We start from the raw sequence: 204,747 nt of genomic DNA on the forward strand, positions 1-204,747 counted from the left end.
CCCCCCCCCCCCCCCCCCCCCCCGGTGGTTTGGGGGGGGGGGGGGGGGTGGCGCCCCCCCCCCACCCCCCCCCCCCGCCACAAGTCAACGGGTGTCGTGGTCGTCGATGATCTCGGCGTCGACGATGTCCACGATGTCGACGTCTTCGTCGAACGCTGGTGACGACGGTCTTGCCGGCGGACGTGCGGGCCAGGTAGTTCAGCGTGAGGACGCCGGGCTCGCTGCCGCCCTTGAACCAGACCTTCGGGTACCCCGCCGGGCTCAGGTCGATGTTGCCGTCGTTGATGGACAGCGCCTCGCCGATGCCGGACTGGCCGGGCTTCGACGAGCGGGCGTTCAGGCCGCTGAACGCCGCGCACAGGTCGGTCGGGGCGCCGAACCACTCGATCGTGTCGATGTCGCGCGGCTGCTGCCAGACCGTGACCTGGTCGAGCGGGACGGCGTCGAGCCCCGGCAGCGCGGCGGCGCGGCGGTTCGCGGGCAGCGCCAGGTAGCGGTCGGCGCGGGCCGGGTAGCCGGCGCCCTTGAGGACGAACATCTGCCGGGTGGTGAGGAACGGGCGGTCGCCGCGCTGGTGCCGGTTGCCGAGCCGGGTCAGCTCCGCCTCCACGGCGCCGCGTCCGAGGCGGTGCAGGAGGTGGTCGGCGGCGGTGTTGTCGCTGATCGAGATCATGTAGTCGGCGTACTCGCCGAGCGTCAGCTCCGTCCCGGCGGGCTTGTCCTGCAGGATTCCGGACGGGAGGCTCTTCCAGGCGTCGTTGATCGGCATCGGCGTCGTCCACGACACGGTGCCGCGGGCGACGGCGTCCGATAGCGCGCCGAGCACGTAGAGCTTGAACGCCGAGCCGAGCGGGCGCGGCGCGGCGGGGCTCAGGCCGTGGACGACGCGGCAGCGCCCGCCGGGGCCGATCTCGGACGCGGCGAACGAGACGCGCGGCGCGAGCCGGCGCAGTTCGGCGTCGACCTGCTTCCAGGAGCCGGGCTGCCTGGTGAGGTACAGGCCGTTGATCAGGCCGGACGCGTCGGTCGAGACGGTGGCGAGCAGCGAGGCCCGGCGCGCGCCGGTGAACCAGCCGACCGCCTGCGTCTTCGACGACGTGGCCGGCTCCTGCGCGGTGAGCGGCCCGTTCTGGGCGAGCGCCTTGGACAGCCCGGCGGCGCCGCCCATCGCGGCGAGCGAGGCCGCCGCGACGTGGGCCTTGGCGTCCGCGTCGGTGATCGGCAGGTGCCGGGACGCGGAGACGACCCAGTTCAGCTGGTCGCCGGCGGTCGGGACGGACGCGCGGGCGGCGGTGTGCTCGGCAGTGCGCTCGGCGGAAGCGGGGGCGGAGGCGCCGCAGGCGGCGGCGCCGGTGACGAGTGCGGCGGCCAGGGCGAGCAGGCGCGCGGAGGTCTTCATTGGCCCCTTCCGGGGGGAGTGATGTAGAGGCCCGCGACGGTGGCGTCGGCGGAGTAGGTGACCCGCCCGGTCATCTCGCCGGCCTCGAAGTGCAGCGGGACGTCGACGACCGTGTGGTCGCCGGCCTGGTGGACGACGGGGGCGCCCATCCGCTCGTACGCGCCGACGGTGCCGATGACGTGCGCCCACACCGACGCGAGCCGGTCGGTGGAGATGGCGTCGCGCATGGCGGCGTCGAAGTCGCGGCGCGCGGCGTCCCAGTCGCCCGCCGCGAGGTCGGCGAGCAGCCCGGCGGCGAGGCCGGCGGCGCCCGGCAGGACACCGGCGGACATGGGGGTCCCCGTTCGCGGATCGATCGGACGCCCGAAGCGCTGGAACGCGGCCTGCCGGGTGGTGCCGAGCACGTCGCCGATCTCCTGCCAGGTGCGCCCGGCGCCGCGGGCCGCCTCGACGGCCCGGCGGAGCAGGTCGTCGGCCAGGCGGGTGGTCTCCGCCGCGGCGGCGACCGCGTCCATCGGCGCCGAGCCGGTCCCGGTGGACGCCTGCTCGGCGAGGCGGGAGGCCGCTTCGGCCAGCGCCGCGCCGGGCGTGCCGGTCACCTCGGGCATGTGGCCCACGCTGTCACCGTCGCCGAGAAACGTCAAGGTTTCCTTTACGTGCTGCGCCGTGGTGGCACGTTTTGGGGCGCGCGCCCTGCGTGCCGCGCTCCGGCAGGTCGCGTTGCAGAAGCGGCGCGTACGCCCTGGCCCTTCGCGCTCAGGAAGAGGCCTGCCGCAGAACTCGCATGTGCCGCCCATCACACCGTCCACCTTTTCGTGCCATCTGATCTAGCACGAAAATAGCACGATTCGAGATCGACGATCTCGGTGCTTCAGCGGATGCCGCGCGGGGTACCGATGTGATCAAGGAGGGCGGAGTGAACGTCGGGGTCCGCGGCGGCGATGAGGCCGCCGGGGCCGGTGTGCGGCGGCTGGCCGTGGATGCCGGTCACCACGCAGCCGGCGGCCTGGCACAGCGCGATGCCGGCGGCGAAGTGCACGCTGTCGCGCAGGTGCCCGTCGGTGACGTACGCGGCGCGGCGTCCGGCCGCGACCCACGCCACGGCCAGGGTCGTGGACACCACGCGCGGACGGAACCGGGCGGCGAACCGCGCGTCGGCGAGAAGGTCGACCGCGCGGAAGGCCGGGGCGTTCGGGAACGGCGGATCGAGGTTGACGTCCACGAGGCCGGAGGCGGCCGAGAGGGGACGAGCGGCGCGTCGGTGCCGCCGGTGCGGACGTGGGCGCCGGTGCCGTCCGTCCAGAAGACCTCGCCGCTGAAGGGGTCGGCGGACGCCGCCGCGATCGTCTCAGAGCCCGCGTGGAGGGCGACGCTCACCGCCACCAGCATGCTGCGGACGGCGTAGTTCAGCGTCCCGCAGAGCGGGTCGACCAGCCACATGCGGTCGCCGGAGCCGGTGCGGCCGGTCTCCTCGCCGGTCACCGCGTCGTCCGGGCGGGCGACGCGGAGCACGTCCAAGATCGCCTTCTCCGCCGCGAGGTCGGCGGACGTGGCGAAGTCGCCTGCCGAAGCGGGTGAGGGACGTGCCGTACATGTCCCGGACGACGGCGGCGCCCGCCAGCGCCGCCCGCACCGCGACCTGCGCGTCTTTCTCCACGGAGTGCTCTACGGCGGCGCAGCCTATCCGCGCGGGGCGGATCGGGGCACTCGACCTGACATGGTCAAGAACAGGGTTTCTGCAAACACTTGACTCGTTCAAGAAAACGAGGCAGCCTGTCGGACGTGGCCACGACCGTGGAATACCGGCAGATGCTGCGCGGGGCCGCTCTCCGCGTGACCCGACCCCGGGTCGCGGTGCTGAGCGCGGTGCACGCGCATCCGCACGCCGACACCGAATCGATCATCAGCGCCGTGCGCGGGGACGTGCCGAACGTCTCGCACCAGGCGGTCTACGACTCGCTGCGCGCGCTGACGGAGGCGGGCCTGGTCCGGCGCATCCAGCCGGCCGGCTCCGTCGCGCGCTACGAGGCGCGGGTCGGCGACAACCACCACCACATCGTGTGCCGGTCCTGCGGGACCATCGCCGACGCCGACTGCGCCACCGGCGAGGCGCCCTGCATGACCGCCTCCGACGACGCCGGCTTCTCGATCGACGAGGCCGAGGTCACCTACTGGGGCCTGTGCCCCGACTGCACCACCGCACACCGTTCCTCATCCGCCAACCTCGCGTAGTCCTGGAGGGAACCCATGTCCGAGAACACCGAAGCCGCCGCGGGCCAGTGCCCCGTCGCGCACCAGCGCGCCCCGCACCCGACCCAGGGCGGCGGCAACCGCGGCTGGTGGCCCGACCGGCTCAACCTGAAGCTCCTCGCCAAGAACCCGCCGATGACGAACCCGCTGGGGGAGGACTTCAACTACGCGGAGGCGTTCAACAGCCTCGACCTCGACGCCGTGAAGCAGGACATCGCGACCGTCCTCACGGACTCGCAGGACTGGTGGCCCGCCGACTTCGGCAACTACGGCCCGCTGATCATCCGGATGGCGTGGCACAGCGCGGGCACCTACCGCGTCAGCGACGGCCGCGGCGGCGCCGGCGCGGGCCAGCAGCGCTTCGCGCCGCTGAACAGCTGGCCGGACAACGCGAGCCTCGACAAGGCCCGCCGCGTGCTCTGGCCGGTGAAGAAGAAGTACGGCCGCAAGATCTCGTGGGCCGACCTGATGATCCTCGCGGGCAACGTCGCGCTGGAGACGATGGGCCTGAAGACCTTCGGCTTCGCCGGCGGCCGCGAGGACGCCTGGGAGGCCGACGAGGACGTCTTCTGGGGTCCCGAGACCGCGTGGCTGGACGACGAGCGCTACAGCGGTGACCGGGAGCTGGAGAAGCCCCTGGCCGCGGTGCAGATGGGCCTCATCTACGTCAACCCGGAGGGCCCGAACGGCAACCCGGACCCGCTCGCCGCGGCGCGCGACATCCGCGAGACGTTCAAGCGGATGGCGATGAACGACGAGGAGACCGTCGCGCTGATCGCCGGCGGCCACACCTTCGGCAAGACGCACGGCGCGGCCCCGGCCGACGCTATCGGCCCCGAGCCGGAGGGCGCCCCGCTGGAGGACCAGGGCCTCGGCTGGAAGAGCACGCACGGCACCGGCAAGGGCCGCGACTCCCACACCAGCGGCCTCGAGGTCACCTGGACCCCCACCCCGACCAAGTGGGACAACAGCTTCTTCGAGATCCTCTTCGGGTACGAGTGGGAGCTGGACAAGAGCCCGTCCGGGGCGAACCAGTGGCGGCCGAAGAACGGCGCCGGCGCGAACACGGTGCCCGACCCCGAGGACGGCACCCTCAACCGCGCGCCCGGCATGCTGACCACGGACCTGTCGCTGCGCTTCGACCCGATCTACGAGCCGATCTCGCGCCGGTTCAAGGACAACCCCCAGGAGTTCGCGGACGCGTTCGCGCGCGCCTGGTTCAAGCTGACCCACCGCGACATGGGCCCGATCCAGCGCTACCTCGGCCCGGAGGTCCCGTCCGAGACGCTGGTCTGGCAGGACCCGGTCCCGGCCGTCGATCACGAGCTCGTCGACGCGCAGGACGTCGCCGCCCTCAAGGCGCGGCTGCTGGACTCCGGCCTGTCGGTGTCCCAGCTCGCCGCCACCGCGTGGGCGTCGGCCGCGTCGTTCCGCGGCACCGACAAGCGCGGCGGCGCCAACGGCGCGCGCATCCGGCTCGAGCCGCAGCGCAGCTGGGAGGTCAACAACCCGGCCGAGCTCGCGACCGTGCTGCGCACGCTGGAGCAGGTCCAGCAGGCGTTCAACGCCGAGCAGACCGGCGGCAAGAAGATCTCGCTGGCCGACCTGATCATCCTCGGCGGCTGCGCCGCCGTGGAGAAGGCGGCCAAGGACGCCGGCCACGACATCGTGGTGCCGTTCACGCCGGGACGCACCGACGCCTCGCAGGAGCAGACCGACGTCGAGTCGTTCGAGGTGATGGAGCCGACGCACGACGGGTTCCGCAACTACCTGGCGAAGGGCAACATCCTGCCGGGCGAGTTCCTGCTCATCGACCGGGCGAACCTGCTCACGCTGAGCGCCCCGGAGATGACGGTGCTGGTCGGCGGCCTGCGGGTGCTCGGCGTCAACCACGGGCAGTCGGACCTCGGCGTCCTCACCGACCGGCCCGGGCAGCTCACGAACGACTTCTTCGTGAACCTGCTCGACATGGGCACGGTGTGGAAGCAGACGAACGAGGAGTCGGAGATCTACGAGGGCCGGGACGCCTCGGGCGAGGTGAAGTGGACCGGCAGCCGCGTCGACCTGGTGTTCGGCGCGAACTCCGAGCTGCGCGCGGTCGCCGAGGTCTACGCCTCCGACGACGCGAAGGAGAAGTTCGTCCAGGACTTCGTCGCGGCGTGGGACAAGGTCATGAACCTCGACCGGTACGACCTGCGGTGACGCCCGCCGGAGGCGGCGCCTTCAGGTGACATGACGGCGGCCGGGCCCGGTCCTCGCGGACCGGGCCCGGCCGTTGCCGTGCGAGCGGAGAAGTAGAGGTCTCAGCCCGCCTTGCGGCGGCACTGCGGGCACAGGCCCCAGAACGTGACGTCGGCCTCGTCGATGAGGTATCCGGCGTCGTCGACCGGGTCGAGGCAGGGCGGGTGGCCGACGGCGCAGTCGACGTCCTTGACCGCACCGCAGCTGCGGCACACCAGGTGGTGGTGGTTGTCGCCGACGCGGCCCTCGAAGCGGGCGGGGCTGCCGGCCGGCTCGATGCGGCGGACCAGGCCGGCCTTGGTGAGCGCGTGGACGGCCTCGTACACGGCCTGCAGGGAGATGTGGCCGACGCGGTCGCGGACCCCGGCGGCGATCCCCTCGACGTCGAGGTGGTCGCCCTCCCGGACGGTCTCCAGAAGCGCGACGCGGGCGGCGGTCACCCGCAGGCCGGCACCGCGCAGTTCCTCGGCGGTGGTCGGGGTCTGCGATGCGCACATGGACCCCAGATTACCTTAACAAATCGCGAACGATTCAAAACAGTAAACGCTACAACTCTGTACCCGTCCGCCGCGAGAGGCGCGCCGGGGGTGCGGGCACGGGTCTGCGCGGAAACCGCGTGTGTCCGCCTGGTCACACTGTAGGTTCGATCATGCGTGGCCTTGCGTCCCCCCCGGCGAGAGGAGTCACGGTGCGTCTGGGAGCGCGGATCGACGGCCGCTACCGGCTGGTCAAGGGACCCATGCGCGGCGGATCGGGCGAGGTCTGGCTGGCCGCCGACGAGCGCCTCGGCCGCCGGGTCGCGCTCAAGCGGGCGCTGCTCGACGGCGACGAGGCCGCGTTCACCCGGCTGAGGCGCGAGGCCCGCGCCCTCGCCAAGTTCAGCCACCCGCACGTCGTCACGCTCTACGACGCCGTCCGTACCGGGACGCGCGGGCGCGCCGCGGCCTGGCTCGTCATGGAGTACGTGCCCGGCGGGAGCCTCGCCGCCTGGCCGCCGCTGCCCGCCGCCGCGGCGGCCCGCGTCGGCGCGCAGATCGCCGACGCCCTCGCCGCCCTGCACGCCGCGGGCATCGTGCACTGCGACGTCAAGCCGGGCAACATCGTCGTCACCGAGGACGGCACCGCCAAGCTCGCCGACTTCGGCGCCGCCTACCGGACCGGCGGCCGCGAGACGATCACGCCGAGCGGCGCCGTCGCCCACACCCCGGCGTTCGCCGCTCCGGAGCTCGTCGCGGGACGGCCCGAACCCGCGTCCGACGTGTACTCCCTCGGCGCCACCGTCCTCGCGCTGACGACCGGCGAGCCGCCCGCCCGCGACGGCGGCGGCCCGGTCGCCGGCCCCGCCGGGGAGCCGCTGGCCGGGATCGTGGCGGCGATGGTCCGCGACGACCCGGCGGAGCGTCCCGCGCCCGCCGAGGTGCGCGCGCTGCTCGACGAGGCGGCGGGCCAGGCGGAACCGCAGCTCCCGATGCACCTCGTCCCGACCGTGGACGGCCCGGACGGCCCGGACGGCTGCCCCGCCGGGGACGCGGACGCCGGATGGGAGCCGTCCGGCGGCCCCGGGGCCGCGTGGCGGAAGGGCACCGCGTTCGCGCGGCGCCGTCCAAGGCTCCTCATGGCGGGGGCGGCCGTCGCGGCGGTCGCCGTCGCGCTCGCGCTGACCCCGCTCTTCTCCGGTGGCGGGAGCGCCGACCAGCCCGAGGCGGACCGGACCGGGACGGCGGCGGGCGCGTCCCTCATCGGCGACCCGCGCACCGCCGACCCCTGCGCGCTGGCCTCCGCCGCCGCGCTCGGCCGGTTCGGCGACACCGACCTCGACGGCCACTACGGCAACTTCGACCGGTGCGACGTCCTCGTGTCGTCGCGCAAGGACGGCCTCGTCGACGTGATGCTGGAGTTCGACGACCGTGCGGACCCGGAGCCGGGGAGCCGGACGAGGACCGTCGGCCGCATCGGCGTCGAGGAGGAGCCGCCCGGCGGCGACGAATGCGTCCGCACGCTCCGGCTGCCCGGCAAGGACGCCGGCACCGCCATCGACGTCGTCGCGCAGCAGGAGGACGGAGGGCCCGCGCAGCTGTGCGCCATCGCCGACGTCGCCGCCGCCGGCGCGACGGCCGTGCTGAACCGCGGCGCCCTTCCGCGCCGCTCACCGCCGCTGGACGCCGCGTCCCTGGCGCGGCAGGACGCCTGCACGCTGCTCGACGCCCGCGCGCTCGACGTCGTGCCGGGGATCGACGCCACCGATCCGCGCGTCGACTTCGCCCGGTGGGGCTGCTCCTGGCACAGCACCACCCGCGACATCCAGGTCAAGCTGCGGTTCGACCAGGGGCAGCCCCTCACCGCCGACGACGGCCGGCCCACCGTGCTCGGCGGGTTCCACACCTACGTCGACCCGGGCGGCGACGGCGACGGGTCGTGCCTCGCCCGGCTCGTCTACCGCACCCACACCGCCCGGTACGGCGGCAAGGCGGTCGAGGTCGTCAACGTCGTCGTGCAGGGAAAGGCCCCTTCGAAGCAGCGGTGCTCGCTCGCGACCACGCTCGCCTCGTCCGCCGCCCGCTCGCTGCCCGCCCCCCGCTGATCAGGAGACCAGGCCGTCCGGGCCGTCGAGCAGCGCCAGGTCCGCGGTCACGATCGTCGCGCTGACCAGCAGCTCGCTGATCAGGTTGTGGTTGAGCGTGTTGCCGAGCGGCGGCGGGACCTCCTCCTCCAGCAGCCCGTCGACGCGGGCGCTGAGCCGCCGGCGCACCTCGGTGACGATGCGCGCGGCCCGCTTGGCGTTCCACCGCTCGCCCGGCCGCAGCGCGCCCAGCTCGTCGGCGACCTGCGCCCAGGTGAGCGGCTGCGGCCACGGTTCCTGCCGCAGGTAGCGCTGGCCTAGGCAGACCAGCACCAGCCGTTCCAGGTCGCTCAGGTCCCAGCCGTCCGGGTCGTGGGTGTCGACGTCGTGCCGCTCCGCGGCGCCCCGCCCGGACGCCCCCGCCGCCACCCGCACCTCCAGCAGGTGCTCCTGCTCCGGCGTGACGATGAACAGCGGCGTGTACGCGGCGGGCAGCTCGGCCCGGTGCCCGCCGAGCACCAGCCGCGACCCGGGGAACCGGATCGCGAGCCTCCCGGTGTTGTACAGCACCCACCGCGAGTGCTCGCGGGTGATGTAGCCGTGCCGCCGGCTGACGTGCGGGTCGTTCGCGCCGACGCAGACGTGGACGTCCGGCTCGCAGCGGCCGAACACCACGTCGAAGCCCGCGTCCGGGGCGACGCGCATGCCCCCGCCGGCGCCCATGACGAACAGCGTCCCGGTCTGGGCCGGGGGATGCCCTGACGTGAGGCTCCCGATCCCCTTCGGGAGGACGTCGACCTTGCCGAGGGAACTGCGCGTCCGCACCGCCATGCCATCCATCCTCTCTCGTCCGGCCGCCAACGTAACGGCGAACTTCCGGGAGGGGTCCCGCAACCGGCCGGGCCGGGTCGGGCAGGGCTCCGGACGTCCAAAACAGGTATTTCCTACTGTTTTAGTTGATTTTTCACACGACGCGTGCTTACACTCCCCGCGTCCGCCGGGACGCTCCCGGCGCTTGGGAGACCACCGTGACGACCACGTGCGACCAGCCCGCGCAGCAGGCCTCACCGCGCGACCACGCGGGCTGGCTCGCGCTCGCCCGGGCCACCGCGTCCGGCCCCGGCGTGGACGACCCGGACGGCCGCCACACCGGGCGCCCGCAGCCGCGCGGCGTCGAGGCCCTCCGGCGGGCCGGGCTGCTCGCGCTGCCGATCCCCGCCCGCCACGGCGGCGGTGGCGCCACCTGGTGCACCGCCTACCAGGTCGTCCGCGAGGTCGCCGCCTTCAACGGCGACATCGGGCTGCTCCTCGGGCAGCACTACCTGCTGTCCTGGACGCCCGCGCTCTTCGGCACGAAGACCGGCCGCGAGCGGCTCTGGGCGGACGCGGCCGCCGGCGGCATGCTCTGGGGCGGCGCCCCCGACCCGCGCGACACCTCCCTGACGCTGACTCCGCGCCCGCACGGCGGCTTCACCCTCGACGGCACGACGGCGATCACCGCCGGCGCCGTCCTCGCCGACCGGCTCGCGGTCGGCGCGACCCGCGCCGGCACGGGCGAGCCGCTGATGGTCCTGGTCGATCCGGCCGGTCCCGGCGACGCGCGCGCCGAGGACGGGACCGCCGGCGCGCAGAACGGAACGGTCCTTTTCGCCGGGGCCGCCGTGCGCGAGGACGACGTCATCGGACGGCCCGGCCCGGCCGCGACAGCGCTGCTGGCCTCCGCCGTCCAGCTGATGTTCGCGCAGCTCTACGTCGGCATCGCGGAAGGAGCCCTCGACGCCGCCCGCGCGCACGCGGTCGGCCGGCCCCGGCCGTGGCCGCTCGGGCAGGCCCGGCGGACCAGCGGCGACGCCTACCTCTGCGGGGCCTACGGCGGCCTGCTCGCGCAGGTCCGCGCGGCCCGCGCGCTCGCGGACCGGGCGGTCGACGACCTCGCCCCGGCCCTGCACGGCGCCGCCGGCGCAGCGGGTCGGGCCGGGGCGCCGTCCCGCGAGCCGGCGGTGCTGGCCGCCACCGCGAAGATCGCCGCCGCGCAGGCCTCGCTGGCGGTCGCGTCCCGCGTGTTCGAGCTCGCCGGCGCGGGCTCGCCCCGTGCGCGCCCGGGCCTGGCCCGGTTCTGGCGCTACGCCCGGACGCTGCACGACCCGGTCGCCTACCGGCAGGCCGAGGTCGGCCGCGAGTTCCTGACCGGAGAGTTCCCTCCCGAAAGGAAGGCCCCACCGTGACCCTGACGTCCCTCTGCCCGCCACCCGGACCCGTCGCGGGGCGGGCGCCGCGATGACGGCGCTCGACCTCAACCTCCGCCGCGTCTACGGCGCCTACCCGACCGGCGTCGCGGTCGTCGCGGGGCTGGTGGGCGGGCGGCCCGCCGGCCTCGCCGCCAGCTCGTTCGTCCCGGTGTCCCTCGATCCGCCCCTGGTGTCGGTGTGCGTCGCGCACACGTCCACGACCTGGCCGCTGCTGCGCGAGCTGCCCCGCATCGGGATCAGCGTGCTCGGCGCGCACCAGGAGCACGTCGGGCGGCGGCTCGGCGCCCGCACCGGCGACCGGTTCGCCGGCGTCGCTTGGCGGTCCACGCCGGACGGCGGCGTGCTCGTCGAGGGCGCGTCCGCCTGGTACGTGTGCACGGTCGAGCAGCGGTTCCGCTCCGGCGACCACGACATCGTCGTGTTCCGCGTGCACGACCTGGACGCCGCGCCGGACGTGCCGCCGCTGGTGTTCCACGCCAGCGCCTTCCGCCGGCTCGGCTGACCATTTTCCTACTTTGTTGGTCGATATTGACGGATACATGATCGCCTGCTTACGTTGGCCGCGATCAGCAGGACCGTGAGGGGAGAGATCCACGTGAGAGCGACGCCCGGCCCGTGGAGGACCGCCGCCGTGCTGGCGGCCGGACTGACGGCGCTGGCCGCGTGCGGCTCGGGCGGCGGCGGGTCCGGCGCCGGCGCCGGGACGCCCCGCACCGGCGGCACCCTGACCTTCGCCGTCGGCTCGGACGCCGGCTGCACCGACCCGCAGCAGGTCGGCAGCAACGACACCATCTACTCCGTCCGCCAGTTCGTCGACTCGCTCACCGACCAGGACCCGGCGACCGGCAGGATCGTGCCCTGGCTCGCGCAGAGCTGGACGATCAGCCGCGACGCCCGCGCCTTCACCTTCCACCTGCGGCCCGGCGTCACCTTCAGCGACGGCTCCGCGCTCACCGCCGAGGTCGTCAAGGCCAACTTCGACGCCGTCCCGAAGCTCGGTCCGCTCGGCCTGCTCGCCGAGGGCTACCTCAGCGGCTACCAGGGCACCGACATCGCTGACCCCCTCACCTTCACGGTCCGGTTCAAGCAGCCGAACGCGCAGTTCCTCCAGGCCACCGCCACGCACTCGCTCGGCATCGAGGCGGCGGCCAGCGTCCGCAAGACGCCGCAGCAGCGGTGCGCCGGGGGCGTCATCGGGTCCGGGCCGTTCACGCTGCAGAAGTACGTGCCGAACCAGTCGATCACGCTCGCCGCCCGCAAGGGCTACGCGTGGGGCTCCTCGCTGTGGAAGAAGCCGGGCGCCGCCTACCTCGACCGCATCGTGTTCAAGATCCTCCCCGAGTCGGGCGTGCGGACCGGCGGGCTCCAGTCCGGCCAGGTCGACGCCATCGGCAGCGTCGGCCGGGCCGACGAGTCGGCGCTCAAGGCGTCCGGCGTGCAGTTGCTGGCACGTGCCAATCCCGGTGTCGTGTTCGGCCTCACCCCGAACAACACCCGGTCCCCGCTGGACGACGAGAAGGTCCGGCAGGCCCTCGCGCTCGGCATCGACCGGCAGCAGATCGCCCAGACCGTCTTCCCGGCCGGGACGCAGCCCGCGACCAGCGTCCTCGCGCACACCACGCCCGGCTACGTCAACGTCGGGGCCGCGCTCGGGCACGACCCCGCGCGGGCCAAGTCGCTGCTCCAGTCCGACGGCTGGACGCCCGGGAGCGACGGCGTCCTGCAGAAGGGCGGCAAGAAGCTCAGCATCACCGCCACCTGGGGTCCCGTCGCGGCCACCAACCAGCCGACGCTCGAACTGCTCCAGCAGCAGCTCAGGACGATCGGCGTGCAGCTCGCGCTCAAGGAGCAGCCCGTCGCCCAGTTCGCGCGGCTCCAGACGTCCGGGAACTTCGACCTGCTGTTCGGCAACCTCACCCGCGCCGACCCCGACATCCTCCGCAGCTCGTACTCGTCCAAGCTCTCCAACCCCTACAGGCTGCCGGCCACCGGTCTGGACGACATCCTCGACGGCCAGGCCGCCGAACCCGACCAGGCCAAGCGCCTCGACCTCGTGGCGCAGGCGCAGCGGCAGCTCGCCCAGCACGCCTACACGATCCCGGTCGTCGAGCTGCAGACCGAGCTGGGCGTCGCGAAGAAGGTCCACGGCCTGCTGTTCGACGCGTCGAGCCGCATCCAGCTCCACGACACCTGGGTCGGCTAGAGATGGGACGCTACGTGGCCTTGCGCCTCGCGCAGGCGGCCGGAGTGCTGTGGGCGGCCTACACGGTGTCGTTCCTGGTCCTCGACCTGCTGCCCGGCGACCCCGTCTCGGCGATGGCCGGGGCGGCCGCCGACCAGGCCGGCGTCGACCCCGCGCAGATCGCCCGGCTGAGGAGCGAGTACGGCTTCGACGATCCGGTCCCCGTGCAGTACGTCCACTACCTCGGCCGGGCGCTGCGCGGCGACTTCGGCGACTCGGTGGCCAGCGGCCGTCCGGTGACGTCCGTCATCGGCGACGCCCTGCCGTCCACCCTCCAGCTCGTCGCCGCGGGCCTCGCGCTCGCGGTGCTGTGCGGCGGCGGGCTCGCGCTCGCGGCGACCTACACCGCGCGGCGGTGGCTGCGGCAGCTGCTGCTCTCGCTGCCGCCGCTCGGGGTGTCCGTCCCGACGTTCTGGGCCGGGCTGATGCTCGTCGAGGTGTTCTCGTTCCGGGCGCGGCTGCTCCCGGCGTTCGGGAACGGCGGGCCACGCGGGCTGATCCTGCCCGCCGTCACGCTCGCGATCCCCACCGGCGCCGTCGTCGCGCAGGTGCTGGCCAAGAGCCTGCTCACCACCCTCGACGAGCCGTACGTCCAGACCGCGCGGGCGAAGGGCGCCGGACGGCCCCGGATCCACCTGCGGCACGCGCTGCGCAACGCGTCACTGCCCGCGCTGACGGTCGTCGGCGTCCTCGTCGGGCAGCTCATCGCCAACTCCGTCGTGATCGAGACGGTGTTCTCCCGCAACGGCCTCGGCCGGGTCACCGCCAGTGCGGTCTCCGCCCAGGACATCCCGCTCGTGCAGGGCGTCGTGGTGCTCGGGTCGCTGGTCTTCGTCCTGGTCAACCTGATCGTCGACCTCGTCTACCCGCTGCTCGACCCGCGGATCGCCGCCGCGGGCGGGCGGCGCTGGAGGCCCGCATGAGCAGCACCCTCGACGCCCTCGGCGTCCTGGACGCCGCGCCGGAGCCCGGCGCGCCCGAGCAGGCGGTGCGGCGCCGCGCCGGCGCCGCCCGGACTGTCCGGTTCTTCCTGCGCCGGCCGGGGCTCGTCCTGTCCGTCCTGCTGATCGCGGCGGTGGTGCTCGCGTCGTTCTGGCCCGGCCTGTTCACCTCGCATGACCCGCTGAAGGGGGTGCCGGCGCAGGCGTTCCGGGCGCCCGGCGCCGCGCACTGGTTCGGCACCGACGAGCTGGGCCGCGACGTGTACGCGCGGGTCGTGCACGGCGCGGCGCTGTCGCTGAAGGCCACGCTGATCGCCGTCGCGGTGTCGTTCGCCGCCGGCGGGCTGCTCGGCCTGCTCGCCGGGTTCGCGGGCCGCTGGATCGACGACGTGCTGATGCGGTTCGTCGACGTGCTGCTATCCATCCCCGCGCTGTTCCTGTCGCTCGCCCTGGTCACCGCGCTCGGCTACGGGACGGTGAAGGTCGCCGTCGCCGTCGGCGTCGCCAGCGTCGCGACGTTCGCGCGGGTGATGCGGTCGGAGGTGCTGCGGGTCCGGCAGGCCGTGTTCGTGGAGGCGGCCCGGTCCTGCGGGACGCGCTGGTACGCCATCCTCGGACGGCACGTCCTGCCGAACGCGATCGGGCCGGTGCTGGTCCTCGCGACGCTCGACTTCGGCACCGCCGTGCTCGCGGTCTCGTCGCTGAGCTTCCTCGGCTACGGCGCGCCGCCGCCCGCCCCGGAGTGGGGGACGCTGATCTCCGACGGCCGCAACTACCTCGCGAACGCCTGGTGGATGACCGCGCTGCCCGGCCTGACGATCGCCGCGACCGTGCTCGCCACCAACCGGATCGCGCGGGCCCTCGACGGCGAGTGGGGGCGGCGATGACCGGCGCGCAGGAGACCCCGCTGCTGGACGTGGCGGGCCTGACCGTCTCGTACCTGACCAGGAACGAGCGGGTGCACGCGGTGCGCGGCGCCGACCTGGACGTCCGCGCCGGAGAGATCGTCGCGCTGGTGGGGGAGTCGGGCTCGGGCAAGAGCACCACCGCGCACGCCGTGCTGCGGCTGCTCGCCCCGAACGCCTCCATCGACGCCGGGACCGTCCGGTTCGGGGGCCGCGACCTCGCGGCGCTGTCCGAGCGGGAGCTGCGCACCGTGCGCGGCGCCCGGATCGGGCTCGTCCCGCAGGACCCGGGCGTCGCGCTGAACCCGGTGAAGCGGATCGGCGAGCAGGTCGCGGAGGTGCTGCGGCTGCACGGGCTCGCCACCCGCCGGACGGCGCCGGCGGCGGCGGTCGAGGCGCTGGAGCGCGCCGGGATGCCCGAGCCCGGGGTGCGGGCGCGGCAGTACCCGCACGAGCTGTCCGGCGGGATGCGGCAGCGCGCGCTGATCGCCGTCGCCATCGCCGCCGGGCCGCAGCTGATCGTCGCCGACGAGCCGACCAGCGCCCTCGACGTCACCGTGCAGCGCCGCATCCTCGACCACCTCCAGCACCTCACCGAGGAGCTCGGCACCGCCGTGCTGCTCGTCACCCACGACCTCGGCGTCGCCGCCGACCGGGCCGCGCGGATCGCCGTGATGTCGCAGGGACGCGTCGTCGAGTCGGGCCCGGCGCGGCGGATCATCGAGGACCCGCAGGACGCCTACACGCGGCGGCTGCTGGACAGCGCGCCGAGCCTCACCGCCGTCCGCGCGCGCCCCCGGCCCGCCGCACCAGCGGAGCCCGGTGAGCCCGGGGACGTCCTGGTCACCGCGGAGCACCTCGTCAAGGACTTTCCGCTGCCGCGCGGCCGGACCGTCCGCGCCGTCGACGACGTCGGCCTCACCCTGCACCGGGGCCGGACTCTCGCGCTGGTCGGCGAGTCGGGCTCGGGCAAGTCGACGACCGCGCGGATGATCCTGCGGCTCGTCCCGCCGACGTCCGGCCGGATCGTGTTCGACGGCGAGGACGTCACCGCCGCGACCGGCGCGGCGCTGCGGCGGCTGCGGCGGCGGGCCCAGCTCGTCTACCAGAACCCGTACGCCTCGCTCGACCCGCGGTTCTCGATCGGCGAGGTGATCACCGAGCCGCTGCGGGCGTTCCGGGTCGGCGACCGGGCGTCCCGCACCGCCCGCGCCCGCGAGCTGCTCGACCGGGTCGCGCTCCCGGCCGCGACCCTGGAACGCCGGCCCGCCGAGCTGTCGGGCGGGCAGCGGCAGCGCGTCGCGGTCGCCCGCGCGCTGGCCCTCGAACCCGACCTCGTGGTGTGCGACGAGCCCGTCTCGGCGCTGGACGTGTCCGTCCAGGCGCAGGTGCTGGACCTGCTCGCCGAGCTGCAGGACGGCACGGGCCTCGCCTACCTGTTCATCTCGCACGACCTCGCGGTCGTCCGGCAGATCGCGCACCGGGTCGCGGTCATGCGGGCCGGACGGATCGTCGAGACCGGCCCGACCGGCGCCATCTTCGCCGACCCGGCCCACGACTACACCCGCGAGCTGCTCGCCGCCATCCCCGGCGGGGACGCGCGCATCGGCGCCCCAGGCGCACGGCTGTTGGAGGAGCGCACATGACCGTACAGACCACGACGACCACCGGCGCGGCGGACGCGTTCGCCGAGGAGTGGCGGACCTGGCACGCCGCGCAGGAGGCGCGGCTCGCCGACCCGCACGGCTTCCTCGCGATCACCGGCCTGCACTTCCTCGACGGCGAGCCGCGCCGCCTCCCCGGCGCGCCGGGCGCCTGGAGCACCGGGCCCGAGGGCGTGACCGTCGTCCTCGGCGACGGCGAGGAGCTGACCGTGGACGGCGCGACCGTGCGCGGCGAGCACCGGTTCGGCGTGCTGCCCGAGCGCGGCGGCACCACCGCGATCTGGGGGGACGCGGCGATCGAGGTGGCCAAGCGCGGCGGGAACGACATCGTCCGGCCCCGCCACCCGGACCATCCGCTGCGCACCGCGTTCCGCGGCACGCCCGCCTTCCCGCCCGACCCGCGCTGGTCGGTGACCGGCCGGTACGTCCCGTTCGGCGAGCCGCGCCCGACCACCGTCGGCGCCGCCGTCGAGGGGCTCCAGCACGTCTACGACGCGCCCGGCCGGATCGAGTTCGAGCTGGACGGCCGGTCCCTCGCGCTCACCGCGTTCAACGGCAAGGAGCCCGGCGAGCTGCTCGTCCTGTTCACCGACGCGACGTCCGGCGTCACCACCTACGCGGCGAACCGGGCGCTGCCCGTCGCGCCGCCCGCCGCCGACGGGACGGTGACGCTCGACTTCAACCGGGCGCACAACCTGCCGTGCGCGTACACCGAGTTCGCGACGTGCCCGCTGCCGCCCGCCGAGAACCGGCTGCCGGTCGCCGTGGAGGCGGGCGAGAAGATCCCCTACGAGCGCGGCGCGGGGCAGGGGGAGCGGCCGTGAGCGTCGCCGTCCTGGTGGGGAACCCGCGTCCGAAGTCGCGGACGCTGCAGATCGCCCTCCAGGCCGCCGAGGCGGTCGCGGGCCGCGTCGGGCACGCCGGCGCCGCCGACGTCGTCGACCTGTCCGCGCTCGCGCCCGTCCTGCTCGACGCGGCGCCCGCGCCCGAGGTGCGGGACGCGCTCGACCGGGTCGCGCACGCGGACGTCCTGGTCGTCGCGAGCCCGACCTACAAGGCCACCTACACCGGCCTGCTGAAGGTGTTCCTCGACCGGCTGCCCGGCGGCGCGCTGGCGTCGACCATCGCGCTTCCGCTGCTGGTGATGGGCGACCCGAAGCACTCGCTGGCCGTCGAGGTGCACCTGCGGCCGCTGCTGGTCGAGCTGGGCGCGACCGTCCCGACCCCCGGCCTGGCGTTCCTGGAGGCGCAGGTGCCGGACGCCGCCGGGGTGATCGGCGCGTGGGCGGACGCCGTCGCCCCGCGGGTGTCCGCCGCCCTCGCGACCACGACCGCGTTCGCGAACACAGGAGGAGCCCGCTGATGCCCGCCAAGCAGATCCACCTCGCGGCCCACTTCCCCGGCGTCAACAACACCACCGTCTGGACCGACCCCCGGTCGGCCAGCCAGATCGACTTCGGGTCGTTCGTCCACCTCGCCGAGACCGCCGAACGCGGCAAGTTCGACTTCTTCTTCCTCGCCGAGGGACTGCGGCTGCGGGAGATGAAGGGCCGCATCCACGACCTCGACGTGGCGGGACGGCCCGAGTCGCTGACCGTGCTGTCCGCGCTGTCGGCCGTCACCACCCGCCTCGGCCTCGCCGCGACCGTCAACTCCACCTTCAACGAGCCGTACGAGGTGGCGCGCCGCCTCGCCACCCTCGACCACCTCAGCGGGGGCCGCGCCGCCTGGAACGTCGTGACCAGCTGGGACGCGTTCACCGGCGAGAACTTCCGGCGCGGCGGCTACCTCGCGGAGGCCGACCGCTACACTCGCGCCGCCGAGTTCCTGCACACCGCCCGCGAGCTGTGGGACTCCTGGACGGGCGGCGACCTCGTCGCCGACCCGGACGAGGCGGAGTTCATCCGGCCCGGCGCGGGCGCGTTCGCGCACCGCGGCGCGCAGTTCGACATCGCCGGCCGGTTCAACGTGCCGCGCCCGCCGCAGGGCCACCCCGTCATCATCCAGGCGGGCGACTCGTACGAGGGCCGCGAGTTCGCCGCCGCCGACGCCGACGTCATCTTCAGCCGGCACGGCACCCTGGAGGACGGCCGCGCCTTCTACAAGGACGTCAAGAGCCGCCTCGCCCGCTACGGGCGGCGGCCCGGCGACCTGAAGATCATGCCGGCGGTCACCTACGTGCTCGGCGACACCGAGGAGGACGCCGCCGAGCGCGCCACCGAGATCCGCCGCGCGCAGGTCTCCCCGCAGAACGCCATCGCGTTCCTGGAGGGCTACTGGGGGCGGGACCTGTCCGCCTACGACCCCGACGGCCCGCTCCCCGACATCGAACCCGACCTCGACGAGGGCGTCTCGAAGGGCCGCGCGCAGTTCCGCGGCGACCGCGGCGAGACCGTCCGCCGCTGGCGGGAACTCGCCGCCGAGCGCGGCCTCAGCATCCGCGAGCTGGTCATCGAGGCCACCGCGCGGCAGACGTTCGTCGGGACGGCCCGCAGCGTCGCCGACCGGATCGACGAGTTCGTGCAGACCGACGCCGCCGACGGGTTCGTGTTCGTCCCGCACCTGACCCCGGGCGGGCTCGACGACCTGGTCGAGCACGTCGTGCCGCTGCTGCAGGAGAAGGGCGTGTTCCGCGCCGACTACACCGGGCCCACGCTGCGCGACCACCTCGGTCTGCGGGTCCCGCGCGTCCACTCGACCCGATCGGAAAGGGAGGCCTCATGACCGGCACGCACACGATGACCGGCCTGCACCTGGCCGTCGCGCTCGCCGACGCCGGCTGGCACCCGGCCGCCTGGCGCGACCCGGCCGCCCGTCCCGGCGCCCTGTTCACCGCCCGCTACTGGGCGGGCCTCGCCGCCGAGGCCGAGCGCGGGCTGCTCGACCTCCTCACCATCGAGGACTCGCTCGGCCTCCAGTCGTCCGACCCGGTCGCGCCCGACGACCGCACCGACCAGGTCCGGGGCCGGCTCGACGCGGTGCTGGTGGCCGCGCGGCTCGCGCCCGCGACGTCGCGGATCGGGCTCGTCCCGACGACGATCACCACGCACACCGAGCCGTTCCACGTGTCCATCGGCATCGCGTCCCTGGACTACGCGAGCCGGGGGCGCGCGGGCTGGCGGCCGCAGGTCGCGGGCGCGCGGCTGTCCGACGCCGCCCACTTCGGCCGCCGCACCTTCCCCGAGTTCGACCTGCCCTGGTTCGCGACGCCGGACGGGAAGGCGTTCAGCGCCGAGCTGTTCGGCGAGGCCGCCGACTTCGTCGAGGTCGTGCGGCGGCTCTGGGACAGCTGGGAGGACGACGCCGAGATCCGCGACGCCGCCACCGGCCGCTTCCTGGACCGTGACAAGCTGCACTACATCGACTTCGAGGGCGCCCACTTCAGCGTCCGCGGCCCATCGATCACCCCGCGCCCGCCGCAGGGCCAGCCGCTCGTCACCGCCCTCGCGCACGACGTCGGCCCCTACGAGTTCGCCGCGCGCGGCGCCGACGTCGTCTACATCACCCCGCACTCGCGGCCCGACGCCGTCACCATCGTCGCGCAGGTCCGCGAGGCGGAACGGACGACCGGACGGGTCGGCGAACCCCTGAGGATCTTCGCCGACCTGGTCGTGTTCCTCGACGACGTGCCCGGCGCGGCGCTCGCCCGCAAGGCCCGCCTGGACGAGCTGGACGGCGCCGCGCTCGCCTCCGACGCCGAGATCTTCGCCGGCACCCCCGGCGAGCTGGCCGACCTGCTGCTCGACTGGCGCGACGCGGGCCTCGACGGGTTCCGGCTGCGGCCCGGCGTCCTGCCGTCCGACCTGGAGGGGATCGCGCGGGGGCTCGTCCCGGTGCTGCAGGGGCGCGGCGCGTTCCGCACCGCGTACGAGACGACGACGCTGCGCGGGCACCTCGGGCTGTCCCGCCCCGCCAACCGGTACGCGACCGCATGAAGTTCCTCGCGATCACCCTCATCGTGCACGCGCCCGACCCCCGCACCGGCGCGCTGAAGCCCGTCACCGAACGGCTCCGGGACGTCGTCGAGCACGCCGTCCTCGCCGAACGGCTCGGCTTCGACGGCTTCGGCGTCGGCGAGCGGCACGAGCGGCCGTTCCTGTCGTCCTCGCCGCCCGTCGTGCTCAGCCACATCGCCGCCCGGACCTCGACGATCCGGCTGTTCACGGCCGTCACCACGCTCAGCCTCCTCGACCCCGTCCGCGCCTACGAGGACTACGCCACCCTCGACCACCTGTCCGGCGGGCGCCTCGAACTGATCATCGGCAAGGGCAACGGCACCGCGCAGGCCGCGCTGTTCGACGTCACCGCCGACGACCAGTGGGACCGCAACCGCGAAGGCTACGAGCTGTTCCGCCGGCTGTGGCGCGAGGACACCGTCACCTGGTGGGGCAAGCACCGCCCGCCGCTGGACAAGGCCGAGGTGCTGCCCCGGCCGCTGCAGCGGCCCGTCCGCGTCTGGCACGGCAGCGCCACCAGCAAGGAATCGGTCGAGCTGGCCGCCCGCTACGGCGACCCGCTGTTCTCCGCCAACGTCACCAACCCCGTCGAGCCGTACGCCGAACTGGTCGCCCACTACCGGGAGCGGTGGGAGCACCACGGCCACGACCCGGCGGACGCCCTCGTCGGAGCCGGGACCGCCGGCCTGTACGTAGCGCCCCGGTCGCAGGACGCCATCGAGGTGTACCGGCCGGTGTTCGAGGCGCGGCAGGCGCTGTTCCGCCGCAACGGCGTCACGCCCGTGTTCGACTCGATCGAGGACGCCGTCGCGCGCAGCTCCGCGCTCATCGGCAGCCCCCAGCAGGTCATCGACAAGGTCCACCGCTACCACGACCGGCTCGGGCACGAGGTCATGCACGTCCAGGCCGACCCCGACGGGCTCCCCGAGCACCTGCACCGCGCGTCGCTGGAACTGTTCCAGAGCGACGTCGCGCCGGTGCTGCGCAAGGAGATCCCGAGCCGCCCGTTCCCGTCCGCCGCTACCCCATCCGCCTCGACCCCCGCTGGGAGGCGCCCGTGATCCCGCTGTCCGTCCTCGACCTCGCGCCCGTCCCCGCCGGCCGGACGGTGCGCGACGCGCTCCGCAACACCCTCGACCTCGCGCGCCGCACCGAGGCCGCCGGCTACCAGCGGTACTGGCTCGCCGAGCACCACCTCGCGTCCGGCGTCGCCAGCGCCGCGCCGCAGATCCTCATCGAGGCGGTCGCGGCGGCCACGTCCCGGATCCGCGTCGGCTCCGGCGCCGTGCAGACCGGCCACTGGACGCCGCTGTCCATCGTCGAGCAGTTCGGCACGATCGACGCGCTGCACCCCGGCCGGATCGACCTCGGGCTCGGCCGCTCCGGGCAGCGCCGCGCCGAGGCCGCCCGCAAGGCGCCCCCGCCCGCGCCCGCCCGCGCGGCCGAGGTCGTGGACGGCCTGCTCATTCCCGCGCCGTTCGACTACACGCGGCTCGCCGCGAAGGCCGCGTTCGGGCTGCACGGCGCGCTGCTCCAGCAGCCGGGTGCCGAGACGCCCGACTTCGCCGCCGTCGTCGACGACATCGCCGCGCTCCTCGCCGGCACCTACGCCAGGGACGGCCAGGAGGCGCACGCCACCCCCGGCGAAGGCGCCGACCTCGCCCTGTGGATCCTCGGCAGCAGCGGAGGGCAGAGCGCCCGCGTCGCGGGGGCGCGCGGGCTGCCGTTCGCGGCGAACTACCACGTCAGCCCGTCCAACGTGCTGGAGGCCGTCGAGGCGTACCGGGCCGCGTTCCGGCCGTCGGACGTCCTCGACGAGCCCTACGTCCTCGTCTCCGCGGACGTCGTCGTCGCGCCGACCGACGAGCAGGCCCGCGAGCTGGCCTCGCCGTACGCGCTGTGGGTGCACAGCATCCGGTCCGGGCTCGCCGCGATCCCGTTCCCCACCCCGGCGCAGGCCGCCGCGCACGACTGGCGCCCGGAGGACCGCGACCTGGTCGCCGACCGCGTCGACACCCAGTTCACCGGCGCGCCCGGCACCGTCGTGGACGGCCTCGCGACCCTCCAGCGCGTCACCGGCGCCGACGAACTGCTCATCACGACGATCACCCACGACCACGCCGACCGCGTCCGCTCCTACGAGCTGCTCGCCGCCGCCTGGCACCGCGCGACGAGCCGGGTCACCGTCCCGCAGCGGGCGCGGCGCTGACCGCCGCTACTCCCGCCGCCCCGGGACTTCGGCATCGCGCGCGGCGTCGGCGAGCGGTCCGGGCACACCAAGTCCGGGTTCGTCGTCGGGTCGCCCGGCTGGATCTCGCCCGAGCAGGTGCGGACCGGCGAGGTCTCGCCCGCGAGCGACGTGTTCGCCTGGGGCTGCCTGGTCGCGCTCGCCGGGACGGGGCACCATCCGTTCAGCGCCTTCGGCACCCGGCCGACCGGCGACCTGGTCGTCATGGCGTACCGGGCGCAGCGGCACATGTACGACCTCGGGACCCTCGCCGAACCGGTGCGGACCCTCGTCGCCAAGGCGCTGTCCCCCGAACCGGGCATGGCCGCCGCAGGCTGAACATCCGTCTCTTCGTCAACCCGTACCGCGATTGGTGACGACCCTTGATCCTCAGGTCTGCCAGTGGCCCACCAGCTCGGCATAGAGGGGACTGAGCGCGAGCAGGGTCGCGTGCGTGCCGAGGACCGGGGACGAGCCGTCCAGCAGTAGGACGCGCTGCGCCCGCTGCGCGGAGCTGATGCGGTGGGCGATGACGATAAGGGTGCCGCCGCGCGCCGCGAGCGCGCCCTCCGCGCGGGCCTCGGCGGCCGGGTGCAGATGGCAGGTCGCCTCGTCGAGGATCGTCACGGGCGCGGCGGCCAGGTACGCGCGGACGAGCGTGACGAGCTGCCGCTCGCCCTGCGACAGCGTGCCGCCGCCGGGCGGGACGGCCGCGTCGTAGCCGCCGAGCCGGTCCACGGTCGCGGCCAGCCCGATCGCGTCCACGGCCTCGTCGAGGTCGGCGGACGAGGCGTCCGGGCGCAGGTAGGCGAGGTTCTCCCGCAGCGTCCCGGCGAAGATGTAGCTCTCCTGCGGGACGAGCGCGACGGCCGCCCGGAGTTGCGCCTCGTCCAGGTCTTGCAGCGGCACCTTGCCGAGCGTGACGCGTCCCCGCTGCGGCCGGACGAGGCCGGACAGCACGTCGGCGAGCGTCGACTTGCCCGTTCCGCTCGGCCCGACCACGGCCAGGTGCGTGCCCTCCGGGATGTGCAGGGACAGGTCGTCGAGGACCGGCGCGGCCTCGGCGGAGTACGCGAACGTCACGTGCTCGGCCTCGATGTCGTAGGACGTGGCGGTCGTGCCCTTCCCGAGCGCCGCGGTTCTGTGTGCGCGGGCCGGTTCCGCGCAGACCTCGGCGAGCCTGCCGAGGACGACCGCCAGGCTGAGCAGCAGCGTCCCGCCGGCGTCGACCAGCAGCACCATCGCCGGCTGCAGCCCGGTGACGAGGTAGCTCACCCCGCCCGCCACCTGCCCGGTGGTGAGCCGGTGGTCCTCGACGAGCCGGGGCGACAGCGCGAGCAGCGCGAGCAGCGGCAGGTGCACCCCCAGCGCCAGCACCGGCAGCCGGACGAGCCGGGACCGGGCGAAGGACCGCAGCGCCGCGGCCTGCGCGTCGATCGCCTCGCCCGCGGCCTGCGCGGCGCGCGGCTCGGCCGCGCAGGCCACGACGTCCCGGACCCCCTGCACGATCTCGGTCGCCGTCTCCCCGATGCGTTCGGCGTGCCGGACGACCGCGCGGTACCGGCGGACCTGCACGCCGAGCAGCGCACCGAACACCGCCAGCGCGAGCGCCACGGACAGGGCGGCGGCGAGGGCGGGCAGCGGTGCGAGCAGCGTCAGCCCGAGCAGCGCGGCGAGCCCGGCCGACAGGAGCTGCCGGACGTTGCGCAGCGCCGTCCCGAGCAGCGCCCGGACGGCCTCCGCCTGCTCGGTGACCTGCGAGATTCCGGCCCCGGCGGCGCCCGACGCCGGGTCGGCCGTCCGGTCGATCGTGCGGCGCAGCGCGCCGGCGACGACGGCGCCGACGAGGGAGTCGCGCAGCGGCTCGACGGTGGCGGCGAGCCACGGGTAGATCCGCCGGGTGCCGAGCGCGCCGAGCGCCTGGAGCGCGGCGAGCGCGGCCAGCCAGCCGAGCCCGGTGAGCGGGCGGCGGGCGAGGAAGCCGTCGTCGATGGCGCGGGCGAGCAGCAGGCCGGACGCGAATGACGGCAGGCTCTCGACCGCCGACCACAGGGCCAGCCGCCGCATCGCGGGCCACCGCGCGCGCAGGTGGCGGTGCAGCAGCCGGGCGGCGGGCGCGCGGCGGGCCCCGGCGCGATCTACGGCGGTCACGTGGCGGGCCCCGGCGCGGCGGCGTACGGCACCGGCGCGCCGGGCGGCTCGCCGGGTTCGGCGGCGAACACGGCGCGGTACCGGGCGTCGGCCCACAGCTCGGCGTGCGGCGCGAGCGCGCGCACCCGGCCCGCGTCGAGCCAGGCGACGAGGTCCGCGCGGGCCGCGGTCGCCGGACGGCGCGCCACCACCAGGCTGGTGCGTCCCGCGAGGACCTCCCGCAGCGCCCGCGTCACCCGCATCTCCGTCGCGGTGTCGAGGCTGCTGGTGGCGTCGTCGAGGACGAGCAGCCGCGCGTCCGCCAGCGCCGCGCGGGCCAGCCCGAGCCGCTGCAGCTCGCCGCCCGACATCGGCGCCTCGGCGAGCGGGGTGTCGTACCCGGCCGGCAGCGCCCGGACGAACCCGTCGGCCGCCGCGGCCCGCGCGGCGCGCCGCACCTCGGCGCGCCCGGCGCCGGGACGCGCGTAGGCGATCATGTCGTGCACGGTCGCGCCGAGCGGCGCGGGACGCTCGAAGGCGTAGGCGACGGCGCGCCGCAGCTCCGGGAGCGCGACGTCCGCGGCGTCGACGCCGTCGAGTTCGACCCGGCCCTCGTCCACGGCGACGAGCCGGGCGACCGCCGCCACCAGCACGCTCTTGCCCGACCCGGACGTCCCGACGACCGCGACGGCGGTCCGCGGCGGCACCGCGAGGTCGAGGCGGTCGAGCACCGTCCGGCCGCCGGAGCGGACCGTGACCCCGCGCAGCCGCAGCGCGCCGGGGCCGTCCGGCAGCGGGACGGGCCGCGCCGGCGGCCGGACGGACGGCTCGGCGTCGAGCACCTCCGCGACGCGCCCGGCGCCGACCTCGCAGTTCAGCAGCGCGACGAAGGTGTCGAAGAGCGCCGCCGCGCCGACCGCCATGGACGTGTACGACGCGGCGGCGACCAGCTCGCCGGCGGTGACGTCGCCGGTCGCGAGGCGGACCCCGGCGACGCCGACCACCGCGATCTGCAGCAGCGGCGCCAGCAGCGCGAGCCGCCAGCCGACCTGGCCCTGCGCGTCCCAGGTCAGCCGCCCGGCGGCGGCGAGGCTCGGCAGCGGCCGCAGGATCCGCCGGATCTCCCGGGCGGCGGTGCCGGACGCCCGGATGGTGCGGGCGCCCTGCCGGGCGTCGAGCAGCCGCGTGCCGATCTCCGCCTGGTGGCGCTGGTAGTCGGCGAACGGCTCGCCGGCCTTGGCGACGAACATCCGCAGCGCCAGCACGGCCGGCGGGACGCCGAGCGCGAAGACCAGCGCGAGCGTCCAGTCGATGAGGGCGAGGGCGATGACGGCGCCGGCCGTGGTCACCAGCGCCGCCGCTCCGGACAGCAGCAGCGCCGGGAACGCGGCCGGGCCGCCGGCGCTCTCGGTGAGCCGCGACAGCACGTCCCCGGCGGGGAAGCGGCGCCGTCCGGGCACGCCGAGTTCCAGGACCCGCCCGATCAGGCGGTGCCGCAGCCACGCGGTGATGCGGCTGCCGCAGTAGGTGCCCAGCAGCTCCTCCGCCGCGTCCGCGAGGGCGGCCGCGAGCAGGACGAGGGCGAGGCCGGCGATGGCGGCGGCGAGGCCCCGGCCGCCGCGGACCGCGTCGATCGCCCGGCCGAGCATGACCGGGGTCGCCAGCATCGCCGCGACCCGGACGGCCGTGACGGCCGCCAGCAGGACGAGGAGCGCGCGGAAGCGCCGCGCCGCCGCGCGCAGCAGCCGCCTGCCGTCCCGGCGCAGCGCGGCGGGCGGTCCCGCGAGCGGCGGGGACCCGCCGGCGGGCTCTGGCTCGGGCTCTGGCACGCGCGTCGGCCCTCCTTCGTGTTCGGCGGGTTCGTGTTCGGCGGGCATCGGGTTACAGTGGCAAGTGGGTCCGGTCACGGACCGGCCTTCCGGCCGGCCCGTGACCGGTGTCTGCGGACCGGGATCACCTCACGCACCCCGGGCCGCGGTGGGTGCCGTGCATCACGCGCAGGTGATGCCGATGCACACGGAGTTGAGCACGGTCAGCAGGCCGACGCACGCGCACGTGCCGCCGAGCTGGACGCCCTCGATCTCGATGGGGTCGGTCTCGGGCAGCTCCTGCAGCTCCGCCACGAGGTCGCCCTCGAAGATGTTCTCCATTCCATTCACCTCCCTTCACCTGTCGATACCGGGATCCGGCCCGCCGCGAGGCAGAACCGGACCACCGCCGTCCGGAGGACCGGGGACCATGCCTGGACGATGGCGGTGTGCCCGTCGTCGGCCTCGAGGTAGTCGAGGCCGGCCCCTTCGGTCCTGCCGAGTTCGAGGAGGCGCCGCCGCAGCGCCCGGGAGTGCGCGACGGGGATGACCTCGTCGCGGGTCCCGTGCGCCAGCAGCAGCGGCGCCGTGAGCGCGGCGCACGCCCGCAGGACGTCGCGTCCCGCGCGCGCTTCCGCGTCGCCGCCCGCGCCGCCGTCCGGCCGGGTGAGGCGTGCGACCCGGTCCCGGACGGGGGCGGACGCGTCGCGGTACAGGCCGCCGGCGGAGGTGAACGGCGCGAGCGCCACGCAGCCGGACCACAGGTCCGGGCTGTGGCAGGCGGCCAGCAGCGCGAGGTACGCGCCGTAGCTGCCGCCGAGCACCACCGGTCCCGCCAGCCCGGCGTCCCGCCGGGGCAGGGCGATGCCGCGCGCCAGATGGACGACGTCGTCCAGGTCGGGCCCGCCCCAGTCGCCGATCACCGCGCGCAGGTGCCGCGCGCCGTAGCCGGTGCTGCCGCGCTGGTTCGGCGCCACCACCGCGATGCCGGCGGCGGCGAGGTGCTGGAAGAGCGGCTCGAACTCCAGCCGCCACGCCGACAGCGGGCCGCCGTGCAGCGCCAGCACCAGATGCCGCCGCTCGCGCCAGCGCGGGCCGCCGTAGACGATCGCCTCGATCGGCCCCGCCGGGCCCGCCAGCTCGACCAGCTCCGCGGTCCGCCAGTCCGCCGCGACGTCCGGCGCCCGCCGCACCGGCGCCCAGCCCGCGCCCGGCGGACGGTGCCCCCTCACCAGCCCCCTCACCACTGCCGTCGCCAGCGTCGGCGGCACGTGCGGCGCCGAGAAGCGCAGGTGGATGCGGTCGCCCGTCCATGAGGCGGGCGGCCCGACCGTCCCGGGCGGGACGGCGACCGGCTCGATCCGGTCGTCCGCGCGGGTGTGCACCAGGAGCCGGGACACGGCGCCCGCCACCTCGGCCACCAGCAGGTGCGCGCCGGTGTCGTCGAAGGTCAGCGGGACCATGCCGGTGCCGGGCCGGTTGAGCGCGGCCGGGAAGCGGACGCGCCCGCCACCGGGCGACCACAGCCCGATCCGCAGCGCGCCGGTCCACTCGGCGCCGGGGCGGCCGGTCGTCACCGCGAGGGTCCGCGTGCGGCGATCGCAGGCCACGATCCGGTCGGCCGTCGCGTCGGCCACCGACCAGACCCGCCGCCAGGAGCGTTCGCGCAGGTCGACGGCTATCCCGTCGGCGCGGTGGTCCGCGGTCGCCTGGTCGAGGGCCAGCGTGCGCCCGCCGTCCAGCCACACGCCGCCCGACAGCGCGCCGGGGACCGCCATGACCGGTTCGAGGGTCCCGCCGGCGAGCGACAGCTCCCAGATCCGCGACTGGTGCTCGTCCTCGACGGTGACGAGGACGACGGTCTGCGGGGCGCCCGGGCTCGCCAGCGCGTACCCGGCGAGCATCGACGGCACCCACCACGACCGGCCGACGGTCGTGCCGCCGTGCCCGGCCTGCGCCGCGACCACGGTCCCGTGGCCGGCGGGCGCGCCGTGGGCGTCGGCCTCGGCGCGGACGACGAGGAGGCGGCCGTCGTCCAGCGGCAGCGGGCGGCTGTGCCGATCGACGGGCTCGCGGCGGCCGGAACCGGACGCGATGGTCCCGCCGCCGAACACCCGCCGGGACGGCACGGCGCGGGCGAGGTTCCACCGCTCCAGCGTCACGCGGTCGCCGACGGCGCTCAGGCACGCCGCCCACCGGCCGCCCGCGGAGAAAGCGAGAGCGAACCGGCTCGGGATCGGGGGGAGCGCGGGCACGACCACCTCCGCCGTGCCGCCCCTTCGCCTGTGCGCGGTGCTGTGCGCGGTGCTGTGCGCGGTGCTGTTCGCGGTCGCGTTCACGACGCCGACCCCCGGACGGCCGCCCCGGCTCTGTGCGTTTCAGAAACCAGCGCATCTTCGGCCGAGCCCGGCGCGGCCGCGCCGTCGGCCATCCAGAGCCGCTCCCCGCCGTACCGCAGCCGGACCAAGAACGCGAGCACCCCGCTCAGCCCCTCGCCCCAGCTCATCGAGACGTCCCCGCGCTCGTCGGGCAGGACGATCCGCCCGTCGCGGTGCGCGCGGCTCGCGATGATCACCCGGGCGAGCCGCCAGGCGGCGGCCCGGTACCGCGCGTCGCCGGTGGCGTCGGCCATGTCGAGCAGGAAGTCGCCGTTGCCCGCCAGCCCGTGGCACTGCCCGAGCACCGCACGCCATGACTGGTCGGTCACCGCGCGGGCTGACAGGCCGGCCGCCTCCGCGAACCGCGCCTCGCCGGTGGCCGCGCCCAGCCGGACGAGGAACGTCCCGATGCCGGACGCGCCGTGGCACCAGTACGGCGCGGTGGGCGGGTCGCCGGTCCCGGTGCCCCACATCAGCGACCATGGCGTGCGGACCGCCGCGTCCAGCAGGCCGTCCCCGACCCGGACGGCCAGGTCCCGGTGCTCGGCGCGGCCGGTCGCCTCCGCGCAGGCGAGCAGGAAGCAGCCGACGCCCGCGATGCCGTGCGCGAACCCGTAGTACGACTTGCCCGCGAGCTTGGACTCCACGTGGGCGGGCGTCCGCCAGACGAGCCCGTCCGGGCCCTCCTCGACCGACGCGGCCAGCGCGTCCGCGGCGGCCAGGGCGCGTTCGGCGAACAGCGGCAGGCCGGTCCGGGCCCACAGGTGCAGGGCGGTCATGCCGATCCCGGCGGTGCCGTGGGTCACGTCGGGCCCGGGGGCGGTGCCGGGGAGCGCCTCCGCGACCGCGACCGCCTCGTCGGCGAGGCCGCCGTCGCCGAGCGCCAGGCCCGCGTCGAGCAGCGCCCACGCGACGCCGGCCGTCCCGAAGTACAGGCCGGACGGCCGCCGGGTGCCGTCGCGCAGGCGGTCCAGCATCCAGCGCGCCGCCGTTGCGGACGCGTCGGGGAGGCGCGGGTCGTCGGAGTGCCGCAAGTACCGGACCAGCGCGCCCGTGCATCCGGCGGCGCCGTGCTGGACGCAGCACGGGTCGGGCGCGCCGTGCGCGCAGGACATCGGCCACAGCGCCTGCGCCGACTCCGGGTCCATGGCGGCGAGCAGCTGCCCGGTGAGGCCCCTGACGACCTGGTCGCACGCCTCGAGCAGCCACTCGGGCGCGTCCTCGCCGTGCTCGCCGGGGTCCTCGTCGTGGTCCGTCGCGGCGCGGCGGGCCTGGGGCGGGACGGGCGACGGCGCGCACGAGGCGAGGACGGAGCGGGCCCGCGCCGGCGTGCAGCGGCGTCCTGGGTCGTCCGCCATCAGCTCGACGAGCACCGTCCGCAGGGACTCGGGGAGGTCCAGGTCCTGGGTGCGGGCCGCCAGCCATTCGGTGAGCCGCCGCGTCAGCGGCCGGGGCCGCGGGCGCTCCTCCATGAAGAAGGGCGGGCCGCCGGTGAGGACGTAGCAGAGGGTCGCGCCGAGGCTGTAGTAGTCGGCCGTCGGGTGCGGCGGCGCGCCGTCGAACTGCTCCGGCGCGCTGAAGGCGGGGGTGCCCGCCCGCAGCGGGACGTCCTCGCCGCCGCCGGCCGCCGCCGCCAGCTCGAGGTCGATCAGGACCGGCGCGCCGTCCGGGCGCACGATGACGTTGTTGGGGTTGAAGTCGCGCAGGACGAGCCCGGCGGCGTGCGCCTCGATCATCAGGTCGGCCAGCCGGCGCGCCATCTCCAGCGCCGGGGCGAGGTGCGGGCCCCAGCCGGCGTCGCGGATGCGATCGGCCGTCCATTCCCGCAGCGGCGTTCCCGGAATCATCTCCTGCGCGAGGAACAGGTGCCCGCTCTGGGTGAACAATCCGGCCGATCGGGGCGCGATTCCGCGGTCCTGAATGCGTTCGAGCGCACGGGCCTCGGCGCGCAGCCGGTCCCGGGTGTCGCGGCCTTCCATATCCGCGGCGACATGCGGGCGTGCTTCCTTGAGGACCACCGCGTCCCCGGTGCGGGTGTCCACGGCGCGGTACACGCCGCCCTTGTTGGTGTGGCGGATCGCGTTCCGGACCGCGAAGCGCCCGCCGATCACGATCTGCTTTCGGGAACCGCCTTCCGCGCGGGTGACGGGTCTGCCATTGTCGGGAAAGGGACAGGTGACCCACGGGGGAGGGGTGTAGCGGCCGGCACGCCGATCCTCGACCGGATTCCCGTCCGGGTCGATGATCATCCAGGCGTAGAACCCGTCATTGGTGAGCCGCCGGTCCTCGGTGAATGCGCCATAGCGGTAATGCACGAGGCTGTCCGGCGCATAGGGCCGGTCGGAAAGGACGCGGGGGCCCGGCAGGCCCGCCGTCGCCGCGTGCAGCGCGGCGGCGAGCCGGACGGCCTCGTCATCACTTTCGGGATAGATTGTAATGAACTTGCCCGAATGTCCGCGCGGCGCGTTGCGCGCGTTGAGGGCCGCGACGTAGTCGGTCGTGGCGGCGAACTTGAACGCCGAGCCGGCCCGCAGCAGCACCTCCAGGCAGCGCTCCAGAACCTGCGGGGCCGCCGCCGGGGTGGCCGTGACGTGCAGTTTCCAGCCCTGCTGCCGGTGCGGTGCCCCGCTCGGGACGGCGGTGCACCACATGCCGGACCGGCCGGTCAGCCACCGCCGCGGGGCGGGCGCTCGGCCGACCGCCGCCGCGAGGAGATCGGTGAGAGCCGTGTCCTCGGCCGCGGCCGCCGGGGCAGCCGAGAAGACACTGAAATTGAAATCCGCCATGAGGATCTCCGCTCTCAATGCGCGTTTCGAGTGCCGCCCTACGCGCGCAAAGATCAATTGCCGCCGTGATCGAGTTCGCCTCATCCGGTGTCGGCCGGAACCTCTCGGCGAACGGGAACACGGTAACCACGGATTCGCCGAGAAATCCAGACAAGGCTGTTCCAAAGTAAACCTACTCGCTTGATAGGAAACCTTTCCGGTCGCCATGAACGCCGTGGTCGGTGTGACCGTTGTGACGGCAGAGGCGGCCGGGTGTCCGCAAGAGGACCTGTTCGGGGGTTGACCGGGGGCCTCCGTAAACTTTGATCTCGACACAGAAGTTACGCCCGAGTTGTTGTCCGCTTTCGGCCGCACGGATGGTGAAAGGGGCTTGCACGGTGGGCCTTATAACGCACCACTGCGGGCCCTTTAGTGCACCTCGGCCATGCCGGAGCGCCGATCACCTCGCGCCGGCCGGGCGCTTCCAGGTGGGCCGAATGAAGTTCTGTTGTCCTAATTTATCCGTATTGTCGGTCTGGCACTAAGATGCGGGCCGCAGGCCCCTCCCTATTCCGCTCGCTCGGTTTCACCTTTGGGAGCGTTCACGGGCTTGCGAAAAAGAGGACGGACCGCCCCGGGAAAGCGGATCCGCTGCGCCGCAGGCGGCCGTCGCCCCCACCGCGAAGTGGGCCTAGCACTTACCCCCATTGGCGTCCTGGCCCTACGGCCCGGCGGGTGCCCCCGGCCAGAGCATGAAGGCACCAGCCGCCGGGAAGCGCCCGGCTCCGGTCGCACGAAGGAGTGACGGACACATGAGCGGGTCCAGGACTCGAACCACGGCGCTGTGCGCCGCGCTCGCCCTCGCCGGGACGTCGGCCCCCGCCGTCCCGGCCCACGCAGGAGCAGCCCACGCCGTATCGGCGCAGCGGATCCGGTCGTCCGGGGCCACGGAACTCTCCTCCGGCCGGGCGATCCGGTCGTCCGCCGACACCCGCGACACCGGCGCCGAGATCTCCAGGCCGGACTACTCCACGAAGGGCTGGCTGCCGCTGTCCCGGCCCGAGACGCTGATGGCGGGCCTGCTGGAGAACGGCCGCTACCCGGCCATCTTCGACAACGACAACATGAAGAAGGTCCCGGCCAAGCAGTTCGACGTGAACTGGTGGTACCGCGAGCAGCTCACCGTCCACCCCCCAAGGGCGGACGCACGTTCCTGTTCGCCGGCGGCGAGCAGGTGCTGCCGATCCGCTGGAGCGACAACGACGTCACGCTCTTCCCGGGCGAGCAGCAGACCATCACGGCCCGCTACTCCGCCACGTCCGCGACGCCCGACGTCCGCGTCAACGGCTTCAACGTCCCCGAGCAGACCCGCCGCGCCGGCTGAACCCGGCGCGAAGGCCGGACGGGCCCGCCGCCCGTCCGGCCTCGCGGCTTTGCGCTGACCGGCCCCGGCCCCGCAGACTGGACCGATGCCCGCAGCCGACACCCGGACCCGCCTGATCGAGGTCGCCGAACGGCTGTTCGCCGAGCGCGGCGTCAACGCCGTCTCCCTGCGCGAGATCGCCGCCGCGGCCGGGCAGCGCAACACCTCCGCCGTCGCCTGCCACTTCGGCACGAAGGAGAAGCTGGTCACCGCCATCTACCGGCACCGGCTGGCGCCCACCAACGAGCTCCAACTGCGCCGGCTCGCCGAGCTCGACCCGCCCGCCGCGGCACCGCGACCGCCTGCCCGCGGTCGCGCGGCACCGCGTCCGGGATCAGCGCCGTGCCGGTCTGCGGCAGGCGCATCGCGCCGAACCCGATCCGGTTGACCGCCAGGTCGCCGAGCCGCCAGGTGCCCGACACCGCCGCATCGATCATGTTCGAGACCATGCCGGCATGATCATGCAAGTCCGGAGCGACCGCCACCGGCCGCCGCGCGCTCAGGGGTGCGGGCGGGCGTTTCGGGGCGTGAGCGCGCGGAGGCAGAAGGACGTGATGCGCTCGATGTCGTGGTCGGTGGGCTGGGTTTCGCTCCACACGTAGCTTCCCAGTTTGCCGAAGGCCGTATAGGCGGCCAGCGAGGCGTCGAAGGCGGGGTCGGCGCTGCCGAGCTCGCGCAGCGGTTCGCGCAGCAGTTCGGCGAGGCGGTCGCTGGGAACCGGCGGTGCGGAGCCGATGACCTCGCTCACCGCGCCCGCGTTCCACAGCACGGCCCGCGCGGTCGCGGCGCTCTCCGCGTGAGCCTGGGAGAGCACGCACCGGACCCAGCGCTGCACCTTCGCCTCCGGCGCCGGCTCCTTGCCCATCTGGTGGGCGACATAGGTGTACAGGCGCTCGGTTCCGTCCTCGAGGAGGGCCGCGACCAGGGCGTCCTTCGAGGGGAAGTGCCGGTAGAACGCGTCGTTCGACAGCCCGGCCGCGCCCACGATGTCGGCCACGCGCGGACGCGACGCCGTGCCGCGCTCCTTCATGACGGCCAGTGCCGCGTCCAGCAGGCGCCGCACCTCGTCGGCGTAGCCGGCGCCTCGCTTGGCGAGGGAGCGCTGCGCGATCCGGGTCGCGACGTCGCCCGCCCGCCCGCCGGCGGTCATGGACGGTCGCCCCGCTGCGCCGGGGACGCCCAGCACTGCTCCAGGCCGGCGCGCGCGGCCGTGCTGACCAGCTCGATGCGGAACCCCGTCGCGCTGCGCTGGAAGGTGAAGAACGGGCGTCCGTCGGGGCCGTTCCTGCTCGCCTCGAGCACGTAGCCGTCGCGCGCCAGGTCCGCGGTGTCCGCCGCCACGTCCTCGGACCAGAAGCCGACGTGATGGATGCCGCCCGGGGTCGGTTCCCAGAGCGTCCCGGGGATCGACCGGACGAGTTCGAGCCGCGGCACGGACGTCGAGAAGGCGCAGCGCAGGTCGAGCACGGCCTGCCCGGACGGCAGCTCCACGGTGCTCGGCCCGCCGACCTCCGGGCCCCATTCACAGCCGAACACCGAGGTCAGCCTGTCCATCGTCGCCTCGAAGCCGGCGGTGACGATGCCGAGGTGGAACTGGTCGCCGAGCTGCACTGTCGTCCACCGTCCAAGATCAGAATAGCGTTCTCTGTTGCAAGAATGATATTCTCACTCCGGAGGGGAGGGCGCAATGGGACGGAGCCCGAGACGTGCGCCCGCCGGCCGCACCGACAGCGAGGTGGAGTACCAGTGATCGACTTCGAACGGCTCGCCGCCTGGATGGACGAGGCCGGCCTGCCCGGCAAGGGCGCCCCGGTCGAGCACCGGCTGCTGTCCGGGGGCACGCAGAACGAGATCCACGAGATCGTCCGGGGCGACGAGCGCTGCGTCATCCGGATCCCGCCGCCGGAGGCGCCCCCGGACCGCGACAAGGGCATCCTGCGCGAATGGCGCATCGTCGAGGCGCTGGACGGCACCGACGTGCCGCACACCAAGGCGATCGCGGTGTGCGAGGACGCCGCGGTGCTCGGCCGCCCCTTCTACCTCATGGGGTTCGTCGACGGCTGGTCCCCCATGGGCCGCACGAGCTGGCCCGCCCCCTTCGACACCGACCTGGAGGCCCGCGCCGGCCTCGGCTACCAGCTCGCCGAGGGCATCGCCCTGCTGTCCCGGGTCGACTGGAAGGCCAGGGGCCTGCACGACCTCGGCCGCCCCGACGGCTTTCACGAGCGGCAGGTCGACCGCTGGACGCGCTTCCTCGACCGGATCAAGGGCCGCGAGCTCCCGGGCTTCGACGTCGCCGCGGCGTGGCTGCGGGCCCACCGCCCCCTGGACTACGTCCCCGGCATCATGCACGGCGACTACCAGTTCGCCAACGTGATGTTCCGGGACGGCGCGCCCGCCCGCCTGGCGGCCATCGTCGACTGGGAGATGGGCACCGTCGGCGACCCCAAGCTCGACCTCGGCTGGATGATCCAGAGCTGGCCGGAGGACACCGCCGCGCCCGAGGCGTCCGAGGCCAGCTACGTCGACCTGCGCGGCATGCCGTCGCGCGACCGGCTCCTCGCCCACTACGCCGAGGTCTCCGGCCGCCAGGTCGACGACATCGACTACTACCTCGTCCTCGCCAAATGGAAGCTCGGCGTGGTGCTGGAACAGGGCTACCAGCGCGCGGGCGACGACGAGAAACTGCTCGCGTTCGGCCCCATCGTGCTCGACCTGATGAAGGACGCCGCCGACCTGGCCGAGTCGAGCGGCTACGCCTCCTGAACGGCGGCCCCGCCCGGACCGGCCGTCGCTGGCTTATGGGCAGCAGGGAAATCGCCGCGCCATAGAAAAGGGGGAAGGACCGGCGAGTGAACGCCGGCCCTTCCCGGGCGGGCCGGAGCCCGCGAGCGCATCGCTTCGGATCAGTGACCCGAGACCACCGAGCTGCTGGCGCAGGTGAAGGACGAGTTGGGGTTCTCGGAGCTGAGCCCCAGCGCGCCGACGAGGCCGCCCTGCGAGTGGGTGATGTTGCTCTGGCAGTTCGGGACGACCGCGGTCGTGCCGCCGTCGTGGCCGCCGCCGTGGTTGATGTTGAGGTTGTCGTTGTCGTTGTCGCCACCGACGAGAAGGGTGGACAGCACGGCCCGCTCCGGCAGGATCTCGCCGGCCAGCTTGTCCAGCTCGGTGTAGCTGAAGGAGTTCATGTGATTCCTCTTCTTTGTGGTCACGCCCCGGGCCCAGGGTGGACGCCGGATGTCCCCTCCCTCACTTCGCATCGAGTGAGGTGGCTATACGTATAGCAGACGTGACTCACAGTGGCCAAGGAAGGAAGTGCGGCGGCGATTCCGGTGGAATGTCCGGAGGCATCTGCCGTTCCGTGCCGGGTGAATCGGGCAACTCCGCCAATGGAGCCGTTAGTAGGTCGGTTCGCAAAAGGCGATCTTCTTTTCCTTGGCCGGCGGACTGGAAATGACGAAGCATTCGGTTTCGTTCCGCGCGCTCTCCGGACCATAGCGGTCGCCGGCCGCTATGCTCGGCCCAGCAGTGGGATCCGAACCACTTGTCTGTCCCTTGTGGGTGCCCGGTGAACGTGCCGGGCACCCACACCTTGAGCATTCGGAAGAGTCGGCGCTTGGTCGCCCGAATTCACCTGGAACCGGCCCGGAGATCGCCGACGAGGTCGGAGAGAACCTGTTCCTCTTCCACACGGACGCCGCGTTCGGTCATGGCCGCGGCCAGCGCCGGGTCCCAGGGGGTGGGGGACGGGCGTCCCGTGAGGGCGGTGCCGGACGCCGCTTCCCGGTAGGCGGCGGCGTCGTAACGCCAGGGGCGCCAAGGGCGCGAGCCGACCCGGTCGCGGACGGCGGCGGCGATGGCGACGCCTCCCCAGTCGAAATCGCCGTGGTAGGCGAACTCGGCGCCGCCCCCGGCGAGGAGTTCCAGCAGGCGCCACACCGCCGCCGACGGGCGCCCGTTGCAGCAGACCAGCGGCGGGCAGGCCGGGCCGAGGGCATCGGCCGCGGCGGTGAGCACCACGGGGTTCTCGCAGACGCGGACCAGACCGGCGGGGATCGGGGCCGGGTGGCGGCGGAGCTGGCGCAGGGTGAGCGACACCGGCTCGCCGCGCATCGCCGCCAGCATCCGCCCGGTCGCGGTGCCGCCGTCGCCGGGCAGGCCCAGGCACAGCACGGTGGAGGACAGCTCATCCAGGTGCACCCCGACGGCGGCCCACGCCTCGCGGCGGGACTCGGCGCCGCCGTCCGTGCGGAACGGCAGGCCCGCGATGGCGCGTGCGCAGGAGACGGCCAGCGTGGCGAGGGGCCGTCCGTCATCCAGGGCGTGCGCGTCGCCGCAGGTCTCGGCGGCGAAGCGGCCGATCGGGACGCCGGAGGCGGGCAGTCCCCGCGCCACCCGGGCGAGGTCCCGCAGCAGGCCGGCGGCCTCCTCGGGCCCGGCGGCCAGCCGGCGGACGAGCCCGGAGGAGTCCAGCCGCCCGCGCCATCCGGCCAGTTCGGAGCGGGCCGCGACGACCTCGTCCAGCGGGCCGAAGGCCGCCTCCCAGGCGGCGGCCGTCTCGGCCCGCTCGCGGGCCAGGTCACGGACGGGACCGTCCAGGACCTCGACCGCGGCGGCCAGCCCGCCGGGAGAGGCGCCGCTGTCGCGGAGCACGCGGTCGATCTCGGTCAGGGACACCGACAGCGACGTGCCCGTGCCGGCGCGGCGCCCCAGCAGCAGTTCGACCGCGCGCCGCTGGCCGGGCGCGGCCCCGGCCAGCGTGACGGTCCCGGTGAGCGGGCGGCCCCGTTCCAGCCGCTGCCGGACGCGCCGGACCAGCCAGGCCGTGTCCGGGCCACCGAGCAGCCGCCGCAGCCGGTCGGCGTCGGTCATCCGAACAGCCCGCCCTGCCCGGCCACCGGCTCGGGCTCGCGGACGTCGGCGCGGGTGCGCTGCCGGCCGTCCCAGCGCCACGGCGTCACCAGGACGGCGTCGATGCCGTCGCGCCGCGACAGCTGGCAGATCGACAGGCCGGGCACCTGCGGGTAGCAGCCCCACTCGCGTTCGCTGGTCATCACCACGTCCATGTCGAAGGTGGCGAGCAGGCCGAGGCATTTGGCACGCGAGTCGTCGTCGACGCCGGCGAACGCCTCGTCCAGCGCGACGAGCCGCGGGGCGTGCGGGTTGCCGGCCGACTTGTAGTGCGCGGACGCCGCGGCGAACAGCGGCACGGACGCGGCGAGCACCCGCTCGCCGCCGGACGCCGGGCCGGTCGCGGGACGCCACTGGCCGTCCTGGAGCCGCTGGATCGTGAACGCGTGCCAGGACCGGTAGTCCAGCGCCCGGGTGAGCTGCTCGGTCCAGCCGGCCGCCGGGTCGTCGGCGTGCTCGCGGGCGATCTGCTCCTGCAGGAACCGGCCCACGGCGGCCCGGTCGTCCGCCGACCAGGCGTCGATGGTCTGCCGCAGGCGGTCGCGGACGCGGTCCAGCCCCTCGGGCGCCTGCTTCGCGGGCTTCCAGACGAGCCGCAGCCGCATCCCGGTGGACGTCGGGCGCGAGGTGAGCTCGGCGTTCATCTCCCGCACCTCGTCCTCGGCGGCGGCGATGAGCTCCTGCAGGGTGCCGGCGACCTCGTTGAGCAGGTGATTCTCCAGGATCTCCCGCTCGCGGGCCGACAGCAGCCGCGCCCGGTTCTCCGTCTCGGCCGCCAGCGCCTCCGCCAGGCCGGGCACGTCCCGGCGGCGGCCCTGGAACAGCACGTCCACGACAATGACCCCGTCGCTGAGGGTCAGGCCGACCGAGTGGCCATGCCGGGACATCGCGTCCGACAGCAGCTTGTGCTCCTCGGCGACCTTCTTCTGCACCCGGTCCCAGGGGCCGTCGCCGTCGTCGACCGCGTCCAGCTCGGTGTTGACGGCGCGGGCCAGCAGCACCGCCGGGTTGGCCGCCCACTCCTGCGCCGGGTCGGGAACGTCCAGGCCGGGCACGGCGACGGGCAGCAGCCCGGTGGCGGCGAATGCGCGGAACTCCGCCACCGCCTTGTCTCGGACCTCCACCGCCTCGGTGATCTGCTCGCGGAGCGCCTCGCGCGCCCCTTCGGCCTTGCCGCGCTCCGCCAGCGCGGACCGCTCCCGCTCGCGGGCCGCCCGCTCAGCGGCGTCCCGGTCGGCGAGCGCCCGCCTGACCTCCTCCAGCCGCAGGAACAGCTCGTCGACGGCGGCGCCGGCCGTCTCGACCAGCGCCCGGTGCCGCTCCGCCGCGGCGTCGGCCTGCCCGCGCGCCTCCGCGGCCCGTTCCGCCGCCTCGCCCAGCCGGTCCTCGGCGAGCGCGAGCTCGCCGGCGGCCTCCCCGGCCGCCTCCCGCGCCGACAGCAGCGCCCGCGCGGCGGGCCACAGCTCGGCGAGCGCCAGCCGGTAGCCGGTGACCGCCTCGCGCACCCGCGCCAGTTCCGGTCCGCCGTCCGGCAGGCCGACGTCCGCGGCGAACTCCGCGGCCCGTTCCGCCGCAGCCGAAACCTCGTCGCGGCGCCGCGCCTCGGCGTCCTGCGCACGCGTGTGGTCACCGTCCAGCTCCCGCCGCCTGCGGTGCTCCCCGGCGAGCCGGACGTGGGCCTCGCGCAGCGCGGTGTCATCGGGCAGGGACCGGTGCTCGGCGGCCAGCGTCTCCCGCCGCGCGGCCAGGTCGCCGAGCTCCGCCTCCAGCGCCGAGATCCGCGACCGGGTCTCGGCGAGGCCGGTGCGCAGCTCGGCGATCCGGGCGCGGCGCGCGGCCTCGCGGGCGCCCTCCCCGATGAACCCGGCCGCGTCCTTGCGCCAGGAGCCGCCGAGGGCGCCGTTGGCCCACCGCCCGTCGACCGCCACCCATGTGCGCGCACCCGGGCCGAGCCCCAGCGCGGAGAGGACGGCGCGCACCGCGTCATCGCCCAGCGCGGCGGCCTGCGGGTCGGCGCGGTCGATCGCGGGACGCAGCACCAGCGCGCACGAGGGCCCCTGGACGGGCTCGCCGGCCAGCACGAACGTGTCGCCCTCGCCGAGCAGGGTGCCCTCCGGCGTCACCCACGCGTCCAGGATCCCGGACGCCTCCAGCGCGGCCTCCAGGCCGGCGCGGTGGTCGGCGGGCACGGACCCGGCGAAGTCGACGACCTTCCACAGCGGCGCGCCGGGCCGCCCCTCGCGCGAGCCGGACCGGGTGTGGGGGACGGGCGGGACGTCGTGGCCGCCCGACTCCAGCCGCCCGATCTCCGCCAGCTGCGCCGCCTCGCCCTCGCGCTCGGCCCGCAGCCGGGCCCGCGCGTCGGCGACCCGGCCGCCGAGCGCGGCCGTGGCCTCCCGGGCGGCGTCGTCGACGGCGGCCGCCGCCGGGTTGCGGCCGTCGGCGGTCTCCGCCCATTCCGACAGCCCCGCCAGCACCGCGTCCGGGTCGTCCACCCCGATCTCGGTGAGCCCGGCCAGGTAGGTGACGTACCGGTCCAGCAGGCCGGCCGCGCCGGACCGGGCCCGCTCCTCGGCGCCGGCGATCCGCTCGTCGGCGGCCTGCAGTTCGGCGCGCAGCCGCTCCGCCTCCGCCGTGGCGGTCTCCAGGCGGGTGCGGGCGGTGGCCACCTCCGCGGCCAGCCGGTCGAGTTCGGCGATGGCCCGGGACCGGTCGTCGGCGAGCGCAGCGGTGGCGCGGCGCGCCCCGCCCTGATCGGTCTCCCAGCCGCGCAGGGCATCGGCGTGCGCGCTCCCGCACCCGGCGGTCGCCGCGAGCTCCGCCGCACGGTCCCGCACGGTCGCGAAGGAGGACTCCGCCTCCGCCGCGCGCGACCGCACCGTCGCGGCCCGGTCTCGCTTGCGCGCCACCTCGCCGGACAGGTCGCCGCGGTCGCGTTCGAGCCGCGCCGCGTACGCCTCCCGGCGCCGCGCGTCCTCGCCCATCTCCTCGATGCGCTTCGCGTCGCGCATCTCCGGGCTGGCCTCGAGGGCCTGCCGGCGCGCGTCCAGCCGGGTCTTCTCCGCCGCGTGCTCCGCCAGCAGCCGCCCGGCCTCGTCCAGTTCCGCCTCCGCCGCCGCGAACCGCGCGTCCGCCTCGGCGAGGTCCCGGTTGAGGTGCTCGTACCGGCTGTGCGCCAGACGCGGCCCCGCCGCCTTGCGTTTCGCGGCGATCCGCGCGTACCGGGTGTAGTGCCCGAGGAAACCGGTGGCGGCCTGGTGCGCCTCCTCCAGCGCCCGCAGCGCGTCCCGCTCCTCGTCCAGGCCGCGGAACGCCTCCGCGACCGTCGTGACCAGCGCCGGGCTCAGCGGCGGCAGCGCCTCGGTCAGCGCCCGCGACAGCAGCCGCTCGTCCGGCTTCTTCGACAGCTGCGGCTGGCGGAGCTGGATCAGCAGGTTCACCAGCGCCTGGTAGCGGTGCTCGCCGAGGCCGAACAGCGCCTCGTCGACCGCGCGCCGGTAGTCCGACGCCCGGTCGTAGACGAGTCCGTGCCCCTCCACGGCCTCGCGCAGCTTCTCCCGCGTCAGCGACACGCCCGTCTCCGACACCAGCGACAGGTCGACGCCGACGCGGCGGGTCGTCACGAAGAACCAGTGCCGGACGATCCCGCGGTCCTTCACCGCCTTCAGCCCGCAGCCGAGCGTCCGGTACTCCTCGGTGCCGTCCGCGTGCCGGCGGCCGAACTCCAGCCAGGTGTAGCCGAGCCGCTCCGGATGCGGGTGCTTCCCGCCGAGCAGCAGGTTCCACTCCATCCGCTTCTGCCGGTCGCCGTCGGGCTCGACCCGGTGCGGGGCGAGCTCCCCGTCCAGCAGGAACGGCAGCGTCAGCGCCAGCACCTTCGACTTGCCGGTGCCGTTGTTGCCGCGCAGCAGCAGCCGCCCGTCATGGAACGCGAACTCCTCGACGTCGTAGTAGAACATGTCGACGAGTCCCGCCCGCAGCGGCTTCCAGCGCTCGGACGTCGCGGTCGGCGCGCCGCTCATCGCGCAGCCCCCTTCGTTTCCCGGATGGTCGGTTCCTCCACGGAGTAGCGGGCGATCGCCGGACGGGCCCGCACCCGGTCCGCCGCGACCTCCACCAGGCGCAGCGCCGCCAGCTTCCCGAGGGCGATGTCCAGCAGCTCCTCCGCCGCCCCCGGCTCCGTCACGCCCTTGCGCCAGTACGACCTGTGCCGCACCGCCGCGTCCCGGACGAACGCGACCAGCTCGTCCCGTCCGGCACCGTCCCGCCCCGACAGGTACTCGGCCACCAGCAGCGTCACATGGCCGTCGGTGCGCTGCTCGGGCATCCGCACGTCGGTCAGCTCGTCGTCGGGGTCCACCATCGCGACGCCCTCGGCCCGCACCTCGGCGACGAGCCCCGCCGCCTCCTCGATCCTGCGGGTGATCGCGGCGCGCTGGGACACCAGGTAGGCGCGCTCGGCGTCGTCCAGGTCGTCGTAGTACACCACCGGATCCTCCAGCAGCCTGCGGGTCAGGCCGCGCCGCAGCGCCCGGTTGCGCAGCTCGTCGGTGTCGGGGACGGCCTCGTCGGTCAGCTCGGCCAGCCGCTCCTCGAACCCCGCCGCGGCGACCGTGGACGGCCCCCGGACCCCCGTCAGCAGCGCCGCCAGGACGGTGCGGCGCACGTCGTACAGCACGTCCCCGGTCGCCGACAGGTAGGACTCCTCGTCCCCCGACACCCGGCGCAGCACGCCCCAGCCGAGCAGCAGCCGCACGACCGCCACCAGGTCCGCGCGCTCCGCCCGGCCGTCCAGCGTGAACGGGAACGCCAGGTCCGGCTCCGCCGCCGCGTTCAGCACCTCCTCCGCGAGCCGGCCCAGCGTCGTCTGCGCGTCCGCCCGCTCCAGCACCGCCAGCGCCAGGCACAGCACGACGTAGCGGCGCCGCCCGAACGGCTCCCCGGCCTTGCCGCGCGCCGGATGCGTGCCGTCCTCCAGCGTCGGCGCCGTCTTGAACAGCCGCGCCGTCTCGGCGTCCACCTGCAGCCGCCAGCCCGTCTCCCGGCTCAGCCATTCACGCAGCTCGGCCTGGTACCGGCGGACGAGCACGAGCTCCTCCGGGTCGGATTCGACGGTCAGCAGCGGGCGCCGCAGCAGCGCACGCAGCGCCGCCCGCCGCCGCGGCGCGTCCTGCTCGTCGCTCATGCGGGTCCTTCATGGAGGTCGGTGATCTCGATGAGGTGCTCGGGCCCGCTGAGCACGCCGTCCTCGGTCATGACGCGCACCTCCCCGCCGCCGGGGACCAGCGACAGCCGCACCTCCATCGACCCGTCCCCGGTGACGGTCTTCACCTCGGTATCGCCGGGCAGCCGCGCCGCCAGTGCGTCCCCCAGCAGCGACAGGAACAGCCGGAACGCCCGCGCGTCCAGCACGCCCAGCTCCGACAGCAGGACGGGGCCGCCGGTGCGCAGCCGGGCCCGCGCCGCCGCCGTCTCCGCCGCCTCCCGGTCGGCGCGCTCGCGCAGCAGCCGGCGCATCTCCGTCCGGTCCTGGACCCGGTTGGGCTTGCCGCGCCGCTCGTAGGAGCCGGTCCGGCGCAGTTGCGGCGAGATCCGCACCGGCGGGGCGTCCGCCCAGGGCACGCCCTGCGGTTCCTCCTCGTCCCACTCCGCCACGGTCGCGGCGGTGACGGTGAGGTGCCGCGCGGACGACAGCCCGAACGCCGCCCGCCACAGCCGGTGCATCGCCGCCTCGTCCGGCGCCTCGGCGAACCAGCGGGCCAGAGTCCGGAAGTCCGCCGACCGGTCGGACCGGCCCGAGCGGCGCTCGTTCAGCAGCCCCACCGTGTCGAGGAGCTGCTTGATCGCCGTCACCGCCGACTGGCGCAGCAGCCGCGCCTGCGACGGGCGGTCCGTCCCGCCGGAGACGAACCAGTCCCGCAGGCCCCGCCACCGGTTGCGCCACGACTCCAGCGCCGCGGCCTCCGCGCGCCCGAACGCCTCGGCCGCGTCGGCGCCCTCCGGGACCGCGTCGGACGCCTCGCGCCGCGCCGCGAGCCCGAGCAGCCGCTCGTGCCCGCGCGCCTCGGCCTCGTCCAGCAGCCCGGCGATGTGCGCGCCGGAGTTGGCGAGGTCGGCGATGAACCGGTTGATGTAGTCGATGAGCCTCTCCTTGTAGGCGATGAACCCCTCCACGTCGCCGTCGGAGAAGTCGATCGCCCGCCGCAGCGACGACATGAACGCCTGCGCGTTGTCGGCCAGCGAGGAGAACCGGTCCGCGAGCGCGAGCAGCAGCAGGTGGACCTTGGCCGGATCGGGATCGTCCTCCACCGCCAGCGCGGACAGGGCCGCGAGCTGGTCGGCGATGTCGGCGAGCGCCACCGACTGCAGCACGCCGCGCTGCCCGATCGCCTCCTCGTAGAACGCGATCGCCTGCTCGGCGGCGTGGCCGGCCGCGGTGAGCTGGTACAGGAACCGCTTGCGGTGGAAGTCCTCGACGGTGGTCACCCGGCCGGTGTCGGCGTCGGCCCGCAGGTTGCCCCACTCGACGAGCTTGTCCAGCGCCTGCGCGAGCTGCTCGTCGCCGTCGCGCCGCAGCTCGGCCGCCACGTCCTCGGGACGCAGATGGACGATGAACCGCTCCTTCGCCCGCGCGAACGAGCGCAGCACGTCCCTGTACAGGGCCGCGTTCGGCGCGCTGAGGTGCGCGAACGGCTGCGCCCCTTCTCCTCCCGTGCCCAGATCCGCCATCGCCCTATTGTCGCCCCCGGTCGGGGTGGAAGGTGCCGACTCCGCCCGCTCAGGGAGTGCCGCGCGCGCTGTTCATTACGTCGACCGGCCGGACGATACGCCGCACGCCGCCGCGGGCGCACTCCGCGACCTTCACGCCTCCCAGGAGAAGCCGCCATGGGCAGAACAGCACGGCCTGGCACCCGCATCGACATGACGGGCGAGACCGTCGTGGTCACCGGGGCCAGTTCCGGCTTCGGGGCCGCCCCGGCCCGCCGGCTGGCCGCGCAGGGAGCCGACGTGATCCCGGTGGGACGCTCACCGGTCCGCACCGCGCGGGTCGCCGCCGGGACCGGCGCCGAACCGCTCGTCGCCGACTACGCCGATCTGGCCCAGGTGCGGCGCCTCGCCCGCGACCTGCTGGAGCGCCGCGACCGCATCGACGTTCGCGGTGGTCACCACGCGCACCGGTGCCTTTCGGGCGCTCTCCTCCAGCCGCGGCAGCAACAGCGTGATCCCCATATCCAGGCGTTCTCGGTCCATCCCGACCCGGGCGTCCGCGGTCCGCGAGGGCCCGAGTCGACCTATCCGCGGTTCGCGAGCGAGTCCCGGCTCGCCCCGCTGTTCGACCGGTTCCCGCTGCGCCGCTTCCGCATCACCGCCGAAGACGGCGCCGAACCCCTCATCTGGCTCGCATCGGCCGGCGAGATCCCGGCTCCGAACGGCACCTATTTCCACGGTTTCACACCAGGAAAGGTCAACCCGCAGGCAAAGGACCCGGAACTGGCCGAACGGCTCTGGACGTCTCCGCCCGCCTGGTCGACGGCACGGCCGTCAAGGAGCCGTGACGACCCGCCCGTGAAGGACGTCCCGCCCTTCGCTCGCTAGGCTGTGCTGCCGATGGCCAGGAATCCGAGACTCCGCGACCATGTCGCCAAGGGACTCCTCGACACGGCCGCCAGGGTGCTGGCCGAGCGCGGCGAGCAGGCCGGCATGACCGACATCGCGGAGGCCGCCGGCGTCGCCCGGGCGACGCTCTACCGCTACTTCCCCAACCGAGACGCGCTGCTGGAAGCGCTGACGGAGACGGCACTGGCGGAACTGGCCGAGCGCATCGCCGACGCTCACCTGGACACCGTCCCGATCCCCGAGGCGATCGCCCGCCTGACCCGCGCGATGGTCGGCGCCACGAGCAAGTACCGCGGCCTGGTGATCTTCCGCAAGCCCCCCGATGTGGCGAAGGAGGCCGACCGGCACTTCACCGGACCGCTCGGCGACCTGTTCGCCCGCGGCGCCGCCGAAGGAGCCTTCCGCCAGGACCTGCCGCCCACCGTGCTGGTCGAGCTCTACATCGCCCTTCTGGAAGGGGCGATCTCCCGCGTCCTTCAGGGCCGCCTCGGCACCGAGGAGGCCAGCACCGCCATCACGAAGGTCTTTCTCCAGGGAGCCCTGAACGGTCGGAACGGCAGCGGGCCCCCCGGCCTCTGACGTTCCGCCCGCAGATCTCCGCGCACCTCGCGGGGGAGTTCGTCAGTCGCGCGCTGTGGGAGGCGAGTACGAGCCCGGGAGGTCGCCTGGGTCGCCTGTGATGTACCGCTGTAGGGTCGGCCTCAGCGCCGGTAGTGGCCGGCGAAGGCCTGCAGCGTCTGGGCGGTGTCGTGGTTGCGGTGGCGTTCCGGGACCCGCTGGTGCACGCGGCGGGCCAGGTAGGCCAGCGTGGCGGTGCGGTGCTCGATCGGCAGCTCCTTGAGCGCCGCGGCCGCGGTCTCCAGGCCTTCGAGGACCTGCCCGGCGCTGACGAGGAGCATGCTCGTCTTGAGCTCCACCTCGGCGCGTTCGCGGATCGCCTCCGGTTCCAGGTCGCTGAGCTCCGTCCGGAGGTCCTTCGTGAGGTCGGTGCGGGACCTGCCGTCGTCGTCCAGCATGACCAGCACGGCGGTGCGGGTGGCGTGCAGCCGCCTCTCCGGCCAGCCCCAGAGGGCGTCCCTTTCGTTCCGGACCTTCTCAGGGAGCTGAGCGAACAGGTGCTCCAGCTCGGCCAGCTCGGTGAGCGCGAGCCGGCCCAGCGCGGGGTTGTTCGAGGTGGCCAGGGCCAGGACGCGGGCCGCGCGCACCTCGGCCGAGCCCGCGCAGGGGCTGTGGTCGCCCGACCCCCGCGCCTGCTCGGTGACCCGCAGCGCCAGCGAGGGCATGCCGGTCGCCTGAGCGGCCAGGGCCCAGCGCCCGCAGATCCACGTCTGCAGTCGCTGGTCGTCGCCGGCTCGGGCGGTCTGGCGGGCGGTGCGCCACCAGCGGGACGCGGCGGCGAGCTGACCGACCTCGGTGAGCGCGACCGCCATCAGCCCGCACAGCCAGGCGCTCACCCGCAGCAGGGACCGGTGGACGCCGGCGTCGCCCTGGGCGTCCCCTTGAGTGTCCGCGGAGCCGGAGTGGGTGTCGAGGTACTCGCGCAGGTCGACGATGTCGACGCCGATGTCGCTGATGAAGGCGGAAGGGGGCGCGATGCGCACCGCGCAGGCATGCTCGTAGGCGGTCAGCTCCCAGTCCGCGGCGAGAAAGGAGGTGTCGGCCGCGCGCACCGAGCGGTCGAGGCCGATGCGCAGCAGCTCGACAGAGTCGGCGGGAATCGGGTCGGCCGGCGCGGTTCCCAACGCGCCCAGTGCCGCCGGTACGGACGCCGGCGCGCGCACCGGGGAGGGGTCGGCGGGCCGGAGCGGGCCCGAGGCGTCCGCCGCCTCGGCGCGGTGGTCGGCGGAGGCCCGCCTCTCCGCCACGGCGGGGTCGAGGAGGAGCTGGTCGAGTTCGCCCGGGGAGATGCCCAGGGCGGCGGCCAGCGCGGAACGGTGGCGGTCGGCGACGGAGGCGGTGCCGGCCTCCCAGCGGCTGACCGTGGCCACGTGCACGCCCAGTTGCGCGGCGAGAGAGTTCTGGTTGCTGTAACCAGCGCTTTTGCGCAGTCGAGCTAACCAGTGCCGAGGCGTCATCGGCTTCCTCTCCAGGCTCGACCGGACCGGGAGACATTGTGGCGTCCTGGCGATCAATATTCCACCGTTTGCAATGGTTTGCACCGGTCCATTACCAATGCGTTCGCCGCCGCTGGCCGTGCCGCCACCCGGGAAACGCGGTTGACCAGGCAGGAAGCCGCTTCCGGGACGACGGCGCGGGTCGCGCGACCGTGCTCGAAACGCCTAGCAAATGCCGTGATTGCCGTCGAAACGCCTTATCAACGCAAATTAAACGCCTGTTGCTTTCCGGTCGCCGGTTCCGATGAGATCTTCGCCATGAAAGTTCGGAGCCGTTCCACGGCTGTCTTCCCCCTTGACCTGCGGCGCCGGTTATCGCTGAACCGGGCGGGCTCCCCGCGTCCGCCGAGGGCCTTCTTCTCTCCCGGCTCGCGGCGGTCCCACCTGGTCACGGGCGTTGCGTGCGTCGCGATCGCCGGCACGGCCGCAGGTTGCGGCAGTTCCACCGAACACAACGCGAATGGCCTGGAGAAGTCACATATCACCGTCGGCATCCTGCCGATCCCCGATGCCGCGCCGCTGGCCATCGCGCAGAAGAGAGGGTTCTTCAAGCAGGAGGGCCTGACGGTCAAGACCGAGGTGCTGCAGTCCAGCTCGTTCGCGGTGCCCAAGCTGCGCTCGGGCGCCATGGACATCTCGTTGGACAACTACACGGCCTCGTTTATGGCCGACGACCAGGGTGTCGCGCACTGGCACCTGATCGCCGACTCCTACCAGGCCGCCAAGAACGCCTTCGTGGTCATGGTCGGTCCCAAGTCCTCCATCCGCACCGCGGAGGACCTGAAGGGGAAGACGATCGCGATCCCCTCGAAGTTTTCGGTGGGGCAGCTGATGATCACAGCGTCGCTGCACACCCGGGGCATCGACCAGAAGGACCTTAAATGGGTTGAGATGCCCTTCCCGCAGATGCCGACCGCGCTGGCCAAGCATCAGGTGGACGCCGTCTGGACGCCGGACCCGTTCATCACCGCGATGCAGAAGGGCATGGGCGCGCGCAACGTGCTGGACACCGCCGAGCCCGGCAGCACCACCGAGTCCTTCCCGATGGCCGGCTGGGGCGTCCTGGACGACTACGCCAAGAAGCACCCCAAGACCGTCGCGGCCTTCCAGCGGGCCATGGGCAAGGCCCAGAAGCTGGCGGCCACCGACCGGTCCGTGGTCACCGACATCCTGCCCAGCTACGTCAAGGGCATCGACGCCGGCACGGCGAAGCTGATCACGCTGGGCGCCTACCCCACCTCGCTCAACCCGGTCCGGCTGCAGCGGGTGGCCGACCTGATGCTGCAGTACGGCTTCGTGAAGAAGAAGGTCGACGTCAAGCCCATGATCGTCCCGGAGGCGGCGGCGAAGTGATCTCGTTGGGCCGGGCGGGTCGCCGGTGGGTCACGGGAGCGGCGGGGTTCGCGGTGCTCTGCGCGGCCGCGGAGGCCGCCGGCCGGGCCGGCTGGGTGGACCGCTCGGTCCTGCCGTTGACCTCGACGGTTCTCGTCCGCGCCGTGCGCCTGGCCGGTGACGCCGCGTTCCTGCGGTCGGTGCTGGCCACCGCGCAGATGTGGGGTGCCGGGGTGCTCGCCGCGGCGGTGCTGGCGGTGCCGGCGGGCCTGATCCTGGGCACCTCGCCGCGGCTGGACGCGGTGATCCGCCCGATCGTCGAGTTCCTCCGCCCGATTCCGGCGGTCGCCCTGATCCCGCTGACCCTGCTGGTCGTCGGCGACGACACCCGCATGACGGTGACGGTGATCGCCTACGCCTGCTGCTGGCCGATCCTGATCCACACCATGTACGGCCTGCACGACGTCGATCCCGTCGCCACCGACACGCTGCGCGCCTACGGCTTCGGCCGCCTCGCGGTGCTGTGGCGGGTCGCGCTGCCGAGCGCGGCCCCGTTCATCGCCACCGGGGTCCGGGTCGCCGCCGGCATCGGCCTGATCGTGGCGGTCAGCGCGGAGCTGCTGGCGGGCGGCGGCAGCGGCCTCGGCACGTGGCTGATCGCGCTCAACAGCGGCGTCGACCAGACCGATGTGGTGCTGGCGACCATCATCTGGATGGGGGTCCTCAGCGTGGTGGTCGACACCGTGCTGATGTGGGGCAAGCGGCGGCTGTTCCGCTGGCACGACCGGGCCGTCGCGCCATGACGGGACGCACGGACGCATCAGCGGCCCCCCGCGACGCGGTCGCCCCTGCGGGGGGACCCGCCGGGCACGACCCGGGGAAAGAGGGTGGAGCGGTCCAGCCGAAGCGCCGCTCGAAGGTACCCGCCGGGGTCGCGCGGGCGGTGCCGATCGCCGTCGCCGTCGCCGCGTGGGAGCTGGCCGCGCGGTCGGCCGCCGACCCCTACTTCCCGCCGCCGACGCGGATCGCCGCCAAGCTGCGGGAACTGTGGTTCTCCGGGCCGCCCGACCGGTTCTGGCTCACCCAGCAGGCCATCGACAACGTTCCCCCCGGCCTGGCCAGGATGCTCGGCGCCTGGCTGCTGGCCGCCGTCGGCGGCATCGCGGCCGGGCTGCTGCTGGGCCGGATCCGGATCCTGGCGGACGCGCTGGAGCCGGCGATCCATTTCGCCCGCGCGGTCCCGCCGCCGGCGGTCCTGCCGGTGTGGCTCGCGCTGCTGCACATCGGCACCCCGATGCAGGTCGCGACGATCGTGTTCGGGGTGATCTGGCCGGTCCTGCTCGCCGCCATCGACGGCGCCCGCGCGGTGGAGCCCGTGCAGGAGGACATCGCCCGGGTGTTCCGGCTGAGCGGCCCGCACCGGCTGCTCTACCTCATCCTGCCCGCCGCGGCGCCGAAGATCTTCGCCGGGCTGCGGCTGAGCCTGTCGCTGTCGCTGATCCTCATGGTCGTCTCCGAGACGATGGGCGGCGCCACCAACGGGATCGGCTTCAGCCTGCTGCTGGAGTCCCAGCGCACCTACGACATCCCCGCCATGTGGGTAGGGATCGTGGTCCTGGGCGTACTCGGGTTCACCCTCAACACCGCTTTGCTGGCCGTCGAACGCCGCGTCCTGGCCCGGCACGGCACCCAGCGGAGCATCTGACCCCGCCACGCCCACGCCCACCGTCCCGCCTGCCAGTACGACTTCGAACAGGAGCCTTTGCGATGACCCCGTCGTCCCTGAACACTCCGCTCGTGCGCACCCCGTCCCAGCCGGTGCTGATGGTCGAAGGCGACGATCCCCGGGCGGAGATATGGAAGGCGATCCAGGCCGTCTACCGTTTCCCGTCGCTGTACGCGATGGCCCGGTTCGACCTGGCCGGGCTGCTGAAGGACGGCCCCCGGACGGCCGCCGACCTCGCCGCGGCCTGCGGCGTCCGGCCCGATCAGCTCACCCGCGTGCTGCGCGCCCTGGTCGCGATGGGCTTCCTGGACGCCGCCGGCCAGGACGGAGCGGGCGCCTACGCGCTGAACGAGCGGGGAGCGGTCCTGCTGTCGGACGAGCCCGGGTCCATGCGGTGGGCGATCCTGTCGACGGGCGAGCCGGGGTCGTGGAACGCGATGAGCGGCATCGTCGATGCCGTCCGCGACGGCGTGTCCCCGTTCGTCGTCCAGCACGGCTCGATGTACGGGTACCTGGAGGGCAACCCCGAGGCCGCGAGCGACTTCGACGCCTTCATGGCGAGCAGGAGCAGCGACGCCGCCAACGCGCTGGTCGGCGCCTACGACTTCGCCGGCGTCCGCACGGTCACCGACGTCGGGGGCGGTACCGGGATCGTGCTGTCCACCGTGATGGCCGCGCACCCGCAGATCCACGGGACCCTGCTCGACCTCGAGCACGTCGTCGAGCGCGCCGAGCCGACCTTCCGCGACCGGGGGCTCGCCGACCGGTGCACGTTCGCCCCCGGTGACTACTTCGCGCAGGTGCCCGCCGGCGCCGACGTCTACGTGCTCTCCAACATCGTCCACAACCTCGACCGCGCGGACGCCGTCCGGCTCCTGCGCAACGTGCGCGCGGCCATGCGGGAGGACAGCCGCGTGCTGGCGCTGGACATCCTGCTCCCCGACGACGGCCGCGCGCACTTCGGGTTCGACCTGAACATCCGGATGATGGCGCTCTTCCCGGGCGGGGAGGAGCGCGACCGCGGCGAGTACGAGGCGGTCCTGCGGGAGGCCGGGCTGCACGTCACCGACGTGATCGCGCTGCCCGGCACGCCGCTGAGCGCGGTCGAGGCCGTGCCCGGCCCGGCCTAGGCCGCGCCCGGAGCGGGTGCACGGGCGGCGAGCCCGCCTGGCCGGAGGTCAAGGGCTACTGACCGAGACCGCGGCGCAGCAGGCGGGTGGGAACGACGGTCTCCGCCGGCCACGAGGTGTCCCCGCCGATCCGCTCGAAGAGCCGGACGGCGGCGGCACGGCCGAGTTCCTGCACGTCGTAGCCGATGATGGTGAGCGGCCGGGGCATCAGCGAGGACAGCTCGAAGTCGTCGAAGCCCGTCAGCGCCGCGCCGTCGCCCCGCCGGCACAGCTCCCGGATCGCGCCGACGGTGATCCGGTTGTTGCCGGCGAAGAACGCGGTGGGCGGGTCGCCGCCGTCGAGCATGGCGGCGACGGCGCGGGCGGCCTCCTCGGGGTCCGCGACGCCGACCCTGACCAGGGAGTCGTCGTAGGGGACGCCCGCGCCCGCGAGCGCCTCGCGCACCCCGGCCAGCCGCTCGCGGGCCGTGTAGATGGCGGGGGAGTCGACGATGACGCCGATGCGGCGGTGCCCGGCCTCCAGCAGGTCGACGATGCCGGCCCGGGCACCTGCGGCGTTGTCGATGACAACGATGTCGGCCAGGATGCCGGACGGCGGGCGGTCGAGGAACACCATCCGCATGCCCATCTCCACCTCGGCGCGGGTGTAGGCGTGGTCGGACCCGGCCGGCACGATGATCAGCCCGTCGACCCGGCGCTGGCACAGCTCGGCGAACTGGCGCCGCTCCAGCTCGGGGTCCTCGCCGGAGCTGACCGTGATCAGATGCGTGTCGTGGGTGCGCGCGACCCCGGCGACCGCCGCCGCGACCGTCGCGTAGAACGGGTTGGCCAGGTCCTCGATGATCAGCCCGATCGTGGAGGTCGAGCGGCCGGAGCGCAGCGAGCTCGCCATCGGGTTGCGGCGGAACCCGAGCTCGCCGATCGCCGCGAGCACGCCGTCCGCCAGCTCCGGCCGCACCCCCGGCTCGTTGTTGATCACGCGCGACACCGTCTTGACGCTGACGCCCGCTCTGGCCGCCACGTCCGCGATCGTCGGCCTGCGCCGCTTCTCCCGACCGTCCACACCGCAACGCTATCCCCTCTTGACAACGTTGTCTTCCATTGAGCAACGTAAGGCCCGTGATCGATCAGCCCGTCCTCCTGCCCCCGAACCAGCCCCGGCACTTCTACCGGGGCGGCGCGAACATCGGCCGCTTCCGCGGAAGCCCGCCGCCCGACGAGTACCGGCCCGAGGACTGGGTCGCGTCGGCGACCAGCCGCTTCGGCGGCGACGCCGGCCTCACCGTCCTGCCCGGCGGGCGGACGCTCCGCGCGGCCATCGCCGCCGACCCGGACGGCTGGCTCGGCCCCGCGCATGTGCGGACGTGGGGCGAGTCGCCGGGACTGCTGGTGAAACTCCTCGACACCGGCCAGCGGCTGCCGGTGCACGTCCACCCGAGCCGCGCGTTCGCCCGCGACCACCTCGGCAGCGTCTTCGGCAAGACCGAGGCATGGCTGGTCATGGACGTCCCGGACGGCGACGAGGGCAAGGTCCACATCGGCTTCCGGGAGGATGTCGGGCGCGACCGCCTGCGCGAATGGGTCCGCGACCAGGACGGCGCCGCGATGCTGGCGGGCATGAACCCGGTGACGGTCCGCCCCGGCGACGCCGTGCTCGTCCCCGCCGGGACGCCGCACGCGGTCGGCGCCGGCGTGTTCCTCATCGAGGTCCAGGAACCGACCGACTTCAGTGTCATGCTCGAATGGGCGGGTTTCTCCGACGGCGCCGACGCCGACCTGCGGCTCGGCTGGGACACCGTCCTCGACTGCGTGGACGGCCGGGCCAGTTCCGCCGAGGACATCGCGCGGCTCATCCGGCGGCCGGGCGAGGCCGGCGAGACCAGGCCGGGCGTGCGGCGGGTGTGGGCGGAGGGCGCCGACCCGTTCTTCCGCGCCGAACTCGCCGGCGACGGCGCCGAACTCGACGCGGCGTTCGCGGTGCTGATCGTCCTGCGCGGCGCCGGCGAACTGCGCGGAGCCGGGAAGGCGATGCCGCTGCGCGCGGGCCAGACCGCCGTCGTGCCCTACGGCGCGGGACGGGCCACCCTGCACGGCGACATCGACGTCCTGCGATGCCTCCCCCCGGCACCATGACCCGCATCGTGGTGCTCGGCGAGGCCCTGGTCGACCTGGTCGGCGAGCCGGGCGGGCGGCGCTTCCGCGCCGACCCCGGCGGCAGCCCCGCCAACGTCGCCGTCGGGCTCGCCCGGCTCGGCGCGGACGCGACGCTCCTGACCCGCCTCGGCGACGACGCCTTCGGCCGCCTCGTCACCGACCACGTGACCGCCTCCGGCGCCGCGCTCGACGCGCGGCCCGCCGCGTTCACCTCGCTCGCGATCGTGCCGGTCGACGCCGCGGGCGTCCCGTCCTACGACTTCGCGCTGTCCTGGGACCCCGCACCGGTGCGGCTCCCACCGGACACGGCCGTCCTGCACACCGGATCGCTCGCGGCCGCGATCGTCCCGGACGCCGTCGAGGCCGCGATGAGGGAGGCGCCCGTGGTCACCTACGACCCGAACGTCCGCCCGGCCTTCGCCCGGGACCGGACGGCCGAACGGGAACGGGTCGAGCGGCAAGTGGAGCTCAGCGACGTGGTGAAGGCCAGCGACGAGGACCTCGCCTGGCTCTACCCCGGAACCGACCCCGCGGAGGTCGCCCGCCGCTGGCACGACCTGGGCCCCGCCCTCGTCGTCGTCACCCGCGGACCCCGCGGCTGCATCGCGATCAACGAAGCCGGCCTCATCGAACGGCCCGCGCCGCCGGTCGAGGTCGTCGACACCGTCGGCGCCGGAGACGCGTTCATGTCGGGCCTGCTGTCCGGCCTGCTGGCCGGCGGCCTCCTCGATCCCGCGAAACGCACGGCTCTGCTGCGCGCCGGCGAGACCCTCCTCTCCGCCCCCCTCGCCAAGGCCCTCGCCGCCGCGGCGTACACCTGCGCCCGCCCCGGCGCCGACCCCCCGACCACCGAAGCCCTCGCCTCGTCCACCGCGGCGCGGTCATGAGGCCGCTATTTGCTGCCCTTCCAGACCAGTGCGCGCGCCGAGAGCGCCGTCACCAGGCGATCGAGCGTGAAGCCGATCACCAGCAGCGCGAGGAGGACGGCGAAGGCCCCGGTGGTGTCGAACTGGCCGGCCCGCCGGGCGAGCAGGAAGCCCAGGCCCTGGTTGGACGCCAGGATCTCCGCGGTGACGACGCCGACGAACGCCTGCGGGATCGAGACCTTGGTCCCCGCGATGATCCAGACGAAGGCGGAGGGGAGTTCGACGCGGGTGGCCACCGTCCAGCGGTTCCCGCCCATGATCCGCACGCTGTCCACAAGGGACCGCTCCACCTCGCGGATGCCGTAGTAGGTGTTGTAGAAGAGCAGGAAGAACACCAGCAGCGCGGCGATGGCGACCGAGAGCGGCGCGCCGATGCCGACCCAGATGATCAGGACGGGCACGAGCGCGATCCGGGGCAGCGCCCACCCGGCGCTCACGAACGGCTCGACGACGGCGGCCCAGAACTTCGACACGCCGACGAGGTAGCCGAGGAGCACCGCCACGGACGCTCCGATGACGAAGCCGAGCGCGGCCGAGCGGATCGAGACGAGCGCGTTCGTGATCAGCGTTCCGTCGCCGATCCACTCGCCGAACCGGGTGAAGACGTCACTCGGTTTCGAGACGAGGGTGGGGTCGAGGACGGGCCCGGAGGCCAGCTCCCAGAGGACGAGGAACGCCGCCAGGATCACGAGCTGGGTGCACCAGACCTTCACCGGCAGCCGGCGTCGCTCTTTGCGCGCGCCGGTTCCGGCCTGGGCGGCCTGGGCGACTTCGGTCGAGGCGGTGGTCATCGGCGCTCGCCTCCCGCGGCGCTCAGCGCCTCCCGCAGGCGGCGCTGGATGTCGAAGAACTCGGTGGACGAGCGGAGCGCGACCAGGTCGCGCCCGCGCCCGAACGGCATCTCGACGATCTCGCGAACCGTCGCGGAGGGAGTCCCTCCGACGATGGCGACCCGGTCCGACAGCAGGGCGGCCTCGCTGATGTCGTGGGTGACGAACAGCACCGTCTGGTCGAGGCGCTCGGTGGTCGCGCGGACCTCCTCGTGCAGTGCCTCGCGCAGGTCGGCGTCGATGGCCGCGAAGGGCTCGTCCATCAGCACCATCGTCGGTTCCGTGATCGTGCTGCGCGCCAGGAGGGCGCGCCGCTTCATGCCGCCCGAGAGCTGGGCGGGGAACTTCCCGGCGGCGTGGCCGAGGTCGACCAGCGCGAGCGCCTGCTCGATCTTGCCGGGGATCTCGGCCTTCGCGACGCCGCGGATCCGCAGCGGCAGCGCGAGGTTGCCGCGGATGGTGCGCCAGGGCAGCAACGTGTCGTCCTGGGTCATGTATCCGACGCGGGTGTTGACCCCGCGTACCGGTTCGCCTTGGAAGAGCAGCGTCCCGTCGGAGGGCGACTCCAGGCCCGCGACCATCTTCAGCAGGGTGGACTTGCCGCAGCCGCTGGCGCCGAGCAGGGTCAGCACCTCTCCCGGCCGGATCTCCAGGTCGACGTCGCTCAGGACGACGGGTCCGTCGCCGTATCGGAAGCTGATGCCGCGGAACTCCGCGACCGGTTCCGACGAGGCGCGCGCGTCACCGGCCACGCCGGCTCCGGCCGATGAACTGCGTCGGCTCATCGGATCTCTTCTCCTTCCGGTCGTCAGGTTCACGAGCGGGCCGCCGGCAGGACCAGGCCGTCATAGGTGACCTTGTCGTAGTGCGCGTCGCCCACCAGCGCCTGGACCTTCATGTGCGAGTCGTACAGCGTGCGCGGCACCTTGAGGTCCGTCAGCCACGCCCGCTTTGCGATGGCCCACTGCTGGTCGAAGCTCGCCTGGTCGACGCTCTCGAACGCGTAGTTCTTGACCGCGGTCTTCGCCGTCTTCTCGTCCTGCCGGATGAGGTTCCCGGCGTCGATGAGGGCGTCCCGCACCTTCTTGACGGCGTCCGGGTTGCTCTTCACGACCCGTTCCGTCGTGATGACGACGCCCTGCATGAAGGACGGGATCTGCGGCACGTCCCCGGCCGGGAAGCTGATGAACAGCTTGGCCGTCCCGTCGGCATAGGACGGCTCCATCACGCCGACCGGCCAGAAGACGGCGTCGTACAGGCCCCGCTTGATCCCGGCCGTCATCGCGCCCGGGTCCGACGGCACGACCTTGACGGCGGTCTGCGACACCCCGAAGGCCTTCAGCATTCCCAGCAGGATCGTGTGCGAGAGCGAGCCCGGCGGAGAGGTCGCGATGGTGAGGCCCTTCAGCGCCTTGACCCGGTCGGCGATCGGCGAGTCGGGCCGGACGCCGCGCTCGGCGAGGGAGTCGGCGACCTTCTTCGACACCGACATGGTGAGCAGGTTGGTCGCCGTGGCGCCCACGATCACCACCGGTGATCCCTGGGCGCGCGCGTCGACCGCGTTGGTGCCGCCGAGGAAGGCGAACTGGGTGTCTCCGGAGAGCAGCGCGGCCAGCGAGTTGGAGCTCGAACCGTTCATCGCGACGGGCTTCACGGTGATGCCGTGGGCGGAGAAGGTGTTGCGCGACAGGGCCGCGAGCACCGGTGCCGCGGTCATCGAGTTCGAGGACATGGCGATCTTGTAGCCGTCCTTGCCGGCCGCGCCGGAGCGGTTCGCGCAGGCCGTCAGGCTCCCGCACAAGAGCAAGCCCACGGCCATGGCCGTGAGGACCGATCGACGCACGCGTCCTGCATGCGAGAGCCAAGCCATCCGACACCTCCTATTGAGGTCTCAGTAAGTGAAAGTTACTATCAATGAGTGGGGTGATTATGGCCACACGTGAAGGAGTGCTGTCAAGAGGTGGCAGGTCGGAAGCAGGGCGGACGAAGCGTCGGCGAGTGGCGGTGGCCGACCGCACCCACGAGGTGGCGCCGTGCGCTTCACGGCCCTGCGGGGGCCGGTGCACCCGGCCGCAGATTTCACCTAATGAAATTTACTATCGCTCACTGACCGTACTGTGACGAGTGTCCGTGAGCTGTCGACCGAAGGAGTCGAGACGTGGCCGACCACGGCGAACCGCGTATCCCGCCGGTGCAGAACGCCGAAGGCGAGCTGGCGGAGACGCTGGCGAAGACGCTTGCGGACCCGAACGGGCGTCCGTTGAACATCTTCCTGACCATGGCGCGGCATCCTCGGCTGCTGAAGCGGTGGAACGTGCTGGCCGGTGCGTTCCGCGCGCACGGACTGCTCGCGCCGCGGGAACGTGAGCTGGTCGTGCTCCGGACCGCGTGGCGCACCCGCGCCCGGTACGAGTGGGGACAGCACGTCCTGATCGCGCGCGAGGCCGGGGTGGCCGAGGACGAGATCGCCGCCGCCGCGGTCGAGAGCCTGGACCGCTGGCCGGAGCGGGAGCGGGCGCTGCTGCGGTTCACCGACGAGCTGCTGCGCGACACCGATGTCTCGGACGAGGTCTGGGAGCCGGTCGCGCGCATGCTGGACCAGGCGGAACTCATCGAACTGGTCATGCTCGTCGGGCTCTACCGCATGGCGGCCGGGTTCCTGAACACGCTGCGGGTGGTCCCCGAGCCGTATCTGCCCGACTGGCCGAGCGAGACGGCGGAGCGGAGGTAGGGCATGCGCGTCATCGACTACTTCGACAAGGGAGCGGCGCTCGATCCGGCCGCGCCGCTGATCGTTTCCGACGAGCGCACCGTCGGCTACTCGGAGGCGGTGGACCACTCGTGGCGGATGGCCGCCGCCCTGCACGGCAGCGGACTGGGACCGGGCGACCGCGTCGGTGTCCTGGCGCCGAACGTGCCCGAGGCGTTCCTGGCGATGCTGGGCATCTGGCGCGCGGGATGCTCCTGGGTTCCGCTGAACACGCTCAACGCCTTGAGTTCCACGCTGCAGTACATGAACCAGGTGGGCTGCCGGGCCGTCTTCGTGCATTCGCGATTCGCCGCGCAGGTCGAGGAGATCCGGGCCGCCGTACCCGGCCTTGAGCTCATCGTGTGCCTCGACGATCCGTTTCCCGGCGGGGTGCCGATGGACTCCTTCCTGGCCGCCGGCGCGGGCTCGGACGTGCCGGATCGGAGCGACCCGTTCGGCCGGCCGGACGCGGAGGCATGCGCGTGGCCGACCGGCGGGACCACCGGACGCTCCAAGGCCGTGCGGTGGACGAACCACGTATGGGCGAGCCTCATCGAGACGGCGACCCGGCATTGGCCGGCGGCCGAACACCCGGTCAACCTGCTGGTCGCGCCCATCACCCACGCCGCCGGAGTGATGGGGCTGGTCTTCGCCTCGGTCGGCGCCACCATCGTCATGCGGACCCGCTTCGACGCCGACGACGTCCTGGACAAGATCGAGAGCGAGCGCGTCACGCACGTGTTCCTGCCGCCCACCGCGTACTACGGGTTGCTGGACCGGCAGCGGGAACGGCCGCGGGACTGCTCGAGCCTGCGCATGCTGCTGCTCAGCGCCGCCCCGGTCTCGCCGGAGCGGGTGGCCGAAGGCGTGACGCGGTTCGGGCCGTGCATCGCTCAGTCATGGGGGCAGGCGGAGGCCCCGTTCATGCTGACCTACCTCGCCCCGGAGGCGGTCGCCGCGGCCGCCGCCGGGCGGGATCCGCATCGGCTGCGCAGTTGCGGCCAGGCGACGTTCTCCTCCCAGGTGGCGGTCATGGACGACGACGGCCGGCTGCTCGGCCCGGGGGAACGGGGCGAACTGGTCGCGCGCGGCCGGCTCGTCACTCCCGGGTACCTGGACGACGACGAGGCCACCGCGGAGGTCCGCGGGCACGGCTGGCACCACACCGGCGACATCGGGTACCTCGACGAGGACGGCTACGCCTACATCGTGGACCGCAAGAAGGACATGGTGATCACCGGCGGATTCAACGTCTACCCGGCCGAAGTGGAGGCGGCCCTCCTCGCCATGCCGGAAGTGCGTCAGTGCGCCGTCATCGGGGTGCCCGACGGCAAATGGGGCGAGGCCGTCCGCGCGATCGTCGTGCCGGCCGTCGAGGGCTGGGCCGATGCGGCGAAGGTCATCGAGACGGCCCGCGCGGCGCTCGGCCCGGTCAAGGCGCCCAAGACCGTGGTGTTCGCGGACGATCTCCCGCAGACGCCGGTCGGGAAGATCGACAAGAGGGCGCTGCGCGACCGGGAGCTGGGACGGCCGGCCGGGCAGGGCGGGCCGAATTCGTGATCTTGGCATCGCCGGAACGCGTTCCGGGGCGGCTCAGCCCCGGCCGAGGCGTCTCGCCGGGCCGAAGACGGCCAACAGGAGCACCGGCACCGCCCCGAACGCGTAACCGGCCGTGATGACGGCCCGTCCCGCCCGGTCGGTGACGCGTCCGGACGGGTAGGCGCGGAACGCGATGCGCGTCCCCCGGTTCTGCACCGCCCCGGGCCGCGCCGTCAGCGCCAGCCGAGATCGGGTGCCACGTGCGGTCGGTGCCATCGGATCCGACGGTATTGCGACTGGTCCCTGCGGTGCGAACGCGGCCTCACGGTGCGCTATCTGCGGAAATAGTTCTGGAGAGCTGAGAAGCAGTCGGACTGCCGAGGGCGGCCGTCCATGAATCGGCTGCGGCACTCGGGACCGACCCAGGCCGGCGGTTTACGGTTGGTTCGCTTGCGGGCCCGCGGCCGCGCGTGGGTTCCGTGCCTGAGCTTCCCAGTCTCCCGTTGCAGATGCGCGGCGTTGCGGCGGGCCGGCGTTGGCGTCCGCGCTGTGGACGGGCCGGGGGACGCGTGGAGCCTCCGGTCCTGCCGGGCCTGTTGGCTCACATTCTGACGGTGCGGCAGCGAAGCCGAGGGGCGTGCAGGATCCGTTGACGAGTTCGACTGGCGTCGCCCGATCGCCGCGGCTCCGATCTTGCTGCCGGTGGATGACGGCGTCTTGTGCGGGTGACCGGCGAGGATCAAGCCGAGGCTCGCCACCGAGCAGGCCAGCACTCCTGTGACCACGGAAAGCAGCCGTATACGGCGCCGTTGGCGCTGGGAACGTCGATCACGAAGGTCGACGTGCCAGGCTTCGTGCGGTTCGAGAGGTGGGTGTCCCTGTGAGGCTGAGGGCGACATGCCTTGTGCTTACCGGGAGCGGCGGATGCGTCGCCGTGTGATTCGCCGTCCGTGGTCGTGGCTTGACTCTGATTTCTTCCACTCTTGACGCGCGCGGCTCACCATCGGCGTCCCTGTGGCGTGCGGGTGGTGGAAGACGCGGTCGGGCTGTGACCTGCAGGCCACCGGGCCCACGGAAGGCCATGCGCACACAAACGGCGCTGACCTGCGTGAACGCGCACCCCGAAGATGCACACGCAGAGAGAGAACGCATCCCGCTTCGGCGGTGACGCCCGCACGGTATCTCGCATCCGACCGTGCGTCAGACGCTGGAGCCGGCGTCGCCGAAGCCGCGCAAGAAGATGGAGCCGCGGGCGTCACTGCTGCAACCCACCGCGCCGGTGATCGGACATTCTGTTTAAATAGACAACCATGTCTGGACGTTCGGCTCTCCCCCGCCCCCAGCCGCAGCCTCAGCTGTGAACTGGACGGCGATCCTGCTCGTGCCCGTGGTCGCAGGAGGACTGACCGCGATCTTCGCGCTGCGCCCCGCAGAAGCCATCCCCGGCCGGCCCCGCCTCCGCCGGGCCCTACAGCCCAGGGCAGCCTGCCTCGCCTCAGTACCTACAGCCGCCGACGCCGTTCACCAATCCACCGGCCAACCCGGCAGTCCCGCCCGCCGCACCGGGCCCTGGCGCCCCACCGCAGCCACCCACCGGAACCTGACACTCGGGCCTCGAGCCGACGCCCGCTACCGCCCGTCACCACCGCGGCCGCCTCGTCGGCCCTGCACCGGCGGCCATCCCGCAGGCCCGCACCGCCGGGTTCCGCTACAGCCAGCACGTCATCGCCGTCCGCCTCCCGGTCGAAGGAGACAGCCTCCTCGTCCAACCCGGCTTCGGCGACCTCGGCCAACTCCGCGACATGCGCTCACGCGCCCTGCCCTCGACGGCACGCGTCCATGCCGATGTCTGCCTGCTCACTCGCCCCGGCACCCGCCAGGGAGGCCTCCGCGACTTCGAGGACGTCCGCGCCGCGACCGGCGTCCGCGCACCTCGCCTGCTGGACGCCGGGACGAACGGGGAAGCGTGGTGGGCCATCCTGGAACGCCTCCCCGGTGCCCACGCGGACCGTCCGACACCCGCACGGCAGCGCGAACTGGGCCTTCAGCTCAGGCTCTGGCATTCCCGGCCCCCTGGTGACGGACTACGGCTGGACGACCCCGGCGCGCTGGGCGTCCTGAAAGCCCGTTCGGAACCAGCCGCTCGGTAAAGCTCGCCACAACCGATCCAACGACCAATTACTGAACAAGACACGGTCTAATTAGTGATCGGTACCTGCGCCGTGGCGATGTCCTGGTCATTGGCCTTCGCCAGCGTCTGCGGGCCGGGCGGAGGGCCGGTGCAGAGCCGGGGAGGGACACCAGGGCGTGCGGTACCGGAACACAGGAAAAGAGCGTTGCGCCGGGTATCCACCCATATCGGCATTGCCGCGGTGCTGGTGGCCGCCACGCGGATGATGTCACCGAAATACGGTGGGGACATCTGTGTGGGAGGAGGCATACTCGTAGCGGTCACCCGGATATTCTTGGCGCGGGATCCCCGGATGATCGTCAGGGTGATATCCGAGTACCCAGTGCGCTCGTCGTCTCCGTATTGGCGGTCGTAGTAGGCGATGACCAGTGAGCCGTGTGGGCTAATCGACAGGCCCTGGAAGAACTGGTCGGTCATCTTCTGTCGGCTGGTGGCCGCCGTGGGCATCTGCCGCACGTCGGTCCTGCCGCCGTCGAAGCTGCTGCCGCCGTCGGTGGACGTGGCGATGACGATGTCGTTGTTGCAGCCGCCGTTCTTCACGCCAGCGTAGAGTGGTCCGTAAGTCGTCCTGTTCTGGCCCGGCGGGTCGAAACCCATCGGCGTGCAGCCGGTGTGCTCGTTGGAGTTCCGGTTGATATATGAGCCGTAGCTGACGACGAGGTGGTGCGGGTCGGACGGGTCCACTTCCCCCTGCGGGTAGTTGGCGGCCCGGAAAATAGAATTTTTTGTTTCGCCTTTCTCTGGTACGCATCCGTTGTCCGGGTTTTGTCCTTGGTAGGTGGTGCAGTCGGGAAAATCGTAGAAGTCGCCGACCTTCACAGGTGGCGAGAAGGTCTCTCCGCCGTCGGTGGAGCGCGATGCCAGAACCTGGAAACGATTGTCTTTGGTGCTGACCGGCGTGTTGTAGTTGTTGTAGAAGACGTAGAGTGCTCCGTCCGGACCGATGACGGGTTGTGATCCCTGGTTTTCATTGCACCGGCCCGCCGGGGTGGGGGCGCCGTGCTGGAAGGTGCACATTACGGAATCGAGGCTCACGACGACGGGCTTGCTGAACGTCTCGCCGTAGTCGGTCGAATGCGAGGCAAGTATGTAGGCAGTGCCGTCCTGTCCGATCCGAGTCCAGGTGACGTAGATGCGGTCGCGGAAGCGGCTGCGCGGATCGGCGTCGACCGCGATCAGTTGCCGGTCCGCCTCGTCGAGCCCCTCGCCCTGCAGATCGGGCTGCTCGACGACCGGCCTGCCGGCGAAGTTCCAGGTCGCACCCCCGGTGCCGGTCGAACGGTAAACGTACAACCCGGTCGATAGGTCAGGGGAGGGCGTGCTGCCGGGGCCGCGATTGAACATCCCGCACGCGTAGTAGGCGTTCCCGCGGCTGTCCCAGGCGACGCCGGGATCGCCTCCCGCTTGGAAGAAGTATCTGGCCTTGCCGCCATAGGCCATACCGCGTACGAACTGGGTCGGGAGCGTCGAGTCCCGCCAATGTCGGCCGCCGTCGGCCGAATAGCTGACCCCGCATGACGCGTCGCCCCTGCGGTAGTCGTGGTAAGAGGCGATCACTCTGTTCGGATTGGTCGGATCGACGCTGATCCACGGCTCGTTCTGGGCTTGGCCCCGGCCGTGCGTGTCGGCGTCGGTGTCATTCAGCTGATCTTGGTTGACCTTGATATTCGTGCCGATCCGCGCCTCGCTCGACGGAGGCGAGGATACTGTTTCCAGGGCTTTCAGTGTCCTCGGCCGAGGAGCTGAATCCGTCGGTCGCGGTCGCAAGGCGTCCGCGAGGGGCGGGGAGATGATTCGCCGTTGGATCGGTTTGAGTTGGTCATAGGTGAAGGGCCGGGCGGCGGCACGGGGAGCACCGCCCCCCGCCAAGGAAGCGATGACGCCGAGGACGGCGACGGCGGCCGCGAGCAGCCGTAACGTTCGAACAGAACGCATGGTGACCCCCACTCGTGATCACGGCGGTGACCGGCACAGAATAAGTGATCGCCGCAGCGATCCGAGTGGGTGAGATAGGTCACGCTCGCGCTCAGGTTCGGTAGAGAGCCGCGTCGACCAGGGAGGTTTCACAAAGCGTATTGCCTGCCAAGCTGATGGGGGTCTTGACGGGTTTGACACATCGAGTTATAAAACTGGTCGTCCGTTTTGTCGACCTGGTCTGGAAGGGAGGAATGCCATGCAGGCCATCGCGACGCCGAAGACTGTTTCGGTCGTGACCAAGAAGGGATCGGTCGAGGTCCGCCGCACGACCCCGTCGATCCACGCCACCATGCAGCACCCCGGCTGATCGCCAATCCAGCCGGATTCTCGCGGGCCCTGCCTTTCCGGGCAGGGCCCGCTCTCCCGCGGTGAGGAGGCATAATGCCGGCACCATCGGCATCCGACTGTGCATACGAGCTGTCCCCGATATTCCGAGTGGAGAAGCCCGCCTGCTCGGACGACGTCTTCAAGGTCTACAGCGGCTCTGGGTCCGATCGGCAGACGCTGGAGTTCTCCAGTGCCGAGCTTCTGAACTGGCTGCTGTCCCTGACCGTCCCCGCAGGGCGCGAGCACCTCGAACGATCGCTGGCGCGGCGGTTGGAGCTGGACGACCCGGAAGAGGCGTCCACTCTGGTCGGCTATCTCATCGAGCACGATGTCCTCGTCCGTGAGGACGACGCGGTCCGCTACCGCGTCAAGGGCGACACCTGGGAGCGGTGGGGATGGCGCGACGCCTACGACTTCCACGCCGCCACCACCGGTCTGCGGTTCGAGAAGCTGTGGGGCAGCGAGAAGGGCCGCGAGCTGTTCGAGAGTTACATGGCGGATCCCTCGTTCGGCCCGCAGCCGACCATTTTCAAAGAGGCGGAGGCGATCGGGCCGCCGGTCGACCTCGGAGCGGAGGGCAGGGGGCCGGCCGAAGGAGGGACGCTGGCGGAAGCGCTGCTGGGAGACGTTCCGGCGGGCGGCCTCAGCGCTCCTGGAACACTCCGGGCCGATGATCTCGGCGCGCTGCTCGAACACGCCTTCAGCACGCAGCGCACCATGGACGTGGCCGTGCTTGGCCCGCACCAGCAGAAGGCCTATCCGTCGGGCGGCGCGCGCCATCCGCTGGAACTGTATGTGGCCGCCCGCCGGGTGGCGGGTCTGGACCCGAGGATCTACCACTACGATCCGCTGCTGAAAGAGCTGGCGCCCATTGGCGATTCCGCCGCCGTCGCGGAAGTCGAAGGGGCGACGCTGGGCGATCCGGAAATGGACGAAGCCGACGCGGTGCTTTTCCTCACCGTCCGCTGGATCCGGCACAACTGGAAGTACCGCTATGCCCGGTCCTACCGGATGGTCCTCATGGAGGCCGGGCATGCGGCCCAAGTGCTGCGGCTGACGGCTTCGGCGCTGAACCTTCAGGTCGTCGCGTCGCCGGCCGTGGACGAGTCCCGAGTGGGCCGGGTCTTGGGCCTGCGCGACGAATGGGAGGAGTCCGCAGTGGCCGCCCTCGGTGTAGGGAGGAGGAACCGTGCTCGGTGAGTCGCAGCAGGACCTGTTGGAGGTACCGGACGACCCGCCGCTCTGGCCGGTCCGATCGGTGATCGGACGCCGCGCGCTGGTCGATCCCGGCCGGCTCGAAGTCGCCTGGGGCGAAGGCCCCCGCCGGCAGAGCTTCCGCACCGCCTCACCGGCGCTGGCAACGCTCCTGGTCGGCCTCCGCGGCCCCATCACACGGGCGCAGCTGGCGCAGCGGATCACGGAGGCGGCGGAGCTGCCGTCCGAACGGGCACAGGAGATCGCCGACCGCCTCGTGGCGGACGGGCTGCTGGTTTCCGAACCGTCCGAGCCCACCGCGTCCGAGCGCACCTGGTCCGGAATCGGCTGGAGGGACGCGGCCGTCCTGCACGCCGCGACGAGACTGTCCGGCGGATCGGCGGACGAGGCGCGCGCGGCCCCGCAAGCGGAGCCGCTTCCGCTTCCGCGCGACACCGTCTCCGCCCGCGCCATCCCCCTGCCGCCCGCGTCCGCCCGGCTGGAGCACGTCCCCGCCCTCGACGCGGTGAGGCGGCGCCGCACGCATCGCAACTTCAACGGGACGACCCTGTCGGTACAGGACCTCGCCGACATCCTGCACTGGACGTTCAGGCCCGTAGTACCCGCTGGCCGCAGGAACCTCCACACCACCGGGTTCTCCCCCGCAAGGCGGGACGAGCACGCGGCCGCCTCGCCTGTGACGGCGTTCCTGCTGCTCGACCCCAAGAACGGGCCGGCCGAACTGCTGGACGTCGACTGGCGGTTTCGCTACAGCCCCGCGCATCACGCGCTGGAGCCGACCGGAAGCGGACGGCCGAAAATGGAGTCCATCAGCGACCTGCTCTGGGACCAGGACTTCAGCGTTGGAGCCCCCGCCTTCGTCATCTTCGCCGTCAACTGGGCTGAGTACATGACCCGCGTCCCCGCCTCGCACGCCTACCGACTGACGCAGTTCGACCTCGGTGCCTTCATGCAGACCGCGTTGACGGTGGCCGCCGCGCTGGACGTCAGGACCTTCCTGACCCCGGCACTGGACGACGAGCGGTTCGCCCGGATCCTGGGTACCGAGGACAGCGAGCAGGCTCCCTCCTACATGCTGGCGCTCGGAACCCGTCCCCGCTGAGGCTCTGCCCCCGTTCCATCCGCCTCGCCCCCAGGAGCCGCATGACCAGCCAAGCGTCGACCGGACCCCGCAGCGCCGCACGCGCCAGGACCCTGCGCGCGCGTGCCGTCACGCTCGTCCTCGGCGACGGCGTGGCGCCGTCGCTGTGGCCCATCCTGCTGATCACGCTGGTCAGCACCGCCACCTTCACCGGCGTGTGGAGCTACGCCGGAGTTTGGGCGCAGACGTCCGTGCACGCGTCTTCGACCGCGGTCGGCCTGATGTTCCTCGGCTACGCCGTCGGCTGCGGGGTCACCGGGTATGTCGGGGGCCGCATGTCGGACCGGCTCGGGCGGCGCCGCGTGATGGCCGGAGGGTGGGCGCTGGCCTGCCTGCTGATCGTGCTGCTACCGCTGGTGCCGGGCGGCCCGGCGACCAAGCTGGGATGCGCCGTCCTCGCGATGGCGGCGGGTTCCCCGGCGACGGCGGCGAGCAACACCGCCGTCGCCGACCTGGTCGATGAGGGCGAGCAGGAACGTGCCTACGCCGCTACCCGCGTCATGTTCAACATCGGCTCTGTTCTGGGGCCGCCGCTGGCGGGCCTGGTGCTCCTGAAGCACAATTGGACGCTGCTTTTCGTCTGTGCGGGTGCCTTGGGGTTCGTGACCGTGGCGGCCGTCCTGCGCTGGATGCCGGCGAGAACCGGACCTCGGGAGAACGGGCAGGACTGGGAGGCGAAGCCGTCCGCCACTGGCACCATCTGGCGAGATCGCCCGTTCGTGCTGCTTCTGGCGTCGACGTTCCTCGGCTACTTCATTTACGTAACCTATTCGTCCGTGCTTCCTGTGGTGGCCGTGTCCAGCTACCGTCTCGCGCCGTCGGCCTGGGGATTCATCTATGCGATCAACCCGATCATCGTCGTGCTGTTTCAGATGAGAACCACGCGACTCACCCGGAATCTTTCCGCCTCGACGAAACTCATCCTGGCCAGCCTGCTGATGGGCGTCTCCTTCCTGATCCTCGTCGCACTGCCCAACGCGGCGGGTATCGTCCTGCTGGCCTGCGCGTTCGTCATCGGTGAAATGCTGTGGGCCCCGGTCTCCCAGAGCCTCGCCGTGCGCATGGCGCCAGACGGAATGCGCGGCAGTTACATGGGCGCCTTCAGGGGGGCAGGCCAGATCGCCATGGGGCTGGCGCCTTTCGTCATGCTGCGGGTCCACGGATTCGGGAACACGCCGACCTGGCTGACGGTCAGCCTCGTCTCAGTGCTCGGCGCCGGAGTCGGCTGGGCGGCCGCCCGCGGCGTCCGGCGGGGATCACGGGAGGAGGATTCGGCTTGACCTCCCCGTCTCGGCTGACGATCCGCTGTGCGCGACGCGGCGATTCCGCGGCGCTGGCTCGTCTGCACATCGCGTCCTGGCGCGCCGCCTACCGGGGCCTGCTGCCACAACGGTATCTCGACGAATTGTCCCACACCGCATGGGAACGAACCTGGTCGAACCGGCTCGCGAGCTCAGAGATCCATGTGATCGTAGCGGAAGAAGCGGACATTATCGGATTCGTCAGTTTCGGTGCCAGCCGTGATCGCGATGCCGCCCCGAGAACCGGGGAGATCTACTCTATCTATTTGCAGCCTGGCCAATGGCGGAAGGGGATCGGGACGCAGTTGCACGCAGAGGCCGTAGAGTTACTTACCGGCAGTGAATTCGTGGAAGCGACCCTGTGGGTACTGTCAACAAACATATCTGCGCGTGAGTTCTACCACCGCCGGGGATGGTCCCATGACGGATGCACCAAGACCAACTCCCGTGGCGGCACGGAAATAATCCAGGTCCGTTATCGCAAGCGCCTCGCCGACGCACACGAAAAGAAACCCCTGGCGTCGGGTAGCACATGACGCTTCGGCGCTCACGCCAGCCGTCCGCTCCGTCCCGGCTGCCGCACCGGTTCGCGGAGCCCGGGCCGCAGGCCGCCGTCTGCCGATCGTCCGCATGGTCCTGGACGGCCCGCGGGTTCGATCTCGCCGGCCACGTGGGCAGCCCGGTCGGTGTCCGGACCCGAGTCCGCAGCAGTATGGCGGCCATCGCCGCCACCGAGGGCCGCTATCTCGGAGGGCGTCCGCCCTATGGTTACAAGCTTGTGGACGGTGGGCCGCACCTGCATCCGGGAAAGGCGGCTGACGGCAAGCGCCTGTTCAAGCTGGACATCGACGCCGACGCGGCACCGGTGGTCCAGCGGATCTTCTGCGGGTTCCTCGGTCTGGACGGCTCACCTGAGAAGGGGCTGTTCGCCATCGCTGAGGGGCTGACCCGGGACGGCGTCCCCTGTCCGTCCGCCCACGACCGGGCACGCAACCGGAACCGTGAGGGGCTGGCGTGGGCCAAGAGCGCCGTGAAGACCATCCTGACCAATCCGCGCTACACCGGCCACGCGTGTCCGAGGGGCGAGCACGACCAATTGCACGTGGCGCCCGCCGTCCCGATCGGCGACGTCCACCGCATCGCGGTGGGGGACCGGCCAGCCGTACCGCACCCGTCGTGACAGTCCGGGCCCGCATGCGAAAGAACCTGCATGCGGCCCCGACGCTATCAGTCCCTGCCGTCTCTGACGGTGTACACACGAGGGCTGCAACCGGCCGGCGCGGCGTGAGTTCATGAACCTGACCCGTGTACGCCGGAGGTCAACGGACGGTGGTGCCGGGTGGGGCCTCTAGGAGGGGCAGCTCGCGGCGGGTGGGGAGGCCCTCCCAGTCGCCGGGGGACGCCACGGCGAAGGCGCCGGTCGTGACGGCGCGGTTCAGGCGGGCGGGCAGGTCCAGGCCGTCGAGGACGCCGGACAGGTAGCCGGCGGTGAAGGCGTCCCCGGCACCGACCGTGTCGGCGACGGGGACGTCCAGTGCCGGTGCGCGGGCTTCGGTCTTGGGGGTGTGGGCGGTGGCGCCGTCCGCGCCGCGCTTGATGACGACGTCGGTCACGCCCGCGTCCAGCAGCGCCTTCACGCGGTCGCGTTCGGTCGCGGCGGGGGCGATCAGGTCCAGCTCGTCGTCCGAGGCGATCACGATCGACAGCCACGGGAGCAGGGGGCGCAGGACGTCCGAGGCCTCGGCGCGGCTCCAGAGGGACGCGCGGTGGTTGACGTCCAGGCAGACGCGCGTCCCGGCTTTGGAGGCGGCGGTGACCGCGGAGAGCACGGCGGCGGCGGGGCGCGGGCCGAGCGCCGGGGTGATGCCGGTGACGTGCAGGATCCGCGGCCGGGGGTCCAGCGAAGGCAGGACGTCGTCCGGCGCGAGGAAGGACGCGGCGGACCCGGCGCGGTGGTAGATCACCCGGGTCAGGTCGGCCACCCTCCGCTCGAACAGGATCAGCCCGGTCGGCCCGCGCTCGTCGGTGCGGGCGCGGGTGACGTCGACGCCCTCCGCCCGGAGCGTGCGCAGGACCAGCTCGCCGGTCTCGTCGTCGCCGACCAGGCCCGTCCAGCGGACGCGGTGGCCGAGCCGGGCCAGGCCGATCGCGACGTTGGACTCGGCGCCCGCGATGGACAGCCGCATCGTCCCGCCGAGCCTGACCGGGTCGAGCGCCCGCAGCGCGGCCATGGTCTCGCCGAACGTGGCGATGTCGATCACAGGGCGTCCTTGAAGCGGCGGAACCGGGCCCGGAGCTCCCCGATGTCCCCTCCGCCAGGTGCGTCGCCGACCAGCGGGGAGCCGACGCCGACGGCGACGGCGCCCGCCGCCAGGTAGCCGGCGGCGGCCGCGGCGTCGACCCCGCCCACCGGCACGAACGGGACGCCAGGGAACGGATCGCGGAGCGCCCGCAGGTACGGGACGCCGCCGAGCGAGGCGGGGAACAGCTTGATCGCGGTCGCGCCCGCGTTCATGGCCGCCACGACCTCGGTCGGGGTCAACGCCCCGGCGAGGACGGGCGGCCCCCCGGCGGCGACGGCCTCGGTGAGCGCGGGCGTCACGAGGTAGGAGGCGCCCGCGTCGGCGGCCCGCGCCGCGTCGCCGGCGGTGAGGACGGTGCCCGCGCCCAGCCCGGCGTCCGCGCCGAGGGCTTCCCGCGCCCGGCGGATCACCCCGCACGCGTCCGGCGTCACGAGCGACACCTCGATCAGGTGGACGCCCTCCTCCGCCAGCGCGATCACCGTGCGGAGCGCGGCATCGGCGTCGGTTCCCCGCACGATGGCCAGCAGCCGCCGGGACGCGAGCTCGTCCAGGAGGCTCGCCTCATCCATCGGTCGCCCCTTCCGTGAACGACAGCAGGATCTTGCTGGAGCGCTCGGCATCGGCCGCCTCCCGGAAGGCCGTCAGCGCGTCGTCCAGCGGGAAGACGGACGTGACGATCGGCGCGAACCGCTCCGCGTTCCGGCTCATGATCGACAGCGCCTCCGGCAGTTCGTGGTGGAAGCGGCTCGACCCCGTCATCGTCAGTTCCCGCGTGACGGCCAGGTGGAACGGGGCCGTGACGCCGCCGGACGGCAGGTGCCCCACGTTGACGACGGTCCCGCCCCGCCGCAGCGTCCCGATGGCGGACGCGAACCCCTGCGGCGACCCTGACGACTCGATCGCGATGTCGGCGGCCGGGATCGGCGCGCCGCCGTCCGCGCGGACGACGTGCGTCGCCCCCGCCTTGAGCGCCAGGTCGAGCGGACGGTCGAAGACGTCGGTCGCCGTGACCGTCCTCGCCCCCGAACTGCTCGCCATCGCGACGGCCAGCAGGCCGATGGGTCCGGCGCCCGTCACGAGGACGTCGGCGCCCTCCACCGGCACGCCGAGCCGCTCCAACCGCCTGAGCCCGTGCAGCGCCACCGACGCGGGCTCGGCGAGCGCGGCCGTCCGCATGTCGAGCCCGTCCGGGATCGGGACGAGCCGGTCCGCGGGGACGGCCAGCCGTTCGGCGAACCCGCCGTCGGTGTGCGGCATCCGGGCCGCGCTGCCCAGGTAGCGCAGGTCCTCGCAGAGGTTCTGGTCGCCGCGCAGGCAGTACCCGCACCGCCCGCACACCTGCGACGGATGCACCGCCACCCGGCTGCCGCGCGCCGGGCCCGACCCGTCGGCGGCGGGCTCGGCGACGACGCCGACGATCTCGTGCCCGAGCACCATCGGCGCCCGCAGCACGGACTCGCCGATCTGGCCGTCCTTCCAGTAGTGCACGTCGGATCCGCAGACCCCGCCGTAGACGACGGCGACGACCGCCTCGCCCGGCCGCGGCCCGGCCGCGGACCGCGTCTCGACCGTCAGCGTCCCGGGACCGGAGACGATGAGCGCCCTGGAGTCCACTCAGATCACCGCCGTCATTCCGCCGTCCACGTAGATCACCTGGCCGTTGACGAAGTCCGCCGCGGGCGAGGCGAGCCAGATCGCCGGGCCGACGACGTCCTCGACGCGACCCCAGCGCCCGCCCGGCGTGCGCTTGGTGATCCAGCCGCTGAACTCGGGGTCGGCGACCAGAGACGCGTTCAGGTCGGTGTCGATGTAGCCGGGCGCGAGCCCGTTGACCTGGATGCCGGACGGTGCCCACTCGGCGCACATGGCGCGGGTGAGCCCGGCCAGCCCGGTCTTCGCCGCCGCGTACGGGGCGGTGGTCGCGCGGACGAGCCGGCTCTGCACCGAGCAGATGTTGATGATCTTCCCGCTGCCGCGCGGGAGCATGTGCCGGGCGAGGGCGCGGCCGACGGTGAACCCGCCGGTCAGGTGGACGTCGAGCACGCGCTTCCAGTCGTCGACCGGCATCCCGGTGAGAGGGCCGCGGATCTGGACCCCGGCGTTGTTCACCAGGATGTCCGGGCAGCCGTGCGCGGCGACGATCTCCTCGCACGCACGCTCCGCCGCGTCCGGGTCGGTGACGTCGAAGACGCTGAACCGGACGTCCCCGGCCGACCGGCCGGGGTCGTGGGCGACGATCTCCTCGCTCAGGGCGGCGGCGCTCCTCTCGAGCCGGGACGCGTCGCGGCCGTTCAGCACGACGCGCGCCCCCGCGAGCGCGTAGCCGCGCGCGATGGCGAGGCCGATGCCGCGGCCGGATCCGGTCACCAGTGCGAGCCGGCCGGCCAGGGTGAATGTGGGCAGGGGCGTGGTGGCGGGGGGAACGGGCACGTCAGCGCTCCAATGCCGGGTCTTCGTCGAGCACTTCCACGCGGGTCGCGCGGACCAGCGAAAGGGCCGCGGCCTCCGCGGCCTCCGGGTCGGTGGCCGCGATGGCCTGGATGACGCTCTCGTGCCGGTCGAGCGAGGCCGCGGTGTCGCTGGTGAACAGCTGCCGCCGGTCGGAGTACCGGGCGTGCAGCGTGGCGATGAGGGTCTGGACGAGCTGGCTGAAGACGGCGTTGGCGGCGCCCTCCAGCATCGTGTGGTGGAAGCGGGTGTCGGCCGCCACGAACGCGACGCGGTTGCGCTGCTCGTAGGCGTCGCGCATCCCTGCCAGGTGCTCGTGGAGGTCGCCGGTCAGGTCCGCGCCGCCGTGCCGGGCGGCGATCTTCGCGGCGGCGGGCTCCACCGCCTCGCGCAGCGCCATCAGCTCCTTCAGCTGGACGTCGGCGTCGGGGCCGTCCGCCCGCCAGGCGATGACCTGCGGGTTGAGCAGCGCCCACCGCGCCTGCGGCTGGACGGTCGTGCCGACCTTGTGCCGGGCGCGGACCATGCCGAGCACTTCGAGAGTGCGCAGCGCCTCGCGGACGACCGGCCGGGACACCTCGTACTCGGCGCCGATCTGCTCGGGGGAGATGACTTCGCCCACGGGGAGGTCGCCGTGCGCGATCCGCGTCCCGAGCGCGTCCACCAGCTGCGCGTGCAGGCCGTTCGGCCGTGCTCCTGTCGATCCGAGGGACGTCACCGTCGGCTCCTGGGGGCTGGTCGGGGGAACAGGGGGCGAACAGGGACGACGCTACTTCCCGGTTTGGACAAAGCCTTGACCTTCTCTCACTCAAGTATGATTATTCATACTATAGCGCAACGGGTGGGAGAGATGGTGCGGATCAGTGCGGTGGAGGCGTTCCTCGTGGCGCCCCGGTGGATGTTCGTCAAGGTGTCGACCGACGCCGGGATCGACGGGTGGGGCGAGGGAACCCTCGAAGGCCACGCCGGCGTCGTCCGGGCGGCCGTCGACGCCCTGGCGCCGGCGCTGCTCGGCACCGACCCGCTGCGCATCGAGGACCACTGGCAGCGGCTCACGAAGGGCGGCTTCTACCGGGGCGGGCCCGTGCTCTCCTCCGCCGTGTCCGGGATCGACCAGGCGCTGTGGGACATCGCGGGCAAGGCACACGGCGCGCCCGTCCACCAGCTGCTCGGCGGCCCCGTGCGCGACCGCGTGCGGGTGTACGGGTGGATCGGCGGGGACCGTCCCGCCGACGTCGCCGCCGCGGCGCGGGCCCAGCGCGAGGCCGGGCTCACGGCGATCAAGATGAACGCGAGCGCCCAGCTCGGCCCGCTGCCGTCCGCCGCCGAGACCGCGGAGATCGTCGAGCGGGCGCGGCTCGTCCGGGACGCGCTCGGCGACGGCCTCGACTTCGCGGTCGACTTCCACGGCCGGGTGTCGGCCGCCGCGGCGAAGCGGCTCATCCCGGAGCTGGAGCCGTACCGCCCGCTCTTCGTCGAGGAGCCGGTGACACCCGAGAACGGCCACGCCAACCTGCGGAGGCTCGTCGAGTCGTCGGCCACGCCGATCGCGACCGGCGAGCGCCTCTACTCGCGCTGGGACTTCCTGCCCGTGCTCGAGGCGGGCGTCCGGGTGGTGCAGCCGGACGTGTCCCACGCCGGCGGCATCTCCGAGGTGCGGCGCATCGCCTCGCTCGCCGAGACGTTCGGCGCCGTCCTCGCCCCGCACTGCCCCCTCGGCCCGCTCGCCCTCGCCGCGTGCCTCCAGGTCGACCTCGCCGCCCCGAACTTCCTCATCCAAGAGCAGTCGCTCGGCATCCACTACCACGACGGCGGCGGCGCCGAGCTCTTCGACTACATCGAGAACCCCGAGCACTTCCGCTTCGACGAGGGCGCGATCACCGCCCCGCCGCTGCCCGGCCTCGGCGTCGCCGTCGACGAGGCGGCGGTGCGGCGCGCGGCCTCGCGGGGCCACGCCTGGCGGACACCCCTCTGGAAGCACGCCGACGGCTCCTTCGCCGAGTGGTGAGGCGACGTCCCCACCCCGACCGACTTCACCTCATCTCGTGCGCCGTGCGCACACGACACCCCCAAGGAGAACCATGTTGAAGAGCCGCCTGATGCGCGCCGGCGCGACGGCCTCGGCCCTCGCCGTGCTCGGCCTGTCCGCGTGCAGCTCGGCCGGAGGCGACGACAGCGTCAAGTCCGCCGGCGACGCCGCCGCCAAGCTCCAGGGCTCGGTCGCGTTCAACGACCCGCAGCTCAAGGAGCTGGAGGGCAAGATCACGGACGCGCTGAAGGGCAAGGACCTGAAGGACGTCCGCGTTGCGATGGTGATCAACAGCCCGTCCGCGTACTGGACCGAGGGCCAGAAGGGCATGGAGAACGCCGCCAAGAACCTCGGCGTCAAGGCGGAGTTCCAGGCCCCGGCGGGCGGCGACCTGAACCAGCAGCTGTCCATCCTCGACACCCTGCGCTCCGACAAGATCGACGGGTACACGCTGTCCGCGGTCGACCCGTCCGCCGTGAAGGGCCCGGTCAACGCCGCCCAGAAGGCGGGCATCAGCGTCGTCGCGATCGACTCCCCGCTCGCCGGGACCACCGACCCCACGGTCTACCTCGGCACCCCCAACACCGACGCCGGCCAGCAGGCCGGCACGGCGATGAAGACCCTGCTCGGCGGCAAGGGCGAGGTCGCGATCCTCACCGGCTCGCTGACGGCCGCCAACGCCGTGCAGCGCATCGCCGGGTTCAAGAAGGCCGTCGAGGGCAGCGGCATCAAGATCGTCGACACGCTCAACGACGACGCCGACCCGTCCAAGGCCCTGTCCAACGCGCAGACGGCGCTCCAGGCCAACCCGAACCTGAAGGGCATCTACACGGTCTGGTCGTACGACGGGCCGGCCGCGGGGCAGGCGGTGAAGGGCGCCGGCAAGTCCGGCGCGGTGAAGATCGTCGCGGACGACGCGGAGCCGAAGACGGTCGAGTTCGTCAAGAGCGGCGTCGTCCAGGCGATGATCCTCCAGCGGCCGTACCAGCAGGGCTACATGGGCGTGTACCTGCTCACCGCCATGAAGGTCCTCGGCAAGGACGCGACGATGAAGCTCGTCCAGCCCTACCTGGTCGACAAGGACGGCGCCTCCACGCTCAACTCCGGCATCGGCCTGGTCACCAAGGCGAACCTGTCCCAGTACCTCGACGACCTCGCCAAGCTGGGCGTGACGGCCAAGTGACCGGAACCTCCCCCGCCGCCTCGGTCGAGGTGGCGGGCGTCCGGAAGACCTACGGCCCCGTCGAGGTGCTGCGGGTCGACGACCTGCGGCTGCGCGGCGGTGAGGTGGTCGCCCTGGTCGGCGAGAACGGCGCCGGCAAGTCGACGCTGATCAGCATCATCACCGGCATCACCGCCGCCACGTCCGGCGAGGTCAGGATCGGCGGCACGGCGCTGAAGAACGGCGACCCCGCGCACGCGCAGGAGCTCGGCGTCGCCACCGTGTCGCAGGAGTTCCCGCTCGTCGGGCAGCTGTCGGCGGCGGAGAACCTGATGCTCGGCCGGCGCGCCGGGGGCGGCCGGGTCGTCTACGACCGCCGCGCCACCGAGCGCGCCGCCACCGCGCTGCTGGAGCGGCTCGACTTCAGCGTCCCGGTCGACCGGCCGCTGTCGCGGCTGTCGGTCGCGCAGCAGCAGCTCATCGAGATCGCCAAGGCGCTCGGGCGGGACCCGTCCGTCCTCGTCCTGGACGAGCCGACGTCCGCGCTCGGCCCGGTCGAGTCGCAGCGGGTGCTGGACTCGGCACGCGAGCTGGCCGCGCGGGGCCGCGTCGTGGTGTTCATCGGCCACCGGCTCGACGAGGTCCAGCAGGTCGCCGACCGCGTCCTCGTGCTGCGCAACGGCCGCCTCGTCGCCGACCTGGCGCCGGAGGAGGCGACGCAGGAGGCGATGATCCGCGCCATGGTCGGCGCCGAGCTGACCGACCTCGTCGGGGAACTCCCGCAGCTCGCCGCCGGTGCCGAGCCGGTGCTGCGGGTGGACGGCCTGACCGCCGCCGGGATCGGCCCGATCGACCTGCGCGTCGGGCGCGGCGAGATCCTCGGCGTCGCCGGGCTGATGGGCTCCGGCCGGAGCCGCCTCGTCCACGCGCTGATGGGCGCGATCCCGCTCGGCGGCGGGTCGATGCGGCTGGACGGCGAGCCCTACGCGCCCCGCCACCCGGCGGACGCGGTCGCCGCGGGCGTGGGCCTCATCCCCGAGGACCGCAAGCACCAGTCGCTGCTGCTGGACGCCCCCGTCCGGTGGAACATCTCGCTCGCCGCCCTCCCGCGGCTCGCCCGCTTCCGGCTCGGCCTGTCGCCGCGCTCGGAACGGAAGTTCACCGAGGAGATACGGCAGTCGGTCAAGGTGCGGTGCGCGTCGCAGGAGCAGCCCATCCGCACGCTGTCCGGCGGGAACCAGCAGCGCGCCATCTTCGGCCGCTGGCTCGCCAACCGCCCGAAGCTCCTGCTCCTCGACGAGCCCACCCGCGGCGTGGACGTCGGCGCGAAGGCCGAGATCTACCGGCTCATCGAGCGGTCCGCGCAGGAGGGCGCGGCCGTCGTCGTCGCCTCGTCCGAGCTGGAGGAACTGATGGAACTGACCCACCGCACGGTGGTGCTGGCCCGCGGCCGGCTCGTCACCACGGTCAGCCGGGCCGACTACAGCAAGCAGACGCTCATGGCCGCGGCCAACGACCTTCCGGAGAGCTGAGCAGTGGCACGTACGACAACCGGTCCGGTCAAGCGGCAGGACGCGGATGAGCCGCCCGCCGGGGAGCGGGCACCGTCCGCCCTGACCGAGTTCCTCCGCAACCAGGAGATCGGCGTCGTCGCGGCGGTCGCCGTCCTCGTGGTGGCGTTCTCGCTGGCCAACGGCAACTTCGCGAGCGTCTCCAACATGCAGACGATGGGCGTGGACCTCGCCCAGTACGGGCTGCTCGCGCTCGGCGTCAGCTTCGTCATGCTGACCGGCGGCATCGACCTGTCCATCGGGTCGGTGGTAGCGTTCTCCGCCGTCTGGGGGGCGTGGCTGAACGTCCACGTCGGCCTACCGGGGGCGCTCGCCATCGCCGTCGTGCTCGGGACGGGCGCGCTCATCGGCCTCGCCCACGGGTTCGCCGTGACCGTCATCCGCGTGCCGCCGTTCGTGACCACGCTGGTCACGCTCGTGGCGGCCCGCGGCGCGGCGCTGGCGATCACCAAGGGGTTCCCGATCGACGGCGTCGGCACGTCGTTCTCCAACCTCGCGCAGCTGCGGCTCGCGAGCATCCCGGTGCCCGCGCTGCTCTTCGCCGGCGCCTGCGTCATCGCCTGGTTCTTCCTCGAACGGACCTACATCGGCCGCCAGGTCTACGCCGTCGGCGGCAACGCGGAGGCCGCGCGCCTCGCCGGCATCCGCACCGAGCGCCGCGTCGTGCTCGCCTACATCGTCAGCGGCGTGTGCGCGGCGGCGGTCGGCGTCCTCGTCACCGGGCGGCTCGGCGTCGGCCAGCCCAGCATCGGCAACGGCTGGGAGCTGAACGCCATCGCCGCCGCCGTCATCGGCGGCATCAGCCTGACCGGCGGCAGCGGCCGGGTCCTCGGCGTCGCGTTCGGCGCGATCCTGCTCGTCTGCATCAACAGCGGGCTGGTCATCATGCACGTCTCGCCCTACTACCAGCAGATCGTCCTCGGCGCGGTGCTCGCCGTCGCCATCGTCACCGACCGGCTGCGCGCACGGTCGAGCGAAAGGAGACAGCGTTGAAGCGCCTGATCGCCTGGCTGGCCGGATTCCTCCTGCTGGCCGGGGTGGCGGTGGTCCCGGGGACGGCGTCCGCCGCGCCCCTCGCCGACCCCGGACAGACCTACCAGATCGTCGAGGTCACGAGCGGGAACGTCCTCGGCGCGATGCGGACGGGCGACGACCCGCCCATGACCGTCGACGCCTACGACAACAACCCCAACCAGCTCTGGCGGGTCGCCGACATCGGCGGCGGTTACTCCGAAATCGTCAACGAGGGGACGGGCAAGGCGCTGTCCACGGTGAACGGGCAGTCCGGCAACGGCGCCGTCGTGCACCTGTGGGACTACCTGAGCACCTTCCCCGACCAGCACTGGCGGCTGAACGACCAGGGCGACGGCACCGTGACCGTCAACAACCAGGGCACCGGCGAGCGGCTGCTGTCCACCGCCGACGGCAAGACGGAGGCGGGCACCGCGACCCAGCTCTGGGACCGGGCGGACGGCCGCGCCGGGCAGGTCTGGAAGCTCGTCCCGACCGCGCTCACCCGCGACATCACGGTGCACACCGACGACGTGGTCAACAAGGTGCCGAAGGCGACCGTCGCGACCGGCATGGAGGACGTCAACCACGAGATCTACGGCGGCATCTACAGCCAGATGATCTTCGGTGAGGCGTTCCAGGAGCCGGCGTCCGACCCGGGCGTCAGCGGGATGTGGCGCTCGTTCGAGAGCGGCTCGGCGGCCGGCGCGTACTCGTTCGCGTCGCCGTTCAAAGGGACGCAGAGCCAGCGCCTGACGTTCTCCTCCGGCACCGGCAGCATCGGGATCGAGAACCGCGGGCTGAACCGGCAGGGGCTCGGCCTCGTCGGCGGCCGGCCGTACGAAGGCAAGATCACGCTGCGCGCGGAGACCTCGCAGAAGGTGCGGGTGAGCTTCCAGAGCGCCGACGGCAGCAAGATCTACGCCCGGACGGACGTCACCACGTCCGGCACCGGCTGGAAGACCTACGCGTTCACGCTGACGCCGTCCGAGAGCGACACGCACGGCAGGTTCGCGATCCAGCTGACCGCGCCCGGCACGGTCGACGCGGGCTATGTCTTCGTCGAACCCGGAACCTGGGGCCGCTATAAGGGCCTGCACGTGCGCAAGGACGTCGCGGACATGATGGTCGCGCAGGGCCTCCAGGCCATCCGGTTCGGCGGCTGCGCCAACAGCGGCTGCGGCGACGTGTCCGACTACAAGTGGAAGAAGATGGTCGGCGACCCCGTCGACCGTCCGGTCACCAAGGGCATCTGGTACCCGTACGAGTCCAACGGCTGGGGCATCTTCGACTTCCTCCAGCTGGGCGAGGCGATGGGGATCGAGGCGGTGCCGTCGCTCAACATCGACGAGAAGCCGTCCGACATCGCCGACCTCATGGACTACCTGTACGGGCCCGCGACCACCGAGTGGGGGGCCAAGCGCGTCGCGGACGGCCACCCGCAGCCGTACACGGTCAAGCGCATCGAACTCGGCAACGAGAACGCCGTCAACGACGACTACTGGACGAAGTTCAAGGCGATCGCCGACGTGGTCTGGGCGCGCGACCCGTCCATCCGGCTGGTCGTCGGCGACTTCAGCTACAGCGACGTCATCACCGACCCGTTCCACTTCACCGGCGGCGGCAAGGTGAACACCCTCGCCGCGCACCAGAAGATCCTCAACCTGGCCAAGCAGTACAACGCCGAGGTGGACTTCGACATCCACCTGTGGACGGGCCAGACCTCCGGCGTCCTCGGCCAGATCAAGGCGCTGGACAGCTACGCCTACCAGCTCGGGCAGATCGCCCCCGGCGCGAAGTACAAGGTCGTCGTGTTCGAGCTGAACGCCGACAGTCACGACCTGGCGCGCGGCCTGGCCAACGCCTACGCGATCAACGCGCTGCAGCGGCGGCCGGCCGTCGACGTGGTCTCGTCGGCGAACGCGCTGCAGGTCGAGGGGCAGAACGACAACGGCTGGAACCAGGGCCTGGTGTTCATGAACCAGAGCCAGGTGTGGGGGCAGCCGCCGTACTACGTCCACCAGATGAAGGCGGGCGCGTACCGTCCGAACGCCGTGCGGACCGACGTGACCGGCGCGGACGAGGCGAGCTTCGACGTCACGTCCATGGTGAGCGACGACCGCAAGAGCCTGTCAGTGGACGTGGTGAACGCGTCCTCGCAGGCCCTTCAGTACACGGTCACGGTCGACGGGTTCACCCCGACGAGCGACACCGTCAGCGTCGTCACGCTCAGCGGGCGGACGAACGGCTCGAACACCGCCACCAACCCGCTCAACATCGCACCGCGCACCTCGTCGGCGACCCTCGACACGGGACGGCGCACGCTGACGTACACGTTCGAGCCGAACTCGTACACGTCGCTGCGGTTCGCCGGGGCGCAAGGGCCGGTCACCGAGCCGAGCGCCTCGGCCACCACGATGACGATCGACCATCCGAGCACGACGTACGGCGCCCCCGCCAAGGCCACGGTCAACGTGACGGCCGAGGGCGACGACGCCGCGGGCGCCGTCCGGTTCAGCGTGGACGGGCGTGACCTCGGCACCCGCACCCTGGCCCAGGGCACGGTCACGGCGGCACTGCCCGCGGACCTCGGCGTAGGAACCCACGTCGTGAAGGCCGACTACCTGGGGGTGGACGGCAAGATCGCCCCCTCGTCGACGTCCGGCACGCAGACCGTGACGCAGGCGGACGCGACCGCCAAGGCCACCCTGCAAGGCAAGGGCAAGGCGGCCGAGCTGCTCGTGCAGGTCTCCATCAAGGGGGCGTCCGACGCCGTGAAGGCGGCCGGCACGGTCGAGGTCTACGTGCGGGACAAGCGGGTCGGCACCGCCGTCCTGCACAATGGCGCAGCCGTCGTCGACCTGCCGAAACTGAAGAAGAGGGACCCGGTCAGGGCCGTCTACCTCGGTGACGCCAACGTCGGTAAGGCCGTGTCCAACACCGTCACCTACCAGGGATAGCACCTTGCCCGACTACACCGCTGTGCCCTGCGCACGGCAGCGAGCCCACCACGCGGAGGGCCCCGTCTGGGACCACACCCGTGACGAGCTCGTGTGGGTCGACATCTACGAGGGCCTGATCCACCGCGCGGCATGGGAGGACGGGGAACTGCACGTCACCCATACCCACGCGGCGGGTCAGGCCGTCGGGGCGGTCGTCCCGTGCGCGGACCCAGGCGATGGCTGGATCGTCGCGACCGAGTTCGGCTTCTCCAGGCTGCATCCGGACGGGACGTTCACCGCGGTCGCCGAGCCCGAGCGCGGGCACCGCCCTCCCACGCGGATGAACGACGGGAAATGCGACCCGCTGGGACGGTTCTGGGCGGGCAGCATGGCGAACGACCGCACGCCCGGCGCGGGAACGCTCCACTGCCTGTCCGCCGACGTGAGCAGGCCCGCGATCCACGGCGTGACCATCTCCAACGGCCTCGCCTGGACCGCCCCCGACGCGTTCCTCTACATCGACACCCCGGCGCAGTGCGTCGAGCGGGTCCGCGTCGGCGCGGACGGGCGGGTCGCCTCCCGCGGCGTCGCCTTCGAGATCGCCCCCGAGCTGGGAGCCCCCGACGGCATGACGATCGACGAGGCCGGCGGCCTGTGGATCGCCATGTGGGGGACGGGCACGGTCCTGCGGTTCACCCAGGACGGCGAGGTCACCGCCCGCGTCACCGTGCCCGCCCGGCAGGTCAGCAGTTGCTGCTTCGGCGGCCCCGACCTGCGGACCCTCTTCATCACCACGTCGCAGGAGAACTACACGGCCCGGCAGAGCGCCGCCGAGCCGAACGCAGGCCTGCTCTTCGCGGCCGACGTCTGCGTCCGTGGCCGTCCCGCCGATCTCTACGTCCCGGGAGGGAGCACATGACCGTACGAGTCGCACTGGTCGGCTGCGGGGCGATGGGGGAGATCGTGGCCCGCGACGTCTATCCCGGGCTGGGGTCCGCGACGCTCGCCGCCGTCGTCGACCCCGACCCGGGCCGCGCGGCGCAGGCCGCCGCCCACACCGGAGCGCGGGCATACCCGGCCCTGGCCGAGGCGCTCGCCGCGGAGCGGATCGACGCCGTCGACATCCGCGTGCCCCACCATCTGCACGCCGGGGTGGCGCTGGAGGCCATCGGCCACGGGCTCCACGTCCTGGTCGAGAAGCCGATCGCCACCACCGTCGCCGACGCGCGCGCGATCGTCGACGCGGCGGACGCGGCGGGCGTCGTCCTGGCCGTCGCCGAGAACTACCCGCACCTGGAGGCCGTCCGCGAGGCCCGCAGGGTCCTCGCCGAGGGAGGGATCGGGCGCCCGCTCGCCATCCAGAGCACCCGCGCCTACCGGATCGACGGCGTGTGGGTCCGCGACGGCTGGCGCGAGAGCGACGGGCCGGCCGGCGGGATCCTGCTCGACCAGGGCACCCACCAGGTGAGCCTCATCCGGCAGCTCGGCGGTCCCGTCGCCTCGGTCTCCGCGGCCGTGTCCGCCGGCCGCGCGCTCGACACCGTCACGCTGACGCTCCGGCTGGAGAGCGGCGTCGTCGCGCAGTCGGTCCTCACCTGGCACAGCCCCGGGCCGTGGGACCAGGCCGAGGCGACCATCATCGCGTCCGGTGGCCGGCTCGACGTGGTCGTCGACTACGAGAAGCACGCCGGCGGATGCGTCATCTGGACGCCCGAAGGCCCCGGCCGCCGGGGCGCCGAGAACTACTACGACAGCCACACCCTGATCGCCGCCGACTGGATCGGCGCGATCACCGGCGGCGCTCAGCCGCGCGTGCCGGGACGCGAGGGCCTGGAAGACCTCGCCGTCATCGAAGCCGCGGCCGCCTCCCTCGACGCCGAGGGCGCCTTCACCCCCGTAAGGAGAACCCCATGACGCAGGTCAACAGACGCGGCTTCCTCGCCGGCGGCGCCGCCACCGGGGCCGTCCTGCTGGGCGGCCTGGCGGCCCCGCAGGCGCAGGCCGCCGTCCCGGCACGGACCGCCGGACGTGGGAAGACGGTGTTCCGCGACGACTTCGGACCGATCGCCGGATGGGAGCGCAAGGGCGTCGTGATGGAGAAGGACCTGGAGTGGGAGAGCACCCTGCTTCAGGACCCGTGTCTGGTGTACGGGCAGGGCGGCGGGCCGCTGTTCAAGCTCTGGTACGGCTCGCTGCACGCCGTCGGATACGCGACCAGCGAGGACGGCGTCCACTGGACCAAGGCCGCGAAGCCCGTGCTGGAGCCCACCCTCGAGTCCGAACGCGGCGCACTCAACCAGCCGAGCGTCGTCTACAAGGACGGCCGCTGGCACATGTCGTACTTCGGGGTGTCGGGTGACGGCAACGGCCAGATTCACTACGCGACGGCGACGAACCCCGGCGGCCCGTGGGAGAAGCGCGGCGTCATCTTGACCACGACCATGCCGTGGGAGGACCGCTGGATCTACAACTCCTCCCTCCTCTACGACGCCAAGGCCCGCCTCTGGAAGATGTGGTACACCGCCGGGAAGATCGCGTCGGCGGGCGGCGAGCCCGAGTACATCTGCTACGCGACGGCGAAGCAGCCGGGCGGCCCCTGGACGAAATACGCGGGCAATCCGATCCTGCGTCCGATGAACGACGGCGGCTGGGCGTCGCTCGGCGTGGGCGGCCCGAACGTCCGCAAGCTGAGCAACGGGCAGTACGAGACACGGATCGTCGGCTGGCAGGCGGACTACCCGTCCCGCGGCGGGAAGCTCCTCTCCCGCGACGGGATCCACTGGGACCTCGCCCGCGCCGACATGGAACTCGACCTCGGGGTGGCGGGCGGCCCCGAGGACGGGATGATCTACCGCCAGTTCGTCGTGGAGCACCAGGGCAAGGAGCACGTCTACTACAACGCCAAGAACAACCGGCCCGGCTGGAACGAGACCATCAACCTCGCGGTCTGGAACGAACGGCTGGAGATCGTCGACCCGGCCAAGTGGTCGATGACGCAGGCGTGGTACGTCCCCAACGGCGCGTCCTTCGAGGTGAAGGACGGCGCCGCGGTCTCTCTGGGCAACGGCGCGCAGGACCACCCGCAGACCCTCCAGGGCAACGTGCCGATCGACGCGCTGGACTACGAGGTGTCCGCATCCATCACCCCGCTGAGCGAGAACCTCGGTGACCGCGACACCGTCATCCTCGCCCGCGCCACCGACCGCGACACCTACTACTACGCCGGGATCGCGTCCTGGAACCAGAAGTACGCCATCGGCGTCATGGTCGACGGCGCCAACACCAAGCTCGCCGGCGCGGGCGCCGCCTCTGACATCAAGCCGGGCGAGACCCACCGCCTGCGTTTCGTCCTCGAAGGCTCGAACCTGACCCTCTACGACAACGACCGCAAGGTCCTAGAGGTCATCGACCCGACACTGATCCCCACGACAAGCTACGTAGGCCTCCAGACAACAACCCACACCGGCAATTCCAAATTCGCCGCCGTAGCGGTGACCACCCGTTGAATTGCGGCGTGTCGGGGTCATTCGCGGCCTTGCCCCTTCAATACCGGCTGCTCGCGGGAGGTGCCGTGGACGCGGCGGCCCCGGGCGCTGCTCACGGCCCTCACCCAGCAACTCGCGCACGCAGGATCCAGCTCGGTCGCCCCACACGACCTCGCCGCGTACCTGAGAGCGAACAGACTGGCGGTCGTCAGCGAAGGATCTACCTGCAGGCTGATCAGCGCCATCAAAGAAGAGCCCGACCCGAAATCCTTCTCCCAAGCCGGGTCGCGGTGGGGGATTAGCCAGCCGTACCGCCCCCCGTCGTGACAGTCCGGCCCCGTGCGCGGGGCGCCGGCGGTCAGCCGGGAACGCGGAGGGCGAGGACGGCGACGTCGTCGTCGCCGTCGGGCTCCATACGGTCGAGGAGCTGGTCGCACATGCCGGGGAGGGGAAGCCGGGCGAGGCGGGAGCTGTGGCGGCGTAGCCCGGTGAGGCTGTCGCCGAGGTCGGTGCCGCGGGTCTCGATGAGGCCGTCGGTGTAGAGCAGGAGCGTGGACCGCGGCGGCAGTTCGCAGGTGCCGTTGGGGCGGCGGCCGGTGAGGTCGGGGTTGCCGAGCAGCATTCCGCGCTCGTCGAGGAAGGTCGTGCCGCCGTCCTGGGTGATCAGCAGCGGCGGCGGGTGGCCGGCGTTGCACCAGTGCAGACGCCAGTGGCCGCCGGGGGTCTTCTGCACGCGGGCGAATACGGCGGTGGCGAGTTCGGCGTCGCTGACGGCGTCCATCACCGCGTCCAGGCGCTCCAGGACCGCGCTCGGGGACGCGTCCGGGGCCCAGGCCAGGGCCCGCAGCATGTTGCGGACCTGCGCCATGCGGGACGCAGCGTGCAGGTCGTGGCCCACGATGTCGCCGATGACCAGCCCGGTGGCGCCGTCGGCCAGGGGGAAGGCGTCGTACCAGTCGCCGCCGACCCAGCCGATGCGTGCGGCGGGCACGTACCGAGCCTGGAGCTGTAGATCGTCCGGTTGGGGAAGGGGAGCGAGCAGGCTGCGCTGCATGGCCTCGGCCGTGTCGCGCTGCGCGGCGAACACCCGGGCGTTGGCCAGCAGGAGGCCGGTGCGGCGCGCGATGTCCTCGACCACGAGCCGGTCGTCCGGGCCGTGGCTGTGCCCGAGACGGGAGTAGCCGAGCGTCAGCGCGCCGTAGGTCTCGCCGCGGGCCGCCAGCGGGGTGATGATCGCGCTGCGGGCGTCCATGATCTGGAACAGCTCGTCCTGCGCCGCGGTCAGCGGCTCGTCGGCATACGGGCGGGCGGCGTCACCTCCGACGACCAGGGTCGCGCCGCCGTGCAGCACCCGCGCGAGCGGTCCGCGCGGAGTTCGCGGGAGCGGCGGCAGCGGCCCTTCCAGGGCGGCGATGTCCGCGGGGGACAGTTCGCGGTGGGTCGCGGCCGCCCGTTCGATCCGCCCGTCGGGGATGAGCAGGTCGACCTCCGCCCAGTCACCGAGCGCGGGCACGATCAGCCGGACCAGCCGACGCAGCACCTCGCCCTCGTCCAGCGTGGACGACAGCACCGTGGTGATCTCGGCGACCAGTTCCAGCCGGGAGTTGGCGCGCCGCACCTGTGCCATCCGGTCGTGGCGTTCCCGCTCGATCCGGTGCCGCTCGGCCGCGTCCTGCAGCACGATGACCGCTCCGGCGACCGTCCCGGTTCCGGGCTCTTCCGCGGCCACGGCCCGGTCATCGACGTAGATCGGCGCGGACGACCAGGAGAGCGTCACCGGCCGCCCGTCGCGATGGATGAACGGGTCGCCGTCGGCGTGGTCGGGAACACCGGTCCGCAGCGCCCGCAGTATGCGGCGGTCCTGCCCCGGAGGGAGATCGCCTTCGGCGGCGGGATGCAGGAACCGGCCCAACGGGGTTCCCAGCGCCTCCTGTCGGGTGTACCCCAGCAGTTGCCGGGCCCGGGGGTTCCAGGCCGTGATCCGGCCGGCGGCGTTGACGGCCACGACGCCCGGGTTCATCGCCTCGACGAGGCGCGCATGGTCCGCGCCGGTCCGATCGTCCGGCTGCACGCTCATCTGTATCCCCCCGGTCGGATATCAGGAACCTGCCCCCGCGGCGATTCCGAACACCTGCGTCCCGGAGGTAGGGAACGCTCCGCCGCCCGATCGCTGCCCGACGGCATCGGCCCAGCACCGGTGGGGCGGCCAGCGCACGGCCGGGACCGCGCCACGCTCAGGCGAATTTACGGGGCGTTGCCCTTGAGCAGGCGCCGGAGCTCGTAACGTTGAAGTGAAGGCGGGCTGTCGCAAGCCGCGTCCGCACGTCGACGCTCCGCCGACTTCGTTCGCCCGCGATCCGCACCGTGATCGGAGCGACAACATGAACACGTCGTACACGTTTGAAGGCCATACCGGCACTCATCCGCAGGTGGTGCTGTCGGTGGTGCGCCGGTCCACGTACACGGTCGCAGCCCTGCAAGGCGATCTCGACATGCTGACCGCCCCAGCGCTGCACGACAGGCTGCTGGAGTTGCAGTACCCGGGGCAGCGGATCCTGGTGCTGGACCTGTCACATCTGTGGTTCTGCGATGCGGCCGGGATATCCGTCCTGATCAGCGCCTGGCACCGTGCTCTGGCTCTGGGCGTCTCGATGCGCCTCGCCGCCCCTCGCTCCCACGTCGCGAAGACCCTGGACGCCGCCGCCCTGGAGCACGGGCTCGCGACCTACCCGACCGTGGCCCGAGCGCTCAAGCAGCCGATTCCTCCGGCCCTCGAACCGGCCGCGGTCTGATCCGTCCATCGGGCGTCCGATGCCGTCGCCGTTTCCGAGTAGCCGAATCCCGGCCGCGCGGTGCCCCGCAGATCGTGCCGCCCGCCGCTCCTTCACGCCGGGCCGCCCGTCATGTGCGGGTAGTCGGGAAATCGGTGCATAGGCGTCTTTGGTGGATCCCTGGGGGCCTACATAGGGGGACGTTTATGAAGACCCAACGAGGTGCGGCGGAGCAGCGTAGGCAATACTTCAATCATCCTCTTGAATTGTCAAAGATTCTCATCGCAGAAAGATTGATCGAGGGCCTTTCGCCAGAGCAACGTGTGGAATCAGTGCAGCACCTGGTGCAAGCGGTGGTTGCTGGCGGTAAAACTCCAGGAACTGACTTGGTCGATGGAAAAGATCCAGACTAATACTCCAGCCGCACTTGGAGATCTCGATTAGACCTAGATCTCCAAGTGTGGCTGGAGTATTAGCCTCTCGCGGCACCGGAGGGCCATATGGTCCGGACGGGCTTGTTGAAATCTCGGGCGGCTTGGACTACGTCGGCGGTGCCGCCGTAGCCGCGTGCGGGTTGGCCGTCCCAGACGGCCCAGAGTTCGTCAGCGAGGGTCAGCATGTGTTGGCTGGCGGCCATGTGGGCTTCGCTGGTGGATTCGGTGAAGGGCATGCGGTGGACCTGGGTGGCTTGGGCGAGGAGCTTGCGGTACTCGGCGTGGTGCTCTCCGGGTAGGCCGGCGAGGTAGTGCTCTGCTGGGACGATGACCTCGATCTGGCCGCCTTGGGCGAGGACGGCTCGGGCGAACAGGGTGTCGGCGCCGTCGGCGAGGCAGGTCAGGCCGGTGATGTCGTCGGTGATGGGGGAGAGGGCCTCGCCGAGCGCTTCGGCTATCAGGGCTTCGGTCGCGGGTGGTAGGGAGCGGTGGCCGGAGATGGCGATGCGCAACGGGTTCTCCTAGAGCAGGGTTGATCTGAGGCGGTCGTCGAAGCGGGCGACGGTAGGCGTGGTGGCGGGGGCGGTGCTGTAGCGGAACTGGCGGGCTTGCCTGATGATGCGTTCGGACCCGTAGGCGATGCCGATGTTGAGGGCGTCGAGCGCGAGGGTGAACGCCTCGTCGGTCTCGCCGCGTTGGCAGGCTGCGGTCGCTACTTCCAGGGTGGTCAGTGCGGCTTGCTTGGGTGCCGGTTGGGCGGTCGGGAGCGATTCGCCGAAGGCGCGGGCCGCTTCGGAGGGTTGGCCGAGGCGGACGGCGATTGAGGCCCGGATGCGTGCGAGCTTGGCGAGGTCGAAGGGGTAGACCCAGGGCCAGGGCGGTGGGCCGTCGGTGCGGGAGATGGCGTGTTCGGCGGTTTTGATTGCTTGTGTGGCGGCGTGCTCGTCGGGGTGGGGGTTGGAGGCGTGCGCGAGCGCTTCGAGGGAGGCGAGCCAGGCGGTTGGGGTGCTTCCCGCCGTGGGCGGCAGCGTCTTGCGGGCTTTGTCGATCATGGCGAGGCCGAGTAGCGGGTCGCCGGCGGCGTCGATCTCGAAAGCGGCGAGGCTTCCGGTCATGTAGACGGCGAGCACGTCGTTCTTGGCGAGCTTTGCCGCGGTGATGGCTTGGCGGTAGTAGGTGCGGGCGCTGCCGAGGTCGAGCATGTCCATCGACAGCCAGGCCGCGAAGCCGGCGGCTTCGCTGACGGCGGCTGCGACGGCGGGGACGTGCGGGCCTGCAATGCGGTGTGCTCGGACGGCCAGCTCCAGGTGCGAGCGGACGCCGTCGATGAGGTCGCGGGAGCAGAATCGCCTCGCCCCATCGCGGGATCTTGGCCGCGATGGCCTGTCCGCGGTCGGAGTAGACGGCGTAAGGATGGCGGAGGTAGTCCTCCAGGTACCAGCGCAGGTCCTCGAGTGCCTCGCCGTCCAGTGGCCACACCATCTCGGCGTCCGCAACGACCGTTTCAGGTTGGTCGCCGCCCTGCCACCACACCGATAGCGACACCCGCCCCTGATCATCAATGTCGATCAGAAGTCGATCATTCCCCTGTTCGGTCACCAGCACCCCCTTGGACCCTTCTCCCAGGAGTGCCCACGAACCCGGCTCTGTGATCAGGGTGCGGTCCTTGGATGTACCAGGCTAGAGGGCGCTTAGTGGACGTCGGCAAGAAGGGCTCGCATGACCCGCCGGGCTGGCCGGAAGAGGTCATTCGGGGCTTGCTGAAATGCTCGTTCAGGACGATCTGCGCAAGGTGCGTTTCCATAGTCGGGTTCTGGCGAATATGGATGTCTATCCTGCGAGGTGACATTGGAGCCGGCCCAACGTGAAGAATCTTGCGTTGGCTGTGAACGTCCCCCAGGGGCGGCTGGTCTTCTGGGAGCGATAACGGGGTGCGATGTGCGAGATGGTCGTCGCAGGAGTCAGCTCCTGGTGTCCGTGGACGCCGACGGCCGGGTAACGGTCCAGGTCCGCTTGGCGGGGGAGGCGTTCGCCACCCAGGTGGCCGCGGCCCGGGAGATGCCGTGGCCGCTGGACGATACGGCTCTTGAGGATTTGCGCTGGTATCTGGAGGAGTACCTGACCGCGCCGTTCGCGGTTTACGAGGACCGTGGCGCGGCCATCCGGGACCGCCTGGACGTCTGGGGCGGCGACCTGTTCACCGCGCTATTCGGACAGGCCGGCCCGGCCCGCGAGGCGTACGTGGCGGCCAGAAGCCGCAGAGATGTGGAGATCGTCCTGCAGTCGGCGTCGGCGCGGTTTCTCGGTCTGCCGTGGGAGTTGATGCGCGACCCGGCCCGTCCGACTCCGCTGGCACTGGAAGGCCTCCCGATGATCCGGACCCTGCCGTCCGCGGACCTGACCGAGTCGTTCGAACCCGTCGGTGCGGCAGGGGCGCGGCTGCGGGTGCTGATGGTGGTGTCGCGGCCCGAGGGCACCGCCGACGTCGGCTACCAGATGGTCGCCCGGCCTCTCCTGGAACGCTTGGAGTCCGTCCGCGGCACGGTCGAACTGACGGTCCTGCGGCCACCCACCCTCACCCAGTTCGAGACGGTCCTGCAGGACGCCGTGGAACGCGGGGAACCGTTCCACATCGTGCATTTCGACGGCCACGGCGTCTTCGCCCGCGAACCCGTCCTGCCGGCCGGACGCGGCTCCGCAATGTACGAGACCGCCGGCGAACGGGGAATGCTGGCGTTCGAGAAACCCGAAGGCGGCGCCGACCTCGTCCCCGCAGAGCGCGTCGCCGCCGTCCTGGCCGCCGGCCAGGTTCCCGTCGTCGTATTGAACGCCTGCCAGTCGGCGCAACTCGGCAGCGAGGTCGAAGCCGCCGTCGCGACCCGGCTTCTACGCGAGGGCACCGCTTCGGTGGTCGCCATGGCCTACAGCGTCTACGCCGTCGCCGCCGCTGAGTTCATGGCTGTCTTCTATGAGCGGCTGTTCGCCGGAGACAGCGTCAGCGAAGCCGCCACCAAAGCACGCCAACACCTACACACCTCCAACCTGCGCCCGAGCCCCAAAGGGCCGTTGCCGCTAGAGGACTGGATGGTCCCGGTCCACTACATGCGCCGCGACATCTCTTTCCCGGGCCTCACCACCCCACGGCCACAACCAACATCTCAGGAAGCGATGCTGGCCGAGGTCCGAGCCAAGATGCAGGACGATGGCGTGGGGAACGGTCACGGACTGGCACCAGCCGGGAAGTTCGTGGGCCGGGACGGCCTGCTGTTCACCCTCGATACGGCGGCGCGTCTGCAACCTGTCATCGTGTTGCATGGTCCGGGTGGGGTGGGGAAGACGGAGCTGGCCAAGGCTTTCGGACGGTGGTGGCGGGACACCGGCGGCGTCGACCGGCCTGATCTGGTGTTCTGGGATTCGTTCGAGCCGGGTGTCTCCTCGTTCGGCCTGGACGGTCTGGTGACCAGTCTCGGTCTGCGGGTGTTCGGCAACGACTTCGCCGCCCTGGACCGGTTGGAGCGGCGTAGGACGGTCGAGGGGTTGTTGAGCGAGGTTCGGGTGTTGTGGTTGTGGGACAACTTCGAGACCGTCCGTTCCATGCCCGACCCCACCGGCGCCACCCCGCCCTTGGACCAGGACGAGGCAGACGAGCTGAGGGGTTTCCTGCACCGGATCGCCGCCAGGGGCCGTTCGGCGATCGTGATCACCAGCCGCAGCCCCGAGGACTGGCTCGGCCCCCAGACCCGCCGCATCGAAGTAGGGGGCCTGAACCGCGACGAAGCCATCCTCTACGCCAATCAGCTTCTGGCGCCCTACCCCGGCACGCGGCCGAAGCGGGAACGGCGCGCGTTCGAGGACCTCATGCACTGGCTGGACGGGCATCCCCTCAGCATGCGTCTAATCCTCCCTCTCCTCGATACCACCACCCCGGAGCGGCTGCTCGACGCGCTCCAAGGGACCGAGCCGCTGCCAACAGGTGATGACGAAGACCGGACTACCAACCTGGCCGCCAGCATCGCCTACTCCTTCACCCACCTGCCCGAGCACGACCAGCAGGCCCTTACGGTACTCGCTCTCTTCCACACCATCACCGACAGTGATGTTCTTGCCTTGCTGTCCCAATCACCGAAGTGCCCGCAGCGATTGCGTGATCTCTCGTCCGCCGAGTGGCAGGGGATCCTGGAGCGGGCGGCCGGAGTCGGGCTGCTGTCCGAACTCGGTGCGGGAATGTTCCGTCTGCACCCGGCGCTGCCTTTGTATCTGACCGCGCACTGGCAGCGCCTCAGCCTGGGCGGGTTCAGTACCGAGTACGCTGCGGCGATGTGGGCGCTGCTGGACGCATCCGCCGCTTTTGCTCAATGGTTGGGCGAACAGTGGAACAGCGAAAGCGCCCAGACGGCGGTGACTGTGATGGAACTGCATCGCCGCAACCTGTCGGCCATGCTGGGCCACGCCCTCACCCACGGGCACTGGTCCCACGCCGACACCATCGCTCGGCCTCTCAACGAATACTGGAACCTGCGGGGGCTGTACGAGGAGGCGCGGGCTTGGGTCGACCGTACGCAACACGTCCTCGAAGACCCGCCCGGCACCCCACCCCCACTCGACGCCCCCGCCGGCCACCTCTGGGCCTTCCTCACCCATGCCCAGGCCAACCGGCAGGTACGCGCTGGACAACTCACCCAAGCCGAGCATTCCTACCGCGCCCTTCTGAACTCCTATCAGGAGCTACCCGGTAGTGAGGACATACACGTCAACATCGCAGTTCTCTATCATCAGCTCGGTATGACCGCCTATCTCAGGGGGGAGTTGGACCAGGCCGAACACTGGTACCGAAAATCCCTCACGATTGAAGAAAGGCTCAACAACCGGTCCGGCATGGCCGGCACGTACCATGAGCTCGGCATCACCGCCCGGAAGCGAGGGGACTTGGACCAAGCTGACCGGTGGGGCCGCAAGGCCCTTAGGATCCATGAGGAGCTCGGCGACCGGCCCAGAATGGCCATCGTCTACCACAACCTTGGAAACACTGCGCAACGGAGTGGCGAACTGGACCGGGCCGACGACTGGTATCGCAAGGCCTTGAATATCCGCGACGAGCTCGGTGACCGGCCCGGCATGGCTGGTACCTACCATCAGCTTGGCGTCACCGCTTATCTCAGGGGAGATTTGGATCAGGCCGACCACTGGTACCGGAAAGCCCTCACCATCAAAGAAGGACTCCGCAACCGGCCCAGCATGGCCAGCACGTACCACCAGATTGGTATCACCGCCCAGCACCGAGGAGACTTGGACCAAGCCGCCGACTGGTGCCGCAAGGCCCTAGCCATCTTCGCAGAGCTACACGACCGACCTGGCATGGCGAACAGCTACGGACAACTTGGACGGCTTGCTGAAATCCGTGGGGACAATCGCCAGGCGCTCGAGTGGACGATCCGCTGCATCGCCCTTTTCGAGCACTACCCCCACCCCGCCACCGGACCAGCACCCGACCGCCTCAAACACCTCACCCACCAACTAGGCGTGCACACCCTAAAGACGCTCTGGCGCGCCATCACCGGAGACACCCTTCCCTCGTCCATTCAAACCCACGTCGCCCAGACCGGGCCGGACGAGACCGGCTCCGGTGAAAGCAGGACTAAATGAACGACGCCATCCGGCAAGCAGCCCATGCCGCAGCGGCACGGCTGGTGCCCGAGTACGGCCAGCGCCTTCCTGCAGACGTCGAAGCCGCCCTTCACAGCGCCTACAGCGCCCCCCGCCGCGACCAGTACCTCGATCCCATCTCCCTCGGGGGCCTCATCGTCAGCGTCGCCACACTCGCCTGGACCATCTACCAAGATCACAAGAAGAAGCACAACGATCCGCCGGCTGCCTCGGTCATCATCCGGACCATCCGCATTGAAATCGACGACAACGGTGTTCCCGGCGAACTTGGCACGGAACAACGCGACCGGATCATCCAGACAGTGGTCGAGGAAACCACACACGCCATCAACGACGAGACCGCTCGGCCCGGGGACCGGTAACCATGATGGCGGCCAAATCCGAGATGGCGGGGTCCACACATCGGAGGAGAGCGAGTCCTGATGGCCGTGGCCAAGCCGTGAACCGGGGACCTCTTGGGCCGAAGGCGACGGCTCCCCTGCAGGGTCGGTTAGGAAGGGTGCCTCCAGGCCTCAGCCTTCCTAACGCACCTCGCCACCGCTTGCGGCGGGACGTCGTCTCCTCGCCCGAGAAAGACATGGTGGGCCAGATGGTGGTCTGCCCCACTATGTCATGATGTGTCCGAGGGGTGATCGCGACCAATTTACGGTGCCCATTCGCGCCCAAATTGGAGATATTTGCCGTATCTCGGTGGGAGGTTAACCACCCATCTTGCGCGACAAGCCTGAACTCGCATGCGAGCATCTCGCATGCGAGTCTAACGTATCAGGTGCAGTGCGCATGAGTTTCTCATGGTTTCCAAAGAAACGGGATGGGGGCTTTGCTGACGACGACATCGTGATGCGCCACAAAGGTCGATTCGCCTGGCGGCCTCCCTGCCGTTCACGGCGATGGTGTGACGGTCACGACGGCACCGTGGTGAGTCCGGCGCGGTCGAGGCGGGCGATGAAACTGGGTTTGCGGTGGTGCTTTCGGTGCAGGAGCGTGAAGCGCTCGGCGAACTCCGGGAGCAGTCCGGTGCGGTCGGCGATGGTCCGCAGGTCTTCGAGGAGTTCGACGGCCACGTCATAGTCGAACGGCTTCCGGTTATCGATCAGTTCGTCGATGCGCGCCCAGGTCACCTCCGGGTCGCGGGCGATGGCGTCCAGCCTCTTATCGCGGGCCGCCGCGCGTTCCTGCTCCCGGCGGGCCTCCTGCGCCGCCCGCGCCGCCTCGGCTTCGCGTTCGCGCTCGTGGCGGATTTCGGCTGCGGTGTCCAGGAGCTCTGCCACGGTGCGCCGGGGGCGACCGTCTTGCCCGATGTCGGGCTCGCCGCGGAACCGGCGTAGCAGTTCCATCCGGACCTGGGCGCCCTGCCCCTGCACGACCCGGAGCAGGAGAGCGTTCCGGTCGCCTGCAGGCAAGCCCTCGATCCACCTGGCCAGCTCAGCGGGGTCGTCCTCGGGCTCGGTCAGGGACGGGCTGGTCCGGGCCGCGACTTCGAGCAGGTCATTGTCGAGGCGGAGGAAGTCGGCGAGCGCGCGCTGCGGGGCGGTGAGGGCGCGCAGCCCCGCGGGTACCGGTGGTTCGAGGTCGTCCTCCTCGTCTGCGTCGAAGGCGTCCTCGTCACGTTCCCAGGTTCCGTAGCCCGCCAGCCAGGCGAGGTAGAGGGGGCGCAGGTCTCCGGCGGCGAGTTCGGTGCGGACGCCCACGATCGCTGACAGGGAGTCTTCGGCGCCTTCAACCCAGTCGCCGCCTTCGTCCTGGCTGGTCAGGTCGAGAATGAGGTGCTCGCCGGATGTTTCGGCGGTCACGTGGGGGTCGATGCAGTACTGCTCGGCGACCTTGAGGGGGAGAAGTGTGCGGGGTAGGCGGAGGATCACCTGATGGGTGCCCCAGTTGGTGACGTACAGGTGCGCGTCGTAGTAACGCCGCATCATTTTCCGGGGATTACCCCGGAAATCGCCCCAGTGGTATTCGTTGGTGAAACTGGTGGCGGTGATGCGTGCCCGGGTGGACAGGGCGCGGACTTCGGCCTGCTGCCGTTCGTCCAGCGGCTGGTCCACGGCAAGGAATTCGTAGTACTGGTATGTGCTCATCTTCGCTCGTGCTCAGGGTGCCCAACGCCGGTAGGCGTGGATCCATTCGGCACCTACCGGAGGGGGCGTGGGAAGCGGCAGATCAAGGATGCCGATGGCCTGGCGGTGCTTCCCGCGAGTGCAGATCGCGACGATCCCGCCGCCATCGGACAGGTCGAGCTGGGTGACGGTCACCTCAACACCAAGGATGCTGGTCAGGAAGGGCACTGCCAGGTGCTCTTCCAGCATGCAGTGGAACCCGATGAGCTGCTCGTGCTCGTCGTAGGCGTCGACGGTGGCCTGCTCCACCAATGCGTCCAGTTCGGCGTCGCTCAATCCGGCCATGCCGGTCAGCGTAGTGAGGCGGGCCGGACGGGGAGTGCGTTTCGGCTCATCGTCGATGGACCGGCCGGTCGTCTGCCCGAGGCCGGTCGCCGGGGTGGCGGATGCCGGTGGCTTCGCCGGTCGGCTTGAATGGGCCGCATGGCGGATGCGCAGGTCATTGAGGTGCGGCGGTTGATCGACGGGCTGCGGTGGGATCGCCGGCGGCATCCGTACCGGGGACGCCGGGAGTACGCCGCGCGCGCGGATGAGGTCGTGGCGGAGATCGGAGACCTGCTCAGATGCGGGCAGGCGGCGCAGGCGGTGCCGTTGGCGCGCCGTGCGGTGGAGCGGGTCACTGCGGCGTTGATGTATCTGGACGACTCGCCGGGGATCGTGGGCGACCGGCTGCGCGAGCTAATGGCGCTGTACGCCGCGGCGTGCACGGCGGCGCCGCCGGACCCCGTCCGGCTGGCGGCGTGGCTGGCGAGAACGCAGCTGGACGGGCCGGGCTGGCCGGAGATCCGGCTGGCGGAGTTCCGGGACGCGCTGGGGGAGCGGGGCCTCGCCGAACTCGCCCGGCTGGTGGAGGAGCGCCGCGCCACCGATGATCCGGACTCGTGGGCGGTGACGTGGGGCGTGCGGGATCTGCGGGAACAGTTGGCCGCCGTGTCGGGCGACGTGGACGCGCATGTCGCGGTGCTTGCAGAGGACTTGCGCGGAACCTACCGCTACACCGAGATCGTGAAGGTGCTACGGGCGGCCCGCCGCGACGATGAAGCCGAACGGTGGGCGCGCAAGGGCCTGGCACGGGATCCGGCGGGTCATCAAGCCGACCGGTTGCGGGACCAGCTGGTCGATCTGCTGCTGGACGGTGACCGGGGCGAGGAGGCGGTGGCGCTGCGCCGCGCGGCGCTGGAGCGCCGGACGATGCACATCGACTATGCGGCGCTGCGCAAGACCGCCGAACGCGCCGGCAGGTGGCCGGGCCTGCGCGACTCGGCGTTGAACGTGATCCGGGGCCGGGCCGAGGTCGACCACCGGTATGCCACCGAACTCCTCGACGTGCTGATCGATGAGAACCTGCTCGACCAGGCGTGGCGGCTTGCGGTCGCGCACCCCAACGACCTGCACGAGTCGCAGTGGTACCGGCTCATCGAGCTCCGTGAGGCCGACCATCCCGCCGACGTCCTCGTGCCCTACCGGGACCTCATCGAACTCCGGCTGGAGAGTACCGGTGACAAGTACCGCTACAACAAGGCGGTAAAGACGATCGTCCGGCTCGGCGAGGCCTACCGGCGATCCGGCGACAAGGCCGGCTTCGCCACGTATCTGATCGATCTGCGCGCCCGGCACAAGCGTAAGACATCGTTCATCGCCAAACTCGACAGGGCAGGCCTTCGCCCCTGAGCGGCAGGTCGCAGGGTTTACCGGTCGCACGTGTTCGGTCGTCTAGGGCGGGTGGCATCGTTCATCATCGGCTCATGCGCTACCGACGAGCAGTGGAGAAGCTGCGGGAACTGGCCGACGCATGCGACGCGCTCAAGGGCCGGTCGCTGGAGAGGGCGTTGCTGCTGGAGGCGTATGTGTTCGGCGACGTCCTGGAAGGGGCCGAGGCGGTGGACGCGGTCGAGGTGGCGCTCGTCCTGGATCTGCCGCCAGAAGAGCTGCCGTGGGAATCGTATCCCCGCAGCGCGGAGTGGCTGGCCGATCAGCTGCGGCTGGACAAGGGCGGGTTCGCCTACTGGTGGCGGCCCCGCCGGGAACCGGTGGGGAACCATCACATCCGCGGCCCGGTACGGTTCTGGTCCCACGACGGCCCCGATGAGGAGGTATTCCAGGCACTCGCCGAACGGCGTTTCGATGTGCTCGCCCGCTCCGTTCCGCCGGTGATGGAACAACGCAGGCAACTGGCGTCCGACCTGGCCGGGACGCTCGCTCGCCTGCGCGCGGTCCACGACGCCTATTGGAATCGCGAGTGGCGGCGGGAGCACCGAGGGTTCGGCCGCTACCCGGAGAATCATCTGTGGGAAGCGGTCCACGGCTACCTCGACGTCCTGGACGCCTCCGAGAAGGCGGATCCCGAACGCGTGGACGAGCCGGAGTAGGCATGACCCTCATCGGCCCGGCCGCGGCGTCACCATCGTCGGCGGGTTCGCCGTCACCGGGCGCGGGCCGCTGATCCAGAACAAAGATGCCGATCTGGCGTCATACCTGCCGTCTGGTCTCGTCGGAGGAGGAAACCGGCGAGAGGGGACGGGCCTGATCGTGAAGGACTCCCAAGTCAAAGCATGGGCCGCAGACCGAAGCCCCCGCAGGCGCCGCGCCAGGCACGTCGAAACCCCTGCCGGCCTGCGGTTCGCCTTCTACGGAAGGACGTCCACCGAGCGGTTCCAGGACCGGTCCACCTCGCGGAGCTGGCAGCGAGAGGTGGCCGAGGACCTGGTTCGCGGCCACGGGACGATCGTGCGGGAGTTCTTCGACGTCGGGGTGTCGCGGCGGGTGCCGTGGCCGGAACGTCCGAAGGCGGCGGAACTGCTGGCGGCGATCAGCGTGCCGCAACGCCCGTTCGACGCCATAGTGGTCGGCGAATACGAACGCGCGTTCCAGGCTGATCAACTGGATGAGCTTCTGCCGTGGCTGCGGCAACATGGGGTGCAGGTGTGGCTGCCAGAGGCCGCTGGCCCCATCGAGGCCGGCAACCCGATGCACCGCGCGTTGATGACGGTCCTGGGTGCCCAGTCCAAGCGCGAGGTGGTGCGTGCACGGCATCGGGTACTGGCGGCGATGCGCGTGCAGGCCGCCAGACAAGGCCGGTACATGGGTGGGCGCCCACCGTACGGATACCGGCTGGTGGACGCAGGTCCCCATCCGAACCAGGCGCACGCCCGCTGGGGACGACGGCTGCACCGTTTGGCGCCGGACCAGGTGACCGCTCCGGTCGTCAAGTCCATCTTCGCGGCGAGACGGGCAGGCAAGAGCTTCGCGGCGATCGCGCGGAGCCTCAACGAAAAGGGCGTGCCGTGCCCGTCCCGCACGGATCGGGAACGGAACCGGCACAGGTCCGCTGAAGGCTGGACGGTGCGTACCATTGCCTCAATTCTGGATAATCCGCGCTACACCGGCCGGCAGGTCTGGAACCGGCAGCGCACCGACCATGATCCGGACTCGCCGAGTAGCCGGGCCTGGAACGACTCGTCCGCCTGGATCATCTCCGACAGCCCGGTGCACGCCCCGTTGGTCAGCGAAGCGGACTTCGTGGCCGTACAGTCCATACGCGCGAAGCGGTCGACTGCGGACGGCGGCCACCGCCGCTACCGGTTATCCGGACTGGTCGTGTGCGGGCTGTGCGGACGGCGCATGGACTCGCACTGGGTCAACCAGCGCCCCGGCTACCGCTGCCGCCACGGCCGCACCAGCGCCAACCCTCCGACACCAGGCCAGCCCAAAATCGTCTATGTCCGCGAAGACCGCCTCCTCGACGTCCTCGCCGACCACCTGCAGTTGCCAGACCACGACGAAGCCGAACAGCACCTGAAGACCCGAACCGTCGTCATCACCTACGGCCCGGGAAAGACCGACATCCGACTACGCGAGCAGAACAGGCCCGGCCCGCAGGCCAGGCCCATGCCAGATATGGGGTAATTGTGTGTCCGAGGACGGATCAAGCCCGTCCTCCCAAACCACCTACCCCCTACGCGCCGCCCTGCCGTTTCCCAGCGGTGCCGTAACGCCGTAGGACGTACCAGTTCACATCTTCACGTTGAAGTCTACCTTGGTCCCTTCGGAGATGGCCGTTGCGATTGTCGTGAGCTGCGGGTCCTTCAGATCACCATCAGCGATCCGCTTCCACTCCCGCTTCAGGACGGGCTTGATCTCGTCGACCGGGCGCCCCCGCAGCTGCCGGGTCAGTCGCTCGACGAGCCGCTCGAACTCACGGGACATCTCCTTGAGCTTGCTCTCCACTAGGCGGTTCAACGCTCGTTCATCGAACTCGAACTTTGCTCCCACGTGCTCCCCCTCAACCTCTGTGGACTGAGCCACCCTCGAGACTAGAGACAGGCACTGACAGTCTTCGCCGTCGTAGGCGCAGCACGTCTGGCTGGTCTTCGTAGACCGAAACGTCTCGGCAGGGGCCGGCTCTTGCTCCCGCCTGAGCGAGGCGGGTGGAGAAGGCCTCGGGCCAGGAGCCCCCGTGATGAAGGCCCCCAGACCCGAAGGTCGGTCTGAGGGCCCCCAACCGTGATGCATACCGCTGCGCAGGCACGCTGCACTGGCATGACGGATCTAACGCTAGAGCATGCAACGGGCGTTATCGCCTGTCTGAGACGTCTGACACGCCAGGTTGTTCGATGAGGAGGGCGGTCGGTTGGGCAAGCAGGGGCTTGATCGCATCGATACCATTGGTGCGCCCGGTGACGCGCCAGCGGACCGACGGTGGCTCGGGGGGTGTTCCGCCGTGATGTGGGAAAAGGGGGGAAAGTGACTGTGTTGGAGGCGGTGCCGCAAGCCCGGCCGAACCGTTCGCAGCGCGCTGTGCTGTCAGCGACTGCGGCCGAGGGCGTGTCGGAAGGTGCCCTGGCCGTACTGGCGGCCGTGCCAGGTTGGTGGCGGAACCGCTGTGTCGTTGCAGGCATCCCCCTCGACGAGGTTTGGAGCCTGGAAGAAGCCTTGACGGCTCCCGCTCCGTTCCCGTCAGAGGCATACGATCAGATCAGTCCCCGGGACGATCTTAATGACGTTTCTTCCGAAGAGTTGGCAGATGCGTATGTGACTGCTCTGGACGGCAAGGTTCGCACCTCAGATGGTCGTCATTACACTCCGGCCCCCCTTGCGCAAGCGCTCTATGAACAAGCTGTCGCTGTTTTGAAGCGACCGCCAGATGGTCTGGTCTGGGATCCTGCTTGTGGCGCGGGGATGCTGCTCTTGCCTCCCCTACGTGACTGGCTAAGGCGCCATGCTGATCGCGCTCCGGATGAGGTAATCGAGAAAATCCAATCCGCTGTCGGCGGTCGAGACCTAGACGTAGCCGCAGTATGGCTGGGAAATGTGCTGCTAGCGGCTGAGTTGTTGCCGATGTGGGCGAAGATTGACGCAACCTCCAGGACGGCACTCCCGGCTCTCCTGAGCGTCGGTGATGGTCTGCAAGCCCCGCCAGCATCTCCGCAACTTGCAGTGCTAAATCCGCCATACGGACGAGTAAGGCTAGACGAGCGCGATCGAGAGCGTTGGTCTCATGTCCTTTTTGGCCACGCCAACCGATACGGCCTTTTTATGGGAGCGATGGCGGAGTATCTAGCGCCTGACGGGGTCATGTCGGCGCTTGTGCCCGCCGGTTGGCTAGGTGGCTCCTATTTTCAGCGCCTGCGCAGCTTTCTCGCTTCCTCCGTGCCGCTAAAGCGGCTCACTTATGTTGGTGGCAGGTCGGGGGTCTTTTCGACTGGAGTCCTGCAAGAGACTGTGCTGGCGACATTTAAGTCAGGTGCCTCGCATGGCGCCGTGGTATGTGGCCGTGTAACACTTAACGGTAAAACCGTCAGCACTCCGATCGGACGTGGACGCCTTCGTCGTCCGGTCGATGGGCCCTGGCTTCTGCCCAGGACCGAAGAAGATGTCGGCCTCATCAGCGCTGTGCAAGGCATGAAGCACCGCCTATCCGACTACGGCTGGTCGGTCTCCACAGGGCCGCTTGTATGGAACCGACACAAGTCTCAGCTGTCGGACCATCCCGCGGGCAACGCGGTTAAGATCATCTGGGCCGCGGACTTGGACGGCGGAGTGCTCCATCAGGATCCCTCGCGAGACGGTCTTCGCTACCTGACCCTGCGGGATCGCGATGAACGTGTCCTGGTGCTTGACCGGCCCGCAGTGCTGGTGCAGAGGACAACTGCTCCCGAGCAGCCTCGCCGGCTACTAGCGACTGCCTTGGACAGTCGGTCCCTCTCCCTGTGGGGTGGCCGTGTATCGGTTGAGAACCATGTCAATGTTCTCACCGAAGATCCGCAGCTTGCGCTGGCTCCAGCGAAGCTCTCGCCCCGACTTCTTACTGCCCTGCTGTCTTCGGAAGCAGCCGACCGGCTGTACCGCTGCCTAACCGGCTCCGTAGCAGTCTCAGCCTACGAGCTGTCAGCCCTGCCGTTGCCTCCACCTGAGAAGATCCGTCTGCTTGATGAAGTTGCCGACGAACTACTTCAAAAAGAGATCGCCTGCGTATATGGTCTGGTTCCGTGAGCGAGACGAACGCTAACCGACCGGAGCTGCCCCCGCTCCTTGGTTCCCGAGATGCGTACCAGGAGCGCTTGAATAAGATCCTCCCGAAATCAATCACGGGAGTGACCAGCACTGCGAACCCGGCAGCCGCCGCCATCGCCTTTGTCGCGATGTACGTCGGGTCCATCGAAAACGAAAATCCGATCCGTCCATCTACGGTGACCTGGATGAGCGACGCGATCGCCGCCCATCGCGAGGAACACATTCGCTACGCCTACTATGAGGCTGCTGTAAGCAAGGACGGCGAAAAAGCTGTTCGTCAAATGTGTGACATCTGGGAGATCGATCGTGGCACGCCTTGGTACGCTGGAAACAGTCGTGAACAGGTGCGCGATGAATCTTTGAAAGAGCTTCGAAACAACGGTGCTGTACTGACGGCGACGCAGATACCCACTACCTCTCAGAGGCCTCGCTATACGCTGGAGCCTGGCTTCGCCAGTTTGTTGCTCCCAGGGTTGCCCGAAGAAGAGCTCGACGAGCAGATTCGCGTCTGGCAGAGCACGCACCTGACGCCGACCGGGCGCCGCCGAGCTGCAATTCAGAATGATCCGTCAAGGAGTGCGGATAGCGTTACCGTGCACCTTCCTGATGGCGGCAGTCGCACGTTGCACGCTGGCCCCAGCAGTGTCATCCTGAAGGCTCTTCTGGAACACTTCGCCACCAAGCTCGACCAGCCAAGTCTCCTTTTCGTGTCCCAGCCCGGCGAGAAGGTGAACCTGCTGGACGGCCAGGGGTTGGCTTCTATGGGGTTGGAAGTAGATCAAACGCGTCTGCTCCCCGACTGCCTACTCGCGGACCTCGCCACGGACCGTGATACCTTCTGGTTCATTGAAGTCGTCGCTTCTGATGGACCTATCACCGAAGAGCGTAAGCACGATTTGCTCCAGTGGGCTACATCGCAGGGTCTTCAGGAGGACCGGTGCAGGTTTCTGACGGCATTTCGTTCTAGGACTGCATCTGAAGCAAAAAGGGCCTTGCCGCAGCTTGCTCGCGGATCTTACGCCTGGTTTTCCGATGAGCCGGATGCGCTCTTGGCCTGGGATGATCTAAACCTGACTTAGGTCAACTTCAGCGAAGTAATCCGCGCGCTAGTCGTCATTGTCGCGAGGCGTGAACTGTCAGGGTCAATCTCTCGTGGCGCCGTCGGGCCAGATGATGCGGACGGGTTTGTTGAGGTCTCGGGCGGCTTGGACTACGTCGGCGGTGCCGCCGTAGCCGCGGGCAGGTTGGCCGTCCCAGACGGCCCAGAGCTCGTCGGCGAGTGTCAGCATGTGCTGGCTGGCGGCCATGTGGGCTTCGCTGGTGGACTCGATGAAGGGCATGCGGTGCACCTGCGCGGCTTGGGTGAGGAGCTTGCGGTATTCGGCGTGGTGCTCTTCGGGTAGGCCGGCGAGGTAGTGCTCTGCGGGGACGATGACCTCGATCTGGCTGCCGTGGGCGAGGACGGCTCGGGAGAACAGGGTGTCGGCGCCGTCGGCAAGGCAGGTCAGGCCAGTGATGCCGCCGGTGATGGGGGAGAGGGCCTCGTCGAGCGCTTCGGCGACCAGGGTTTCGGTGGCGGGTGGTAGGGATCGGTGGCCGGAGATGGCGATGCGCAACGGGTTCTCCTAGAGCAGGGTTGTTCTGAGGCGGTCGTCGAAGCGGGTGACGGTGGGCGTGGTCGTGGGGGCGTTGCTGTAGCGGAACTGGCGGGCTTGTCTGATGATGCGTTCGGAGCCGTAGGTGATGCCGGTGTTGAGGGCGTCGAGCGCGAGGGTGAACGCCTCGTCGGTTTCGCCGCGTTGGCAGGCTGCGGTCGCTACTTCCAGGGTGGTCAGTGCGGCCTGCTTGGGTGCCGGTTGGGCGGTCGGGAGCGATTCGCCGAACGCGCGGGCTGCTTCGGAGGGTTGGCCGAGGCGGACGGCGATGGAGGCTCGGATGCGTGCGAGCTTGGTCAGGTCGAAGGGGTAGACCCAGGGCCAGGGCGGTGGGCCGTCGGTGCGGGCGATGGCGTGCTCCGCGGTTCTGATTGCTTGGGTTGCAGCGTGCTCGTCGGGGTGCGGGGTGGAGGCGTGCGCGAGCGCTTCGAGGGAGGCGAGCCAGGCGGTTGGGGTGCTTCCTGCCGTGGGCGGCAGCGTCCTGCGGGCTTTGTCGATCATGGCGAGGCCGAGTAGCGGGTCGCCGGCGGCGTCGATCTCGAAGGCGGCGAGGCTTCCGGTCATGTAGACGGCGAGTACGTCGTTCTTGGCGAGCTTGGCGGCGGTGATGGCTTGGCGGTAGTAGGTGCGGGCGCTGCCGAGGTCGAGCATGTCCATCGACAGCCAGGCCGCGAATCCGGCGGCTTCGCTGACTGCGGCTGCGACGGCGGGGGCGTGTGGTCCTGCGGTGCGGTGTGCTCGGACGGCGAGCTCCAGGTGCGAGCGGACGCCGTCGATGAGGTCGCGGGAGCAGAACGAGGCGTCGAGGCGCCGCTGTGAGCCGGTGATGGCCGTCAGATCGGCGGCCGTGTTCTCGCCGGTGGCGAGCGAGGTACGGGGTGAAGGCAAGAGGGCCAGGGTGGCGAGCTTGCCGAATTGCCTGCGATTCGTGGGATCTTCCTCGTCTGTCTGGTGATCGCCGAATCGGAGTAGTTCTGCGGGGATGCCGAGTCGGCGGATGATGATGCGGACCTGTGCGAGCGTGAGCGAGGTTTCCCCGCGCAGCACCTTCGATGCCCAGCTCTGTGTGTAGCCGACCGCTTCTGCGAGGTCAGTCTGGCTCCAGCCCCTGGCCTTTCGGATCTCGTCCATCAGGGCCGGCACATCGCAGGTGGCGAGGGCCTGACTCACGGTCGGAGTCGACCAGAAACCGAGGGGCTCGTCCATGGAATCTAGGTTACGCATTGCCTCTAAGCGGCGGAGAGTCCTGTTTGGAATGGTCGGGCCCTGGTTTCTAGTCGGGGGAGTGGTAGCGCCTTTCCCAGATGTCAGCCCAGCATGACGATCAGGTAGCCGACCGAACGCGCTGCGTTGTCGACCTCGACTCACTGACCGCCGTCCTGAGGAGCTGTTTCCCATGAAAGAAGAAGAACGGGTCGTAAGGGTGGCGGGGACGCATTCCGGACTTTCGGTACCCACTTATGGCGGCGGTCCGCCCCTTCTGTTGGCTGCGTCGATGCAGCGCGCTGCCGAAGGGCTGCGCGAACGATTCCCCTGGGTGCAGTGCTGGTGGGGACCGTATACGCGGCGTTGGTGGGCGTACGTGCCGGGCGTCGGGCTCGGGAGGCTGGTCGAGGCAGGCGGCCCGGAGCAACTGGCTGAGGAGATCCTGCGGGCGATGGGCCGGCCATGGCGCTGAAGCCCGGTGGCTGCGTGCCGTTCGAGGTCTGTGCGGCGCTGGTCGAGGAAGCGATCCGCGAAGCGCTGACGGGACGGTTCTTCAAGGGCACGGTCGAGGAGGCGTTGGCCGTGGCCCGCGCCAGGTCGAACGGCTTCGCGCCGACCTGGCCGAGGCCGAGAACGAAACACCGAGTCCTCACTCCTGCCCGAGCGCCGGTGCCGACCGCCTTCCTGGTGATCAGCGGAAGGGCGGGTGATGTCTGGACGGCCTGGCTGGGCGGGTGCGGCGGCGTATCGAAGGCGCCGGGCTCGGAGATGTTCGACACCTCGAACGGGCGGGAGGCCCCAGAGTGAGACGGTCCTTGATTCTCGACACGCATGCCAGCTCCTGCTACTTCCGGACGTCGGTGGGAGAGGGGGAGCGTAAGGCGCTGGTGCAGATCACCGAGCGGTGCAACCTGCACTGCGCGCACTGCTTCGTGTCCTCGACGGCCGTGGGCGGTGACATCTCGCTGGCCGACTTCACCGGCAAGGTACTGCCCCGGCTGCGGGCCGCGCGGGTCGAGCGCATCACGCTGACCGGTGGAGAGCCGTTCGTCCATCCCGAGTTGCTGCCGATCTGCCGCGCCGTCATCGATGCGGGGCTGCCGGTGGGCGTCTGCACCAACGCCACCCGCGTCACTGATGAGCAGATCGCGGAACTGGTCGCGCTCGGCGATGTGCACATCAACGTCAGCCTCGACGGGTTCCGGCCCACCTCGCACGGCAAGTTCCGCGGCAACGTCGCCTCGTTCGAGGTGACGGTGGAGACCACACGGAGGCTTGCGGCCGCCGGCCTGCTGCAAGGGCTGCTGTCGACGCCGAACGTGCTGACCGACCCGGAAGAATTCGCGGACCTGTGCGCGTTCGCGGTGGATCGGCGCCGAGTACGTCCTGATGAACCCGCTGTCGTCGTTCGGGCGCGGCGTCAAGTCGCAGGGGCGGATGGCCGCCCCCGAGGAGACGATGCGTGCCATCGATGCGGCGACCAGGCGGTTCGACGGGCGGGGTGTGGAGCTGGTCCACATCCGCTTCCCCAACCAGGACAAGCCCCTGGCGGGCTGCGACGCCGGGAAGCTGATCTACGTCTTCGCCGACGGTGCCACGGCGGTGTGTCCCTACCTGGTGTTCGCCGCCCGGACTCCGCAGTCCAAGTACGCCGACACCGAGTTCCTCGTCGGGAACATCTTGGCGGGCGACGTCACCGAGGCGCTGGACGGTTATGACTTGGCGGGGCGCCTCGCGATGGGCGGCAATTCCACCTGCCGGTCGTGCTCGTTGAACGGTACGTGCGGGAAGGGCTGTCCGGCTGCGGTGGTCTCGCGCGGGGAGCGGATCGGCGCGGTGGACGTCGAGCAGTGCCCGCAGGTCGACGGCAAGCCGCTGCTGCAGATCGGGCGGCGTGCGAGGTGACCGGGATCTTCGTGGCGATCGAGGGACCCAACGGGGTCGGGAAGTCGACGAGCGCGCGCCTGCTGGCCACCCGCCTCGCCGTGCAAGGACACTCGGTCCACCTGACCACCGAGCCGAGCCGCACCCACCTGGGAGCCCTGGTCCGGCAGAGCGAGGCGGAACTATCGGGCCGGGCACTCGCGCTCGCTGTCGCAGCCGACCGGGCTGCCCACGTGGCCGGCGAGATCGAACCCGCTCTGGCCGCCGGGAAGGTCGTCATCAGCGACCGCTACCTGCCCTCCTCACTGGTCCTACAACGGCTCGACGGCCTACCTCTGGCAGAGATCTGGCGCTACAACGCCTTTGCGCCGCGCCCGTTCCTGACCCTCTACCTGGAAGAGGATCCCGCGGTCATCGCGACCCGCTTGAAGGAGCGCCAGGTTCTCAGCAGGCTTGAGCGGGCCGGCTCGCCGAGGCGTGAGCTGGAGCTGTACCGCAAGGCGTACGCGTTCCTGGGACGGCGACGCTGGCGGCAGGCGCGCATCGACTGCCGTGGCCTGGCACCCGATGACGTCGTGAAGGCCATGCTCGGCCGCATCGAACTGTTGAACCTCTGGGAAAGGAACCCTCTGTCGTGCTCTCCGTCCTGACCGTCAATCTTGGCGCGGCCGCCCGTCCGCGTGCCGAAGCCATGCTGGAGTGGCTGGCCGCGCGTCCCGAGCAGGTGCTGCTGCTCACCGAGACCAGCGCGGGACCCGGCACGGCCTACCTGCTGGAGCGCTTCCGCGAGGCCGGGCACACCGTCATCAAGACTCCGGATGACGGCGAACGGGGTGCGGCCATCGTCAGCTGCGTCAAGGTCCTGGAGGAGTCGTCAGCGAAGCTCAGCGGTGTGACGGTGCCCGGACGGGTCGCCGCCTGCCTGCTCGACTGCGAGCCGCGTGTCTTCGCCGTCGCCGTCTACGTGCCCAGCCGCGACCGCAGCGAGAGCAAGACCACCCGCAAGCAGCAGTTCATCACCTCCTTCCAGACGGCCCTGGCCTGCCTGCCGCAGGAGTTGGCGACGAACACTCTCGTCGGGGGTGACTACAACGTCATCAGCCGCGACCACGAGCCCCGCCACCGCGGCTTCCTGCCGTTCGAGTACGGCCTACTGGAGACCCTGGAGGCGAGGGGTTACGTCGACACCTATGCAAGCCTGCACCCCGGCGAACAGGCGCACTCGTGGATCGGCCGGACCGGCGACGGCTACCGCTACGACTACTTCCACGCCGGACCGGCCCTCGCCAACCGGGTCACCGACTGCCGCTACCTCCACGAGACCCGCGACAGCAAGCTCACCGACCACGCGGCGCTCACGCTGACCCTGGACGTCGTCCCCAACCTGTTGCCCACCACCGACCCGGCCACCAGCGGCGCGCTGTTCTGACCAGTTCAGGTGCTGTGTTGCTGGGCGAGGCGGACGAGCGAGTCATAGGTGTCGGTCACCCGCTCCAGCTTGACGCCCAGGCCGGTCGCCCATGCGTCCAGTTGCGCCTGGACGGCCAGGCCCGGCTCGTCGGCGGCTGTCACCGTCTCGATCTCCAGGAACGGTCCCACATCCTCGACCTCGTCCAGACACAACGACCACCGCCCCGCCCGGCCGGTCCGGCGCGCCTTGACGATTTGAACCGTCGGACGGAACCCCATCTGCAGCAACGCCTCGTGCATCTGCTCGGCGTCGTTCACGACCGTCTCGGCCTCCAGGCAGGCCATCTCGTTGTCCTGCGGGGTCTTCACGGTGAACAGGTGCGTGCCCTGCACGGTCCGCAGGCGGCCGAACGGGACACCGGTCTTGGGCTTGCCGTAGTCCCACCACACCGGGGCGTACGCCTGATCCTCCTGGAGAACCGGCGCGGACAACGAGACTCCGTGATCAGCCAAGGCGCGTAGCAGTGCGTCCTGCTCGATCACGCGGTACTTGACCTCGATCTCCTGAGCTTCCATGGTCCCCCGATCGTGACGAGTGTGTTCGACGGAGCTTAATGGTGTCGGAGTGCTCGCGGCGCGCTTTTTTGGCGAGGCGGGTCGAGAAGGCGAGGAATTTCGCGGCACCGATTGTGTGCAGTTCGTGAAGGAAGAATCGGGACTTGACCTCGTCGGCCGAGTCGAGCGTCAATTTCTGTCCGGCCGTCCGTGTCACACAGGCCGGTCATCGGCGACGGACGGCGAACAAAGGAGGAACAACCAACATGGAAAATGCGAAACTGGTCGGTTCGACGGCCAACGAATGGCTGTGGGCAACGGAGAAGATGCGGTGGCGCCGGGTGTACCCGGGCCGTGTCGACCAGGTGCGGGCGGCACGCGCGTTCGCTGAGACCCTGTTCGAGGGCATGCCTTGCGTGGACGTCGTCGCGCTGGCCGTCGGCGAGCTCGCCGCGAACGCGGTGAGGCACACTCGCTCGGGTGAGGGAGGCGACGGATGGTTCGGTCTCGAGGTCGTCTGCGACAACCCGGTCTACATCGCCGTCACCGACATGGGAGGCCACGGCATCCCGACCGTTCTGCCTGAGGGGTACGGCGGCTCCTACAGCGAGAGCGGCCGGGGCCTGCGAATCCTGTACGAACTGGCGCTGATGTTCGGCATGCACGGCAGTAGCACGCTCGGGCACACGGTCTGGGTCGACCTCGACCTCAACCGCAAGCTGGAGGTCGACGCGCAGGCGCCGGTCCAGCTGGTGTCATAAGAGGGTCCAGCCTGTTCCTACCAGGCTGGACCCCGCGACAAGGATAGCCAGCCCGCGTGAGGCGGCTCCGTCTCTGCCCGGTATCGGGCAGAGACGGAGCCGCTGTCCTATCCGGCGGAGAGCCGCCGAGTGGAGAGGTTTGCTGAGCCCTTCTCCTGGACCTCCATCTGCCCCTTCTCCTGGACCTTCATGTTATGAAGAGAAGCCCCGAGCTTGCGTGTAGTCGCAGGTGGGGCGGCTTCTGTGCAGGGTGAAGCGCACCCGACTCGTCCCTACAGACGACCAGTAGTAGTAGTTGCGCGCGTGTGGTGGTGGGTGGCTGTCGTTCAAGACCTACCTCCAGGCCCGTCTACCTTGCATGCCAGAGTCTCCACGTGCCGGCCAGGCGAAGGCTGTGCCCCCGGCGCCGCGCGAGGGGCACGGCGCGCGGGCGCACGGCGAGGCCGCCGCCGCTGATGCCGCGCGGGTCGAGTCCGGCCCTGAACAGATTCGGCCGAGCGCCTGCCCGTTGAGGTGCCTGTGTCGCCGAAGACGACTCCTATTTGAGTGTCCGGATGGCGCCGCTAAAGGGCGCTAGTCAAGTCGTACGTTGCGTCTGGTCGGTAAATGTTTCGGTGGGTGGGAATGTTAGGGAAGCCTCTCCAGCCGTTTTGGTGACGTAGTTTATGTGCCCGTCGACTTGAGGATGGTGCCGTATCGAGTGACGGTGGTGTTGGCAACGGAAAAACGCACCGCCGGAACCCGGCCGCGAAAATGCCGCCGGGTGTCACCGAAAAGGAGTCATGAAATGGCAGCGGACATCACCACCGCCAACACCATCGCGACCGACGCCCAGGTTGCCGCTACGGCCCCCGCCACCGCCCCGGCCGACCCGACTACCCCCGCCGTCCCGGCGGGCGTCAGCGGGGACGGTGCGGCCGTGTTCGGCGCGGTGGCCGCAACGCCCGATGCGACCATCCCCGCCCTGGCCACCGCGACCGGTCTCACGCGGGCGGTGGTGAAGAACGCCCTCACCGAGTTGGTGGCGGCCGGGCACGTCACGCGGACGCCCGGCGCGAAGGGCGCCAACACCGACACCTGGGCGCCGGTTCCCGCCGCTCCGTCGGACGGCACGTCGGACGGCACCGACGGTGAGGCCCCGGCAGGTGTGTCGGCCGACGCGATCGCGGCGGCGGTGAAGATCATGCAGGACGAGGCCGACCGGCGGGCGGCCGCTGAGGCCGACCTGCAGAAGGCGATCGCCGACGAGGAGGCCCGGCGGGCGCAGGCGGTGGCCGAACTGGCACGGCGTCAGACGGCCGAGGCGACCCGGCGGGCGCTGTCGGACCTGATCGCGGCGGCCACGACCGCCTATGCGGCGGTGGCCGCTGAGGACGACGCCGCCATGACCGCCGGGCTGGACCGGGTGTACGCGGCGACCGCTGAGGTTCGCCGCGCCACCAAGGCCACCGTCCGCAGCACGGGGACGACCGCCGGTAGCGGCAACGGCAACCGGAATGGTGGGCACCGGGCCGCGCCGCGCCCCCTGCGCCCCGAGGTGATCGCCCACCTGGCCGCCCACCCGGACACCGACTTCACGCCCGGTGAGATCGGGCGAGTCCTGGAGCGGTCGTCCGGCGCGGTCGCCAACGCCCTGGCCACCATGGCCGAGCGGGGCGAGGCGGTCATGACGTCGGAGAAGCCGGTCCGCTACCGGGCGGCCGCCCCGGTGACCGATGACGGAGGCCAGTCCGGTGCCGTGACCGCCTGATACGGCCGCCGGGCCGTTGGGTCCGGCGACCGGGTAGGCGACGGTGGCGTTCCCCCGGTGTCAGGGGCGAACGCCACCGTCTTCTCGTGCCTACGGGCGTCCCGGCCACACCGCACTCGTGGCCACCGACCCGGCGCGCGCGCCGCTGTGGCGGCCGTAGCCGTGCCGGACGGTAGCGAGACGGCTCAGGGGACCGGGCGGCCGTGGCGCGGCGCGTAGGGGTGGCGGTGGCCGCCCCCACGTGCGGGCCCACGTGCGGGCCCACGTGCGGGCCCCTATGGGCGGGGCGGTGGCGGTCACATGGTGAACTCCCATGCGTTGGCGAGGGCCGTGAGCCGTTGGCGGGGGCCGGTGATTCCGGCGGGTAGCCAGACGGCCCCGGCGGGGCCTTCGCGTGAGGTGGTGGGTGTTTGGACGGCGGTGGCGACCGGGACCCTGGGGACGCCGAGGAGCTTGCGGAGATTCGCCTCGCGAGCGGCGCTGGGCAGCCAGAACAGGACGGGTGTGGTTGATCCGGTCTCACGGGCGAGCGCGGTGTAGCCGTTGAGTTTGGCGGCGACGCGGGCGAGGCGTTCGGTGCCGGTGTCGTGTTCGAGGAAGAAGGCGACCTCGGCCGACGAGCCCTGGCTCTGGTCTTGGTTTCGGGGCTCGCTCCATTGGCCGAAGGCGTCCGGGCGGGCATGGTCGCCCCATTTGGAGACGCATCGGCGTTCCGGCCACCACTGGACCAGGCGGGCGCCGTCGTCGCGGTTGCGGGCGTAGGCGCGCAGGCGGACGAAGAAGTCGTTCACGCCGACTTGGTGGCCGAGTCGGGGTGAGACTGCGATGCCCATGGCGGTCTCGTGCCGGTAGCCGAGTTCGCGGAGGCCGACGCCCTGTTCCACGGCCAGGACGTGGGCGCCTGCGGGGCCGAGCACCCAGTGTTTAGCGGCCGTCCCGTTCGGCGTCCACGGCCGGAACGACGACAGCGCGTGCAACTCGTGGAGTTGGCGAAGGCGCTGGTGGGTGCGTACGGACGTGCGGAAGAACAGGGCGGTGATCTGGTCGCTGGTCAGGACGCGATGTTCCCAGACCAGGGTGAGCAGCGCGCGGTCTCGCGCGGTGAGGCGGTGCGCGAGGTCGGCGATCAGGGCGGCGGTCACGCGGGGCGGGCGGGCTTGGCGTTCGCGTAGCCGGTGGGCGGGCCTTGTCGGCTTGGTCACTTCTCGCCCTCCCCATCGCCTTCGATGCCGGGCGCGTCCAGGTCCGCGTCGTCGGCAGCGCCGGAGGTGGCGAACGACGGGTTGGTCAGTGCCCTCGGTCGGGCCGTGGGCGTCGGGCCGTGGTCTGTGGGCGTGTACGCCTCCCGTGAGGCTTGCCTGATCGCTTCGGCGCGGCCCGGAATGGGCTCGGGCAACGGGCGGGTGCGGAGTGTGAAGGCCCGCATGGGTGTGTCGTTGTGGATGATACGGGCGGCGGCCTGGTAACGGCCCAGGTGGCACAGGTCGTGCTCGCCGATCGAGCGGCCGGTGTGTTCGATCAGCGCGTGGGCGTCTTCGGGCGAGATCGCGAAGTACATCTTGTTGCGCGCGTCGGCGGACACGGCGTCGCGCAGGTCTCGGGGAAGCTGCGACAGGTGCTGGTGCGCGATGATCAGCGAGAACCGGTACCCGCGGGCCTCGGCGAGGATGTCAGCGGCAGAGCCCGGAATGTTGAGGAAATTGTGCGCTTCGTCGATGTAGGCCACGGCGTCGCGGCGGGCGTCTTGAGGTTGATGGGCGCGGGGCGTGATGGCCTGCCAGGTGTGGGCCAGCAGGAGCGATCCCAGCAGCCGCGCGGCGTCCTCGCCGAGGATCCCCTTTCCGGCGCGGGCGAGAATGAGACCCCCGCTGTCGAGGATCTTGCCCAGGTCGACGGTGGAGGCCGAACCCGACAGCGCGTCGCGGACGAAGGGGCGCATGAGCACGGCGCGCAGCTTGTTCATGATCGGGCCGGTCATGGCGCTGCGCCCGCCGGGTGACAGTTGGTTGTAGTCGCTCCAGAACCCTTGGAGCATGACGTCGTTGCCGAGTCGCGCGATCGTGCGGGCCCGGTAGGCGGCATCGGTCAGCAGAGTCGGGACGTCGGCCAGGCTGGCGTGCGGCCCGTACACCTTGGCCAGGGTCAGGCAAGCCGAGCGGAGCGCGTCGTCCATGCGCGGACCCCAGTTGGCGGCGAAGCAGCGCCGGAACGTGGTCACGATCGCCTCGACCGCGAACACCGGGTCGGGCCCCGCGAGGACGTTGATGCACGGAGGCCGCCCGGACTGGGCGGGATCGAACACCACCGTCTTGCCGACGGCTCGCTCCGGCAGCCGGTCTAGTACGTCGGTGATGAGGTCGCCTTTGGGGTCGATGACCAGCGCACCGCGTCCGGCTTGGGCGTCGGCGAGGATCTGCCCGGCCAGGAAGGTCGACTTGCCGGTGCCGGTCTGGCCGAGAACGTGCATGTGCTGGCGGGCGCCGGCGATGGTGAGGCCGACCGGGCGAGGCGTCCCGGCGTCAGAGTCCCCGAGGATACGTACCGCCTGGCCAGGTATGCGGGCGGTGGGCACGGTCGGTGAGGGCAGCGATGAACGGGCTCCCGCACGGGTGATCCCGGGCGCGTCCAAGTCGTAGGGGAGGTGGGCCAGGGCGGCCAACTCGTCCACGTTCAGCAGGTAACCCCGCCCGAAGTGGCGGGTCGCCATCCGCTGGCCGGGCGCGAACATGCGTCGGGTACGCAGATGCTGGTCCCCGGAGGTGAACAGGGCGAACGAGGTGTAGATCGCATGTGCGCCTTTGTCGAGCATGCCGCGCACCTTGCGCTGAGCGTGCAGTTCGGCGACGCGTTCCGCGGTCGTGCCGGTCCTGTCGGCCCGGACCCCGTGACGTGTGGTGCCCCTGGCGTACCTGATCTCGACCTCGAACCGGGGCTTGCTCGCCTTGGCCAGGATCGCCCTCACCTGCTGGGCGCGCTCGGGATACAGCTGAGCGATCTCGCTGGACGTGGGCCGGCCGTGGGCAGAACCGGTGCCTGGGGTGATGAGGTCGAAGAAGGCCCCCTGCGCGCTCTTGGAACGGCCGCCTCTCAACCGGGAGGCGGTGCGGATCGCGCGGCGGGCGCGGCGTCCGGTGCAGGGGCGGGCCAGGATCTGCACGGCCGCGTAGTCACCCTTCTGCAGTCCCGCCATTGCGCCGAGCAGCGGCCGTAGCGGGTCGGCCTTGTGATCGGTGGCGAGCGGAAGGTCCTCGTTGTTACCTAGAGTCAGCTGCCCTCCGACGGCCAGGGCGTCGAGCGGGATCGGCGGTGCGGCGGCGCGGGTGGTGATGGTGGCGCCCGGCCAGGCGGCTTGGACGGACTTCTCGATCACGCCCGGCGCGATGGTGCCCGGTACCCACACCTGGAAGCGGATGCCGTGCTCGTCGGCCACGTACTCGAACGCCAGATGCGGTTGCCCGAAGGTCCAGCGCTTCCACTTGGGGCCGAGTTGCCCGGCCTGGTGCTTCCACCACGCCGCGGAGCTGTCGGCCTCCACGTTCGGCGGGATCGCGATCTCGACCACCCGTGTCGTGCGCGAGTGGTACCGGTTGCGCCACCGGGTGACCGCCACGCGGGTGCCGGTGACGGTCGCGCAGACGGCCAGGACGCCGCCGATGATCTCCGGCCCGTGGCGGGCGAGCAGGCCCAGCAGCAGCGTGGGCAGCTCCGGCAGCAGGTGGGCGTGGTCTTCCAGCCACCGCACGAGCGGGCTGGTGGGCTGGTGAGGTTCGGGCACGTCGGACACGTTCAGGTGGATCTCCTCCAGGAATGCGGACGATGTGGACGGTGCCGCCAGGTGATCGTGGATTCTCACACCCATAAAGCACCGGCGTAGAGGCCAAAATTGTCCTCGAGGTCGAGAGAGATTACCGAGACCTGACCGAAGAAATTGTCCAAGCTCAAGGTGGCTCGGTTTGATGTATCGTGCGTTGGCTTTTATTCTCCTTGGCCTTGAAGTAGATGCGCCTTTGTTGTTCTCGCTGACGTGCACTCGCTAGCGTGCCTCCCTGGCTCGGCGGCCGTGCCGATCGTCGACCCTGTCTCTTCGCCCCTATATCTAGAAAGCGACCAGCTAGGGCCGCAGATTGGACCTTGCCCGGAGGTGAGGTTCTACTTCGATTTTCGTGAGGAGCCTTCTTGTCGGCCGCCGAAGTTCGTCGTAGGTGAGACGCAGACTCGGAAATCTGTAGCGATGTCGCAGGAAGTCCGCGAACCTTGATCAACTCTTGGCAGGAGGGACGGCCAATAACGGCGGTCTCGGCGGTGCTTTATAGGTGAGAGGGGGAAGGGCGCCTGCCGATCCAGGCGGCCCGGCGCATGACCACGAACCAGCCCGATTCCACGACCAGCCACCCGCGCACGTCTCCACGTACAGACGGCCGCCCGCCGGCCACACGCAGAAGATCGCCTCGCCACTCGCCCCGGCGCGGCCATCGCCGTTCGCCGTTCCCGGACTTGACCTCGGCCGACGAGTCGAGCGGTGATGACCACCGGTCCGCCACCGGGGCGGACCGCCCGCCATCCGGCACACAGCCGGACAACGGGGGAGCAGCAGGCACCGGGCCTGGGCGGTTGCGACTGGTCGCACCGGCCGAACCGCTACGCCTGACGCCCTACGCGGCCCGCGCGCTTCTGAGCCTCATGCTCGAAGTCCGTGCCCGCCGCGCCGCCGACCACAGCGACGAGGAGACCGGTCAATGACCCAACAGCGACCCAGGACAACGGCACCCCTGCGGTTCGCCTTCTACGGGCGCGTGTCCACCGAAGACAAGCAGGACCCCACCGCGTCCAAGGCATGGCAGCTCCGGCGAGCGCAGACGCTGATCGAGAGCAACGGTGGCTGCATCGTTGTCGAGTACTTCGACGTCGACCGGTCCCGCTCGATCCCATGGGTACGGCGGCCGGAGGCCAGTCGGCTGCTGGAGGCGCTCAAGGACCCGAGCCGGGGCTTTGACGCGGTCGTCGTCGGGGAGCCGCACCGCGCCTTCTACGGAGGGCAGTACGGTCTGACCTTCCCGCTGTTCGACCACTACGGCGTCCCGCTGTGGGTCCCCGAGGTCGGCGGGGCCATCGACCCCGTCAACGAGGCCCACGACATGATCATGTCGATGTTCGGGGGCCTGTCCAAGGGTGAGCGCAACCGGGTACGGACCCGCGTCCGCAGCAGTATGGCGGCCATCGCCGCCACCGAAGGCCGCTATCTCGGCGGCCGTCCTCCGTACGGCTACAAGCTGGTGGACGGCGGCCCCCATCCGCACCCGGGGAAGGCGGCCGACGGCAAGCGCCTGTACAAGCTTGATATCGACCCCGACGCGGCATCGGTCGTCCGCCGTATCTACTGCGAGTACCTCGGTCTCGACGGCTCACCCGAGAAGGGACTGTTCGCCATCGCCGAGGGGTTGACACGAGACGGCATCCCCTGCCCCTCGGCCCACGACCGGGCACGCAACCGGCACCGGGAGGGACTGGCCTGGGCCAAGAGCGCCGTGAAGACCATCCTCACCAACCCCCGTTACACCGGCCACCAGGTCTGGAACCGTCAACGCAAGGACGAGGTCCTTATCGACGTCAACGACGTCTCACTCGGCCACATCACCAAACTCCGCTGGAACGACCGCGACCAGTGGGTCTACTCCGCCAAGGTCGTCCACCCCGTCATCATCGACAAGGACATCTTCGACCGCATCGAGGGCAAGCTCGCCGTCCGCCGCTGCCAGACCGGCGGCACCAAGGCCCGGACGCAGAGCAAACACGCCTACTCGCTGCGTGGCGTCATCTACTGCGGGCTCTGCAAGCGCAAGATGCAGGCCCACACCTACAAGGAGTACGTCTACTTCCGGTGCCGCTACCCCGAGGAGTACGCGCTGGCCAACAGGGTCAAGCACCCGCGCAACATCTTCGTCCGGGAACAGCAGGTCACGGCGCTCGTCGACCCCTGGCTCGCCAAGGCCCTGGCGCCGCATCGCATCAAGCAGACGATCGCCGACATCCAAGGCGCCCAGGAGCCGCCGACCAACACCGCCGCGATTCGTGCCAAGGCACAGATCGCCGACTGCGAGATCAAACTCGCGCGCCACCGCGCCGCGCTCGAGGCCGGGGCCAACCCGGCGACGATCGCCCAGTGGATGGCCGAGACCGAAGCCCAACTCGTCGCGGCCCGGGCCGAACTCCGCACGGCCGGTGTCCAGCGCCGCCGGATCTTGAGCGCCCAGGAAATCGAGGCACTCATCGCCGGACTGGGTGATCTTGTCCACGTCCTCAAGGACGCGAGTCCGCAGGCCCGTCAGGCGGTCTACCAGACGCTCGGCGTCCGGCTCGTCTACCACCCGGGCAAACAAGAAATCCGGGTCGAGGCTGACCTCGACCCGGATCGTGTCGTGACATCCATGACCCCGCATTTGGGGAAACGGTACGTGTCCGAGGGGCGACACGCCCCGACAGCACATGGCCCGCCCATTCACCGCTCGTCGTGCCCCACCACATTCCGGTTGGTGTGTAGCCAGCAACCAACCTGTCGGATATGGAACAGGCCCGCACGTAGGTTTGAAACCTGCGCGCGGGCTCAACATTATCGTTAGGTGCAGGAGGGTAGAAGGAAAGCAAGGTAAAGCTTCTTTTCCGCCTTGCGCCTGCTCGGAACCCGGTACCGGATCCGGAGCACGTCGCCGTTCCGGAGGCTGGGCGCTGGGAAGTGACCTGCCCGTCCAGCCGGATCGGCAGGTTGACATGGCCGTGACCTCGTTACGCTGTGCGGCTGCTGTGGTTGAGCGCCTGCATGAGGCCGACGACTTGCTGAGGGCCGCGCTGGGCCGAGGAGCTGGACCCGTCGGTCACCGCCGGGTCGGGCGACGTTGTCCAGAATCCGAGGCCGCCCGATACCGGGGCTTGAAACCTGAAAAAGACGCGGCCGCGCTCATGGGCCTGGCCGTCAAGCGCAACGTCCGCAGCCTGACCATGTACTTGTCGCGTGCGTTGGTGCGGGCCGTCGATGGCGCCTGGGTGCCGTGATGGCCGGGGCTCGCTACTGGGTACAGATTGGGTGCCTTGGCCTGTTGATTTTGGGCCTCTAGGTCCTCCTCCGTTCTACATGTAAAAGGCGTATCGCGCTTCTGGCGCCAAATCGTCGGGGAGGTCACGCAGGATGGCGCCGACCTCGTTGGCGAAGCGGACGGTGACTGGGAGCCGTTCGGCGAAACGTGCCGAGTTCCAGTTCATCTTGGTCAGGAGGAGCACCTCGCGGAGGAGGTCGTCGGCGGCGGAGTCCCCGATGTGGTCGGTGATCTGCACAGGGGTCGGGACGTGCCCGTGTGGATAGCGCCCGAGTGATGGAATGTACCCGGTGGTGTAGAGGTACCGGCGGTTGCCCAGTCTCAGGCAGGTGCCTCGGGGAGGTGGATAGTCGCCGTGGCGCATCAGGCGTACGCCGGTCGAGGGGGCCAGCGCCACCAGGTCGTATTCATAGTGGTTAAGTGCATCTTGGAATCCGGATAGTTCGTCGGGAAAGAAGCGCGACTGCTTGTGGACAACGAGCCTGCGGGGTGGGCGTTTCATGGTCTGGGTGTAGCGGTCGACGACGTCGGTGATGAGCCTTGCGGCCTCGTCGGCGGGAAGGTGAGGCCACTTGCCCTTCCACTCAAACGGGTTACCTCGCAGGACGAACGCTTCGCCATTCTCGGCGAAGGCTTGGGCGACGCTGGTCCGCATTGCGGATCTTTCACCATGCGGTCGGTAGAACGTTACGCCGAGGTGGCAGGTTCCTTCAGGAATTCCCACAGGTGCCCATGGGAATCCGCCGGACTTGAAGTAGATTGCAGTAAACAGGTTCCAAGCCAGATCGGCCGGGTGCTCGAGGTCGGAGGTGTGGGCATCGAGGTCGGACTCGATGGTCTCCTGCTGGAGCAACTGGGTTCGCAGTCCGCGCTGCATCGCGCGGGCTTTGATGCCGGCGCGCAAGTTCCACACCGTTTCGACGCCCCGGTTCATCTGATGCACGGCCCAGTACCGCTTCGTGATTGCTGCGGGAAGGGTGATGATCACGAGTGTGGGTGGAGAATCCAGACTCGCCAATTGCATGAGCCGGTTGTCGATCACTTCAAGTAGGTGCCTCAGTCCCTCCAGCCGCCTCAGCCGACTACCGGTCAGGTCGCGGATCTCGCCGGCCGTGATCTTCGCCTCCGGTCCGTTGGTCCGCAGTTGTGAGGCGAACGGGCCGGCGAGTTGGAAACCGCAGAAGGGGTGATGGTCGTCGTTGCCGTCGACGCCTTCGGCCGCGCGGGATAGCCACGCACGGGCTTTGGCGATGCTGTCGCCAGTGCCGATGAAACCGACGGTCACCGACGAAGGGTGGTTGAAGTGGTCACGTGACCAGGGACCTGAGGCTGGAATACCGACCTTGGGGTCGATGTGGGTAAGGCCGTTAGCAAAGGCCAACTCTGGCTCATCGAGCCACTGGACGGCCAGTTGTAGCGGCTTGAGCGGAAGAGTCATCGGTCATCCTCGCTGTGTTCGGCGCCCCAGTCCCACTGGTTTTCATCGTCGAACTCCCAGGAACTGGCCAACGCGTCGAGGACATCGTCCTCGTCACCGCTGTCGAGCATCGAGATTGGGTCGAAGCGTTTGTCGTCGATCTGCGGCCACCTGGCGTCAATGCTTGGGAAATCTCCGTCAATGGTGATGTTTTGTCGGCCCACCTCCAGGACTAGGCGTGCCTTGCCGTCGAGTAGGAAGTAGCGGAAGAAATGGACGGCGTCGAAGTAGCCCTCGTTGTACATGCGGGACTTGCGCTTGGTCACCTTGCGTCCGACCCGGCGCGGATCAAGCGGAGTGCGTCCGTCCTTGGTGAGGTGGAATTCTGGACGGATGGTCATGCCCCAGGTGTTGGGCGCGAACTCCTCAAAGCGGAGCTGCGCGGCCAAGTGCCACCAGATATTGCGCGGCTGCTCAGTGCGCTCGCCTTCTTGCCGGACGACTTTCTTCGCCCACTGGTTCCGGCCTGTCTTGGTCTTGGCTTCTACCCGGCGGGTGATTTTCTCGTGGTCGGCAATGAAGTGATAGCGGTCGTGGTCGCGGTCGTAGCGCACACCACGGCGCAGCAGGGCTCCACGTAGTGCCGCGTTCAGCAACCATACGTAGATGTTCCGGTCCTCGGACTTCAGCAAAGCCCCTGCGTTGATCTGCTCAGCCGAGGCCGGGTCGACCACCTCCTTGAACGGGCCCTTGTTATCGGTGAGGTCATGAAATGCCCAAACCTCGCTTTTGGTCAGCACAAAGGGTAGTACCTGGTTGCGCATCGACCGTGGCAGGTGCTCACCGACCTCGGCGGCCGTGCGGAATTTTGAGGTCGCCTTCCAAACGATGTCCGGCAGCGTGGAGAGCGGCAGCAGCGACAGGTCGATCGTGTCGATAGCCAACGGCGGTGGAGTCGACCGTAGATCCTTGGGGGCCAGCCGTGCCTCATGATCGGCCTTGTACTTTGCGAGGACTTCCACAGAGTAAATCCGGGGGTTGCGGTCAACGATCAAGTGGCACTTCCCGCAGAACAAGGTCAGGTTCTCGACTGCGTCCACGTTGTCCACCAAGGGGACCGCACGGGACCGTGGGCCCTGCCGACCGACGCCCACGATGTGGGCGCGCTGTGCGAGCGTCACCGGTTGCTCTCCTTGGGCGACCTGGTCGGTGACTGTGTTCTTGCAGCCGGGGAAGGCGCATTGATTGCCGGACAGGGCGAACAGGCGATTGGTAACCGGGTCCGGGATGTTCTTGCGGTTCGGCGAAGCCACGAGTCCAATGCTAGGCGCCAGGTCCGACAGTTCGGGTCATCGAACGCTCGGGGCAGCCACGCAGGCGACGCCTACAGGCCACCGGGGCTACCGGGCGTGCGTCCTCCTTGCGGGGGGTGTCGTAGGATTTCCCTCGATGCCGCCAAACCTGCAACCTTAACAGTCGAGTCTGAAAAACGGGGAAATCTGGCAACCTGTACCGCGGGGAGCCTCAGGCGCTTTAGGCTAAGCAACGGCGGCCAGTTCATCTGACGCCCGGAGTTGGCTCCGGGCGGAGGGTCGACCAGACCGTCTCGATGAGCTTCAGAAGCGGCTCGCCTTTCGCACCCGAGACCTCCGAGATCGCGTGCGCGAGCCGGAGCGCCACCGCAGCGTCCGGTTTTCCGAACAGGTCGAGCTGGTTGAGGACCGCTGAGTATCCACCGGGCAGGGGGGTGAGATGCTGTGCGATCACGCACTCGGCGAGTTCCTGTACGTGCTCTGGGCTGGGAAGGGGTTCCGTTATTTCTCGACGGTGCTCGATCTGGCGCCTGAAACGATCAAGTATGGAGGTGTTGAAGCTCAGCCCTAAAAGCTGTGCCGTAATGGTCGAGAAGCGCGGCCTGGTGTGCTGCCGGTGAGCTGGCGCCCTCCGGGCCGGTCAGCCGGCCTTCGCCAGGTTGTGCATGAGGGCGATGCCGTGGGTGGCGTGGTGGACGCCGTCGCGTTTGCGGCGGCAGTTGCGCAGGATGTTCCACCATTTCATGCGCGCGAAGACGTGCTCGACGCGGGTGCGCACCCGTTTGTGGACGGTGTTGAGTGCGTGCTGCCAGGCGGGCAGCTCGCTGCCGTCGCGGTGACGCCGGTAGGGCATGATGACCTGCCGGTTTCCCTGGTAACCGCCGTCGGCCATCACGTGCGCACCTCGGCAGGCCTGGTCCGCGTCCGAGTCGCGGAAGGCGGTGCAGTCGTTGTGGTTGCCCGGCACCGGACGTTCGACCGCGACCGCCAGCCGGGTGTTGGCGTCGATGACGACCTGCATGTTCACCGAGTACCGGTAGTTCTTGGACGAGGCGGTGACCGTCCGGTCGTGGACGGGCACCAGCGTGCCGTCCACGATCAACACCGTGTCCGGACTGTGCCGGCGGGTGACCGGGGCCAGGGCGAGCAGCGGCGCCAGATGGTCCACGACTCGGTGCGCGGCGGACTTGGACACCCCGAACAGCAGTGCGACCTGCCGCAGCGTGAGGTTGGTGCGGTAATACACCGCGATCAGCAGCACCCGGTCGGCCAGCGGCAGGCTCCACCGCCGCCCGGTCCCGGTCTGCTCACCGCCCCGACCTGCAACGATCCGCACCAGACGCCGGAACTGCCGCACCGACAGGCCGGTGAACACCGGCACCCACTCGTCCCGATCGGCCCTGATCAACCGCTCCACGTTAAGATCAACGATCTTGATCGCTTGGCGTTACGGGACAGCTTCTAGGAAGCGCTCCAGTCTCACGGGGTGTCCCGGTTACAGGTGGCAGACGGCGCAGCCAACCTGGTCGTCGTCTTCGTCGTGTGCGTCGGCGAGGATTTCGAGGAGCGGGCGGTTTGGTTTGATGCGGTTGGCGGCGCGTTGTAGCGCGGCCTGGTGCTTGGCTTCAATTTCTTCGCGGCGGGCGAGTAGTTCGTCGAGGGATTCGCCCTGGGACCAAGTGTACTTGCGGTCCTTCATGGCGGTCGCCTGGTAGTTCACCTTCTCCTCGTATGCGACAGCCTTCTCGAACAAGTCAGGGTGGCGTTCCTTGAGTCCGAGCCATTCGTGTTTGCGCTGGAAGAAGCAGAAGTAGCAGCCTGAGCGGGTGCGCCACTCGTAGTAGGCCGGCAGGCCGATGCCGGCCTCGTCCAAGATCCGATCGACGCCCTCGCGGTCGATGCCGTCTTCGCGGAAGGGGAAGACGGCCTTGATGTTGGGTTTGGTGCTGACGTAGCCGAGGCGGTTTTCGTCGGCGCGGATAGCGACGTAGGAGATGACGTCGTCGTCTCCTACCCACGCCTCCAGCGGCTTGATCTTGAGGTTCTTGGTGCACCAGCGCATCTGCGGGCTGGGGAGGGTGCCCTGGTACACCTCAAGCCAGTGATCGAAGTCACGGCTGGAGTTGAGACGCTCGATCGGCTTGCCAAGGGCTGCTTCGAGCCGGTTGAGGTACTCGTAGGTCTCGGGGAGCTCGGCGCCGGTGTCGCAGAAGAAGTACTCCATCTGCGGGACGCGGTCGCGCATGTAGATGGCCAGGGCTGATGAGTCCTTGCCTCCGGAGATGCCCAGCACGTGTCGTGTTGGGGCGGTGGTGTTGTCGGTGGTCACCGTTCCTTCTTTCCGAGGAGGGCGTGGTCGGGGCCCGATCTGGTGAGCCGCTCGGCAAGGGCGGCGAGCAAGATCCGTGATCCGCCGTGTCCGAGGTCCTTCTCAGCTTGCTCTATGACTCTGACAATCAGCTCGTCGGCGATCTTCCGGGATTCCTGGGGGACGTGCACGAGCAGGCGTTCTTCGGTGCCTTCGGGGCTGGTGAGGGTCAGCAGGTGAGTGTCGATCTGCCGTGGCGGGGAGTCTGAGGTCTCCTGCTCTGGCGGGCGGCCGGCGTTAGGAGCGTCGGCGGGCACGTCCGATGATCTCTGTGGCTGTGGGGGCTGTTGTTCCTGCTGCGCGGCGTACAGGTGACTGACGCGGTCGAAGCGGCGCGCCATCTCTTGGACGCGTCGTGGGAAGCTATCGACGTCTGCGTCGGTCCAGTCTCCGAGCGCTTTGTTGGTCAGCCGGATGATGATCGGGTCCAGCCAGTCTTCATCGGGCAGGGAGGTGTTCAGGACCCGCTTGACGAATCCCTCGAGTTCCACCTCCAGCGGCGCGTGGGCGAACCCGCGCAGGACCTCGCTGAGGCCCTCCCGCAGCTGCGGGAGTTCGCCGGAGATCCCGAAGGCCTGTCCGATCGTGGCGGTGATATCCGCCCGCAGCGCCCTGGTGGCGCCGGAGATCTCGTTGAGCGCGCCGGTCAGCTTCGCAACGTACGTCTGGGCTGTGGCCTTGTCTTGCGGTTCGGCCGGGGGGATGGGGTTCAGCCCGAGCGCTTGGGGGAGGCTGGTGAAGATCAGCTGCCCCGGGTCGTTGTCGGTGAGCAGCACCTGGCGGACCTGCTGAGCCTGCGGCGATAGCCGCTTGGTCTTGCGCGCGTATGGTGTCAGGACCATGATCTGTTCCAGTACGGCCCGGGTTACTGCCAGCAGCTTGGGGTTGCGGGCGGTGCGGGAACGCGGAACATCCACGGCCAGCGATGCGGCGAGCCCTTCCACCACCAGGCGGCCCTGCCCGGTGCCGACCGGCACGTGCTTGACCGCGAAGCGGTCGGGGCCGCTGTCAGCGATCAGCCGTTCGATGATCTCCGGAGTGAGGCGGGGGCAGTAGTTGCCTTCTTCGAACAGGGCGATGTCGGCGCCGCGGACGATGAGCGCGGTGGCCATGAGGATCGGCATGACGCCGGCCTTGACGCCATATGGGGGCGCCATGAGCCGGGAGTAGATGTCGACGATTGGGGTGTTTTGCGTCGCGCCGGTCAGCAGTTCCTCCAGCGCTTCCCATGCCGGGACGGTGTGCGGGTGTCGCTGGGGGTCGGGTCGGGATACGCCGTGGGTGGTGATGCTGTCAGCCTGGAGCCCGCCGCTGGTGTGATTGTCTGCGCGGTGGAGCCCCAGGTATTCCACCACCCCGTGGTACATCGCGCGTTCCTGGGTGTACCGGGCCGTGTCGTAGCCCAGCATGGGCAGCCCGGTCTTGGTGACCAGGTCGCTTAGCAGGACGCGGCGGGCGCGGGCGCCGTTGCTGGTGAGTTCGTGGCGGCCGGCCATCTCGTTGCGGATGTGCGGGGTGTGGAAGAACACCCGGTCGCAGGCCGCTGACGCCAGCGCGGCGAAGCTGCGTGCCTCTAGCGGCTCGCCGGCCTCGGTCTGGGTGTCTTCACCGCGCGGCCACAGGTACCAACTGGAGGCGGCGCTGCGCGGGTTGAACGCCTCATCGAGCCGGGCGCCGATGCTGTGGGAGATTTCGGCGATCCGTTCGGTGATCTCCCGGTCGGCGACCGGATCGATGTCGTCCTCGTGTCGCAGATCCTCTAGGGCCCGCAGGGTGATGCCCGCTTCCAGGATCTGCGCGGGGTCGCGAGTGATGCCGATCAGCACCGGTAGTGGTGAGTTGACCAGTGGCCGGTGGTCGGGGTCGCCGAGGTGGAAGACCACCATGCCATCGGCGGCGTCGCTGACCACGTCGGGGCCGTCGAGCTTGTCGGTCTGGAGGCTGATGGCGGTGCGGAAGTACCGCAGCATCCCGGTGTGCTGGGTGTGTGCTCCGGCGACCACCTCGGTGGGTAGCACGGCCCCGAGGTGGTCGCGGAGGTAGCTGACCACGTCGTTGGCGGTGACGCGGACGGCGATCTCCTTGACGCGGGCATCGATGTCGACGTCGGTGCCTTGCCAGACCCGGTACTCGTCGCTATAGGCGCGGTGGGTGAGGAATCCGGCGTCCGCAAGGTGCTGAAGGCGAGCCTTCAGGTCGGCGAACCGTTCGGGATCGGTGGTTTCGGCTGGGTCGTGCAGCGCGAACTGGATCATCGCGGGGGTGGCGCGGAGTACTCCATCGACGTCGATGAGGTTGAGGATGCCGATGGTTTTGAGGATATCTCGATCCTTGTGCGGCAGCCCGTGTGCCTCATTGATCCGGTTATCGACCTCGAGCCAGCGGCTGGCGTTGGTGGAGGCCAGGATGGTGGTGCGGCCGGAGGCGAAGAAGTAGTCATACAGTTGCGGCAACTGCACGGTGGAGGCCTGCTTGGGCGAGGCTGTTGAGTGCTCCTGTAGGGCGCGGCGGATGGTGTGAGGCTCGTCGTTGGTGAGAAAACCGATGAGGCTGCGGTCATGCTGCCCGATCTGGAAGGCCAGCAGCGGCGCTGCCACACTGGTCAGCGGATGCAGCGGATACAGGTGCTCGAACATCTCCGATGAGATGTGCACCACCGAGTTCAGGCCGTGGTTGGTCCAGGCATCGGCGGCAGCCCGCGCGTGAGCGTTGATGAGCTGCCGCCCGGCCTCGTCCACACCGCCGTGGTCGAGCCGCCGCTGCAGCAGGTGGACCGCGTCGCCGAGGTTAGGGGTGAAGGTGATGTCCTCGAACCGGCCCTGGACCTTGGCCCACTCCTTGGTCTGGATGCTGCTGGAGCGGGCCGCGTAGTCGCTGAACGCCAGATGCTGGAGGGTGAAGATGAACAGAGGCAGCCCGGAGTGCCCGGCCCCCTTCTCCGCCAGCATCTGGAGCAGGAACACATCGCTGTCGGCACCTGCCGAATCGCCGGAGGCTGCCAGGTACTCCAGGGACTTGCCGAACTCGTCGATGACCAGCAGCACCGGGCCGGCGGCGCACAACGCGGTGACCGCGTCCAGCAGGTGTTCGGTGCTGGGCACCTCCGACTCCGCGCACGCCTTCAAGGCCTTCGCGGCGCCAGGCAGGCGCCTGTTCTTCGGCTTGCGTTCCACGGCGGTCTTCAGAGCCCGGTGTACGGTGACGGCCAGCGGTTCTCGCCGCGCCGTGGTGACCGCACCGAGGAACCCCTCGGGGGCCAACGCGTCTCGCGCCTCAGCCAGGCGCGCCGCCAGGCTCGGGCTAGACGCCTGCACCGCCTCCAGCGCTTTGCTCCGGCGTTCAGCGTCGGTGCCCAGGAACGCATCCAGCAGATTCGCCAGCGTCGACTTGCCCGACCCGTAGGGGCCGGTGAACGACCAGGCGCGCGTCCGTTTCGGATCCGCGACCGCGTTGGTGACCCGATCCAGCACATCCAGTGCCCGGGCCCCCACGTAGGGGTCGTTGAGGTCGGGTTCGCGGACATCGCGTTCCAGGTTGGTGGAGCGTAGCTCCGACCCGATCAAGTGGATGCCCGCAGGCACCTGTGCCGAGAGTTCCGCATGGTCGCCGACCGTGCTCACGCCTTCTCCTCGATCAGTTCCATCGTCTCGGTCTGCTCAGCCTGCTGGTTCCGCTTGGGATGAGTACGAATCCCGAGCAGCCCAGGGAAGCGCTGCTCCCACTGCTCTGGGGTGGGGAAGCCGTCTTGGGCACGGATGTTGCCGTAGTGCTGGTCCAGGATGTTCCAGGCGAGCGCTTGTGGATGGCCGGCAAATTCCAGTGTCCGCTGTCCGAGTGAATCGGTGATCTGCAATGACTCATGCTCGGCGACCAGGTCTTCGATGACGGCGATGAGCTCCGGTTCCCGCATGCGGAACGCCCGGCCGGGTGCCCCGGGCTCGTTGGCCAACCGCGCCACCGAGATGGACTGGCCGCTGGCGAACTCCACGGCGTACTCCAGGCATGCATACAGCAGCACCGCGGGGGGCAGGTTGCCGCGCGGCCGGTTGGTGAACCGCCAGATACGGTCCTTGCCTCTGCCCTGTCCCTCCAGCAGCCCCAGTTCACGGAACGGGCTCATCAGCTGATCTTCGAAACTGCCGGGAGAGTTGGTGTGTACCTCCAGGTCCATCGCGTACATTTTGGTCAGGCAGTCCACATCCCGCTTGATCGATTCGGCGGCGGGCACGGAAGCCGTCGGGTAGCTCTCGTTCACGTGCCGGGTGATCAACGTGATCATCTCGGCGGCCGTGACTTTGGAGAACGGCGCCAGGTGGAACATCACATACCAGCTCGGCACCAGGCATTTGGCGCCGTCGGGGCCGGGCTCACGGGACAACAGCCACCAGTGCAACAGCCACAGGCTCCCGCTGTCCTCCAGATAGGGGTCAGCACCGCGCTCGCCCAGCAGCCATTCCGCCCGCCAGGTCGGGGAGGCGATGTAGGCCCGGTTCGACGGATCGGGGTGTGGGTGTTCGCGGGTGAGTTTGAACGCCTGCGTCCAGAATCGGATGGAGTGGACCATGTTCTTTCCGACGCCCAGCGTCACCGGGGCGGTGTCGCGGTGGAACAGATCACTGCCGGAGTCCCCGTCCTTCATGATCTCGCTGTGAGCCTTATGGAGCCAGCCGAACCGGGGAGCGAACGTCTCGTGCCGGGCGAACTTCGGCTCGGCCGCATCTGCGAGCCGACTGTCGGACATGGAATGGGGCCCTTTCGGTAGCTCAGGGGTTCGGTAGTTCAGGTGGACGCCGCGCGCAGGACGGTCGGCTAGGGCTCTGCTCCAGCAGCCAGGGCTGCGCGCACGTGCTCCACGGCACGGACCGTGGCGTCCACGGCGTGGCCGATGTCGTGTTTTGTGGTGGCAAAGCCAAACGAGTAGCGGACGGTGGCGTCGGCGTCGTCGCGGCTCAAACCCATGGCCAGCAGCACGTGACTCGGGGTCGGTGCTCCGGATGCGCAGGCGCTACCCTGCGAAGCGGCCACCTCCGGCATCGCGGCCAGTACCGCATCTGCCGGGGTGCCGGGGAAGGTGACGCTGGTGACGCCGGGCAACCGCTGCGCCCTCGCCCCGTTGATGCGGCAGCCGGGTACCCGCAGCTTCAACTCCGATTCCAAGAGCATGCGCAGCGCCCCAACCCGCTGCACCTCCTCGGCGAGATGGTGCTGTGCTGCCTGCGCGGCGGCACCGGTTCCCGCGATGCCGGGCACGTTCAACGTCCCGGCCCGCCAGCCGCGTTCCTGCCCTCCACCGGTCAGCAGCGGCCTGTAGGGCAGAGAGGCCCCCCGCCGGATGAACAACGCACCGACTCCCTGCGGGCCGCCGAACTTGTGTGCCGACAGTGACAGCAGGTCCACCTCAAGCTCGGCTAGGTCCAGTGGGACACGACCTACCTGCTGCGTCGCGTCGGTGTGCACCAGCGCCCCGGCCTCGTGCGCCAGCTTGATGATCGGCTTCAGATCGGTGAGCACCCCGGTCTCATTGTTGGCCGACATCACCGAGACGACCGACAGCTGCCGCCGCGCGCATACAAACCTCAGGGGATCCAGGTCGACGATGCCGTCGGCGTCCACGGGTAGTTCGACCAGCAGGTCCGGCCGGTCCGCCGTCAGGCTGCGAGCCGTCTCCAGCACTGCAGGGTGTTCCACAGCAGAGATCACCAGCACAGTGTCCGGGGTGTGGCAGGCGCGCAACGCCAGGTTGTTGGCTTCGGTGGCTCCGGAGGTAAAGATAAGCTCCCCCGGTGCACAGTTGAGCAGTGACGCGACTTGCCGTCGCCCCCGGTCCACACGTGCGGCTGCGTCCTGGCCCGCGTGGTGAAGGCTGGAGGCGTTACCTGCATGCTGGAACGCCTCCATGATCGCTTCGTGCGCCTCGCTGCGAAGCGGTGCCGTGGCGTTGTAGTCGAGGTAGACCGGCTCGCAACGCTGAGGTTCAGTCATCGTGACCCACTCCCTCGCCCCGTATCATGCTCTGCCTCGGCTGACTCCTGGCGCATCGTATCGCGCTCGGCTTCGAGGTCACCAGGAGTGCATCCGATCGTAGTGGCAGGCGGCCGACAACGGAGGCAGGGTTCGGCGACTGCCGCGCTTGGCGCGTCACCTGACACCAAGCGGAACTCCCGCTTGGCCGGACGGTTAAGGTCTTTCGAAGTTGTCGGAAGTTGGGCACGCACCTGCTCGTGCAGATGAATGGCAAGGAATGCCCCGTGATGTCGGTATGAGGGTCTAGGGTTGGCTGCACCACCCGCAGGTGAACGCGGGTGAACAGGGCCGTTGCAGCGAGAGCGGCATCATGGAAAGGCGGATTGTTGCACGTTGCGCTGAGGGAACTGTGCTCGCGGCCAAGCGTGCGCACAGGGAAGTCATGATCGATTCCCCTGGGATCGCCTTTCGTGCCGTCCTTGACGCTGCTCCGCTGCCCTATGTACGGCGTCTGCTCGGCGAGCATGTGTGTGAACTCCTGGAGTTGCTGCAGGGGAGCAATGCCGATCCTGCCTCTCTCCGGGCGGTCGCCGCCTCGGCTGTCTCACCCGAGCGGCTGGTGGCCGACCGCGATGAGCGCGTGGAACTGCTTGAGCTCCTGCCCGCGGACAAGCGTGAAGAACTGGCCGGGCGCCTTGGAGGCGCCGGGGCAGCCGAGCCCGCAGCGTTTCTGGCCGGCCTCGACTGGTCGCCTGAACACCGCCGTGTACTTCTGGGGTTCCTCGGTCTGGTCGTTGACCGCGTGCCCGAGCCTCCCGCCTCTTCGCTTGGCCGAGTTGGCCCGGCCTATGGCCTGTTTCCCTATCAGCGGACGGCTGCGCGCACGGTCCGCCGTCTGCTGTACTCGGGGGAACGGCGAACGGTCCTGCACCTGCCGACCGGAGGCGGCAAGACCCGTACCGCGATGAACGTGGTCTGCGACCACTTGCGGCAGCACGAACCCTCCGTCACGGTATGGCTTGCCAGGGGGCAGGAGCTTTTGGAGCAGGCAGCGCTGGAATTCGAACGCGCATGGGCGGCACTCGGCGACCGGGAAGTCACGGTCGTTCGGATGTGGGGCGATCATCCGACCAGCCTTGAGCCCATTTCCGACGGCATTGTGGTCCTCGGCCTCGACAAGGCTGGGGCAGCAGTCAAGGCCGACCCGGGCTTCTTGGACCGTCTGGCCCTTCGCACCACCCTGACGATCTTCGATGAGACCCACCAAGCCATCGCCCCCACCTACCGCCGGGTCGTGCAGGCGCTGAGCTTGCGCAGCGACTCCAGCCTGCTGGGGCTCACGGCAACACCTGGGCGCACCTGGGCCGACATCGCCGCCGATGAGCAACTCGCTGATCTGTTCGCCCGGCAGAAGGTGATGCTGGAGATCGACGGCTACGACAACCCCGTGACCGCCCTGATCGACCAGGGGTATCTCGCTCGCCCCACCTTCCGCACGGTGGCGGGAGAGTCCGGCATGAAACTCAGCGCCCAAGACCAGCGTGGCCTGGCGGCATCCTTCGACCTCCCAGAGGCGCTCGTTGCCCGACTTGCCGACAACGTTCAATGGAATCTGCAGGTCGTGCGCACGATACTCGATCTGAGTACCCGCCATAACCGCATCTTGGTGTTCGCCGCCTCGGTGGAACACAGCCGGATGATCACTGCGATCCTGTCCGTGCTCGGGGTCGATGCCGCACAAGTCACCGCCGAATCGCCAGCCCGCCACCGCGACAGGGTGATCAGCAGATTCAAGGGCCCCGGCACGCAGACGATGGTCCTGTCCAACTTCGGGGTTCTCACGACGGGCTTCGACGCACCGGCCGCGAGCGCGGCCGTCATCGCCCGCCCGACACGCTCCCTGGTGCTCTACAGCCAGATGGTCGGCCGTGTCATCCGCGGGCCAAGGGCCGGCGGCACCCCGACGTGCGAGGTGGTCACCGTCATCGACCCGTCGCTGCCCGGCTTCGGCGACGTGGCAGAAGCGTTCACTAACTGGGAAGACGTATGGGAGGCCCGGTGACATCCAAGTACTCGATCGTTACCTCTGACCTGACGGTTAAGGCACTGCAAGACAGCGGCTACAAGTCCACCGCGCATGCGATCGCCGAACTCATCGACAACGGCCTCGAGGCCAACGCCGACCTCGTCGAACTGTTCGTCGTCGAAGGAACGCAGCCCACCGCCGGGCGCGCCCGGCGCCGCGTGGAGACCATCGCCGTCCTTGACAACGGCGACGGGATGAGCGGGGAGACTCTCCGGCAGGCCCTGCGGTTTGGCGCCGGGACCCGCCGCCAGCGCAAAGGCATCGGTCGCTTCGGCGTCGGGCTGCCCAACTCCAGCATCTCCCAGGCTGACCGCGTGGATGTGTGGTCCTGGACCAACGGCCCGGAAAACGCGCTGCGCACCTACCTTGATCTCAAGGAGCTGCTCGACGGACTCGAAGAGGTGCCCGAGCCCGAGCCCGAACCGGTCCCGCAGGAATGGCAGCAGCTCGCCGAAGGGCTCGGCCCTTCGGGAACCCTGGTGCAGTGGACCAGGCTCGAACGCGTGCAGTGGCGCGGCGCGCGTACCACACTCAACAACACCGAGAAGCTGATCGGCCGGATCTACCGGCGGCTGCTGACCGAGGGCAAGCGGATTCGGCTGGTTCCCGTCGAGGGGTGGGCCGAACTCCCGGGCGGCCGCGACGCCCTCCCTAACGACCCCCTCTACCTCACCACGCCCAGCTCGACACCAGCGCCCTTCGGCACCAAGCCAATGTTCCGGCCCTACGGGGGAGGCAACACCGGCCAGATCGGTGTCGAACGGTTCATGGTCACGGGCGTTGATGGCGCCGACTACCCCGTCCTAGTGAGGGCCTCGGTGGCTGTGGACGCCGCCCGACTGCCCGACATCGCCGGCGAGGAGTGGCCCACAGAGATCAGCCCGACCGCCAACCCGGGCGACACCCCCTGGGGCAAGCACGCCGCCAAGAACCTGGGCATCTCTCTAATCCGAGCCGATCGCGAACTCGACCTTGACACCAGCTGGACCAACTCCTACGACCCCGTCGAACGCTGGTGGGGCATCGAGATCGACTTTCCCCCGCAGCTCGATGAGGTCTTCGGCGTCACAAACAACAAGCAGGCCGCCACGATCTTCTCCAGCCTATCCAGCTTCAACTGGCGTGATGAAGCCGCTGGCCTGACCTTCGAAGAATTCCGCGAACAGCTCCGGGAGGAAGGCGACCGAAGTCTCCCGCTGATCGAAATCGTCTACTACATTCGTGAAAAGCTTCTGGGAAACCTGCGGAGCCACCTGACAGATCAGACCCGGGGAACCCGGGCCAACCGCAAACGGCACGAAGAAGTCGAGGCAAAGGCAGAGCACGCGCTACAGCGCCGCAAGGAAGAAACCCAGCCGAGCTTCACCGACCAACTCGCGGAACATGCCACCGAGGAAGAAAGCCAGCAGCAGCAGTTCGACAGCCTGGTCAAGCTCCACAAATACAGCCCGGCCGACGCCGAGCGCATCATCGCCGAAACCAGGGCGAACAACAGACACATCCAGCTGCTGACCAGCCGGAACCCAGATTCACCCGCCTTCTTCAACGTCGAGTTCATCCCCGGCGTGCTGCAGGTCTCGCTCAACATGGACCACCCGGCCTACAACGACCTCGTCGCCGTCCTCGACCAGGACATCGAGGGCGCCAGCAAAGAGGAACTTGCCGACCGTCTGATCAACGCCGCCGATGCCTTCAAACTGGTCCTGCTGTCGTGGGCACGCTACGAGGACGAACAACCCGAAAGGCCCCGCGCGCGTGCCAGGCAGATGCGGCAGGACTGGGGCCGCATCGCCCGCGAGTTCCTGCACCCCGACGACGAGGACGACGAGTGACGCACGACCACATCTGGCAGCAGCTCCAAGGGCTGCTCCAGAGCGCGAGCCGCCGCGTCATCCTCATCGCGCCCTTCATCAAACAGGATGTATTCCAGGCGGCACTAGACACCATCCCCAGCCACGTCACCGACATCGACTGCGTCACCCGATGGTCGGTCGCCGAGATCGCCGCGGGAGTCTCCGACCCCGAAATCGCCGAGATCGCCGCCGACGACGATCGGACACACGTCCGGCTGTGTCACAACCTGCACGCGAAGCTGTACATCGCCGACGAACGCTGCCTTGTCGGCTCGGCCAACTTGACCGCGACAGCGACCGGACGCGTCACCGACGCCAACCTGGAACTGCTCCTCGAAACGGAGGCGAGCCACCCAGAAGTGCGCCGGGTATTGAACGCCATCGATAGTGACACTGTGTCAGCCACCCCTGAACTGGCCAAACTCCTGCGCGAGCAAGCCGAGCTCCTGAAAGCAGACCAGGAGGCGCCGCGCATCGTGATCCCCGGGCAAGGACCTCGCACAACGCGGTGGCTCCCCGAAACGCGACGCCCACAGCGCCTGTACCGGGTGTACTGCGGACGTCACCACACCATCGGACGAGACGTCCTCGCCGGAGTGTTGCGCGACCTCGCGCAACTCGACCTCCCACCCGGCCTCTCCGAGACGGAATTCGCCACGGCAGTTCGCGCGCGCCTGCGCGAACTGCCAGAAGTCCACAAACTCACCGACGCCGGCGCCCTCAGCCTCGCCGAAGCCACCGAAGAACTGACGGCAGACGGAACGTTCACACACGAGCAGGCCCAGCGCGCCGTGGAAAACCTCGGTGAATGGCTCCAACACTTCGACGAGGTCCATTTCGTGCCAACTGGGCCTTGGGAAATTCGACAAGGGAAGATAATCAAATGACCTCTGTCTGTCTATATACAGAGAACGATTCTCGGGGCTTGAGGTGGCGCGTGTGATTGTCCTTCCGGATGTCGAGGCCTCTGGATCACGCAGATAAAACCATGACTTGACGTGCGGAGCGGAGTCCTCCTAATTTCGCGCAATGTGCAGCGCGGACGGGAATGATGCAGCCAACAGGTCGCCAGTCAATTCGATGCAGGAGCCATCGCCGGGCATCCGGGCGGTCTCCTATGGGGGAGGGGTGCAGTCCACTGCGCTCCTAGTTCTTGCCGCGCACAAGAGGATCGACTTCCCGATCTTCTTGTTCGCCAACGTAGGCGACGACAGCGAACATCCTGACACGCTCGCCTACGTTAACGATATTGCGAGGCCGTATGCGCGGCAGAACGGCATCGAGTTGATCGAGGTCAAGCGTTGCCGCCGAGACGGCACATCCGAGACACTCTGGGAACGCCTCAACCAGAGGAACTCGCGTTCGATCCCGATTCCCGTCCGAATGGGGAACGGTGCTCCCGGGCGCAGATCCTGCACGTCAGACTTCAAGATCAAGGTGATCGGCAGGTGGCTCAAGCGGCATGGCGCAACAGCCGCATCCCCCGCTGCCGTCGGCATCGGAATCTCGCTCGATGAGATCCACCGAGCAAACAAACGTCGAAGTGAACCGCACGAGGTCATCGAATACCCCCTATTGCAACTCGGCCTCCGACGCGATGACTGCGCCCAGATCATCACCGACGCAGGCCTGCCTGTTCCGCGGAAGAGTGCATGCTTCTTCTGTCCACTGAAAACCGTAGGCGCATGGCGGGAGCAGCGGTACCGCGAACCTGATCTCTTTTGGAAATCGGTTCATCTCGAGGAAGTCCTGAATGAGCGACGAGCCATGCTCGGAAGGGACCCTGCCTATCTCACCCGCTATGGCGTCCCCCTCGACCAAGCCATAAAACCCGAGAACCCTGCCGCCTCGGACGAGATGCAAGACCCGGGTTGTGATTCCGGCTGGTGCATGACCTGACGTGCATGGAGACCGAATAACGGCATGAGGACCGCAACAAATTGCGGCTTGTCCTTCTACGCCCTCCAGTGCTCCAGGACAGGGGAGGCCCCGCGTCATCGCCTTGAGGCCCGAGGATGCTCGAAATGCTTGTTGTCAGCGGCGCTCACGCGCCCCTCTGCTTCAAGCTCAAGTGAGACACAAGGGGATGAAGTTCCCATACTGATATGAGCAGGGCGAGAACGGGTACCGAGCAGAGTGACGGTGACCAGCCACGACCTCCCGGCCTCCGACGGGCCACGAGCAGGCCGACCCAAGCGCCGCCACTTCAGCGCCGCCTACAAGCTGCGGGCGGTGGAGGAGTGCGACGCCGCCGAGAAGGGCGAAAAGGGCGCGTTGCTGCGCCGAGAAGGGCTGTATGACTCCAGCATTCAGCTGTGGCGTCGCCAGCGCGAGGCCGGGGAGTTGACCGAGTCGGGTCCGGCGACCGCGCCGCGTAAGAGCAAGTCGCCCGAGCAGGCCAAATTGGAGCGGTTGCGGAAGGAGAACGAGCGTCTGACCCGTCGATCGGAGCGGGCGGAGAAGAAACTGGCGCAGACCGAGGCCGCCTTGGACATGATGGGAAAAGGTTTCGCGCTCTTGGAGATGATGTCCGAGAGCGCGGACACCGAGAACTCGTTAGCACCTGCCGGCGGGAAACCTTCGACCTGCTGACTGGGCACCTTCCCATCACTATCTCCTGCACGTTGTCGGGTGCGCCGCTTTCCAGTTTCTACCGGCGCCGCAAGCCTGTGTCCAGCATCGTGGAGCGGGCGCCCCGGCCGACACGGCCCAACGCACTGTCTGAGACCGATCGGGAGGAATTGGTGGCCGTGCTCAACAGCGGCCGGTTCGTCGACAAGGCGCCCCGGCAGGTGTGGGCGACCTTGCTGGACGAGGGCGTCTACCTGGCGCCGGTATCGACGATGTACCGGGAGCTGCGGGCGCCTGACCAGGTCCGTGAGCGACGCGCCCACGCCGGCCACGAGGCCCGCAAAAGGCCCTACCTGGTCGCCCACGGCCGGAGTGACCGGGGGAACACCGACCGCGGAACGATCATGGAACCCGAGGCGGATCGGGGCCAAGCCACCACATCGATGAGGCACTCGAATTGGCCAGAAGGTCGTGAAGTGGAGCAAACGGACGGTCGGTGCGGTCGTCGGCTTGGCGGTAGGTGACGCGCGCTGAGAGCGCCGTTTGAGCTCGGCCCGCCAGGCGCGTCCTCCCGCCCGCTTCCAGGAGCTTGGCGCGGGCGGCGGGTTGTCCGGCGGCGAACGCTGATCGGTGGTGTCAACGACGCCGCATTCTTCAGCCGCCGTCGACAGGTGGAGGGCGTGGCGGTTTGACGGTGACCGCCCCGCTCGCTGCGAGTGGCTACCGGCTCAGATCCGGCGGCAATGCGGTCGATGCTTCGGATTTGCGAGATCATCTGCTGATGTAGTTGTGCAGGGCGGTGTTGCATGCGGCTTGGCGGGTGCTGTCATGTGGGAATCGGCGGCGACACTCGGTGCCAACCCACTTTGGCGTCCGGTGCTTGGGCTCGGGCCGAGACGAATGAGCGCGTCGGCGGCTGTGATGGACGGCATGGCTGGATGTGCTGTGTGTTCTTCTTGCTCTGGGCTGGTCCGACGTCCAGTGGTGCCGGGAAGCCGTTTCAGTTCGTGGCGGCCGACCCGCTGGGACGACGGTGGGCTGGTGAGGGCTGCTCGTGCGGGAGGACCGGTGCTGCTGGGAAGCCTTTCGATTCGGTGTGCTCGAAGGGCCGGGCGTCGCTGGTTGTGGTGCGGGTGTTTGAGGTGCCTGCGCCTGGGCGGCGGCGCTGGTGGGCCGCGCGTTTACGGTCGACGATCTGCCGAGTTCGAACGCTGTCACGGCGCCCGTGGCGATGATCGCGCCGGCGATGGCCGCAGCCGTCCGCTTTCGATTGCGAGTGCGGGACCGGCGGTGGCTGTTGCGGGGCTTGATGCGCCAGGGTTCGTCGGGCTCGGGCGGGATGCGTCCGCGGGATGCTGGCGGCAGATCGTTCAGCATCCTGCATGGGTACCGAAGCCCCCCGGTCGGCTGCGACAGGACGGGCTCGGCTGTGTGTTTTGTTGACTCGATCGGTACCCGTTCCTTGGGGAGTGACAGGTGAGAGACCCTGCCTCGGGCTGCAGATACCGGTCGGCGCGGCGCCGCTTGAGTCCTCGACGACCCTTGGAGGCGATGCTCTCGTCCTTCCTCAGCCCATCGCGTGGCGGCCGAGGTGTCCACGGGGTAGGGAGCACAGGTGGCCTGAGGCAGAGCTGCGGCTGCAAAACTCGGCGGAGAAGATGCGCGTGCGTTCCCTGTCCCAGGCGACCCAGAGGGTGAGCTCGCCGCTCTCGCCGCTCTCGCCGCTTTCCGCGCTGAAGGCGACGTGTTCGCCCGCGTGGTCGCGTTCGTGGCTGCACTGCAAGGTCGGCTCAGGACCGAGGTTGAGCCGGGTTCGACTGCGGCGCCAGGGCAGGCGGACCAACTCGGCGAGATCGGCGTCAGCGAGCTCGATCGACTCCTGGCATACGGATGTTTCGGCGTTCGAGGGATTAAGCGGGAACTCATCTGCGGCGATATCTGCGACAACCTTCATGGCCACTGATGATTCCGCTCCGGACAGCTCCACAGCTTGTCTAGCGAGTCGGCGGCGCGTCTGATCCATAACGTACAAAAAGTGACCAGAGCGGGCAGACGTCCAGGCGCGGCGGCAGAATGCGCGGCTGGCCCTCGAGGACGAGCGGGCCGCTGAGCGGGCCGCGGGCCAACGGACTGCAATGACCGCCCGGTGATGGAACATCCTCCTGAGCCCTGGCCCGAGCGCGCCGGTCAGTGGACCGGGCGTCTGCCGGAGCGGATCCGGAAGCTTCACACCGGTTCCGGCGCGACGTACGGATCGTCGCGAGTGCACGCCGAACTGCGTAGCCGAGGACATCCAAGAACCGGCAAGCGGGGTCGAGCGGTGACGTGCGAGCTTCGGATCGTTGATGCAGGGAGGGCATCGGAGCCTCCGGCGATGCGGGCCGGCTTCCTGCTGAGCTGGCCACACCTCGCTGATACTGGCGACGAGCTCACTCGCAGATCCGAGCGGAGGACGAAGCGCCACCTCTGACGCCGCGCTCGTTTGCCGTTACGGCTGTTCGCCGTGTTCGAGGTAGCGGGTGGTGGCGTCGTGGTGGGCGGCGTGGGCATGGACGAGGCGGCGGGCCAGGCGGGGGATCGTCAGGTCGTGGATCTGGATGATGTCGTGGAAGTGGTAGCCGACGAGTTCGACAGGGTCGAGGCGGATGGCGTTGAGATGGTCGGTGGTGAGGGTGCCGCCGTCGAATAGGAAGAGGATTTTGTCGCCTTCGGTGTCGTTGGGGGCCCAGTCGGCGACCAGGAGTCGGCCGATCGGTGGGCTGATGCCGAGTTCTTCGGCGACTTCGCGCGCTGCGGCTTGCCGGGGGGTTTCGCCGTCCTCGACGTAGCCGCCGGGGATGTCGCGGTAGTCCTTGTAGGAGGGGTCGACCAGCATGATGCGGTCGCGGTCGTCGAAGAACAGGACACCTGCCGCCGCGCGGGCGCGGGTGAAGCTCGCTGCCGGGTCATCGGTCACAGCAGTGAGGGTAGGAGATCGGGCTAGGCCGTGTTTCGAAGTAGGTGGAGCCATTCGTCGATGGTGATGATCTGCAGGATGGCCTGGTAGCGGACGCAGAGCTTGTCGTAGCGGGTGGCCATGGCCCGATGGCGTTTGAGGCGGTTGATGCCGCATTCGACGGCGTGGCGGGCGCGGTAGTCGATCGGGTCGAATGCCGGTGGACGGCCGCCGTGGCTGCCCCGCCGCCGGCGGTGGCCGGCCTGGTCGGCCGGCACTGGGATCGTGGCCGCGATACCGCGTCGGCGCAGGTGAGCACGGATCGCCCTCGACGAGTAGGCCTTATCGGCCCGAACCCGATCGGGCCGGGTCCGGGGGCGCCCCCGTCCGAGCCTGGCGATGCGGATGCCGGCCATCACCGCCTCGAACTGCGGGGCGTCACCACGCTGCCCGGCCGTCACCACCAGCGACAACGCTCGTTGCCCCTGCTCGCACGCCAGATGCACCTTGGTCGACAGCCCACCGCGCGAGCGTCCCAACCCGTGATCGTCCGGCTCGATGCTCGTCCCGCCGGGTGGCTCGCGCTGCAGATCGACTCGTCGGCGGGCACCGGCGGCGTGCTGATGCGCCCGCACGATGGTGGAGTCGACGTTCACCTCCCAGCCGATCAGCCCCAACGCATCGGCCCGGGCCTGCAGGGCGGCCACGATCCGTGCCCAGCAGCCGCTGCGCTGCCAGCGGCGGAACAATCCGTACACCGCCTGCCACGAGCCATAGCAGGCAGGCACATCCCGCCAGGGTGCGCCAGTGCGCACCCGCCAGCGGATCCCGTCGATCAACTGCCGTTTCGTCCACTTCGACGGCCGACCCGGCCCCTTGGGCACCGGCAGCAGCGGCTCCAGGACCGCCCACTGCCCATCGGTCAGGTCAAACCGCCTCGTCACCACTACGCTGGCCACGAGGTCTCCGGGAATCAGGGTCTTCTTGGTCGATGACCCCTGTACCGGAGACCTCACTGCTTTCGTGGCCGGACACGCCGCTCATCCCACTTTGAGACACGGCCTAGATGATGTTCATGCGGCGGGCGAGATCGGCCAGGGAACGGCTGCGCCGGCCGGTGGCTGTGTCGTGGAGCTGGTGGACGAGTTGGCGGCTCATGACGTGGGCGTGGACCTGTTCGGCAGCGCGGCGTTCGGCGGTGAGGAGTTCGCCAATGGCTTCGTCGATCTTGTTCCGGGCGCGGTAGGCGTTGACGACTTCGAGGCTGTGCCGGACGGCGCGTTCGGCGGGCAGGTGGGCGGTGTCGATTCCGGGGATGAGGTCGAGTGCGGTGGGGACGTCTCCGAGTGCCATGGCGGTGGTGACGCGGTGGATGCGCACGTTGGTGGGGCCGAAGGCGGTCCACAGGTGGTTGGCGTCGGCACCGAGCTCTTCGGCGATCTGTTCGGCACGAGCGAGGTAGTCGTTGGCGACGGTGCGGTTGCCGGCTCGGGCGGCGGCGACGGCGCCGGGGAGAAGCAGGGTGCCGTGGATTGATAGGCGCGTGGGTGAGCGGTGCGCGTTCTGGCGTTCGAGGTATCCGGAGGCGTGCTGGGCCATGGCGGCGGCTTCGTCGAGGCGGCCTTGGGATTGCAGGGCGTGGATGACCGAGCGGAACAGGGATCCGATGACGGTGGGATCGGCGGTGCGTTCAGCCATGGTGAGCCCGCGTTGGGCGGCGATCCAGGCGAGGTCGGTTTCGCCGAGTTTGGTGAGGATCATCGCTGCGGATTGGTTGGCCAGCGCGGCGAGCCGGTCCGCTTCGGGCTGATGCTGAGCCTGCGCCTCTCGGGTGGCGAGGTGGGTTTGGGTGAGCAGCGCCGGTAACCGGGCCAGCATCTGTGCGTAGCGCGATTGCTGGTAGGCGGTCATTGCCTCGGCGACGTCTCGGCGGAGGAAGTCGAGGCGAGGCGCTTCCGGCTCCGCGTCGAGGGCGGCCAGCAGCGGCGATAGCTGCCGGTAGTCGGTGAGCGCGGAGCGGATCGGACCGACGTCGAGGGCGGACGGCTCTGCGCGGGTCGGTGTGCTGGGCTGCGGCCCGATGAGGTCGAAGACAGAGATGCGCAGTGCGTCGGCGAGGGCTCGGATGACCGAGAGCCGGTCCAGTGGGGCGCGGTCGTTCTCGATCTTGCTGAGCCAGTCCTCGGTTCGTCCGACCAGGCCGGCCAGGACCTCTTGGGGCATGCCGCGGCGGACGCGGTGCCAGGCCACGCGTTGCCCGGGTGACAGGTCTTGCCAGTGATCGCTCATCACGGATCTCCGCCGAGTGACCCCGGATTTTCTTTCCGGGTGGTGGCCCTCCTGCGGTTCTAACTTCTTGGCGATCGCGCCGCAACGGGTTCGGCGCACAGAGCGAGTTCGGAGGTGGTCACCGTGATGATGACCATGCTGCGGCCCGCCATCGCATCGGTTGGTGATGCTGCCCGTCTGGTGCACACAGCCGGGACGTACGTCGGTGACGTCGTACGTGAACGAGCGCAAAGGTCGTCCGGCCCGCCCCTTGCGGCTCGGCGGGCTGAGGGCTCGGCGTTGGAATGTGCACAGGGCGAGAAGCCGTTGGTGTCGGTGGTCGTCTCGGTACGGGGGAACGCGAACGCGCTGCAAGGCCTGTTGGCCGCGCTGGCGCAACAGAGCTTCGTCGGAAGCAGGCCTGCTGGCCTCGAAGTCGTGATCGTGGACAACAGCCGGCGGGGCCAGTGCGAGGGCGGCGCGGTAGCGGCCCGCTCGTGGCCGTTCCCGGTGCGGGTGTTCCACGAACCGCGTCCGGGCTTGAGCCGGGGACGGAACCGTGGCATCCAGGCCGCGCGGGGCCGTTACGTGGTGCTGACCGACGCCGACATCCGCCCGCGCCCGGGCTGGCTGCAGGCGCTCGTGGCGGCGGTCGGTCAGCATGACGCAGCCGTCGTGGGCGGTCGGGCGGTGACGTCCTATCCCGATGGGACGGCGCTCACGATGGGCTGGGTTGCGGCCCGTCCGCTCGCCGAATGCCACGGCCCGCTGGACTGGCCCGAGAAACTCAGCGACTACGGCTGGCCATATTGGATCGTCGGCGCGAACATCCTCGTCGACCGGCGCGCTTTCGCCCGGCTCGGGCTCCTGCGGACTGACCTGGGGCGTCGCGGTCGGCTGCCACTCGATTGCGAGGACCTGGAGTTCGCCGATCGGGTGAGGCAGGCGGGCCTTCGCGTGGTGATCGAGCCGAAGGCGGTCGTGGACCACGCTGTTGGCCGCGCGCAGACGCGTCCGCGGTGGTTCATCCTTCAGGGCGCCTGCCACGGGCTCTCTGTTGCTCGCATGCGCACGACCGTGCGCGTCCCAGCGCCTGCTATCCGTGCGGGGTTCTCTGACATCGTCGACGTCCTGGCGCTGCTTGCGGCTGCCTGGGCCTTCCTGGACGACGTGCAGCTTGTAGTGGCGCTTCGCGACGCCGTCCGGATCTGCACCTATCACCTCGAACGCGTCCGGCTGGTCCTCACCGGCCGGACGCTGCTCCCACTCAGCTCCACCAATCCGGAGGGATGCACATGAACGTGATCACCGGTACCGGCCTGCCACCCGCTGACCATGCGCTCGAAGTGGTCGAACGCAAAGGCGCCGGTCACCCCGACACGCTGGCCGACGGCGTGGCCGAGGCCGTCTCACGCGCCTACAGCCGCTACTGCCTGGATGAGTTCGGCGCGATCCTGCACCACAACGCCGACAAGACCGCCCTGCTCGGCGGTGCTGCGGACGTCCGGTTCGGACATGGCGAACTGACCGCCCCGATCACCGCACTGGTCAACGGCCGCTTCACCGCCGCTCTCGGTGACGAACCAATTCCTGTTGAGGCGATCATCGAGGCGGCGGTCCAGGATTACCTGGCGGACGCGCTCCCGCGTTTGGACGTCACCCGTGACCTGGTGTTGCGGCCTCGAGTGACCCAGGCGTCCAGCCCGGGCGCGGTGCTGGGCGAGACCGACGCTCAGCAGGCAGGGCGGCGGTTCTGGTTCGCGCCCAGGAGTCTGGACGACCTCGCTGAGCGGGCGCGGCTGTTCGCTAACGACACCTCTGCCGGCGTCGGCTACGCCCCGTCCGGGATCGCCGAGCAGGTCGCGATCGCCGTCGAGGCGGAGTTGACCGACTCTCAGCAGGCCGGTCCCCAGCCGTGGCTGGGGACCGACATCAAGATCATGGTGGTCCGGCACGGCAACCAGGTTCATGTCACCGCGTGTGTGCCGCAGATCGCCGAGCACACCCCCGACCTGTCCACCTACGTCGGACGGCGCGCGCGGCTACGCGAGCTGATCGCCGAGATCGCGCAGGAGACCGCTCCCCACTGCGTGATCGAGGCCGCCGTCAACACCCGCGACAACGACGAGCGGCAGGAGCTGTATCTGACGGCGATCGGCTCGTCGCTGGAGTCGGGCGACGAGGGCGTAGTCGGTCGCGGCAACCGGACCAACGGGGTGATCTCGATGCTGCGGCCCTGGTCCGCCGAGGGGGTGTCGGGCAAGAACCCCGTTTATCACGTCGGCAAGCTCTACAACCTCGCCGCTCAACAGGCTGCCGAACGCCTGCACGCCGAAACCGGCCGAACGGTCGCGGTGGCCCTGGTGTCGCAGTCCGGCCGCGATCTCGACGACCCGTGGCAAACCGTCGTGCAGACCTCCGGCGAGGAGCCGCTGAGCGAACCGCTCGTCCGCAAGGTGATCGCCGAGGTTCTGGCCGGCCTGGACTCGCTGCGTGCCCGGCTGCTGGCCGGCGACCTCGCGACGGCCTGAGCGGAGGCCGACCACCATGCTCACCCACAACGCGGAACCACTTACGTTCGCGGCGTGCCTGAACCCGGCTACCGTGAGCGGCCTGTCGTTCGAGCAGGTCGCTCGGCTGGCCGCCGCCAACGGAATCGGATTGATCGAGGCATCGATCCAGCAGATCGTGGCGTACGGGCCAACCCGGGCCGCCGACCTGCTCGACGAGCTCGGTATCCAGGTCGCAGCCGCGTGCGGACTTCTGCCGGACGGTCCCGTGCTGCCGCATCCGCTGCTTGTCGACCCACCGACCTTCCTGCATGCGGTGGACGGTCTGGAGACCCGGCTGGAAGCGTTTGGCGCGATTGGCTGCCGGGTTGCCACGATCGTGCTCAATCCGCGGACTGACCTGGACGGTTCTTTCGCCCATGACCTCGCCGCCGAGCGGCTCGGGATGCTCGGCGGCGCCTGCGCGGAGCACGGGCTGACGCTCGCCGTCGAACCGGTCGGCGTCCAGGCTGGCCTCCCGCCATGCCTGGACGGGCAAAGTCCGTTCATCACCGGCCTGCAGGAACTCGTGCAGTTCCTCCACGCCGTGGGTGACGTCACTGCAGCGGCGGCCCTGGGGGTGTGCGTGGATTCGTTCCACTGGGCGGCGGCCGGTGCCGATCCCGCGCAGCTGACCGGCCTCGCGCCGTCGAGAATCGCACATGTCCAGGTCGCCGACACGCCCGCGACCGTGACGCCCGAATGCTGGACCGACGAGATGCGGCTGTTCCCCGGCGACGGCACCCTGCCCTGGCCGGAATTTCTCCGCGCACTGACCGACGCCGGATACACCGGGCCGTTGTCCGTCGAGCTGTTCAACCCTGCCCTGCGCCGCCTGCCGGACCACCTGATCGCTCAGCGTGCCCTGAGCGCGGTCACTGACGTTCAGGGCACGCCATGAAGCCCGCGCCGGACGGGCACCAGGACGCGGCCGTGACGCGGCGGCCGTGGCGGGTCGCGGTGGTGGGATGCGGCGGCGCCGCGTACGGCATTCACCTGCCCGTCCTATCCGCCCATCCGGCCGTGGAAATCGCGGCCGTCTACGACCGGGAGATCGGACGCGCCGAACAGGCTGTCTCCCGATTCGGAGGCCGAGTAGCTGCGAACACCGCCCAGTTGCTCGAGGGCGCCGATCTGCTCGCCGTACTCACCGGCGTCCACGAGCCATGGATCGAGGCGGCTCTCGCCGCCGGCGTCCATGTGTTCACCGAGAAGCCGGTCAGCTTGGACCTCGGCCGCACGCGTCGGCTTCGCCGCCAGGCCGACGCCGCCGGGCTGCTGCTGGAAGTGGGCGTCGTCCGGGCATTCGACAGTGCTGTTGCGGAGCTTGGGCGTGAGCTACCCGAGCACGAGCTTCGAGGCGGCTGGATGGTCAAGGCCGACGGGCACGACGCGGCCGCACGCCAGCCCTTTCTCCCACCGGGTGCGGCGCCCTACACCTTCGGAACCGACCGGGAGCCGCCGCCTCCCGCTGTCCTCGGTCCAGTCGGTGGACGCGCCTTGAAGATCTTGTTGTGGCAGGGATACCACCTCCTCACCACGATGGCGCTGACCGTGCCGAACGCCCGGCCTGTCTCCTGCATCCTCAGCCAGGATCGCGCCACCGTTCACGGCATCGTTCGCGCCCCGGACGGGGCAACGATTGCGTGCACGATCGGCTCGGCTCCTCCCAACGTGCACCTCGATCGGGTGACGCTCACCGGCTCGGACACGACCCTCACCGCCGAGTTCCCGACCCCGTACGGGCCAGCGGGTATGGGCGCCGTAGTCGCCCACGGTGCGCGGCAACGGCCGCTCCTCCCTGTCCGAGGCGACGACCTGCCCGCACAACGAATGTGGACGGCCATCGCCGACCGTCTCACCGCCAGTAGCCGACGACGAGCAATTCCTGCAGGCACGGGTCATATCGCCGAGGCCGTCGAACAGCTCGCCTACGGCCTGGCGCGCCTCACCACCGTGAACGACCCCGCATCGAGCACCAGAGAATCCGTCCCCCTGAACTCGGAGCAACCATGAACGACACCAAACCATGGCGCGTGGGGATCGTCGGAGCTGGTCGCATCGTCCGCACCGGGCATCTACCGGCATACGCCCAGGGCCGTGTCCCGGTCGCGGCGATCTGCAGCCAGTCCCGGACCACGGCCACCCATCTGGCCCAGCAGTTCAGAACCGAGTTTCCCGACCTCCGCGTGCACGGCAGCGCGCAGGAGCTGGCCGCCGACCCGGACGTCGAACTGCTCGACATCGCCACCCGGCCCGACGGCCGCCTGGACCTGATCCGCGAGCTACTGCCCTACGGCAAACCGCTCCTGGTCCAGAAACCGGTCGCCTACACCCTGGACGAAGCGAACACGATCGCCCGCGAGGCCGCCGACGCAGGCGTCCAAATCGCGGTCAACCACAATCTGCGCTGGGCGCCGGCCCAACGTCGGCTCCTCGACTGGGTCCGCGCCGGCGAACTCGGAAACCTGGCTCACCTGGCGCACGTCCACCACTTCACCGAGGACGTCGACACCTGGTTCACGCGCCACCCCGGCTACCTGTTTCTCGACCACGGACTGCACTACCTCGATCTCGCACGCCAGATCGCCGGCACCGAGCCGGTCGCCGTCTCCGCCCAGGCCGGCCGCCTTCCCGGCCAGACCGCCCAGTGCCCGCTCTCCTACAGCATCATGCTGGCCTTCGACGGCCCACTCGTCGCCTCTCTCACCCTGCACAACCACACACGCACTTCGCACGCCTGGTCGAGTTCCTGGTATGTCAACGGAGACAAGGCCGACGCCGCCGCCACCTACGCCACCGCGACCCTGCACACCACCACCGGCTCCATCACCCACGCCCCCAGCGGCGAGTGGGTACCCGACGGCATCCTCGGCGCCTACACCGCGTTCACCGCGGCGTTGGACCACGTGACGGCGCCCGAGCACGACCTGGCGGACCATCTGCGGACGCTCGCCCTAGCGTCCGCAGCGCTCGCATCGGCGAACGACCAAGGTGCCTGGAAGGACGTCCCTCCGACGTATGCGAGGAGCGGGCGATGACAGGGCCAACGATCCTCGCGATCGAGGGGCCGCCCGGTGCAGGCAAGACGACACTGCTCGGCGCCCTCGTCCCCGCCTTGCTGGACCGAAGCCTGTTCTTCCCGGAGCCCAACATCAAGACTCGTCCCGTGGGCACCGCCAGCCCACATGTCACCAGCGCGTCCGAAACGCTCTGGTACCTGCGGCAGGAGAAGCGCCGCGCCCTGGCCCTGGACCGAACCGGCAGCACGGCGCAGCACACCGATGCGCTCACGGACGCCCACGTGGTCGTGTGCGACCGCAATCATCTGGGAGTCCTCGCCTACACCTGGGCCGCGCGGAGAAGCGACAGCTTCCCTTACGCCAAAGCCGTCGCCTACTACCAGCGACACATCGCCCCGCTCTGCACCGAAGCCGACCTGCGAACGGTGATCCTCCAGGTGAGCGTCGGCACAAGCCTCGAACGCCGCGGCGGCAGCCCAAGCCACCCGCGCTGGCGGCAATGGTACGACCGCGGCCTGCTGCAGCGACTGGCCGAGTTCTACACCGACAAAGCTCCCGCGCTGTGCCCGCAGCCGCCGCTCATCATCCAGACCGATTCACTCACCCCGGCGACCGTTCTCTCCCTCGTCGCCGATGAACTCAGCATTCGCGGAGCCGCTCCACCTGTCGCCCCGCCCGTCGCCCGAACTCGGCCGGCTGTGGACGACCGATTCACCGAGAAGTACGCCGCCCTCGGCGGTACCGCCACGCTCGGCGAGCCCATCACAACCGCCTTCGCCTACCGCGGCGGCCTGATGCAAATGTTCCAGCTTGCCAGCCTCTTCCGCTCCGACGGCCACACCCGCCTGTGGGACCCCTACCAGGTCCTCGAATCCCACACCGCCGACCTCCTGGAACACCGACTCATGGGAGCGTCCTCATGACCAGCAGCCACCCATGCGTGCTCGGCATCAATTTCGGCCACGACGGCGGCGCCGCACTCCTCACCCCCGACCGCATGGTGGCCATCGGCGAGGAACGGCTGAACCGCCACCGCTACAGCCCCGGATGGCTCAACGCCCTCATGTACTGCCTACGCGCCACCAACCTCGCCCTGGCCGACGTCGACCTCATCGTCGCCAGCTCCTACGGCCGTACCCCCGCCAAGCCGGCCGACACCGGATTCGACCTCCTCGGCGTCCCCATGGAACGAATCACCACCGTCGACCACCACCTGTCACATGCCTACACCGCCTTCTGCCTCAGCCCCTACCAGCGGGCCACGATCCTGGTCACCGACGGCGGTGGCAACAACACCGACACCGAGACCTTCTACATCGCCGATTCCGACGGCATCACCCGGCTCGGCGGCAACGACACCGGACGCCCCAGAGCAGGCGGAATCGGCCCCACCTACGAGGCCTTCACCGAATACCTGGGCTGGTCACCCCAAGAAGCCGGGAAGACCATGGCTCTGGCCTCCTACGGAGATCCGCACGCATACACGGTTCCGCTGTTCGACCTCGATGGCACGCAGGTCCACGGGCGGCTCACCTCCACCCACGCCACCGGCGTCGCCGACCTCGCCGCGCGCACGAACTCCGACTTCGGCCCGCCGGACAGCAAGGGACATGACCAGCACGGCATCAACGCCGCCGCCTACCTCCAACACCACACCGAACAGATCCTCACCGAACTGGCTGAGAAGCTCATCGCCACCACGGGCATCGGCAACCTCTGCCTCGCCGGCGGCGTCGCCCTGAACTGCGTCGCCAACGACCGCCTCCGCCGCCTACCTTCCGTCACCAGCCTCTTCATCCCGCCGCCGGCGTCCGACCGCGGTCAAGCCCTCGGCTGCGCCCTGTACGGACTGCACCGCCTCACCGGCGAACTCCCACGCCGCGCCCTGACCGACGACTCCTTCGGCCGCACCTACGACGACTACGACATCGAGTTGGCTCTCAAACGCGACCCACGCTCGGGCCTCGTCGAGCGAACCGTGGCGCCCTTCACCTGGCGGCGCGACAACGACATCGCCGCCACCGCGGCCCAGCTACTCGCCGACGGCAAACTCATCGGCTGGTTCCAAGGCGGCAGCGAACTCGGCCCCCGCGCACTCGGCCACCGATCCATCCTCGCCGACCCCCGCAGCCCCGCAGGCCGCGACGCGCTCAACCATCGCATCAAGCACCGCGAGCCTTTCCGCCCGTTCGCCCCGGCGATCCTCGAAACCGGCAGCTCCGACTGGTTCGACCTCGACGACACCCGATCACCGTTCATGCTGCTCGCCCCGACCGTCCAACCGGAGCGCGCCAAGATCATTCCAGGAGTCATACACATCGACGGCACCGCACGTGTCCAAACCGTCGATCCGAACGCCAATCAGCGCTTCGCCTCCCTGATCGACAACTTCGGGACGATCACCGGAGTGCCCGTCGTGCTGAACACCTCCTTCAACGACAGCGAACCCATCGTCGAAACCCCGGCCGACGCCCTGGCCACCTTCCAAGACACCGACCTGGACGCCCTGTGCATCGGCGACTACCTCGTGGAAAAGCTGCGCTGACCAGCCGTAAGGCGGAGTCGACCGCCGAGCTTCTGCCACCATGGAGCCCATGACCGATGCCCGGACACGCGACGCCGCTCGCGTGATCGTCCTCGACGAGGACGACCGCGTACTCCTCCTCCGCTACGACGAGGGCCATATCTTCTGGGCCGTCCCCGGAGGGGCTCTGGAGCCCGGTGAGACCCACGCCGCCGCGGCCGTCCGGGAGATCCACGAGGAACTCGGCCTTGAGCATGCCCCGATCGGACCCCAACTCGCCATCCGCACATCGACTCACCCGATCTTCGGCGAGCAGGTCAAGCAGGTCGAGAAGTACTTCATCGCCCGCGTCCGATCAGAGCAAGTTCGTCCAGACGAGGCCACCCAGACCGACGACATCCGCGCCTGGCGATGGTGGGACCTGGACGAACTCGCCCACACAGACCAGACCGTCTACCCGATCGGCCTTGCCGATCTCATCGCTCGCTATCTGACGGAGGGGACACCGGCCGATCCGGTCTCGCTCCCGGCCTAAACGAGCGGCTGGCCCCGCTCGTCCTGATGCTGGACTGGAGAACCCGGCGGTGGTGGTTGCGCACCGTTGGCCAGGACCTCATCGAAGCAGCCGATCGGGCCAGGCTTCGATGACCCGCCGGTTCCTGAACAAACGCTGCGCTGGCAGCTACGCCAGTGGTGGCATGACCGGCTCGGATACTGCGGGCCGCGGCGGACGCCGTGACCAACGCACCCCCAGTCGCCCTTCAAGGATTGAAGTTGTTCGACGTTATCGCAGGTTAGAGGCGGCCGATAGGGATCGGCGAGCATTGTGGGGGTTGCCGGTTATGGCCGAGGCTCAATACCTTTTTCTTCACTTGTCACCTCTAGTGATGGTGGGAGTGGAGCTCGATGCAAATCGAGGCCGATTTTCAAGTGTTCGAGGACACCGAAAGAAGTTTCCGGAACGCGCTGCAGGCACTGAACGGCGTGCTGGCGAAGCTGGAACGGGACCTGAACGTCCACCTTGCCGAGTGGGATGGTCCGGCCCGGCGGGCCTACCAGGAGGCCGCCGACTCCTGGCATGCCTCCGCCCGCGACCTCGCCACCGAACTCGACCGGCTGCATCGCCACGTCGGCCTCGCGCACCGCAACTTCCGTACCGCTCATGAGGCCACACTGCGTATGTGGACGCCGCTGTGACCGACGTCCTGATCACCCCCGCCGTCGTGCAGCAGGCCGCCACCACGTTCGCGACCGAGCAGTGGAACATCGGCGGCGCCTGGGACGCCCTGGCCGCGACGCTGAGCGGCTGCGACGGAATGGCCGGGCACGCACCGGACAAGGCGGCGGTGGCGTTCGCCCCGCACTACACCAGCGCGGTCCAGGGTGCCTGGAGGGCGTTCCGAGCCACGATGCGCAGCGTCGGTGGCATCTCCCTGTGCTTGGGCGCGACCGCGGGCCACTACCTCAGGGCCGATCACCACTCGATTATCAGCACACCGCCGACCATGGGATCGGGTGTGCTGCTCAACCCGCGGGCGCAGCCGTCGCTGCCACCGTGGCAGCTCAGCCGGCAGGTCGGCAAACAGGTCACCACCGACAAGACCATGGCGATGCCGCCGTCGGTGCTGGGGTCGGCGGGGTCCTCGCTCCCGCAGCAGCTCGCCGAGCTGTGGCCCACCGGCGACCCCAGCAAGCTCCGCACCGCCGCCGCGGCCTGGAACGCCGCTCACGACCGGCTGACGGCCTCCACCGGGAAACTCGGCACCGCCATCTACTCGGTCACCGAAGGCAACAACACCCGCGACGCCCGCGCCATCGACGACGTGTGGAGCAAGCTGTACGCCTCATGCAACGACGCCACAGTGCTCCAAGCGCTCCCGGACCTGTGCACGAACATCGCCAACGCCTGCACCAAGTACGCCGACGCCGTCGAGCACGCCCACAACAAGGCCAAATGGGAACTGGTCGGCGCCGGGGTCGTCGGCGTCGTCGTCATTGGGGCCGGCTTGTTCTTCACCCCCGAGACCGGCGGCGCGTCCGACGCCGGCGCGGCGGCCGCCGACACCGCGCTGGCGATGAGCATCCTCGGCCCGATCGCCACCGCACTGCTCGGCACCGTCACCTTGATCGCCGCCGGAGCCCTGGCAGAGCACGTCATCCAGGCCGCCGAGAACAGCGCCGACAAGGCGCCCAACGTCCAACCCAACGACGCCGACACCCAGGGCCTGGAAAGCTCACTCGAAGGAGCCGTCAAAGGCGACCACGACGACATCGGCGCAGCACGCGTCCCCGACCTCAATGGGAAGTCCCTGGACGAAGCCGAGCAGGAACTCGCAGACCAGGGCTTCACCCTGAAGAATGTGACCACGGGAGGATATCGTCATTACAGTAATCCGGACGGGAGTGAGGTCGCGATCAGGCCCGACGGCGAAGTGATCCGGCTGGGCCCGAAGATCGATCCCGGTCCTAACCAGAAGAACTACAAGCCGCGTTACGGACCGGACGGTCTGCGGACGCAGCAGCATTCCACCGGAGAACGGGTGATATTCCCATGACCGTGTTCGACGCCTTCCGCAAGGTGGCCCTGGCCTGCGAGGGCTACGGCATCGAACGCCTCTCGGTGTCACAGACCGAGGAGTCCTGCACGGTTGATCTGCTCCTGCGCTGGGGGCCGGGCAAACCCGATGTCGTGCTCTCCTTCACTGACGTCTACTACCTGGAAGTGGGCAGGCCGCCAGGTTCCGGCGCCATCCCGCTGATGGAACTCGCAGCGACCGTCCTGGAGCCCGGCGACGACCCTTGGCCGGCCGGGCTCAGTATCGACTTGGTTCGGTCATCGTCGTTGCCCCCGCTGCTGTGGTTCCGTGCCGGAGGCATCATCCAAATGAACATCGTCTCCGCCATCGCCACCGCCTACCAAGAGATCGGCTGACTCTGGAGGACCAAGGCCCCCGCGGAACCTCACTCCGATGCTTTGGACGGCCGCCGTCCGGACAGGGGCCTTGGCTGACGGAGGTCGGCCAGGAGCCGGGAGGTTTCCTCGCAGGGTTCCGCGTCGATCTCGTCGAGGCGGAGTTCAAGGAGTCGGTAGGTGCGCTGGACGGCGTCTGAGCGGCCGAGTCGTGCCTGTAGGCGCATGATCTCCTGGTAGAGGGGCTCGGTGTAGAGATCGAGGGTGATGGCCCGTTCGAGGGTGGCGAGCGCCGACTCGGGTTTGTCTTCTTTGACGAGCTGAACGAAGTGGCCCAGGGCGTCGACGACGGTGCGACGGAGATGTTCGCGGTAGGTCTCGGCCCATGCGAACTCGAAGTCGTCGGCGAACCCTCCGGTGTAGAGGTCGCTTACCAGGGCGAGCGCGTTGATTCGGTTGTCGGCGTCCTCGTCGGCTACGGCTCGCTTGGCGTCCGCGAGTGTGGCGGTCAGTTGCCAGAGGTCGACGTCGACGAGGTCGTGATCGATGCGGTACCGGCCAGCGGTGTGGATGAGGAACCTGGGTTCGGTGAGGCCGGTCGCGGTACGGAGGACTCCGCGGATGCTGGAGGTGGCGCTGTTGAACCGGTTGACCCCGGATTGGGGCGTGGCGTCTGGCCAAAGTGCACCGATGGCTTGATCGCGGGTGACGCCCTTGGGGTGCAGAGCGAGGTAGCCGAGCAGGTGTCTGGCTCCTTTCCGTAGGCCGGTGGCGATGGGGCCATCCGCGGTGTGCAGGAGAACCGGCCCGAGCACTTGAAGCCGGGCGGGAGCTCGATGCCCTTCGGCGACGCGCCGGGGCGGCGGGACGAGGCTTGTGACGCTGGGCGGGACGGGTTCAGACGGCGTGTCGGCGGCCTGCGGGGACGCGGACACATCAGGTTCGCTGCCGTTGGCGGTCTGGATGGTCTGCAGCATGCCGGCGGCGTCGTCTGCGGTCAGATGGAACAGGCGCGCTTGCACGAACTGGTCGGAGTCGGGGCCGTGGGCGGCGGTGACGGTGCCGTCCGCGGCCAGGTCCAGACTCGTGCCGGCCTGCCAGGCGCCGAGGATCAGCGCGCCGATGCAGTAGCGGCGGCCGAGCGCCGCAAGGGCGTGTACGGCGGCGTCGCCGTGTTCAGGGACCTTCGCCACCAGGAGCATCGTCGGCAGAGGCTCGCCCGGGTCCTCCACGCGCAGCGCGGGTACGTCGGGCAGTTCGTCCGCCTGGAGCATCCGGCCGCGGCGCAGGAGTTCAGCCTCCAGGCGTTCGATGGCACTGCTCAAAGACGGCGTGATGATCAGGCCCTCGAGTGCCGTGGACAGGCCGGCGATGTCGGCGCCGGGGAAGAGTACCTGCGCGTCGGCCTGCGGAATGATGATCTCGGCGTGGTAGCGGCGGGCCTTGGGCACGAGTTCGGTGGCGATGGCGCGGACTGCGGCGTGGGCGCCGTCTCCAGAGAGTCCGAGGCTGAGGCCGGGCAGGGGAACGGAGACAGGACGGTCGCCGCAGGTGCCTATGACGAGGGAGTTGGGCCCTTCGGCCAGCAGCTCTTCGTAGGCGAGTTCGCCGTCGGACGGTAGAGGGGCGTCGTGATCGGCGTAGGTCGCCATGTGGGCCTGGCGTGCCTTGAGGACCGGAGCGGGAATCGGGAGCTCGGCTGGGCTTCCGTACGAGGTCGGGTCGGTATTGATCGGGCGTCGGCGCCGTCGGTGCAGGCGGGTGGCGGCTACGGCGGCGCTGAGCGCGGCGGCGAGACCGAGCCCGATCCGGGAGCCGGACGGCAGGGTGACCGCCAGCGGCGAGCGGTGGTCGTCCTGGTGGCTGGGTGTGGAAGGGCTCGGGCTGACTGGGTGGTCGGCGGGTGGCGCCACGACCGGGGTCGGCACCCGCGACGGTGTCGTCTTCGCTGACGGTGATCGAGGCGGCGCTGGCGCCGGGGCGTCACTCGTCTCCTGCTGTTGGGACGGCCCGGAGAGCGCGGCTTTGTCCGTTGAGGTGGTCCGCGATGGTGAAGACGTGCTGCCTGGTTCACCGAGCCGCGGGAGCCGGACACGCTGGCCTGGGTAGAGGTCATCGGGATCGGTCAGGGCGGGGACGCCGTCAGGCTGGTCGACACGCTGGCTGCTTTCGAAGATCTTGGGGTAGAGGACGCCTGACCCGTAGGTGCGCTGGGCGAGGTCCCACAGGGTGTCGCCGTGCTCGATGGTGTGGGTCCGCCAAGGACGTTCGGACCCTTGAGCGGGCGGGGTCTGGGCGGCCAGCAGCGGGGTCCAGTCGGATGTCGTCGGCTCTGGTGCTGGTGTCTCGTGTCCATGCGTCGAGCGGCCCGGGGCGTTGGGCTCTGGGTCGGTGGCGGCGTGGACGCCGGTCGCGGCGTGCGTCTGCGCCGCGGCGGACGCCGAATTGGCGATGGACGCGACGGTGGAGAAGGTCAGCGTCGCCATGGTGGCCAGATCCCGGATCAGCTGCTGAAGCGGACGGATCGGCCCCCGCAGGATGGCAGTGGAACAGTCGGCCAGGTACCTGATCGCCTCGATGATGCTGGTGAGGACGAACAGCAACCATGCACCCCAGCCGATCAGCGTGAGGACGGCGATGAAGAACTGGCCGTCGTCGTCCGGCCGCATCAAGGTGATGCGGACCTCCTCCCAGGACGGCATCCTGTCCGGGATGGGAGATCCCATCATCTTGTACATCCCGATCGGGAATCCGACCAGCAGGCATGCGAACAGCGTCAGAGCGCCGAGGCCGCGTGCGAAGTCGGCGAGTCGGCTGGTGCCGGTGTAGGTCATGGCTGGTGGGGTCCTTCCACTCCGGTGGTCAGGTTGGCGGTCGCGTCGGCGTCGGCGTGCAGGGCGGAGATACCGATCAGGGAGAGGAAGCGCGCAGGCCGGGTGATGGTGACGTGGACGCGGATGGTGTGGGCGCCGGTGGTGGTCGCGGTGCCGCTGTATCCGCCGGCGCGCAGGTAGGAGCGGGCGGCGCGTAGTGCGGACCGTCGGTCCACGACGAATCGGCCTCGCATGTAGGCGTGGTCGAGGTCGACGTGTCCGGTGCCTGCGCGGGCGGCTTCCTGGGCGGCGGTTTCGGCGTCTTGCCGGGCTTCGAGGACCTGCTCGAAGTCGACGACGGCGCCGAAGAACACCAGGACGACCAGGGTGATGATGACGGTGAAGACGCTGACGCTCCCGCGCTCGGACTGCTGCGCGAGTCCGCGAGCACGCGAGAGTGCCGAGGTGATGGCGCTCACCGAGTGGCCCGGTAGGGGTCGATGGGCGATCGGTGGGTCTTGGTGACGGTTCGTGAGCCCGGCATCCAGGTCAGTGCAAGGTCGCTCAGCTGGATCACGCAGGTCACACGCGCCGACACCGTAGCCGCTTGCCCGACTGGGCGGTGAAAGCCGGACAGGTCGAGCCGGACGGACGGTGCGCAGTGCAGGCCCCGGTCGTGCAGGGTGTGCGTTGCGCTGGCGGTCGCGTCGGCGCGAGCTTGCCCGGCGGTGCGAGCGATGGACGCCTGGCGTGCAGCGTCGGCGGCGGCTTGCGCGACCACCGCGCTACCGTGCACGACGCGCATCGTCACGAGCAGTCCGGCCAGGAAGATGATGAACACCGGCGCGAGGATCGCGGTCTCCACGACAGCGTTTCCCGCGTCCCCTGCCATGGCGACGTCCTGCCTGAGCGCGCTCCAACGTTTCGAGGTCATGCCGGTCCAGGAGTCGTGAACCGTTCACGGGCACCGCGAGCCGTCCTGGACACGGCGAAGTTGACGCCTGGCAGCAGCGATGGTGCGGTGCCGGTCACCCGTACGGAAATGGTGTTCGCGCCCGACACGGTGATGGTCGGCGTTTGCAGGACGGGCTCGCTGCGGGCGAAGGACGCCGCAGCGGCGCGTCCTTGCACGAAGGTGCCCTGGCGGGCGCGGGCGACGCGCAGGCCCTCTTCGGCGGCCGACTGCGCGACATCGCGGGCGACCGACACCATCACCGCTTGTGCGAGCGTGAGGAACAGCAGGCCGACTGCCGGGAATGTAATGGCTGCCGCAATGGTGGCCGATCCTTGATCGCGGCGGTGTCGGCTCGCCTTGCGGCCGTTCACGGGCCTGTGGATCCAGGGATCTTGCCGAGCCAGCCGTGCACCTTGCTGGACACGGCCATGTAGACCACGAAGGCCAGCCTGGCGAAGCCCGCGACGATGATGATCGTCTCGACGACGCCCGAGCCGCGGTCGCCGCGGTCGCGCAGTTCGGCGGCGGCTCTTCGGGCTCGGTCTTGGACGGCGAGTGCGGCGCGGATCGCCGCAGCGTTGAGCGTGTTCATGGTCCCCCGATGCGTTGGTGCGTGAGGCCGGGCGTTAGCCGGATGCCAGGAGTTTGGAGAAGAAAGGGAAGCCGACAAGGATCACGAAGCCGAGCATGAGCAGGCTGGTCGGCACCCACATCGCGGTGGTGCGGGAGTTGGCCTCGGCGCGTGCTGAGGCGGACGCCTCGTGCCGCATCGAGGCGACCTTGGCGACCAGGACGTCGTGCATCTTGGCGCCCTCGCTCCCGGCGATCTCAGCGGTGTGAGCGAGGTCGATCAGGTCGCGGACGCCGATCTCCTCACCGAGCCGGGACAGGGCGCGCCAAGGCTGCTCCTGTCCGTGCCGGGCTCGGGTGAGCGCCTGGTGGACGCGCTGGAACGGCCATCCGCTGTTGATCTTCGCCGGGTCCTCCAACGCGGCGTTCAAGGCGGCGCCGGCCTGGCGTTCCAGGACGACGAGCTGAAGGTAGGAGGAGAACGCGTAGCGGAAGTCGCGGCGGCGCTGGCGAGCCTGCGAGCGCATGTTCCAGTCCGGAACGAACCACAGGACGACGGCGAGGGCGAGCGCGCTGACGGCCGGGAACTTCCACGTCGGCGATCCTCCGGCCAGCGCGACCAAACCGCCTAAGAGCAATGGAACGACGAGGCCGGTGACGAACAGGACCAGCTTGTCGAGCATGAACCGCTCAACGGGACGTCCGAGCAGCGCCAGATCAGTGCGCGGGACGGCGAGCGCCCCGGCCGGATGGGCGAGGCGTCCGGCCAGCCACCGGCCGAGGCGCTCGCCGATGCTCAGGTCGTCGGTCGGCGGTGAGGGGAGCAGCGTGGGCTGGATCCGGGCCAAAGCCGCGTCCAAGCGCGGAGGTGGAGGCCATAGTTCGCGGACGAGCATGATGGCGCCGACGGCGCCCAGACCTCCGGTGACAGCAGCTCCGATCACAGGTCGGCTCCCTGCGCGGCAGATTCCGGGTGCTTGGCGTGCATGAACCTTGCCCCGGTCGACAGCACGGAGAGCCGCCGCATCCACCACAGGCCGGCCGCATAGATGGCCGCGACCACGGCGAGCACCGTCTGCCCGAGCGCGGTGCCGTAAGGCGCCGCGAACGTCTGGGACGAGGCGAACAGCACGCTCAGGGCCATGACCGAGCCCACGATGACGATCAGCGTCGTGCGCAACCCGGCTCGTTCGGCCTCGACGTCCCGGCGGACGAGGACTTCCTGCTCGACGGCGTCGGCCAGCAGCCGCAACGCCTCGCGCGTCCCCGGGCCGCGACGCCGGGCGGCCAGCACCAGCGCGCAGGCGATCAGATCGCCGATCGGGTCGTCCAGCTCGTCGGCGAACGCCCGCAGCGCCTGTTCGGTGTTGGCGTGGTTGTTCAGTCTCGTAGCCAGCACGGTGACCGGCCCGCGAATCGCCTCGGGCGCGATGCGGGCGCTATCGGCCAGCGCCTGCTCCAGGCCCCGGCTGGCGCCCATCATCTCCGCGAGCCGCCGCGACCACTGCGCCAACGCGTCCAGCCGCGCGATCCGGCGTTGCGGTGCCCGTCCCGACAGCATCGGCGGCACCGCGTACACCCCGGCCGCCACCGCAACCGCGGCAACCGGCCACCAGGAGGTCAACAGCACCAGCAGCCCGGCGACGAGCGCGGCCAGCAGCCGGTTCTGCCGACCCGGCCATGCCGATGAGCGGACCAGTAGTCGAAGCCGGGACGGCGGCCGGGGCACCGCGCCCGCAGGCTCGCCTCCTCGCAGGCCGGTCACCAGCGCGATGACACCGGCGGCGGCGCACAGACCCGCGAACGCGGCGGGCAACATCGCCATCATGTCCAGCTCCCGCCCGCGACGACTGCGTCCGACTCCAGCAGCGCTGGGTCGAAGCCGTGCCGGTTCAGTTCGTCCAGGAGCCCGGTACTGATATGGCCACCCGCAGGAGTTGCGCGGCCGTCCGGTCCCCGGCTGAAGATCAGGTTGCGGGTGGGTTCGGCCGAATCGGCGGGCGGGCCGACTTCCATCACCTGGGACACGTACCGCTCGTTGCCGGCGGCGTCGCGTTCGAGGTGGACGACGAGGGGCTGCGCGAGCCCGAACATCAGGTGCAGGTCTTCGGCCGCGAGCCCGAGACCGGCGCGGCGGCCGAGCTGGACGACGCGGCTGAACACGTGCTCGGGCCGGTGCACGTGGAGCGTGCACATCGAGCCGCGCGCCCCCGAGTACATCACCTCCAGCATCGGCGCCAGTTCCCCGTGCCGCGCCTCGCCCACGATCACCCGATCCGGATTCAGCCGCAGGCAGGCCGGTACCAGGTCCTGCAGGCGCACTTCGCCGGCGCCTTCGGCGTTGGCCTGCCGTGCCTCCATGGCGACGACATCGTTGTGCCGGTGCGCCAGGCGCGGGTCGTCCAGGAACAACTCGAAGTCGCTCTCCAGCGTGATGACCCGCTCCTCGGGCGGAATCTCGTTGGCCAGCGCCCGCACCAGGGTGGTCTTGCCGGTGTTGACCTCCCCGCACACGATGATGTTCCGCCGCGCCCGGATCGCCGCGCGAAGGAACCGCTCCAGCGGCTCAGTCAGCGTGCCCAGACGGGCGAGCTGCGGGAGCGTGACGTCCACGAGGCGGTGCACGCGGATCGCCAGGTGTGGATGCCGCGACACCCAGCCCACCACCGCGAGCCGTACTCCATCAGCGAGCGCGACGTCCAGCAGCGGCGACGCGTGGGAGAACTCCCGCCCGGTGTTGCCGCGACGCGCCAACAACTGGACCCATTCGAGGAGGTCGTCATCGCTCTCGGAGACCTGCGGGCCGGGCTTCTTCGAGCCGTCGGTGAAGGTGATCCAGGTCTGGCGGCAGCCGTTGACCACGATGTTCTCCACATCGGAACGCTCCAGGAACGGCTGCAGCGGACCGAGCCCGAAACGCCGGTCGAACACCGCACGCGCTATCTGGCACCGTTCCTCCGCAGAGACGACGCGGCCCGACCGCACCTGCTCGTCCGCCCACGCCTCTACCTGGGAGTCGATGAGCTGGCGCGCTCGCACCCGGTCCATACCGTCCACGAGGACATCCGCCAACTGTGCCGACACACCCCGTACCGCGGCCCAGAGGATGGACCCGCCCTCAGCAGGCCACGTCTGGGGCGCGCGGCCGGCGGAGACCGATGAACCGTTCCGGACGCTCCGTAGACTCGCGGACGGCCAGCCGGGCGCGGTCACAGGGCGGCTCCCTCAAGCGCCGGGACGGTGTCCATGCGTTCGGCCGCAGTCGAGCGGACCCGTCGGCCGAGACCGCGGAGTGATTGCATCAGCAGCGAGGTTCGGAAAGTCACCCGGGGACGAGCGCCATCGGACAGCACCCGCGCTTCGGACGGTGCGTACGGCAGTTCGCGCAGCACCGGTACACCGAGGACCCATTCCACCTCCGCCGGACCGTAGGAACCGTCAGCGATCAGGCACAGTCCCACGGACACCCGATCGCCGAGCAGTTCCTTCAGCGCCTCCAGGCGTGGCCGGGCTGCGTCGACCTGCCGCAGCGTGGGCTTCAGCACCATGACGACCGCGCGAGCGGCCCGCAGCAGCTCGGTCGGTGTGTCACTGCCGCCGACCCTTCCCAGGTCCGCTATCACATCGCCGTCTCGAGCCACTGCCGCCGCGGCGAGTCGGTGCCACACGGGCTTTAGCAGGGATCCGTGCCGTGGGTCGCGCAAGCCGTGCAGGAGTTCGACGCGGCCGTCGTCCATGATCGGTACGACGTATTCCTCCAACGGAACGGGCGTGTTCGCCCCGGTGTCGGCTGCCATGGCAAGCCCGAGCAGTCCGGGACCGGCGGATTCGCGGAGCCGGTTGGCCATGAATCCGGGCAGGACGCAGCGTCCGGCCGGATCGCATTCGGCCAGCAGAACCTTGCCGGGCCACGTCAGGGCCAGGCCCAGCGCGGTGGTCGTCGCCCCCGGCGATCCACCTGGCGAGATCACGCAGTACAGCGCCATGTCAGGCTTGCCTCTCCGTCACTACGAGCACCACCAGCCCGGCCGCCGCTTCGCGGGCCAGGGTCGAACTGTCCAAGTCGGCCACCACAAGCGACACCGTCATCGCACCCTCCGTGTCGGGTCCGTTGACCTCGTCGACCACCGCTGGCACGTCTCGCAGGCCGGTGCTCTGGCGGCTCGGTGCGCTGGTGTCCGCGGCCGCCTGGTCCTGGTTCCCGGACGTGAACACGACCCGCACCTTCCAGCCCGGTGCCAGCCCCGGCGGCATCGCGCTCGACTTCAGCGGGACGGTCACCAGCGCTTCGCCTCGCTGCGGGCCCGGCTGCGCCGTCAGCTGCCATGCGGCCAGAAGCGACCCCTTCCGCAGGCCGATCGCCGCCCTTCGACCGACGACGTCTCGGAGTTGCCGTCCCGGGACGGTCGTGACGGCGGGATCGACCGCCACCCGTGTGACCTGGAGGTCGGCGGGGGTGAGCTTGTGCCCCATCGGGACATCACGTGCCAGCAGCACGACCGAAATGCGGTTCCCGGACGCCTGGACCATCTGCACGTTCACGATCACCGCGATCAGCACCAGGACCGCCGCACCCACGATCCGCAGCGGCCGGCGTTGCCGTGGCAGCGGCGGCAACCGTGCCGACGACCCCGGCTCCTGGCCGCGCGCCCCCTTCGACAGGAATCGCCTGGGCAGCGTGCTCGTGGTCGGTTTCATGACCCTCCTCGTCCGTAAAGGCTCTGCGCTTCGGCCACCCGCAGCCGGAACACGGTCGAACGCGTTAGCGGGGGCAAGGCTCCGCCCGATCCGTCCGAACCTCGCCAGGTGCCGCCCCAGGTCGCCGACACCCGTACGCGATAGGCATGTCCGGGCTCGTGAAGCGACGACTGCTGGAAGGTGTAGGAGCAGTTGGTGTGCTGCGCCGCAGCCGCCCGCGACTTGTCATAGGCGGTGCCCGGCCCCGGGCATCGGACGACCGGCCGCCCGTAACCCGGATCGATGGTCGTGCTCTGCAGGCGGGCGGTCACCTCGACCCAGACGCCACGAGCCGCGACGCGTCCGCTCCGTGAATGCGAGTTGGTGACCCAGAACCATTCCGGCAAGCCCACCAGCCCATCCGAGCCGCGTGGCGGAGCCGTCCGCACCACCGGAGCGGGAATCGGCATCCGCGTCCACTTCTCCAGCGCCAACTCGGCGGGCGAGATCTTGGGCGCCTTACCGCCCTGGTGCGCCGGCTCGCAGACCTGGACACTGTTGCTCAACGTCCGGCAGTCGTGCGGCCCCATCTCGTCCGATTCCTCAGCCTCATGAGCAGCGGACTTCGGCGCCGACGGCGAGGAGGCCGGCGGGTTTCCGTCGTCGCCGGCCCCGAACTTGTAGCCGTAGATGTTGGTCGTCGGCGGGATCGGGTCGCGGGGCGGCGGCGCTACGAGGGAGGTGGTGGAGGCGATGACGCCCATGAATATGGGAACCAGCGTCTCCAAATCAGCACCCCTCCCCGAGAGTGATGCTCTTGCTGACTCGCCACTTCCCATCGCGCCCCTTTATCAGCAGGGCTTTGGTGCTGTCCTCCTTGACGCCCCGGTTGACCTTCTTCTGCGTCACCGAATTGATGAGCCCTGCATTTCGGGTGTCCTGGCAGTCGAGGACCGTGGCACCGTTCGTGGTGAGCTGGACGCTCGTCACATGCACGATGACATTCCCGTAGGTTGTGAGATGCTGCTTCTTCATCACGGCGATGCGTTTCAGTACTCGCGAGAGTTGAGGCTCGGCCATGAGGGTGGCGAGCTGCTGCCTCCGGGATTCGGCGGGCAGAGAGTCCGCCCGGTCCAGCATCGCAACGAAATTCCGGTAAGCCAGTTCGGCTGCCTTCGCGTCGGCCGCCGATGACGAGCCCAAAGGCGTCCTGGAATCGGTCGACGACGGCAGGGCAACAGCCTGTTGCCCGCCGCTGCATCCCGACAATGCCACGACGGCGCCCACCGCACCGAGCAGGCAGGCGAAAGATGTAGGACGTCGACCGATCCCGGACAAGTCTCCTCCTCCACGTTCCCGATCATTAACGTGCGCTCTCACGCGTTACCGGGGTGGGATCGTGATTGCGACGTCGAGCGATCGTAGGCGTACGCGACGGCGCTTTCGTTCATGTCACGCCGTCATGAGGGTAAATCCCCGTACATCTGAGCCCGACCACATCGACTTGCATGGACATATGCCCTATATGCCGCCGAGGTGAAGAGTGCTTCGCGGCTATCGGAGGAGTCACATTTCCGGACCGGGGAAGATGCCCTCTGCGGAGACGCGGCCGTCCCGGAGCGCGACGGCGAGCTTAGCCTCGGCGGCCTGCCGGCCCGTGTACAACCGCCACGCCGCCACGTCCCAGGCCTGCGCGAGGTCCTGAACGGTTCGGCCATCGAGCCGTGTAGCGACGATCAGTTCCGCTTCCTGCGGGGTGATGATGCCCTGGCGTGCCGCGTCCCGCACGAGGACGGCCAGGTCGACGTCCGGTGCGGATCTGCGTTCGCCCAGCTCACACGGGTTGGTGGGCAGCTCGCGGGTCGCACGGCAACGCGCACGGAAGGCGCCCTTGCGCGCCCACCGCATCAACCGTGCGGCGATGTAGGGACCATGGAGGTCGATGCGGGCCAGCTGCGCGACGAACTCGGTGAGCATCTCCGACACGATGTCGTCGATGAGCCCGTGCGGACTGGTCCGGATGACCTGGGCGGCCGTGGCCTTCAAGCCCGGCATCGCGACTCCGACGCATCCGATGACCCAAGCCGGGTCGCCCATGCGTGCACGGATGACCAGAGCGCGCCAGGCCGCGTCCTTCAGCTCGTCGGATGCGGTCTCGGCCAGCAGTAGCGTTCGCAGCTCGTTCAGGTCTACAGACCGGGCGGGCATGCCGTGTCCTATGGCGCGTCCGTCCACGGCCAGCGGATGCGGACCCGTGGTGAGGAGCTGGAAGGAGCGCTCGGCGACGTTCAGCGCGCGGCCGGTGTTCGTGTCCGCGGTCGTACCGGCGATGTGCTGGTCCTGGTTCTTGCGGTTGGTCATGACGCCCCCGAAGGTCGTGACGATTCGTTGGCGTCAGGTGTCTGATGAGGCACATGCACTTCATGAGCACTTCGTGAGCAGAACGTGCTGCTCACGAAGTGCTCATGAAGTGCTCAGAATCGCTCTGACCTGCATGAACGCTGCCGACCGGCCTGTGCTCACGCGTCGTCGGCAAAGTCGCGTCCGTGCTTAAAAAGCCGTCTACCTGGGCGTTCACCGCCTGCGGGATTCCTTGGTAAAGATCAGCAGCGGCCCTGGCGGCCTGCGCTCGGACGACGGGCGGCGTGACCGTCACCTCAGGCCGGCGGAGACCACCTCGAGCCACGGCCGAGGAGTGCGGCGACGATGTTGTCGGTCACGGGACGGGCGGAGTCCTCGTCGACCACTCCGTCCGCAGCGCGACCGGCCACACGAGATCGTCGAACCCCCAGCGCCGGGAACTGGCACATCGGCCGGCGCCCGATCCGAACTGGCGGCCGTCAAGATGATCTCCGGATTCCCCCGGTCATCCGTGTCCTCCGTGCCCGTTCGGCGAACACGCAGGCCATTGTGAGCGACCGATGACCAGAGCTTGTCGGGGCAGGCGTCAGTGGAACTGGCCTGCTACTTCATGCGGAGCGACCTGGGTGTATTCCAAGGGGCTCTGGGGTCGCCGCGTCGCAGGGTGAGGAGGCGATGGGCTACTTCTCGGCGGGCCCAGCCCTGATCGGCCGCCTTGCGAACGTAGGGACTCAGTCCGGTGATCTCGCGGACTTGTATCAATGTCTCGAACCCGGCCCAGCCGCTCACGTCCCAGGCGTAGGCGTCGGTGAACTCGCGGAGTTCGGCTGAGCTGTGACGGTCGAATCGGCGGCGCATGTAGTGGGGCTGTATGAGGTCCCATTCGCGGGGGCCGTGGGCGACGTGGTCCCAGTCGCCCAGGACGACGTCACCGCCTCGGACACGAATGAGGTTGTTGGAGTGGGCGTCTCCATGTATCAAGCCGGGCTCCAGGGTGGTCACCAGACCGGCCCATGCTGCGCGCAGTTCATCGATACGGGTGAGCAACCATGACCGATCTTGATCCGTCATCGCGTTCGGATGTCCGTCGACGGCCGAGGCGATGCTTGCGAGCGGATCGATGAGTCGTGGGAGTTCCATTGGCGGGTTCGGACGGTCGTGGAGGTCGCGCAGTAGCCGGCCGAGTTCGCGGCCGGTGCCAGGTGGTTCGCTGGCGGTCTCGAGGAGCCGCCACACCGAGACGACATGGCCCTTCACACTGAACGGCTCCATGTCGGCAGGTTCGGTGCAGCGGAAGCCCTCGGCCGCGAGCCATCGCGTCACTTCGACGGACTTCTTGATTCGGTCGAGGGCGTCCGGGTTGCCCGCGATCCGGACCAGCAGGCGCGCGGTCGGCAATGCCACGGCGGTGTTGCTGTGCTCACGGACCAGGCGCGCATCGTCCACCCGGACATGAAGCTGGTCTGCGACCGCATGAATCGCCGCGGCGACGTCATCGGGAAGAGCCCGCATGGGCTTGCTTTTCCCGGTCTTAACGGGCGCAATCGGCCAGCACCGGCTGCGCAGCTTCTCGCAGTTCGATGACGGACGGGTGGTCACGGTGGGCGGCGAGCGCGGCGAGCATCTCGGTGACCCGGACGCAGATGCGGCGCGAGGAGATCTGTGCGGCGAGCGCGAGCATCTCGTGGCCGCGGACGCAGGCCTGTTCGATGTCCAGTGTCTGGGCGTGTGCGATCGACAGGATGCCGAGGCTGAAGGCGCGTGGACGCAGATCTGTGCGGACCGACAGGCTCTCTTCGGCTGAGCGAGCGGCGTCTCGCCCCATGCCGAGGTTCACGTAGCAGCGAGCCTCTTCGTGCCGGAGGTGTCCCCAACCGTAGGCGCCCATCCAACTGGGTTCTTCCGCGGTGCCGGCCTGCCGGTAGGCATCCCAGACGTTGCCGAGGATCCGTTGGGTGCGTGCCCGGTCGCCGGTCAGCGACGATGCGAGGGCGGACTTGGTGGTCAAGAACGCCCGCCCGAGTGGGGGCGTGGTGCGGGCGACACCGACCGCGCCTTCGGTGTAGGCAAGAGCCTGTTGCACGTGGTCAGCGCGCTGCGCGGGCCTCGTGGCGAGGGCGGCCTTATGCATCTCGTGCTCGCCTCGGCGGGCCAGGACCCAGGCTGTCAGGGACGCGTCGCCGGATTCGTTGGCCATGCTCGCGGCTCGACCGAGCAGCATCAGGGATGCGTCCAGCCGGTCGGTGTCGAGGTTCATCGCCGAGACGCGCATGGCGAACTCGGTGGAGATGGCGAACAGCCGGCGGCGCAGCGCCTCGGGTGCGTGTCCGCGCAACCGGGGCTCAATGACGTCGGTCAGGTAGTCGGTGGCCTGCTGGCGGATCCGGGCGCCGCCGAACTGGCGATCGGAGGTCATGAGCGCGGTGAGCATGCCCCGGATCGCCTCCACGTCGCCCGCGCTGGGGTTGCGGTTGGCCGGCTCCTTGTGGCCGTCCTGGAAGAGTTCGTCCTCATCCATGTTCAGTGCCCTGGCGTACAGGATGCGGTAGCGCTCGGTGATCCGGACGACATCGCCTTCCTCCCACCGTTCGATGTAGCGGCGCAGGCTTCGGACGCTCGGCATCTTGTGCGGGTAGTCGGCGGCGTTTCGGAGTTCTTGCGCCATGCGCGGGATATCCCAGCCCAGTGCCCGGCGCTCACGGCGCATCCGGGCGCGCACTCGTGGAGTCGTCTCATAAGCCATGAGCGTGCACCTCGCCGCCTACCAGCCGTCCCGCGAACGTGGAGATGTCGCAAGCTGTCGAACATTGTCGGCTAGAGCCGCACCCCATGCCACGGCTTCACTAACAGTGACCGAATCGTCACCAGCACAGGGGAGGCAGCCGTGGCCCAAGCCACCAGCAGGACCTGGGACCGCGAAGGCGTTCGCGCGCTCCTCCGCGCCGACTTCCCCCGCGGGGACATGACGGGCGAGACCAGTGGCTTCGCCGCGCGCTCCGCACCAGGCCACCTCGCGTGCTTCTCCACGAACTCCTGATCCTGACGAAAGCCGTGACCATGCTCAGCGAAACCCGGGACGCACTCGTCCTGGACCCGACCCCACATGCTCCCGAGATCGCCCGCCAATTCGTGTCCAACCGCTTTGCCCAATGGGGCTTGGACGACTCCGACGGCCAACTCGTGGTCTCGGAGTTGGTGACCAACGCGCTTCTACATGGCACCGGCGCGATCGTGGTGCGTGTTCTCCAAGACGAGCACAGTCGTTTGCCGAAGGTCGAGGTGACGGACCGGGGCGCGGAGCGCCCTGTCCTGCGCCCGCCGAACTATGCGGCCGATTCGGGGCGCGGTCTTTCGATCGTCGCAGCACTCGCATCCGCCTGGGGCGTGCGCCCGCTCCCGGACGGCGGCAAAGCCGTCTGGGCGTTGCTGTCCGCCTGATCTCGAGCTGCAGCCGGCCTCCTCCGCGCCTCCCAGCGTGATCTGTCGTGGCCGAGTGTGAATGGTCGCGTTTTCAGCTCCGACTCCGCGCTGGCCTGAGACCCGCCATCAAGCGGTGCTCGGCTTGACGGACGGTAGCGAGGCGAGCACTACTACGTTTCCGCCTGGGCTGCCCTGTGGCCAGGCATCTGGGCGGACAGCATCCGAAAAGAAGAGGGGATGGAAATGGCATCGAAAGGCTGGAGCCTGTGCTCCGCGAGCGAGTGGCTCTGGGGATCGGAACCGATGCGCTGGCGCCGGGTGTTCCCAGGCCGCGCGGATCAGGTGACCACGGCCCGGCAGTTGGCGGCGTCGCTGTTCGCCGGAACGAGCCGGGAAGAGGAGGTGGCGATGGTGGTGGCCGAGCTGGCGAGCAACGCCGTGCTGCACACTCGGTCGGGCTACCAGGGAGGCTGGTTCGGGCTGGAGGTCACGTTGCAGGACGTCGCCTACATCGCGGTGACCGACCTGGGGGGCGGTTGCATTCCGACGATCCGCTCCGAACAGCCCGGGTGCGAGCCGCGGGTCAACGGACGCGGGCTGCTCATGGTGTCCAAGCTCGCGCTGTCGGTGGGGATTCACGGCAGCCCGGACACCGGTCACACGGTCTGGGCCGACGTCGATCTGCGCAGCAGGACGGCGACAGCGCCGGCGGAGGAGACGCCGCTGGCGTCATGAGGGAGGGCCCAGCCTGGGTCTAGCAGGCTGGCCCCTCAGGGGACAGGGTAGAGCAGATCCCCTTGAGGCCGAGGCTCCGTCCCGGCCCTGGTGCATCGCCGGGGCGCGGGCGGAGCCTGTCCTTGTTTGTGGCGTTTTCTCAGCATGTGCCCGCATGGGGTGGCGGGCCATGCCCATTGCGTCTTATCGGGGTTCCGGTCGGTCTTCTTTTCGGGGTTCTTTTCGGTCTTCTGTTTATGACCAGAAGCCCCTGGCGGGCCTGTTAATGCAGGTCGGCGCGGTCTTGCATCTTCTGTTCGTGCGCCCGACTCGTCACCAGGACGGCTCCTGGTAATAGCTCGCGGGTGTGGTCGATGGCTTGATGTGGACCTCTTCCCGGTCCTGCACTGCTGTACCCCTTCCTTCCACCCAGTTCCTGAACACGACCGCCGGCGCCGCCAGGCGCCGGCGGCCTCCCGCCGTTGGCGCCGGCCCCATGGCCACGAGGCCCTGCCCGACGCGCGAGTCGTACGAGGCGAGGCGGCCGCCGAGGTGATGTAGCGGGTCGCCGCGCCGTTCCGGCGCCTTTGGTGAGGCGTTTTCGCTGAAAGGCGCCGGGGTGGTCGCGCGGTCGGTGGCGTGCGCGGTTTCGGTGCGCGAAATAGGTGTTTGCGATTGCTTGGGTTTGGGTGCGTGCGGGCGCGAATGGTTACATCGTTCAGCCGTTGAGGTGATTAAAAATGTGGCCGCAGGCGCTTGCCTATCGTTGCGGCATCGAGAAATGGTCGTAGTCCCGGTGAACGGGAACGGCGCCGAATCGCGGTTGCCGCAACGAATGGAATGGGAGTCAAAATGGCCACGAAGAACACCGCCGCCAACACCGCCGCCAACACCGCCGCCACGGGTACGGATGGGAAGGGCGCCATTGGCGCGGAGGGGCCCGTGGACGGTGCCGCCGGTGTGTCGGGCGGGGCGCGTCCGGTGGGGGCGGCTGGCGCGGTGTGGGGCGCGCTGACGGGTAACCCGGGTGCGACGGTGGCGGGGATCGCGGCGGCGGCGGGTGTCAGCCGCGCGACGGTGTCCCGGACGCTGACCGCGCTGGAGGCTGACGGGCGCGCCGTCCGGACGTCCGGCGGGCGCGACGGCGGGAAGCGCCTGCCGGACACCTGGCACGCCACCCCCGACACCGTCACCCCCGACACCGGTGACGCGACGACCGGTGACGCCGTGACCGCGACCACAGGCGCCGGTGAGGCCGGTACGGCGCCGACCGGCCCCGCGTCGGACGCGCCCGCCGACGGGTCGGAGGGGGGCACGTCCGGCCCGGCGAACGTCGCCGACGGCACCGTCACCGAGGAGGCGACCGGTACGGACCCGACCGGCACCGGGGACGCGAACGGCGCGGACGCGAACGGCGCCGAGGACGGGGACGGGGGTGCGGGGTTGGATCCGGTGGCGGTGGCCGAGGCGCGGGACGCGCTGACGGCGTTGCGCGACGGGATTACGGCGGCGCTGACGGCGCTGGAGGCCGGGGACGGCGACACGGCGTTGGCGGCGGCGGAGGGTGCCTACAGCGGGTCGGGGTTGGTGCGGCGGTTGGTGCGGGCGGCGGCGCGGGGGCCGGTGCGGACGGCGTCGGGGCGGGTGAGGTCGCAGCCGGGGGCGATGCGCGCGAAGGTCGCCGCGCACCTGACCGCGCACCCGGGCGCGGCGTTCACGCCGCATGAGGTGGCGAAGGTGATCGGTCATTCGGCGGGCGCGGTGTCCAACGCCCTGGACCGGCTCGCCGAGGCCGGTGACGCCGAGCTGGTGTGCGAACGGCCCCGCCGGTTCACCACCACCCACCGCGCCATCGCGCGCGCCACCAACGCCCCCGCCGCGCACTGACCGCGCGCCCGGACCGCAGCGACTGCCATCCGGGGCGGGCTCCCTACCGCCCGCCCCCGGCACCACCGACCACCTCGTACCGCCGGAGGCATGTGATGACCAACGTTCCCACCACCGAGACCGCCACCGCCGCGACCACCACCGCCGCGCCGACCGTGAGCACCGCGACCGGCACAGGTGCACCGACCACCGGTACCGCGCCCGCCGCCGTTCCGGTGCCGGGTGGGCGCCTGGGGCAGGGCGAGTTGCGGCGCCGGGTCGCGACCGTGCTGGCCGACCGTCCGGGGAACCTGTTTAGCCCGGGTGAGATCGCCAAAGAGCTCGGCCGGTCGGCGGGTGCGGTCGCCAACGCCCTGGCGACCCTGACCGGCCGGGGTCAGGCCGAGCAGGTGTCGGGGCGCCCACGCCGCTACCGTGCCACCCCCACCACAGTTGACGCCACCAAAGGCAGTGGCGGCGCGGGCGCCGCCCGTGCGGTGCGCCGTAGTGCACCGGCGGCGCCCGCCGCCCCGCCGTCCGGCACCACCCCCGCACCCGCCACCGGTCCGGCGGCGGGTGCGGGTGCCGGGAAGGCGGCGGGGAAGGGCGTGAGTGGTCCGGTGGTGCGTCCGAACGGTCAGGCCTACCACCCGCGTGCGTTGGCGGACCTGCCCGACGTGGCGGCGCTTCGGCGGTTGCGTGAGGCGTCGATCGCGGCCCTGTTGTACGGGCCGCCCGGCACCGGGAAGACGTCCCTCGTTGAGGCGGCGTTCCCGGACCTGATCACGGTCGCCGGGGACGGTGACACCGCCGTCGCCGATTTCATCGGCGAGTACACCCAGGCCCCGGGCGGCGGTTACGAGTTCGTCTACGGGCCGCTGGTCACGGCGATGACCGAGGGCCGGTGCCTGTTCATCGACGACGCGACGTTGATCTCGCCGAAGGTGCTGGCGGTGGTGTATCCGGCGATGGACGGGCGCCGCCAGATCACCGTGAAGGCCCATAAAGGCGAGACGATCACAGCAGCCGAGGGGTTCTACGTGGTCGCCGGACACAACCCGGGCGTGCACGGCGCCGTCCTCACCGAGGCACTCGCCTCACGGTTCGCCGCACAGATCCAGGTGTCCACCGACTACGACCTCGCCACCACGCTGAAGATCGAACCGCGCGCGATCCGGATCGCCCGCAACCTTGCCCGCCGTCAGGCCTCCGGCGAGATTGGTTGGGCGCCGCAACTGCGCGAACTGATCGCCTTCCAGAAGATGACCAAGGTCCTCGGACCCGACGCGGCGGTCGCGAACCTGGTCGGCATCGCGCCCGAAGAAGACCGGGACATGGTCGCCGAGGTCATCAGTTCCGTCTACGGACGCGCCGTCACACCGCTGGCCCTCGGCCGCCAACTCTGACCCGCGCCACCGCATACCTGCACATCCGGTGCCCGTCCGGGCGCCGTCACCACCCATCGGGGGAATCATGACCGCGCACATCGTCACTGCACCCGCACCCGCCACCGGTCCGACCGGCACCACTACCGGCACCGCGCCCGCTTCGGGAACAGCACCGGCGCCCGCCGTCATAGCGCCCACGCCCGCCGCTGTCGCGGGTGCCGGGTTGGGTGGGGCGTGGCTGCCGCTGTCGGCGGCGTTCACCGACGCCGTCGCCGACCTCACCGACCGCGAAGACCTCACCGTGCAATGTGCGCCGGGTCTGGGACAGGGCGCGCCGGGGTGCTTCGTGCCCGCACTGGCCACCATCGAACTCGACGGCACCCACCTCGGCCACAGGCCCGACACCTGCGACCCCACCCGCCCCGCCGACCGGCACCGCTACCCGATCCTGTGGGGCGTACTGGTCCACGAAGCCGCACACGCCACCCACACCCGCTGGGAACCACCAACCGGCGCACCCGCCGCCGTCTTCGACGCGGCTCTCGCCTTGGAAGAGTCCCGGATCGAGGCGGCGCAGGTGCGGCGCCGCCCCGCCGACCGGTCCTGGCTGCGCGCCGCCGCCAGCAGCCTCATCCTCGCCGACTTCTTCACCCCCACCACCAGCACGCACACGGCCACCGCAGCGACCGCACCCGCCACCGTCCCGCACGGTGCGTCCGGTGCGTCGGCGACACCGGCGACCGCGCCCGGTAGCGGCGCCGGTGCCAGCGGGACCGGTAGCGGCGCGTCCGGCGCCGTAGCGTCCGGCACCGTGGCGGGTGCGGCGGTCACCACACCCGGCGCGGCAATGACGCCGTGGAACGCCGGACGCGCCGCCGCGCTGCTGCTGGCCCGCACCGACGCCGGAATCCTCACCCTCGCCGAAACCGCGCCGCTGCGCGAGGTCGTGGTCGGGGTGCTGGGTGAGTCACGGTTGAGCGCGCTGTCGGCGCTGTGGCACATCGCCCATACCACCGGCGACACCGACGGCGAGGCGATGCTGGAACTCGGGCGGCGGTGGTGCCGGATCATCGGCGCCCGCCCCGATCACCCCGCACCCGTCCCACAGCCCGGCACCCCCGGCGCCTCCGGCGACCCGTCCCCTCTGGTCAAGGCGGTCGGTGAGACCCTGATCGCGGTGCACGCCTCTTCCGACACCCGCGCCACCGCACCCGGCACCCCCGGCGCCTCGAGCACCGCTGCCAACAAGGGAGAAGAACGCCGGCGAGAGAAGAAGGCGCGGGAAGAGGCACAGCGGGCGGCGCGGCGCGTGTTCGCGCCCAGCACCACCCCCACCACCGCCCGGCGCGGGCCCACCGCGATCACCAGCACCCGGACGCCGGAACCGGCCGAGCAGGCCGCTGCGCGCCGGTTGGCGCGGCAGTTGCGGTCCGCCGCGCACCGCGACCGCGTCACCACCCGCACCACCTCGGCCACCCCGCCCGGACGCCTCAGCATGCGGGGCGCCCTGGCCGCCGACGCCCAACGCGCCGCCGGAACCACCCCCACCGCCGAACCGTTCACCCAGACCATCCGCCGCCACGTGCCCGCGCCGCCGCTACGCATCGGCATCGCCTGCGACGTCTCCGGGTCCATGAACGAGTTCGCCCGGCCGGTCGCTTCGGCCGCGTGGATCATCGCCCGCGCCGCCGGACACGTCCCCGACGCCGTCTCCGCGTCGGTCATCTTCGGCGCATGGGTGCGGGCCCTCACCCACCCCGGACAGACACCCGCTCAGGTCCCGGTATTCGCAGCCAACGACCCGTGCGAGGACTTCACCACCGCCGTTGACGCCCTCGACGCCGCCCTCGATCTGACCCGCCCCGGCGCCGCCCGCCTCCTCGTGGTCGTCTCCGACGGCCGGTTCAAAGACCCGCACCCCACGCTCGGCCAGCAGCGCCTCGACCGGCTCACCGCGTCGGGATGCGCGGTGTTGTGGCTGGCGCCCCACTCGCACGCCACCGTCCTGAACGGCGCCCACCCCATCACCCTCACCGACCCCGCACAAACGGCCGACACCATCGGCGCCGCTGCCACCCGCGCCCTCCGCAACGCATGACCGCGTCCGACCTGGGCCCCGCCGGGGCCCAGGTCGGACGGCCCGGCGGGCCGACCGCACGCGGAGCCGGACATGGTCCCGCCGCGCGCAACCGCCGTTCCCGCCGTACGACCGCGCCACCACAGAGAAGCCCGGTCCATTGCCATGGGAACAGCGCGATACAACGCTCCGCGGACCCGAACCGGCCAGGTCCGGAGGCGGCCGGACGGGCCCGGCACGCGGCCCCCGGGCCACGTCCCGCGCCGCCCACCAGCCAACTGCCAAAGTCTCGCCGAGGGTGCGCTCTTCGAGATCACCCATCTCTTCTACGCACGACACCACCGATGCCTGGGGCGTATTGCCCCTCGTACCGAAAGGACCGATCCGTGAACCGCAACGCGCATGCCGTACCGGCCGAGCCCGCCCACCCCTGGCTGATCCAGGAGTTGTGCGGCCTCATCGACATCACCGCCGAACTGGACGCCAACCCCCGGGACCGCTATGCGGTCACCCAGAAGCTGATCAAGGCGGCCTACCGAGTGGCTGCCGCGACCGAACCCGTCCTGGACCGGGACGCCGCGCTCATCACCGCGCTACGCGAGGCCGCCACCGCCCGGCCTGCCGCGTCGGATGCCTGCCCTGACTGCCGCATCGTCGAGTGGTGCGGTCGCCACGCCGTCGGTCTGGACGTCGCCGACACCTACAACGACCTCGGCCGTGCCCTCTACGGCCCCGTCTACGACCAGGAACACTCCACCCGGACCATCGAGGAAGGCAGGGCTCACCGCCCATGACTCGATGGCAGCACGGCAAGCAGTGGGTCCGGGCCGGCCGGAGGGCAAGGTCAGCCAGAGGTCAAAGTGCGTCGGGGCGCGGCTGGTTCTCGGCGCTGATGATCTGCTTGACCTTGCGGCGGTCGAGGCCGTGTTTGTCGGCCAGGTAGCGCTGCGAGAGCGGGCGGCCGGGCCCGTTGAGGCTCGCGCGGTACTCGGCCAGCACCGCCTGCTCCACGGTCTGCTCCACCGCAGTGCGCGCGGAGTCTGGCCGCACCAGAGTGGTGCACCGGTGAGGCTCAGCACCGGTCCGGGGCTGTATCGCGTTGCGGATGAGGGTCATCAGCAACTCGAAGGAGCCGATCAGGGCGAGGGCGGGCCATGCGCTGACCAGGGCGCCGATGACGCCGTGAGCGGCGCCGTGCGCCACGTTGGCGCCGACGGTCGCCACGATGCCCGCTGCCAGGCTCCATCGGGCCAGCGCCGGTACGGGACGGCTGCGTCGCCCGGCGTCCAAGACGACCATCGACGCGGCCCAGATCAGGCCGTCCACGGTGACGGGGACCAGCCGTGCCGTCAGGCCCTTCTCGCCGTGGGAGCGGGTGAGTTCGAGGATGTGCGCATAGGAGATGGTTGCGGCGACACCGGCCACAACGATCACGGCGAGGGCGGTGGTGGCCTGGGCGAGACGATCCGGCCACGCTGCCGCCTGCCGAGCCTCTCCGGTTCGGTGGAGCCAGCCGTTCTGCGGGTTCTCTTCGCTCATGCGCGGGGCGCCGCGGGTCGGGTGAAGCCGAGGAGGCTAGGGCGGGTGTAGGGCTGGATCTGTACGACGGTGCCGGCGTGGGGTGCGGCGATCATTCTTCCGCCGCCGATGACCAGGCCGACGTGTCCGGGGTTGGTTGTGGAGGTGCCGGGCCCGGAGTTGAAGAACACAAGGTCGCCGGGCTGCTCTCGGCCTTTGGTGATGTGGTGGCCGTGGCGCCATTGGTCGCCGGTGACGCGTGGAATTGTGACTCCGGCGGCCTTGTAGGCGGCGTAGACCAGGCCGGAGCAGTCGAAGGCGCGGGGCCCATCGGCGCCCCACACGTAGGGCTTCCCGAGTTGCGCGCGGGCGAACGCGATCGCGGCGGCGGCCGCTTTCCCCAGCGGCGCGGTGGTGAAGGCCCCGGCGCCTCTGCAGCCGTCTTCTACCGAGTCGCCTCCGGACGCTGCGTAGGCGCGGGCTTGGCGCAAGACGAGATCGACGTACTGGTCGGAGTGGTTGTACTGGAAGAGCGCGGCGCGGATCTTGCCGGGTGCGCCGTTGTGTTTGAGGTAGCGGGCGGCGGCGGGGATCGCGTCGGCGGGGTCGTAGATGTTCGTGTGCCCGTCATGGTCGCCGTCAACGCCGAACGCCTTCCAGGTGCCGGCGAGGAACTGCATAGGGCCTGCGGCGCCGGCGGAGTTGGTGCCGGTGCGGATGCCCGAGCCGGGGCCGCGCCCGTGGTCGGACTCGACCTTCCCGACAGCGGCCAGCACATTCCAGCCGACCCCGTACTCGGCTCCGGCTTTACGGTAGAGCGCCATATATGCGGGCGGGATCTTGGTACTGGTCTTGCTCGGTGAGGGTTGGCAGGCGGCCTCGCCGGTGGAGCCGGGCATGACGGCGCTGATCACCGCGACGAGCACGGCCATCAGTGCCACGACGCCGACGACCGCTCCGACGATCAGCGGCATCAGGAGCCCGCCGAATCTCGGTGGTGATCGTGCCTGGGCACGGTCGCCCAGACGTGCGCGAGGTCGCTGAGCCGGTGTCGAGGGCCGGTGGCGCCGGCGGATTGCCAGACGGGTCCGGCGGGTCCGTCGGGCGAGGTAGCGGGTGTGTGGACGGCGGTGGCGACCGGGATCTCGGGTGTGCCGAGGAGTCGGCGCAGGTTGGCTTCCCGCTTGGCGGACGGCAGCCAGAACAGGACAGGAGTGGTGGTGCCAGTGGCTTCGGCGAGGTCGGCATAGCCGCCGAGTTTCGCGATGACACGGGCGAGGGGCTCGGTGCCGGTGTCGTGTTCGAGGAAGAAGTCGAGCGTGCTCGATGAGCCGTCGGTGCGGAGCGTTGTCCAGCGGCCGAAGGCGTCGGGGTGGGCGAGATCGCCCCACAGAGCCGCACAGCGAGACTCCGACCACCACTGCTCAACGGCGCCGCCTTGGCGTCGGGCGCAAACGTGCAGTGCGACGAAGAACTCGTTCACGCCGACCTGGTGCGCGAGCCGGGGCGAGACGGCGATTGCCGTGGCGGTGTCTTGCCGGTAGCCGAACTCGGTGATGCTTCGGCCCTGCTCGACCGCCAGGACGTGCGCGCCGGCCGGGCCGAGGATCCAGTGCCACGGTTTGGAGCCGACGGGCGTCCACGGACGGAACCGCAAGAGAGCATGGTGTCGGTGTAGGTGGTTGAGCCGTTGCCGGGCCCGTTCCGGTGTGGGAAAGAACAGTCGGGTGAGTTGTCCAGTGGTCAGGACGCGGTGTTCCCAGACCAGGGCGAGCAGATCCCGGTCGCGGGCGGTCAGCCGATAGACCAGGTCCGCGATCACGTCGGCGGACAGACGAGGTGCGCGGATTTGGGAACCACGCAGCCGAGTATCGGTCGTGCGCCGTCGGGTCATCGCCGCTCCTCTGCTTCGGGCGGTACCGCATTGCTGGTCAACGCGGCGGATTCGTCTGGCTCGCTACCGGGCTTGGAGGGTGACGGCGACGGGGCGTCCAGGTCTCTCAGCCCGACGTCGGGGATCGACCGCGGGATGCGCTGTGGTGCGAACCGTTCGCGTGAGGCGGTGCGGACTGCGGTTGCTCGTCCGGGGATCGGGTCGGGGAGGGGGCGGGTGCGGAAGGTGAAGGGCGGTGTGGGTGTGTTGCCGTCCATGAGGCGGGCTGTGGCTTGGTAGGCGGCCAGGTGGGACAGGTCGTGTGGTGAGAGCAGGGGTGCGGTGTGGCGGGCGAGGTCGGTGGCGTCTTCGGGCGAGGCGGCGAAGTAGATCTTGTTGCGGGCGTCCGCCGACACTGCCTCCCGCAGGTCCTTGGGGAGCTGGGAGAGGTGTTGGTGGGCGATGGTGAGGCTGAATCGGTAGGCGCGGGCTTCGGCGAGGATGTCGCTGATGGAGCCGGGCAGGTTGAGGAAGTTGTGGGCTTCGTCGATGTAGGCGGCGGTGTCGGGGCGGTTGTGCTCGGCTTGGGTGGCGCGTGGGGTGATGGCCTGCCAGGTGTGGGCCAGCAGGAGTGAGCCGAAGAGGCGGACGGCGTCTTCGCCGAGGACGCCTTTGGGTAGGCGGGCGAGGATGAGGCCGCCGGTGGCGAGGGTGGCGGACAGGTCGACGGTGGACGCGCCGCCCGACAGGGTGTCGCGGATGAAGGGGCGGAGCAGGACGGCGCGGAGTTTGTTCATGACGGGGCTGATCACCGAGGCGCGGGCGGCGGGGGTGAGTTCGTCGTAGGAGGCCCAGAATCCGGAGAGGAGTTCGTCGGTGAGGCGTGCGGTGATGCGGGCGCGGTAGGCGGTGTCGATGAGGAGTTTGGGGATGTCGGCGAGGGTGGCGCGGGCGCCGTTGACGCGGGTGAGGGTGAGGCAGGCGGACCGGAGCAGGTCGTCCAGGCGGGGTCCCCAGGCGGAGGTGAAGCAGCGTCGGAAGGTGGTGACGATCGACTCGGCCGCGAACGCCGGGTCGTGCCCGGCCAGGACGTTCAGGCATGGCGGACGTCCCGCTGTGGCCGGGTCGAATACCACGGTGTTGCCGATGGCGCGTTCGGGGAGGCGCTCAAGGATGTCGGCAATCAGGTCGCCTTTGGGGTCGATGACCAGGGCGCCGCGTCCGGCGGCGGCGTCGGACAGGATGAGGGCCGCGAGGAAGGTGGATTTGCCGACGCCGGTCTGGCCGAGGACGTGCAGGTGTTGGCGGGCGCCGGCAACGGTGAGGCCGACGGGGCGGGGTGCGCCGGCGTCGGAGTCGCCGAGGATCCGGATGCCGGGTCCGGAGACGGGGATCGCGGGTGAGGGCGCGGTGGGGCGGGCGCCGGCGCGGGTGACACCGGGTGCGGCCAGGTCGTAGGGCAGGTGCGCAATCGCGGCCAACTCGGCGACCGAGAGCAGGTAGCCGCGGTGCAGGCGGCGGTCGGCGAGGCGGGTGGCCGGGTGACGGAGTCGGCGGCGGCGTAGGTACTGGTGGCCGGAGGTGAACAGCGCGAACGTCGAGGCGGTCTCGTGCGCGTGCGCCCGCAGCCACCCGTTGTCGATCTGATCGGGGTGGCGGCTGGCGACACCGTAGATGATCTGGACTTCGAAGCGCGGTTGGGCGGCTTTGCTGAGGATGGCACGGACTTGTTCGGCGTGTTCGGGGTGTTGGCGGGTGAGCTCGGTCGGGTTGTGGTGTCCGGACATGCCGGGGGTGACCAGGTCGAACAGGTGGTGTTGGGGTGCGGTGGAGCGGCCACCTCGGAGCGCGGACGCGGCGCGGTAGGCCTTGCCGAGGCGTCGGCCGATGGCCGGACGGGCGAGGATCTGCACCGCCAGGTGTTCGCCTTCGGCCAGCCCGGAGGCGGTGCCGAGCAGCCCGCGCAGCGGGTCGGCGTCGTGGTCGCTGGCGAGCGGGAAGTGTTCGGGCCGGGCCAGGACCAGCCGCCCGCCGGCCGCCTCGTAGCCCTGGTCGAGTGGGAGCGGTGGTGTGGCGGGCTGGGTCGTGAGGGTGGCGCCGGGCCAGGACGCCCGGATCGTCTTCTCGACTATTCCAGGCGGGATGGTGCCAGGAGCCCAGATGCGGAAGCGGACACCGTTGTGGTCGGCAACGTACTCGAAGGCCAGGTGCGGCTGTCCGAAGAGCAGGCGTTTCCAGCGGGGAAGGGTCAGGCCGATGAGGCGGGCCCACCAGGCGGCGGCGCTGGCCGGCTCAACCTTCGGCGGCACCGCCACCTCGACCAGCCGGGCTCCGGGGATGAGCCTGCTGTTGCGCCAGTCCCGCAGTACCCAACCGAAGGCCGTCCAGCCGACGGCGACGCCCGCGATCCCCGCCGCGATCGCGGGTCCGTATCCCATGGTTAGGCCGAGGAGCCGGTGCGGGGCGTGCCCGAGATTGGAGAGGAGCCCGTACAGCCCCATCCCGGTGGTGTCGCTGATGAAGGTCATGGGATTCATCGCGGGTCGTTCTCCCTGTCGGCGGTCTCGCGGTTTTGTGTGTGGGCGGCGAGTTCGGCGGGGTCGGTGGTCACCAGCTGGTGTTCGTGCGGACTGGCCATAGCGCTAAAAGCCGCCCTGTCGGAACCGGCACCGGTTCCGCACAGCAGTCCCTGGCCCCTGTCGGCGGCCAGCAGCAGGGCCTTCTCGCCGTCGGTGAGGTCGAAGGCGTCGGCGATCTGGTCGATGGCCTGGGGTGCCTGGCGGAGCAGGATCTGGGTGGCGGAGTTGGCGATCACCGATCGCCCCAACTCGGTGGACAGCAGGTCGCCGGCGTCCTGGGTGACGACGGCGAGTCCGGCCCAGTGTTTGCGGGCGGACTTGGCCAGCCGGTACAGGAACCGTGCGCCCTCGTCCTCGCGCATGAGGGTCCACGCCTCGTCGACCACCACCAGACGGCGTCGCCGATCGGCCGGGTCGGTGACGGTCCGCCAGATCGCATCCAGGGCCAGGAGCATTCCGATGGTGCGGACCTCGTCGGGCAGGTCGCGGAGCGAGAAGGCGACCAGGTGTCCGGTGGGGCGGGTGGTGGTCGGTCCGGCGAATAGGCTTCGGTAGGAGCCGGTCGCGAACGGCGCGAGCCGCGCCGACAGATCGGCCGCGGTGCCCGCCTCCGGCGCGTTGGACTGACCCAGGGCGTCGAGTTGGTCGGTCAGGCCGGTCAGGACGGGCGCGGGGCGCGTCCAGGTGCGGGGGTCGGAGTTGACGCCGCAGGCGCGGTAGGCGGCCAGCACCGCGCGGTCCAGCACTGCTCGCTCTCCCGGTGTGAGCGGTTCGTCGAGCATCGCCCCGATGAGGGTCTGCAGGAACAGCGCCCGCCGGATGAGGGTGTCCTCGCCCTGCCCTTGCGGAAGGTCGAAGGGGTCGAAGCAGACGCCGGGTGCACCGAGGGAGATGTGGGTGCCGGCGACGTCGTCGCAAAGGCGCCGGTATTCGTCTTCGGGATCGATGACGGCGACATGGACGTCCTGGTAGAGCAGCCTCAGGACTTCCAGCTTGGTGAAGTAGGACTTGCCGGCGCCGGAGCGGGCGAGGGTGACGGAGTTGTAGTTGTCCTGGGCGAACCGGTCCCAGAGCACCACCCCGGCCGAGTAGGCGTTCAGCCCGTACAGCACCGGTGTCTCGCCCAGCGCGGGCTGCAGGTCGGGTGAGGTGAAGGGGAAGGACGCGGCGAGCGCGGCGGTGTCGAACACCCGCCGCGCCCCGATCGCATCGGCGGCCAGCGGCAGGGTGGTGGTCCAGCCTTGCAGGGCGCGGAAGGTGGTGGGCTGGGCGTCCAACAGCAGGGACGCGGCCAGCGCCCGAACCCGCTGCACCTCGCCCTCCAGCACGTCCGGATCGTGGGCGTGGACGGTCAGGTACAGGCCGGCGCGGAACAGGCGGCCGTGGCCGCGGGCCAGGGAGGCGGCGAGTTCGGCTGCATCATCGGCTGCGACTTCGGCGGCGAAGTCGGCCAGCCGCCCCCGCTGCGCGTCGGCCCGTGACGCCGACTCTAGGCGGGCGAGCTGGCGGCGGAGCCGCTGCGCGGCGACCAGCGGCGGAATCGGGTCGATGTGCAGGGACACATCCAGGCGACCGGGGTAGGTCAGCAGCGGCTCCAGCCAACCCGCACCGACCTCGCGCGGGTACCCGGTGATCGCGAAGGAGGAGCACACCCCGCCGGGCAACTCCAGCGACCTGGCGTTGACGCGTAGCGCCGACGGCCCCAACCCCAGCCCCGGCAGGTCCGGATCATCTTCGTGGCCGTTTTCTGCGACGCCATCGGCTGGGGCGCCTGCTTTGGTGGTGAGGCCGAGTGTGCGCGCGAGCGCGCCGAGTGAGGTTCGCATCAGCCTTCCTTCCGGTGGGTGATCACGTCATCTGAGGTGGGGGTGTCCACAAGAGGGGGTTCACCTGGGGATAGCGATTCGGTCAGGGCGGCCGTGGTGCTGTTGGCGTCCAGGACCTCGGCCGGGACGCCGAGCGCGGCCAGGCTCTGCACGGCTTCGGCGGCCCGTCGCAGGGCGACTGCGGCGGCTGAGTCGCGTCCCACTCGCCGCCGTTCGCGCCGCCGCCACGGCAGAACCGAGGCGGTGGCCGAGGCGGGGATGTGCCCTGTGATGGCGATGAGGACCTGCCGGATGAGCAGGTCGTGTTCGGTGCCGAGGTCGGTGAGGAACGCGGCGTGCGCGCGGGCGGCCTCTTCCAGTGCTGGGTCGGGCAGCGCGGGGGCGTGTCGGGTGATGTGGTCGGCCAGGCCCGTCAGGTCGACCGGGCGCGCCTGGACCAGGATCTGCACGGGGGCGTCCAAGGAGTTGAGCCACCGGCCAAACACCGCCACCAGCCCGGCCTGCTCACCGGCCGTCCGCAGCCCGAAAGCGACAGTGCCGGCGCGGACGATGACGGCGACCCCGCCCTGCGCCAGTTCCAGGGCCCCGTCTTGGCGGACGGTGCGGACCGGAAGCCGCAACGGCTCGGGCAGCCGTCCGCGCATCCTGCACCAGGCCGGCGGCGGCTGCACGGGCTCACTGGTCGTGACGCGTTGCTTGGATGCGCGCAGGTGGCGGAAGGCGGCGAGGGTGTAGCGGTCGAGGTTCATGCCGTCGTGGCGGGCGAACGCCAGCACGATCCCGGCCGCCGCGACCGGCACCAGTACTGCGACCAGCACCGGGAACGGCACCAGCGGCCCGAAGGTGAGCAACACCCACAGGCAGGCGGCGGCGGTACCGGCCAGGATCGTGACCTGCTTCGCGGTGAGGCCGTAGAGGATCTTGTCGGGCTGGTCGACGTCGGCAGGGATCTTCACGCTCATCGGCGCCTCGACGTGCTGGTGGCGGGTGCTCATCGGCCTCCCCTCCTGGCCCGGATCTTGGGCGGGTCGGTCCACAGGGTCAGCTGCCGGCGCGGTACGGGCCGTTTGGGCATGCCGGGCAGCATCAGCTGTCGCGACCGCACCCGCGCCCGCCCACTCGGCGCCGCTGGCCCGCTGAGCGAGGGCGGCCGGGGCCCGCGGGCCGCCGGGATCGGCAACGCCAGCTGCGTCGCCCGGCGCCCGGCCGAGCGCTTGCCGGCGGCTGACTTCCCGGCCGGGATCGGCAACGCGAGCTGCATCGGATGCCGGGTTCCTTGCCCGACGCCGGGTTCGGGTGATGGGCCTGGCGGCATAGGGATCGCTCCAGAAGGCATCGGGATCGCACCGGCGGGCAGTGCGAGCGGCGGATTAGAAGGACCGGGCAACCCCGGCGGTGTGCGTGAGGCGTCAGGCGCTTCCAGCGCGGGGCGGGACGGACCGGGCACCCCCGGCGGCTGCCGGAAGTACCGCCGAGGGGGCGGGGGCGGGGGTTTAGGTGGAGGCGGCGACGGCGGCGGTGGCTGCCAGAACTGGGTGGTGGGGACGCGGCGGCGCGTCAGCGCGCCGAGACCGCGGTAGAGGATGAGGCTTTTCACCAGTCCGGTCAGGGCGCTGGGCTGGGCGGCGCGCCAGATGGTGCGGGCGACCCAGGACGGGACGCGGACCATGATCCACAGCAGGCACAGCGCGAGCAGCAGATCGATCCCGGTCCCCGACGCGATCCCGGGAAAGTGATTACCGGAGCCGCTGGAGTCGCCGGGGTGGTGGATGTCGGAGAACAGCAGCCGGAACGCGGTTGCCAGGATCAGCGCCTGGCACACCCCGATCGCCAGAACCCCGCTGATGCTGCGCCACCACAACCGGGCCAGCCCGTCGGTGATCGGCAGGGCATGGAACATCAACGCCACCGGCGCCGCCGCGATCAAGACCATGGTGAGGGCGATCCGGATGATGTAGATGAACGCCACGCACAGCGCCAGCACCACCACGCCCAGCCCGATGAAGATCGTGAACGGCTGATTGGGGACCAGACTCGCGACGAGATAGGCGGCGATCGACTTGGCGACCCGACTCGGGTCGATCGCCTCGGCTCCGGCTTCGAGGAACGCCCCCGACAGGCCGTTGGCGAAGGTGATCGCGTACCCGATCAGGACGAGGCTGAGGTTGGAGGCGGCGAACGCACCCACCAGCCGCGCCACCAACTGCCCGGGCGTCAACTCCCCACCGGGCAGCGAGTGCCCGGCCATCAACAGCACCCCGCCGACGGTGATGAGCAGCACGTAGCAGGTGTTGGCGATCGTCTGGGATATGCCCCACAGGTCCCGGGCCCGCGCCATGTCCCCGGACTCCACCGGCGGGGTGCCCAGCACGGTCTGCGACAGCAGATGGAAGATCGGCTTGGCCGCACCGGTCACCAGATCGGCGAACCAGTCGTTCACCGCCTGCTTGGCCATGCACCCCATGTCCATGAACCCGCACCCCGACCCGCCCCCCGACCCGCCCCCCGACCCGCCCCCGTCCCCGCCGTCACCTCTGGCCGGGTCCTGGCCACCCGGAGCCAACGGAGCAGGTGAAGAACCTGGTGTCGGGGAAGGCGCAGGGCCTGCGGGAGTCCGCGAGGGCGCGGCGGGCGTAGTCGGAGAGGTAGTAGGCGCTGGAGGTTGCGGCGCCGAGGTCTGCGGAGTCGTCGGTGCGGTCGGTGACGGATTACCTTCGGGGCGCGGCGCGGGATCAGCAGCGCCCAGCGCCGGTCCGGCGCCCGCGCACACGACCGCGCCCGCCACCAGCCCGATCAGCAGCGCCGCCGTGACGAAGGACGCCGTGGATCTGCGTGCGCGCCCGGGTGGCATCGCGGTGCTGGTCACGCGGGCGCACCCACGATGCCCTGCAGCATCTTCACAAGCAGCGGTGCCAGCACCGCCACCGAGTACCCGATCGCCGCGTACCGCAGCGTCTTCTTGGCCGCCTCCACCTCGCCTGGGTCACCGCCGGCGAGCATGTAGCGGACCCCGCCGATCGTGGCGAACAACGTCGCCAAACCCACCAGCAACCCCACGATCACATTCCGCAGGTTGGTGATCACCTCTCCCAGCGACGCCGCCGCCGCGAGATGAGTGCTGGCATCGGCGACACCGGGCACCAGCAGCGCCGTCATCACGCACCCGGCCGTCCACACCAGCGATGCGGCCACCAACCTTCGCCGGGACGGTGTGGGCCTTCGGCTGGCGTCAGCGGCGGGGATGGACGAGCGGGTGGTGGGCCGGCGCGGCGGCTGGGCGCGGCAGCGTGGGTGGTGCGCGATTGGCTTCGGGTCCTTGCTGGTGCGCATGGCAGCGTCTCCGGAACATCGATTGACGGAATCGGCTGCCAGCCGGGCGATCAGCGGGAACGGTACGGTCCTCGGGCTGCGGGTGTCCTCCTTGACGGGAGATATGAGACGGATGATTGCGGCGGGGACCGGGTTTCTGGCCGTCCGCCCGAGGACCGCACCGTTCAGCGGTGATCTCGACTGGCACCCATGAAGCACCGTCGAACAGGCCCGAATTCAGAGTTCGGCCGCCATCTTGATCAAGACTTGAGACGCCCAGCGGACGATTTCCGCATCCGATAGCCGCATCGAGCCCGCAGCCGATGGGCGTTCTCGCCTTCTCCGATTTCGGCGCTCGGGAGAACACAGGTCATGAGCTGGTCAGCGCTTCTTGGCCAGATGATGGGGCGGATGGTCATGAAAATCGGGGCGCTCGACGGTGCTTCATCGGTGCACGGGGATCGGGTGGCCGTCTCGGGTCACCCAGCACATGAACCACACACCGTCCAACCCGAACCACTCACCCACCAGCAACACCGGCCCCAGCGGACAGCGGCGGATGGTCCCGCTGACCGTCTGGCTGTGCTCGGACACCACCGTCGCGAGGCCGGTCACGCCCACCCGCAAGCGCGACAGCCGTCCGGAACCCGCTGGGATCTGCGTCCAGCACCGCCAGGCCGTGGGCCGCCAGCTGGCCCGGCATCTGATCAGCACCTGCACCCTTGAGGGCGATCTGGTCGTCGAGGGCTTCACCACCAGCGAGGCCACCCTGGTCGCGGCCGCCGAACTCGACCGCCGCGCCATCGCGCTGGTCCCGCACTTCCCACTCGCCCAGCACATCGGCACCCGCCTGCGCGGCACCCTGGACCAGCGGCAGCTCAACCGAGTGCAGATGCGCCCCGTCCGACCCGACCAGATGTCCAGAGGACTCGCCGACCACCTCGGCCAGGTCTTCTTGGTCATCGCCGCACCGCCGCCGTATGAGACCGGCGGCCGCAACCTCGCACGAGCCTCCGGCGCGGACTGCCCGGCATGCCGGGCCGACCTGTGGATGCTCTCCAGCCAGCAACTCGGCCTCTTCCTGTCCGCGGCATGGCGCGTCCTGGCACCCGGCGGCGTCCTGGCCCTCACCACCACCGCCCGCCACCAGGCCGGGAGGCTGATCGATCCGGCGCCGCGCATCATCCGGCACGCCCAAAGCCTGGGGTTCCGCTACGCCCAGCATGTCATCGCGCTGCGCGTCCCGATCGAGGGCGACGCCCTGGTCGTGCAGGCCGGTCCCACCGACCTCGCCCACCTGCGCGACTCCCGCTCGGGCGCCCTACCGCCCACGGTCGCCGTCCACGCCACGGTGTCGCTGTTCACCAAGGGACAAGCACCCTCGGGTTCGGCCGCCGACGGCTCGCCCGGCGGGAGGACCCGATGAACCACCACGATGACCTGTCCCGCCGCGAGTTCCTGGCGTCGGTGCTGGCGACCGGGCAGCGTCCGTCTCGCCTGCAGCGGCACGGCCGCTACACACCCGAGTCGATGCGCCACCCCGGCAAGATGCTGCCCGCCATCGCCTCCACCGTCATCGACGCCTTCACCCGTCCCCGTGACGTGGTGGTGGATCCGATGTGCGGGATCGGCACCACCCTGGTCGAAGCGATCCATCTGGGCCGCGATGCCGCCGGGGTGGAGTACGAGCCCGACTTCGTCCACCTCACCATCAACAACCTGCGCCACGCCCAGGCCCAAGGCGCCACCGGCACGCCCCAGATCGTCTGCGGCGACGCCCGCAACATCGCCACCACCTACCGAGGCCTGCGCGGCAAGGCGGCGCTTGTGCTCACCTCACCGCCCTACGGCTCCCACACCCACGGGCACATCCACTCCGGCCGAGACAACGGCGGCGGCAAGATCCACAAACGCCACCACCGCTACTCCACCGACCGGGGCAACCTCGCCCATCAGCCCCTACCCGGCCTCCTGGACGGATTCGGCCGCATCCTCGCCGGAAGCGCCACCCTGCTCCGACCTGGCGGCGTCATCGCCGTCACCGTCCGCCCGATCCGCGTGAAGGGGGAACTCCTCGATCTCCCAGGCCTGGTCATCGACACCGCCCAACGGCACGGCCTGATCCTGACCGGCCGATACGTCGCGTTGCTGGCCGGGCTTCGCAACGGCGCACTGGTCAACCGCGCTTCGTTCTTTCAGATGCTTGAAACCCGCCGCGCCCGCGAACGCGGACTTCCCGCCTGCGCCACAGCCCATGAAGACCTCCTGGTCTTCCAGGCGACGGGCGAGGGGGAGGGCCTCCGATGAGAGAACGCCGGCAACGAAAGCGAACCGGGCTCAGCAGAGCTGCGGAGATGCTGCTCCTTCTCCAGTCCGGTCTGTGTGGCCGTTGTGGACGCGCCTGCTACGCCACTCGCCGTATCGCCCGCCACGCTGTACGCATCGCAGCACCCAGTGCCAGACTGCGCGCCTATCGGTGCGGCGAAGCCTGGCACCTGACCGCTGTGCCGGACAGGCCGCAGTTCGTCGACCCGCCGGTCACCATGGCGCCCGCGCGACGAGGCGCCGGCCTTGACCTCCGAGCCCGAGGCGAGCGTAGATACCGCAATCGTCATCGCACCCAGCGTGACGGCAACCGCCGGGGCCGTACGGGCTCCCGTGCCAGGGTCAGCGAACCGCACACGGGACTTCGGTGACCGACACCAGCAGGAAGCTGCGCCTGGTCGGGCCCGACGAGCCTCCACGGTTCACCCCCGGCGTGGCCAGGGCGTTGCTGCAGATCCTGCTCAACGCGACTGGAAATCCAAGAACCAAAGAGAAGGAGTCCTCACGTGAACGGTCCGAAGGAAGGGAACGTTGCTGAGCTGTCACAGGGCGAAGCCGCGGTGCCAGAGTCGGTTCCCTCCAGTCTTCGGTTCGCGTTCTATGGGCGCGTCTCGACCGAAGACAACCAGGACCCAGACGCGTCGCGCGCCTGGCAGCTCCGCCGAGCCCGCGGGCTCATCGAGCCCAAGGGCGGAGTGATCGTCGCCGAGTTCTTCGACGTCGACAAGTCCCGCTCGATCCCGTGGTCGCGTCGTCCGTACGCCGCCGCGCTGATCGACGAGCTCAAGAACCCGCAGCGGAACTTCGATGCGGTGGTGATCGGGGAGCCGCACCGCGCCTTCTACGGCAACCAGTACTCCCTCACCTTCCCCCTCTTCGAGCACTTCCAGGTGCCGCTGTGGGTGCCCGAGGTCGGTGGGCCGATCGATCCGGCCAACGAAGCCCACGACATGATCATGGGTGTGTTCGGTGGCCTGTCCAAGGGGGAGCGGAACCGGATCAAGATCCGCGTCCGGTCGGCCATGGCGGCGATGACGGTGACCGAGGGCCGCTACCTGGGCGGACGGCCGCCCTACGGCTACCGGCTCGCCGACGTAGGTCCGCACCCCAACCCGGCCAAGGCCGCCGACGGCAAGCGACTGAAGCGGCTGGAGGCGCACCCGGTCCACTCCCTGGTGGTCAAGTGGATCTTCGCGCAGTACATCAAGCAGCATGGGCGAGGACTGACCGACATCGCGGAGGAACTGACCCGGCAGGGCATCCCTTCCCCGTCGGCCAGCGACCCGGCTCGCAATCCCCACCGCGACCAGTTCGCCTGGTCGAAGTCGGCCGTCCGGACGATCATCAACAATCCGAGGTACACCGGCCGGGAGGTCTGGAACAAGCAGCGCAAGGACGAGGTCCTCATCGACGTCGACGATGTCGCGCTCGGCCACATGACGAAGATGCGGTGGAACGACCGCTCCGACTGGATCTGGTCGGAGTACAAGGTCCACGACGAGCTGATCAGCATCGAGGACTTCGAACGAGCCGACCGGCTCCGGCAGTCGCGGGCTCGGGGCAGCTACTGCAAGAAGGGCAACCCGGCCTCACGCCCGTACGTCTTTCGGGGCTGCCTTCGCTGCGGTTACTGCAGACGCAAAATGCAGGGCAGTTGGAACAACCGGCAGGCGTACTACCGGTGCCGCTTCGCCAGCGAATACGCCCTGGTCAACGAGCTGGACCATCCCAAGGTCGTCTACCTGCGAGAGGCCGAGATCCTGGGGGAGGTCGAAGGTTGGCTGGCGACGGCGTTCACTGAGGAGCGGGTCGCGGCGGTCATCGACATGATGGCTGCTCAGATGACCGACCCGGACGCGCAGAAGGTCGCCGACCTCCGTAAACAACTGTCGCGATGCGACCGCAAGCTGGTCCAGTACCGGGCCGCGCTGGACGCCGGAGCCGACATCGCAGAGGTCACCGGGTGGATCAACGACGTCAAGAAGGAGCAGGTACGGCTGGAACATGAGTTGAAGGCCGCGCCACGGGGTTCGGGCATCTCCCGCGATGAAATCGCTGAGCTGCTTCAACGCACGGGTGGTCTGGCTCAACTGGCCATCAACGCCGAGCCCGAGGACAAAGCCGACCTTTACCAGCAGCTGGGCCTGACGATGACCTATTACCCGCAGAGACGCGAAGTGGAGGCCCGGGTCATCCCGGAGCCTCCACATGTGCGGTCGGTGCGTGTCCGAGGGGGGACTTGAACCCCCATGCCCCGTGAAGGGCACTAGCACCTCAAGCTAGCGCGTCTGCCTATTCCGCCACCCGGACCGGTGTCGCTGACCGCAGCGCGGCTGCGGCGGGCTTCACCATACCAAAGGAGCCGAGTCGCGGCGAAGTCGATCGAGCGGGCACGATGGTGGGGTACGAGGACGGCTAGCGCGAAGGTGATCACTGTGGCCCACCAGCCGACCGCTGAGGACGAGGTCGTCGGGCTCTGCCAGGAGCTGATCCGGATCGACACCAGCAATCCGGGGGATCATTCGGGGCCCGGGGAGCGGGTCGCGGCGGAGTACGTCGCGGAGAAACTTGCGGAGGTGGGGCTCGAGGCGACGCTCCTCGAATCGCATCCGGGGCGGGCGAGCGTGGTGGCGCGGATCGAGGGGGAGGACCCCGGACGGGACGCGCTGCTGCTGCACGGGCACCTGGACGTGGTGCCGGCGCGCAAGGAGGACTGGACGCGGGATCCGTTCGGCGGGGAGATCGCGGACGGGTGCGTCTGGGGCCGCGGGGCCGTGGACATGAAGGACATGGACGCGATGATCCTCGCGGTGGTGCGGCAGCGGCTCCGGGAGGGGCGCAGGCCGCCGCGGGACGTGGTCCTCGCCTTCCTCGCCGACGAGGAGGCCGGCGGCAAGTGGGGCGCGCAGTGGCTCGTCGAGGAGCATCCCGGGCTGTTCGAGGGGTGCACCGAGGCGGTCGGGGAGGTCGGCGGGTTCAGCCTGACCGTGCCGGGGGACCGGCGGATGTACCTGATCGAGACGGCGGAGAAGGGCATCGCGTGGATGAACCTGACCGCCAGAGGGACGGCCGGGCACGGGTCGATGGTGCATCCGGACAACGCGGTGACGGCGCTGGCGGCGGCCGTGGCGCGGCTGGGCGAGCACCGGTTCCCGGTGCGGATGACGAAGACGGTGCGGGCGTTCCTGGAGCGGGCGTGCCTGGCGTACGGGGTCGAGTTCGATCCGGAGCGCCCGGAGGAGGCGCTGGAGAAGATCGGGCCGCTGGCGCGGATGATCGGGGCGACGCTGCGGCACACGCTGAATCCGACCCGGCTGGACGCGGGGTACAAGACGAATGTGATTCCGCAGAGCGCGACGGCTCAGGTGGACGGCCGTTTCGTGCCCGGTTATGAGGACGATTTCTTCGCGACGGTGGATGAACTTCTCGGTCCGGACGTGGAGCGGGATTTCGTGCATCACGACCACGCGCTGGAGACCGAGTACGAGGGGGCGCTGGTCGCGGCGATGGAGGCGGCGCTGACCTCGGAGGATCCGGGGGCGCTGCCGGTGCCGTACTGCCTGAGCGGCGGGACGGACGCCAAGTCGTTCGCGCGGCTGGGGATGCGGTGTTTCGGCTTCGCGCCGCTGAAATTGCCCCCAGAGTTGGACTTTTCCGGAATGTTCCATGGCATCGACGAGCGCGTTCCGGTGGACGGGCTGCGCTTCGGGGTGCGGGTTCTCGACCAATTCCTCGATCGGTCCTGAATTTCCCGTTGCCAATGCGATCAGTGGTGCTATCGTCACCGTTCGTAGGGACACGCCCTTCCCGCGAGGGATGGGCGGTGGTCGCAACGGAGGTCTCACGGTGGCGGGTGTCGCGGCGCGGGCAGGGGCGGTTCCCGTCCTGCCGCGCCGTGCCGTCGCCGGGCGGGTCGTCCGGCGGTTGCTCGTCCTCGCCGGCCTGCTGATCGCGGGCTGGCTCCTCGGCGGCATGGCGCAGCAGTCGGCCGCGCGCGCCGCCGAGCTGCCGGCGCCGCCGGCGCCGCCGGCGGTCGTGCCGGCGGCGAAGGCCCCGCCCGCGCCGGCCGAGGTCGTCGCGGACGGCGCCCCCGTGCTGGCGCACGTGCTGAAGGCTCCGCGCAGGCCGATCCCGTCGGTGGCCGGGGCCGTGAAGCACCGGGCGCTGGTGCCGGCCGGGTCCGCGAAGCCGGTGCGGCCGGCGCGAGCGGCCAAGGCCGCCGCGCCGCCGGTGCACCGGCACGCGAGCCCGCGGAAGGCGCACAGCGCTCCCCGCCGCGCGGCGAGGAGCGCTGTGCCGGTGCGCCGGTCGCCGGACCGGTCGCACGCGGTCTCCGGGACGCGCCAGGCGTCCCATGTCCGGCATCACCGTGCCCATGAGCGGCACCCCGCGCCTTTCCAGGCGCCGGGCCGGTCCGGCACGCATTCGGCGACCTGCGGCGGCGTTCCGATCGGTGCCGCTGCCGGCCTGCCGACCGTTTTCCCCTGGGCTCCGGTTCCGCCGCGAGCCTGCGTTCCGCGCCATTTCGGCGCGGTTCCCCCGGCCGTCCGCACGGCAGCGGACGAGCCTTCCTTCGCGCCTGACTAATCCCTGATCAGAACGCTCCCGGCGGGGGCCCGTGCGGCTCGGGCCCGGCGTGAGCGTGCCGTCAGGCGTGTCCTTTCCACGAGACCGAACGCGTGTCTCGGCATTCCATTCACCATCCCCCGAACGGAGCATCATGCGAACGTGGGCAAAAGGCACCGCGCGCACCGCGGCGCTCACCGCGAGTTTCGTCGCGCTCGGCGTCAGCGTCGTTCCCGCCAACGCCTTCGCCGACGCCACCAACGGCGACGGCAGCGTCCTCGGTGGCAACCAGGTCGACCTGCCGATCTCGGCGCCGGTCGACGTCAGCGGCAACGGTGCAGGCATCGTCGGCAGCGGGCACGGCGTGTCCAAGGGCGGGGCGTCCGTCCTGAACGGCGGCGGAGGCGGTGGCGGCCAGCGCACCTCCGGCAAGGGCAGCGTCGGCGGCGGCAACCAGGTGAACGCGCCGATCTCCGCGCCGGTGAACGTCTGCGGCAACGCGGTCGCGATCATCGGCAAGGCGGAGGCGGGCTGCGAGGGCGGCGCGACCGTGCACAACGGCGGCGGCGCGGGCCACGGCCGCGGCGGCCAGACCACCGGCGGCGCGTTCGGCGTCATCGCCGGCAACCAGGTCAACGCGCCGATCAGCGTGCCGGTGAACGTCTGCGGCAACGCCGTCGCGATCATCGGCGAGGCGATGGCCGGCTGCGAGGGCGGCGCGATCGTCAAGAACGGCGGGCACACCGGCGCCGGGCAGCGGACGTCCGGGCTGCACGGCGTGCTCGCCGGCAACCAGGCGAACGTCCCGGTCAGCGTGCCGGTGGACGTGTGCGGCAACGCGATCGGCAACGCCCTCGCCGAATGCGAGGGCGGCGCGTCGGTCCGCAACGGCGGGCACGGGTCCGGCGGGCAGACGACCGACGGGGCGTTCAGCGTCCTCGGCGGGAACCAGGCGAACGCGCCGATCAGCGTCCCCGCGACCGTCTGCGGGAACGCGGCGGCCCTGGTCGGCGAGGCGGGCGCGTACTGCGAGGGCGGTGCGCACGCGCGCAGCAGCTCCGGCGGCCAGCACACGTCCGGCACCGGCAGCGTCGGCGGCGGCAACCAGGGCAACGCGCCGATCAGCGTGCCCGTCGACGTCTGCGGGAACGCCGCCGCGGTGGTCGGCGAGGCCGCCGCGCACTGCAACGGGCAGACCCTGGTCGAGGGCCCGCAGGGCGGCGGGCGGACGTCCGGGAACCACAGCGTCGGGGGCGGTGATCAGGCGCACGCCCCGGCGAAGGCGCCGGCGGACGGGTGTGGGAACGCCGGCGCCGCCGTCGGCCGGTCCCTCGCGGACTGCCAGGACGGGCCGGGCTTCGGCGGCTACCGCCCCTACGCGCGGTCCGCCGGCGAGAACCCGGCCCCGCTGCCGGTGCACCCGGGACTGCCCGTCCTGCCGCAACTGCCCGCCACCGCGAACCACCGCGACGGCGGACCGGCCGCTCTGCCCGCGAGCAACCTGCCCGTGCCCGGCCTGCCGGACGCCGGGCAGGCCGTGTCCGGGACGGCCGCGCAGGTCAACGGCATCCCCGCGACCAAGAGCGTCCCGGTGTCGGACGTCCTGTCCGCGACGAACTTGCTGCCGGACACCGCCGAGCAGCGCACCGGCGCGCCGTCCCTGGGCCCGGTGCCCGGCCTGAAGAGCCTGCCCGTCCACGGCAAGCTCCCCACGGTGAGCAACCTGCTCGGCGGCGGCATGACGCCGGCGGTCGCGCCCGAGGTCAACGGGCTGCCGCAGGTGCCCGCCGCGGGTGAGCGGACGGTCCGCCCCGGCGGCAGTGGCATGACGATCGCGGCGCTGCCGGTGAACCCGGGCGCGGTGACCGGGAAGGCGGCGAAGGCGCTGCCGGCGGTGCCGGTCGTCCCGGTGGCCGCGAACGGCCGCTCGGCCGGTGCGGGCAACCCGCTGCCGGTCCCCGGCCTGCCGCGGACGAATGGGGTCAAGCTGCCCACGACCGGCGCCGTCAAGGCGCCCGCCGTGGGGAACGCCACGCTGCCCGCCGGGGCCGTCAAGGCGCCGAAGAGCGTGTCGGACCTCGGGCCGGTCCGGAACGTCGCCGAGCGCGAGCCGCTGGCGTCCGCGTCCGAGGACGGTTCGCTGTGGGCGCTCGGCGTGGCGGCGATCGCCGCGGCGTTCTGCGGCGCGACCGCGCTGACCCGCCGCCTGCGCCCGGTCCGCGGCTGACCGACCCCGGCCCGCGCCGGCCGCCGATCGCGGGCGGCCGGTGAGGGCCGGTCCAGCGGGGCCTGCCGGGCGGAGATCCACCCCCGCCCGGCAGGCCCGTCCATGAACGCTTTGCCCGTCCTGGATGGCGCGGTCCGGGGCGGGCGAAGCCTTTCGCGAACCGGAGCAGATCCGTCCGGGCACGCCGCCCGGCGAATATGATTACGCGACGTCATAGCATTCGCACGTAGTGCTACGCTCCGTCCAGAACTCGGCGGACCCGCCGCGAACGACCCCGGATCCACCGCTGACGGGAGGAACGGAGCGAACTTCCGCTACTCGCCCCGAACGGCCGGAACAGCCGGTGCGGCCGTCAGAAGGTGCGGACGGCGCGGATGACCTTGCGGCGCAACTGAATACGGCGGCGGCCGTCCGGGTAGAGGCGCAACCGATCGATCTCCCAGCCGCCGTGTTCGGCGTGCTCGGTCAGGATCTGCCGGGCGGTGTCACGCGTGGTGCCGGCCGGCAGTGACAGGACGAGGTAGGTGTACTGCACCATTGCGACCATTATTACTTGGTGGACCGGGTGTTGTGCATCGTACGGTGGCGGCCCGGTCCGCACGGGGGGTGGCGGCATGTCATCCTGTCCGGAGGCGGGCGGTGGATGAGAGTTGCGCCCGCCACGGGCGGAGCGGAACGAAGGGCGGCAGTGGGGCATCCGGGCATGAACCCGCCATCATGCGACGTTGTAGGAAGCCTGTGTAAGAAGAGCGTGAGCTAGAAGACCAGACAGCGAGGTTGGAGCGACTGTGCCAGCCAAGAACGGCACTGCGAAGAGTGGCCAGGCGAACGGCGCCGGCACGCGCCTGGTGATCGTCGAGTCGCCCGCGAAGGCGAAGACGATCGCGGGTTACCTGGGCCGTGGCTACATCGTGGAGTCCAGTATCGGCCATATCCGGGATCTGCCCGGGAGCGCCTCGGAGGTGCCGGCCAAGTACAAGGGCGAGCCGTGGGCGAAGCTCGGCGTGAACGTCGAGCGCGACTTCGAGCCGCTCTACGTGGTCAACTCCGACAAGAGGCAGCAGGTCGCCAAGCTCAAGAAGCTGCTGGCGGAGGCCGACGAGCTCTTCCTCGCGACGGACGAGGACCGGGAGGGCGAGGCGATCGCCTGGCACCTCCAGGAGGTGCTGAACCCCAAGGTCCCCGTGCACCGGATGGTCTTCAACGAGATCACCAAGGACGCGATCCAGCGCGCCGCCGCGAACCCCCGGCAGCTGAACATGCCGCTGGTGAACGCGCAGGAGACGCGCCGCGTCCTGGACCGCCTGTACGGGTACGAGGTCAGCCCGGTCCTGTGGAAGAAGGTCATGCCGAAGCTGTCGGCGGGCCGGGTGCAGTCGGTGGCGACGCGGCTGGTGGTGGAGCGGGAGCGGGAGCGGATCGCGTTCGTCCCGGCCCACTACTGGGACATCCTCGCCGAGTTCGACACCGGTAAGGAGGAGGAGCCCAAGGCGTTCAAGGCCGGGCTCGTCTCCGTGGACGGCAAGCGGGTCGCGCAGGGCCGCGACTTCGCGTCCGACGGCAGGCTGAAGACGAAGGACGCGCTGCACCTGGACGAGCCGTCGGCGCGCGCGCTGGCCGAGCGGCTGCGCGGACGGCCGTACGAGGTCAAGTCGGTCGAGTCCAAGCCGTACACGCGCAAGCCGTACCCGCCGTTCCGGACGACCACATTGCAGCAGGAGGCCAGCCGAAAGCTGGGCTTCTCGGCGAAGTACACGATGTCGGTGGCGCAGAAGCTGTACGAGAACGGCTTCATCACCTACATGCGAACCGACTCGATCACGCTGTCGGAGACGGCGATCACGGCGGCGCGGCGGCAGGCGGCGACGCTGTTCGGCGGCGAGTACGTGCCGGACAAGCCGCGCGTCTACCAGTCGAAGGTGAAGAACGCGCAGGAGGCGCACGAGGCGATCCGCCCGGCGGGCGACAGCTTCCGGACGCCCGCCGAGACGGGCCTGTCCGGCGACCAGTTCCGGCTGTACGAGCTGATCTGGAAGCGGACGATCGCGTCGCAGATGAAGGACGCGGCGGGCCGCTCGGTCTCGATCCGGGTGACCGGCATGTCCACGCAGAACGAGCTGGCGGAGTTCGGCGCGACCGGTAAGACGATCACGTTCCACGGGTTCCTGAAGGCCTACGTCGAGAGCGCGGACGACCCGTCCACCGACCGCGACGACCAGGAGCGGCGGCTGCCGAACCTGGAGCAGGGCGACCGGCTGTCGGCGAACGCGGTGGACGCCGAGGGCCACTCGACCCGCCCGCCGGCCCGCTACACCGAGGCGAGCCTGGTCAAGGAGCTGGAGGAGCGGGAGATCGGCCGCCCGTCCACCTACGCGTCGATCATCGGCACGATCCTGGACCGCGGCTACGTGTTCAAGAAGGGCACGGCGCTCGTCCCGTCGTTCCTGGCGTTCGCCGTGGTGAACCTGCTGGAGCAGCATTTCGGGAACCTGGTCGACTACGACTTCACCGCGCACATGGAGGACGGTCTCGACGAGATCGCCCGCGGTGAGGCCGAGCGCGTCCGGTGGCTGACCCGGTTCTACTTCGGCGACAACGGTGAGGAGGGGCTGAAGGACCTCACCGAGGACATCGGGGACATCGACGCCAAGGGGATCAGCTCGTTCCCGGTGAAGGGCTCCGACATCGTCGTCCGGGTCGGCCGGTACGGGTCGTACCTGGACCGGGACGGCGAGCGGGTCAACATCCCCGACGACATCGCGCCGGACGAGCTGACGGCGGAGAAGGCCGAGGAGCTGCTCGCGCAGCCGTCCGGCGACCGGGAGCTCGGCACCGACCCGGAGACCGGGCACATGATCGTGGCGAAGTCGGGGCGGTTCGGCCCGTACGTCACCGAGATCCTGCCGGAGGCGGCGCCGCCGGCCGAGGGCGAGAAGAAGAAGCGGACGAAGAAGGCGGACACCCCGAAGCCGCGCACCGGGTCGCTGTTCAAGTCGATGTCGCTGGACACGATCACGCTGGACGACGCGCTGAAGCTGCTGTCGCTGCCGCGCACGCTGGGCGAGCTGGACGGCGAGCCGGTGACGGCGCAGAACGGCCGGTTCGGGCCGTACATCAAGAAGGGCACCGACAGCCGCTCGCTCGGGTCGGAGGAGGAGCTCTTCACCGTCACGCTGGAGCAGGCGAAGGAGCTGCTGGCGCAGCCGAAGCAGCGCGGCCGGCGGGCCGCCGCGGCGGCGCCGCTGCGCGAGCTCGGCAAGGACCCGGCGAGCGACAAGCCGGTGGTGGTGAAGGAGGGCCGGTTCGGCCCGTACGTCACCGACGGCGAGACGAACGCCAGCCTGCGCAAGGGCGACGAGGTCGAGTCCATTACGATCCAGCGCGCCGCGGAACTGCTCGCGGAACGGCGTGAGAAGGTGGCCGCGGGCGGCGGAAAGAAGAAGACGACGACCCGCCGCCGCACCTCTGCAAAGTCCGGCTCATAACGACATTCACGCCGATACCCTGACCGACATGACCAGAACGGACGCCACCCGGCCGCATCCCGCCGCGCCGCAGCCGGGTGCCTCGTCGCTCTCCGCCGCGGCGGCGCCGTTCCGGCGGCTCCGGACCGCGCTGTCGGTGTCCGGCCTGGGCCAGTGGCTCGCGGTCCCGGCGCTGTCGGCGATGGCGGTGCTGCCCGCGGACGGCACCGCGGCCCGGCTCCAGGCGGTCGGCGGGACGCTCGCCCTGCTGGTGCTGCCGGCGGTGCTGCTCGCACCGCTCGCGGGGAGCCTCACCGACCGGGTCGACCGGCGGCTGGCGCTGCTGATCGCCGACGGGCTGCGCTTCGTGGTCGTCCTGACCGTGCCGCTGGTGGACGCGCTGCCGTGGACGCTGGCGGCGTCCTTCCTGGTCGGCTGCCTGTCCCTGCTGTGGCTGCCGGCGGCGGCCGCGGCGCTGCCGGCGCTGGTCTCCGACGCGACCGTGAGCGCGGCAGCGGGCGGGGAGGTGGTGGCGCGCGGCGCCCCCGAGACCGACCTGCGCGCCGGCGCCCGCCGCTCGGCGGCCCGCGCCGCGTTCGGCCCGGCGCCGGTGGCCGCGCTGGCGTTCGCGCTGCTCGCCCTGATCGCGAACGCGGCGCTCGGCGCGTCGCACCGCGCCGACCTCCCGCTGTACGCGGCGGCGGTGCTGTTCGTCGCCGCGGCGGCGCTGACGGCGCTGGTCAAGGAGGTCCCGGCGACCGAGCCGATCGTCGTTCCGGCACCGCTGAAGCTGCTGTTCCAGGGGCCCGGGCTCGACCGGGCCGGCCAGGGCCTCGGCCTGGCGGTCGGCGGCGCGGCGCTCGCCGCGGGCGCGATCGCCGCCGTCGCGCGGGTGCACACCGGCGAGCTCGGCGGCGGGGACGCGGGCTACGGCGCCGTCCTCACCGGGCTGGCCGCCGGGCTGGCCTGCGGCCTGTTCCTCGGCCCGCGGGTGCTCGGCCCGTTCAGCCGCCGCCGGCTCCTCGGCCTCACGGTGATCGCCGCCGCGCTGCTGCTGATCGTCGCGGCGCTCGTGCGCAACCTCGTCGTCGTGGCGTTCGTGACGGCGTTCCTCGGCGTCGCCGCCGGGGCCGCCTGGTCGACCGCGTCCGCCGCCGTCCGCGACCCCGATGACGATGACGAGGCGGGCGGTGAGCGCCCGCGCGCGTTCCTGCGGTCGGTCGCGCTCGTCGCCGCGCTGGTCGCGGTCGCGGCCGTCCCGGCGGTCGCGGGCGCGCTCGGCACGCACCGGCTCGACGTCGGCGACGGCTACGACCTCGACGGCTCGATGGCCGCGCTGCTGATCGCCGCAGTCCTCGCGCTGGCCGCCGGGGCCGTCGCCTACCGGCGGCTGGACGACCGGCGCGGCATCCCGCTCGCCGCGGACCTGCAGGCCGCGCTGCGCGGCGAGGTGTACGTGCCGCCGGCGCAGGCCGCCGCGCCGGAGCCGGAGCCGGTCCGCCGCGAGCGCGGCGTGTTCATCGCGTTCGAGGGCGGCGAGGGCGCGGGCAAGACCACGCAGGCGCGGCTCGCCGCGATCTGGCTGCGCGACCACGGCTACGACGTGATCACCACGCACGAGCCGGGCGCCACCAAGATCGGCATGCGGCTGCGCGCGATGCTGCTCGACCGCGACACCACCGGGCTGTCCGACCGGGCCGAGAGCCTGCTGTACGCGGCGGACCGCGCCGACCACGTCGCGAACGTGATCCGGCCCGCCCTGGAGCGCGGCGCGATCGTGGTGAGCGATCGCTACCTGGACTCGTCGCTGGCCTACCAGGGCTACGGGCGGCGGCAGCCGGTCGACGACATCGCCCGCGTCAACGCGTGGGCGACCGGCGGGCTGCTGCCCGACCTGACCGTCCTGCTGGAGATGCCGCCGGCGGAAGGGCTGCGCCGGCTGTCGGCGCCCGCCGACCGCATCGAGTCCGAGCCGCAGGAGTTCCACGAGCGCGTCCAGGCCGGGTTCCGCGCGCTCGCCGAGGCCGACCCCGACCGGTACCTGGTGCTGGACGCGAGCCGCCCGCAGGCCGAGCTGAGCCGCGAGATCCAGTACCGCATCCGCGAGATCCTCCCGGATCCGATCCCGGCCGGCACCGAGGACGCGACGAGCACCTTCCCGGCCATCACCGACGTGTAACGGCGCGTCTGCGCGGGGGCTGCGCAGGCCGTAGCCTTGGTCCCATGAGCGTCTGGGATGACCTGGTGGGGCAGGCGCCGGTCGTCGAGCAGCTGTCGGCGGCGGCCGCGGGGACCGGCGGCGGCATGGCGCACGCCTGGCTGTTCACCGGGCCGCCCGGGTCCGGGCGGGTGACCGCCGCGCGGGCGTTCGCGGCGGCGCTGCAGTGCACCGAGACGCCGCGCGGGTGCGGGCACTGCGCGTCCTGCCACCAGGTCCTGCAGGGAACGCACGCGGACGTCGAGGTTGTCCGCCCGCAGGGGCTGTCGTTCGGCATCAAGGACGCCCGCGCGCTGGTGCTGCGGGCGTCGTCGTCGCCGAGCGGCGGCGGCTGGCAGATCGTCCTGTTCGAGGACGCCGACCGCGCCACCGAGGGCGCGGCGAACGCGCTGCTGAAGGCGATCGAGGAGCCGCCGCCGCGGACGGTGTGGCTGCTGTGCACGCCGTCCGCGGAGGACCTGCTCGTGACGATCCGGTCGCGGTGCCGGCTGGTGACGCTGCAGACCCCGCCGATCGCGGCGGTCGCCGACATGCTCGTCCAGCGGGACGGCGTCGACCGGGACACCGCGGAGATCGTCGCGCGCGCCGCGCAGGGGCACATCAGCCGGGCGCGGCTGCTCGCGACCGATCCGGGGATGCGCCGGGTCCGCGACGGGGTGGTGGCGGTCCCGCGCCGGCTGACGGGGGTGAGCCCGGCCGTCGCGGCGGCGGAGACGCTGGTGAAGGCGGCGGAGGCCGAGCGGGACGCGCAGACGGTCGAGCTGAACGAGTCCGAGACGTCGGCGCTGCGCAAGGCGCTGGGGGAGAGCGAGAAGGGCCGGATGCCGCGCGGGACGGCGGGCGCGCTGAAGGAACTCGAGGGCCGGCAGAAGTCGCGGGCGACCCGGGTGATGCGCGACGCGCTGGACCGGACGCTGCTCGACCTCGCGTCCTATTACCGGGACGTGCTGACGCTGCAGCTCGGCGCGGGCGGCGACCTGGTCAACATCGAGCTGGCGCCGGAGCTGCGGACGGCGGCGTCGGCGGGCCGCCCGGAGGAGACCCTCCGCCGGCTGGACGCGATCATGGAGTGCCGCGAGCGGATCGCGGCCAACGTCAACCCGCAGCTGGCGTTCGAGGCGCTCACGCTCGCGCTGCGGACCGGCTGAGCAGGCCTACGGAGCGTTCCGGGGAGCGCCGGATGAGCGGCGCTATTCGACGGCGCGTCTGGGATTAACACAAGCCGCTCCAATTCGTTATAGATCTGTACGCGTCTCTCAACAGACGCACCCGTACCGTCTGCTGGCCATAGCGCGCCGAGAATGGGCGAGCTCCCCCCATGGCCAGGAGGTCTGCTTTGCGGCGAGCCTTGATTTCCGCCGCGTGCGCCGTCGCCACCACGGCGGCGCTCGCGATTCCAGCGTCCGCGGCACCGGCCCGACCGCGGGCGAAAGGCGAGGCGTCGGAGTACGTCGTCCTTTACAAGGACGGCGTCTCGCTCGGCAAGGCGCACGACGCGGTGAAGGCGGCCGGCGGTTCGATCGTCCAGGAGAACACCGATGTGGGCGTCGCGACCGTCCGCTCGCAGAACCCGGGGTTCGTCCAGGCGGTGATGCGGCAGGGCGCCCTCGACGGCGCCGCGCACAACCGGGTCATCGGCGAGGCCCCGAAGGAGAAGAAGGCCGCCGCGAAGATCGAGAAGACCGTCGGCGCGCAGGGCGCGGTGACGGCGAAGGGCAAGCCGTCCAAGGACACCGAGCCCCTCGCCGACCTGCAGTGGGACATGAAGCAGATCCACGCGACGGCGAACGGCTCGTACAAGGCCGAGCCCGGTTCCAAGAAGGTCCTCGTCGGCATCCTCGACACCGGCGTGGACGGGGACCACCCCGACATCAAACCGAACTTCGACCGCAAGCTCAGCCGCAACTTCACGCACGACATCCCGTACGACGCCGACGGCAATGTGCTGGACGGCCCGTGCGAGTTCAAGTCCTGCGTCGACCCGGTGGACTGGGACGACAACGACCACGGAACGCACGTCGCGTCCGAGATCGCGTCCCCGCGGAACGGCCTCGGAATGGCGGGCGTGGCGCCGAACGTGACGCTGGTGAATCTGCGCGTCGGGCAGGATTCGGGGCAGTTCTACCTGCAGCCGACCGTCGACGGCCTCACCTATGCCGCGAAGCACGGCATCGACGTCGTCAACATGTCGTATTACATCGACCCGTGGCTGTGGAACTGCGCGAGCAACCCGGCGGACAAGCCGGAGGACCAGCTCGAGCAGCGGACCATCATCCAGGCGACGCAGCGGGCGCTGGATTTCGCGCACCGGCACGGCGTCACGCTGATCTCGGCGGCGGGCAACGACTTCGTCGACTACACCAGGACCAACATCGACGACACGAGCCCCGACTTCCCGTCCTACCCGGGCGAGAAGCCGTACGAGCGGACGATCCCGGCGAGCTGCCAGTCGATGCCGTCCGAGGGCGAGCACGTCATCGCGATCTCGGCGATCGGGCCGAGCACCCGCAAGTCGTACTACAGCAGCTTCGGCAACGGGTACGTCGCGGTGGCCGCGCCCGGCGGCGACAAGGTCGACAACGCCGCCCAGCGGCCCGACGACCGCGGCGGCATCTGGGCCGCCTACCCCGCGCGCCTCGCCAAGGAGCGCGGCGAGCTGAACGCGGACGGCACGCCGAAGGTGTCGTACGTGATCCGCAGCTGCAAGGGCAAGACGTGCGCCTACTACCAGTCGCTGCAGGGCACGTCGATGGCGTCCCCGCACGCGGTGGGCGTCGCGGCGCTCATCATCAGCAAGTACGGGCACCGTGACCGCCATGGCGGCCTCACCCTCGACCCGGGCTTCGTCGAGCGGAAGCTGCGCGGCAGTGCCACGCCCAAGGCGTGCCCGAGCCCGAACACCGTCGAGTACACCTGGTACACCCAGACCGACGGCACGTGGGTGAAGCACACCTCCACGCAGACCTGCGAGGGCTCCAAGGAGCGGAACGGGTTCTTCGGCAACGGCATCGTGGACGCGCTCCACGCCGTCCAGCGGTAGCCCGCCTCCCGGCCCGCGGCCCCCGGTCCCTCCCGGCCGGGGGCCGCGCTCTTTTCCAGGAAATCCGCCACCGGAAGCAACCCCCGGCGGTCGATGGCGTCTCTGGGACATGGACGCTGAAACGGTGCTCCCCGACCGGGAACGCCCCGCGGGCCTGGCGGCCGGCGACGCGGCGGACGCGGTCACGGAGCTGTACCGAGGGCATGCGCTCGGGCTGATGCGCCTCGCCCTCGTCATGGTCGGCGACCGCGGGACGGCGGAGGACGTCGTCCAGGACGCGTTCGCGGGCCTCTACCGCCGGTGGCCGCGCTTGCGCGACCGCGACCGGGCGCTGACGTACGTGCGGTCGGCGGTGCTGAACGGGTCGCGGACGGCGCTGCGCCGCCGCAGGAGGCCGCTGCGGGCCGTCCACGCGGCGCCGGTGTGGTCCGCCGAGGCCGCGGCGATGGTCGGCGAGGACCGCCGCGAGGTCATGGACGCGCTGCACAGGCTCCCGCACCGCCAGCGCGAGGCCCTGGTGCTGCGGTTCTTCATGCAGTCGTGCCTGGGGCATCCCGGCGTCGGCACCGTCTTCGTCCTGCGGCGCTGACCTCGGGCATGATGGGGGCATGCCGTACCGCGTCACTTTCGTCTGCACGGGCAACATCTGCCGCTCGCCGATGGCGGAGGCGGTCCTGCGCCACCATGTCGAGGAGGAGGGCCTGGACGTCGAGGTCGACAGCTCGGGCACCGGCAACTGGCATGTGGGCGACGGCGCCGACGAGCGGACGATCGCGGCGCTGCACCGGGCCGGGTACCGGTCGGCGCACATCGCCCGCCAGTTCGAGGACACCTGGTTCGACCGCTACGACCTGATCCTGGCGCTGGACGAGGGGCACCGGCGGGCGCTGCGGTCGATGGCGCCGGACGACGAGGCGCGGGCGCGGATCCGGCTGCTGCGCGAGTTCGACCCGGAGGCGGGCGCCGACCTCGACGTCCCCGACCCGTACTACGGCGGGCGCGCCGACTTCGACCTGGTGCTGGAGCAGGTGGAGGCGGCGATCCCGGGCCTGCTGGAGGAGATCCGGGCCGGGCTGAAAGCCGCCTGACATGCCCGGCGTTCCCGACGTGCGAGAGCGCGTGGAGCGGCTGCTCGGAAGCCCGGTGGAGTCGGTCGCCGGCCTCGGCTCCAGCCACGCGTGGAGGCTGCACCGCGCGTCGCTCGCCGACGGGCGCGAGGTGTTCGTGAAGGCCGCCCCCGACCAGGCGGGCGTGTTCGCGGCGGAGGCGGCCGGGCTGCGCTGGCTGCGGGAGGCGGGGCCGGACGCGCCCGTCCCGGACGTCCTCGCGGCGGACGACCGGATGCTCGTGCTGCCGTGGCTGCCGTCCGCCCCGCCCACCCGGGAGGCCGCCGAGCGGTTCGGGCGCGAGCTGGCCGCCCTGCACACCCGCGCCCGCCCGGACGCCTACGGCGCGCCCTGGGACGGGTTCATCGCCGACCTGCCGCTGGACAACACCCTCGACGACCGCGGCTGGCCCCGCTGGTACGCCGAGCGCCGCCTCGCACCGTTCCTGCGCCGCGCCGAGCGGAACCTGGCGGCGGCGGACGTCCGGCTCGTCGAACGGGTCATCGACCGCGTCGAGGACCTCGCGGGCCCGCCGGAGCCGCCGAGCCGCATCCACGGCGACCTGTGGTCCGGGAACGTCCAGTGGACGGACGGCCGCGCGCTGCTGATCGACCCGGCGGCGCACGGCGGCCACCGGGAGACGGACCTGGCGATGATGGCGCTGTTCGGGACGCCGCACCTGGACCGGATCCTCGCCGCCTACGACGAGGCGGCGCCGCTCGCCGGCGGCTGGCGCGACCGCGTCCCGCTGCACCAGCTGCACCCGCTGCTCGTCCACGTGGCGCTGTTCGGCGGCTCGTACCGGGACTCGATGGTGGAGGCGGCCCGGTCGGCGCTGGGCTGACATTTCGGTCCGGCGCGCTCGTCCACTAGATGAATGAGTCCAAGGAGTGTCGTTGCAGTCAGTGATCATAGGCAGTCAGTGACCGCTTGATCGACTGTCCGGTCTTGTCGTTGTGCCATATCGCCGCTGTGAGAGCGAGGATCCGGCACAGG

At 70.6% G+C, this 204,747-nt stretch carries 170 protein-coding genes, 1 tRNA gene and 2 pseudogenes; 95 read left to right on the forward strand and 78 right to left on the reverse strand.

The genetic code is table 11. The features are described from left to right. The 4 genes and pseudogenes from F8568_RS20030 to F8568_RS51075 all read right to left on the reverse strand — a co-directional run. The coding region (locus F8568_RS20030) for a serine hydrolase (RefSeq protein ID WP_202125172.1) at positions 1 to 1,399 on the reverse strand (1,399 nt) is incomplete at its 3' end. After that, the gene (locus tag F8568_RS20035) at positions 1,396 to 2,007 is read right to left on the reverse strand and encodes a DUF3887 domain-containing protein (protein WP_160573672.1); all 612 of its coding nucleotides are present in this window, start codon (positions 2,005 to 2,007) and stop codon (positions 1,396 to 1,398) included. The genes F8568_RS20030 and F8568_RS20035, both read right to left, overlap by 4 nt. A gap of 263 nt (positions 2,008 to 2,270) precedes the next feature. Beyond that, the gene (locus tag F8568_RS46880) at positions 2,271 to 2,621 is read right to left on the reverse strand and encodes an inositol monophosphatase family protein (protein WP_202125173.1); all 351 of its coding nucleotides are present in this window, start codon (positions 2,619 to 2,621) and stop codon (positions 2,271 to 2,273) included. 23 nt (positions 2,622 to 2,644) lie between these two features. Beyond that, positions 2,645 to 2,911 (reverse strand): annotated as a pseudogene (locus F8568_RS51075) (inositol monophosphatase family protein); the annotation flags it as partial. Positions 2,912 to 3,208: 297 nt separating this feature from the next. On the opposite strand from F8568_RS51075, the gene F8568_RS20045 reads away from it, so the two are divergent. After that, a complete protein-coding gene (locus F8568_RS20045; RefSeq protein ID WP_202125192.1) occupies positions 3,209 to 3,631 on the forward strand; it encodes a Fur family transcriptional regulator in 423 nt (140 codons plus the stop codon). A gap of 15 nt (positions 3,632 to 3,646) precedes the next feature. After that, the gene (katG, locus tag F8568_RS20050) at positions 3,647 to 5,851 is read left to right on the forward strand and encodes a catalase/peroxidase HPI (RefSeq protein WP_151595108.1); all 2,205 of its coding nucleotides are present in this window, start codon (positions 3,647 to 3,649) and stop codon (positions 5,849 to 5,851) included. A 101-nt stretch (positions 5,852 to 5,952) separates the two neighbouring features. On the opposite strand, the gene F8568_RS20055 is transcribed toward katG, so the two are convergent. Continuing rightward, a complete protein-coding gene (locus F8568_RS20055; protein WP_151595109.1) occupies positions 5,953 to 6,387 on the reverse strand; it encodes a Fur family transcriptional regulator in 435 nt (144 codons plus the stop codon). Positions 6,388 to 6,578: 191 nt separating this feature from the next. Between F8568_RS20055 and F8568_RS20060 the strand changes: the two genes are divergently transcribed. Then, a complete protein-coding gene (locus tag F8568_RS20060; RefSeq protein WP_202125174.1) occupies positions 6,579 to 8,471 on the forward strand; it encodes a serine/threonine-protein kinase in 1,893 nt (630 codons plus the stop codon). On the opposite strand, the gene F8568_RS20065 is transcribed toward F8568_RS20060, so the two are convergent. After that, positions 8,472 to 9,281: an FHA domain-containing protein gene (locus F8568_RS20065; protein WP_151595110.1), complete on the reverse strand. Its 810-nt coding sequence runs from the start codon at positions 9,279 to 9,281 to the stop codon at positions 8,472 to 8,474. Positions 9,282 to 9,478: 197 nt separating this feature from the next. Here F8568_RS20065 and F8568_RS20070 point away from each other — a divergent pair, with 197 nt between their 5' ends. The 13 genes from F8568_RS20070 to F8568_RS20130 all read left to right on the forward strand — a co-directional run bounded on the left by F8568_RS20070 (position 9,479) and on the right by F8568_RS20130 (position 22,973). Beyond that, complete coding sequence (locus F8568_RS20070) at positions 9,479 to 10,675, forward strand: acyl-CoA dehydrogenase family protein (protein ID WP_160573673.1); 1,197 nt, start codon at positions 9,479 to 9,481, stop codon at positions 10,673 to 10,675. A 52-nt stretch (positions 10,676 to 10,727) separates the two neighbouring features. Next, positions 10,728 to 11,201 carry a flavin reductase family protein gene (locus F8568_RS20075; RefSeq protein ID WP_151595112.1) on the forward strand — a complete coding sequence of 158 codons (474 nt, stop codon included), beginning with the start codon at positions 10,728 to 10,730 and terminating at the stop codon, positions 11,199 to 11,201. A gap of 93 nt (positions 11,202 to 11,294) precedes the next feature. Continuing rightward, positions 11,295 to 12,902 (forward strand): ABC transporter substrate-binding protein, encoded by a 1,608-nt coding sequence (locus F8568_RS20080; protein ID WP_328600965.1) that lies wholly within the window; start codon positions 11,295 to 11,297, stop codon positions 12,900 to 12,902. Between the two features lie 14 nt (positions 12,903 to 12,916). Further along, a complete protein-coding gene (locus F8568_RS20085) occupies positions 12,917 to 13,864 on the forward strand; it encodes an ABC transporter permease (protein WP_328600966.1) in 948 nt (315 codons plus the stop codon). Beyond that, the gene (locus F8568_RS20090) at positions 13,861 to 14,769 is read left to right on the forward strand and encodes an ABC transporter permease (RefSeq protein ID WP_151595114.1); all 909 of its coding nucleotides are present in this window, start codon (positions 13,861 to 13,863) and stop codon (positions 14,767 to 14,769) included. Before F8568_RS20085 ends, F8568_RS20090 begins: the two co-directional genes overlap by 4 nt. Beyond that, a complete protein-coding gene (locus F8568_RS20095; RefSeq protein WP_151595115.1) occupies positions 14,766 to 16,433 on the forward strand; it encodes a dipeptide ABC transporter ATP-binding protein in 1,668 nt (555 codons plus the stop codon). Before F8568_RS20090 ends, F8568_RS20095 begins: the two co-directional genes overlap by 4 nt. Beyond that, complete coding sequence (locus F8568_RS20100) at positions 16,430 to 17,275, forward strand: DUF1684 domain-containing protein (RefSeq protein ID WP_151595116.1); 846 nt, start codon at positions 16,430 to 16,432, stop codon at positions 17,273 to 17,275. The genes F8568_RS20095 and F8568_RS20100 overlap by 4 nt, the downstream gene beginning before the upstream one ends. Then, positions 17,272 to 17,814, forward strand: coding sequence for an NADPH-dependent FMN reductase (locus F8568_RS20105; RefSeq protein WP_151595117.1), 543 nt, complete (start codon positions 17,272 to 17,274; stop codon positions 17,812 to 17,814). The genes F8568_RS20100 and F8568_RS20105 overlap by 4 nt, the downstream gene beginning before the upstream one ends. Continuing rightward, positions 17,814 to 19,175, forward strand: a complete 1,362-nt coding sequence (locus tag F8568_RS20110; RefSeq protein ID WP_151595118.1) for an NtaA/DmoA family FMN-dependent monooxygenase — start codon at positions 17,814 to 17,816, stop codon at positions 19,173 to 19,175. The genes F8568_RS20105 and F8568_RS20110 overlap by 1 nt, the downstream gene beginning before the upstream one ends. Further along, entirely contained in the window at positions 19,172 to 20,386 is a 1,215-nt protein-coding gene (locus tag F8568_RS20115; protein ID WP_236008955.1) for an LLM class flavin-dependent oxidoreductase, read from the forward strand. The genes F8568_RS20110 and F8568_RS20115 overlap by 4 nt, the downstream gene beginning before the upstream one ends. After that, the gene (locus F8568_RS20120; protein WP_151595119.1) at positions 20,383 to 21,468 is read left to right on the forward strand and encodes an LLM class flavin-dependent oxidoreductase; all 1,086 of its coding nucleotides are present in this window, start codon (positions 20,383 to 20,385) and stop codon (positions 21,466 to 21,468) included. Before F8568_RS20115 ends, F8568_RS20120 begins: the two co-directional genes overlap by 4 nt. Further along, the gene (locus tag F8568_RS20125; RefSeq protein WP_151595120.1) at positions 21,465 to 22,616 is read left to right on the forward strand and encodes an LLM class flavin-dependent oxidoreductase; all 1,152 of its coding nucleotides are present in this window, start codon (positions 21,465 to 21,467) and stop codon (positions 22,614 to 22,616) included. Before F8568_RS20120 ends, F8568_RS20125 begins: the two co-directional genes overlap by 4 nt. Positions 22,617 to 22,649: 33 nt before the next feature. Continuing rightward, positions 22,650 to 22,973: a protein kinase family protein gene (locus F8568_RS20130; RefSeq protein WP_151595121.1), complete on the forward strand. Its 324-nt coding sequence runs from the start codon at positions 22,650 to 22,652 to the stop codon at positions 22,971 to 22,973. A gap of 51 nt (positions 22,974 to 23,024) precedes the next feature. Here the strand turns inward: F8568_RS20130 and F8568_RS50485 are convergent, their stop codons facing one another. The 5 genes from F8568_RS50485 to lanL all read right to left on the reverse strand — a co-directional run bounded on the left by F8568_RS50485 (position 23,025) and on the right by lanL (position 31,736). Continuing rightward, positions 23,025 to 24,785, reverse strand: a complete 1,761-nt coding sequence (locus tag F8568_RS50485) for an ATP-binding cassette domain-containing protein (RefSeq protein WP_151595122.1) — start codon at positions 24,783 to 24,785, stop codon at positions 23,025 to 23,027. Further along, on the reverse strand, positions 24,782 to 26,593 hold the full coding sequence (locus tag F8568_RS20140; RefSeq protein ID WP_160573674.1) for an ATP-binding cassette domain-containing protein: 1,812 nt from the start codon (positions 26,591 to 26,593) through the stop codon (positions 24,782 to 24,784). Before F8568_RS20140 ends, F8568_RS50485 begins: the two co-directional genes overlap by 4 nt. Before the next feature lie 162 nt (positions 26,594 to 26,755). Then, entirely contained in the window at positions 26,756 to 26,914 is a 159-nt protein-coding gene (locus F8568_RS46890) for a VenA family class IV lanthipeptide (protein WP_202125175.1), read from the reverse strand. 5 nt (positions 26,915 to 26,919) lie between these two features. Beyond that, positions 26,920 to 28,911: a S9 family peptidase gene (locus tag F8568_RS50490; RefSeq protein ID WP_151595124.1), complete on the reverse strand. Its 1,992-nt coding sequence runs from the start codon at positions 28,909 to 28,911 to the stop codon at positions 26,920 to 26,922. Further along, positions 28,908 to 31,736 (reverse strand): class IV lanthionine synthetase LanL, encoded by a 2,829-nt coding sequence (gene lanL, locus F8568_RS20150; protein WP_151595125.1) that lies wholly within the window; start codon positions 31,734 to 31,736, stop codon positions 28,908 to 28,910. Before lanL ends, F8568_RS50490 begins: the two co-directional genes overlap by 4 nt. A gap of 1,141 nt (positions 31,737 to 32,877) precedes the next feature. On the opposite strand from lanL, the gene F8568_RS20155 reads away from it, so the two are divergent. Together F8568_RS20155 and F8568_RS46895 are read left to right on the forward strand one after the other, a co-directional pair. Then, entirely contained in the window at positions 32,878 to 33,099 is a 222-nt protein-coding gene (locus F8568_RS20155; protein ID WP_151595126.1) for a hypothetical protein, read from the forward strand. Positions 33,100 to 33,184: 85 nt separating this feature from the next. Beyond that, complete coding sequence (locus tag F8568_RS46895; protein ID WP_202125176.1) at positions 33,185 to 33,526, forward strand: TetR/AcrR family transcriptional regulator; 342 nt, start codon at positions 33,185 to 33,187, stop codon at positions 33,524 to 33,526. A 111-nt stretch (positions 33,527 to 33,637) separates the two neighbouring features. Here the strand turns inward: F8568_RS46895 and F8568_RS20165 are convergent, their stop codons facing one another. Both F8568_RS20165 and F8568_RS20170 read right to left on the reverse strand, forming a co-directional pair. Beyond that, on the reverse strand, positions 33,638 to 34,288 hold the full coding sequence (locus F8568_RS20165) for a TetR/AcrR family transcriptional regulator (protein ID WP_151595127.1): 651 nt from the start codon (positions 34,286 to 34,288) through the stop codon (positions 33,638 to 33,640). After that, positions 34,285 to 34,749 carry a VOC family protein gene (locus F8568_RS20170; protein ID WP_151595128.1) on the reverse strand — a complete coding sequence of 155 codons (465 nt, stop codon included), beginning with the start codon at positions 34,747 to 34,749 and terminating at the stop codon, positions 34,285 to 34,287. Before F8568_RS20170 ends, F8568_RS20165 begins: the two co-directional genes overlap by 4 nt. Positions 34,750 to 34,884: 135 nt before the next feature. On the opposite strand from F8568_RS20170, the gene F8568_RS20175 reads away from it, so the two are divergent. Then, positions 34,885 to 35,904, forward strand: coding sequence for a phosphotransferase family protein (locus F8568_RS20175; protein ID WP_202125177.1), 1,020 nt, complete (start codon positions 34,885 to 34,887; stop codon positions 35,902 to 35,904). Between the two features lie 140 nt (positions 35,905 to 36,044). On the opposite strand, the gene F8568_RS20180 is transcribed toward F8568_RS20175, so the two are convergent. The 5 genes from F8568_RS20180 to F8568_RS20200 all read right to left on the reverse strand — a co-directional run bounded on the left by F8568_RS20180 (position 36,045) and on the right by F8568_RS20200 (position 44,778). After that, the gene (locus F8568_RS20180; RefSeq protein WP_151595130.1) at positions 36,045 to 36,326 is read right to left on the reverse strand and encodes a hypothetical protein; all 282 of its coding nucleotides are present in this window, start codon (positions 36,324 to 36,326) and stop codon (positions 36,045 to 36,047) included. 442 nt (positions 36,327 to 36,768) lie between these two features. Then, positions 36,769 to 38,010, reverse strand: a complete 1,242-nt coding sequence (locus F8568_RS20185) for a TIGR02679 family protein (protein WP_151595131.1) — start codon at positions 38,008 to 38,010, stop codon at positions 36,769 to 36,771. Beyond that, positions 38,007 to 42,071, reverse strand: coding sequence for a TIGR02680 family protein (locus tag F8568_RS20190; RefSeq protein WP_151595132.1), 4,065 nt, complete (start codon positions 42,069 to 42,071; stop codon positions 38,007 to 38,009). Before F8568_RS20190 ends, F8568_RS20185 begins: the two co-directional genes overlap by 4 nt. Beyond that, positions 42,068 to 43,234 carry a TIGR02678 family protein gene (locus tag F8568_RS20195; RefSeq protein WP_151595133.1) on the reverse strand — a complete coding sequence of 389 codons (1,167 nt, stop codon included), beginning with the start codon at positions 43,232 to 43,234 and terminating at the stop codon, positions 42,068 to 42,070. The genes F8568_RS20190 and F8568_RS20195 overlap by 4 nt, the downstream gene beginning before the upstream one ends. Further along, positions 43,231 to 44,778 carry a TIGR02677 family protein gene (locus F8568_RS20200; RefSeq protein ID WP_151595134.1) on the reverse strand — a complete coding sequence of 516 codons (1,548 nt, stop codon included), beginning with the start codon at positions 44,776 to 44,778 and terminating at the stop codon, positions 43,231 to 43,233. Before F8568_RS20200 ends, F8568_RS20195 begins: the two co-directional genes overlap by 4 nt. A gap of 156 nt (positions 44,779 to 44,934) precedes the next feature. Here F8568_RS20200 and F8568_RS20205 point away from each other — a divergent pair, with 156 nt between their 5' ends. Together F8568_RS20205 and F8568_RS20210 are read left to right on the forward strand one after the other, a co-directional pair. Beyond that, positions 44,935 to 45,645, forward strand: a complete 711-nt coding sequence (locus tag F8568_RS20205; RefSeq protein ID WP_151595135.1) for an SDR family NAD(P)-dependent oxidoreductase — start codon at positions 44,935 to 44,937, stop codon at positions 45,643 to 45,645. A 12-nt stretch (positions 45,646 to 45,657) separates the two neighbouring features. Next, positions 45,658 to 46,245 (forward strand): TetR/AcrR family transcriptional regulator, encoded by a 588-nt coding sequence (locus F8568_RS20210; RefSeq protein ID WP_151595136.1) that lies wholly within the window; start codon positions 45,658 to 45,660, stop codon positions 46,243 to 46,245. Between the two features lie 122 nt (positions 46,246 to 46,367). On the opposite strand, the gene F8568_RS20215 is transcribed toward F8568_RS20210, so the two are convergent. Continuing rightward, positions 46,368 to 47,741, reverse strand: a complete 1,374-nt coding sequence (locus F8568_RS20215) for a helix-turn-helix domain-containing protein (RefSeq protein WP_151595137.1) — start codon at positions 47,739 to 47,741, stop codon at positions 46,368 to 46,370. 141 nt (positions 47,742 to 47,882) lie between these two features. On the opposite strand from F8568_RS20215, the gene F8568_RS20220 reads away from it, so the two are divergent. The 4 genes from F8568_RS20220 to F8568_RS20235 all read left to right on the forward strand — a co-directional run bounded on the left by F8568_RS20220 (position 47,883) and on the right by F8568_RS20235 (position 51,968). After that, positions 47,883 to 49,133 carry an ABC transporter substrate-binding protein gene (locus F8568_RS20220; protein ID WP_151595138.1) on the forward strand — a complete coding sequence of 417 codons (1,251 nt, stop codon included), beginning with the start codon at positions 47,883 to 47,885 and terminating at the stop codon, positions 49,131 to 49,133. Then, a complete protein-coding gene (locus tag F8568_RS20225) occupies positions 49,130 to 49,915 on the forward strand; it encodes an ABC transporter permease (protein WP_328600967.1) in 786 nt (261 codons plus the stop codon). The genes F8568_RS20220 and F8568_RS20225 overlap by 4 nt, the downstream gene beginning before the upstream one ends. Before the next feature lie 140 nt (positions 49,916 to 50,055). Continuing rightward, positions 50,056 to 50,817 (forward strand): ABC transporter permease, encoded by a 762-nt coding sequence (locus tag F8568_RS20230; protein WP_328600968.1) that lies wholly within the window; start codon positions 50,056 to 50,058, stop codon positions 50,815 to 50,817. A gap of 62 nt (positions 50,818 to 50,879) precedes the next feature. After that, complete coding sequence (locus F8568_RS20235; protein WP_151595140.1) at positions 50,880 to 51,968, forward strand: methyltransferase; 1,089 nt, start codon at positions 50,880 to 50,882, stop codon at positions 51,966 to 51,968. 55 nt (positions 51,969 to 52,023) lie between these two features. Here the strand turns inward: F8568_RS20235 and F8568_RS20240 are convergent, their stop codons facing one another. Continuing rightward, entirely contained in the window at positions 52,024 to 53,031 is a 1,008-nt protein-coding gene (locus F8568_RS20240; RefSeq protein WP_151595141.1) for a LacI family DNA-binding transcriptional regulator, read from the reverse strand. A gap of 56 nt (positions 53,032 to 53,087) precedes the next feature. Between F8568_RS20240 and F8568_RS20245 the strand changes: the two genes are divergently transcribed. Both F8568_RS20245 and F8568_RS20250 read left to right on the forward strand, forming a co-directional pair. Then, entirely contained in the window at positions 53,088 to 54,101 is a 1,014-nt protein-coding gene (locus F8568_RS20245; RefSeq protein ID WP_151595142.1) for a class I mannose-6-phosphate isomerase, read from the forward strand. Continuing rightward, complete coding sequence (locus F8568_RS20250; protein WP_151595143.1) at positions 54,098 to 55,009, forward strand: carbohydrate kinase family protein; 912 nt, start codon at positions 54,098 to 54,100, stop codon at positions 55,007 to 55,009. Before F8568_RS20245 ends, F8568_RS20250 begins: the two co-directional genes overlap by 4 nt. A gap of 5 nt (positions 55,010 to 55,014) precedes the next feature. Here F8568_RS20250 and F8568_RS20255 read toward each other — a convergent pair whose 3' ends face one another. From F8568_RS20255 to F8568_RS20265, 3 genes are read right to left on the reverse strand one after another with little or no spacing between them, the layout of a single operon-like run. Continuing rightward, the gene (locus F8568_RS20255; protein WP_151595144.1) at positions 55,015 to 55,839 is read right to left on the reverse strand and encodes an ABC transporter permease; all 825 of its coding nucleotides are present in this window, start codon (positions 55,837 to 55,839) and stop codon (positions 55,015 to 55,017) included. Beyond that, positions 55,836 to 56,663 (reverse strand): ABC transporter ATP-binding protein, encoded by an 828-nt coding sequence (locus F8568_RS20260; RefSeq protein WP_151595145.1) that lies wholly within the window; start codon positions 56,661 to 56,663, stop codon positions 55,836 to 55,838. Before F8568_RS20260 ends, F8568_RS20255 begins: the two co-directional genes overlap by 4 nt. A 29-nt stretch (positions 56,664 to 56,692) precedes the next feature. Continuing rightward, positions 56,693 to 57,691 carry an ABC transporter substrate-binding protein gene (locus F8568_RS20265; protein WP_160573675.1) on the reverse strand — a complete coding sequence of 333 codons (999 nt, stop codon included), beginning with the start codon at positions 57,689 to 57,691 and terminating at the stop codon, positions 56,693 to 56,695. 345 nt (positions 57,692 to 58,036) lie between these two features. Here F8568_RS20265 and F8568_RS20270 point away from each other — a divergent pair, with 345 nt between their 5' ends. Continuing rightward, positions 58,037 to 58,609, forward strand: coding sequence for a carboxymuconolactone decarboxylase family protein (locus tag F8568_RS20270; protein WP_151595147.1), 573 nt, complete (start codon positions 58,037 to 58,039; stop codon positions 58,607 to 58,609). A gap of 3 nt (positions 58,610 to 58,612) precedes the next feature. Further along, the gene (locus tag F8568_RS20275) at positions 58,613 to 60,187 is read left to right on the forward strand and encodes a class I adenylate-forming enzyme family protein (protein WP_151595148.1); all 1,575 of its coding nucleotides are present in this window, start codon (positions 58,613 to 58,615) and stop codon (positions 60,185 to 60,187) included. 33 nt (positions 60,188 to 60,220) lie between these two features. On the opposite strand, the gene F8568_RS20280 is transcribed toward F8568_RS20275, so the two are convergent. After that, on the reverse strand, positions 60,221 to 60,442 hold the full coding sequence (locus tag F8568_RS20280) for a hypothetical protein (RefSeq protein WP_151595149.1): 222 nt from the start codon (positions 60,440 to 60,442) through the stop codon (positions 60,221 to 60,223). Positions 60,443 to 62,363: 1,921 nt separating this feature from the next. After that, positions 62,364 to 64,292, reverse strand: a complete 1,929-nt coding sequence (locus F8568_RS20285; protein WP_151595150.1) for a sialidase family protein — start codon at positions 64,290 to 64,292, stop codon at positions 62,364 to 62,366. A 477-nt stretch (positions 64,293 to 64,769) separates the two neighbouring features. Between F8568_RS20285 and F8568_RS50495 the strand changes: the two genes are divergently transcribed. From F8568_RS50495 to F8568_RS20310, 5 genes are all read left to right on the forward strand, one after another. Further along, entirely contained in the window at positions 64,770 to 65,861 is a 1,092-nt protein-coding gene (locus F8568_RS50495) for a SagB/ThcOx family dehydrogenase (RefSeq protein ID WP_151595151.1), read from the forward strand. Continuing rightward, the gene (locus tag F8568_RS20295; RefSeq protein ID WP_151595152.1) at positions 65,851 to 66,978 is read left to right on the forward strand and encodes a nitroreductase family protein; all 1,128 of its coding nucleotides are present in this window, start codon (positions 65,851 to 65,853) and stop codon (positions 66,976 to 66,978) included. The genes F8568_RS50495 and F8568_RS20295 overlap by 11 nt, the downstream gene beginning before the upstream one ends. Before the next feature lie 41 nt (positions 66,979 to 67,019). Further along, the gene (locus F8568_RS20300) at positions 67,020 to 68,297 is read left to right on the forward strand and encodes an MFS transporter (RefSeq protein WP_151595153.1); all 1,278 of its coding nucleotides are present in this window, start codon (positions 67,020 to 67,022) and stop codon (positions 68,295 to 68,297) included. Further along, positions 68,294 to 68,854, forward strand: coding sequence for a GNAT family N-acetyltransferase (locus F8568_RS20305; RefSeq protein ID WP_160573676.1), 561 nt, complete (start codon positions 68,294 to 68,296; stop codon positions 68,852 to 68,854). Before F8568_RS20300 ends, F8568_RS20305 begins: the two co-directional genes overlap by 4 nt. A gap of 176 nt (positions 68,855 to 69,030) precedes the next feature. Next, positions 69,031 to 69,498: a recombinase family protein gene (locus F8568_RS20310; RefSeq protein ID WP_202125178.1), complete on the forward strand. Its 468-nt coding sequence runs from the start codon at positions 69,031 to 69,033 to the stop codon at positions 69,496 to 69,498. A 139-nt stretch (positions 69,499 to 69,637) separates the two neighbouring features. On the opposite strand, the gene F8568_RS20315 is transcribed toward F8568_RS20310, so the two are convergent. Genes F8568_RS20315 through F8568_RS20335 form a run of 5 tightly spaced genes read right to left on the reverse strand, consistent with a single transcriptional unit; the run spans position 69,638 to position 73,787 of the window. Next, the gene (locus F8568_RS20315) at positions 69,638 to 70,579 is read right to left on the reverse strand and encodes a sugar kinase (protein ID WP_151595156.1); all 942 of its coding nucleotides are present in this window, start codon (positions 70,577 to 70,579) and stop codon (positions 69,638 to 69,640) included. After that, positions 70,576 to 71,190, reverse strand: coding sequence for a bifunctional 4-hydroxy-2-oxoglutarate aldolase/2-dehydro-3-deoxy-phosphogluconate aldolase (locus F8568_RS20320; RefSeq protein WP_151595157.1), 615 nt, complete (start codon positions 71,188 to 71,190; stop codon positions 70,576 to 70,578). Before F8568_RS20320 ends, F8568_RS20315 begins: the two co-directional genes overlap by 4 nt. Next, a complete protein-coding gene (locus tag F8568_RS20325) occupies positions 71,183 to 72,235 on the reverse strand; it encodes an L-idonate 5-dehydrogenase (protein WP_202125179.1) in 1,053 nt (350 codons plus the stop codon). The genes F8568_RS20320 and F8568_RS20325 overlap by 8 nt, the downstream gene beginning before the upstream one ends. Beyond that, complete coding sequence (locus F8568_RS20330) at positions 72,236 to 73,051, reverse strand: SDR family oxidoreductase (protein WP_202125180.1); 816 nt, start codon at positions 73,049 to 73,051, stop codon at positions 72,236 to 72,238. Position 73,052: 1 nt separating this feature from the next. After that, on the reverse strand, positions 73,053 to 73,787 hold the full coding sequence (locus F8568_RS20335; protein WP_151595158.1) for a FadR/GntR family transcriptional regulator: 735 nt from the start codon (positions 73,785 to 73,787) through the stop codon (positions 73,053 to 73,055). Positions 73,788 to 73,919: 132 nt separating this feature from the next. Between F8568_RS20335 and dgoD the strand changes: the two genes are divergently transcribed. The 8 genes from dgoD (at position 73,920) to F8568_RS20375 (ending at position 85,290) form a co-directional block, all read left to right on the forward strand. Continuing rightward, entirely contained in the window at positions 73,920 to 75,077 is a 1,158-nt protein-coding gene (dgoD, locus tag F8568_RS20340; protein ID WP_202125181.1) for a galactonate dehydratase, read from the forward strand. A 73-nt stretch (positions 75,078 to 75,150) separates the two neighbouring features. Next, entirely contained in the window at positions 75,151 to 76,281 is a 1,131-nt protein-coding gene (locus F8568_RS20345) for a substrate-binding domain-containing protein (RefSeq protein WP_151595159.1), read from the forward strand. Next, the gene (locus F8568_RS20350) at positions 76,278 to 77,792 is read left to right on the forward strand and encodes a sugar ABC transporter ATP-binding protein (protein WP_151595160.1); all 1,515 of its coding nucleotides are present in this window, start codon (positions 76,278 to 76,280) and stop codon (positions 77,790 to 77,792) included. The genes F8568_RS20345 and F8568_RS20350 overlap by 4 nt, the downstream gene beginning before the upstream one ends. Before the next feature lie 3 nt (positions 77,793 to 77,795). Then, a complete protein-coding gene (locus tag F8568_RS20355) occupies positions 77,796 to 78,824 on the forward strand; it encodes an ABC transporter permease (protein WP_151595161.1) in 1,029 nt (342 codons plus the stop codon). Then, positions 78,821 to 81,802 (forward strand): RICIN domain-containing protein, encoded by a 2,982-nt coding sequence (locus tag F8568_RS20360; RefSeq protein ID WP_160573677.1) that lies wholly within the window; start codon positions 78,821 to 78,823, stop codon positions 81,800 to 81,802. Before F8568_RS20355 ends, F8568_RS20360 begins: the two co-directional genes overlap by 4 nt. A 4-nt stretch (positions 81,803 to 81,806) precedes the next feature. Further along, positions 81,807 to 82,703: an SMP-30/gluconolactonase/LRE family protein gene (locus F8568_RS20365; RefSeq protein ID WP_151595163.1), complete on the forward strand. Its 897-nt coding sequence runs from the start codon at positions 81,807 to 81,809 to the stop codon at positions 82,701 to 82,703. Next, on the forward strand, positions 82,700 to 83,698 hold the full coding sequence (locus tag F8568_RS20370) for a Gfo/Idh/MocA family protein (protein WP_151595164.1): 999 nt from the start codon (positions 82,700 to 82,702) through the stop codon (positions 83,696 to 83,698). The genes F8568_RS20365 and F8568_RS20370 overlap by 4 nt, the downstream gene beginning before the upstream one ends. Next, a complete protein-coding gene (locus F8568_RS20375) occupies positions 83,695 to 85,290 on the forward strand; it encodes a glycoside hydrolase family protein (protein ID WP_160573678.1) in 1,596 nt (531 codons plus the stop codon). The genes F8568_RS20370 and F8568_RS20375 overlap by 4 nt, the downstream gene beginning before the upstream one ends. A gap of 337 nt (positions 85,291 to 85,627) precedes the next feature. Here the strand turns inward: F8568_RS20375 and F8568_RS20380 are convergent, their stop codons facing one another. Beyond that, the gene (locus tag F8568_RS20380) at positions 85,628 to 87,346 is read right to left on the reverse strand and encodes a GAF domain-containing SpoIIE family protein phosphatase (RefSeq protein WP_151595166.1); all 1,719 of its coding nucleotides are present in this window, start codon (positions 87,344 to 87,346) and stop codon (positions 85,628 to 85,630) included. 304 nt (positions 87,347 to 87,650) lie between these two features. Here F8568_RS20380 and F8568_RS20385 point away from each other — a divergent pair, with 304 nt between their 5' ends. Together F8568_RS20385 and F8568_RS20390 are read left to right on the forward strand one after the other, a co-directional pair. Then, entirely contained in the window at positions 87,651 to 88,061 is a 411-nt protein-coding gene (locus F8568_RS20385; RefSeq protein ID WP_151595167.1) for an STAS domain-containing protein, read from the forward strand. Between the two features lie 185 nt (positions 88,062 to 88,246). Continuing rightward, entirely contained in the window at positions 88,247 to 88,453 is a 207-nt protein-coding gene (locus F8568_RS20390) for a hypothetical protein (protein WP_151595168.1), read from the forward strand. Positions 88,454 to 88,512: 59 nt separating this feature from the next. Here the strand turns inward: F8568_RS20390 and F8568_RS20395 are convergent, their stop codons facing one another. Then, positions 88,513 to 88,986, reverse strand: coding sequence for a hypothetical protein (locus F8568_RS20395; protein ID WP_202125182.1), 474 nt, complete (start codon positions 88,984 to 88,986; stop codon positions 88,513 to 88,515). Between the two features lie 9 nt (positions 88,987 to 88,995). Beyond that, positions 88,996 to 89,682 (reverse strand): hypothetical protein, encoded by a 687-nt coding sequence (locus F8568_RS20400; RefSeq protein WP_151595169.1) that lies wholly within the window; start codon positions 89,680 to 89,682, stop codon positions 88,996 to 88,998. Positions 89,683 to 90,445: 763 nt separating this feature from the next. Here F8568_RS20400 and F8568_RS20405 point away from each other — a divergent pair. Together F8568_RS20405 and F8568_RS20410 are read left to right on the forward strand one after the other, a co-directional pair. After that, positions 90,446 to 94,117 (forward strand): CHAT domain-containing tetratricopeptide repeat protein, encoded by a 3,672-nt coding sequence (locus F8568_RS20405; protein WP_151595170.1) that lies wholly within the window; start codon positions 90,446 to 90,448, stop codon positions 94,115 to 94,117. Further along, positions 94,114 to 94,500 (forward strand): hypothetical protein, encoded by a 387-nt coding sequence (locus F8568_RS20410; RefSeq protein WP_151595171.1) that lies wholly within the window; start codon positions 94,114 to 94,116, stop codon positions 94,498 to 94,500. Before F8568_RS20405 ends, F8568_RS20410 begins: the two co-directional genes overlap by 4 nt. A gap of 540 nt (positions 94,501 to 95,040) precedes the next feature. Here the strand turns inward: F8568_RS20410 and F8568_RS20415 are convergent. Together F8568_RS20415 and F8568_RS48375 are read right to left on the reverse strand one after the other, a co-directional pair. Then, a complete protein-coding gene (locus tag F8568_RS20415) occupies positions 95,041 to 96,216 on the reverse strand; it encodes a hypothetical protein (protein ID WP_151595172.1) in 1,176 nt (391 codons plus the stop codon). A 12-nt stretch (positions 96,217 to 96,228) separates the two neighbouring features. Then, a complete protein-coding gene (locus tag F8568_RS48375) occupies positions 96,229 to 96,747 on the reverse strand; it encodes a calcium-binding protein (protein WP_236008956.1) in 519 nt (172 codons plus the stop codon). A gap of 45 nt (positions 96,748 to 96,792) precedes the next feature. Here F8568_RS48375 and F8568_RS20425 point away from each other — a divergent pair, with 45 nt between their 5' ends. The 3 genes from F8568_RS20425 to F8568_RS20435 all read left to right on the forward strand — a co-directional run bounded on the left by F8568_RS20425 (position 96,793) and on the right by F8568_RS20435 (position 100,161). Continuing rightward, positions 96,793 to 97,926, forward strand: a complete 1,134-nt coding sequence (locus tag F8568_RS20425) for a hypothetical protein (protein WP_202125183.1) — start codon at positions 96,793 to 96,795, stop codon at positions 97,924 to 97,926. A 74-nt stretch (positions 97,927 to 98,000) separates the two neighbouring features. Beyond that, complete coding sequence (locus tag F8568_RS20430; RefSeq protein ID WP_151595175.1) at positions 98,001 to 98,624, forward strand: DUF7711 family protein; 624 nt, start codon at positions 98,001 to 98,003, stop codon at positions 98,622 to 98,624. Between the two features lie 160 nt (positions 98,625 to 98,784). Continuing rightward, positions 98,785 to 100,161: a recombinase family protein gene (locus tag F8568_RS20435; protein WP_151595176.1), complete on the forward strand. Its 1,377-nt coding sequence runs from the start codon at positions 98,785 to 98,787 to the stop codon at positions 100,159 to 100,161. 105 nt (positions 100,162 to 100,266) lie between these two features. Here the strand turns inward: F8568_RS20435 and F8568_RS20440 are convergent, their stop codons facing one another. Beyond that, positions 100,267 to 100,560, reverse strand: coding sequence for a hypothetical protein (locus F8568_RS20440; protein WP_151595177.1), 294 nt, complete (start codon positions 100,558 to 100,560; stop codon positions 100,267 to 100,269). 438 nt (positions 100,561 to 100,998) lie between these two features. Here F8568_RS20440 and F8568_RS20445 point away from each other — a divergent pair, with 438 nt between their 5' ends. Continuing rightward, a complete protein-coding gene (locus tag F8568_RS20445; RefSeq protein WP_151595178.1) occupies positions 100,999 to 102,747 on the forward strand; it encodes a DNA methyltransferase family protein in 1,749 nt (582 codons plus the stop codon). After that, complete coding sequence (locus F8568_RS20450; protein WP_151595179.1) at positions 102,744 to 103,847, forward strand: BsuBI/PstI family type II restriction endonuclease; 1,104 nt, start codon at positions 102,744 to 102,746, stop codon at positions 103,845 to 103,847. Before F8568_RS20445 ends, F8568_RS20450 begins: the two co-directional genes overlap by 4 nt. A gap of 63 nt (positions 103,848 to 103,910) precedes the next feature. On the opposite strand, the gene F8568_RS20455 is transcribed toward F8568_RS20450, so the two are convergent. Both F8568_RS20455 and F8568_RS20460 read right to left on the reverse strand, forming a co-directional pair. Continuing rightward, complete coding sequence (locus F8568_RS20455; RefSeq protein WP_151595180.1) at positions 103,911 to 104,384, reverse strand: hypothetical protein; 474 nt, start codon at positions 104,382 to 104,384, stop codon at positions 103,911 to 103,913. 9 nt (positions 104,385 to 104,393) lie between these two features. Then, positions 104,394 to 105,629: a helix-turn-helix domain-containing protein gene (locus F8568_RS20460; RefSeq protein WP_236008957.1), complete on the reverse strand. Its 1,236-nt coding sequence runs from the start codon at positions 105,627 to 105,629 to the stop codon at positions 104,394 to 104,396. A gap of 190 nt (positions 105,630 to 105,819) precedes the next feature. On the opposite strand from F8568_RS20460, the gene F8568_RS20465 reads away from it, so the two are divergent. From F8568_RS20465 to F8568_RS20485, 6 genes and pseudogenes are all read left to right on the forward strand, one after another. Continuing rightward, on the forward strand, positions 105,820 to 106,101 hold the full coding sequence (locus tag F8568_RS20465; protein ID WP_151595182.1) for a hypothetical protein: 282 nt from the start codon (positions 105,820 to 105,822) through the stop codon (positions 106,099 to 106,101). Next, positions 106,092 to 106,436 (forward strand): hypothetical protein, encoded by a 345-nt coding sequence (locus tag F8568_RS20470; RefSeq protein WP_151595183.1) that lies wholly within the window; start codon positions 106,092 to 106,094, stop codon positions 106,434 to 106,436. The genes F8568_RS20465 and F8568_RS20470 overlap by 10 nt, the downstream gene beginning before the upstream one ends. Positions 106,437 to 106,489: 53 nt before the next feature. Next, a pseudogene (locus F8568_RS51080) lies at positions 106,490 to 106,915 on the forward strand (radical SAM protein); the annotation flags it as partial. A 103-nt stretch (positions 106,916 to 107,018) separates the two neighbouring features. Continuing rightward, complete coding sequence (locus F8568_RS48380) at positions 107,019 to 107,534, forward strand: hypothetical protein (RefSeq protein WP_236008958.1); 516 nt, start codon at positions 107,019 to 107,021, stop codon at positions 107,532 to 107,534. Further along, a complete protein-coding gene (gene tmk, locus F8568_RS20480) occupies positions 107,531 to 108,163 on the forward strand; it encodes a dTMP kinase (protein WP_160573679.1) in 633 nt (210 codons plus the stop codon). Before F8568_RS48380 ends, tmk (F8568_RS20480) begins: the two co-directional genes overlap by 4 nt. Further along, positions 108,148 to 108,942 (forward strand): endonuclease/exonuclease/phosphatase, encoded by a 795-nt coding sequence (locus F8568_RS20485; RefSeq protein ID WP_151595185.1) that lies wholly within the window; start codon positions 108,148 to 108,150, stop codon positions 108,940 to 108,942. Before tmk (F8568_RS20480) ends, F8568_RS20485 begins: the two co-directional genes overlap by 16 nt. Positions 108,943 to 108,947: 5 nt before the next feature. Here the strand turns inward: F8568_RS20485 and F8568_RS20490 are convergent, their stop codons facing one another. Beyond that, the gene (locus tag F8568_RS20490) at positions 108,948 to 109,499 is read right to left on the reverse strand and encodes a class IV adenylate cyclase (RefSeq protein WP_151595187.1); all 552 of its coding nucleotides are present in this window, start codon (positions 109,497 to 109,499) and stop codon (positions 108,948 to 108,950) included. Between the two features lie 245 nt (positions 109,500 to 109,744). Here F8568_RS20490 and F8568_RS20495 point away from each other — a divergent pair, with 245 nt between their 5' ends. Further along, positions 109,745 to 110,239: an ATP-binding protein gene (locus tag F8568_RS20495; RefSeq protein WP_151595189.1), complete on the forward strand. Its 495-nt coding sequence runs from the start codon at positions 109,745 to 109,747 to the stop codon at positions 110,237 to 110,239. Positions 110,240 to 111,026: 787 nt separating this feature from the next. After that, entirely contained in the window at positions 111,027 to 111,989 is a 963-nt protein-coding gene (locus tag F8568_RS20500; RefSeq protein ID WP_151595191.1) for a MarR family transcriptional regulator, read from the forward strand. A gap of 296 nt (positions 111,990 to 112,285) precedes the next feature. Here F8568_RS20500 and F8568_RS20505 read toward each other — a convergent pair whose 3' ends face one another. Beyond that, positions 112,286 to 113,191 carry a replication-relaxation family protein gene (locus tag F8568_RS20505; RefSeq protein WP_151595193.1) on the reverse strand — a complete coding sequence of 302 codons (906 nt, stop codon included), beginning with the start codon at positions 113,189 to 113,191 and terminating at the stop codon, positions 112,286 to 112,288. Beyond that, complete coding sequence (locus tag F8568_RS20510; RefSeq protein ID WP_202125185.1) at positions 113,188 to 115,842, reverse strand: type IV secretory system conjugative DNA transfer family protein; 2,655 nt, start codon at positions 115,840 to 115,842, stop codon at positions 113,188 to 113,190. The genes F8568_RS20505 and F8568_RS20510 overlap by 4 nt, the downstream gene beginning before the upstream one ends. Positions 115,843 to 116,725: 883 nt before the next feature. Here F8568_RS20510 and F8568_RS20515 point away from each other — a divergent pair. Continuing rightward, a complete protein-coding gene (locus tag F8568_RS20515; protein WP_151595195.1) occupies positions 116,726 to 118,606 on the forward strand; it encodes a recombinase family protein in 1,881 nt (626 codons plus the stop codon). A gap of 505 nt (positions 118,607 to 119,111) precedes the next feature. Here F8568_RS20515 and F8568_RS20520 read toward each other — a convergent pair. The 8 genes from F8568_RS20520 to F8568_RS20555 all read right to left on the reverse strand — a co-directional run bounded on the left by F8568_RS20520 (position 119,112) and on the right by F8568_RS20555 (position 130,157). Then, entirely contained in the window at positions 119,112 to 120,515 is a 1,404-nt protein-coding gene (locus F8568_RS20520; protein ID WP_151595196.1) for an argonaute/piwi family protein, read from the reverse strand. Further along, positions 120,512 to 121,807 carry a hypothetical protein gene (locus tag F8568_RS20525; RefSeq protein WP_151595198.1) on the reverse strand — a complete coding sequence of 432 codons (1,296 nt, stop codon included), beginning with the start codon at positions 121,805 to 121,807 and terminating at the stop codon, positions 120,512 to 120,514. Before F8568_RS20525 ends, F8568_RS20520 begins: the two co-directional genes overlap by 4 nt. A gap of 244 nt (positions 121,808 to 122,051) precedes the next feature. Next, positions 122,052 to 122,261 carry a hypothetical protein gene (locus F8568_RS20530; protein WP_151595200.1) on the reverse strand — a complete coding sequence of 70 codons (210 nt, stop codon included), beginning with the start codon at positions 122,259 to 122,261 and terminating at the stop codon, positions 122,052 to 122,054. Between the two features lie 186 nt (positions 122,262 to 122,447). Further along, positions 122,448 to 123,224 carry a transposase gene (locus F8568_RS20535; RefSeq protein WP_151595202.1) on the reverse strand — a complete coding sequence of 259 codons (777 nt, stop codon included), beginning with the start codon at positions 123,222 to 123,224 and terminating at the stop codon, positions 122,448 to 122,450. A gap of 78 nt (positions 123,225 to 123,302) precedes the next feature. Beyond that, positions 123,303 to 124,136 carry a phosphoadenosine phosphosulfate reductase domain-containing protein gene (locus F8568_RS20540; RefSeq protein WP_151595204.1) on the reverse strand — a complete coding sequence of 278 codons (834 nt, stop codon included), beginning with the start codon at positions 124,134 to 124,136 and terminating at the stop codon, positions 123,303 to 123,305. Next, a complete protein-coding gene (locus F8568_RS20545) occupies positions 124,133 to 127,795 on the reverse strand; it encodes an ATP-binding protein (RefSeq protein ID WP_151595205.1) in 3,663 nt (1,220 codons plus the stop codon). Before F8568_RS20545 ends, F8568_RS20540 begins: the two co-directional genes overlap by 4 nt. Next, positions 127,792 to 128,916: a DUF4007 family protein gene (locus tag F8568_RS20550; protein WP_151595207.1), complete on the reverse strand. Its 1,125-nt coding sequence runs from the start codon at positions 128,914 to 128,916 to the stop codon at positions 127,792 to 127,794. Before F8568_RS20550 ends, F8568_RS20545 begins: the two co-directional genes overlap by 4 nt. A gap of 68 nt (positions 128,917 to 128,984) precedes the next feature. Continuing rightward, positions 128,985 to 130,157 (reverse strand): cysteine desulfurase family protein, encoded by a 1,173-nt coding sequence (locus F8568_RS20555; protein ID WP_151595209.1) that lies wholly within the window; start codon positions 130,155 to 130,157, stop codon positions 128,985 to 128,987. 310 nt (positions 130,158 to 130,467) lie between these two features. Here F8568_RS20555 and F8568_RS20560 point away from each other — a divergent pair, with 310 nt between their 5' ends. The 5 genes from F8568_RS20560 to F8568_RS46900 all read left to right on the forward strand — a co-directional run bounded on the left by F8568_RS20560 (position 130,468) and on the right by F8568_RS46900 (position 136,670). Then, positions 130,468 to 132,201: a DEAD/DEAH box helicase gene (locus tag F8568_RS20560; protein WP_328600969.1), complete on the forward strand. Its 1,734-nt coding sequence runs from the start codon at positions 130,468 to 130,470 to the stop codon at positions 132,199 to 132,201. Further along, complete coding sequence (locus tag F8568_RS20565; RefSeq protein ID WP_151595210.1) at positions 132,198 to 134,057, forward strand: ATP-binding protein; 1,860 nt, start codon at positions 132,198 to 132,200, stop codon at positions 134,055 to 134,057. The genes F8568_RS20560 and F8568_RS20565 overlap by 4 nt, the downstream gene beginning before the upstream one ends. Next, a complete protein-coding gene (locus F8568_RS20570; RefSeq protein ID WP_151595211.1) occupies positions 134,054 to 134,965 on the forward strand; it encodes a phospholipase D family protein in 912 nt (303 codons plus the stop codon). The genes F8568_RS20565 and F8568_RS20570 overlap by 4 nt, the downstream gene beginning before the upstream one ends. A 142-nt stretch (positions 134,966 to 135,107) precedes the next feature. Next, complete coding sequence (locus F8568_RS20575; protein WP_202125187.1) at positions 135,108 to 135,977, forward strand: adenine nucleotide alpha hydrolase family protein; 870 nt, start codon at positions 135,108 to 135,110, stop codon at positions 135,975 to 135,977. A gap of 243 nt (positions 135,978 to 136,220) precedes the next feature. Next, positions 136,221 to 136,670, forward strand: a complete 450-nt coding sequence (locus tag F8568_RS46900; protein WP_202125188.1) for a transposase — start codon at positions 136,221 to 136,223, stop codon at positions 136,668 to 136,670. Between the two features lie 1,546 nt (positions 136,671 to 138,216). Here F8568_RS46900 and F8568_RS20585 read toward each other — a convergent pair. The 4 genes from F8568_RS20585 to F8568_RS20600 all read right to left on the reverse strand — a co-directional run bounded on the left by F8568_RS20585 (position 138,217) and on the right by F8568_RS20600 (position 141,873). Beyond that, complete coding sequence (locus F8568_RS20585; protein WP_151595213.1) at positions 138,217 to 138,603, reverse strand: hypothetical protein; 387 nt, start codon at positions 138,601 to 138,603, stop codon at positions 138,217 to 138,219. 534 nt (positions 138,604 to 139,137) lie between these two features. Beyond that, positions 139,138 to 139,605, reverse strand: a complete 468-nt coding sequence (locus F8568_RS20590) for an NUDIX domain-containing protein (protein ID WP_151595215.1) — start codon at positions 139,603 to 139,605, stop codon at positions 139,138 to 139,140. Between the two features lie 23 nt (positions 139,606 to 139,628). Continuing rightward, positions 139,629 to 140,543: an IS5 family transposase gene (locus F8568_RS20595; RefSeq protein WP_151595217.1), complete on the reverse strand. Its 915-nt coding sequence runs from the start codon at positions 140,541 to 140,543 to the stop codon at positions 139,629 to 139,631. A 103-nt stretch (positions 140,544 to 140,646) separates the two neighbouring features. After that, a complete protein-coding gene (locus F8568_RS20600; RefSeq protein WP_151595218.1) occupies positions 140,647 to 141,873 on the reverse strand; it encodes a helix-turn-helix domain-containing protein in 1,227 nt (408 codons plus the stop codon). A gap of 309 nt (positions 141,874 to 142,182) precedes the next feature. Here F8568_RS20600 and F8568_RS20605 point away from each other — a divergent pair, with 309 nt between their 5' ends. The 11 genes from F8568_RS20605 (at position 142,183) to F8568_RS20655 (ending at position 152,880) form a co-directional block, all read left to right on the forward strand. Further along, positions 142,183 to 143,151, forward strand: coding sequence for a glycosyltransferase family 2 protein (locus F8568_RS20605; RefSeq protein WP_202125190.1), 969 nt, complete (start codon positions 142,183 to 142,185; stop codon positions 143,149 to 143,151). Continuing rightward, positions 143,148 to 144,383 carry a methionine adenosyltransferase gene (locus F8568_RS20610; RefSeq protein WP_160573680.1) on the forward strand — a complete coding sequence of 412 codons (1,236 nt, stop codon included), beginning with the start codon at positions 143,148 to 143,150 and terminating at the stop codon, positions 144,381 to 144,383. Before F8568_RS20605 ends, F8568_RS20610 begins: the two co-directional genes overlap by 4 nt. 16 nt (positions 144,384 to 144,399) lie before the next feature. After that, positions 144,400 to 145,302 carry a sugar phosphate isomerase/epimerase family protein gene (locus F8568_RS20615; RefSeq protein ID WP_151595221.1) on the forward strand — a complete coding sequence of 301 codons (903 nt, stop codon included), beginning with the start codon at positions 144,400 to 144,402 and terminating at the stop codon, positions 145,300 to 145,302. Next, entirely contained in the window at positions 145,299 to 146,417 is a 1,119-nt protein-coding gene (locus F8568_RS20620; RefSeq protein ID WP_151595223.1) for a Gfo/Idh/MocA family protein, read from the forward strand. Before F8568_RS20615 ends, F8568_RS20620 begins: the two co-directional genes overlap by 4 nt. Continuing rightward, positions 146,414 to 147,442, forward strand: a complete 1,029-nt coding sequence (locus F8568_RS20625) for a Gfo/Idh/MocA family protein (RefSeq protein ID WP_151595225.1) — start codon at positions 146,414 to 146,416, stop codon at positions 147,440 to 147,442. Before F8568_RS20620 ends, F8568_RS20625 begins: the two co-directional genes overlap by 4 nt. Next, on the forward strand, positions 147,439 to 148,347 hold the full coding sequence (locus F8568_RS20630) for a nucleoside/nucleotide kinase family protein (protein WP_151595227.1): 909 nt from the start codon (positions 147,439 to 147,441) through the stop codon (positions 148,345 to 148,347). Before F8568_RS20625 ends, F8568_RS20630 begins: the two co-directional genes overlap by 4 nt. Continuing rightward, positions 148,344 to 149,969, forward strand: a complete 1,626-nt coding sequence (locus tag F8568_RS20635; protein WP_151595229.1) for a carbamoyltransferase family protein — start codon at positions 148,344 to 148,346, stop codon at positions 149,967 to 149,969. The genes F8568_RS20630 and F8568_RS20635 overlap by 4 nt, the downstream gene beginning before the upstream one ends. Before the next feature lie 49 nt (positions 149,970 to 150,018). Next, a complete protein-coding gene (locus F8568_RS20640) occupies positions 150,019 to 150,483 on the forward strand; it encodes an NUDIX hydrolase (protein ID WP_160573681.1) in 465 nt (154 codons plus the stop codon). Between the two features lie 371 nt (positions 150,484 to 150,854). Then, positions 150,855 to 151,145, forward strand: coding sequence for a WXG100 family type VII secretion target (locus tag F8568_RS20645; RefSeq protein WP_151595232.1), 291 nt, complete (start codon positions 150,855 to 150,857; stop codon positions 151,143 to 151,145). Further along, positions 151,130 to 152,503 carry a PASTA domain-containing protein gene (locus F8568_RS50500; RefSeq protein WP_151595234.1) on the forward strand — a complete coding sequence of 458 codons (1,374 nt, stop codon included), beginning with the start codon at positions 151,130 to 151,132 and terminating at the stop codon, positions 152,501 to 152,503. The genes F8568_RS20645 and F8568_RS50500 overlap by 16 nt, the downstream gene beginning before the upstream one ends. Then, on the forward strand, positions 152,500 to 152,880 hold the full coding sequence (locus tag F8568_RS20655; protein WP_151595236.1) for a hypothetical protein: 381 nt from the start codon (positions 152,500 to 152,502) through the stop codon (positions 152,878 to 152,880). Before F8568_RS50500 ends, F8568_RS20655 begins: the two co-directional genes overlap by 4 nt. Positions 152,881 to 152,909: 29 nt before the next feature. Here F8568_RS20655 and F8568_RS20660 read toward each other — a convergent pair whose 3' ends face one another. The 15 genes from F8568_RS20660 to F8568_RS20730 all read right to left on the reverse strand — a co-directional run bounded on the left by F8568_RS20660 (position 152,910) and on the right by F8568_RS20730 (position 166,978). Further along, positions 152,910 to 155,693: a BTAD domain-containing putative transcriptional regulator gene (locus F8568_RS20660; protein WP_151595238.1), complete on the reverse strand. Its 2,784-nt coding sequence runs from the start codon at positions 155,691 to 155,693 to the stop codon at positions 152,910 to 152,912. Beyond that, positions 155,690 to 156,151, reverse strand: coding sequence for a TadE/TadG family type IV pilus assembly protein (locus F8568_RS20665; RefSeq protein ID WP_160573682.1), 462 nt, complete (start codon positions 156,149 to 156,151; stop codon positions 155,690 to 155,692). The genes F8568_RS20660 and F8568_RS20665 overlap by 4 nt, the downstream gene beginning before the upstream one ends. Continuing rightward, complete coding sequence (locus tag F8568_RS20670; RefSeq protein ID WP_160573683.1) at positions 156,148 to 156,537, reverse strand: TadE/TadG family type IV pilus assembly protein; 390 nt, start codon at positions 156,535 to 156,537, stop codon at positions 156,148 to 156,150. Before F8568_RS20670 ends, F8568_RS20665 begins: the two co-directional genes overlap by 4 nt. A gap of 65 nt (positions 156,538 to 156,602) precedes the next feature. Then, positions 156,603 to 156,998, reverse strand: a complete 396-nt coding sequence (locus F8568_RS20675) for a pilus assembly protein (protein ID WP_151595243.1) — start codon at positions 156,996 to 156,998, stop codon at positions 156,603 to 156,605. Further along, positions 156,995 to 157,219: a hypothetical protein gene (locus F8568_RS20680; RefSeq protein WP_151595245.1), complete on the reverse strand. Its 225-nt coding sequence runs from the start codon at positions 157,217 to 157,219 to the stop codon at positions 156,995 to 156,997. Before F8568_RS20680 ends, F8568_RS20675 begins: the two co-directional genes overlap by 4 nt. Before the next feature lie 34 nt (positions 157,220 to 157,253). Beyond that, the gene (locus tag F8568_RS20685) at positions 157,254 to 158,141 is read right to left on the reverse strand and encodes a type II secretion system F family protein (RefSeq protein ID WP_151595246.1); all 888 of its coding nucleotides are present in this window, start codon (positions 158,139 to 158,141) and stop codon (positions 157,254 to 157,256) included. Next, entirely contained in the window at positions 158,138 to 159,025 is an 888-nt protein-coding gene (locus F8568_RS20690; protein WP_151595248.1) for a type II secretion system F family protein, read from the reverse strand. The genes F8568_RS20685 and F8568_RS20690 overlap by 4 nt, the downstream gene beginning before the upstream one ends. Then, on the reverse strand, positions 159,022 to 160,245 hold the full coding sequence (locus tag F8568_RS20695) for a CpaF family protein (protein WP_151595250.1): 1,224 nt from the start codon (positions 160,243 to 160,245) through the stop codon (positions 159,022 to 159,024). Before F8568_RS20695 ends, F8568_RS20690 begins: the two co-directional genes overlap by 4 nt. Positions 160,246 to 160,406: 161 nt before the next feature. After that, entirely contained in the window at positions 160,407 to 161,183 is a 777-nt protein-coding gene (locus tag F8568_RS20700) for a hypothetical protein (protein ID WP_151595252.1), read from the reverse strand. A gap of 1 nt (position 161,184) precedes the next feature. Next, on the reverse strand, positions 161,185 to 161,895 hold the full coding sequence (locus F8568_RS20705; protein WP_151595254.1) for an SAF domain-containing protein: 711 nt from the start codon (positions 161,893 to 161,895) through the stop codon (positions 161,185 to 161,187). Beyond that, the gene (locus F8568_RS20710; RefSeq protein ID WP_151595256.1) at positions 161,892 to 162,662 is read right to left on the reverse strand and encodes a hypothetical protein; all 771 of its coding nucleotides are present in this window, start codon (positions 162,660 to 162,662) and stop codon (positions 161,892 to 161,894) included. Before F8568_RS20710 ends, F8568_RS20705 begins: the two co-directional genes overlap by 4 nt. Position 162,663: 1 nt before the next feature. Then, positions 162,664 to 163,212 (reverse strand): hypothetical protein, encoded by a 549-nt coding sequence (locus F8568_RS20715; protein ID WP_151595258.1) that lies wholly within the window; start codon positions 163,210 to 163,212, stop codon positions 162,664 to 162,666. Between the two features lie 228 nt (positions 163,213 to 163,440). Beyond that, the gene (locus F8568_RS20720; protein ID WP_151595259.1) at positions 163,441 to 164,235 is read right to left on the reverse strand and encodes a hypothetical protein; all 795 of its coding nucleotides are present in this window, start codon (positions 164,233 to 164,235) and stop codon (positions 163,441 to 163,443) included. A gap of 603 nt (positions 164,236 to 164,838) precedes the next feature. After that, complete coding sequence (locus F8568_RS20725) at positions 164,839 to 165,747, reverse strand: aminoglycoside phosphotransferase family protein (RefSeq protein WP_151595261.1); 909 nt, start codon at positions 165,745 to 165,747, stop codon at positions 164,839 to 164,841. Between the two features lie 19 nt (positions 165,748 to 165,766). Then, entirely contained in the window at positions 165,767 to 166,978 is a 1,212-nt protein-coding gene (locus F8568_RS20730) for a hypothetical protein (RefSeq protein ID WP_151595263.1), read from the reverse strand. A gap of 272 nt (positions 166,979 to 167,250) precedes the next feature. On the opposite strand from F8568_RS20730, the gene F8568_RS20735 reads away from it, so the two are divergent. The 6 genes from F8568_RS20735 to F8568_RS20760 all read left to right on the forward strand — a co-directional run bounded on the left by F8568_RS20735 (position 167,251) and on the right by F8568_RS20760 (position 174,494). Beyond that, a complete protein-coding gene (locus tag F8568_RS20735; RefSeq protein WP_151595264.1) occupies positions 167,251 to 167,673 on the forward strand; it encodes an ATP-binding protein in 423 nt (140 codons plus the stop codon). A 219-nt stretch (positions 167,674 to 167,892) separates the two neighbouring features. Further along, the gene (locus F8568_RS20740; protein ID WP_151595266.1) at positions 167,893 to 168,390 is read left to right on the forward strand and encodes an ATP-binding protein; all 498 of its coding nucleotides are present in this window, start codon (positions 167,893 to 167,895) and stop codon (positions 168,388 to 168,390) included. Positions 168,391 to 169,221: 831 nt separating this feature from the next. Then, complete coding sequence (locus F8568_RS20745; RefSeq protein ID WP_151595268.1) at positions 169,222 to 170,256, forward strand: MarR family transcriptional regulator; 1,035 nt, start codon at positions 169,222 to 169,224, stop codon at positions 170,254 to 170,256. Between the two features lie 95 nt (positions 170,257 to 170,351). After that, a complete protein-coding gene (locus tag F8568_RS20750; protein WP_151595270.1) occupies positions 170,352 to 171,641 on the forward strand; it encodes an AAA family ATPase in 1,290 nt (429 codons plus the stop codon). Between the two features lie 67 nt (positions 171,642 to 171,708). Beyond that, positions 171,709 to 173,721: a VWA domain-containing protein gene (locus tag F8568_RS20755; protein ID WP_151595271.1), complete on the forward strand. Its 2,013-nt coding sequence runs from the start codon at positions 171,709 to 171,711 to the stop codon at positions 173,719 to 173,721. 365 nt (positions 173,722 to 174,086) lie between these two features. Then, on the forward strand, positions 174,087 to 174,494 hold the full coding sequence (locus F8568_RS20760; RefSeq protein ID WP_151595273.1) for a hypothetical protein: 408 nt from the start codon (positions 174,087 to 174,089) through the stop codon (positions 174,492 to 174,494). A 61-nt stretch (positions 174,495 to 174,555) separates the two neighbouring features. Here F8568_RS20760 and F8568_RS20765 read toward each other — a convergent pair whose 3' ends face one another. From F8568_RS20765 to F8568_RS20800, 8 genes are all read right to left on the reverse strand, one after another. Beyond that, positions 174,556 to 175,239 (reverse strand): DUF2637 domain-containing protein, encoded by a 684-nt coding sequence (locus tag F8568_RS20765; protein WP_151595274.1) that lies wholly within the window; start codon positions 175,237 to 175,239, stop codon positions 174,556 to 174,558. After that, a complete protein-coding gene (locus F8568_RS20770) occupies positions 175,236 to 176,192 on the reverse strand; it encodes a C40 family peptidase (protein ID WP_151595276.1) in 957 nt (318 codons plus the stop codon). The genes F8568_RS20765 and F8568_RS20770 overlap by 4 nt, the downstream gene beginning before the upstream one ends. Next, entirely contained in the window at positions 176,192 to 177,112 is a 921-nt protein-coding gene (locus F8568_RS20775; RefSeq protein ID WP_151595277.1) for a replication-relaxation family protein, read from the reverse strand. The genes F8568_RS20770 and F8568_RS20775 overlap by 1 nt, the downstream gene beginning before the upstream one ends. After that, a complete protein-coding gene (locus tag F8568_RS49705; protein WP_151595279.1) occupies positions 177,109 to 179,628 on the reverse strand; it encodes a type IV secretory system conjugative DNA transfer family protein in 2,520 nt (839 codons plus the stop codon). The genes F8568_RS20775 and F8568_RS49705 overlap by 4 nt, the downstream gene beginning before the upstream one ends. Then, positions 179,625 to 181,496: a VirB4 family type IV secretion system protein gene (locus F8568_RS20785; RefSeq protein WP_151595281.1), complete on the reverse strand. Its 1,872-nt coding sequence runs from the start codon at positions 181,494 to 181,496 to the stop codon at positions 179,625 to 179,627. Before F8568_RS20785 ends, F8568_RS49705 begins: the two co-directional genes overlap by 4 nt. After that, on the reverse strand, positions 181,496 to 182,491 hold the full coding sequence (locus F8568_RS20790) for a PrgI family protein (RefSeq protein WP_151595283.1): 996 nt from the start codon (positions 182,489 to 182,491) through the stop codon (positions 181,496 to 181,498). Before F8568_RS20790 ends, F8568_RS20785 begins: the two co-directional genes overlap by 1 nt. After that, positions 182,488 to 183,966, reverse strand: coding sequence for a hypothetical protein (locus tag F8568_RS20795; RefSeq protein ID WP_151595284.1), 1,479 nt, complete (start codon positions 183,964 to 183,966; stop codon positions 182,488 to 182,490). Before F8568_RS20795 ends, F8568_RS20790 begins: the two co-directional genes overlap by 4 nt. A 392-nt stretch (positions 183,967 to 184,358) precedes the next feature. Further along, on the reverse strand, positions 184,359 to 184,652 hold the full coding sequence (locus tag F8568_RS20800) for a pilin (protein WP_202125191.1): 294 nt from the start codon (positions 184,650 to 184,652) through the stop codon (positions 184,359 to 184,361). Positions 184,653 to 185,295: 643 nt separating this feature from the next. On the opposite strand from F8568_RS20800, the gene F8568_RS20805 reads away from it, so the two are divergent. The 3 genes from F8568_RS20805 to F8568_RS20815 all read left to right on the forward strand — a co-directional run bounded on the left by F8568_RS20805 (position 185,296) and on the right by F8568_RS20815 (position 189,373). Beyond that, the gene (locus tag F8568_RS20805; protein ID WP_151595286.1) at positions 185,296 to 186,231 is read left to right on the forward strand and encodes a hypothetical protein; all 936 of its coding nucleotides are present in this window, start codon (positions 185,296 to 185,298) and stop codon (positions 186,229 to 186,231) included. Beyond that, the gene (locus F8568_RS20810; RefSeq protein ID WP_151595288.1) at positions 186,228 to 187,112 is read left to right on the forward strand and encodes a TRM11 family SAM-dependent methyltransferase; all 885 of its coding nucleotides are present in this window, start codon (positions 186,228 to 186,230) and stop codon (positions 187,110 to 187,112) included. Before F8568_RS20805 ends, F8568_RS20810 begins: the two co-directional genes overlap by 4 nt. A 524-nt stretch (positions 187,113 to 187,636) precedes the next feature. Then, positions 187,637 to 189,373 (forward strand): recombinase family protein, encoded by a 1,737-nt coding sequence (locus F8568_RS20815; RefSeq protein ID WP_160573684.1) that lies wholly within the window; start codon positions 187,637 to 187,639, stop codon positions 189,371 to 189,373. Here the strand turns inward: F8568_RS20815 and F8568_RS20820 are convergent. Next, positions 189,355 to 189,440: transfer RNA gene (locus F8568_RS20820), tRNA-Leu, on the reverse strand. The genes F8568_RS20815 and F8568_RS20820 overlap by 19 nt on opposite strands. A 125-nt stretch (positions 189,441 to 189,565) precedes the next feature. On the opposite strand from F8568_RS20820, the gene F8568_RS20825 reads away from it, so the two are divergent. From F8568_RS20825 to F8568_RS20835, 3 genes are all read left to right on the forward strand, one after another. Continuing rightward, positions 189,566 to 190,876 (forward strand): M20/M25/M40 family metallo-hydrolase, encoded by a 1,311-nt coding sequence (locus F8568_RS20825; RefSeq protein WP_328600970.1) that lies wholly within the window; start codon positions 189,566 to 189,568, stop codon positions 190,874 to 190,876. A gap of 100 nt (positions 190,877 to 190,976) precedes the next feature. Next, a complete protein-coding gene (locus F8568_RS20830; protein WP_151595292.1) occupies positions 190,977 to 191,717 on the forward strand; it encodes a hypothetical protein in 741 nt (246 codons plus the stop codon). 133 nt (positions 191,718 to 191,850) lie between these two features. Further along, positions 191,851 to 193,923 (forward strand): chaplin family protein, encoded by a 2,073-nt coding sequence (locus F8568_RS20835; protein ID WP_151595294.1) that lies wholly within the window; start codon positions 191,851 to 191,853, stop codon positions 193,921 to 193,923. A 352-nt stretch (positions 193,924 to 194,275) separates the two neighbouring features. Here the strand turns inward: F8568_RS20835 and F8568_RS20840 are convergent, their stop codons facing one another. After that, complete coding sequence (locus tag F8568_RS20840; RefSeq protein ID WP_151540728.1) at positions 194,276 to 194,461, reverse strand: DUF5703 family protein; 186 nt, start codon at positions 194,459 to 194,461, stop codon at positions 194,276 to 194,278. Between the two features lie 250 nt (positions 194,462 to 194,711). Between F8568_RS20840 and topA the strand changes: the two genes are divergently transcribed. The 7 genes from topA (at position 194,712) to F8568_RS20875 (ending at position 204,595) form a co-directional block, all read left to right on the forward strand. Beyond that, positions 194,712 to 197,408 (forward strand): type I DNA topoisomerase, encoded by a 2,697-nt coding sequence (gene topA / locus F8568_RS20845; RefSeq protein WP_328600971.1) that lies wholly within the window; start codon positions 194,712 to 194,714, stop codon positions 197,406 to 197,408. Positions 197,409 to 197,436: 28 nt separating this feature from the next. Next, a complete protein-coding gene (tmk, locus tag F8568_RS20850) occupies positions 197,437 to 199,566 on the forward strand; it encodes a dTMP kinase (protein ID WP_151595296.1) in 2,130 nt (709 codons plus the stop codon). Between the two features lie 44 nt (positions 199,567 to 199,610). Next, complete coding sequence (locus F8568_RS20855) at positions 199,611 to 200,753, forward strand: DNA polymerase III subunit delta' (protein ID WP_151595298.1); 1,143 nt, start codon at positions 199,611 to 199,613, stop codon at positions 200,751 to 200,753. 188 nt (positions 200,754 to 200,941) lie between these two features. Continuing rightward, positions 200,942 to 202,645, forward strand: a complete 1,704-nt coding sequence (locus F8568_RS20860) for a S8 family peptidase (protein WP_151595300.1) — start codon at positions 200,942 to 200,944, stop codon at positions 202,643 to 202,645. 109 nt (positions 202,646 to 202,754) lie between these two features. Further along, positions 202,755 to 203,234 (forward strand): sigma-70 family RNA polymerase sigma factor, encoded by a 480-nt coding sequence (locus F8568_RS20865; RefSeq protein ID WP_151595301.1) that lies wholly within the window; start codon positions 202,755 to 202,757, stop codon positions 203,232 to 203,234. A gap of 19 nt (positions 203,235 to 203,253) precedes the next feature. Then, positions 203,254 to 203,733 (forward strand): low molecular weight protein-tyrosine-phosphatase, encoded by a 480-nt coding sequence (locus F8568_RS20870; protein ID WP_151595303.1) that lies wholly within the window; start codon positions 203,254 to 203,256, stop codon positions 203,731 to 203,733. 1 nt (position 203,734) lies between these two features. Beyond that, a complete protein-coding gene (locus tag F8568_RS20875; protein ID WP_151595305.1) occupies positions 203,735 to 204,595 on the forward strand; it encodes a fructosamine kinase family protein in 861 nt (286 codons plus the stop codon). Positions 204,596 to 204,747: the final 152 nt, after the last annotated feature.

Source organism: Actinomadura physcomitrii (assembly GCF_008923205.2).
GTDB lineage: Bacteria > Actinomycetota > Actinomycetes > Streptosporangiales > Streptosporangiaceae > Spirillospora > Spirillospora physcomitrii.

What these genes read in the sequence shown, in the direction of transcription:
- F8568_RS20115 (WP_236008955.1), top strand. Translation starts at nt 19,172, where the DNA reads ATGACCGGCACGCACACGATGACCGGCCTGCACCTGGCCGTCGCGCTC.
- F8568_RS20275 (WP_151595148.1), top strand. Translation starts at nt 58,613, where the DNA reads ATGCGCGTCATCGACTACTTCGACAAGGGAGCGGCGCTCGATCCGGCC.
- F8568_RS20770 (WP_151595276.1), bottom strand. Translation starts at nt 176,192, where the DNA reads ATGCCGCTGATCGTCGGAGCGGTCGTCGGCGTCGTGGCACTGATGGCC.
- F8568_RS20210 (WP_151595136.1), top strand. Translation starts at nt 45,658, where the DNA reads ATGGCCAGGAATCCGAGACTCCGCGACCATGTCGCCAAGGGACTCCTC.
- F8568_RS20460 (WP_236008957.1), bottom strand. Translation starts at nt 105,629, where the DNA reads ATGGACGAGCCCCTCGGTTTCTGGTCGACTCCGACCGTGAGTCAGGCC.
- lanL (WP_151595125.1), bottom strand. Translation starts at nt 31,736, where the DNA reads ATGGCGGATTTCAATTTCAGTGTCTTCTCGGCTGCCCCGGCGGCCGCG.
- F8568_RS20875 (WP_151595305.1), top strand. Translation starts at nt 203,735, where the DNA reads ATGCCCGGCGTTCCCGACGTGCGAGAGCGCGTGGAGCGGCTGCTCGGA.
- F8568_RS20235 (WP_151595140.1), top strand. Translation starts at nt 50,880, where the DNA reads ATGACCCCGTCGTCCCTGAACACTCCGCTCGTGCGCACCCCGTCCCAG.
- F8568_RS20500 (WP_151595191.1), top strand. Translation starts at nt 111,027, where the DNA reads ATGGCAGCGGACATCACCACCGCCAACACCATCGCGACCGACGCCCAG.
- F8568_RS20215 (WP_151595137.1), bottom strand. Translation starts at nt 47,741, where the DNA reads ATGACGCCTCGGCACTGGTTAGCTCGACTGCGCAAAAGCGCTGGTTAC.
- F8568_RS20750 (WP_151595270.1), top strand. Translation starts at nt 170,352, where the DNA reads ATGACCAACGTTCCCACCACCGAGACCGCCACCGCCGCGACCACCACC.
- F8568_RS20695 (WP_151595250.1), bottom strand. Translation starts at nt 160,245, where the DNA reads ATGGACCGGGTGCGAGCGCGCCAGCTCATCGACTCCCAGGTAGAGGCG.
- F8568_RS20075 (WP_151595112.1), top strand. Translation starts at nt 10,728, where the DNA reads ATGACGGCGCTCGACCTCAACCTCCGCCGCGTCTACGGCGCCTACCCG.
- F8568_RS20800 (WP_202125191.1), bottom strand. Translation starts at nt 184,652, where the DNA reads ATGACGGCGCTGCTGGTGCCCGGTGTCGCCGATGCCAGCACTCATCTC.
- F8568_RS20110 (WP_151595118.1), top strand. Translation starts at nt 17,814, where the DNA reads ATGCCCGCCAAGCAGATCCACCTCGCGGCCCACTTCCCCGGCGTCAAC.
- F8568_RS20520 (WP_151595196.1), bottom strand. Translation starts at nt 120,515, where the DNA reads ATGACTCTTCCGCTCAAGCCGCTACAACTGGCCGTCCAGTGGCTCGAT.
- F8568_RS20100 (WP_151595116.1), top strand. Translation starts at nt 16,430, where the DNA reads ATGACCGTACAGACCACGACGACCACCGGCGCGGCGGACGCGTTCGCC.
- F8568_RS20470 (WP_151595183.1), top strand. Translation starts at nt 106,092, where the DNA reads ATGGCGCTGAAGCCCGGTGGCTGCGTGCCGTTCGAGGTCTGTGCGGCG.
- F8568_RS20550 (WP_151595207.1), bottom strand. Translation starts at nt 128,916, where the DNA reads ATGTCCGACAGTCGGCTCGCAGATGCGGCCGAGCCGAAGTTCGCCCGG.
- F8568_RS20645 (WP_151595232.1), top strand. Translation starts at nt 150,855, where the DNA reads ATGCAAATCGAGGCCGATTTTCAAGTGTTCGAGGACACCGAAAGAAGT.
- F8568_RS20730 (WP_151595263.1), bottom strand. Translation starts at nt 166,978, where the DNA reads ATGGCTTATGAGACGACTCCACGAGTGCGCGCCCGGATGCGCCGTGAG.
- F8568_RS20120 (WP_151595119.1), top strand. Translation starts at nt 20,383, where the DNA reads ATGAAGTTCCTCGCGATCACCCTCATCGTGCACGCGCCCGACCCCCGC.
- F8568_RS20375 (WP_160573678.1), top strand. Translation starts at nt 83,695, where the DNA reads ATGACGCAGGTCAACAGACGCGGCTTCCTCGCCGGCGGCGCCGCCACC.
- dgoD (WP_202125181.1), top strand. Translation starts at nt 73,920, where the DNA reads ATGGTGCGGATCAGTGCGGTGGAGGCGTTCCTCGTGGCGCCCCGGTGG.
- F8568_RS20575 (WP_202125187.1), top strand. Translation starts at nt 135,108, where the DNA reads ATGTGCAGCGCGGACGGGAATGATGCAGCCAACAGGTCGCCAGTCAAT.
- F8568_RS20035 (WP_160573672.1), bottom strand. Translation starts at nt 2,007, where the DNA reads ATGCCCGAGGTGACCGGCACGCCCGGCGCGGCGCTGGCCGAAGCGGCC.
- F8568_RS20095 (WP_151595115.1), top strand. Translation starts at nt 14,766, where the DNA reads ATGACCGGCGCGCAGGAGACCCCGCTGCTGGACGTGGCGGGCCTGACC.
- F8568_RS46890 (WP_202125175.1), bottom strand. Translation starts at nt 26,914, where the DNA reads ATGGAGAACATCTTCGAGGGCGACCTCGTGGCGGAGCTGCAGGAGCTG.
- F8568_RS20250 (WP_151595143.1), top strand. Translation starts at nt 54,098, where the DNA reads ATGACCCGCATCGTGGTGCTCGGCGAGGCCCTGGTCGACCTGGTCGGC.
- F8568_RS20320 (WP_151595157.1), bottom strand. Translation starts at nt 71,190, where the DNA reads ATGGATGAGGCGAGCCTCCTGGACGAGCTCGCGTCCCGGCGGCTGCTG.
- F8568_RS20555 (WP_151595209.1), bottom strand. Translation starts at nt 130,157, where the DNA reads ATGACTGAACCTCAGCGTTGCGAGCCGGTCTACCTCGACTACAACGCC.
- F8568_RS46895 (WP_202125176.1), top strand. Translation starts at nt 33,185, where the DNA reads ATGCCCGCAGCCGACACCCGGACCCGCCTGATCGAGGTCGCCGAACGG.
- F8568_RS20585 (WP_151595213.1), bottom strand. Translation starts at nt 138,603, where the DNA reads ATGAAGGTTGTCGCAGATATCGCCGCAGATGAGTTCCCGCTTAATCCC.
- katG (WP_151595108.1), top strand. Translation starts at nt 3,647, where the DNA reads ATGTCCGAGAACACCGAAGCCGCCGCGGGCCAGTGCCCCGTCGCGCAC.
- F8568_RS20680 (WP_151595245.1), bottom strand. Translation starts at nt 157,219, where the DNA reads ATGAACACGCTCAACGCTGCGGCGATCCGCGCCGCACTCGCCGTCCAA.
- F8568_RS20285 (WP_151595150.1), bottom strand. Translation starts at nt 64,292, where the DNA reads ATGCGTTCTGTTCGAACGTTACGGCTGCTCGCGGCCGCCGTCGCCGTC.
- F8568_RS20745 (WP_151595268.1), top strand. Translation starts at nt 169,222, where the DNA reads ATGGCCACGAAGAACACCGCCGCCAACACCGCCGCCAACACCGCCGCC.
- F8568_RS20630 (WP_151595227.1), top strand. Translation starts at nt 147,439, where the DNA reads ATGACAGGGCCAACGATCCTCGCGATCGAGGGGCCGCCCGGTGCAGGC.
- F8568_RS20775 (WP_151595277.1), bottom strand. Translation starts at nt 177,112, where the DNA reads ATGACCCGACGGCGCACGACCGATACTCGGCTGCGTGGTTCCCAAATC.
- F8568_RS20870 (WP_151595303.1), top strand. Translation starts at nt 203,254, where the DNA reads ATGCCGTACCGCGTCACTTTCGTCTGCACGGGCAACATCTGCCGCTCG.
- F8568_RS20690 (WP_151595248.1), bottom strand. Translation starts at nt 159,025, where the DNA reads ATGATGGCGATGTTGCCCGCCGCGTTCGCGGGTCTGTGCGCCGCCGCC.
- F8568_RS20310 (WP_202125178.1), top strand. Translation starts at nt 69,031, where the DNA reads ATGGCGGCCATCGCCGCCACCGAGGGCCGCTATCTCGGAGGGCGTCCG.
- F8568_RS20255 (WP_151595144.1), bottom strand. Translation starts at nt 55,839, where the DNA reads ATGACCACCGCCTCGACCGAAGTCGCCCAGGCCGCCCAGGCCGGAACC.
- F8568_RS20515 (WP_151595195.1), top strand. Translation starts at nt 116,726, where the DNA reads ATGACCCAACAGCGACCCAGGACAACGGCACCCCTGCGGTTCGCCTTC.
- F8568_RS20640 (WP_160573681.1), top strand. Translation starts at nt 150,019, where the DNA reads ATGACCGATGCCCGGACACGCGACGCCGCTCGCGTGATCGTCCTCGAC.
- F8568_RS20195 (WP_151595133.1), bottom strand. Translation starts at nt 43,234, where the DNA reads ATGAGCGACGAGCAGGACGCGCCGCGGCGGCGGGCGGCGCTGCGTGCG.
- F8568_RS20495 (WP_151595189.1), top strand. Translation starts at nt 109,745, where the DNA reads ATGGAAAATGCGAAACTGGTCGGTTCGACGGCCAACGAATGGCTGTGG.
- F8568_RS20700 (WP_151595252.1), bottom strand. Translation starts at nt 161,183, where the DNA reads ATGGCGCTGTACTGCGTGATCTCGCCAGGTGGATCGCCGGGGGCGACG.
- F8568_RS20795 (WP_151595284.1), bottom strand. Translation starts at nt 183,966, where the DNA reads ATGGACATGGGGTGCATGGCCAAGCAGGCGGTGAACGACTGGTTCGCC.
- F8568_RS20785 (WP_151595281.1), bottom strand. Translation starts at nt 181,496, where the DNA reads ATGCGAACCTCACTCGGCGCGCTCGCGCGCACACTCGGCCTCACCACC.
- F8568_RS20300 (WP_151595153.1), top strand. Translation starts at nt 67,020, where the DNA reads ATGACCAGCCAAGCGTCGACCGGACCCCGCAGCGCCGCACGCGCCAGG.
- F8568_RS20055 (WP_151595109.1), bottom strand. Translation starts at nt 6,387, where the DNA reads ATGTGCGCATCGCAGACCCCGACCACCGCCGAGGAACTGCGCGGTGCC.
- F8568_RS20835 (WP_151595294.1), top strand. Translation starts at nt 191,851, where the DNA reads ATGCGAACGTGGGCAAAAGGCACCGCGCGCACCGCGGCGCTCACCGCG.
- F8568_RS20370 (WP_151595164.1), top strand. Translation starts at nt 82,700, where the DNA reads ATGACCGTACGAGTCGCACTGGTCGGCTGCGGGGCGATGGGGGAGATC.
- F8568_RS20600 (WP_151595218.1), bottom strand. Translation starts at nt 141,873, where the DNA reads ATGAGCGATCACTGGCAAGACCTGTCACCCGGGCAACGCGTGGCCTGG.
- F8568_RS20065 (WP_151595110.1), bottom strand. Translation starts at nt 9,281, where the DNA reads ATGGCGGTGCGGACGCGCAGTTCCCTCGGCAAGGTCGACGTCCTCCCG.
- F8568_RS20790 (WP_151595283.1), bottom strand. Translation starts at nt 182,491, where the DNA reads ATGAGCACCCGCCACCAGCACGTCGAGGCGCCGATGAGCGTGAAGATC.
- F8568_RS20740 (WP_151595266.1), top strand. Translation starts at nt 167,893, where the DNA reads ATGGAAATGGCATCGAAAGGCTGGAGCCTGTGCTCCGCGAGCGAGTGG.
- F8568_RS20380 (WP_151595166.1), bottom strand. Translation starts at nt 87,346, where the DNA reads ATGAGCGTGCAGCCGGACGATCGGACCGGCGCGGACCATGCGCGCCTC.
- F8568_RS20865 (WP_151595301.1), top strand. Translation starts at nt 202,755, where the DNA reads ATGGACGCTGAAACGGTGCTCCCCGACCGGGAACGCCCCGCGGGCCTG.
- F8568_RS20260 (WP_151595145.1), bottom strand. Translation starts at nt 56,663, where the DNA reads ATGAGCCGACGCAGTTCATCGGCCGGAGCCGGCGTGGCCGGTGACGCG.
- F8568_RS20045 (WP_202125192.1), top strand. Translation starts at nt 3,209, where the DNA reads ATGCTGCGCGGGGCCGCTCTCCGCGTGACCCGACCCCGGGTCGCGGTG.
- F8568_RS20415 (WP_151595172.1), bottom strand. Translation starts at nt 96,216, where the DNA reads ATGAGCACATACCAGTACTACGAATTCCTTGCCGTGGACCAGCCGCTG.
- F8568_RS20200 (WP_151595134.1), bottom strand. Translation starts at nt 44,778, where the DNA reads ATGGCGGATCTGGGCACGGGAGGAGAAGGGGCGCAGCCGTTCGCGCAC.
- F8568_RS20725 (WP_151595261.1), bottom strand. Translation starts at nt 165,747, where the DNA reads ATGCGGGCTCTTCCCGATGACGTCGCCGCGGCGATTCATGCGGTCGCA.
- tmk (WP_151595296.1), top strand. Translation starts at nt 197,437, where the DNA reads ATGACCAGAACGGACGCCACCCGGCCGCATCCCGCCGCGCCGCAGCCG.
- F8568_RS20660 (WP_151595238.1), bottom strand. Translation starts at nt 155,693, where the DNA reads ATGACCTACACCGGCACCAGCCGACTCGCCGACTTCGCACGCGGCCTC.
- F8568_RS20430 (WP_151595175.1), top strand. Translation starts at nt 98,001, where the DNA reads ATGCGCTACCGACGAGCAGTGGAGAAGCTGCGGGAACTGGCCGACGCA.
- F8568_RS20840 (WP_151540728.1), bottom strand. Translation starts at nt 194,461, where the DNA reads ATGGTGCAGTACACCTACCTCGTCCTGTCACTGCCGGCCGGCACCACG.
- F8568_RS20465 (WP_151595182.1), top strand. Translation starts at nt 105,820, where the DNA reads ATGAAAGAAGAAGAACGGGTCGTAAGGGTGGCGGGGACGCATTCCGGA.
- F8568_RS20615 (WP_151595221.1), top strand. Translation starts at nt 144,400, where the DNA reads ATGCTCACCCACAACGCGGAACCACTTACGTTCGCGGCGTGCCTGAAC.
- F8568_RS20385 (WP_151595167.1), top strand. Translation starts at nt 87,651, where the DNA reads ATGAACACGTCGTACACGTTTGAAGGCCATACCGGCACTCATCCGCAG.
- F8568_RS20635 (WP_151595229.1), top strand. Translation starts at nt 148,344, where the DNA reads ATGACCAGCAGCCACCCATGCGTGCTCGGCATCAATTTCGGCCACGAC.
- F8568_RS20090 (WP_151595114.1), top strand. Translation starts at nt 13,861, where the DNA reads ATGAGCAGCACCCTCGACGCCCTCGGCGTCCTGGACGCCGCGCCGGAG.
- F8568_RS20390 (WP_151595168.1), top strand. Translation starts at nt 88,247, where the DNA reads ATGAAGACCCAACGAGGTGCGGCGGAGCAGCGTAGGCAATACTTCAAT.
- F8568_RS20805 (WP_151595286.1), top strand. Translation starts at nt 185,296, where the DNA reads ATGAACCACACACCGTCCAACCCGAACCACTCACCCACCAGCAACACC.
- F8568_RS20190 (WP_151595132.1), bottom strand. Translation starts at nt 42,071, where the DNA reads ATGAGCGGCGCGCCGACCGCGACGTCCGAGCGCTGGAAGCCGCTGCGG.
- F8568_RS49705 (WP_151595279.1), bottom strand. Translation starts at nt 179,628, where the DNA reads ATGAATCCCATGACCTTCATCAGCGACACCACCGGGATGGGGCTGTAC.
- F8568_RS48380 (WP_236008958.1), top strand. Translation starts at nt 107,019, where the DNA reads ATGAACCCGCTGTCGTCGTTCGGGCGCGGCGTCAAGTCGCAGGGGCGG.
- F8568_RS20180 (WP_151595130.1), bottom strand. Translation starts at nt 36,326, where the DNA reads ATGAACTCCTTCAGCTACACCGAGCTGGACAAGCTGGCCGGCGAGATC.
- F8568_RS20855 (WP_151595298.1), top strand. Translation starts at nt 199,611, where the DNA reads ATGAGCGTCTGGGATGACCTGGTGGGGCAGGCGCCGGTCGTCGAGCAG.
- F8568_RS20345 (WP_151595159.1), top strand. Translation starts at nt 75,151, where the DNA reads ATGTTGAAGAGCCGCCTGATGCGCGCCGGCGCGACGGCCTCGGCCCTC.
- F8568_RS48375 (WP_236008956.1), bottom strand. Translation starts at nt 96,747, where the DNA reads ATGCCGCCGGCGATCCCACCGCAGCCCGTCGATCAACCGCCGCACCTC.
- F8568_RS20755 (WP_151595271.1), top strand. Translation starts at nt 171,709, where the DNA reads ATGACCGCGCACATCGTCACTGCACCCGCACCCGCCACCGGTCCGACC.
- F8568_RS20720 (WP_151595259.1), bottom strand. Translation starts at nt 164,235, where the DNA reads ATGACCAACCGCAAGAACCAGGACCAGCACATCGCCGGTACGACCGCG.
- F8568_RS20705 (WP_151595254.1), bottom strand. Translation starts at nt 161,895, where the DNA reads ATGAAACCGACCACGAGCACGCTGCCCAGGCGATTCCTGTCGAAGGGG.
- F8568_RS20490 (WP_151595187.1), bottom strand. Translation starts at nt 109,499, where the DNA reads ATGGAAGCTCAGGAGATCGAGGTCAAGTACCGCGTGATCGAGCAGGAC.
- F8568_RS20655 (WP_151595236.1), top strand. Translation starts at nt 152,500, where the DNA reads ATGACCGTGTTCGACGCCTTCCGCAAGGTGGCCCTGGCCTGCGAGGGC.
- F8568_RS20620 (WP_151595223.1), top strand. Translation starts at nt 145,299, where the DNA reads ATGAAGCCCGCGCCGGACGGGCACCAGGACGCGGCCGTGACGCGGCGG.
- F8568_RS20625 (WP_151595225.1), top strand. Translation starts at nt 146,414, where the DNA reads ATGAACGACACCAAACCATGGCGCGTGGGGATCGTCGGAGCTGGTCGC.
- F8568_RS20400 (WP_151595169.1), bottom strand. Translation starts at nt 89,682, where the DNA reads ATGGACATGCTCGACCTCGGCAGCGCCCGCACCTACTACCGCCAAGCC.
- F8568_RS20205 (WP_151595135.1), top strand. Translation starts at nt 44,935, where the DNA reads ATGGGCAGAACAGCACGGCCTGGCACCCGCATCGACATGACGGGCGAG.
- F8568_RS20165 (WP_151595127.1), bottom strand. Translation starts at nt 34,288, where the DNA reads ATGACCGCCGGCGGGCGGGCGGGCGACGTCGCGACCCGGATCGCGCAG.
- F8568_RS20765 (WP_151595274.1), bottom strand. Translation starts at nt 175,239, where the DNA reads ATGAGCGAAGAGAACCCGCAGAACGGCTGGCTCCACCGAACCGGAGAG.
- F8568_RS20280 (WP_151595149.1), bottom strand. Translation starts at nt 60,442, where the DNA reads ATGGCACCGACCGCACGTGGCACCCGATCTCGGCTGGCGCTGACGGCG.
- F8568_RS20610 (WP_160573680.1), top strand. Translation starts at nt 143,148, where the DNA reads ATGAACGTGATCACCGGTACCGGCCTGCCACCCGCTGACCATGCGCTC.
- F8568_RS20410 (WP_151595171.1), top strand. Translation starts at nt 94,114, where the DNA reads ATGAACGACGCCATCCGGCAAGCAGCCCATGCCGCAGCGGCACGGCTG.
- F8568_RS20185 (WP_151595131.1), bottom strand. Translation starts at nt 38,010, where the DNA reads ATGACCGACGCCGACCGGCTGCGGCGGCTGCTCGGTGGCCCGGACACG.
- F8568_RS20810 (WP_151595288.1), top strand. Translation starts at nt 186,228, where the DNA reads ATGAACCACCACGATGACCTGTCCCGCCGCGAGTTCCTGGCGTCGGTG.